This is a genomic window from Pseudomonas sp. BIGb0278, assembly GCF_024809895.1.
Lineage (GTDB): Bacteria > Pseudomonadota > Gammaproteobacteria > Pseudomonadales > Pseudomonadaceae > Aquipseudomonas > Aquipseudomonas shirazensis.
In genome coordinates this window covers 1-227,911 of sequence record NZ_JANUEL010000008.1, presented here as the reverse complement: position 1 = coordinate 227,911, position 227,911 = coordinate 1, and the positions used below count along the sequence as shown (strand labels likewise).

Here is a 227,911-nt window from a genome sequence, read left to right as displayed (position 1 = left end):
TGGGCCGCCTTGGAACAGGACGGCCAGCTCGACTGGCAGAAGCTGTTCGCCAGCCAGCCAGCCAAAGCTACCCCCAAGGAGAAAGCCGAACCTGCCGCGGCCGAGCCGACAGCGCAGGAAAAAGCAGCCGCCGCGCCGAGCAAGCCGTGGCAAGTACTGCTCAAGGACGTTCAAGCGCGCGATTACATGATTCACCTGGCAGACCGCAGCCAGAAAGAACCGGTCACCCTGGATGTCGGCCCGCTCAACCTCGACATGCAGGGCTATGACAGCCTCAACAAGTCGCCGTTTACCCTCAAACTGGATACCGCCGTCGGCAAGCAAGGCAAACTGCAAGCCTCCGGCCAGGTCAACCTGGCGCCGGTCACCGCCAAGCTCGATTTCAGCACCCGCGACATCGACCTGCGCATCGCCCAGGCCTACATCAGCCCGTTCATTCAGCTTGAACTGCGCAGCGGCATGCTCGCCAGCGAGCTCAAGGTCGATCTGCAAAATACGGCGCCGCTGGCCTTTACCGTCACCGGTACCGCCACCGTCAACCAGTTGCATACCCTCGACACGATCAAGGACCGCGACTTCGTCAAATGGCAGCAGCTCGACCTCAATGGGTTGTCATACGTGCACGGCGATGCGCTGACCATCGACCAAGTCAAGCTGCTGCAGCCATATGCGCGTTTCATCATCAACGAAGACCGCACCACCAACGTTGATGACCTGCTGATTCCGCAGCCAGCCGGCGCTACCAAAAGCACCGCAGAAAAGCCGGTGACTCCCAGCAACAGCAAGCCAATGGGCATTCGTATCGGCAAGATCGACATCAACGACGGCTCGGCCAACTTTGCCGACCTGACCCTGACGCCAAACTTCGCCACAGCCGTGCAGCAGCTCAATGGCCAGGTCGGCACCATCGACAACCGCCAGCCAGCGCCGGCCAAGGTCGATATCAAGGGCAAGGTCGACCGCTATGCACCGGTCACCATCAAGGGCGCGCTCAACCCGTTCAACCCGATGGCCAGCCTGGACATCGCCACCAGCTTCAAACGCGTCGAGCTGACCACACTGACGCCCTACTCAGGCAAGTTTGCCGGCTTTCGCATTCGCAAGGGCCGGCTCAACCTGGACGTGCACTACCTGATCACCAATGGCCAGCTCAAGGCAGAAAACAAGCTGGTGATCGAGCAACTGCAACTGGGTGAGAAGGTCGACAGCCCCGACGCCGTCGACCTGCCGATCCGCCTGGCGGTGGCGCTGCTCAAGGACACCGACGGCACCATTTCGATCGAGCTGCCGGTGACCGGCGACCTCAACAACCCGCAGTTCAGCGTCATGCCGATCGTTTGGCAAACCCTGCGCAATCTGGTCCTGCGTGCCGCCCAGGCGCCGTTCAAGTTCATTGGCGGGCTGGTCTCCGGCGGCAGCTCGCAGGACCTGGGTACGGTCGCGTTCAGCGCCGGCTCCAGCGACCTCAGCGGCGATGCCCAAGCGGCCCTGGACAAACTGGCGACCGCGCTCAACGAACGCCCTGAATTGCGCCTGGAGATCGAAGGCACCAGCGCCCAGACCAGCGATGGCCCGTTGATCGCCGAGCAGCGCCTGGAGCGTGAGTATCAGTCGATCTGGTACAAGATCCTGCAGCGCCGCGGCGACAAGGTACCGGCCAATGCGTCGATGCTGGTGGTGGATGCTGACGACAAGCCGGCGATGCTCGAAGGCATCTACCGCACCCGCCTGAAACAACAGCCGCCTGCTGAATGGCAGCAGCTGGGGCGTGAGGAGCGTAGCGCCAAGCTGCGTGAGGCGGTGATCAAGTCCTGGGCCGAGAGCGCTGCGCTGCTGCGCCAGTTGGGCCAGGCGCGGGCCGGTAATATCAAGGATTACCTGGTCGACAAAGGCAAGTTGGCGGATGACCGGGTGTACTTCATCGATACCACGCTGGGCCAGGCCGAATCGGATGGGCGCGTGATCACGCCGATGCACCTGGATGCTGAATAAGCGTCTGCATTGAGCGCAACAACGAAAAAGCCCCGGCATGTGCCGGGGCTTTTCGTTATGCGTTGGCCAGATCCATCTGGCCTGCGCAGCAATCCTTATTCGGCTTTCAGACCAGCAGCCGAGACGTCTTTAACGCCTTTGATAGCCTTGGTGATTGCTACTGCACGCTCTTTTTGCGAATCGGTGACTTTCACATCGGACGACAGCGAAACTACGCCTTGATTGGTTTCGACTTTGATATCGCCGCCTGGGATGCCTTTCTCGGTCAGCAGATCAGCTTTGACCTTGGTGGTGATCCAGGTATCGGAGCCATCTTGCTTGGCGCTGTCGACAGTGTTGGCAGCCAGCATAACTGGAGCCTGAACGGCTTGCTGAGCGAAAGCAGCGTTAGCCATGGTCAGAGTCAGAGCGGTAGCAGTAGCGGCAGCAATAGCGAACTTCTTCATACGGGTCACTCCTGTTGTCGAAAGGTCTGCGCCGAGTCAGTTGGCGTCAGATGAATAGACTATTGCAGGGGCTGTGCCAACTTTTAAAAGGCCATAAAACCAATATAAATCAGTAACTTATCAATTTTCTGAAATCCACTCTCTCGTGCATTTTGCAAGCCGGAGCAAAATCCTGCATGCAAGATGCATGTACCCCAGAGTTTTCGCTATCTCGAAATGGGCGCGGAAAATGTAGGAGCGCCCTTGTGTCGCGAAAGGGGTGCGCAGCGCCCCCGGCAATTCTGCGGCGTTGCCTAAATTGTAGGGCCGCTACGCAGCCCTTTCGCGACACAAGGCCGCTCCTACACGGGGCAGTGTTTGACAAATAAAAAGGGCCGCTGTGTGACCCATCGCGACCCAAGATCGCAATGGGCCGCACAGCGGCCCCTATGCGCTGAACATCAGCGCAACCCCGAAGGGTTTATTTCATACCACTACAGCTGGCTTAAACGCCGGAAGCCTTGGCTGCCGCAACGTCTTTGATCGACAGCTTGATACGGCCGCGGTTGTCCACGTCCAGTACCAGTACTTCAACCTCTTCGCCTTCTTTCAGCACGTCGGTGACCTTCTCTACGCGCTCATTGCTGAGCATCGAGATGTGCACCAGGCCGTCTTTGCCAGGCAGGATGTTGACGAATGCGCCGAAGTCGACGATGCGTTCAACCTTGCCGACGTAGATCTTGCCGATCTCGGCCTCGGCAGTGATACCCAGGACGCGCTGGCGAGCTGCTTCAGCGGCTTCTTTGGTTTCGCCGAAGATCTTGATCGAGCCGTCGTCTTCGATATCGATCGAAGCCTTGGTCTCTTCACAGATACCACGGATGGTCGCGCCGCCTTTACCGATAACGTCACGGATCTTGTCGGTGTCGATCTTCATGGCGATCATGGTCGGCGCGTTGGCCGACAGCTCGGTACGCGAAGTACCAATGATCTGGTTCATCTGGCCGAGGATGTTCAGGCGCGCTTCCAGGGCCTGGCCCAGGGCGATTTCCATGATCTCTTCGGTGATGCCGTTGATCTTGATGTCCATCTGCAGCGCGGTAACACCTTTGGCGGTACCGGCTACCTTGAAGTCCATGTCGCCGAGGTGGTCTTCGTCACCGAGGATGTCGGTGAGGATGGCGAACTTGTCGCCTTCCTTGACCAGGCCCATGGCGATACCGGCAACTGGCGCCTTCATTGGCACACCAGCGTCCATCAGGGCCAGGGAAGCACCGCAAACCGACGCCATCGAGCTCGAACCGTTCGACTCGGTGATTTCCGATACTACACGGATGGTGTACGGGAACACGTCAGCAGCAGGCAGCATGGCCTGAACCGAACGACGGGCCAGACGGCCGTGACCGATTTCGCGACGGCCAGCACCACCCATACGACCACACTCACCTACCGAGAACGGTGGGAAGTTGTAGTGCAGCATGAACGGGTCTTTCTTCTCGCCTTCGAGGGTGTCGAGCAGCTGTGCATCACGCGCAGTACCCAGGGTCGCAACGACCAGGGCCTGGGTTTCGCCACGGGTGAACAGTGCCGAACCGTGGGTCTTCGGCAGAACGCCGACTTCGATGTTCAGCGGGCGTACAGTCTTGGTGTCGCGACCGTCGATACGTGGCTTGCCGTTGACGATGTTTTCGCGCACGGTGCGGTATTCGATTTCGCCAAAGATTTCTTTGACCACGGAAGCCGAAGGCTGGCCTTCTTCACCGGAGAACTTGGCGATCGCCTGATCACGCAGCTCGCCCAGACGCGCATAGCGGTCGGCCTTGACGGTGATGGTGTAGCCCTGCGAGATGCCTTCGCCGAATTCAGCGCGGATGGCGTTGAACAACTCGGTGTTGGCAACGGCTGGTTTCCAGTCCCAGGTCGGCTTGGCAGCTTCGGCAGCCAGCTCTTTGACAGCCTGGATGACCGACTGGAATTCGTCGTGGGCGAACAGTACGGCGCCCAGCATCTGGTCTTCGGTCAGCTCTTTGGCTTCCGATTCAACCATCAGCACAGCGCTGTCGGTACCGGCTACGACCATGTCGAGGCTCGAGGCAGCCAGTTGCTCGTAGGTTGGGTTCAGCAGGTAGCCGGTGCTTTCATGGAAGGCAACACGGGCGGCGCCGATCGGGCCTTCGAACGGGATGCCGGAGATTGCCAGGGCAGCCGAAGTACCGATCATCGCAGCGATGTCCGGATCGGTTTTCTTGCTGGTCGACACGACGGTGCAGACAACCTGCACTTCGTTCATGAAGCCTTCTGGGAACAGCGGACGGATCGGACGGTCGATCAGGCGCGAGGTCAGCGTCTCTTTCTCGGAAGGACGGCCTTCACGCTTGAAGAAACCACCAGGGATCTTGCCAGCGGCGTAGGTTTTTTCCTGGTAGTGCACGGACAGCGGGAAGAAGCCTTTGCTTGGGTCTGCGTGCTTGGCACCGACCACGGTCACCAGCACGGTGACATCGTTATCGACGGTGACCAGGACTGCGCCGGTGGCCTGACGGGCAATGCGGCCCGTTTCGAGGGTAACGGTCGATTGACCGAACTGGAATTTCTTGATTACCGGGTTCACGGTTTCCTACCTTTTCAATGGCTCTGGGGGAACTGGTTTCTTGCGAATTCTTGGGCAGAACGGGGAATCGGCCCCATTGACCGTCCAGATACAACTCGAGGCTGGGAGCCTGGTTGCCGGGCGGATAAACCGCTCGGCAAGACCAGGCTGCCAACCTCGAAGATACGCATGACGAGCCCGTCGGCAACGCTGAAGCAGCGCTGCCAAAGCTTGCGACCCGCCACGCCCACCACTAGCCAGGCCGCTATTAGCGACGCAGGCCCAGACGACCGATCAGGGTGCTGTAACGGGTGGTGTCTTTGCCCTTCAGGTAGTCCAGCAGCTTACGACGCTGGTTAACCATACGGATCAGGCCACGACGCGAGTGGTGGTCTTTACCGTTGATCTTGAAGTGACCTTGCAGTTTGTTGATGTTGGCAGTCAGCAGTGCAACCTGCACTTCTGGGCTACCGGTGTCGCCGACGGCTTGCTGGTAGTCGGTAACGATTTGTGCTTTTTCTTCAACGCTGAGGGCCATTTGGCATCTCCAGTTAAACGGATCCCGCAAGCGGGGTCCAATAGGCCAGGGACGAACCCTGTATTAATAAAAGAGCTGTGACCGTGCCTACTGACAGCCACCCTCGTGTCTTGCGCTGTCGGCTCATGCCGGCAACGCAAGTATCGGTCATTCCGACCGAATCAAGCGACGTGGCGCAACGCGCCCGTCTTCGCTCACTTCACCGATACCGATGAAGCGACCATTGTGATCCTGCACCCGGACCATGCCGAATTGCGGCGCATCCGGTGCACGTACTGCCTGGCCATGCAGCCAGTAGAACGAGCTGTGCTCTGACAACTGCACCACAGGCCAGTCGAGCAGACCGCTGTCGGACGGCATCAGGAAGCGATCGAGCGCTTCGTTGCCACCGTCGGCGTGGGCTTGCTCGAGCTCTTCGAGCGTCACTGTCTGTGCCAGCTCGAAGGGCCCAGCCTGGGTCCGACGCAGCTCGGCAACATAAGCGCCACAGCCCAACACTTCACCGATATCCTCCACCAGGGTGCGGATATAGGTGCCTTTGGTGCAATTTACCGTCAGACGCGCACGGGTGCCTTCGCACTCGAGCAGCTCCAAGCGGTTAATAGTAACAGAACGCGCCTCGCGCTCCACTACCTCTCCCGCACGGGCCAGTTTGTACAATGGCTGGCCATCACGCTTGAGGGCCGAGTACATCGGCGGTATCTGGCTGATCGGGCCGCGAAATTGAGGCAGGGCTGCCTCGATGTCGGCGCGACCAACGGTCACCTCACGGGTCTGCAGGACCTCACCTTCGGCGTCTGCCGTGGTGGTGGTCTGCCCCATCTGCATGACGGTTTCGTAGCCCTTGTCGGAATCGAGCAGGTACTGCGAAAACTTGGTCGCTTCGCCAAAGCACAGCGGCAGCACGCCACTGGCCAGTGGGTCGAGGCTACCGGTATGACCGGCCTTCTCGGCATTGAGCAACCAGCGGACCTTTTGCAACGCTGCGTTGGAGGTAAACCCCAACGGTTTGTCGAGCAGGATGATGCCGCTGACGTCGCGGCGGATTCGTTTGACCTGGGCCACCGATTACTCCTTGGTGTCCGGCTCGACGGGATCCTGGTGCTGGCGGTCTTCTGCCACGGCACGCTCGATCAGTGCCGACAGGTGAACCCCGCGGCTGACGCTCTCATCGTAATGGAAGTGCAGTTGCGGCACGCTGCGCAGCTGCATCGAGCGGCCCAGGTGCAGACGCAGGAAGCTCGCAGCGTTGTTCAACGCCTTGACCGACTGCTTGACCGCATCAGGTTCCTCTTCCTGGCCCATGACGGTGATGAACACCTTGGCATGGCCCACGTCGCGGCTGACGTCGACGGCGGTGATGGTCACCAGGCCGACGCGTGGATCTTTCACTTCACGGCGGATCAGCTCGGCAAGCTCGCGCTGCATCTGATCGCCAATGCGTTGGGTACGGCTGTATTCTTTTGCCATTCGTTGCTACCTGTAACTTAAAGCGGCAAACGCCCGGCCAGGCGTGAAGCCTGACCGGGCGCTACCTGCAGAGGCGTTGCCAACCGCCCTGGGGCGGGGCATCTGCCAGCTCGACCCTTACAGGGTACGAGCCACCTGGACTTTCTCGAAGACTTCGATCTTGTCGCCGACCTTGACGTCGTTGTAGCTCTTGACGCCAATACCGCACTCCATGCCGGCACGAACTTCGGCAGCGTCGTCCTTGAAGCGACGCAGCGATTCCAGCTCGCCTTCGAAGATCACAACGTCTTCGCGCAGAACGCGGATCGGACGGTTGCGGTACACGGTACCTTCGATGACCATACAGCCAGCGACGGCGCCGAACTTCGGCGAACGGAACACATCACGTACTTCTGCAACGCCCAGGATGTTCTCGCGAACATCACTGCCGAGCATGCCGGTCAGGGCTTTCTTGACGTCTTCGATGATGTCGTAGATCACGTTGTAGTAACGCATATCCAGACCTTCCTGCTCGACGATCTTGCGCGCGCCGGCATCGGCCCGCACGTTGAAGCCGAACAGCACCGCGTTGGACGCCAGGGCCAGGTTGGCATCGCTCTCGGTGATACCACCGACACCGCCACCAATCACACGGACCTGCACCTCGTCGTTGCCCAGACCGCCGAGCGAACCCTGCAGTGCTTCCAGGGAGCCACGAACATCGGTCTTGAGGACGATGTTGAGGGTCTTCTTCTCTTCCTGACCCATGGTCTCGAAGATGTTTTCCAGCTTGCCGGCGTGAGCACGGGCCAGCTTGACCTCGCGGTATTTGCCTTGACGGAACAGGGCAACTTCGCGGGCTTTCTTCTCGTCGCCAACTACCGACAGCTCGTCACCGGCTTCCGGAGTGCCATCGAGGCCGAGGATCTCGACCGGGATCGATGGGCCGGCTTCTTTGACTGGCTTGCCGTTCTCGTCAAGCATGGCACGCACGCGGCCATAGTTGGAGCCGACCAGGACCATGTCGCCCTGACGCAGCGTACCGTCCTGAACCAGGATGGTAGCGACCGGGCCGCGGCCCTTGTCCAGACGCGATTCGACAACCACACCACGACCAGGCGCGGTTGGGGTAGCCGACAGCTCGAGGATCTCGGCCTGCAACAGAACGGCTTCAAGCAGTTCATCGACGCCGGTACCCATCTTCGCCGAAACCTTGACGAATGGAGTGTCGCCACCCCAGTCCTCGGAGGTCACGCCTTCTACCGACAGTTCGTTACGAATGCGGTCGAGGTCAGCGCCTGGCTTGTCGATCTTGTTCACTGCAACAACCAGTGGCACGCCAGCGGCTTTCGCATGCTGAACAGCTTCACGGGTCTGCGGCATGACGCCGTCGTCCGCCGCCACCACCAGGATGACGATGTCGGTCGCCTTGGCACCACGGGCACGCATCTGAGTAAACGCGGCGTGACCAGGGGTGTCGAGGAAGGTGACCATGCCACGGTCGGTTTCGACGTGGTAGGCACCGATGTGCTGGGTGATACCACCGGCTTCGCCAGCAGCAACCTTGGCACGACGGATGTAGTCGAGCAGCGAGGTTTTACCGTGGTCGACGTGGCCCATTACGGTCACGACCGGAGCACGCGAGGTGACTTCACCTTCGAACTTCAGCGATTCGGCCAGGGAATCTTCCAGCGCGGTGTCGCTGACCAGCGTGACCTTGTGGCCCAGCTCTTCAGCTACCAGCTGTGCAGTTTCCTGGTCGAGGACCTGGTTGATGGTGACCGGAGTACCCATCTTGAACATGAACTTGACCACTTCAGCGCCTTTGACGGACATCTGGTTGGCCAGCTCGGAGACGGTGATGGTCTCGCCGATGCTCACGGCACGGATAACCGGGCCGGTAGGGCTCTGGAAGCCATGCTGATTGCGCTTCTTCAGTTTGCCCTTGCCACGGCCACCGCGACGGAAGCCATCGCTTTCTTCTTCGGTGGTACGCGGAGCAGCACGCGGAGTCGGGGTCTTTTCTTTCTCTTTGACCTTGACCTTGACCGACACGCGCGGCGCTTCGCCACGGCCGCGACGGTCTTCGTTGCGGGCACGGTCTTCGGTGCGGCGCACTTCTTCTTTCTTGCGCTCGGCGGCGCGAACCGCTGCCTCCTCGGTCAGAGGCTCTTGCGGCGCAGCTGCCGGGGCCGGTGCAGCGGCTGCAGGAGCAGCGGCGGCAACAGGCTCAGGCTTGCTCGCAACAGCACCCTGCGGGGCGTCACGCTCGGCGATACGCTGACGCGAATCGATGTTGGCTTTTTCGCGTGCGGCGTTTTCAGCCACACGACGCTCTTCCAGCTCACGCGCCTGCTCAGCCTGGATTTCTTCCGGGCTGCGCTGAACGAAAACTTTCTTCTTGCGTACTTCTACGCTGATGCTCTTGCTACCGGCTACACGCAGGGTGCTAGTGGTTTTGCGCTGCAAGGTAATCTTGCGCGGCTCTTCCGCTTTAGCCTTGTGGCTGCTCTTCAGATGAGTCAGCAAAGCCTGCTTCTCATTGTCGGTCACTACCTGACCGGCGTCGGTGTGCGGCAAACCCGCCTCACGCATCTGCTGCAGCAGGCGCTCAACCGGTGCAGCGACCTCTTGGGCCAATTCTTTCACCGTGACTTGCGTCATGCACTTCTCTCCTCAGGCCGCGCCTAATTACTCGAACCAGTGGGCTCGGGCGGCCATGATCAACTTGCCGGCACGCTCTTGGTCGATGCCGTCGATGTCGAGCAGGTCGTCAATCGACTGCTCGGCCAGGTCTTCGCGGGTAACCACGCCGCGCACCGCCAGTTCAACCGCCAGGTCATTGTCCATACCCTCAAGAGAGAGCAGGTCTTCGGCCGGATGGGCGTCTGCCAGTTTTTCCTCGGTAGCGATGGCTTTGGTCAACAGGCGGTCCTTGGCACGAGCGCGAAGCTCGTTGACGATATCCTCGTCAAAGCCATCGATGTTGAGCATTTCTTCCAACGGTACGTAGGCAATTTCTTCCAGGCTGGTGAAGCCTTCGTCGACCAGCACCTGGGCCAGTTCTTCATCGACTTCCAGCTCGTCGACAAAGTTGCGCAGGATGTCGCCAGTCTCGGCTTGCTGCTTGGCCTGGATGTCCTTCTCGGTCATCACGTTCAGGGTCCAGCCGGTAAGCTGGCTTGCCAGACGAACGTTCTGACCACCACGACCGATGGCCTGGGCCAGGTTGTCCTCGCCAACAGCGATGTCCATGGCGTGGGCATCTTCATCGACGATGATCGCCGCGACTTCAGCCGGCGACATGGCGTTGATGACGAACTGCGCTGGGTTCTCGTCCCAAAGGACGATATCCACACGCTCACCGCCCAACTCGCCGGACACCGCCTGCACACGCGAACCGCGCATGCCGATACAGGCACCTTGCGGGTCGATGCGCTTGTCCTTGGAGCGAACGGCGATCTTGGCGCGCGAACCCGGGTCACGGGAAGCGGCCATGACCTCGATGAGGCCTTCGGCAATTTCCGGCACTTCGATAGTGAACAGTTCGATCAGCATCTGTGGCGCAGTGCGCGACAGGATCAGCTGCGGACCGCGGTTCTCGGTGCGGATTTCCTTCAACAGTGCGCGCAAGCGCACACCGACACGGAAGGTCTCGCGTGGAATGATGTCTTCACGAGCCAGCAATGCTTCAGCATTGTTGCCCAGGTCGACGATTACGTTGTCGCGGGTGACCTTCTTGACGGTGCCGGAGATGATCTCGCCCACGCGTTCGCGGTAAGCGTCGACCACCTGGGCGCGCTCGGCCTCGCGGACTTTCTGCACGATGACCTGCTTGGCGGTCTGAGCGGCGATACGACCGAACTCGATCGAGTCGATCTTCTCCTCGATCACGTCACCAACCTTGGCTTCAGGGTGGGTCTCGTGGATCTTGTCCAGCCAGGTTTCGATCGCCGGATCATCAAGATCCTGCTCATCGACCACGGTCCAGCGACGGAAGGTCTCGTAGTTACCGGTGTGGCGATTGATTTCCACACGCAGGTCGACTTCGTCTTCAAAACGTTTTTTGGTTGCAGTGGCCAGAGCCACTTCCAGCGCTTCGAAGATCACGCCCGGTGGGACGCCCTTCTCGTTGGATACCGATTCAACAACCAGCAGTACTTCTTTGCTCATCGTACGCCTCGCCTTGCGCAAGCCATTGGGTCCGGTCTAGTCACCGGGCCCGGCACGTCTCAGTCAAAACTGGGAATAATATTGGCCTTTTCGATCGAGTCGATCGGTAGCAGGAACTCTTGATCATCGACCTGGACGATCACATCCTGTTCCTCCACGCCGCGGAGAAGGCCCTGGAAGTTGCGACGACCCTCGAAGGGTGAACGCAGCTTGATCTTCACTTGTTCGCCGGCATGCGAGGCATACTGTTCAAGCGTGAACAGTGGGCGTTCCATGCCAGGAGAGGACACCTCGAGGGTATATTCGGAAGTGATTGGGTCTTCGACATCGAGAACGCCGCTGACCTGACGACTGACAATTGCGCAGTCATCCACCAGCACGCCGCCTTCCTTGTCGATATAGACACGCAAGACCGAATGCTTGCCCTGGGCGATGAATTCCACCCCCCAGCATTGATAGCCCAGACCCTCGACAACCGGGGCCAACAAGGCCTGCAACTGTTCTAGCTTGCTCGACACCTGAACCCCCTCGTGCATGCTGTGCAAATAAAAAATGGGCGAAGCGCCCATCCCTGAAAGCGCCGTTGGACAACGACGCCAAAACTGTTCGGCTAGCAAAAAGCCCCTGAAAAGGGGCTCCGCTCAAAACTGGTTGCGGGGGCTGGATTTGAACCAACGACCTTCGGGTTATGAGCCCGACGAGCTACCAAGCTGCTCCACCCCGCGACAAAGCTGGGGCGAAAGTATAAGACTGAACCCCTGGCGGGGTCAATCAGACTTCCACCGACAAGAAAGCCCGCTAAAGCGGGCTCTCTTGCTTCAATTGGTACCGAGAAGGGGACTCGAACCCCTACACCCTATGGGCACAACCACCTCAAGGTTGCGTGTCTACCAATTCCACCACCTCGGCAATACTACAATTTGAAACCCGTTACTTCTGCTCTTCGGTTGGAGGAACTACATCACCCGCTGGGGCAGTGTTGCTCTTCTGTTCCTGGAGCACCGGTACATCATCATTAACTGCCGGCTTAGGCTGCTGAACTTCCAATACTGCTGGATTTGGCAAACCTGCTTGAGTCAGCTCGTGAGCCTTCTCCTTTGCGAAGTATCCTAACCCAAGTGCAGTTAAAAAGAAAGTGGCAGCGAGTACAGCAGTGAATTTACTTAGGAAGGTTGCCGAGCCCTGGCTTCCGAACACAGTGTTTGAGGCCCCTGCGCCGAAAGATGCTCCTGCTTCTGCACCCTTACCTTGTTGCAACAAGACCAACGCTACCAACGACAGCGCAGCCAACAGATGAAAAACAACTACGACGGTTTCAATCATTTGATCAGTGTCCTGCGGCGCGACAAATTGCACCGAATTCGTCTGCGTTCAGGGAAGCTCCACCAATGAGCCCCCCATCGATGTCCGGCATGCCGAACAGTTCGGCCGCATTGGCCGCTTTCACGCTACCGCCGTAGAGAAGTCGCATATTATCAGCAACTTCCGCGTCCAGCACCTGCAATTGAGCGCGGATGGCAGCGTGCACATCCTGAGCTTGTTGCGGCGTGGCCGTCAAACCTGTGCCAATCGCCCAAACAGGCTCATAAGCAATTACCGCATTGGCCAAAGCCTTAACACCGCACGCGTCGATGATACTGCTTAGTTGACGCCCAACAACTTCAAGCGTCTTGCCCGCTTCACGCTCTTCGAGGGTTTCCCCTACACAGAGCACTGGCGTTAAACCACCAGCCTGTGCCGCTGCAAACTTGCGATTGAGCACTTCATCTGTTTCGCCAATGATCTGACGACGCTCCGAGTGACCAATCAACACCAACTTGCAACCGACTTCAGCCCACTGACTCGGTGCAACTTCGCCGGTCAGCGCGCCTTGCTCAGGCTGTATAGCAGAATTCTGTGCACCTACGGTAATCCCTTTACCCTGCAGGCCGTTAATCACCTCAGTGACAAACAGCGCGGGTGGAAATACCGCAACTTCGACACCGGCTGGCAAGGACAAATTGCCCAAGCCTTCGGTCAGCTCAGCGACGCTAGCGCGGGTACCATGCATCTTCCAGTTACCAGCTACCATGGGGCGACGCATGCTTTACCTCGTCGGTCAAAGTGGGCGCAGATCTTACCCAACCAGATCTGCGCTGGCAAGGGCCTTTCAAGCACAAACTTCAGCAACCACCTTGGCCAGGGCTTCGGCATGGCCGCGGACCTGACTTTCGTCGTCACCTTCGACCATGACCCGCACCAGCGGCTCGGTGCCGGACTTGCGCAGTAACACACGGCCACGACCAGCCATCGCCTCGGTCGCCTTGGCACTGGCTTCGATCACTGCCGGGTGCTCCAGTGGGTCGGCCTGGCCAGCGGCAAAGCGCACGTTGATCAACACCTGTGGGCACTTGCGCAGGGCCTGACGGGTTTGCGCCAGGTTCTCGCCGCGGCGCTTGAGCGCCATCAGTACCTGCAGCGCTGCGATGATCGCGTCGCCAGTGCTGGTGTGGTTGCAGCACACCACGTGACCGGAGTTTTCGCCGCCGATCAGCCAGTCGCGCTCGGTCAGCTCGGCCATCACGTAACGGTCACCGACCTTGGCCCGCACGAACGGGATGTCCAGATCCTTGAGGGCCAGCTCCAGGCCGAGGTTGCTCATCAGGGTACCGACCACCCCGCCCTGCAGCTTGTTACGCTCCTGCAGGTCTCTGGCGATGATGAACAGCAACTCGTCGCCATCGACGATGGCCCCGGTGTGGTCGACCATCAGCACGCGGTCGCCGTCACCATCGAAGGCAATGCCCAGATCGGCATGACCGACCAGCACCGCCGCCTGCAGCGACTCAATGTGCGTCGAGCCGCAGTTGAGGTTGATGTTGAGCCCGTTCGGCTCGGCATGCAGCACGGTGACATCCGCCCCCAGCTCACGGAACACGCTTGGCGCGACCTTGTAGGTGGCACCGTGGGCGCAGTCGATGACCAGCTTGAGGCCTTCGAAACTGGTGCTGCTGGGCACGCTGCTCTTGCAGAATTCGATGTACCGACCGGCAGCGTCGTTGATGCGCGAAACCTTGCCCAGCTTGCTCGACTCGACTACCTGCATCGGCTGATCGAGCAGCTCTTCGATCATCAGCTCAACTTCGTCAGGCAGCTTGGTGCCCTGGCCGGAGAAGAACTTGATGCCGTTGTCGTCGTGCGGATTGTGCGAAGCACTGATGACGATCCCCGCCTCGGCGTGGAAGGTGCGGGTCAGGTAGGCGATGGCCGGAGTCGGCATCGGCCCGAGCAGCATCACATCGGCGCCGGCCGCAGACAACCCGGCCTCCAGCGCAGACTCGAACATGTAACCGGAAATCCGCGTGTCCTTGCCCACCAGCACGCGGCAGGCGCCCTGCTTGCGGAAGGCCATGCCGGCCGCCCAGCCAAGCTTGAGCATGAAGTCAGGAGTAATCGGAGCGACGCCAACGCGACCGCGGATACCATCGGTACCAAAGTATTTTTTGCTCATAGGAACTCCAATGTTCTTATTCGGCGTTTTGCACGGCAGCGATCATGCGCACCACGTCGACGGTCTCAGCCACATCATGCACACGCAGGATGCTTGCACCCTTGGTCATGGCCAGCGCGGCCAGGGCCAGGCTGCCATACAAGCGCTCACCGACCGGGCGATTCAAGGCCAGGCCGATCATGCTCTTGCGCGAGACACCGACCAGTAACGGCCGCCCCAGGCGATAGAGCGCTTCCATGTGCTTGAACAGGCTGAGGTTGTGATCCAGCGTCTTGGCGAAACCGAAACCGGGGTCGAGCACGAGGCGCTCGGCACTGATTCCAGCCGCGGCACAGGCGGCCATACGCTGCTCAAGGTAACGCGTCACGTCGACGGTCACGTCGTCGTAATGCGGGTTGTTCTGCATGTTGTCTGGGTCGCCGCGCATGTGCATCAGACACACCGGCAGGCCGGTCGCGGCGGCAGCGTCGAGTGCCCCATCACGCTCCAGCGCGCGCACATCGTTGATCAGCCCGGCCCCAAGCCTGGCTGACTCACGCATCACTGCGGGCGTTGAGGTATCGACCGAGATCACCACATCGAGGCGGCTGCTGATTGCCTCGACCATGGGCGCAACGCGCTCGAGCTCTTCGGTAACCGATACCGCACGGGCACCCGGACGAGTCGACTCGCCACCGATGTCGATCAGGCTTGCGCCGGCGGCGACCATGGCTTCTGCATGACGCAGGGCCTCGTCGCGCTGGCTGAAGCGACCGCCATCGGAGAACGAATCAGGGGTGACATTGAGGATACCCATGACATGGGTATGCGACAAATCAAGAACCCGGTTGCCGCAAGGCAACCGGGTCGGGTACAGCTGTGAGGTCATGATAAACCTTAGATTTGAGCCGCTGGACCGCCGATCGGCGACTCCGGACGATCATCCTGGGAGGCCGACGTACCCGATGGACCGGTATCGTTGTTATCCCAATCACGAGGTTCACGCGGAGTACGGCCATTCATGATGTCGTCGATCTGATCGGCATCGATGGTTTCGTACTTCATCAAGGCCTCGGCCATGGCGTCGAGCTTGTCGCGATTATCGGTGAGGATCTGCTTGGCCGTGGCGTAGCAGTGGTCGATGATGCTGCGCACTTCAGAGTCGATCAGCTTGGCGGTTTCGCCGGAAACGCTGGTCTGCTGTGCACCGGCACTGCGCCCAAGGAACACTTCGCCATCTTCTTCGGCGTACATCAGCGGGCCGAGCTTTTCCGACAGGCCCCACTTGGTAACCATGTTACGAGCGATCTGGCTGGCACGCATGATGTCGTTGGAGGCACCGGTGGTGACGCCATCGAAGCCCAGGGTCATCTCCTCGGCGATACGGCCGCCGTACAGCGAGCAGATCTGGCTGATCAGGGCACGCTTGGACAGGCTGTAACGGTCTTCCTCAGGGAGGAACATGGTCACACCCAGGGCACGGCCACGCGGAATGATCGAGACCTTGTAGACCGGGTCATGCTCAGGCACGACGCGACCAACGATGGCGTGACCGGCTTCGTGGAAGGCCGTGTTGCGCTTCTCTTTCTCGGACATGACCATGGTTTTGCGCTCGGCGCCCATCATGATCTTGTCTTTGGCCAGCTCGAATTCTTTCATCTCGATGACGCGCTTGCTCGAACGTGCGGCAAACAGCGCGGCTTCGTTGACCAGGTTGGCCAGGTCGGCACCGGAGAAGCCTGGAGTACCACGGGCGATCACACCGGCATTGACGTTGTCGCCAATCGGCGCTTTGCGCATGTGCACCTTGAGGATCTGCTCACGGCCACGGATGTCCGGCAGACCCACCACAACCTGACGGTCGAAACGACCAGGACGCAGCAGCGCCGGGTCAAGCACGTCAGGGCGGTTGGTTGCAGCAATGACGATGATGCCATCGTTGCCTTCAAAGCCGTCCATCTCGACCAGCAACTGGTTGAGGGTCTGCTCACGCTCGTCGTGACCACCACCCATGCCGGCGCCACGGTGGCGACCGACGGCATCGATTTCGTCGATGAAGATGATGCACGGCGCGTGTTTTTTAGCTTGCTCGAACATGTCGCGAACACGGCTCGCACCGACACCCACGAACATTTCGACAAAGTCAGAACCGGAAATGGTGAAGAACGGTACTTTGGCTTCACCGGCAATGGCCTTGGCCAGCAGGGTTTTACCGGTACCTGGTGGGCCTACCATCAGCACGCCACGCGGGATACGGCCGCCCAGGCGCTGGAACTTGCCCGGATCGCGCAGGAACTCGACCAGCTCGCCGACTTCTTCCTTGGCCTCGTCGCAACCGGCGACGTCAGCCAAGGTGGTTTTGACCTGATCTTCCGACAGCAGCCGCGCCTTGCTCTTGCCAAAGCTCATCGGCCCGCCCTTGCCACCGGCACCGCCCTGCATCTGGCGCATGAAGAACATGAACACCGCGATGATCACCAAGATCGGGAAGCTGGCAACCAGCAGTTGAGTCCAGATGCTTTGCTGCTCAGGCTGCTTGCCTTCAACAACCACGTTGTTGTTGACCAGGTCACCGATCAGGCCGTTGTCGGCGATGGCCGGACGCACGGTCTTGAAGGTGTCGCCGTCAGAGCGCTTGCCGGTAATGATGGCGCCGTCGACGGTGACGCGCTCGACCTTACCGTCCTTGACCTGCTGAATGAAGTCAGAATAGTTGAGGGTTTGCGGCTCGTTCGGGCTGGAGAAGTTGTTCATCACCGTCACAAGGACGGCAGCGATGATCAACCACAGGATCAGATTCTTTGCCATGTCGTTCAATTAGCTACCCTCTGAGGCCGGCGCAACGACGCAGCCGTGCCTCGCATGATATTCATCGCCCTAACTTACTACATTACCTGCGCAACCGCAGGCACCGTCTGTAACCCTTTGTGAAACCAGACTACACGAAGTTCGGACGATCCTGACGCAGCGGCTGATTGGATTTACCTATCGGCAGCTGCTCAAGCCGCTATCTCACGCCCCTTTGAAGCCTTTAGCCACCATGTATTGCTCACGGGAGCGATCTCGGGACGAGCTCGGCTTGCGCATCTGTACCTTGTCGAATTTGCGACGCACGTCTTTGAGGAACACATCAAAACCTTCACCCTGGAAGATCTTGATCACGAAATCTCCGCCTGGGCGCAACACCCGGGTGCTCAGATCAAGCGCCAATTCGCAGAGGAACATGGCTTTGGGCATGTCTACCTCAGGCGTACCACTCATGTTGGGGGCCATATCGGAAATCACAAGGTCCACATGCGAATCACCTACCGCGGCAAGAATGCTCTGCAGTACCGAATCCTCGGTAAAGTCGCCGTGAATGAAGGTGACATCCGGGATCGAGTCCATCTCGAGAATGTCGGACGCGATCAGGCGGCCCTTGCCACCAATCAGACGACTGGTCACCTGCGACCAGCCACCTGGCGCTGCGCCGAGGTCGATCACGCTCATGCCAGGACGGATCAAACGGTCCTTTTCCTGGATCTCCAGCAGTTTGTAGCTCGCACGCGAGCGGTAGCCGTCCTTCTGCGCCTGTTTGACGAAAGGATCGTTGAAATGCTCTGTCAGCCAGTTCTGGCTGCTTTTGGAACGCTGTACCAAGGGGCACCTCGATGAATAGCTTCGTGATTGACTGGGCGCAGCCACGGGCGCTCGGGTAAAATGGCTTCCAATTTTACAGAATCAGACGAAAAGGGTCAGATTATGCCGCTCAACAACGAGCAGAAGAAGCAGTACAAGTCTATTGGTCACGACCTCAAGCCGGTCCTGATTGTCGCCGGCAACGGTCTTAATGAAGGCGTGATCGCCGAACTGGATCGTGCTCTGGCTGACCATGAGCTGATCAAAGTCGAAATTCGCTCGGAAGATCGCGAAGAACGCAAAGCCGCTATCGCCGGGCTGTGCAAGGCTGGCCGTGCTGAGCTGGTGCAGACCATCGGCAAAAAAGCGCTGATCTACCGCAAGAATCCACAGCCAAACAAGCAACTCTCGAACATCCACCGCAACAAGTGACGGTGGCTCCGCTCAGCGGCGCGCCTGGCGCGCCCTGACCGGGACGGGCTGGGCTACCAGCACGATGCCGGAAAAGCCCAATACCAAAAAGCAGAACATCTGCCAGCGCTCACCTACGGATATACCGTAGCGTAGCGTGTAATAGCTGACGCAGGCAGCAAAGCCGAGCAACAACATCTGCCCGCGAAACTGCCGCCACCAGGCCGGCAGGCCATCGACCCTCGCCAGCACCGCCAGCTGCACCATCAAACCCAACCAGGCCACGCCGACCAACCAACGGTCGATCTGCGTTGCGACGTCCTGCACCAGCAACGGCGCAAGCCCGGTGACCTTGAGTGCGGGCACCAGCCCTACATGGAATACCCACAGGCCGCCGACCCAGAACACCTGGGACAGCTGCCAGAGAATCCCCTCGAGGGAAGGCGCCCGCAGGCGCCGATCAGATGTGTTTGACTTCGACAATCTCGTACTCGACCGTGCCGCTAGGCGTCTTGATCACGACAGTATCGCCTTCTTCCTTGGCGATGATGGCGCGAGCGATAGGTGCACCGACCGAGAGTTTGCCGAGTTTCACATTGGCTTCATCTTCACCAACGATCTGATACGTCACGCGCTCGTCGGTTTCGGTGTTGGCCAGCTCGACGGTGGTGCCGAAAATGACCTTGCCCGTATGCGGGATGGTCGTCACGTCGATCACCACGGCGTTTTGCAGGCGGCCTTCGATGTCGCGGATACGCGCCTCGACCATGCCCTGCTCCTCACGGGCGGCATGGTACTCGGCGTTTTCCTTGAGGTCGCCCAGCTCGCGCGCTTCACCAATCGCTTGGCTCAGGCGCGGACGCTCGGTCTTGCTCAGAAACAGATGCTCTTCTTCCAGGGCGCGAGCGCCCTGGACGGTCATCGGGTATTTGGTAATGCTCATGCTTTGAGTCCTGCATGCAGATCCTGCAAGCGCCGCACGGTCTTTTCAGGGCCGAACTTCAGCGCTTCACAGATGGCTTCACCGGCCGCAATGGTAGTGGTGCAGTAAATCTTGTGCTGCAGCGCATTGCGACGAATCGAATAGGAGTCGGCGATCGACTGGCGGCCTTCGGTGGTGTTGATGATCAGCGACACTTCGTCGTTCTTGATCATGTCGACCACGTGCGGACGACCTTCGGTCACTTTGTTCACGCGACGTACTTTCAGGCCAGCGGCTTCGATGAGCTTGGCGGTGCCGACGGTGGCAACCAGCTCAAAGCCGAGGTTGATCAGGTCGCGGGCAACGCCAGCCACCTGTGGCTTGTCGTCGTCACGTACGCTGATGAACGCAGTGCCGCCGGTTGGCAGTACTTCGCTGGCACCCATCTGGGCCTTGGCGAAGGCTTCACCGAAGCTGTCGCCGACACCCATGACTTCACCGGTGGATTTCATCTCAGGGCCGAGGATCGGGTCAACCCCTGGGAACTTGGCGAACGGGAACACCGCTTCCTTGACGCTATGGAAGTTAGGAATGATTTCCTTGGTGAAGCCGATTTCCTTGAGGGTCTTGCCGGCCATGACGCGGGCGGCAATCATCGCCAGCGAGGTGCCGATGCACTTGGACACGAACGGTACGGTACGCGAGGCGCGCGGGTTGACTTCGATCACGTAGATCTTGTCGCCCTGCAGGGCCAGCTGCACGTTCATCAGGCCAACCACGCCCAGTTCCAGTGCCATCTTCTTGACCTGCTCGCGCACTTCGTCCTGCACATGAGCCGGCAGCGAGTACGGCGGCAGCGAGCACGCCGAGTCACCGGAGTGAACGCCGGCCTGTTCGATATGCTGCATGATCGCGCCGATGACCACGTCGGTGCCGTCGCAGACCGCATCCACGTCCATCTCGATGGCGCAGTTGAGGAAGTGGTCGAGCAGCACCGGGCTGTCGTTGGACACTTGCACCGCTTCACGCAGGTAGCGCTTGAGCTCGTCCAGTTCGTAGACGATTTCCATGGCGCGGCCGCCAAGCACGTACGAAGGACGCACCACCAGCGGGTAACCGATCACGCCGGCAGCGCGGATCGCTTCTTCTTCGCTGCGCACGGTAGCGTTAGGCGGCTGCAGCAGGTTCAGGCGCTGCACCATCTGCTGGAAGCGCTCACGGTCTTCGGCGCGGTCGATGGCGTCAGGGCTGGTACCGATGATCGGCACGCCGGCTTCTTCCAGAGCGCGAGCCAGTTTCAGCGGAGTCTGGCCACCGTAGTGGACGATCACGCCTTTTGGCTTCTCGACCCGGCACACTTCCAGCACGTCTTCCAGCGTCAGCGGCTCGAAGTACAGGCGGTCGGAGGTGTCGTAGTCGGTGGAGACGGTTTCCGGGTTGCAGTTGACCATGATGGTCTCGTACCCGTCTTCACGCAGCGCCAGGGCTGCGTGTACGCAGCAGTAGTCGAACTCGATGCCTTGGCCGATACGGTTCGGGCCGCCACCGAGGATCATGATCTTGTCACGGGTCGACGGGTTGGCCTCGCACTCTTCCTCGTAGGTCGAGTACAGGTAGGCGGTGTCGGTGGCGAACTCGGCGGCGCAGGTGTCAACGCGCTTGTACACCGGGAACACTTCCAGCTTGTGGCGGTGGCGACGCAGGGTCTTGTCGGTAACACCCAGCAGTACAGCCAGGCGCTGGTCGGAGAAGCCCTTGCGCTTGAGGCGCAGCATCAGGTCTTTGTCGATGGCCGACAGGGCCAGGGTCTTGACCCTCTCTTCGTCCTTGATCAGGTCTTCCATCTGCACCAGGAACCAGTGGTCGATACCGGTCAGGGCGAAGATTTCGTCGCAGGTCATGCCCGAGCGCATGGCGTCGGCGACGTACCAGATACGCTCGGCGCCTGGAACGGTCAGCTCGCGCTTGAGGATGCTGGCGGCTTCAGGGCTGCTCAGGTCGACTTTCGGGTCGAGGCCGCACGCGCCGACTTCCAGGCCGCGCAGGGCTTTCTGCAGGGATTCCTGGAAGGTCCGGCCGATGGCCATGACTTCACCGACCGACTTCATCTGCGTGGTCAGGCGGGCGTCGGCTTTCGGGAATTTCTCGAAGGCGAAGCGCGGCAGCTTGGTCACGACGTAGTCGATCGACGGTTCGAACGACGCTGGGGTACGGCCGCCAGTGATGTCGTTGGTCAGCTCGTCGAGGGTGTAACCGACAGCCAGCTTGGCGGCGATCTTGGCGATCGGGAAGCCGGTGGCTTTCGAGGCCAGCGCCGAGGAACGGGAAACCCGTGGGTTCATCTCGATCACGACCATACGGCCGGTGTCCGGGCAGATACCGAACTGAACGTTGGAACCGCCGGTTTCGACACCAATTTCACGCAGCACCGCCAGCGAGGCGTTGCGCATGATCTGGTATTCCTTGTCGGTCAGGGTCTGTGCTGGCGCCACGGTGATCGAGTCACCGGTGTGCACGCCCATCGGATCGAAGTTTTCGATCGAGCAAACGATGATGCAGTTGTCCTTTTTGTCGCGGACAACTTCCATCTCGTACTCTTTCCAGCCGATCAGCGATTCGTCGATCAGCAGCTCTTTGGTCGGCGACAGGTCGAGGCCGCGCGCGCAGATTTCTTCGAACTCTTCACGGTTGTAGGCGATGCCGCCGCCAGTGCCGCCCATGGTGAACGACGGGCGAATGATGCACGGGAAGCCGAGCTTCTCGAGCACTGCGTTGGCTTCGTCCATGCTGTGGGCGATACCCGAACGCGGGCACTCAAGGCCGATGGCCTTCATGGCCTTGTCGAAGCGCGAGCGGTCTTCAGCCTTGTCGATGGTGTCGGCGTTGGCACCGATCATCTCTACGCCGAACTTCTCCAGAACGCCTTCGCGCTCCAGGTCCAAGGCGCAGTTCAGAGCGGTCTGGCCGCCCATGGTTGGCAGCAGCGCGTCCGGACGCTCGGTCTCGATGATCTTGGCAACGGTCTGCCACTTGATCGGCTCGATGTAGGTGGCGTCGGCCATGGCCGGGTCGGTCATGATGGTGGCTGGGTTGGAGTTCACCAGGATGACGCGATAGCCTTCCTCGCGCAGCGCTTTACACGCCTGGGCGCCGGAGTAGTCGAATTCGCAGGCCTGGCCGATAACGATCGGGCCAGCGCCGAGAATCAGGATGCTTTTAATGTCTGTACGTTTTGGCATTGGGTGCTCACTCAAATCCGCGGGTCAGTCGGCAAGCCGGCTTGAACATGCTCAGGTCAGGCGCTGCCGGACGCAGCCAGGGCTGGTCCGGGGCCTGGATGGCGAATGCTCAGCGGCGCTTGGCCATGGCATCGATGAAACGATCGAACAGCGGCGCGACGTCAGTCGGGCCTGGGCTTGCCTCAGGGTGACCCTGGAAGCTGAAGGCGCTCTTGTCGGTGCGCTCGATGCCCTGCAGGGTACCGTCGAACAGCGACTTGTGGATCGCCCGCACGTTGCCTGGCAGGGTCGCTTCGTCAACAGCAAAACCGTGGTTCTGGCTGGTGATCATGACAACGCCGGTGTCGAGGTCTTGCACTGGGTGGTTGGCACCGTGGTGGCCGTGACCCATTTTCACCGTCTTGGCGCCGGAGGCCAGGGCCAGCAGCTGGTGGCCGAGGCAGATGCCGAACACCGGAATCTCGGTCTCGAGCACTTCCTTGATCGCCTGGATGGCGTAGTCGCATGGCTCAGGATCGCCTGGGCCGTTGGACAGGAACACGCCGTCCGGATTGAGCGCGAGGACTTCGCTGGCCGGCGTTTGCGCAGGCACTACGGTCACCCGGCAGCCACGCGCAACCAGCATGCGCAGGATGTTCAGCTTGACGCCGTAGTCGAAGGCGACCACGTGGTACGGCAGGTCGGCAGCGGCGATTTCGGCATGGTCGTTGGTTTTCAGGTCCCACACGCTGGAGCGCCACTCGTAACGCGCTTTGGTGGAAACTTCTTTGGCCAGGTCCATGCCCTTCAGGCCCGGGAAGCCGCGGGCAGCTGCGATGGCGGCTTCTTCGCTGATGTTGTCACCGGCCAGGATGCAGCCGTTCTGAGCGCCCTTCTCACGCAGGATGCGGGTCAGGCGACGGGTGTCGATGCCAGCGATGGCAACCACGTTGTGCTCTTTCAGGTACTCGGACAGCGACTGGGTCTTGCGCCAGTTGCTGGCAACCAGCGGCAGGTCACGGATGACCAGGCCAGCCGACCAGACGCGGTCGGATTCTGCGTCGCCCGGGTTGGTGCCGGTGTTACCGATGTGCGGGTAAGTCAGGGTAACGATTTGCTGGGCGTAGGAAGGGTCTGTAAGAATTTCCTGGTAGCCGGTCATAGCGGTGTTGAACACCACCTCTCCAACAGTCTGGCCGTCGGCACCGATGGCTTCACCGCGAAAAATGCTGCCATCAGCAAGGGCGAGTATGGCTGGCTTAGTCAAGAAGACCTCCCGTAAATAAAGCCTGAAAGGGCGATCGCAGGTTGCAAAAAAGCGGAGTGACGTATGGACACGTCACCCCGCTTCATGTGCTGAATATCTCTGCGCGCTTTTAGTGAACACACTAAAGCTGTAGCTTACAGAAATTGATGATTTTGGTCTACCGCGCATGTGTCGAAAATGCACACCAATGCGACAGGCACTTTAATTCCGAGTTGGACCCTTCGCGGGTAAACCCGCTGCCACAGGGATCGCTGTGGGAGCGGGTTTACCCGCGAAGCAGACGCCGCCGACCTTGCTGATCAGTGCAGTTCGAGCACATCCTGCATGTCGTACAAACCTGGCGCACGCCCGTCCAGCCACAACGCTGCACGCACCGCGCCCTTGGCGAAGGTCATGCGGCTCGAGGCCTTGTGGGTGATCTCGACGCGCTCGCCATCAGCGGCAAACAGCACCGTGTGATCGCCAACGATGTCACCCGCACGCACGGTAGCAAAACCAATGGTCTTGCGATCACGCGCGCCGGTCTGGCCTTCACGGCCATACACCGCCACTTCCTGCAGATCACGACCCAGCGCCTGAGCAACCACTTCACCCATGCGCAGCGCGGTACCCGACGGTGCATCGACCTTGTGCCGGTGATGCGCTTCGCTGATCTCGATGTCGACCTCGTCACCCATCACCCGGGCAGCGATGTCGAGCAGCTTCAGGCACAGGTTGACGCCAACACTGAAGTTGGCAGCAAACACGATCGGGATGTCTTTACCGGCTTCGGCCAGCAGCAGTTTCTCTTCTGCCGAGAACCCGGTCGTACCAATGACCATGGCCTTGCCCGCCTTGCGGCAGAACGCCAGGTTCTTCAGGGTCACCGACGGGTGCGTAAAGTCGATCAGCACGTCGAACTCATCGGCGACCTTGGCCAGGTCACCCGAGATGGTCACACCGATCCGACCCAGCGCCGCCAATTCGCCTGCGTCAGCGCCGACCAGCGAGCTGTCGGGCTTGTCGATGGCGGCCGTGAGGCCGGCGCTTGGCGCCTGTTGCTGCACAGCCTCGACGAGGATCTTGCCCATCCGCCCTGCTGCACCCATTACCGCAATACGTCGCATAGCCTGTTCCTTGTCAGAGATCGCCGAAGAAGCGCTTCACACCCTCGAACCAACCGTTGGCCTTGGGCGAATGGGAGCTGTCACCTTCGAGCGAGTCACGCAGCTCTTCGAGCAGCTCACGCTGACGACGGCTGAGGTTGACCGGGGTTTCCACCGCGACCCGGCACAGCAGGTCACCAGCACCACCGCCACGCACCGGCGCGACGCCCTTGCCACGCAAGCGGAACTGCTTGCCGGTCTGGGTGCCTTCAGGGATCCTCAGTTTGACCCGACCATCCAGAGTCGGCACCTCCAGCTCGCCACCCAGGGCGGCATCGGTGTAGCTGATCGGTACTTCGCAGTACAGATGCTTGCCGTCACGCTGGAAGATCGCGTGCTCACGCACGTTGATCACCACATACAGGTCGCCAGTCGGGCCGCCATGGGCACCCGCCTCGCCTTCGCCGGACAGGCGAATGCGGTCGCCGGTATCGACCCCAGCCGGAACCTTGACCGACAGCGTCTTGTACTCTTCGACACGGCCTTCGCCGTGGCACGAACCGCACGGGTCGGTGATGATCTTGCCCTGGCCATGGCAGCGCGGGCAGGTCTGCTGCACCGAGAAGAAGCCCTGCTGCATGCGCACCTGGCCGATACCGCCGCAGGTGGGGCAGGTCGACGGGGTCGAGCCCTTCTTCGCGCCACTGCCGTCGCACGGCTCGCAGTTGACCAGCGTCGGTACACGGATGTTGACCGTTGTGCCGCGCACGGCTTCTTCCAGGTTCAGCTCGAGGGTGTAGCGCAGGTCGCTGCCGCGTGCGGCGCCACCACGGCCACCACCCCGGCTGCCGCCGAAGAAGTCGCTGAACACATCACCAAAGATGTCAGAGAAGTTGGCGCCACCGAAGCCTGCACCGCCGCCGCCCATGCTTGGGTCGACACCAGCGTGACCGTATTGGTCGAACGCTGCGCGCTTGCTCGCATCAGACAGCACTTCGTAGGCCTCGTTGGCCTCCTTGAACATGTCTTCGGATTCTTTGTCGCCCGGGTTACGGTCCGGGTGGTACTTCATCGCCAGTCGGCGGTAGGCCTTTTTGAGGTCACCTTCACTGGCGCCGCGCTCGACCCCCAGGACCTCATAATAATCACGCTTGGACATAGGTCATTTGCACTCTTGTGGGCGTTCGGCAAAGCTCTGCGCGTTCCGCGCCGTGCCGCCAGCACCTGCCGCTACACATGACTCATGCGCCCTGACAGATGCTGTAAAAATTCTCGTATTCCAGACACACCAACGCGGGAGCAAGCCCCCGCGCGGCGACATCCTACCAGCTCAACACCAAGCGGCGCTGAGCTGGCCGACAACTAGCAGGGATTACTGCTTGTTGTTGTCTTTCACTTCTTCGAACTCGGCGTCAACCACGTCATCGTGCTTGGCTTCCGGCTCGGCTTGCTGCTGGGCGCCGCCCTGAGGCTGTTCAGCCGACTGCTCGGCGTACATCTTCTGGGCAACTGGTGCGGAGACCTTGGACAGCTCTTCGACCTTGGCGTCGATGGCAGCTTTGTCGTCGCCTTTGACAGCGGCTTCCAGAGCAACCACAGCAGCTTCGATCGCGGTTTTTTCTTCCGCGGTCACTTTGTCACCGGCATCGGCGACCATTTTGCGAGTCGAGTGGACCAGCGCGTCACCCTGGTTACGGGCAGCGGCCAGCTCTTCGAACTTGCGGTCTTCCTCGGCGTTGGCCTCGGCGTCACGCACCATGCGCTCGATCTCTTCGTCGGACAGACCGGAGTTGGCCTTGATCACGATCGACTGAGTCTTGCCGGTAGCCTTGTCTTTCGCGCCGACGTGCAGGATGCCGTTGGCGTCGATGTCGAAGGTCACTTCGATCTGTGGCACGCCACGTGGTGCTGGTGGAATGTCGGCCAGGTCGAATTTACCCAGCGACTTGTTCTGACCAGCCTGCTTACGCTCACCTTGCAGCACGTGAATGGTCACGGCGTTCTGGTTGTCGTCGGCAGTCGAGAACACCTGCGACTTTTTGGTCGGGATGGTGGTGTTCTTCTCGATCAGCGCAGTCATCACGCCGCCCATGGTTTCGATACCCAGGGTCAGCGGGCTGACGTCCAGCAGCAGAACGTCTTTGACGTCGCCGGCCAGTACTGCGCCCTGGATAGCAGCGCCCATGGCAACGGCTTCGTCCGGGTTGACGTCTTTACGTGCTTCTTTACCGAAGAAATCGGTAACCAGCTTCTGTACCAGCGGCATACGGGTCTGGCCGCCGACCAGGATCACGTCGTTGATCGCGCCAACGTCGATACCGGCGTCTTTCAGAGCGATGCGGCAAGGCTCGATGGTGCGCTGCACCAGGTCTTCAACCAGCGATTCCAGCTTGGCGCGGGAAATCTTCACGTTCAAGTGCTTAGGACCGGTCGCATCTGCAGTGATGTACGGCAGGTTGACGTCGGTCTGCTGGCTCGAGGACAGCTCGATCTTGGCTTTTTCAGCGGCTTCTTTCAGGCGCTGCATCGCCAGCGGGTCACCTTTGAGGTTCATGCCGCTTTCTTTCTTGAACTCGTCGACGAGATAGTCGATCAGGCGAATGTCGAAGTCTTCACCACCGAGGAAGGTGTCACCGTTGGTGGCCAGTACTTCGAACTGGTGCTCGCCGTCGACTTCGGCAATTTCGATAACCGAAACGTCGAAGGTACCGCCGCCCAGGTCATAAACGATCACGGTGTGATCGCCCTTGGCCTTGTCCATACCGTAAGCCAGCGCAGCTGCGGTTGGTTCGTTGATGATACGTTTTACGTCCAGACCTGCGATGCGGCCGGCGTCTTTGGTGGCCTGACGCTGGCTGTCGTTGAAGTAGGCCGGAACGGTGATGACCGCTTCGGTAACTGGCTCGCCCAGGTAGTCTTCGGCGGTTTTCTTCATCTTTTTCAAGATTTCAGCCGAGATTTGTGGCGGTGCCATTTTCTGGCCGTTTACTTCAACCCAGGCGTCGTTGTTGTCAGCCTTGACGATCTTGTACGGGACCATCTGAATGTCTTTCTGCACGACTTCTTCGTCGAAGCGGCGACCGATCAGACGTTTTACCGCGTACAGGGTGTTGTGCGGGTTGGTGACTGCCTGGCGCTTGGCCGACTGACCGACGAGGATTTCGCCGTCGTTGGCGTAAGCGATGATCGAAGGGGTAGTACGCGCACCTTCGGCGTTCTCGATAACCTTGACGTTACCGTTTTCCAGGATGGAGACGCACGAGTTGGTGGTCCCCAGGTCGATACCGATGATTTTGCCCATGTTAACTCTCCCGAAACTGAATTAGCTGGCAGCGGCTACATTGGCCAACTGCGGTAATACTTGAATGCTTGACACTAAGATGGGGTCACCCAAACAGATTTCAAGCCTGTTCGTTGATCGAAGGTTGCGCTGCCGCAGGCGCCTTGCTGACCACCACCATGGCGGGGCGCAGCAGACGGCCGTTGAGCATGTAGCCCTTCTGGAACACCTTGAGCACGCTGTTCGGCTCGACCTCTGCGCTCTCTTGCATGGCCATCGCCTGGTGATGTTCGGCGTTGAACGGTTCACCGTGCGGGTCAATGGCTTCGAGGTTGTAGCGCTTGAGGGTGTCGCTGAACATCTTCAGGGTGAGCTCGATACCATCGCGCATTGGCTTGATGGTTTCGTCGTCGGCGCTGGACAGTTCCAGGCCGCGCTCGAGGCTGTCGATGACCGGCAGCAGGTCGCTGGCAAACTTCTCCAGGGCGAACTTGTGCGCTTTCTCGACGTCCTGTTCGGCACGACGACGCACGTTCTGCAGGTCGGCAACGGCGCGCAGGGATTGATCCTTGGCCGCGGCCAGCTGCTCCTCGAGCACCTGAACACGGGTACCGAGATCCTCAGAACCTGCTTCTTCGGTGTTTGGGGTGTTTTCGTCCAGCTGTTCGTCAGCCATTGGGTATCTCCTCCGCAATTTCTGTTGTGCGAGCCTTGCTCGCTCCGTTGACGGCTATATGGGGTCGGAAAAATCAGCTTCAAGGGCTGAGGCGGTTTTCCATGGGCGCGAAAGCAATCTACCAATGGATATTGTCAGGCAGGCAAAAAGCACTGTATAAATATCCAGACCTGACCTTTCGGGAGCCGCCCTCATGCTGGTGCACCTGTCCATCCACAACTACGCCATCGTCGAACACCTGGACCTCGAGCTGTCTCGCGGCATGAGTGTGATTACCGGTGAAACCGGCGCGGGCAAATCGATCATGCTCGACGCCCTCGGCCTGGCCTTGGGCGATCGCGCCGACAGCGGCGTGGTCCGCCCCGGCGCCGACAAGGCCGACATCCTCGCCACCTTCGACCTGGTCGACATTCCCGAGGCCAGCGTCTGGCTCAAGGAGCGCGACCTCGACGGCGAAGGCCTGTGCATCCTGCGCCGGGTGATCACCGCCGAAGGCCGCAGCCGTGGCTATATAAATGGCACGCCCTGCCCGCTCGGCGACCTCAAGGCCCTCGGCGAACTGTTGATCGACATCCACAGCCAGCATGAGCACCAGTCGCTACTGAAAACCGACACTCACCGCCGCCTGGTCGACGAGTACGCCGGTGCCAGCGACCTCTCCCGCCAGGTGCAACTGGCGGCGCAGCGGTGGCGGCAGACCCGCCAGGAGCTGGAGCGGCTGTCCAACTCCGGCGACGAACAACGCGCCCGGCAACAGCTGCTGAGCTATCAGCTGGAAGAACTGGACAACCTCGCCCTCGGCGAAAACGAGCTGGAGCAACTGGAGCAGGAGCACAAGAGCCTGACCAACGCCGAAGCCCTGTTCGGCATCTGCCGCCAGGTCATCGATCAATGCAGCGAGAGCGACTCGGGCAATGTGCTCAATGCCCTGACCGCCAGCCTCAACCGCCTAAGCGCGGTGACCGGCGGGCCGAAGGCGCTGGACGAAGCGGCGACCATGATTGCCAGTGCGCAGATCCAGGTCGAAGAAGCGGTCGGCGAGCTCAATCGCTTCCTCGACAACTTCGACGCCGACCCGATGCGCCTGCAAGCGCTGGAAGAGCGCCTCGATACTATTTATACGTTGGCGCGCAAACACCGCGTGCACCCGACCGAACTGCCGCACCTGCAACAGCGCTTGATGGAAGAGCTTGAAGGCCTCAACGCCAGTGACGAGTCACTTGAGCGCCTGGGTGAAGAGCTGGCCGCCTATGCCCAGCACTATCAAACCAAGGCCCAGGAGCTCAGCGCCCTGCGCAAACAGGCGGCTGCGCAACTGGCCACAGCGGTCGAGCAGGAAGTGCAGCGCCTCGGTATGCCGGGTGGGCGTTTCTGTATCGAGCTGAACCCGTTTGAAAGTGCCGAGCCTTCGCCGCATGGCCTGGAGCAGATCGAACTGCTGGTCAGTGCCAACCCTGGGCAGCCGCTTAAAGGTTTGGCCAAGGTAGCCTCCGGTGGTGAGCTGTCGCGGATCAGCCTGGCGATTCAGGTGATCACTGCGCAGACCTCGCGGATTCCGACTTTGGTGTTCGACGAAGTGGACGTCGGTATCGGCGGGCCCACTGCGGAAATTGTCGGCCAGTTGCTGCGCCGACTTGGCGAACGCGGGCAAGTGCTGACCGTGACCCACCTGCCACAGGTGGCGGCGCAAGGGCATCATCATTTGTTTGTGCACAAGGTGCGCGACAGCGAGACCACGCACACGGCGGTGGCCAGTCTCGGCAAGCGTGAGCGGGTTGAGGAAGTGGCGCGGATGTTGGGCGGGATCGACCTGACCAAAGAATCGCTGGCGCATGCGCGCAAGATGGTCGTTACCAGCAAATAAGTGATTGGGGCCGCAAAGCGGTCCCAAAAACACAACTGGCGGGCACGACCTCGAAAGATCGCCCCGCCAGCCGTCAACGATCTAAATCGTTACCGCTTTTTACGCACATACAGAACCAGATTATGGTCCACGAGCTCAAAGCCATGCTCGGCCACGATCTCTTTCTGGCGCTTTTCGATTTCCGAATCGAAGAACTCGATGACTTCGCTGGTCTCCACGTTGACCATATGGTCGTGGTGGCCGCCATCAGCCAGCTCAAACACCGCGTGGCCGCCGTCGAAGTTATGACGAACCACCAGGCCCGCTGCTTCGAACTGGGTCAAAACCCGGTAAACAGTGGCCAGACCGACGTCCTCGCCAGCCTCCATCAGCGCCTTGTAGACATCCTCGGCACTCATGTGTCGCTGCTCGGTAGAATCGAGCATCTGAAGGATCTTAACTCGAGGCAGTGTCACCTTGAGACCAGCTTTACGTAGTTCGCTATTTTCAACCATGGTCAGCTTTCTCGCCGATGCTGCTTCGCAGCTTCTCTTAATACGGGTATGATCGGGGTTTACGTTGTCCAGCCAAGATAGTGGAAGTCGCCCACCGATGCAAAAGTCCAAGCTCTTGCTAACCAGCCTCACCCTAGTGGGACTGCTCGCACTCGCCGGTTGCTCGTTTCCCGGGGTTTACAAAATCGACATCCAGCAGGGCAATGTCGTCACGCAGGACATGATAGACCAATTACGCCCGGGAATGACCCGTCGGCAAGTAAGGTTTATCATGGGCAACCCGCTGATTCAGGATACTTTCAACACCAACCGTTGGGATTATCTCTACAGCTTGCAGCCTGGTGGCGGTAAACGTCAGCAAGAGCGCATGAGCATCTTCTTCAATGAAGGTGATCAGCTGGTCAGTCTGTCCGGTGACTTCATGCCTGGCGTCAGCCGAGATCAAGAGATCCTCGGTGGCAGCGGTGATACTACCGTCAGCCCGGACGCTCAGCCTGGCCAACCCACCCAGCCAGAAGAAAAACCAGCTCGTCGCGGCTCGACCGAAGAATCGATCCAACGCGAAATCGACACCATCGAAGCCACACCGGTGCCGACACCAGCTCCGCTGGATACCAATCCGCAGTAAGCAGATTGGCTCCAAGAAAAAGCCCGAACCTAGGTTCGGGCTTTTTTGTGCCTGCGCTTTGCCAAATCGTCAGCCGTTGAGCTGCTTGGCTCGCTGGCAGAAGGCATCAACCAGAGTATTCGCAGCCTGGTTGAACAGCGGCCCGAGGGTGGCGCGCACGATCGGCCCGGCATAATCAAACGACAGGTCGAGGCTGATCTTGCAGGCCTTGTCACCCAGCGGCTTGAACACCCACACGCCGTGCAACTGGCTGAACGGGCCTTCTTCAAGGTTCATCTCGATCGACTGCCCCGGCACCAGCACATTGCGCGTAACAAAGTGCTGGCTAAGCCCGCCTTTAGCCACTTCCAGCCTGGCGCGCATGCTCGTTTCGCTGCTCTCGAGCACCGTCGAGGCCGAGCACCACGGCAGAAATTCTGGGTAGCTGGCGACGTCGTTGACAAGGTCATACAGCGCCTGGGCAGGGTACGGCAGCAGGGCAGAGCGTTGAATATGGGTAGTCATCCAGGCATCGATTCCAAGGCTGGGCGGCAGCACTTCGCAGCTCACCGAAAACAGGTTCTGTGGGTTACACAGTGTGTCCATTGTCCGGGATTCACCCGGCAGGCTCAAGCGCACCGAAAACCCCGTAGCCGACAACGCCATGACTGCCTATAATGCGGCCCCTATGGCTAAGCAAAAGAAACATCCGACCGGGACCATCGCGCAGAACAAGAAAGCGCGTCACGATTACTTCATCGAACACAAGTTCGAGGCCGGGCTGGTCCTGTCCGGTTGGGAAGTAAAAAGCCTGCGGGCCGGTAAGGCACACCTGACTGACAGCTACGTGCTGCTCAAGGACGGTGAAGCCTGGTTGTTCGGTTGCCACATTGCGCCGCTGACTGCCGCCAGCACCCACGTCATCGCTGACCCGATCCGCACCCGTAAACTGCTGCTGAACAAGCGCGAGCTTGAGCGCGTGCACGCTGCCGTGGCGCAGAAGGGCTACACCTGCGTGGCCTTGTCGCTGTACTGGAGCAAGCACCTGATCAAGTGCGAAATCGCCCTGGGCAAGGGCAAGAAGGAATTCGACAAGCGCGACACCGAACGCGAACGCGATTCCAACCGCGAGATGCAGCGGGCTGTGCGCAACAAAGGCAAGGAAGACTGATTCCTCGTTGATTTGTGGTGCCTGCTTTGGGGCTGCTTTGCAGCCCTTCGCGGGCAAGCCCGCTCCCACAGGTATCTGAGTGCAGCTTAGTGCCCTGTGGGAGCGGGCTTGCCCGCGAAGGGCCGCAAAGCGGCCCCAGCCATCTCAAGCCAAACCCCATCACCGCCCACTGCGCCGCTCCGCCCGCGCCACCCGATGCGCCTCCTCCTGCGCCTCTTCGAGCACCTCCTGCACATACAGGATATGCCGGCTCGACACCTCCCGCGCCTCCTCCGCCCTACCCTCAACAATCGCCTGATACAGCTCGCGGTGCTGCCCAATCAACATATCCCGCGTCTCGCTACGCTGCTGATACATCCCGCCAATGTTGGTCACCACATTGCGCTTGAGCAAATCAAACAAGCCACGAATGGTGTGCAGCAACACCGCGTTATGGCTCGCCTCGGCAATCGCCAGATGGAACCGCGCATCCGCAGCGCCCTCCTCCGCCCGGCTCACCTCGGCCTTGCGTGAATAACAATCCTGCAGCTCATCAAACGCCGCCTTGAGCCGCTCACGGTCAGGTTCGGTCGCCCGCTGCGCCGCATAAAACGCACACGACGCCTCCAGCGTATGGCGAAACTCGAGCAAGTCCCGCTGCGCCTCCGGGCTGTGTTCAAGCAGCTGCAGCAGCGGGTCACTGAAGGTTGCCCCCAGCGACGCCGCCACATAATTGCCACCACCCTGGCGACTCACCAGCAGCCCCTTGGCCACCAGCTTCTGGATCGCCTCGCGCAGCGATGGCCGCGACACGCCGAACTGCTCGGCCAGGGCGCGCTCGGCCGGCAGGCGCTGACCCGAGGTCAAGGTACCTTCAAGGATCATCCCTTCCAGGCGCTCGACAATGTCGTCGGACAGGCGCCGTTGGCGAACCTGATCAAAAACCATCACTTACTCTCCACAAACCCTCGCACACACAGCGAGGCCTACTATTTTGGCCTATCCAGGCTGCGCTCACACGTATCAGTTGCGTAATAAAAGCTGGGTATTCGTGTGCCGCGCTGGCTTTGATCCTGGCGAGCATTGCCGGGGGCGCTTTGCGCCCCTTTCGCGACAGAAGGCCGCTCCTACAGTTGACCGCGCTGTCTTGGCGTTGCGCGGTCGGCGTAGGAGCGGCCTTGTGTCGCGAAAGGGCTGCAAAGCAGCCCCAGCACCCTCAAGACAAACGCAACGCCCAAAAACACCCCAACCCCAAGCCATTCATCGACATTCCACCAAAGTACAAGCCGAGACAAATTGACACAGGCCCAGTTGCGCTCTTAACCTAGCATCCGCACATTGTAAATTGGTCTTACCAATTACCCAGTGCCAGTGCTGACCAACAACAATTAGGGGCCAACCCATCATGCAAACCTGGCAACAAATCTATAGCCCATTGGGCAGTCTTGGCCTGTCCGCGCTGGCGGCAGTGATCCCGATCGTATTCTTCTTCCTCGCCCTGGCCGTATTCCGCCTCAAAGGCCACGTGGCCGGCAGCATCACCCTCGGCCTGTCGATCCTGGTCGCCATCTTTGCCTTCAACATGCCGGTCGACATGGCCCTGGCAGCTGCCGGTTATGGCTTCCTCTACGGCCTGTGGCCAATCGCCTGGATCATCGTTGCCGCGGTGTTCCTTTACAAACTGACGGTCAAAAGCGGCCAGTTCGAAGTGATCCGCAGCTCGGTGCTGTCGATCACCGACGACCAACGCCTGCAAGTACTGCTGATAGGCTTCTGCTTCGGCGCCTTCCTTGAAGGTGCCGCCGGCTTCGGCGCACCCGTAGCGATCACCGCTGCCCTTTTGGTCGGCCTGGGCTTCAATCCCCTCTACGCCGCCGGCCTGTGCCTGATCGCCAACACCGCGCCGGTCGCCTTCGGCGCGCTCGGCATCCCGATCATCGTCGCCGGCCAGGTGACCGGCATCGACGCCTTCCACATCGGCGCCATGACCGGCCGCCAGCTGCCGCTGCTGTCGCTGTTCGTACCGTTCTGGCTGGTGTTCATGATGGACGGCCTGCGCGGCGTCAAAGAAACCTGGCCTGCCGCCCTGGTCGCCGGCCTGAGCTTCGCCGTGACCCAGTACTTCACCTCCAACTACATTGGCCCAGAACTGCCCGACATCACCTCGGCGCTGGCCAGCCTGATCTCGCTGACCCTGTTCCTCAAAGTCTGGCAGCCAAAACGCTCGATGGCCGTAGCCCAGGGCAGCGTCGGCGCCGCCGTGGTGCAGTCCAGCGGCAGCCAGCCAACCCCGTACAACTTCGGTGAAATCTTCAAAGCCTGGTCGCCGTTCCTGATCCTCACCGTGCTGGTAACGATCTGGACCCTCAAGCCATTCAAGGCCGCGTTCGCCCCCGGCGGCGCGATGTACAACTTCGTCTTCAACTTCGCCATCCCGCACCTCGACCAGCTGGTGATCAAGACCGCGCCGATCGTTGCAGCCCCAACCGCCATGCCAGCGGTGTTCAAACTCGACCCGATCTCCGCCACCGGCACCGCGATCTTCCTCTCGGCACTGATCTCGATGTGGGTCCTGAAGATCAACTTCAAAACTGGTATTACCACTTTCAAAGAAGTGCTGTGGGAGCTGCGCTGGCCAATCCTGTCGATCGGCATGGTGCTGGCGTTCGCCTTCGTCACCAACTACTCCGGCATGTCCTCGACCATGGCCCTGGTCCTGGCCGGCACTGGCGCTGCGTTCCCGTTCTTCTCGCCGTTCCTCGGTTGGCTGGGCGTGTTCCTGACCGGCTCGGACACCTCGTCCAACGCCCTGTTCAGCTCGCTGCAAGCCACCACCGCGCACCAGATCGGCGTCAGCGACACCCTGCTGGTCGCGGCCAACACCAGCGGCGGCGTGACCGGCAAGATGATCTCGCCACAATCGATCGCCGTGGCCTGCGCCGCGACCGGCCTGGTTGGCAAGGAATCGGACCTGTTCCGCTTCACCGTCAAACACAGCCTGTTCTTCGCCACCATCGTCGGCGTGATCACCCTGGTGCAAGCCTACTGGCTCACCGGCATGCTGGTTCACCACTAAAGTGACAGGGGCCGGGCGCACTCGACTGCGCCCGGCAGCCACCCCTCACCACCTTTGCAGCGAGCATCCATGATCATTTCTGCCTCCACCGATTACCGCGTCGCGGCCCAGCGCAAGCTGCCACCGTTCCTGTTCCACTACGCCGACGGTGGCGCCTACGCCGAATACACCCTGCGCCGCAACGTCGACGACCTGGCCAGCATCGCCCTGCGCCAACGCGTGCTCAACAACATGTCCGAACTCAACCTGCAGACGCAGCTGTTCGGCGAAACCCTGAGCATGCCGGTGGCCCTCGCCCCGGTCGGCCTGACCGGCATGTACGCCCGCCGCGGCGAAGTGCAGGCCGCCCGCGCCGCCGCCGCGCACGGCATCCCCTTCACCATGTCGACCGTGTCGGTGTGCCCGATCGAAGAAGTCGCCCCGGCGATCGACCGGCCGATGTGGTTCCAGCTGTATGTATTGAAAGACCGCGGCTTCATGCGCAACGCCCTCGAGCGCGCCAAGGCCGCCGGGGTCAAAACCCTGATCTTCACCGTCGACATGCCCGTGCCCGGCGCGCGCTACCGCGATGCCCACTCCGGCATGAGCGGCGCCAACGGCCCGATGCGCCGCGTGCTGCAAGCCATGACCCACCCACAGTGGGCCTGGGACGTCGGCGTGATGGGCCGCCCGCACGACCTGGGCAACATCTCCACCTACCGCGGCAACCCCACCGGCCTTGCCGACTATATAGGCTGGCTGGGCAACAACTTCGACCCGTCGATCTCGTGGAAAGACCTCGAGTGGATCCGCGAATTCTGGGACGGCCCGATGATCATCAAAGGCATCCTCGACCCGGATGATGCCCGTGATGCGGTCAAGTTCGGCGCCGACGGCATCGTCGTCTCCAACCACGGCGGCCGCCAGCTCGACGGCGTACTCTCCAGCGCGCGCGCCCTGCCGGCGATTGCCGATGCGGTCAAGGGCGACATCAAGATCCTCGCCGACTCCGGCATCCGCAGCGGCCTCGACGTGGTGCGCATGATCGCCCTCGGCGCCGACAGCGTGCTGATCGGCCGCGCCTTCCTCTGGGCGCTGGCCACCCACGGCGAAGCCGGGGTGAAAAACCTGCTGGCCCTGTTCGAAAAAGAAATGCGCGTGGCAATGGTGCTGACCGGCGCCAAGTCGATCAGCGAAATCAGCCGCGACTCGCTGGTCCGCGAACTGGGCGCCTGACGCGCCCTACCCCACACCGCCTGATTGCCCGGGGCACGTTGCGCCACAGATGCGACGGCCCCGCGAGGAGATTGCATGAGCCTGCCTGCCGCGTTCCTCAGAGATGCCGAGCGCCTGATCCCCGCCAACCGCCGCTTCAGCGACCCGACCTCGACCCTGGCCTTTGGCACCGACGCCAGCTTTTACCGGCTGATCCCCCAGCTGGTAGTGCGCGTCGAATCAGAAGACGAAGTGGTCGGCCTGCTGCAACTGGCCCAGCGCGAACGCGTGCCGGTGACCTTCCGCGCCGCCGGCACCAGCCTGTCTGGCCAGGCCCTCAGCGACTCGGTATTGATCGTGCTCGGTGACAGCTGGAACGGCAAAGAAATCCGCCGCCAGGGCGAGCAGATCCGCGTGCAACCCGGCGTCATCGGCGCCCAGGCCAACGCTTGGCTGGCCCCGTTCGGGCGCAAGATCGGCCCCGACCCGGCCTCGATCAACGCCTGCAAGATCGGCGGCATCGTCGCCAACAATGCCAGCGGCATGTGCTGCGGCACCGCGCAAAACACCTACCACACCCTCGCCGGCCTGCGCCTGGTGCTGGCCGACGGCACCCGCCTCGACAGTGAAGACCCCGCCAGCGTGGCAGCCTTCGAGCAAAGCCACGGCGCCCTGCTCGCCGAGCTGGCCCGACTCGGCCAGGAGACCCGCGCCAATACTGAACTGGCTGCGCGAATCCGCCACAAGTACCGCCTGAAAAACACCACCGGCCTGTCGCTCAATGCCCTGATCGACTACGACCAGCCGCTCGACATTCTCCAGCACCTGCTGGTCGGCTCCGAAGGCACCCTCGGCTTTATCAGCGCCGTGACCTACGACACCGTGCTCGACCACCCGCACAAAGCCTCGGCGCTGATCGTCTTCCCCACCGTAGAAAGCTGCTGCAAGGCAGTCACCGTGCTCAAGAGCCAGCCGGTGTCCGCCGTCGAACTGCTCGACCGCCGCAGCCTGCGCTCGGTCCAAGATAAACCCGGCATGCCGGTGTGGGTCCGCGCCCTGTCGGACAACGCCTGCGCCCTGCTGATCGAGTCCCGCGCCGCCAGCCAGACGCTGCTGCACGAGCAACTCGAGCTGATCATGGCGTCGATCGCCGAGTTCCCGCTGGAGCAGAAGGTCGACTTCAGCGAAGACCCGACCGTGTACAACCTGCTGTGGAAAATCCGCAAAGACACCTTCCCCGCCGTCGGCGCCGTGCGTCAGACCGGGACTACAGTGATCATCGAAGACGTCACCTTCCCCGTCGAAGTCCTCGCCGAAGGCGTCAACCGCCTGATCCAGTTGTTCGACAAACACGGCTACGCCGAGGCGATCATTTTCGGCCACGCCCTGGAAGGCAACCTGCACTTCGTCTTCACCCAAGGCTTCAACAACGCCGCCGAAGTCGCCCGCTACCAGGCCTTCATGGACGACGTCGCGCAACTGGTCGCCGTCGAGTTCGGCGGCTCGCTCAAGGCCGAGCACGGCACCGGCCGCAACATGGCGCCCTTCGTCGAGCTGGAATGGGGCAAAGACGCCTACCAACTGATGTGGCAGCTCAAGCGCCTGCTCGACCCCAACGGCATCCTCAACCCTGACGTGGTGCTCAGCGAAGACCCGGACATCCACCTGAAAAACCTCAAACCGCTGCCCGCCGCCGACGAAATCGTCGACAAGTGCATCGAGTGCGGTTTCTGCGAACCGGTGTGCCCGTCCAAAGGCCTGACCCTCAGCCCCCGCCAGCGCATCGTCATGTGGCGCGACATTCAAGCGAAAAAGCGCGCCGGCGAAGACGTGCGCGAGCTGCTGCGCGACTTCCAGTACCAGGGCATCGACACCTGCGCCGCCACCGGCCTGTGCGCCCAGCGCTGCCCGGTCGGCATCAACACCGGCGAGCTGGTGAAAAAGCTGCGTGGCCAGGCCGCCGACCACGGCAAAACCGCCGACTGGCTGGCCGAACACTTCCAGGCCACCCTGCGCGGCGCCCGCTTCACCCTCGCCGCCGCCAACGGCGCCCGCAAACTGCTCGGTGCGCCGCGCCTCGCACGTCTCAGCGCCTCATTAAGCAAAGCCAGCAACGGCCGCCTGCCGCAGTGGACCAGCGCCATGCCGCAACCGCTGCGCGCCATCGACTTCGGCCCGGCCAGTAACGACGCCCGCCCCCGCGTGGTGTACCTCGCCGCCTGCGTGTCGCGGGTGATGGGCCCGGCCTACGCCGATCGCGAACAAAGCTCGCTGCTGGACAAAACCCAACGCCTGCTGGAAAAAGCCGGTTACCAGGTGGTATTCCCCGAAAACGCCGACAGCCTCTGCTGCGGCCAGCCATTTGCGTCAAAAGGTTACGCCGAGCAGGCCGAACACAAGCGCCAGGAGCTGATCAACGCCCTGCTGCTGGCCACCCGCGGCGGCCTCGACCCGGTGTACTGCGACACCAGCCCGTGCACATTGCGCCTGGTGCAGGACCTTGGCGAAACCCGGCTCGACCTGTACGACCCGGTGCGCTTCATCCGCACCTTCCTGGTCGACCGGCTGGAGTTCACCCCGCAGGAGGAGCCGGTGGCCGTGCACGTGACCTGCAGCACCCAGCACCTCGGTGAAAGCCAGGCGCTGATTGACCTGGCACGGCGTTGCAGCAAGCAGGTGGTGATCCCCGAGGGGATTCATTGCTGTGGTTTTGCCGGCGACAAGGGCTTTACCACGCCGGAGCTGAACAGCCATGCGCTGCGCAGTTTGAAGGATGCGGTGCAGTACTGCAGCGAGGGGATTTCGACCAGTCGCACGTGTGAAATCGGGCTGTCGAGCAACAGCGGGATCGACTATCACGGGTTGGTTTATCTGGTGGATCGGGTGACTCGCGCGCGGGTGATCTGAGTTTGGCTTTGGCGGTGTCCGGTTGCGGGTTTTCCGTAGGACATTTCCGAACCTGAAACCAAATGCTTCTAAATCGGCGCTCTTGGGAATTATCCTACGAGCGCTAACGCCGTTTCGCTGTTGTTGATCTTGGCCATCAGGGCTAATTTCCTCGGGTCGTCTTTTTGGGCGATCTGGGTGTGAGAGCCCGCCATGGGTAACAACCGCAGCTCCGCTATGGCAGCTGTGCGTGGGCAGGCTTCGGCCTGGCCGGGTTTCCTATGTTGCCGGTCTCTCACCCCACGTACCGCTGCCACCTTTATCTTGTGAGAGGGATTGTGGGAGGTAGCTCCTGTGTAACGTAGGAGTCACGCCATGAAGAAATTAGTCCCTGATCCACCCCGCTTCAGAATGCTCAATAACCCCTTCTTCTCGCTCCACAATGACCTGCCCACGCCCGACGCGCTCGCCCATTCCAGCGAACTGCTACGCGGTGTAATCGAGACCATCGACGAGCACTGCCGCCATCACGCCGGCGAGCCTGGCCTGAACATGCTCAGCAACGCCGCCCACGCCGCCGAAACCGCCCGCGCCCTGGTCGAACACGTGATGCGCCGAGCGACCGCAGAAGCAGGAGCGCCGCAATGACCCACGACCTCGACAGCTGGACCACCGTCGGCACCGAAACCTGCCACGACCTCTACCGCATCAAGCCCGGCGTTCACGTCGAGCGCGCCTTTCAGGAACTGTCCGCGCTACTGAGCATGGTCCGCCACCTCACCCAGCAAGCCGACAAAAACGACGACCCCGTCGCCCTCGAAGCCGCCCGCTACCTGAGCGCTCTAGCCCGCGCCCTCGGCACCGACATCGAAAGTGGCAAAGCCCTACGCGACGCGATCCAATAACGACAGCCATGTCAGCAGGCCAGCATTTGCATTGAACCCTCGCGGAAACCGCGCAGTCCATCTTTACAGGCCCGCCTTCCAGAGGCCTTCCAGAAGGAGACACCCATGAAAGGTACTGCGCTTTCCGCTCTCTTCGCGGCTGCCACACTGCTGGCCTCGCCAGCGTTTGCTGCCGACGACCTCTGCGCGATCAACCTGCAGAAAATCGACGACAGCATGGCCACCGCCGGCGCCACCTCCGAAGGCCTCGACAAAACCCTGACCGAGCACGTCGATAAAGCCAAGGCCGCCCAGGCCAGCGGCGACACCAAAGAATGCATCACCATCACCAGCAAAGTGCTCCAGCGTCTCGAAAAAACCGACAAAGGCAGCGGCACCGCTGGCGGCAGCGGGACCTAAGCAGCAGGCAGCAAACGGACGACGGCACCCGCAGTCGACGTCGTCCGCATAAAGGCGTATACTCCGCCTTGCGTGCTGAAAAGCACGCTCAGCTCTAGAGCTGAGTTGGGGCCGATTAGGATTCGACGCCGGTCGCGAAACTCTAGGTGCATGCCGAGTTGGTAACAGAACTCGTAAATCCACTGTTGCAACTTTCTATAGTTGCCAATGACGAAAACTACGAGGGTTACGCTCTCGCTGCGTAAGCAGCTGAGCCCGCTCTCCTGGTAGCTTCGGCTCCAGCAATCACTAGGGGATGCCTGTAAACCCGAAGTGATTGTCATACAGAACAGGATCGTCGTGTAGCACGTTGGGGGCAAAGCGACTAAAACTTACCCAACTCGTCCAAAGCACCCTGCCACTCGGGCGGCTGCGGATTAACTTAGTTGAGATGGCTACGCATGTAGTACCGACAGCGGAGTACTGGCGGACGGGGGTTCAAATCCCCCCGGCTCCACCAAATGATCAAACAAAGACGTCCACGGACGTCTTTTTTTGTGCCTGGAAGTCAGTGAAATCAAGGGTTTACCGCTCTTTTGAGGGCCACAACTGTTTTTGAGGCATGCGCCTGCGCGAATCAATCCTGGCTGACCTGCCACGCTTGCACCGCGAAGCCGAACACTTGGGCCTCGTCAACATTCAGGGAGGCACCAAAGGCGGCCGTTCAGGGGCATCAGCGCCGCGATGGGTCATGGCCAATGAGGCGGTGAAAGCGGCACTGCAGTTTGCTCGTCATGCATCGCCGCCCCATAGCCGCAACTTGCTGGCCCGAAACGAAAGCTATGCCGTTTCCTGCATCAGACCGTACTCCCCGCCCGGGAAAGCTGCATGAACACGGGCTGAAGGGTTTCCATGAACTACGAGCAGCCTACGCCTGCGAGCGTTACGAACAGCTTACAGGCCACGCCGCCCCGGTCAATGGCGGCCACTGCTATCGCATTGACCGCGAACAGGATCGTCAGGCGCGGCAACAGATCAGCGTTGAACTCGGGCACAACCGGCTCGATGCGGTGTCGGCCTACATTGGAGGCAGAGCGTGACTAAGCCCTTCGATATGGAGCTGTTCCTGAGCGGTGTATTGACCGGTTCAAAGGTCACGCAGCAACGCCACCTGCGCCAAGCCCGAATCATGCAAGCGGCCATTCAAAAACGCTGGCAGCGAGACAATCCTTGGATCTGGCAGCTCAAGCATGTGCGCTGGTTTCTCACTCAGCACCTGAAAGACCATTCCGACGCCACCCGATATTACTATCGACTTACCGTTCTATTGGTCTGGAAGCGCCTAGGGAGCCCTCGTGATGGGCTCGAAGCTGTCTGTGTTAAACACGGGAAACACGGCCATTTCACTCCTCCACCTTTTCCTGGAGCAGGCGTATGAGTGCTTGCACCTCGGCCAAGAAAGGGCTGCTGTCGAATTCACTCAGGTCACAGGCGAGACAGCTTTCAATATCCTTGCGCGAGAGGTAGTGCTTGTGCAGAAAATTCATTTCCAAGTGATCTGCCCCTTCCGCGATCTCGCGCTCATCCGGGTTAGCACTGTCACGAAGAAACTGCAGCAAGCAACCATGTAGCACGGGTGTCATGTGCATCTGAATACCACGTATCTGCTGCATCACCTCTTCGATACGCAGGTCGGCCGAGGCCTGATCGCTGAAGAAAATGTTACCGTTTGGGTGAGCAATCTCATTGCGCTGATCGACCAGTTTCTGGAATTTGCCAATGTGCTGGTTTTCGCAACCCGCCAGGCGCAGAAACTTGAAGATGCTACGCTCATTGACCTCGCTAAACGTGAAGGGGGAGCTGGCGGTCAACAGCTCCTTTTCCTTCTGTTGGAACAGCACGGCATGCGTGAACGCTTCAGGCTTTGCCTGTTTGATTTGCCATACTGAGAAATACACGTAGCTCATGTAGAGCATGTGAAATGCCAGTATGGAGAATTGGTACTTGCCAGACTGGTAATTACTTTCAAAAGCTTCCCATACAAAGCGAACGTACTCACCTTCATTGGCCGAGGGATAGGCCAGCGGCAGGTAGTCGTGGATTTCCAGAGTGGCATCCATGCTCAACCCTCCCAAACTCGATCTATGGCGACTTTAATGTCTTGCTCGCGCTCGGCGATTTCTCGCTTTAGCTCCTCGATTCGCTGCTGGTAGCGTTCAATTTCGGCAACGACTTCACGCTGCTCTTCAATGGGGGGAAGTGGGATTTGGAATGATTCAACCACGGCACGGGGTACACGCTGCAGTCCGCCTGTACCGGTCATTTTTGAGGTGGCCGTTTCGTGAAAACGATTTGAGGTCACCATGTAATACAAGTATTCGGGTAGAACTCGTGCGGACGCACGGAGGACATAGAACTCGCTTGACCCAAAGCCAATACCGTTTTCTAATCCTTTGGCAAGACCGGCTTTACCGTTCTCAAAACAAGGAGTCACCTTGGCGATCAAAACATCATTATCACGGAAGTAGGTGTAGGCCCCTTCCCGTACATCTCCAAGCATCCTAACCTGCTGAGGCTTGAACGAAATGGTGTGCTCTCCCAAATCCTGCATAGGTAAGAAAGACACAGAAGTTTCGGCAGATAGCGATGAAATTTCAGATTTTTTTGGGTTGACTTGGCAAATATCGCTAAGTGCGACCACTTCGTAATGAGCGTGTTGAAATTCAGTCGTCAGGTAGCGGTCGCCACTAAGGCTCCAATCCGCGCTCCCGGAAATTTGTTCTCGGCTAACACTGTGCGCTAAGTCACAAGCATGAAAATCTGTCGGGTTACTAAAGAATGCCGCCAGTGCCGCCTCGGCTTCAGGTAAATCGTCCTGCTCTAAGGCTCGACGTTGGGCCCCTAGGCCGTACCCGTCATTGTTGACCTTGACGAAAAGCACCTTATCAGTCTGCTTGGCCAAGTGCTTGTCGAGGATCAGGATAGAAGTTTTGACTCCGCTGTATGGTTGGAACACGCCAGCAGGAAGTGAAACTACGGCCACCAGCGACGTCTTGACCAGTGCTTCACGAAGTGCCTTGTAAGCAGTACTACTCTGAAAAATGATGCCTTCGGGCACGATGATTCCCGCGCGACCGTTTGGGCTGAGGTGTTCGTGGATGTAATCGACGAACAGCACTTCCGAGCGAGTGGCCTGGATGGAGAAGCGTTTGTGCGGCTTAATACCGCCCTTCGGCGACATGAAGGGCGGGTTGGCTAGGATCACGTCGAAGTGTTCGTTCCATTTGTCTTCACTGGTTAGCGTGTCGTATTCATCCACGTGCGGGTCAGTGAAACCGTGTAGGTACAGATTGACCAGCGACAGTCGCACCATATCCGGAGAGATGTCGTAGCCGTGGATATTGACCGCAAGTTTGTTGCGTTCGTCCGGAGTGAGCAGGTCGCCAGGCCGAGCCTTCTGGTTCTGCTCCAAGATGTGCTTCCAGGCCGAGATCAGGAAACCGGCGGTGCCACAGGCTGGGTCGAGTATGCGCTCGTGTTTCCTCGGATTGATGACCCGCACGATAAAGTCGATGATGTGTCGCGGTGTGCGGAACTGGCCAGCGTCGCCTTGACTGCCCAGAACGGATAGAAGGTATTCGAAGGCATCACCCAGCCGTTCGGAGTGGTCATAGCTGAAGCTGTCGATTTCCTTCAAGAAGGCTTTCAGTGTTTCCGGATCGCGATAAGGCAGGTAGGCGTTTTTGAAAATATCGCGGAACAGCGCAGGTAAGTGCGTGTTCTCGGTCATCTTGCCAATAGCCTCAGAATAGAGGTTTAGCGTGTCCTGGCCGCCCATGTTCGGCGCAAGCAGTTTGCTCCAGCCATATTGCCCGAAACTATTGACGAAGAAGCTACGCTTTCCGCCAAGCTCTTCGGCTTGGGCATCCATGTCGTCCATAAATTTATAGATTAGCGCGATTGTAATCTGCTCGACCTGACTCTTCGGGTCAGGCACCTTACCGACGAGGATGTCGCGACAGGTGTCAATGCGGCGCTTGGTATCGGTGTCCAGCATGTTGATTAGTCTGCTCAATAATTACATGAATTGGTTCAGGGGTACGTAATCTTTGACGTACTCCGGTATGCCGTCGCGCCATTTTAATGGCACTGCTTTCAGGTCACCAATGCCGAAGGCTGGATTGACGTTCAGTTCGGTGAAGCGCTTGTCATCGATGATGGCGCGTAGGGCGGCATCGGTGGTGTAGGCCTTGAAAAAATACTTCATGGCGAGCACTGCGCTGCCTTGGTCTTCCGAGAGTCGGCTTTGGTTGGCGAGCAGAAACTCCTGGAATTCATCCTCCAGCAGCTCATCCTTGCTCTTGAAATATGGGATCATGCCGAAAATTTTCTGCAGGATTTCCTTGAGACTCAGGCGGCGATCCACTGCGGCTGCACGACGCAGTTTGTCGAGGTTGAAATATTCGTTAGGTTTGTCGAACAGGTAGGTAACCACGTAGTCGATGGCCTGTTCCCACTGCTCGTTTACGACCTGCTGTTGCAGGGTCGCGTCGGCCTTGACCTGATCCTCGAATTTCTCGAAGAACATGCGGTCAATTTTCATTCCCTCGTAGCCAATGATCTGCTCGGCGACTTGATGGATGGCGTCGACACCCGTGTGCTCGTAGAGGCCGCTGGGTGGTAGCGGTGGTTCACCACCATCAGCGCCTTCGCTCGTGCGAGGCGGCAGTTTGAGCACCTCGTCGTAGTCGAATTTATCTTCGAAGTATTCACAGTTTGCAAAGAAATCGAAGAACTTGAAACGCTTCTTTTCTGGCTCGGCAATGAGTGGTTTTAGGTCATCATCAAAGAGCTGTTCGAGGAAGTCGTGTTTGCGAGTGCCACGCCCCTTAATTTGCACGAAGTCGGACGGTGAGTAGACTGGACGCATCAGTGCCAAGTTGAGAATGTCTGGGCAGTCGTAGCCCGTGGTCATCATACCGACTGTGACGCAGATCCGCGCCTTGCTGGTTTTGTAGAGCTCGTTGAAATTGGCCGATCCCAACAATTTGTTGTTGGTGAAATTGAGGGTGTACTGCTGCGCGTCGGACACGCTGGAAGTGACCTGCACGGCGAAGTCCGACTGGTATTTCCCGGGCCACAACTTGTCGGCGGTTTCGTTCAAAAGTTGCGTCAGCTTGGCCGCATGGTTTTGGCTGACCGCAAACACCAGGCCTTTACCGAACTCATTGGTCACCGGATCACGCAGGCCATTCTTGATTAGGGTTTCGCAGAACACACGGTTGGTTGCTTCGGAAAAGAACTTCTTTTCAAAATCCTTGGATACGAAGCTCTGCTCTTGCTCTCCCTCTTCACTGACAGGTGCTATGACAGCGTAACCCTGTTCGGAGAGCAGCTTGGTGGTGACGTCGGTGCGAGCATCGACAACCACAGGGTTGATCAGGAAGCCGTCCTTGACCCCGTCCAGTAGCGAGTATCGGAAAGTTGGCTGGCCGGATTCGCAACCGAAGGTGCGATAGGTATCCAGCAGCAGGCGGCGCTCTTGTTCACGTGGATCTCGTGTGCCGGGCTTGCTGGCATCAAAGCTCCTCAAGTAGTCCCGCGGTGTCGCAGTCAGGCCCAGCTTGTAGCCCACGAAGTATTCGAACACCGCACGAGCATTGCCACCGATGGAACGGTGGGCTTCATCGGAAATCACCAAATCGAAATCGGTAGGCGAGAACAGCCGCTTGTACTTACTATTGAACAAAAGGGACTGCACAGTGGTGACCACGATTTCCGCCTTCCGCCAATCGTTTTTGCGCTCCTTGTAGATGACCGTGCTGTAGTCGTTCCTCAAATAGTCCTTGAAGGCTTTGGCCGCCTGGTATTCAAGCTCCAGGCGATCCACCAGAAAGAGAACCCGGCGAGCGTTACCAGTGCGCAGGAACAGCTTGATGACCGCAGCAGAGGTCAGCGTCTTGCCTGTACCAGTGGCCATCTCGAACAGGAAACGCGTCTGGTCATCGGCTATAGCGTCCTGGATCGCATTGAGTGCCTTCTTCTGGTAATCGCGCAGGAAGCGGAGCTTATTCTTGGCGATGAAAGTGGGCCGCTCACCTGCAGTTAGCCATCCGGCATCTTTGTCGTAGCCGGGCATCTGGGTCTGAACGATGTAGTCCCGTGCCACAGGCTCCGCTATCAGGCGACGCTGGTCTGGCTCAAACTTCTGGTAGCTCTTTAGCGAATCCGGTGTCGGGTAGACCGTTATGATGTGCGGATTGCCTTGCTGCAGATCCCAGAAATAGTGCAGGTTGCCGTTCGAAAGGATCACAAAGCGGCAGTTGAGCGATTTCGCGTACTTGCGGGCCTGCTCCTTACCGACTAGAGGATTCTTGTCCTCAGACTTGGCTTCAAGCACCACCAGTGGGAATCCCTTGTCATCGAGCAGCAGAAAGTCAACGAAGCCGTTCCTGGTAGACTCGAAGTTTTCACCCAGGTCGTCGATTTGGGAATGGTCGAGCTTGACGTTGGGTTCTAGCGCGATATTTGCCTTGGTTTTGCCTTCATCGAGGAAGCGCCAGCCGGCAGCCTCCAGAAGCTTGTTGATTTTGATACGCGCTTGCGCTTCCTTGGCAGCAGCCATTCAGGCGTTCCTCTGCGTGGTCGGGTGGTCGGCTTGGTCTGGCTGCAAGTTGTGCTGCTGGGCGTAGCCCAGGATCAGAACCTCTATCATCGAGGCGATGGAACGGTGCTCCCTCTCTGCCGCTTTGCGTAGCAGCTGTTTGATCTCAGCCGAAGTTCGAATTGACAGAGTTTCGTCCTTCAGATGCTTCATGACATGGCCCGGAAGTTTATGTGATGCAAATGTACTGCGTTTTGCTCTACAGGCCTAGCTAAAGACCTTCCGTTGACCCTCACAGCGCAACGGCCAGGACCGCAGTACCGAATTTTTCAGTTTGGTGGCTCTTGCTGGTCGCGTCTCGAGCAGTTCGATGCCAACCCTCGTTACGAAGCTTGCACGTCAACTCCGATGCAATCGGTGATCCGATCGAATGAAAGCAGAGGTCGCACGGTATTCCGATTGGTATTCCAACGAAGAAAATCAACCCGATATTCATCATATGAATCAATAGCCTACCGAACAGATTCAACGTACCCCGGCACACCAAATTAGCGTTACACAAAGGCACTTAGCGTCTATCGCAGGTGCTATCGTGCCTGAGTAGTCCCAGTCAGGGGCCTCAGATCGGCCTATCATTTTTCGACCTCGCTCGCCCCCCTCCCTTCCCTCTCGTCTCCGCCACCGCCACGGCAACTCCCTGACCAAACCAAGCACGTGTCAGGGGCAGATCAGATCCACAGCACGAAGAAAAATTGTACAAAGAACTTTCCCTGTACAACACACTCATACGGATTGATAGCAAAACGTCACTATGCAACCGTTTCCCGCACGCCCTGTGCGAGGCAGCCTGCGTAGCACTGAGCCAGGCCCTGGAGGGGAACACCCGCAATGTTCGACAATTTCAGCATTTCAAAAAAGCTGTACACCAGTTTCGGTCTGGTCCTGATCATCATTGCAGTCCTGGTGCTTTCTGCCTTACGCGGCTTCGACCAAGTCAGCAGCAGCGTCAAACGCAACATCCACAGCTACGACGTGCTCAACCACTCAAACACCATCTTGAACAGTCTCGTCGACATCGAAACCGCCATGCGCGGCTTTGCTCTGACGGGGCAAGACAGCTTCCTCGAGCCGATGCTGAAAGGTGAAGCGACCTTCGCCAACTCGGTTGCGCAGGTCAAAAAAGCGACTCAGGACAACCCAGAGCAACAAGCACGGCTGGATCGCCTGCAAGCGGTTTACCAGCAGTGGCTGCAGCAGGACATGCAGAGCGCCATCACCCTACGCCGAGAAATCAACGCTGATCGCGCCCCGCTGACCACCCTCATCAGCCAAATCAGCTCAGGGCAAGCCAAAGCCAAGATGGATGCAATGCGCGCAGTCATCACCGAGTTTCAAGATGCAGAAAAAGCGCTGCAAGAAGAACGCAGCATCCTCATGGACGACTCCAAATCCACGGCTTTTACCATTCTGGTAGTGGGAGGGTTGGCCGCAGCGATCCTGGCAATACTGATAGCAACGCTGCTCACCAAGACCATTACCGGACGCTTGAGCCAAGCGGTCACCCTCGCTCGCAACATTGCTGATGGGCGCTTGGACAACAAGATTGAAGTTGCAGGCAACGACGAAGTGAGTACGCTTCAACACGCCTTCCAGGCCATGCAAGACCGCCTACGCGCCATGATTCGCGAGATTGGCATCAGCGCGGAACAACTGGTGGGTGCAGCCGACAATATCTCGACCGCATCGCTGCAGCTGTCGACCTCAGTTCAAGAGCAATCACACTCGGCGTCGTCAATGGCTGCCACCGTTGAGGAACTGACGGTGAGCATAAACCACGTTTCCGACAATGCTGTCGAAGCGCATGCCCAGTCCAGCGAGTCAGGCCGCCAGTCCAGTGAAGGCGGCAGCGTCATTCAAGAGACCCTGGAGCGCATGAACCTCATCGCGCAAACCGTAGAGGCCTCAGCATCGCAAATCAGCGACCTCGACAATCATGCTGAGCAAATCAGCAGCATCGTCAGTGTGATTAAAAGCATTGCGGACCAGACCAACCTGCTTGCACTAAATGCCGCGATTGAAGCCGCTCGAGCGGGCGAGCAGGGTCGCGGGTTTGCTGTCGTCGCCGACGAAGTCCGCTTGTTGGCACAGCGCACCGGCAACTCGACCCAAGAGATCACCGAGATGGTGAAAAGGATTCAACTGGGTACTCGTGATGCTGTGCAACAGATGGAGGTCGGTGTTACCCAGGTGAAAGGCGGCGTCGATATGGCGCAACGAGCGGGTGATGCGATCGTCGGCATTCGTCAGTCTTCGGGTGACGTGGTTCGCATGGTTGATCAGATCTCTCTGGCCCTGCGTGAACAGACTGCAGCCAGCCAGGACGTGGCTCGCAATGTTGAACGGATTGCGCAGATGTCACAGCAGAATAGCCAGGCGGTGGAGCAGACCACCGAAACTGCTGGCACATTGCAGCAGTTGGCGCAGGGCCTGCACAGGCAGGTGAGTGTGTTTAGGCTTTGAGTAATTAAGAGTATGTGCGGCTGAGGAGATAGCTTCAAACCTAGCTGGGCATGGCATGGCTACATTATTCCCGCCCTGCCCTATTGGTGCTGTGCATCGCGATGTAGCTGGGGGGAAATCCCCCAGCTCATGTGACGATTACTACGCAGGCGACCTGCTGCCCAGACGTCAACCTCCATGCTCCGGTACTGCGGCATCTGCAGCCGCGCTATCAAAGCCTGGAAACCGTTGCTTTAACCGCTCAATCGTCCAACGCCACTTCGGCGTAGTCGGCCTGCACACCGTATTCTGATTCCCAAACATCCCAATCTCCCGCACCGCTTGCCCAGTCGGTACAGTCTGCAGCCATTTAACCGGCACGAAGTAGTCACAGCGCTCCGGGTCATCAGCATACTCCGCGTGATACTGAGCACGTGTCGCCGCTTCCAGCACTGGCCGCTCCTCCCCGTTTTGCAGCACCGTGAAATCTTTAGCAGGTGTAGACGTGCCGGTAACAAGGCCGACGCCCACATACCCTTGCGATGGGATGTTCACCCAGACACGGTCGCCTGGAGACAGGAGCTGCAGAGTCTTGCTGTACCACGCTCCTCCACCACCAGAGATAAAGCCGAACTCGACCGCATCAGTCCATGAGCGTGAGGCGGAGTCGCCAAATGAGCAGTAGAACTCCCCATTCCAAGGCTCGCTATGCCCCTCGCTAGTGGTCACCGCATTGACTTGAGTTTGAACAGGATCGAGCAGCCAAGACCGACTCAATAACTGCTGCTCGCCCATCTGGAAAACTTGGAAGCAGAGTACGTTAATTGGGATGTCTCGCTTGCTGAGGTATTCCACAATGCGTTCGCTGCTGGCGTCCAGTTCGGTGGCGACGATGATCAGCTGGTGGCTTTGATTCAAATCGTCATCGTCTAAAGCACGTCCAAAGCGCGTGAGAAAGTCTGCATACAGGCTATGTCCCGGGCGGAAGCGTTGATAGATCGCGGCGATTTCGTTTTCTCGTAGGCCCTCAACCCAGACGGCGTAATCAAGCGCTTGAGCAACAACCTCGCGGGGGGTGCGATCGCGTTTGAGCTCAATCAGCACAAGGCTGCCGTCCGGGGCAATCGCTAGCAGGTCGATGCGTCCGCCCATGCCGGTGCTTTCTTGCCTACCGATCAGCATCCACTCTTCAGAGAGGATGCTTGGCGAGTTGATGATCATCTCCTCCAACAGCAGCTCGCTGGGCAATCGACTTGGGCGCAGCTTGTTGGGCATCAGGTCGACCGTCCAGATGTCTGTTTTGATCGGCACGCGTGGAGTCCTCAGAGGTTTGCTTAGCGCTACACAGTAGCGGGCAGAAAGGTTGCCGACAATTGCGGCAGGCGTCGCTGCGGGAGCGACTACAAGTTCGCCTGAAAATCCTGTAGGAAGATTCCTCTTTTTGATAGGCTTTTTGCCATCAGCCTAGAGGAAATGGAATGCCGGTCGTCATCGTCGAGAACGACACATCGCAGTGGGAAGACCAGACTGGTGCGGTTTACCACTTCCCTAAGCGTTACCAGAACTGGCTGGCCCAGGGCACGGACGTGATCTATTACAAAGGACGCATTCAAGATAAAGCCTTCGCTTCCGCTCGTCTCAGCAACGCTCCGCACTACTTTGCCAAGGCGCGTATCGGCAAGGTGTACCCCGATAAAGGCAGCACAAAAGGCGACCTGTTTGCGTTGATCGAGGGTTTCACTCCATTCGAGCAACCCGTTACAGCAAAGGTGGGCGGTGAATACCTCGAAACCATCCCCTCCAATCGCCTGAAAAATTACTGGCGAGACGGTGTTCGGCCAATCTCCGCTGCTGACTACGATGCCATTCTGCATCACGCCAAATTTGGGGCGGTCTCGACTGATCAGGCCTCAGAAGCCAACACAGAAAGCGACCCCCTGATCTTCGAATCAGCCAACGAGGGGAGCAAGCAGAGCTACTTCGGCACTCGCTATGAACGCCGAAAAGATCTGAGGCTGAAGGCGATCGCCATCCATGGTCTTGAGTGCAAAGCGTGCGGATTTAATTTCGAGGATGCCTACGGGGAACACGCCAAAGGCTTCATTCATATCCACCATGTCGTACCGATTTCGGACTTTGGTGGCGAAAAAGCTGTTAACCCAGAAACTGACCTTGTGCCCCTCTGCGCCAACTGCCACGCAGTGGTCCATCGCAAACGGGAGATGACTTTGAGCATTGATGAGCTCAAGGCAATGCTGCGCGGCCATTGGGTAAATACGATATAGACGCTGCTACTTAGCGCCAACCGCAATCTTCCGGCTCAGGCGCCATTGCGCCGCAACAAAGTATGCGGCGCCACCCCAAACGCCTTCCGAAACGCATGACTAAAATGCGAAAAATCCGAAAACCCAAACTCCAACGCCGCCTGCGACACACTCCTAACCTGCCCACACTCAATCGCCGCCCGGCTAGCATTCAGCCGTTCCTTCCAAATCTCCGCCACCGGCGACTTCTGATGCCGAGCAAACGCCCGTGTCACCGTCCGCGTGGACACATGATGCGCTACGGCAATCGTCTCAATCGACAACTCCGGCTCAGTCAAATGCCGCTGTATGTAGTTCATGATCCGCCCATACAAATCCAGCTCTTGATGGGTGGTCTTCAGGTCCTGCAGCTCCAGGCTGAGCACCAGCAAATCAATGATGGTGTTGGAGTAGCGCCGGGAGATGCCTTCATCCTGCAGCAGCGCGACTGAGCTGGCCGCCTGGCCGATCATCTGCCGCAGCGGGATCACGCCGGGGCGGGCTTCGTCGAGCACCAGTGCGGTGAAGTCGCCGATGCGGGGCACGCGTTGGGCGAGCAGTGGTCGGGGGATGCGGATCAGGTGGTTTTCGGTACCACCAAGGCTGAAGCGGAAGGGTTGGGTTGCGTCGTAAAGAAACAAATTGCCGGCGCTGAGGCTGGCTTTGCGGGTGTGTTGTTCGATTTCGCCGTAGCCGCCGTGGGTGAATCCGAGCCAGATGTCTTCGGCGGGGTCGCTGCGCAAATGCTGCTCGGAGCGCACCCAGTGGTGCAGCGGCGACGACAGCGTGGTGATGTCCAGGGGGCCAATTCCGTTGACCTGCAGCGCACCTTCGAAATCGCTCTGGGACGAGGGTTTGCTGTCTGCCGACAGGCAATGGTGGCAGACCACTTCTCGCCAGTAATCAAAGCGGCGAGCGGGTGAAACGGCAAGGGTGGAATACTGGTTGGTCTCAGCCATGATGGCGCTCACCTTGATGCAACAACGGGAGAAAACGGGGCACTGTTACCGCCGGTGGTACAGGCAATAAACACGCCAGCGGGTTGTGTTGGCGCGAGAGTGTCTAGTGCGTGATTGCGCAAACGTGTGGCTGTTAACAGCCTCAACTTCTCTCCCCATTTCAGGGCAAAAGTCCTGTTTTACGTGGTGCGCTGCACCCTCTTGGTTCGTGCTCAAGCGGGTGTTTTGGTGCTGTCTTTTCCAACCAAACGGTTGTCCTTGCGAACAAAGCGGGGCTGGTGAGTCCTGCCTAACTTTGACCTTACGGCAAATCAGCAAACCGTGCCGATGAGGTGAGCCCATGCGATTCGAACAACAACAGCAGGTGGCAGATGAGTTGAGGTGGCTGCATATGCGTGACCTGGCGCCTGAGGAGTTTTTGTCTTGGGTGCTTGAGTGGGGGGGATGTGCGGTGCGGGCTCGGTTGGGGAGGGGCTTGCTTAATGCCATCGCTTTGAAAGCGAAAAATTGGGTCTGGTTTGCGTGGGTTGGGGGCTGCTTTGCAGCCCTTTCGCGACACAAGGCCGCTCCTACACGGACCGCGTCCAACGGGGCTGCTGTTCGGAGGAGTACGGAGCGTTTGAAAGCAATGACCCTGAATACTGAGCGTGTGCCTGAAATTAAAATAATGAGGAGCCTGTGATGGAGTCTGCAATCGACAAACACCTCAAGTGCCCGCGCACGTTGTCGCGCCGGGTGCCTGATGATTACCAGCCGCCCTTCCCGATGTGGGTGGGCCGCGCTGATGAGCAGTTGACTCAGGTGGTGATGGCTTACCTGGGCGTGCAATACAAAGGTGACGGCCAGCGTGAGCAGGCCTTGCAGGCGATGCGTGACATCGTTGCCAGCTTCAGCCTGGCCGACGGCCCGCTGACCCACGACTTGACTCACCACACCGACAACAGCGGCTACGACAACCTGATGATTGTCGGCTACTGGAAGGACGCCGGCGCTTACTGCCGCTGGATGCGTTCGGCCGAGGTGGAGGGTTGGTGGAGTTCGCCGCAGCGCTTGAACGACGGCCTGGGTTATTACCGTGAGATCTCTGCGCCGCGGGCAGAGCAGTTCGAGACGTTGTATGCGTTTCAGAGCGACTTGCCGGGCGTTGGCGCGGTGATGGACAACACCAGTGGGGAGATCGAAGAGCACGGTTACTGGGGCTCGATGCGCGACCGTTTCCCGGTGTCGCAAACCGACTGGATGAACCCCAACGGCGAGCTGCGGGTGGTGTCTGGCGACCCGGCCAAGGGCGGTCGGGTGGTGGTGGTCGGCCACGACAATATCGCGTTGATTCGCTCGGGCCAGGACTGGGCCGCGGCGGAGGCGGCGGAGCGTTCGTTGTATCTGGATGAGATCTTGCCGACCTTGCAGGACGGCATGGACTTCTTGCGCGATAACGGCCAGCCGTTGGGCTGTTACAGCAATCGCTTCGTGCGCAATATCGATGCGGACGGCAACTTCCTCGACATGAGTTACAACATCGGCCACTGGCGCTCGGTGGAAAAACTCGAGCGCTGGGCGGAATCACACCCGACTCACTTACGCATCTTCGTGACCTTCTTCCGGGTGGCGGCGGGGCTGCAGAAGTTGCGCCTGTACCACGAAGTGTCGGTGTCGGATGCGAGCAGCCAGGTGTTCGAATACATCAACTGCCACCCGCACACGGGCATGTTGCGTGACGCACAAGTAAACACCAACTAACAACGAACTCCACGTTTAGCCCTGCACCTGCCGTTATTACGGCAGCGGGGCTCTTTTTGCCCGAATTTGGGCTCAAAATAAGGACTTGGTCCATGAAACAGCTCCGTTACCTGATGCTCGCGGTGGCCTCACCGTGCCTGTCTGCCCAAGCGGTTGAAGTTGCGCCGGGGGATTATGAAGTGCTGCCGGTGGGTGCAACCATTGGTGTGGTCTATTACCAGCACTCCACCACCGACAGCCTTTACGCCCAGGGTCACAAGGCCAGCTCGGACTTCAACTTGACCTCCAATGTCGGCATCTTGCGTTTGCTGCATGTGTACAAATTGACCGACCGACTGACCATCGAGCCGCAGTTTCTGTTGCCGTTCGGCCATGTCTCCAGCGGCGGTGACGCTTCGGCCCTGGGCAGCGCCAGCGGTATCGGTGACCTGACCCTGACCGCGCCGCTCAAGTACCGCCTCAACGAAGCCAACGACACGGTCGGCGCCACGGTTTATCTGGTCGCGCCGACGGGCAACTACGACCGCAAAGACGGGCTCAACCTGGGCGAAAACCGCTGGAAGGTCGACTTGCAGGCGGCGTACATCAAGCACTTCGGTGAGAAGTGGGCAGTTGACTTGGTGGGTGATGCGATCTGGTACGGCGACAACGACGACTTCGGCGCCAACTCGGTCCGGCGTGAACAGGATACGTCCTACGCAGCGCAGTTGATGGGGCGCTACATCATCGACCCGGGCACGTCCCTGGCCCTTGGTTTTGGCCACACCTGGGGTGGCGAAAACAAAGTCGACGGCAGCAACCAGGACGACCGCGGCGAGACCACCAACTTCCGCGTCACCGCGACCAAGTTCTTTACCGCTCAGGACCAGCTGCAGATGCAACTGGGGCGTGACCTCGCGGTAGAAAACGGCCCGAAAGAAAACTTCCGCCTGAACCTCAGGTACGCCCGGGTCTTTTAACCGTCTGCCGATCCTCAGCTGAAATGGAGCATTCACATGACTGACCAAAACGCCTCTACCGAACAACAACCTTCGCTGTACACCCGCCTGGGCGGCTACGACGTGATCTACCAGTTCGCCGGCGCGGTATTGCGCAAGACCATGGGCCACCCGGCCATTGGCCATATCTGGGCGCATATGTCCGAGTCGACCTTCCAGAAAGAGCACATCAACTTTGTCGACTTCCTCTCCCAGCACTGGGGTGGCAGCGCCAAGTACCGCGGTCGCGACATGGTTACCGCACACCGCGGCATGGGCCTGACCGAGGTGCACTGGCAAGCCACGCTGGATTGCCTGGAGGAGTGCTACAACGACTACGACCTGGCGCCGGAGCTGCGCAAGGAGGTCAACGATTTTCTGGTCAAGTTCAAACCTGCGGTGATCGGCAGCCCGTCCTACCGCGACGTGGTCCTGGCCAACCCTGAGATGGACCCAGCCAAGGGCATGAAGAGCGTCGGCGTGGTCTGGCCCGCACGTGGCGAAGCGGCGGCACAGGCCGCAGTACCCAAGCTCGAGTCGTAACACCGCTCGGCCACATAGATGAGGCTCAGCGCCTGGCGCAGGCAGTCCTTCTCAACCAAGCGACTGTCCTGCTCAACCAAGTGCCGGCCGCGCGCTGGCGCTAGCTTAGTAGCAGGCCCAGCCGCGGCGGGCCTCTCGCACAGCCATTTGCCAGGCCCTGAGGCCTGGCATCGGAAACAGGACACACCATGGCCATCACCCGCCCGACGCTCGAACAACTGCAGGCCCTCGCCGCGCGCCTGCATCTGCAGCTGACACCCGAGCAAGCCAGCGAATACCTGGCGCTCATGCAGCCCAGCCTGGACGCCTACGACCTGGTCGACGAGCTGCCCGACTTCACTCCGCTGGTGCGCTACGAGCGCACCGCCGGCTATCGCCCGTCCAGCCGCGAAAACCCGCTGAACGCCTGGTACTACCGCACCGAGGTGATGGGCGCCAGCGCCGGCAAGCTGCTCGGTAAAACCGTTGCCCTGAAAGACAACATCTCCCTGGCCGGCGTGCCGATGATGAACGGCGCCGCGCCGCTGGCCGGCCATGTACCGTCGTTCGATGCCACCGTGGTCACCCGTTTGCTCGACGCCGGGGTGACCATCCTCGGCAAGGCCACCTGCGAGCACTACTGCCTGTCCGGCGCCAGCCACACTTCGGACCCGGCGCCGGTGCACAACCCTCTGCGCCCGGGCTTCAGTAGCGGTGGCTCGTCTTCGGGCAGTGCGGCGCTGGTGGCGGCCGGCGAAGTCGACCTGGCGGTGGGCGGCGATCAAGGCGGTTCGGCGCGTATTCCTGCGGCGTGGTGCGGCATTTATGGCCTGAAGCCGACTTTCGGCCTGGTGCCGTACACCGGGGTGATGGCGGTCGAGGCGACCTTCGACCATGTCGGCCCGATGACCAGCAATGTGCGTGACAACGCGCTGATGCTGGAAGTGATGGCCGGCGCCGATGGGCTCGATCCCCGCCAGGGCACGCCTGAAGTCGACGCTTACAGCCACTACCTTGATCGTGGCGTGCGCGGCCTGCGCATCGGCATCCTCAAACAAGGCTTCGAGCTGGCCAACCTCGACCCGCGGGTTGCCAAATCGGTGCGCAGCGCCATCACCCAGTTCGAAGTATTGGGGGCGGTTGTCGAGGAAGTCTCGGTGCCCGAGCACACCCTGGCCGGCACATTGTGGGGCCCGATCGGCTGCGAAGGCCTGACCATGCAGATGATGCACGGCAACGGTGCTGGCTTTAACTGGAAGGGGCTGTACGACGTCGGCCTGCTCGACAAACAGGTCGGCTGGCGCACCCAGGCCAACGCCCTCTCGCCGTCGCTCAAGCTGTGCATGCTGGTCGGCCAGTTTGGCCTCGACCACTACCACGGCCGCTACTACGCCAAGGCGCAGAACATCGCCCGCTTCGCCCGTGCCGGTTACGACAAGGCGCTGGAGCAATACGACCTGCTGGTGATGCCGACCGTGCCGATCATCGCCCAGCCGCTGCCAGCGGCGGATTGCTCGATCACCGAGAACGTCTCGCGGGCATTGGAAATGCTAGGTAATACCGCCGCCCAGGACATCACCGGCCACCCGGCCATGTCCATCCCCTGCGGTTTGGTTGACGGCTTGCCCGTTGGGCTGATGCTGGTTGGCAAGCATTACGCCGAGGGCACTATTTACCAGGCGGCGGCGGCATTCGAAGGCGCGGTGGACTGGCGCACGCTGTAGCGCAAGCGACCAGCGCCACAGCCCCGAACAACAATTAGATCAACAACCGTGTTGAACGAGAGGAGTAATCCCATGACGGCAACCTCAACCCCGGGTGAGCGGGCACGGGCACTGTACGCAGTGCTGAAGAACAAAGACCTGATCCCCGAAGGCTACATCGAGCAGCTCACCCAGCTGATGGAACACGGCTGGAGCCCGGACAACGGCGCGCGCATCGTCGCCAAGGCCTGGGTCGATCCGGCCTTCCGCGAGCTGCTGCTCAAGGACGGCACTGCCGCCTGCGCGCAGTTCGGTTTCACCGGGCCGCAGGGCGAATACATCGTCGCCCTGGAAGACACCCCAACGCTGAAAAACGTGATCGTCTGCAGCCTGTGCTCCTGCACCAACTGGCCGGTGCTGGGCCTGCCGCCCGAGTGGTACAAGGGCTTCGAGTTCCGTGCGCGGCTGGTACGCGAGGGGCGCACGGTATTGCGCGAGCTGGGCACCGAGTTGGCGGAAGACGTGGTGATCAAGGTTTGGGACACCAGCGCCGAAAGCCGTTACCTGGTGCTGCCACAGCGGCCAGCGGGCTCCGAGCACATGAGCGAAGAGCAGCTGCGCCAACTGGTGACCAAGGACGTGCTGATTGGCGTCGCCCTGCCGCGTGTCGGCTGAGCAACGCGCCCAACCCCCTACCCTTGCGGAGTGTTCAAAATGGATGGCTTTCACGATCTCGGCGGTTTCCAGGGCTTTGGCAAAGTGCCCCACCGCATCAACAGCCTCAGCTACAAGCAGGTGTTCAAGCAGGACTGGGAGCACCTGGCCTACAGCCTGATGTTCATTGGCGCCGACCACATGGGCAAGTTCAGCGTCGACGAAATCCGCCACGCCGTGGAGCGCATCGATGTGCGCCAGCATGTCGGCACCGAGTACTACGAGCGCTATGTCATCGCCACCGCCACCCTGCTGGTCGAGACCGGCGTCATCACCCAGGCCGAACTGGATGAGGCCCTCGGCTCGCACTTCAAGCTGGCCAACCCGGCCCATGCCCAAGGCCGCGAAGCGATCACCGGGCGCCCGCCGTTCGAAGTCGGCGACCGAGTCATCGTGCGTGATGAATACGTCGCCGGGCATGTGCGCATGCCGGCCTATGTGCGTGGCAAGCAAGGCGTGGTGCTGCACCGCACCACTGCGCAGTGGCCGTTCCCGGATGCGATCGGCCACGGCGACCGCAGCGCGGCGCATCAACCGACCTACCACGTCGAGTTCCGGGTAAAGGACCTGTGGGGCGACGCCGCCGACGATGGCCTGGTGGTGGTCGACCTGTTCGAAAGCTACCTGGACAAAGTCGACAGCCCGCGAGCGGTGCACGCATGACTGCCGGCGCCCAGGCAGGCCGACTGCCGGTGACGGTCCTTTCCGGCTTCCTCGGCGCAGGCAAGACCACCCTGCTCAACCATATCCTGCGCAATCGCCAGGGTTTGAAAGTGGCGGTGATCGTCAACGACATGAGCGAGGTCAACATCGACGCCGCCGAGGTGCAGCGTGATGTAACGCTGCACCGTGGCCAGGACGAGTTGATCGAGATGAGCAACGGCTGCATCTGCTGCACCCTGCGCGCCGACCTGCTCGAGCAGATCAGCGCGCTGGCGCGCCAGCAGCGGTTTGATTATCTGCTGATCGAGTCCACCGGCATTTCCGAGCCGATGCCGGTGGCCGAGACCTTTGCCTTTCTCGACACCGAGGGTTTCAGCCTCAGTGAACTGGCGCGGCTGGATACCTTGGTAACCGTGGTCGATGCCAGCCAGTTTCAGGCCCTGCTCGACTCACCGGCAACCGTCGAGCGGGCCGACGCCACTGCGCCGCGGCGCCCGCTGGCTGACCTGCTGATCGAGCAGGTCGAGTACGCCAACGTGATTCTGGTGAACAAGTGCGACCTGATCGACGACACGCAATACCAGACGCTGCGGGCGGTGCTGGCCGGGCTCAATCCCGGCGCGCAGATCCTGCCAATGGTCGCTGGCAATGTTGAACTGTCCACCATCCTCGGCACCCAGCTGTTCGATCTGCCCAGCCTGGCCGCGGCGCCCGGTTGGATGAAGCAGATGGACGCCGACGACACTCCCGCCGCCGAGTCGGACACCTACGGCGTGACCTCATGGGTCTATCGCGAGCGTGCCCCGTTTCACCCGCAACGCTTGCTCGAATTTCTCTCCCGCCCCTGGAGCAATGGCCGCCTGCTGCGCAGCAAAGGCTATTTCTGGCTGGCCAGCCGCCACCGCGAAATCGGCCTGCTGGTGCACAGCGGCAAGCAGTTCCAGTGGGACTACGTCGGCCACTGGTGGAACTTCATCGACCCCTCGCAGTGGCCGCAGGACAAGTACCGCCTGCAAGGGATCATGGCCAAGTGGGACAGCATCGTCGGCGATTGCCGGCAGGAGCTGGTGTTCATTGGCCAGGACCTGGACACCGCAACGTTGCAACGCGAGCTCGACCACTGCCTGTTGAGCGCAGACGAAATCGCTACCGGCCCGTCGGCCTGGCCAGCACTGCCCTGGGCGAACGCCTTCGACAGCCTTGCCTTGTCGACCAGCCAGACGCCGCCATTACCGGCTGCTGCCGCTATCTAGTTGGAGATGTAGCATGCTGTTTTTCAATCGCACCAGCCGCTGGGTACTGGCCCCACTCGCCGACCGCCTCGACCAGCCCGATCAGCCGAGTACGCCGCTGTCGTCGCGCAACCCGCTGCTGCGGCGCATCCTTACCGGCGTCGAGCAGTTGCTGCAGGAGCGGCGCACGCTCAAGGAGCAGGCTCGCGAACTTGCCGCGCAGGTGAGCCAACTGCAACAGCGCCTGGCTGAGCGCGACGAACAGGCGCAGCAGTTGCAAGCGCGCTGGACGCTGGTCACCGAAGGCGCCGATGAGTTGTTCTGGCAACTGCATTTGCCTGCCTCAGGCACGCCTGCGCCAGACTGCGCGATGGAGTGGACGGGCTCGGCCGCGATCCATGCACCGCATCTGCCGGAGCTGGGCCAGTGGCACGAACAGCTGCATCCGGCTGATCGCCACGCCCATCAGCAAGCCCTCGCCCGGCACCTCGCCGACCGCAGCGGGCGCACACCGTTTGCACTGGACCTGCGCATGAAATTCGCCCCCGGCGGCGACTATCGCTGGTGCCGGCTCAGCGGCAGTTCGCTGCGTGACGCCAACGGCGTTGCCATCGCCACGGCGGGCACCCTGCGGGACATCCACGAGCAACAGTTGCACATCCAAGAGCTTGAGCTGGCCGCCGAGCGTTTCGACATTTCCCGCGAAATGCTCCACGACGGCCTGTGGGATATCGAAGTCGTCGCCGGCGACCCGGCCAACCCGAGCAACACCATCTGGTGGTCGTCGCAGATGCGCAGGCTGCTCGGCTGCAGCACCGTCGAAGAATTCCCCAACACCCTGGAAAGCTGGACCTCCCGCCTGCACCCCGACGACAGCGCCCGCGCCATCGCGGCGTTTGTCGCCCATGTCGATGATCGCAGCGGCAACACCCCGTTCGATGTCGAGTATCGCCTGCGCCACCAAAGCGGCGCCTACCGCTGGTTCCGCGGCCGCGGGCAAACCCGGCGTGCTGCGGATGGCGCGCCGTTGCGGGTAGTTGGGGCTATAACTGATATCCATGCCCGCCATGAAGAAAGCACCATCCGCGAGGCGCAGGCGCAACAACACCAGGTGATGCAAGAGACCCTCGGCAAACTGACCCACATCGTCGCCACCATCCAAGGCATCGCCAGCCAGACCAACCTGCTGGCCTTGAACGCCGCCATCGAAGCGGCCCGCGCAGGCGAAGCCGGGCGTGGCTTTGCGGTGGTGGCCGACGAGGTGCGCAAGCTGGCCACGCGCACCAGTCAGGCAACGCAACAAGCAGCGCAGATGATCGACAGCTAACCCAGCGCCAGCGCGGCGTTAAAGATTCCAAACAATAACAATCAGGTACTTTATGCGCGATTACGACTCAGCAGTGACCTCCTTCAATTACCACCAGCTGGCCGCGCAAGACCTGCACGGCGAGCTGGCCGCGATGAACGCCTGCATCGAATGCTGCGACCGCCACGCCTCCAGTGACGCCGTGGCGTTGTACTGCGAAACCCGCGATGGCCGTGCTACCCAGCACACCTTCAGCGAGCTGCAGATTCAGGCCTCGCAATTCGGTAACTTCCTGCGCAGCCAGGGCGTCAAGCCCGGCGACCGCGTCGCCGGGCTGATGCCACGCACGGCTGAGCTGTTGATTGCCATCCTCGGCACCTGGCGCATCGGCGCGGTCTATCAGCCGTTGTTCACCGCGTTCGGCCCCAAGGCCATCGAACAACGCCTGAGCTGCTCGAAGGCGCGCTGGCTGCTCACCGACCCGCACAACCGCTCCAAGCTCGACGAGATCGCCGACTGCCCGAACATCATCGTCGTTGGCGCCGACCGGCTGGACCTGGACGACTTCGATTTCTGGGACGTGCTTTCCCAGCATTCGGCTGACTGCCCGCCGGCGCTGCTCGACGGCAATGCACCGTTTCTGCTGATGTGCACCTCCGGCACCACCGGCCCGGCCAAACCGCTGGAAGTGCCCCTGCGCGCCATCCTCGCGTTCAAGAGCTATATGCGCGACGCCATCGAGCTGCGCGACGACGACCGCTTCTGGAACCTCGCCGACCCCGGCTGGGCCTATGGCCTGTACTACGCCGTTACCGGCCCGCTCGCCTGCGGCCAGGCCACGCTGTTCTACGACGGCCCGTTCTCGGTCGAAAGCACCAGCCGCCTGATCAACAAATACGCGATCAGCAACCTCGCCGGCTCACCCACCGCGTACCGCTTGCTGATCGCCGCGGGTGCTGAATTCTCCGATGCCATTCGCGGCAAACTGCGCGCCGTCAGCAGTGCCGGCGAGCCGCTCAATCCGCAGGTGATCCGCTGGTTTGCCGAGCAGCTTGGTGTGGTGATTCACGACCACTACGGCCAGACCGAAGTCGGCATGGTGCTGTGCAACCACCACGGCCTCAGCCACCCAATCCGCGAGGGCTCAGCCGGTTACGCCGTGCCGGGTTGTCGCATCGTGGTGCTGGATGAACAGCGCCGCGAGCTGCCACCCGGTCAGCCCGGCGTGCTCGCAGTCGACCGCAAGCGCTCGCCGCTGTGCTGGTTCGACGGCTATTACGGCATGCCGACCAAGGCCTTTGTCGACCACTATTACCTGAGCGGCGATATCGTCGAGTTGAATGACGACGGCAGCATCAGCTTTGTCGGCCGCAACGACGACGTGATCACCACCTCCGGTTATCGCGTCGGCCCGTTCGATGTCGAGAGCGCGCTGATCGAACACCCGGCGGTGGTTGAAGCCGCCGTGATCGGCAAACCCGACCCGCAGCGCACCGAGTTGATCAAGGCGTTTGTGGTGTTGCACAGCGGTCATGTTCCTAGCCCTGAGCTGGCCGAAGTGCTGCGCCTGCACGTACGCAACCGCCTGGCCGCACATGCCTACCCGCGTGAGATCGACTTTGTCGAGCAACTGCCGAAGACCCCGAGCGGCAAGTTGCAGCGGTTCATCTTGCGTAATCAGGAAATCGCCAAGCAGCAAACCGTCGAGAGCTGAACTCCAGGTATAAAGCGGTCGGCGTAGGAGCGGCCTTGTGTCGCGAAAGGCCAGCGCAGCTGGCCCGGCGATGTTGGCGGCGAAGCTGAAAGTTTGGGGCCGCTACGCGCCCCTTTCGCGACACAAGGCCGCTCCTACACACACGCGTGCGGCTTACTTCTGCGCCAGCAGGGCTTTCCTCGCCGCCTTCTCTTCCTTCATCGCAGCAATCTCGCGCTCACACGCTGCCACATCAAACGAGTTGTCCCACTTGGCAATCGCAATCGTGCCAATCCCATTGCCAATCAGGTTGGTCACCGCCCGCGCCTCGTTCAGGAAGCGGTCAATCCCAAGCAGCAACACCAGCCCCACCAACGGTATCGAATGAATCGTGGTCAACGTCGCCGCCAGCGTCACAAAGCCTGCCCCCGCCACCCCGGCCGAGCCTTTCGAGGTCAGCAGAAACACCCCAAGCAAGATCATCTGATCCATGAACGTCAGCGGCGTATTGGTTGCCTGGGCGATGAAGATCGCCGCCATGGTCAGATAGATGCAAGTGCCGTCAGCATTGAAGGTATACCCGGTCGGCAACACCATGCCCACCACCGATTTCTTGCAGCCAAGCTTCTCCAGCTTGACCATCATCCGCGGCAGCACGGCTTCGGTTGAGCAGGTGCCGAGGGTGATAAGGATCTCGTCCTTGAAGTAACGCAAGAACATCATCAGCGGCATGCCCGACCATCTGGCAACGGCCCCGAGCACCACCACGATAAAGATCAGCGTGGTGATGTACAGCGCGACCAGCAACTGCCCAAGCGAGAGCAAGGTGCCAATGCCGTACTTGCCGATGGTGAACGCCATGCCGGCACCGGCGCCGAGCGGGGCCAGGCGCATGACCATGGCAACGATCTTGAACAGGCCCTGCAGGAACAGGTCGATGGTGTTGATCAGCGGCTTGCTGGTTTCGCCCATCTGCACCAGCGCCACACCCATCAATACCGAGAGCAGAATGACCTGCAGCATCACCCCATTGGAGAACGCGCCGACGAAAGTGCTCGGGATGATATTGAGGAAGAAGTCGACGGTGCCGCCCTGCTCGCTGGCAGCCTGGCTGTATTTGCTGATGGCGCTGCCATCGAGGCCGGCGGCATTGATGTTCATGCCTTCGCCGGGTTTGACCAGGTTGACCACGATCAGGCCAACGACCAGGGCGATGGTCGAGAGGATCTCGAAGTAGATCAGCGCTTTTACGCCAATGCGGCCGACTTCCTTGATGCTGCCCATCTTGGCGATGCCGACTACCACCGTGCCGAAGATGATCGGCGCCAGCAGCATCTTGATCAGTTTGATGAAGCCGTCGGCAAACGGCTGCAGCTTGGCGCCGATGTCGGGCACGAAGTAACCGATGGCGGCGCCGATGACGATGCCGATCAGCACTTGCACGTAGAGCTGGCTGTACCAGCGGGACTTGGACGTTTCCACGAATGCACCTCATTTTATTGTTGTGATGGGCGTGTGGCGTGGCGTCGGCGGGCGACGCCGGCGGCTGCGGTCTCTGTCGCGAGACCGCAGCGCGGGGGTGGCTCAGCCCTCGCCCAGTTCGCGCATGACGGCGTACAGCGCGGACTTGGCTTCAAAGCCCACGCCGGGGATATCCGGCAGGCCGACGTAGCCGTTTTCAACCTGGATGCCATCGGCAAAACCGCCGAATGGCTGGAACACGTCCGGGTAGGATTCGTTGCCGCCCAGGTGCAGGCCGGCGGCGATGTTCAGCGACATCTGGTGGCCGCCGTGGGGGACCACGCGGCGCGATGACCAGCCCAGGTCTTCCATCACTTTGAGGGTGCGCATGTACTCGACCAGGCCATACGACAGCGCGCAGTCGAACTGCAGGTAGTCGCGGTCGGGGCGCATGCCGCCGTGGCGCAGCAGGTTGCGTGCGTCCTGGTGCGAGAACAGGTTTTCGCCAGTGGCCATCGGCAGTTCGTAGTGGTTTGCGAGTTCGGCTTGCAGGGCGTAGTCGAGCGGGTCACCGACTTCCTCGTACCAGAACAGGTTGTACTTCTTGATCGCCTCGGCATAGGCGATACCGGTCTGCAGGTCGAAGCGGCCGTTGGCGTCGACCGCCAGGCGCTGGCCATCGCCGACCACTTCGAGCACGGCTTCGATACGGCGGATGTCTTCGTCCAGCGGCACGGCGCCGATCTTCATCTTGACCACGTCGTAGCCGCGGTCGAGGTAGCTTTGCATTTCGGCTTTGAGCTTGGTCTGGTCTTTACCGGGGTAGTAGTAACCGCCGGCGGCGTAGACCCACACCTTGTCGTCGGCGACGCCGTTGCGGTAGCGGTCAGCCAGCAGGCGGTACAGCGGTTTGCCTTCGATCTTGGCGACGGCATCCCACACGGCCATGTCGATGGTGCCTACTGCAACCGAGCGCTCGCCGTGGCCGCCGGGCTTTTCGTTGGTCATCAGGGTTTTCCAGATGGCGAACGGGTCGAGGTTGTTGTTCTCGTGGTCGATCAAGGTCTCCGGGTCGGCTTCGCTGATGCGCGCGAGGAAGCGATCGCGCATCAGCGCGCCCTGGCCGTAGCGGCCGTTGGAGTTGAAGCCGTAGCCGATCACTGGTTTGCCATCGCGGATCACATCGGTGACCACGGCGACCACCGAGCAGGTCATTTTCGAGAAGTCGATGTAGGCGTTGGCGATGGGCGAGGCAATCGAAACGGTTTTTTCACGAATGTCGACGATGCGCATGGCGGGGTTCCTGTTGTTGTTTGTGGCCCCACGTTAGGCGTTGCGAGGGTACCCGCCCAATGCTATTAATGCCGGACCCTATGCACAGGAGGCATGGCCCTTGGAACTGGTTTGGCTGGAGGATCTTTCCGCGTTGGCGGAGTACGGCAGCTTCGTCCGCGCCGCCGAAGCACGCCACGTTACCCAGCCGGCGTTCAGCCGTCGGGTGCGGGCGCTGGAGAACTGGATGGGCGTGCAACTGTTCATCCGCACCCCTCAGGGCGCGACCCTGACCGACGCCGGCCGGCAGATCCTGCCCAGCGCCCAGGACGCCGCCCGGCGCCTGTACCGCATGCGCACCGAGGCCCAGGAAGTGGCCGGCATGGCCGCCAAGTCGCTGCATTTTGCGGCCACCCATTCGCTGTCGTTCACGTTCTTTCCGAGGTGGCTGCGCAGTGCTGAAAACGGCGCGCCGATCGAAGCGGTGCAGCTGCATTCGGACAGCATGGCGGTGTGCGAGCAGATGCTGATCCACGGCCAGGTGCAGTTCATGCTCTGCCACCGCCATCCCGATGTACCGCCGCTGCTGGCACCGGACCAGTTCGTCAGCAAGAAGGTCGGCGAGGATGTGCTGGTGCCGCTGGCGAGTGCCTCGGCCAACTTTGGCACCTCACCTGAGGCGCTGCCTTATCTGGCTTACACCCATGAGTCGGGCCTGGGGCGCATCGTTGCCCACCGCTTGCGCGGCAAGGAGGAATACCTGCACCTGAAGCCGCTGTTCAGCAGCCACCTGGCGGCGGTGCTGATGTCGATGGCGCTGGAGAGCAAAGGCGTGGCCTGGCTGCCGCGCAGTTTGACCGAACAGGAAGTGACCGATGGCCGCCTGGTGCGGGCGCTGGATGAGAGCTGGGATATTCCGCTGGAGATTCACCTGACCCGGCCAACCGGGCCGATCAGTCAGTCGGCGCAGGAGTTCTGGGGGAAGCTGGCAGATCAGGCTGGGGCTTGAATGGCCTGCAGATCCCGCAGTGCATGCGGGTGCTGCCTCAGCCAGCAATTGCTCTGCCACCGCCAACTCAGCAATAGTCCAGTAAACTCAGCATGCTCACCGGGAATGGAATCCAGCCAAGTGCAAACTGTCGCCACACCCCCTGCTGCTACCCCCCGCCGCCACCCCGGCGCGGTGATCTGGCTAACCGGCCTCTCCGGCGCCGGCAAGTCATCCCTGGCCACCGCCCTCGCCGAACAACTGACCGCTCGCGGCTACGGTTGTTACGTCCTCGACGGCGACGCCCTGCGCACTGGCCTTAATGCCGACCTGGGCTTCTCCCCCGCCGATCGCAGCGAAAACGTGCGCCGTGCCGGTGAGGTGGCGGCGTTGTTCGCGGATGCCGGGCTGATCTGCATCGCAGCGTTCATCTCACCCTACCGAGCAGATCGGGCGGCGGCGCGGCGGGCGTGCAAGGCGGGCTTTCATGAGGTGTATCTGAGCGCGGATCTGCAAGCGTGCGAGGGGCGTGACCCGAAGGGTTTGTATCGGCGGGCGCGGGCGGGCGAGCTGCCGGCGTTTACCGGGATCGATGCGCCGTATGAAACGCCCGAGCAGCCGCAGTTGCAGTTGCAGACGGGCGCACAAACGCTTGGCCATTCGGCCGAGCGCTTGCTGGCTTACGTGCTTGAAGCTTTGGTTTGAGGCTGGCTGCAACCCTGCACGAACAGGGTCGCAGGCCGGGCCTTACAGACCTGGGGTGATGTCGCCCTGCTGCCAGCGGCTTTCATTGCTGCTGAGGGCCTGGGCGATGTCGGTCAGCGAGTCCGAGCGCAGTTTGGTTGGCAATGGGTCGAGGCCGGCGCTGGCGAAGACCTGGCCGTAGCTGTTGCGCAGCTCGGCGTAGGCGAGGTCGCGGCGCAGGTCGGCTTGCAGGGCATTCAGCTCGCCCTGGATCAGCTCCAGTTCACCGATGCCTTGGGCCTGATGGCGGTTGCGCAGTTGCTCGACGATCTGCCCATCCAGCGACACCAGTTGTTGGCTGGTGGCGAACTGGCGGCGAGCTTCGTTGTAGTTGGCGTTGGCCACGTATAGCTGGGCGAGCACGGCCATCGACATGGCCTGACGGCGGGCTTCGACCACCTGTTCGCCGGCCTTGGCGACGTTGATCGCGGCGGGCGCGGAGATCACGTTGAACAGGTTCCAGGTGATCTTGACGCCGTAGTCGGCCCAGCTCTGATTGCTCAGGAAGCTGTTGCTGTCGTAATGGCCGCCGGCCGAGAACTCGAGGCCGGGGAGCATGCGCAGCATCGACTTGCGCACTTCGGCGGCGCTGATGCGCGCCTGGTAGTCCTGCTCGCGCAATTCAGGGCGCGAGGCCAGGGCTTGCTGTTCGAGGGTGGCGAGGTCGACCTTGAGCTCGGGCACGCTGTAGTCGTTGCTGGCGGCCAGGGTCAGCTTGGTGCCGGGCGCCAGGTTGATCAGAGCACCGAGCTCGGTCTTGGCCAGCGACAGCGCGCGGCGCTGTTCTTCGAGCTGGCGGGTGGCTTCGATCAAGGCGCGCTGATAGTTGAGCGTGGCGATCTGATCGCCCAGCCGCTGTTCGCCCAATTGCTGGCTGTTGGCCTTGGCCTGGTCGACGCGCGCCATCAGCGCGTCGATCTGGGCCAGCAGGCGTTCGGCGGCAACGGCACGCCAGTACGCCGAGCGCACATCCTGAATGATGGTCTGGACCACCTTGCGCCGGCGCTCCTGCACGATCAGACGCTGGTCGCCCTGCTGCTTGGCGTTGACGTAGCTGACGCCAAAGTCGAGCACGTTCCAGACCATGGTCAGATCCGCCACATCGCGGTCGCGGTCCTGTGAGGTGGACGGTTCCAGGGACTGGGTATTGGTGAGAATACTCTGGCTGCTGGAGGCGCTGACATTGCTGCGCCCGGCGTAGCCTGCCGACATGGCCATGCGTGGCAGCATGTCGAAGGTGGCGAGGTCGACCTGGCGCTGGGCCAGGGCTTCTTCCATGATTTTCAACCGTGCTTCAAGGTTGTACTTGACCGCGCGCGCCATGGCTTCGTGCAAGGTCAGTGGGCCTTGCAGGGCCTCCTGATTCTTGAACATGCTGGCCAGATCGGATTTGGCCCGCTGCTCGCTGACGCCCGGCTCGATCGGCTGGGTCTTGACTGCGCAGCCGGTCACCGCAAACGCTAGAACACTTACCGCAAAAAACCTCGATGCTTTGCTCATCCCTGTCCGCCCCCTGGTACGGCACATATGAATCCTATGACTGCTTGCCCGCTCACACCTGAGGTACGCGTGCGTTGATCTGCCCCAGCGCCTGCGCCAGTTCCCTGGTCGGGCGTTGTTGATTGTCGGTGATGCCTTGTAACTGTTGGCCCAGGCTTGGTGCGGAGGTCATGCCCCTGCCCGCCCCGCCTTCGCCGCCCTGGCGCCACGGCTTGCCGCCGCTGAGTTCGTACTGGCCGCCGTCGTCGGGCATGGTCTTGCTGAAGATGCTGGCCAGGCTGCTGCTGCCGAACGCGTTGCCGTCGCTGCCGGCCAGGCCGAATACACCGCCAGTGGCCGGCGCGCCGCTGCTGCTGCTGGCGAATACCTGCGCCAGGTAGCTGGGCGCCAGCGCGCCGTTGTGGATAAAGATACTGCCCAGCGTGGCTACGCCGTTGCCCAGGGTCGGCACCTCGAACAGCGGTGCTGGCAGCAGCGGCGAGCGTGCGTCCATCGACGTCGCCAGCGGCACCTGCGGCACCAGCAATGGCTGCGCAGGTGCCAGCGGGCTGACCCCGGCGTTGGCGCGGAACTCGGGGTCGCCGTCGTTGGCGACCATGCTCTGGCCCTGGCTGCTGAAGCCGCCGCTGATCGGGTTGCCGGCGTTATCGGTAATCGTGCCGGCCGTGCCGTTGAGCGCCAGCGCCAGGCTGCCGGAGCCGCCCGTGCCGATAACATTGACCTGCCAGGTACGCGCATCGATCTGCACCAGCGACTGCAGGCTGCCGCTGGCGTTGCCGGTGGTGAGCAGGCTGAAGTCGGACAGTTGCACGCCGTTGACGGCTTCGCTGAAGGTCACGGTAAAGCTCATGCTGCCCGGCGCCGAAGGCGCGGCGACGATCGACTCGACCTGCGGCGCATCGGTATCGACGGTCACGCCGCTGCTGTCGGCGACATTGTTCAGGGCCAGTTGCATGGCGTTGCCGGCGGCATCGCGCAGGCTGCCGCCGTTGCTCGACAAGCCGACCACCTGAATGCCGTTGGCGTCGTTGTCGCCGGCTTGCACGGTGTACTGGAACACCAGCGTCGAGCTACCCGAGCCGGCGACATAGTTGGCGAACACGGTGCGCCCGCCGATATCCAGCGCCAGCTGCGGCGTGCCGTTGACCAGCACGGTTTCGCTGGTGTTGACCACGAACGACAGGTTGTCGCCGGCGCTGTAGGTAACCCCGACCGGGACTGTCACGCCAGTGGTGACTGGCGCCACACGGTCGACGTTGTAACCCCCGCCGGTGATGCCGCCGCTGAGGGCGTTGCCGGCCTGATCGGCAATGCCGCTGGCAGCGCCGTTGAGGTTCAAGCTCAGGTTGCCGCTGCCGCTGATGCCACTGACGGTGACCACATAGGTGTTCGCATCCAGGCGTTGCAGACTGCTCAACGTGCCGCTGGCGTTGCCGGTCGCGAGCAGGGCAAAGTCGGCCAGGTCGACGCCGTTGACCGCCTCGCTGAAGGTCACGGTGAAGCGCACGCTGTCGGGGGTGTTCGGTGAGCTGTCGACGCTGCTGACGGCTACGGTCGGCGCGCGACTGTCGACCGCAAAGGCATTCGAGACGCTGCTGCCAACGCCGCTGTTGCCAGCCTGATCGGTCACGCCGGCGTTGTTCAGGCTGACCAGGTTGCTGGCGGCCTCGACGCCTGCGGTGGGGGTCAAGGTTGCGGTCCAGGTAATCCCGCCGTCGCTGCTGGACAAGTTGGTAAGTGCGCCATTGGTGACGCTGAAGTCAGCCAGCGTCAACCCGCTTACGGGCTCGTTGAAGGTGATCGTGACCAGGCTGCTCTCACCACCGGTCAGCGCGCCGTCGGCGACCACTATGGTTGCGTTGGGGCGCACGGTGTCGATGCTGAACGCCGGCGAAGCGCTGCTGCCGGTCCCGCTGTTGCCTGCCAGGTCGGTGTAGCGGCTGTTGTCCAGGCTGATCAGGTTGCCGGCTTGCTCGACATTACTGGCGGGAGTGAACGTCGCCGTCCAGGTCACGCCGCCATCGCTGCTGGAAAGGTTGCTCAGTTGGCCATTGCTGACGCTGAAATCATCCAGCGTCAAACCGGTCACCGCTTCGCTGAAGGTGATGGTCACCTGCGAGGTCTGCCCTGCCGTCAGTACCGAGTCGGAAAGGACGATGGTCGAGGTCGGGCGCTGAGTATCGACGGCGAAGGTATTCGAGTCGGTACTGCCGATGCCGCTGTTACCGGCCTGGTCGGTGACCCCAGCGTTGTTCAGAACAACGACGTTGCTGGTGTTGGCGATGTTGCTGGTCGGGGTCAGGGTGGCAGTCCAGGTAACCCCGCCATCGCTGCTGCTCAAATTGCTCAGCAGGCCAACGGTGACGTTGAGGTCGGCGGTGGTAAAGCCGCTCACCGCTTCGCTAAAGGTGATGGTGACTGTCGACGTTTCGCCGATGCTCAAGGCGTTGTCCGCGACTACGATAGTGGCGGTCGGGCGTTGGGTGTCGATGGCGAAATTGTTCGAGTCGGTGCTGCCGATGCCGGTATTACCGGACGCCCCCATCACACCGGTGTTGTCGAGGGTAATCAGGTTGGTACTGTCATCGACGTTGCTCGATGGCGTGAACGTGGCTGTCCAGGTAATACCTCCATCACTGCTGCTGACAGTGCTGAGCGTACCGTTGGCAATGCTCAAGTCGGCATTGGTGAAGCCGCTCACCGCCTCGCTGAAGGTGATTGTGACCAGGCTGGTTTCGCCGACTGCCAAGGCCGTGTCGGCAACCACGATGGTTGCCGTCGGCAGCACGGTGTTGACGGTGTAGTTAGGCGAGTTGGTCGTGCCAGTACCGCTGTTGCCGGCCAGATCGGTGATACCGCTGTTGTTCAGGGTGATCAGGTTGGTGCCGTCCTGCACCTGCAGCGTCGGCGTGAACAACGCCGTCCAGGTCATGCCGCCGTCGATGCTGGTTACATCGCTGAGGGTGCCGTTGGCCACGCTCAGGTCATCGTTGCTGAAGCCGTTCACGGCCTCGCTGAAGGTGAAGGTCACCAACGTGCTCTCGCCAGCGCTCAGCGCCGTGTCGGCCATGCTGATCACCGCAGTCGGGCGCTGGGTATCGACAGCGAAGGCGTTCGACTCGGTCGTGCCGCTGCCGTTGTTGCCGGCCAGGTCGGCGACGCCAGTGTTGTCCAGAACAATCACATTGCTGGTGTTGGAGATGTTGCTGTCGGGGGTCAGGATGCCAGTCCAGGTCACCCCGCCATCGCTGCTGATGAAATCGCTCAGCTGGCCAACGCTGACACTCAGATCGGCCCGGGTAAAGCCGGTCACCGCCTCGCTGAAGGTGACGGTGACGGTCGACGTTTCGCCGACGCTCAGGGCGCTGTCAGCGACCACGATAGTCGCAGTCGGGCGCTGGGTGTCGATGGCGAAATTGTTCGAGTCGGTGCTGCCGATGCCGGCGTTACCGGACGCCCCCGTCACACCGCTGTTGTCCAGCGTGATCAGGTTGCTGCTGTCCTCGACATTGCTTGTCGGGGTCAGTATCGCGGTCCAGGTGATGCCGCCATCACTGCTGCCGAGCCCGCTCAGGCTGCCGTTGGCAACGCTCAGGTCGGTGAGGGTAAAACCCGCCACCGCCTCGCTGAAGGTGATTGTGACCAGGCTGGTTTCGCCGACTGCCAAGGCCGTGTCGGCAACCACGATGGTTGCCGTCGGCAGCACGGTGTTGACGGTGTAGTTAGGCGAGTTGGTCGTGCCAGTACCGCTGTTACCGGCCAGATCGGTGATGCCGCTGTTGTTCAGGGTGATCAGGTTGGTGCCGTCCTGTACCTGCAGCGTCGGCGTGAACAACGCCGTCCAGGTGATGCCGCCGTCGATGCTGGTTACATCGCTGAGGGTGCCGTTGGCCACGCTCACGTCAGAGTTGTCGAAGCCATTCACGGCCTCGCTGAAGGTGAAGGTCACCAGCGTGCTTTCGCCAGCGCTGAGCGCGGTGTCGGCCATGCTGATCACGGCAGTCGGGCGCTGGGTGTCGACGGCGAAGGCGTTCGACTCGGTAGTGCCGCTGCCGCTGTTGCCGGCCAGGTCGGCGACGCCAGTGTTGTCCAGAACAATCACATTGCTGGTGTTGGAGATGTTGCTGTCGGGGGTCAGGGTGCCAGTCCAGGTCACCCCGCCATCGCTGCTGATGAAATTGCTCAGCTGGCCAACGCTGACACTCAGATCGGCTCGGGTAAAGCCGGTCACCGCCTCGCTGAAGGTGACGGTGACGGTCGACGTTTCGCCGACGCTCAGGGCGCTGTCAGCGACCACGATAGTCGCAGTCGGGCGCTGGGTGTCGATGGCGAAATTGTTCGAGTCGGTGCTGCCGATGCCGGTGTTGCCCGCCTGGTCGCTGACACCGCTGTTGTCCAGGCTGATCAGGTTACCGGTGCTGGTGATATCTGCGTCGGGGGTGAAGGTCGCCGTCCAGGTGATGCCGCCGTCGCTGCTGCTGACGCTGCTGAGCGAACCGTTGGCGACGCTCAGGTCAACGTTGCTGAAACCAGTGACGGCTTCGCTGAAGGTAATGGTGACCAAGCTGGTTTCACCGGCCCGCAGCGCCGTATCAGCAACCACAATGCTGGCGGTGGGCCGTGCCGTGTCGACGCTGTAGGTCGGCGACGGTGCCGAGCCGGTGCCGGTGTTGCCGCTCAGATCAGCAACCCCCGCCAAGTTGACGCTGACCACATTGGCGACGCTGGTCGAGTCTGCGGTCGGGGTCAACAGCGCGGTCCAGGTGATGCCGCCGTCGCTGCTGCTCAGACCACTCAAGTCGCCGTTGGTGGCGCTCAGGTCGGCCAGGTTGAAGCCGCTCACGGCCTCGCTGAAGGTGATGGTCACCACGGCGGTCTGGCCCGCGAGCAAACTGCTGCTGGAGAGGCTCACGACTGCCGTCGGACGCTCGGTATCGATGGCGTAATTATTCGACTCGGTAGTACCGACGCCGGCATTGCCGGCGGCGTCGGTGACCCCTGCGTTATTCAGGGAAATCAGGTTGCTGCTGTCGGTGGTGGCGCTGCTGGGCGTGAGCGTGGCGGTCCAGGTGATGCCACCGTCGCCGCTGCTGAGGTTGCTCAATACGCCGTTGGCCACGGTGAAGTCGCCAACGGTCAGGCCGCTGACCGCCTCACTGAAGGTGATGCTGACCAGGGTGGTTTCACCGGCCAGCAAGGTGCTGTCGCTGACAACGATGGTTGCGGTTGGCGGCACGGTCTCGCGCACGGCAACCACGACGTTGGCGCCGCTTGAGGTCGCGCCGTCACCATCGCTGACGGTCACGCTGAGCATGCGGCTCGCCTGGCCAATCGCGTTGCTGGCATTGCTGTTGTCGTAGGTCAGGTTGCGCACCAGCGCTTCGACCGCAGCGGCGTTGGCATTGGCGTTGAGGCTGACGACCAGATTGCTACCGCCGCTGCCGCCGCTGAGCGTGCCGATCACGGTGCCGCCGTAGCTGACGCTGCTGCCACTGACGCCGATCTGGCCGGCACCGTTGCCTTGGTTGCGAATCGCCAGGCGGTCCTCGCCCGGCGCGGCATTGCCCGAGACCGACACGGTCAACGCACCACCGGCAAAATCGGTCGAGTCGCTGTCGCTCACCGTAGCGTTACCGCCGGCGTCAATCAGCACCGCGCCGCCACCTTGAGTGAAGGCGACACTATCGCCGTTGAGGTTGCCGATCACCGGCGCCGCATTCAGCGGCTGCACCACCACCAGCGCGGTGCGCGCGGTGCTGCCCATGTCATCGTTGACCCGCACTGTCACGCTGCGAGTGCCTGCGGTATAGGCCGGCGTGCTGTTGCTGTACTGCACTGCGGCCAGCACGGCGCGGTACTGGGCCAGCGTGGCGACACCGCTGAGGGCCAGTGTCGAGGTGCCCGAGCCGGTCACGCTGATGCCGTAGCTGGCAGCGGTAGCGAGCTGGCCGGCGCTGAGCAGCAGCACTTCGTTGTTGCCATCGAGGCTGCCGCTCAAGCTAAGGCTGGCCCCGCTGACCTGGGTGTCGCCGTCGCTCTGGGTGATGACGATGTTCGGCAGCAGCGTCACCGCGCTGCCGTTGAAATCGACGCTGCTGTCGTTACCGCCTGTAGTGCTGTCGAGGTCGACCAGCGGTGCGCTGTCGTACAGCACCTCGTAGGCACCGATATCCACCGCGCCGCCGCGCGGGCGCTCGAAGCCACGCAGGTCGGTGGTGGGGGCGCCCGTACTGGTGCCCTGGTTGATCGCATTGCTGGCGCTGGCCGCCAGGCGCAGGTCGCCATTGGCGGCGTCGACGAAGTTGACGGTGGTGCCAATCAGGTTGGTGGTGTTGGTGTAGGCGGTGCCAGCTTGCAGATTGGCATCGACGCTGTTGACCGTATTGCCGCTGATGATGGTGTTCTGCACGGTGATCAGGCCCGTCGCAGTTCCCGTCCAGCCGAGGCCGGCGCTGCTGATGCCGCCCGCGCCGGTATAGGTAAAGACGTTGTTGGCAATGGTGCTGTTGACGATCTGCACCGTGGCCGAGTTCAGGATCAGGATCCCCCCTGAAGCTACTGTGCCGCCGCCGGCATGGGTACCACTGTTGTTGTAGATCGCAACGTTCTCGAGCACATAACTACCATTGCCGGCCAGCCGCACCAACGAGCTCATGGCGGTTGCCCCAACGATCGTGCTGCTGTTGTCGTGCAAAGTGCTGTTGCGCAGCGTGATGGCGGTGCCCACCGCCGTGGTGGAGTTGATCACGGTGCCCGAGTTGTTCTGGAAGTTCGAGTCTTCAACCGTCAGCGCGCCGCCGTTGGCACGCAGGACGCCGCCGTTGATGTTTCCGGAAAACCCGCGAAAATCCAGATTGCGCACCGTCAGTGCGCCGGAATTAATGGCGAGGCCGGAGGACTCCAGCGCGTCACGCGAGCCGTTGTTGTTGACGTCACCACTGAGGATGATGTCGCCGACGCCGTCGCCGTCGACATCACCGTTGATGGTGATCGTGCTGGTCACGGCCAAGGCGGTCGCAGATGACCAGCGAATGGTCTGGCCCTTGAGGTCCTGATGGAAGACGATGATGTCACTGCCGCTGCCCGCCGCTGAGCCATCCACCGAGACATCGCCGTTGGCGGCCTGGATGGCCTCGGCGAGCGAGACCTTGCCGTTGACCACGGTCGACGAAGCATCGGTGTCGGTGACGGTGATGGTTGCCAGCGAGGTAGTAAACGCCGACAGGTCGCCGCGCTGTACGCCAACCCCGCTGGCGACTACGCCAGCGACGGTTTCCAGCTGCCAATCCTCACCGGCACGGTTGCCGGTGGCGTCATTCGAGGCGCCGACATCAGCGCCGGTCAGGCGCGACACTTCGTTGACGAACTGCTGGCCCTCGGCGCCTGCGCCGGTATTGCAGGCGAAGAAGCGCACATCGCCGCCTTCGGCCAGGCTGGCACCGATGCGCGCCAGGTCGGCCGCATGGGCGTCTAGCTGATTGGTCCAGATCGCATCGCCGGCCAGGTAGATATAGCCCGCGTCGCCATGGCTGATGATATCGATCGAGGCAATGTCCTTGCGCCCGTCGAGGTAGTCGGCGATCTGCTTGAGGCCGTCCTTGCTGTTGTCCAGCACTACCACTTCGACGCCTTCGGGCAGGCCGGCGATCAGCTTCTGGTAATCGCTGACCGCCGAGTCGATGAACACCACTTCATGGCCGCCGGCGACATCCGCCGATGCGGTGGCCGGCGCTGCTGTGGCAGGTGCGGGGTCATGCTCGCTGGCGGCATCCTGGCTGCTGGCCGGGTCGTGCCCCGCGGCAGCGGCTGCGGCTTCGACGGCCAGCGCCGCCTGGTCGGCAACCACCGGCACCGAGGCGTCGAACATCATGCGCGGTTCGAGGGCCTGAATCAGGCTCGGCGAACTCACGGAAACGGTAGGTGGGGTGGTGCGCGTGCCGCGTTTCCAGAATGCCATGATGTCCTCGCTCAGCCTTGTGCTGGTGTTTCCAGCCGGCCTCCTGACGGAAACCGGCAATGTCCTTGGGAAGTTAAGGGCGCCTGCCGCAGCACCCTTGCTGCGGCAGGCGCCGTACCAGCCGGGCTTAGTTGCGCGACGGGAAAATACCTTCGGTCGCAATGATCATGCTCACGCCCAGATAAGGGTCGCGCAAGCTGACCGGGATCGAAGCGCCGCCAATCGTGGCCACCCCGGACAGTGGCGCCTGGAACGGTGCGAGCGTGGTCGTGGCGGCGCTTTCGCTGTAGATACTCACATTCACACCACTACCGTCGGCATCCACCGATTTGGCCAGCACACGGTTCGTCGCAGGCAGGTTGCTGTCAGCGTCACCGTTGGATACCGGCACAGCAACTGTGGCCCTCACCGCTGCCAGGTTGACTGCCATCGGCGGGAAGTTGTTCGCGGTGAGGCTCACCGATTCGCTGCCCGCTTTTTCGCCGATGTCGACGCCAGCCAAGCCAGGGCCTTGGCCGGTGCCGATCGGCGATCGACCGCGCAAGTCGGGCAAGCCGAAGGTGTTTACACCGTCGCCACCGTAAGCGGTGCCCAATAGAGAGAACAACGCCGTGTACTGCCGAATTGGCAGCAGTTGCCCTTGGCAGAATGCCCAGCCACGTGGCGCGAAATTGCCGGCAAACATTCTGACTTCACCAAGAAACGGATCCATTTACTGCGCTCCTTTGACTGCATGGGAAACCCGGGCCAGATGGCCCGCAAAAATGATTACTTACGCTGCGCTGAGCAAAGGTTGGCGCTGCATGTGCAGATACAAGCCGTCATCCGCGCTCGCTTGAAAACCGTGACGCAGGTACAGCCGCTGTGCCGGATTGCCGGCCAGCACCTGCAGGCTGACGAGCAAGCCGCTGGCATCGGCGCGGGCCAGCCATTGGCCGAGCAGCCGGGTACCGATGCCCTGCCCTTGCCAGGCCGGCAGCAAACTGATGTCGATGATGTGCAGCTGGGCTGCGCTCCAGTGCAGATAAGCGCGGCCGACAGGTTCACCAGCCGCCTCGATGATCATCTGCTGGGCGTCGCCATAGTGGCTTTGGTAGTGCTGCATCTGAGCCGCGAATTGCTGGGCAACAAAGGCCTCGACCGCAGCCGCTGGCCAGCCCAGCTGGGCCATTTCAGCCGAGCGGGTGTGCGCGTACAGGGCACTCAGGAACGCCAGGTCGGCGTCCACACACGGACGAAGAGAAACCTCGGGCGATGACATGGCGGGATTGCTTCCGTGCAATGTTTCCCCAAGCCGGGGCGCGCTTCCATGATGGACTGTCAGACAATATGGGCGGCAGCGTAGCCGAACTGCCAGCCCGCCTGCTAGCGCAGAAGAAGCCAAATGCCACTATTTTATCAAACGCCTGTTTGAGGCCTTTTTGACACCTTGCTTCAGCTGCGCTGCAAGCGAATGGATTCCAAGGAAATATACGCATCAGCCGCCCAGCGAGTGACCGCCTGACGTACCTCGGGGCTGGCGTCATCCCGCTTGCGCTGGCTGTCCGCAGTGAAGGCCATGTGCGGCTGCTTGGCATCGAATGCGGCAGTCTGCTGCAACTGCGCGTGGTCCTCGGCAGTGACCGCGAACAGCGGCGCGAGTCGCCCCCAACAGGCGTGCGGCAGCTCGTTGTAGTTGACCGCGACCGCACCGTGGCGCTGGCACAGCTCAAGGCCCGCGCACAGCACTTCGGCGATCATCCGGCAGGTGTACTGCAGCGGGTCCAAGCCTGCTGCGTCCGGCAGCAGTTGATCCAGCGCGGTCACGCCGAGCAGGCCTGGCACCCGCTGCATGCCGGCCTGACGCATCTGCGAAACGACGATTTCCAAGGGGTCGCGGTAGAGAAAAATCCGTGGTGTGTCTGGGTACAACGTGCACAGTTGCGCGCCCTCGAACACGTTCCAGGCATCCAGCTTGATCAGCAACTGCTGCTCGTCACCGCGGCGGCGCTGGCCATAGGCAGACAACAACGCCGACAGCGCGCGCGGCTGCCAGGCGCTGGCGTCGGCATCCACAAGATGCGCGCGCAGCAGGTTGTCCAGCGGTGGCGGCTCTGACAGCACGATGTTGCGCTCAAGCCCCGCCAGCAGTTGTGCGATCAGCGTCGAGCCACACCGCGAGGCATGAAACACCAGCGCGCTGGGACTGATGCCCGGGCTGCGCTGCTGCCAGTCGAGCAACGCCTGGAGGCCGGTTTCGCGGCGAAACGCCTGGTTGACCGGCAGGCGCAGCGCGGCATCGACGTCGTCACGCAAAAACGGCCTGGTCAGGCGCTGCTGGCCAAACCAGCACCAGTCGACCCGCCACTCGCCGGCGCGCTGCCAAGTGCGGATCGGCAGCCAGCCGGTAAAATCCAGTTCGGGGTTCACACTCGCCATTGGTCGTTCCATGCTTGTTTGCCTTGGCGCATCGCGCTGCGCACGTCTGCCTCGGCGAAATACAGGCCCGCTGCGGCGCCCATCTGCCGGGTGTGCTCGATGAATGCCTGCGGCTCGGTCAGCGCCTGCAGGCTCGCGGCCAGCTCGGGCCGCGCCGTCAGCAGCAGCCTGAACTGGGCAAAGGCTTGCCCGGCGCGACTCGCCTGCAACTGCGGAGTTTGCTCAAGGCCTTGCTCGATCAGGCTGAGCAAGGCTGGCGTTGGCTCGCAGTCAAGGACCAGATTGATCCGCTCGGCCTCGCTGCAGTTGTCGACCCGATGCGGCCGCGACAGGTCGAGGAACCAGCATTCACCAGGCTGCATCGGCACCTGCTGGTCATCGAGCAAAAACTCCACCCCGGCCGGGCTGAGTAACGGTACATGCAGGCGCAGGCAGCCGTCGGGGCGGCCAAGATCAGGGTCGCGGTGCTCATGAATCCGCGCGCCCGGCCCCAGGCGCAGCAACCGCGCCGCGCGCAAATCACTGCCCAGGCTTTCGCGCAGGCTATGCCAGGCGGGCTCGTGCTGCCAGGTCTGCTGCTGCACCGGCGCACCGGCACCGGGCGCCAGCGGCAGGTGCGCATCGGCGGCGGCGATCAGGTCGATGCCACTCCAGTCACCCTGGTGATAAGCGGTGTTGAAGTGGCCTCGCCAGAGGCCACTGTCGACTTGCGCCAGGGCCTGCAACAGCGCGGCCAGATCTACCGCCAGTGGCAACCGCGAACACAGGGGCAGCGGGACTTCAGGCATGGTCACTCCTTACCGTTGAGCACAACTCTAGAAACCGCTTTCGCGCACACCCAGCGCTGCCAGGCGTCGCCACAGACCACCGAGCAACGACTCGCCAGCACCCTCCAGCACCACCACGCCGCGCCGTGGCTGGTCGACTTCCGCTATGTCACTCAGCGGGCTCAGGCGCACGCCATATTGGGCCTGGACCGGCTCGGCGCGGTGCTGAGTGTCGCGGCGTACGGCAATCGGGCCGTGATGATCGGAGGTGAGCGCTTCAAGCTCGACATAGCTAACGCCGGTGGCGTCGATTGTGTCCAGACGCACCTCGATAGCCGCCCGCGCCGGATCATCGGCAATGAAGCGCCCGGTGCTGCCAGGCGCGACCCGCCACAGCGAGGCTTCGGCCAGATAACCCCGCAATCGCACGCCAGGCTCGACGATTCGGCCGAGGGTCTGGCTCGGGCTGAGCCACAGCCCGGGCGTCAACTCAGGCGGCAGGTCGCGCATTACCCCCGCTTGCGGCGCGCGGATCTGCAGGCGCTCGCGCTGAGCCGCCAGGCCGCGGTACTCGGCGACCGCCTCGGCCAGTTGCTGCTCCAGAATGCCCGCATCACCTGCGGTTTCGCTGCGGCTGGCCTGACGCCGTGACAGCAACTGCAGAATCTCGATTTCCCGGCGTACGATCACCTGCCGTGAATCCAGATCGGGCGACTCCAGTTCCAGCAGCAACTGGCCTTGGCTGACTACCTGGCCATCCTGCACATGCAGCGCGGTCAGGCGGGCGGCGACCGGCGCGTGCAATGCCGAAGTTCGTGAGGCTTCCAGCACTGCCGGCACTTCGACTGCGGTGCGCCACGGCAGCAGCAACACCGCCAGCACGGCCAGCAAACCGGCGCCTAACCAGAACAACTTGTGCGGGGTCGCCTGAGCGCGCCGCTGCCACCAGTGGCGCAGCTCTTTGTACACCGGCAGGCCGATGAACCAGACCAGCTCCACCGCCATCAGAAATATCCCCAGCACCTTGAAGAACAGGTGATAGACCGCCAGGGCGATACCAAAAAACAGCACTGCGCGCCAGACCCACGAGCAGTAGCCCCACACCAGCAAACGTCGGCGCATCAACGTCGGCCACGGCTCCGGCGCAGGGTCGCCGTAGCCGAACAGCGTCTCGCGCAGCTGCCAGCGGCACAACGCAAACGAGCGGTTCTGCAGGTTCTCCACGCCCCACAGGTCGCTGACCAGAAAATATCCATCAAAGCGCATGAATGGGTTCAGGTTGATCAGCAAAGTCGTCACCCAGGTTGCAGTGGCCAGCATGAATGCCGCCGTGCGCGCCGGCCCGTCCGGCAGCAACGACCAGGCCAGCAGGGCCAACACTGCCAGCACCAGTTCGGCAAACACGCCACCGGCATCGATCAGCAAGCGCGAGCGACGGTCACTGACCCGCCAGGCATCGCTGACATCGGTGTAGAACATCGGCAGCAACACCATGAACGCCAGCCCCATGCTCTGCACTCGACAGCCTGCGCGCTTGGCCATGAATGCATGGCCAAATTCATGCAGCAGCTTGGCGAACGTCAACGCCACGCCAAACGCCAACACCCCGCCGAAGCTGAACAGGTGCGGAAAGGTCGCGATAAATCGCGACCAGTCACGCATCACCAGAAACAGGCCGAGGATGAACAGCAGCGGCAGGCAATAGCGCAGGATCCAGCCACCATTACGCTCAAGCACTGGCCAGGCACGATTGAGGAAAGCATCCGGACGCCACAGCGGGATGCGGAAAAACAGGTACTGGTGCAGCACCCGGGTACCCAGGCTCTGCCGGCTACCGGCGGCCTTGAGGCCATAGCTGGCGCGCTGGCGCGGGTCGAGTGCGGCGATCAGGTCGTGCTGGCCAAGAAATGTCAGCAGCTCTTCCAACAAACCTTCCTGCAGGGGGATCCCTGGCTCGGCATTGGCAGCTGCCAACACCCGCTGCGGATCACCCAGCGCCCAGTGCCGCAGCAACCGCACCGCCGGGCTGCCCAACTTGAAATAACGCCCGCGCAGCGGGTCGGCCAGGGTCCATTGCGGCGCGCCATCGAACGCCGGGGCGGCCGCTGACAGCTGCAGGTCTGCACGCAGTGCCGGCAGCATCAAACACCCAGCCCTTGGCGCAGCGCGGCCAGCGGTTTACGCAGCAGGTAATACACCAGCGGCGCCCGCGCGCCATAGAGCTTGGCCGTGCCGCGCAGGCCAATGCGCGGCGGGCTGTCGGCAAAACTGGCATCCAGCCGATAGGCCAGTTGCCCGGCGGCGGTCAACTGCGCTTCATAGGCCGCACGTTCCAGGCTGGCGACGTGACGCTGCAACGGGTCACTGTCGAGAAACAGCGCCACTTCAGCGCCGGGCTGCAAGGCGATGGCATCGCCCACCGGCAGCTCCATACGAAGCTGCGCCTGATTGGGGTCGGCAATCTGCATCAGCCGTTCACCGGTCTGCACCGGCTTGCCAGTCCAGCGCTCGGCATCGGCAAATACCGCGATGCCGGCGCGTTCGGCGCGAATCTCGCTGCGCGCCAGCAGTTGCCGGGCATAGTCGAGCTCGGCGCGTTTCTGCTCTACCCGCGCGGCGAGCAGATCGAGGCGGGCATTGGACTGCGCATCGGAGAACGCACGCTGGGTGCTGGCCTTGAGTTCAGCCTCGGCCACGTCCAGCGAGCGTTCGGCGACATCGGCCTGGGCCTTGAGGGTGGTAGCGTCGAGCCGCGCCAACAGCTCGCCCGCCTCCACCCGCTGGTTGGGTTTGACCAGGATCTCGGCCACCACCCCATCCAGCGGCGCGGCCACCACACGGCCGCCCAACGGCACCACTTCAGCGGGGGCCAGCACGGCCTGGCGCACCGGTACCAGTAGCACCAGCAAAGCTGCGCCAAGCACCATGGCAATGCGCCGCCGTGGCCAGCGCAGCCGCCAAGGCTTGCCCGGGCGCAACGCCAACCAGGCATGCGCGTATGTCTCGGCCAGTTGCCCGAGCAAGGTCAGCTCGGCCTCGCTGAACGGCTGCTCGCGGGCCAGCCACAGGCCACCGAAAGTTTCCCCCTGGCGATCGTTCAGCGGTAACCAGCAGGCGTGGGCGGCTGACAGCGCCTGCCACTCACCGACCGTCTGCTCGTCCAGCTCAGCCGGATCAACCGGCCCGGCCTCGGCGCCACGGCTGCGCAAGCTGGCGGCGGCGCGCTCGACGAACGCCACGAACGGCGCGTTGGCCTCGACCACGCTGATGCCGGTCAGCGCCTGCACCTTGCCCGCGATCAACAGCGCGGCATGGCGAAAACCAAACAAGGCCTGGCCATCGTTGACCATGGTGAAGCCCAACTGCTCGGCCGTGGCCGCCTGCCGGGCCTGGCGCTGCAAGCCGAGAAATACAGCGAACGCGCGCTCGACAGCGCCGCCCGCCGCCGCGGTCATTGCAGCTCCGCGAAGTGCGCCGAACCGCTCATGCCGGCCAGCAACCCGGGGGCCTGTTGCGGCAATGTGCCGATCAGCAGCAAGGTCTGGCTGCCTTCATCGATGCGCGCGCCAACCCGCTTGACCTGAGCCTGCAGCGGCTGGCCGGTTTCATCGGGGACGAACTCAAAGGCTTGCCCAGGCTTGAGCCGGCCGAGCCAGCGCGACGGCACCAGCACCTGAATCTCCAGCGAGCGGTTGTCGACCACTTCCAGTAGCGGCGTGCCGCTGGCGACGCTTTCGTGCGGCTGGGCGCGGCGCTGCACTACCCGGCCATCGAACGGCGCGGTGATCACGCAGCGTTTGACCTGCACCTGGTAGACCTGCGCCTCGGCCTGCGCCTGCGCTTGCTTGGCTTCGGCCAACGACACGGCAAACTGGCCGACCGACTTCAGCGCGGCCAGTTGCTTGTTGTGATTGAGTTCTTCGCGGGCGGCGCGCACGGCGGCCTGAGCGGCATTGAGCTGGGCTTGATAGGCGCTGCAATCGAAGCGCGCCAGCACACTGCCCTTCTGGAACGCTTCACCGTCGCCGTAAGGCATCTCGACGATGCGCCCGGCCAGTTCGCTCGACAGCACCGCCTGGTCGCGCGCCCTGAGCACGCCACGAGCGCTGGCCGGTGCCGCTTGCGCAGTGGCCTGGGGCGCGTCCAGCAGCGGATCTTTTGCAGGTTCGCTGGCCAGCGCCGGCACCAGATACAACATACCCATAACCACGGCCAATCCAGCAGCACGACGCATGTTGCGCACTCCATTGCGAACTCAGTGCGCGGAGTGTACGAAAAAAGTGATGGCACGGATACATCACGGCCATCGACTCTTTACGCCTGTTATCTGCGCGGTGCTCGGGGGTGTACATCATCATTCTCAGGGCGGCTGCGATGAAGATGATCACCAGCCAGGTCAGGTCCGGGGGCAATTGCCGCATGAGTTCTGGGGGCAAGCTGAGGGCACTGACAAAGCCACTCCAGACCGCGCACAGCAATGCCATGCACGGATCCCTGTAGGAGCGGCCTCGTGTCGCGAAAGGGTCGCGTAGCGGCCCCAAATTTTCCGCTTCGCCGCCAACATCGCCGGGCCAGCTGCGCTGGCCTTTCCGACCGGTCCGGCGCTCCGGCAAGGCCGCTCCTACAGGGGCAGCGCCTTGGCTGCGGCGGTGCGGGCGTGGCCGCGGGTAGTGATGATGCCAAGGAACGAGATGGCAATTGCCAGGCCCAGGGTTGCCGACACTTCAGCGCGATGCTCGGGGGTGTACATCATCACGCTCAAGGCTGCGGCGATGAAGATGATCACCAGCCAGGTCAGGTACGGGAACAGCCACATGCGGAACTTGAGCTCGGTGTTCTCCCGCTCCAGGCGGCGGCGCATGCGCAACTGCGAGATGGCGATGACCATGTACACCAGTAGCGCGATGGCCCCGGAGCTGGCCAGCAAGAACTCGAACACACCGGCCGGAGCGAAGTAATTGAGGATCGCAATCGCCGCGCCGATCAAGGTGCTGCCGAACACAGCGGCACGCGGCACGCCGACCTTCGAGGTGTTTTTCAGCAGAGCCGGGGCGTCACCGCGTTTGGCCAGCGAATACATCATCCGTGAGGCGATGTAGATCGACGAGTTCATGCAGCTGGCCACGGCGACCAGCACCACGAAGTCGACCATGAACGCAGCGTTGGGGATGTTCATGATTTCCAGGGCGCGCTGGTACGAGCCTACCACCGCCAGTTGCGGGTCATTCCACGGCACGATCGAGATGATCACGAAGATCGACAGGATATAGAAGGTGCTGATCCGCCAGATCACCGAGCGGGTGGCCTTGGCGATGTTGCGCGACGGGTCGCTGGACTCGGAGGCGGCGATGGTTACGGCCTCGGTGCCGATAAAGCTGAACATCACGGTGATGAACGCGCCGATCACGGCCGACCAGCCTTTTGGTGCGAAGCCGCCGTACTCGTCGACCAGCGTGCTGAGGCCGCTGACTTCGCGATTGGGCAGCCAGCCCAGCAGCGCCGCAAAGCCCAGCCCGATAAAGCCAAGAATGGCCACAACCTTGAGGATGGCAAACCAGAACTCGAACTCGCCGTACTTGGCCACGCTGAACAGGTTGGTGCCGGCCAGCAGAATGATCGAGGCCAGGGCAAAGATCCAACTGTCCACCTGTGGGAACCAGGCGTTGAGCACATGCCCGGCGGCAAGGGCTTCGATGGGGATCACCAGTACCCAGAACCACCAGTACAGCCAGCCGATGGTGTAGCCGGCCCAGCGGCCGATGGCCTGGTCGGCGTAGGTTGAAAACGAACCGGTGTCGGGGTGCGCGACGGCCATTTCGCCGAGCATGCGCATCACCAGCACCACCAGGGTACCGGCAACGAAATAAGAAATAATGGTGGCTGGGCCGGCTGCCGCAATGGCATGCCCGGAGCCGACGAAGAGCCCCGCTCCGATAATGCCGGCGATGGACAGCATCGTGACGTGACGGGGTTTGAACCCTTGCGCGAGGTTACTTCCAGCAGATCCCACGGTGTTCATTGATCTTGTTCTCTTTTTGCTGACACAAGGAAGGACGGGCAGGCGTAGGCGAAAATAATCTCCTTCGAATACAAGGGGGTAGGCACATTTCTTGTGCTCTTGGCGGGACGTTTTACACGCTTTGCAGAGCAGCGCGCCAGCTCGAATGCACAGCCATTTAACCGGGCCAGAGCGGCTGGAAATTATGCGAGACCGCCTTGCAGGTGCGCGATCACGACAGCGGATATCGAATCGCGGCAAATGTCGTGAATGGCATATCTGATTGCGCCATGGCGCGCTGGAGGGGTAGCAACGGACAGGGTTTTCTGTCGGGTACAGCCGTGGATTGCCGATGATGCGCGGTCTGTGTAGGAGCGGCCTTGCCGGGGCGCTCCTACAAAGACCGCGTCGCTGGAATGCTACACGGTCTTCTAGCGCACCAGGCAAGGCCGCTTGTTATCGAATTTCCAGCCCGGAATCAGGTACTGCATCGCCACCCCATCATCCCGCGCACCCAAACCCATGTTGCGATAGCACTCATGCGCCTTGGCCAACTGATCTTCATCCAGCTCCACCCCCAACCCCGGTCGCGCCGGCACGCGCACATGGCCATCGATAATCCGCAGCGGCTCACGGGTCAAACGCTGGCCGTCCTGCCAGATCCAGTGAGTATCAATTGCCGTGATTTCCCCCGGCGCCGCGGCCGCCACCTGAGTGAACATCGCCAGGGAAATATCAAAGTGGTTGTTCGAATGCGAACCCCAGGTCAGGCCCCAGTCATGGCACATCTGCGCGACGCGCACCGAGCCTTGCATGGTCCAGAAGTGCGGATCGGCCAGCGGGATATCCACCGACTGCAGCTGGATCGCATGGCCCATCTGCCGCCAGTCGGTGGCGATCATGTTGGTCGCGGTCGGCAGCCCGGTGGCGCGGCGGAACTCGGCCATCACCTCACGCCCGGAGTAACCGTTTTCGGCTCCGCAAGGGTCTTCGGCGTAGGCCAGCACATGGTGCTGGTCACGGCACAGGGCAATCGCTTGCTTGAGTGACCAGGCGCCGTTGGGGTCGAGGGTGATGCGCGCTTGCGGGAAGTGTTCGGCCAGGGCGGTAACCGCTTCGATCTCATCCTCGCCGCGCAATACCCCACCCTTGAGCTTGAAGTCGCTGAATCCGTAGCGGGCCTTGGCGGCCTCGGCCAGGCGCACGATCGCTTCTGGGGTCATGGCTTTTTCGTGCCGCAGGCGCAGCCAGTCGTCATCGGCATTGTGTTCGTTACGGTAGGCCAGATCGGTCTGCTGGCGGTCGCCGATGTAGAACAGGTAGCCGAGCATTTTCACCGCATCGCGCTGCTGGCCTTCACCGAGCAAGGCGGCGATGGGCACGCCGAGGTGCTGGCCGAGCAGGTCGAGCAGCGCTGACTCGATGGCCGTCACCGCGTGTACGGTAATGCGCAGGTCGAAGGTTTGCAGGCCGCGGCCGCCAACGTCGCGCCCGGCAAAGGTCTGGCGCATGGCGTTGAGCACGCGCTGGTAATGGCCGATGGGCTGGCCGACTACCAGGCTGCGAGCGTCTTCGAGGGTCTGGCGGATGGTCTCGCCACCAGGTACTTCGCCCACGCCGGTGTTGCCGGCGCTGTCGCGCAGCACGACGATATTGCGCGTGAAGTACGGGCCATGGGCGCCGCTGAGGTTGAGCAGCATGCTGTCGTGGCCGGCTACCGGCACCACGCGCAAATCGGTGACCACTGGGGTGCCATTGTGAGCCTGGGTGGCGTTCAAGGTGTCTGCTGGGTTATGCATAGTCATTATTGTTGTCCTGCCGGGTCAGTGGGTCTGGCTCAGGGCCGACTGCGGTTTGAGGTCATTGGGCGTGTTGGCCTTGGGGCCGGTGCGCACGAAGAACACCACGATCGCCGCCAGTACCGAGGTCACCGCCAGGCCATACAGGCCGCCCTGGATCGAGCCGGTGTGCTGCTCGAGCAAGCCGAAGGTGGTTGGCGCGACAAAGCCGCCGAGGTTGCCGACCGAGTTGATCAAGGCGATCACCGCCGCGGCGATGCGCGCATCCAGGTAGCCCTGCGGGATCGGCCAGAACAGCGCCGAAGCCGACTTGAAGCCGATGGCGGCAAAGCACACCGCGACAAAGGCGAACACCGGGCCACCGGTGGTGGACATGAACATGCCGATGGCGGCGATGATCAGCGCCGCGGCGACCCACGCTTGCTGGAACTTCCAGCGGGCAGAACCGGCGGCGAAGGCATACATGGCGATGATCGAGATCAGCCACGGGATCGAGTTGAAGAAGCCGACCTGGATGTCGGACAGATCACCCATGCGCTTGATGATGCTCGGCAGCCAGAAGGTCGCGGCGTAAATGGTCAGCTGGATGCAGAAGTAGATGCCGCAAAACAGCAGAATCTGCCGGTCCTTGAGCAGGCGCCAGGCCGAGGTCTTGACCACCCCGCTCGCCTCGCGCTCACGCTGCTCGCGGTCGATGGTCTCGACCAGCGCGTCCTGCTCGGCACGGCTCAGCCACTTGGCGTCGTGGGGTTTGGAGTCGAGCCAGAACCACACCACAAAGGTCAGGCACACCGAGGCCATGCCTTCGATGAACAGCATCCACTGCCAGCCGTGCATGCCGAAGCCCTGAATCTGCATGAGCATGCCGGCCAACGGCCCGGAGATCAGCGAGGCGACCGCCGAACCACTGAGGAAGATCGCAATCGCCTTGCCACGCTCAGCCGCAGGCAACCAGCGGGTGAAGTAATAGATCACCCCCGGGAAGAACCCCGCCTCGGCCACGCCAAGCAAAAAGCGCAGCACATAGAACTGGGTTTCGGTCTGGACGAAGGCCATGGCGGTTGCCACCAGGCCCCAGGTGAACATGATGCGGGTCAGCCACACACGGGCGCCGACGCGCTGCAGAAGCATGTTCGACGGCACCTCGAACAAGGCGTAGCCGATAAAGAACAGCCCGGCGCCAAAGCCGTAGGCGGCGGCGCTGATGCCGAGGTCGCTCTCCAGGTGCGGGCGGACGAAGCCGATATTGACGCGGTCCAGGTAATTGACGATGAACATGATGACGAACAGCGGCAGGACGTGGCGTTTGACTTTGGCCACGGCGCTGGTCAACACGTCGTCACGCCGTGCGGACGGAGCGAGGGTGTCGTTCACTGCAGAATCTCCCACTAATTGTTTTTGTGCGGGTCGATGGCGGTCACGGCGGCGGGTAGCGCGCTTGGTTGTCTGACATGCCAGTGGAGGCCAGAATAGGCCTCGCGCAGTTGTACGACAAGATGCTTAACGTTCAGCAAAAAGCAAAATACAAGCTTATAAAACGTATAAAATCGTCAAAAACAATCAATACGGTTTAAACAACGACAGCACCGGCCGGATTTATACCGGTAAAAATAAATTGAAATTTCAGCTTGTCAGACAAGCTCTGATGCTAATCTCGCCGCGAGCCCCTGGCACTTGTCTGAACCGTTCCGGAGCCGCCCATGACCGCCCCCGAAGCCATCGATCCCCTGCGTAAACGTGGCCACAGCCGCGCCCATGATCTGGTCTCGAGCCTGACCCAGCAGATTCTGCTCGGCACCTTCAAGCCCGGCGACAAGCTGCCCTCGGAAAACACCCTGGTACGCGAGCACGCCGTCAGCCGCACCGTGGTGCGCGAGGCGTTATCCAAGTTGCAGGCTTCCGGCCTGGTCGAGCCGCGCCATGGCATTGGCACTTTCGTTATCGAACGCCAGGCACAAAGCGGCCTGCGCGTCGGCGCCGAAAGCGCAGCCAGCGTGCGTGATCTGCTGGAGTTACGGATTGGTCTGGAAGGCCAGGCTGCGGCGTTGGCCGCGCTGCGCCGAACTGACAGCCAGTTGCTGCGCATGCGCCAGGCACTGGATGACCATCAGGACCTCGCCGCCGCCGGCGACAGTTGCATCGAACCCGACCGGCGCTTTCACCTGCTGATCGCCGAGGCCACCGGCAACCTGTATTTCAGCGAGACCATGGCGCAACTGGGCAGCGGCTTGATCCCGCGCAACCGCATGGCGGCCGATGAGCGCTCAGGCGCCAAGCTGGCCCGGCATGCCTACCTGGCCAACCTGGAACATGAGGCGATCCTCAATGCCATCCGCCGGCAGGACCCGGATGCGGCGCGGGCAGCGATTTGCCTGCACCTGTCCAACAGCCGCGACCGCTTGCTGCCCGAGTGAAGAGTCGGGGACGCCGGGGGCGCTTCGCGCCCCTTTCGCGACACAAGGCCGCTCCTACAGGTGACCGCGTAAGTCGTTGGTACGCGGTCGTCTGTAGGAGCGGCCTTGTGTCGCGAAAGGGCTGCAAAGCAGCCCCCAACGTCCTCAAAACGTCAGACAGATCTTGCCGAAGTGGCGATTGCTTTCCTGATGCTGGAACGCCTCGACGATCTGTTCCAGCTCGAAGTGCTTATCAACCACCGGCCGCAAGCCATTGGCGTCGATAGCGCGAACCATCGCCTGCTGCTGCGCGCGGCTGCCGACCAGCACGCCTTGCAGACGAATCTGCCGCACCAGCGCATGCACCAATGGCAACTCCCCGGCGACGCCGGTAAGAATCCCGATCAGCGAGATATGCCCGCCAATCCGCGCCGCGATCATCGACTGCTCAAGGGTGGCCGGGCCGCCGACTTCGATCACATGATCGACGCCGCGATTGTCAGTCAGCTTGCGCACCTGCTCGCCCCAGGCCGGGGTGCTACGGTAGTTGATGACATGATCGGCGCCCAGCGCCTTGAGCCGCTCCAGTTTAGCATCGCTGGATGAGGTGGCGATCACCGTAGCGCCGGCCAGCTTGGCGAACTGCAGGGCAAAGATCGACACGCCACCTGTGCCCTGCACCAGCACGCTATCGCCGGGTTTGAGCTGATCATCGGCCATCAGTGCACGCCAGGCAGTCAGCCCTGCCGTGGTCAGGGTAGCGGCCTCGGCATGGCTGTAGCCACTGGGCGCATGGGTGAACGAGGTCGCGCGCGCAGTAACCTGCTGGCGCGCATAGCCATCGATACCATCGCCAGGCACGCTGGCAAAACCCTCGACCAGCGGCTGGCCGTCGAGCCAGTCGGGGAAGAACGTGCTGACCACCGCATCGCCGACCTTGAACTCGGTGACGCCCGCGCCCACCGCCGTCACTTGCCCAGCGCCATCGGCCATCGGAATGCGCCGCTCGCTCGGCCCCCACATGCCGCTGACCACGGCAAAGTCATGGTAGTTGAGCGAGCTGGCGTGCAGGCGCACGCTGATCTCGCCGGCCTGCGGCGCGGCAGCCTCGCAGGTGCCGATCTGGACGTTGGCGTAACCGCCGCCGGGCTGAACGTAGATGGCCTTGCTGGTCATGGCAGCTGTTCCTCTGTGAGTGGTTGGGGGGCTGTGCAGCTTAGCCGAGCATCGCCTGCAGCTGGCGGCAGTCGGCGGCGTGCCAGTCGGTCAGCTCTGGCCAGGGGTTGTCCGGCAGGTTGACCAGTACCGTGCGTGCACCCGCGGTGCGGCCGCATTCCAGGTCGATGCGGTAGTCGCCGACCATCACCAGCTCGCTGGGGTCGACGTCCCAGGCCTGGGCGATTTTCAGCAGGCCGTCGGGGCTTGGCTTGGGCGCGGCTTCGTCGCGGCCGAGCACCAGCTCCTTGTCGAAGCAATCGGCAAGGCCGATGGCCTCGAGGGTGACGTGGGCCAGCTCGCGGGCATTGCGGGTGAGGATCGCCAACTGGCAACCACGCCCGGCCAGCTCGCGCACCAGCTCGACCGCGCCCGTTGCGGCAGTCGACGCCACGGCCAGGTCACGCTCGTGTTCGAGCAACCAGGCGTGTTTGGCTTCGGCTTCGGCAGCAGGCAAGGCGGCCAGATGGGTAAGAATATCGTTCTCGGGCGGAATGCCCAGCGCTACCCGGATGGCGGCAAAATCATGCACCGCCACGGTCAGCGTGCCGTCCATGTCGAACACCCAGTTGCGTACTGTCGAGAGGCTCATGACCAGTCCTTGCGATGGCGAATCAGGCCTTCCTGAGCCGACGAGGCAACCAGTTGCCCGGCGCGGTTGTAGATGCTGCCGCGGCAGAAGCCACGGGCGTTGCCGGCCCACGGGCTGTCGGTGGCATACAGCAGCCAGTCATCGGCGCGCAGGTCACGGTGGAACCACAGCGAGTGATCGAGGCTGGCGATCTGCATGTCCCTCTGCCACACCGACTTGGCATGGGGCAGCAGCGCGGTGGTCAGCAGGCCAAAGTCGGAGGCGTAGGCAAGCAGGTATTTGTGCAGCGCGGGCACGTCCGGCAGGCTGCCGCTGGTGCGGAACCAGGCGTATTTGACCGGGTCGCCGGGCTTGGGGTTGAACGGATCGCGCTCGGTGACCGGGCGCACTTCGATCGGCCGATCACACAGCACCTTGTCGCGGATGCGCTCGGGCAGTTGCTCGGCCATGGCGCTGGCCAGTTCGACTTCGCTGGGGAGGTTTTCCGGGCCGACCACATCGGGCATCTGCGCCTGGTGCTCGAAGCTTTCTTCGTCGTACTGGAACGAGGCGCTGCAGGTAAAGATGGTGTGGCCTTTCTGGATCGCAGTCACCCGACGGGTGCTGAAGCTGCCACCGTCACGCACGCGATCAACCGAATACACCACCGGCAGGCTGGCATCGCCCGGGCGCAAGAAATAGCCATGCAGCGAATGCACATGGCGGGCGTCTTCGACTGTCTGGCTGGCAGCCGACAGCGCCTGGCCGAGCACCTGGCCGCCGTACAACTGGCGAAATCCCAGGTCCTGGCTGCGGCCACGGAACAGGTTTTCCTCGATCGCTTCAAGGCTCAACAGGTCGACCAGGTCGTCCAACACGTGGCTCATGGGGGTGTTCTCCTAGCTAGGCAGCACGGCGCTACAGCATTTTTGAAAGACAAGATGATACAGAATTTGTCATCAGCGCTACGCATGCAGCGCCATTCAGCCGTGCAGGGTGTCCTGCCAGTGGGCGCGATCGATGCGGTACAGCACGTGCCGGCGCAGCGGGTCATCGGCGGCAAGCTTGGGGTGGTCGAAGCTGCCGTCGAGGTCCTGCTGCATGCCGATGGCCTGCATGACCTTCTGCGACGCCAGGTTGCTCTCGCTGGTGAACGACACCACCTGCTCCAGACGCAGCTGGGCGAAGGCGCAGCGCAGGCAGGTCCAGGCCGCTTCGCTGGCAAAACCCAGGCCCCAGTGCCGGCGGGCCAGGCGCCAGCCGATTTCCACCGCCGGGGCGAACGGCGCGTCGAAGTTGACGTTGAGCAGGCCGGTCATGCCGATGAACGCGCCGGTGTCCTTGCGCTCCAGCGCCCACAGGCCGTAGCCGTATTCATTGAAGTGACCGCGCACCCGGCCGATCAGCGCAGCGGCCTCGACCCGGCTCAACGGCGCCGGGAAGTAACGCATCACCTGCGGGTCGGCAGACATCGCGGCGAACTCGGCGAGGTCTTCGTCGTGCCACTGGCGCAAGATCAGGCGGGCGCTCTCAAGTTTGGGGATCAGCGTCATCAGCCAGCTCCGAAAAGGTCGTATCGCATCTTACAGGGTAGGCCCAGCAACGCGGCGGCGCCCGGCAATAGCCCAACGGCCACCGGAGCTGGCACTATCCACACACATCTCTAGTGCGATCCCATCATGCCGTTGCCGCTGATCTACCACGACGACTACAGCCCGGAGTTTCCCGCCGAGCACCGCTTCCCGATGGACAAGTTTCGCCTGCTGCGCGACCACCTGATCGACAGCGGCCTGACCCGCGACGAAGATTTGCTGCGCCCCGATATCTGCCCCAACGACATCCTCGCGCTGGCCCACGACCGCAGCTATATCGAGCGCTACATGAGCGGCGAGCTGTCCCGCGAGGACCAGCGCCGGCTTGGCCTACCCTGGAGCGAAGCGCTCGCCCGACGCACCGTGCGGGCGGTCGGTGGCTCGCTGTTGAGCGCCGAGATGGCCCTGCGCGACGGCGTCGCCTGCCACCTCGCCGGCGGTACTCATCATGCCCACTACGACCACCCGGCAGGCTTTTGCATCTTCAATGACCTGGCGGTAATCAGCCGTTATCTACTGGAGGCCGGGCGCGTGCACCGCGTGCTGATCTTCGACTGCGACGTGCATCAAGGCGACGGCACCGCACGCATGCTGCAAGACACGCCAGAGGCGATCACCGTGTCGCTGCACTGCGAGCAGAACTTCCCCGCGCGCAAGGCGCAGAGCGATTGGGACATCCCGCTGCCGCGGGGCATGGGCGACGCCGAGTACTTACAGGTGGTGGATGACGCGCTCAACTATTTGCTGCCGCTGTACCAGCCCGACCTGGTGCTGTACGACGCCGGAGTGGATGTGCACAAGGACGACGCGCTGGGTTACCTGCAACTGACCGACGAAGGCCTGGCGGCGCGCGATGAAAAGGTCCTGCGGCATTGCCTGGGGCGGGATATCCCGGTGGTCGGGGTGATTGGTGGCGGCTACAGCAAGGACCGCCTGGCCTTGGCCAAGCGCCATGGCATCCTTCATCACACGGCAGCGCGTGTCATCAGTTGTTCACAATGACTGTGGAACCGCCTGTGGATAACCTGCTGGCAACCCGCTGCAGGCCTCTAGCTGTATGGCCTGCAAAGCACTGATCATTTTTTGACCAGTGCTTGCGAAAGCGTGCTTGGGGTAGAATGCCGGCTCTTTTCCACAGCCCGTTGCCACCGACCATGTCTGATCTTGACCCTGCTCGCCCTCCTCTGGTTGCCGTTATTGGTGCCGGCCCTGCCGGGCTGATGGCCGCCGAAGCCCTGGCGGCGTCGGGCGCAGCGGTGCAGGTGTTCGACGCCATGCCGTCGGTGGGGCGCAAGTTTCTCCTGGCGGGCGTTGGCGGCATGAACATCACCCATTCCGAGCCCTACCCCGCGTTTGTCGGCCGCTATGCCGAGCGCAGCCGCGAGATCGACGCGCTGTTACGCGACTTTGATGCCGACGCGCTGCGCCAGTGGATACATGATCTCGGCATCGAGACCTTTGTCGGCACCTCCGGGCGGGTGTTCCCCACCGATATGAAAGCCGCGCCGTTGCTGCGCGCCTGGCTCAAACGCCTGCGCGACAGCGGCGTAGTTATCCACACCCGGCATCATTGGCTGGGATGGAATGCCGAGGGCGCGCTGCGGATAGCTTATCCACAGGGCGAACTGAGCGTACAGGCTGATGCCGTGGTGCTGGCGCTGGGTGGCGGCAGTTGGGCACGGCTTGGTTCGGACGGCGCCTGGCTGCCATTGCTGGCAGAGTGGGCTGTGGATATCTCGCCATTGCAGCCGAGCAACTGTGGTTTTGAAGTGGCAGGCTGGAGCGAACTGCTGGTGGGCAAGTTTGCCGGGGCACCGCTGAAGAACATCGCTCTGGCCATGCCCGGCAGCCCGCCGCGCAAGGGCGAATTCATCCTCACCGCCCAAGGCGTCGAAGGCAGCCTGGTGTATGCCTGGTCGGCGCCGGTACGGGAGGCGATCAACCGCGAGGGCCGCGCTACCCTGCTGCTCGATCTGCTGCCAGACAAGCCTGTGGACAAAATCGCCCAGGCCCTGGCCAAGCCACGTGGCTCGCGCTCGATGGCCAAGCATCTGCACAGTCAGTTGGGCATCGATGGCGTGAAGGCGGGGTTGTTGCGTGAGCTGACCGATCAGGCCACGTTTGCTGACCCGCAGGCACTGGCGGCGGCGATCAAGGCGCTGCCGATCGAGCTGGTACGCACGCGGCCGCTGGACGAGGCCATCAGCAGTGCCGGTGGGGTGCGTTTTACTGGGCTGGATGAGGGCTTGATGCTGCGTCAGCTACCGGGGGTGTTCTGCGCTGGCGAGATGCTCGACTGGGAGGCACCGACCGGCGGCTATCTGCTCACGGCGTGCTTTGCCAGTGGCTTGCGTGCGGGCAAGGCTGCGGCCGAGTGGCTCAACGCCCGCTGATGGCGAGTCGAGCCGAACGCAGGGCCTGCGCTCGGCTCTGATCAGCCTACGGCTTGCGCTTGCGCGGGCCACCGTTGAAGCTCGGCACCTTGCGCACGGCTTTCACCGCTGGCTTGGCGTCGGCCGAATCAGTGCTGTCCATCCATTTGCCCAGACCACGCTTGGCGCTGTTTTCCTTGGGCTTCTTGGGCTTTTTCGGTTTCTTGATCACTTGCCCGCTGGCGTCGGTCAGCGGCACCCGGTGCTCGGGGATAAAGTCCGGTTCTTCGTGGCGCGGCAGGGTCTGGCGGATCAGCGTTTCAATCGCCGAGAGCATCTGCACTTCATCGGCGCATACCAGCGAAATCGCCTCGCCTTTGTTGCCGGCCCGGCCGGTACGGCCAATCCGGTGCACGTAGTCTTCGGCGACGATTGGCATGTCGAGGTTGACCACCAGCGGCAGGTCGTCGATGTCCAGGCCACGGGCGGCCACGTCGGTAGCAACCAGCACCTGAATCTCGCGGGCCTTGAAGGTATCCAGCGCGCGCTGGCGAGTCGCTTGCGGGCGATCGCCGTGGATGCCGTCGGCCACGACGCCTTCGGCGAGCAGGCGCTCGACCAGTTGATCGACACCGTTACGGGTCTTGGCAAACACCAACACCTGCTTCCAGCGCTGCTTGCGCAGCAGGTAGCAGAACAGGTCGGCCTTGCGCTTCTTGTCGACCGGCACCAGCCACTGTTTGACGGTATTGGCAGCGGCGTTGCGCGGGCTCACTTCGATACTCAGTGGGTCGTTCAGGGCAAGGCCTGCGAGCATGCGGATCTGCTCGGAGAAGGTCGCCGAAAACAGCAGGGTCTGGCGCTTGCGCGGCAGTGCGGCGTACACCGACTGCAGTTCTTCGGCAAAGCCCAGATCGAGCATGCGGTCGGCTTCGTCGAGCACCAGCATCTGCACCTGGCCGAACTTGACCGCTTTTTGCCGGAACAGGTCGAGCAGCCGGCCTGGGGTCGCCACCAGCAGATCGACACCACGGCGCAGGCGCATCATCTGCGGGTTGATGCTGACCCCGCCGTACACGGCGTAGGTCGAGACCGGCAGGTTTTCGGCGTATTGCTGGACGTTGGCATGGACCTGCTCGGCCAGCTCGCGGGTCGGCACCAGGATCAGTGCGCGGATCGAATTGCTGGCGACCTTCTCACCTTCCAGCGCCAGCCGCTGCAACACCGGCAGGGCAAAGCCTGCGGTCTTGCCGGTGCCGGTCTGGGCGGCGGCCATCAGGTCGCGGCCAGCCAGCACGGCGGGGATGGCCTGGGCCTGCACGGGCGTCGGGGTGGAGTAGTCGCGCTGCTGCAAGGTGCGCAGCAGCGGTTCGATCAGGCCGAGTTGGGCGAAATTCATTTCAATACCGTCAGGGGGGTTCAGCGAAGGCGGCAGTTTAACCTGAGATACGTCCCTGTAGGAGCGGCCTTGTGTCGCGAAAGGGTCGCGCAGCGGCCCCGCCATTCTGTGGTGCTGCACAGATCCTGGGCCCGCTGCGCGCGCCTTTCGCGACACAAGGCCGCTCCCACAGGGGACCGCGTACGATCAGTGGCGTAACAACAGATGCCCCTCGATCGGCACATAACGGCTGGCCGCGCGTATCAACGACAGTGCCGTCAATCCCGGCGTGCCATACACCACTGCTTCTACCCCATGACGCTGAATCGCCCGCTCCAGCAGCAGATCGAAATCACCATCGCCAGACGCCAGCACCACCTGGTCGACCCGGCTGGCCGCTTCGATCACATCCAGGGTAATGCCGACATCCCAATCGCCCTTGGCCGAGCCATCGCTGCGCTGGATATAAGGCTTGAGGCGCACCTCGAAACCGAGGTTGCGCAGAATCTGCTGAAACTGCTGTTGCTTGCTGTCGCCGCGATCAATTGCATAGGCCACCGCTTCGACAATGGTGCCTTCGCGACTCACTTCGGCCCACAGCGCTGCATAGTTGAAGTGGCAGCCGTGGGCCTGGCGGACGGTGTAGTAGAGGTTCTGCACGTCGGCGAACAGCGCGATTTTTTTCATCCAGGCCTCGGCTGAGCGGGCAGGCGCCCGCAAAGCTGAGCAGTATGCCAGCTGTCAGACGAAGCTGTCGTCGTCGCTGAAGAAGCCGCCATCGTCGCTGCCGTAGTCAGTGTCGGCGTAGCCGCCCTGGTCAGCGCCGTAGCCACCGTTGTCGGCCACCTGCTGCTGCGCACCCTGGTCCTGCCAGCCGCCGCTGTCACTGGCCGGCGCTGGTTCTTCCTTGATCACCTCGACCACTTCGTCTGGCTGCGAGTTGTGGTGGAACATGCTGCTGATGCCCTGCGCCAGCAGCACGCCACCGGCAACTCCGGCTGCCGTCTGCATGGCCCCACCGAGAAAACTCGACGCACCCGAGCGGGCCGGCGCGGCGTTGAACGCCGATTGCTGCTGCGGTTGCTGGGCTGGTGCTGGCGCGTTGTACGCAGCAGGCGCAGGGTCACGCCAGCCGCCGCCAGACGTTGCTGGAGCTGCCGGGCGCTGCGGCTGCGGATCAGGGCTGCGGCTACCGGCACCAAAGATGCTCGACAGGAAGCCACCGCTGTTGGTGTTGCTGCTGCGGGTCGCATCGACCTGGGCGCGGGCCTGCTTCAGCTCGGCCTCCAGCTGCTTGTTCTTTTCATCCAGCTGCTTGAGCGCAGCCTCCTGCACCAGAATCGCCTGGGCCATGTAGTACGGCGCCGCCGGTTGTGCGCGCAGGTGCGCTTCGATGCAGGCCTGGGCCTGGGCATCGCGCGGCTGGTTGGGGTCTTCGGCTTGCTTGATACGGCCAAACAGGCCATCGATCAGCGATTGTTCTTCGGTATTCATGCTTACCTCACGCGCTGGGCGGGACATCGGATGCGTCAAAGATGGGGGGTGGCGGCGCGGGATTCAATCGGCGCACGGGTGAAACTTTTTTCAGCAAGGGCCGGAGTGGGCTAAAGTTACGCCCCTGCTATTACTGCCATGCGATGTTGACTGATGAATCCGCTGAGCGTTCTGCGCGACTCCCTGTACTTTTTCCGCCGCCACCTGGCGAGCATCGTCCAGCTCTGCCTGCCGTTGATCGTGCTCGAGGCACTGGCCACCCAACTGCTCTATCGCCAGCTCGGCGACAGCGCCTCGCCGGTCTACGGCATGCTTGTCAGCCTGCTGCTGTACCCGCTGTACAGTGCGGCGCTGATCCTCTATCTGGACACCCGCAGCCAAGACCAGCACATCGCCAAGCGCGATCTGTTCGCCCGCGCCGTGCAGCTGTGGCCGCCGCTGGCCTTGCTGATCATGATCAGCACCTTGTTGATCATGGCCGGCCTGGCACTGTTCGTGTTCCCCGGCATCTGGATCATGATCAACCTGGTGTTTGCCGAGTACCTGCTGGTGCTGCGCGGCATGCCGTTGATGCAGGCCATGCGCGAAAGCGCGCGGATGACCACTGGCCATTTCATGCGCATTCTGGTCTGCGTGTTCGTTTCGCTGGCACCGGCATGGTTGCTCGACGGCCTGTTGCTGATGGCCTTCCCCGACCCCGCCGGCGGCGTGCAATTGGCCATGGACAGCCTCAGTGGGCTGCTGCAGTTGTTCAGCAGCGTGGTGCTGTTCCGCATCTTCATGCTGCTTGAGGCCAATGCTGGCGCCTGAGCCACGCTGACACGGCGCCACCACCTTGGGTATGCTGGCGCCATTCGCACCGACAAGCCGAGCCGATGATCCGACTACTGCGCAACGTCCTGTTGTTGATTTTCCTGCCGCTGGCCTTGCTTTGGTTGCTGGCCAACCATCTGGGCTGGCAACCTGCCCCGCGTGAAGCGCTACCAGTCGCCTGTCAGAACCCGGCGCCACTCTTGCAAGCCGGCCAGCCGCTGAAAGTGATGAGCTGGAACGTGCAGCACCTGGCCGGCAAGCGCTATGTGTTCTGGAACGACCAGGGCCAGGGCAGCGATACCCGCGCCACCGCGGAAGACCTGGCGTTCACCCTCGATGAGGTTGCGCGGGTGATCCGTGCCGAGCAGCCTGATGTGGTACTGCTGCAGGAGCTGGACAAAGACGCCAAGGCCAGCGATTACCAGGACCAGCTCGGCCTGCTCCACGAGCGTCTGGCCGACCTCTACCCGTGCAGCGTGCAGAGCTATCAGTGGCAGGCTGGCTTTGTCCCTGACCGGCATATCTTCGGCAGCGTGGGCCGCACCCTGGCTACCCTCAGTCGCTACTCGATCGCCAAGGCCGAGCGCCTGCAACTGCCCAATGACGTGAGCGGCCCGCTGAGCCGGCTGCTCGAGCAGCAACCGGCGTTGCAGGTCAGCTATCTGCCGTTGAGCGACGGCAGCCGACTGGCGGTGCTCAACACCCAGCTGTCGCCCTACCGCGCCGGCAGCGACCTGCAAAGGCGGCAGATGAACCACGTCAGCAAGGTCGTCGACCGCCTCGAAAGCCAGGGTACGCCGTGGCTGCTCGGCGGCGACTTCAAGCAGTTGCCGCTAGGCCAGTATCGCCGCCTGCCGCCTGCCCAGCGTGGCAGCTACGCCCCGGACAGCGACCTGCACCTGCTCTGGGACAAGTACCCGATGATCCCCAGCAATGCTGAAGCCAGCGGCGCCGAGCGGGCACTGTGGCTGACCCACTTCCCCAACGACCCGGCCCTCAGCGGGCCCGATCGCAGTGTCGACTTCGTCTTCCATAGCCCGCGCCTGCTGCGCTTGCAGGCCTATGTGCTGGGCAACGGCACCGAGCAGATATCCGATCACCTGCCCGTACGCGCCGACCTCGCCATGCCTGGGCCGCAGCGCCCGCCTCGGGGTGAATGAGCACAGCCAGGAAAGGCTTCAGCCTCCGTTGAGCTGAGCTCGCAACCTAAGGTGTAACGCCGCCCGGAACCGTGCGGCCCATACCCTAGGCACTGCGAGGCACACTCCATGAACCCAAGCATCATCGATACATACGCCAATTCATTTCGCGCCAGGCTGTATCTGCATGAAGAGGGTCGAAATACGCCACTGCGGCTGAGCCAGCCGAACGATAAGTTCTCTTGGGGCGTGAGCCCAGAAAACGACTGGCTGCAAACGGGGGGCAATGAACCTTCATTGATCATCTCCTTCGACTACCACTCCATGGAAGACAACCGCTTGCACTATCACTTGCACATCCCTGGCCGGAGCAAGCAAGGCTCCGGCCCGCAGGTACCGCGCAGACTGGGAGTCAGCACGAACGGCTATCTGGGCTTCTACTGGATCGCAGAGGTGACCGATTACTGGAAAATTGAACCCCTGCAAGAGACCGACGAAGGCCTGCTGTGTCATCTGCGCGACCACCTCGGACACAGAGTCGGTACCTTGGAAGACACTCCCCATCACCAACCTGGCCGGTTCAACTACCTGAATATCAGCGAAAGTGAGATCGCCACCTTCCTCCTGCAAAAAACCAGCTAGCCCTCACTGCTCAGGTCCCTCGCGGTTTGACCCGCGCGGTGGCCTGCGCGATCAGCGGATCATCAGGCCAGTAGTGCTTGGGATAACGGCCTTTAAGGTCTTTCTTCACCTCGGCATAAGTCATGCGCCAAAAGTTGGCCAGATCCTGGGTCACCTGCACTGGCCGGCGTGCCGGCGACAGCAGGTGCAGCTTGACCTGCTGGCGGCCCTGGGCGATGCGTGGGGTGTCGGCCAGACCGAACAGCTCTTGCAGGCGCACCGCCAGAATCGGCGGCGTCTCGCTGTAGTCCAGGCGGATGCTCGAGCCGGAGGGCACATCCAGATGCTGCGGCGCCCACTCTTCCAGCCGCTGCGGCAGCGGCCAGGGCAGCAGATTGCGCAGGATCGACGACAGATCCAGCTGGGCGAAATGGCTTAGCCGCGAGACTTTGCCCAGATACGGCTGTAACCAAGCTTCGAGGCTGTCGAGCAGGGCCTGGTCAGACAGATCGGGCCAGTCGCTGGCGCCGTTCTGCGCCATATCCAGCTGGCGCAGCAGAGCCACCCGCGCTTGCCACTGGCGCAGCTCCGGGGTCCACGGCAACAAGGCCAGGCTCTTGCGTCGGACCAGACCGAGCAGCGCCTGCGCGCGGGCTTCATCGTTGAGCCCCGGCAGGGCTTCACGGCTCAGCACCAGCTCACCGACCTTGCGCTGGCGCTCGGCACGCAGGACCTGCTCACGCTCATCCCAGTCGAGCAGGTCGAGGGTTTGCACCTGCTCGGCGAGCACCCCGTCGAACAACCCAGGGTCGAACTCGGCAGCCAGATAGATCCGCTCTTCGCGCTGGCCCTGACGGCTGCCGAGGTCAGCAATCACCAGCCACGGGCACTTCATCAGCCCATCGACCTCGGCAAACAACGCCGCCCGACCATTGGCCAGACGGCACTCGGCACTGCCTTCACGGCGCTGTTGGGCGACGCGGTCTGGATAGGCCAGCGCCAGCAGTGCCCCGAGCCAGCGTGGATGCTGCGGGTCGGCGACCGGCGTCTGCGCGCTGCCACGCAGCAGACCGCGGTATTGGCGCGCCAACTGGCGGGCACGCTGCACGCCGCCTTGCGCACCGCGCACTGCTTTGCTCTGGCCGCTGAGCAGTGCCAGCCGGCTGTGCAGATCAGCGCCGCCACCGCGCTGGATGTCACGCTCGCCCAGCAGCGCGGCGACGTCACAGGCCATTTCGCTCAGACCCAGTTGCTGCCCGCGCAGCAACAGATGGGCGATCCGTGGATGCGCGGGCAGTTCGGCCATGGCCTGGCCATGACTACTCAGGTTGCTGCGGCTGGCCGGTTTGAAGGCGCCAAGCCGGGCCAGCAGGTCTTGTGACTGGGCGTAGGCAGCGGCAGGCGGCTGGTCGAGCCAGCTCAACTGGTCCGGGCTCACGCCCCAGCGCGCCAGTTGCAGCGCCAGCCCGGCCAGGTCGGCCTGGAGAATTTCTGCGGTGCCGTGGGCGGCCAATTGTTCATGCTGCGCTTCGGACCACAGCCGGTAGCACACGCCCGGCTCCAGCCGCCCTGCCCGCCCGGCGCGCTGGGTGGCGCTGGCGCGGGAGATGCGTTGAGTGTCGAGGCGGGTCATGCCGCTGCCCGGGTCAAACCGCGGCACCCGCGCCAGGCCGGCGTCGATCACCACCCGCACGCCATCGATGGTCAGGCTGGTTTCGGCAATGTTGGTCGCCAGCACCACCTTGCGCTGGCCGCTGGCAGGCGGCTCGATGGCAGCACGCTGGGCGTTCAGGTCAAGCTCGCCGTGCAGCGGGCAGAGGATGATGTCGGAGCGCTCGCCGACGGCTTCCTGCAAGCTTTGATGGACTCGGCGGATCTCGGCCTGGCCGGGCAGAAACACCAGCAGGCTGCCGCTTTGATCGGCCAGCGCCTGCAGCACGCAGTCGACCACCCGCGGCTCGACGAACTCACCCGGCTGCATCGGCCGGCCCCACTGGATCGTTACCGGGTGCATGCGGCCCTGGCTGCTGACCACCGGGGCGTCGTCGAGCAGGCGCGCCAAGCGCTCGCCTTCGAGGGTTGCCGACATCAAGAGGATTTTCAGCGCTGGCTCGTCGCGCAGCAGCGCCCGCCCGTTGAGGGTCAGCGCCAGCGCCAGATCGGCGTCCAGTGAGCGCTCGTGAAACTCGTCGAAAATCAGCAGGCCTACACCTTCCAGCGCCGGGTCCGACTGCAGCCGGCGGGTCAGGATGCCTTCGGTGACCACTTCGATGCGGGTGTTCGGCCCGACCTTGCTGTCCAGCCGAATCCGATAGCCGACCGTTTCCCCGACCTGCTCGCCCAGCTCGCTGGCGAGCCGCTCGGCTGCGGCCCGGGCGGCCAGGCGGCGTGGCTCGAGCATGATGATGCGCTGGCCGGCCAGCCACGGCTCGTCGAGCAGGGCCAGCGGCACGCGGGTGGTCTTGCCGGCGCCAGGCGGCGCTTCCAGCACGGCTTCGTGGCGCGCGCTGAGCGCCTGGCGCAGGGCGGGCAGTACGGCATCGATTGGTAATGAAATCATGGTGGTCCTCGAACGAGGCGCCGAGTATAACGGCGAACCGGGCGAGGCCCGATAGGTCATACTATCGGCAGCAGGCCGCTGGCCTGTTTCGTTGCGATTTTCCATCGGAGATTTACATGCGCATTCATTCCCGCGTCATCGGTGGCGCCCTGGTTGCCACCCTGCTGACTCAGCTGACGGCCTGCGGCACGTTGTTCTATCCAGATCGCCGTGGCCAGATCGAAGGCAAGGTCGACCCGGTGATCGTCGCCCTCGATGCCATCGGCATTCTGTTCTACGTGATCCCGGGCCTGATCGCCTTTGGTGTCGACTTTGCCACTGGCGCGATCTACTACCCCGGCGGCACCACCGCCCAGGTCGACCCGGCCAAGCTCAAGCCGGCGGTGAATGCCGATGGCAGCATCGACAACAGCAAGCTGCAGGCTATTCTCGAAAGCGAACTGGGCCAGCGCCTGCCGCTCAACGACCCGCGCCTGATCCAGCACCGCGGCAGCGTCGAGCAGTTGGCCAGCTACGGCCTGATCCCGGCCGCCTGACACTTCGCAGGATGCTCAACGCATGACGCCCACTGCCGAACAGCAACGCTTGCTCCGCCTGGCCACTCGCGCTTCGCTGGCGGTGGCCTGCATTCTGGTGGTGAGCAAGGCGATTGCCTGGTGGCTGAGCGACTCGGTCAGCCTGCTGGCCGGGCTGACCGACTCGGCGCTGGATGCGGTGGCCTCGCTGCTCAACTTGCTGGCAGTGCACTACGCCCTGCGCCCGGCCGACGACGATCACCGCTTTGGCCATGGCAAGGCGGAAGCGCTGGCCGGCATGGCCCAGGCGTTGTTCATCGGCGCCAGCGCGGTGCTGATCGGGGTGCAGGCGGTGAGTCGTCTGCAGTCACCGCAGCCGCTGGGTGATACGGCGGCCGGTATCGGTGTGATGGTGTTATCGCTGGTGCTGACCGTGGCCCTGCTGGCGCTGCAGCGCAAAGTGATCAAGGCCACCGGCTCGACCGCAGTGCGTGCCGATTCCCTGCATTACCGCTCCGACCTGTTGCTCAACGGCAGCATCCTGCTGGCGTTGCTGCTGGCCGGTTATGGCTGGCCGCAGCTGGACGCGCTGTTCGGCCTGGGCATTGCCTTGTATATCCTCTGGAGTGCAGTGCAGATTGCTCGGGAAAGTACGGCGATCCTGATGGACAAGGAGCTGCCCGGCGATGTGGCCGAGCAGATGCTGGCGCTGGTCACGGCCATCCCCGGGGTGCTCGGCGCGCATGATCTGCGTACGCGCGTGTCCGGCAGCTACTGGTTTGTGCAACTGCACCTTGAGCTGCCCGGCACGCTGTCACTGCATGATGCCCACGAGCTGTGCGTGCAAGCCTCGGCAGTGATCCGCGAGCGCTATCCGCAGGCGGATGTGATGGTGCATGCTGACCCGCTGTGATGGCAGTCAGGAAGCCGGGGGGCGCTCTGCGCCCCTTTCGCGACACAAGGCCGCTCCTACAGGGACCGCGTAACGCCTGGCTTGCGCGGTCAACTGTAGGAGCGGCCTTGTGTCGCGAAAGGGCTGCAAAGCAGCCCCCGACATACTCGAACCAGACAAAAAAATCAGAAACGAGCGCTATCAGTTGATGCTGTACCCACGCCCACTAAGGCACGCCCCAAGCGAGCGCCGATACAGGTCGGCGACATTTGCCGCCGGCGCATAGCTGGCCTGGGCCGGATCGAAGCCGGACTGCTCGACAGCCCAGCGATGGCACTGATAGCGGTCCTGATCCTGCTGCTGTTGGTTTTGCCCGTAGCTTGGGTAAGCAACCACGTCATAACCACTGTTGGCCTGCAACGGTGGCACAGGCTGGCTGACCGGTGGATTCACCACCACGTACTCGCGACTATCGGCCAGGTATTGGTAGTAGGTGTCAGCGACCAGAAAGAAAAGCGCACCGCCGCGCCAGACTTCTCGCGCATACGGCGGCAGGTAACCGACGCGCACGCCGTAAGGTGGGCGCACCACTACGTAGCGCGGTCCCTGCGGCTGATACCAGTAGCCACCGGAGTAGAAATAATCGCGGCCGCGATAGGGCACTTTCCAGTGCTGCTCAGGGAAGCGGTCGATCGCCTGCCCGGGGTGGTACTGCGGGCCTGGCCCCCAACCATTGCCGTGACCATCGGGGCGACCTGACCAGTTGTCACCGGGGCGCTGACCGGGGCCGCCCGCCTGCCAATGGCGATTGTCGGGGCCACGGCGCGGGATGTCCTGGTAATAACCCTGACGGGGTTGCTCGGTCTGGCGTACTTCATCCCGAGAATTCAATGACGAGCCGGAACTACCGCCGCCATTCGGGTCTTGTGGCCCACGGCCATCGCCAGGCCCTTGCGCCTGCACTGCGGCGCTGATAGCCATTGCCAGCACACCTACCCCTGCCAACTGCCAGCCGCGCGACCTCATGGTATTCCTCTCGACAAGTAAAACCGCAACTGCCGCCAGTTTACCGCGCAGCATGCGTGGGCAGATGAAAATCCAGCCATAAAAAAGGGAGGCCAAGTGGCCTCCCTTTGCAATTGTCGTCCGTGCTCGGCACTTGTGGCGCCGGCTCACCTCACCCCGTCTGGTAGACAGAGCGTAGCCCGGGGGCCGGCTGATCGTGTTGATCGCGGGCCGCGAGCGGCCTCCTGGGCCGGTCGCCGTGGACTGATGTCCGGGCAGTGATTCTGTTGATAAAGATACCGGCCAGAGCCCGGCACAGGATTGCGAAGATTGCTCAGATAAATAGCACTTGCGCAATTTTTAACCCTGGATTGATAATTCGCCGCAATCCGAACAGAAAAGGCCCCTTTCATGAGCAAGCTCGACCGCTACGACCTGAGCATCCTTGCCGAATTGCAGCGCGATGCGCGCATCTCCAACCAGGAACTGGCCGAACGCATCGGCCTGTCGCCCTCGCCGTGCTCGCGTCGGGTCAAGCAACTGGAAGACGACGGCTACATCTCGCGCCAGGTTGCACTGCTGGACCGCAAGAAGCTCGGCTTGAGCCTGACCGCCTATGTTTTGATCGGCATGGACCGGCATACCCCTGAGCGTTTCGAGACGTTTGAAGCCGCCGTGCGCAGCCTGCCGCAGGTGCTCGAGTGCAGCCTGGTGACTGGTATGGACGCCGACTATCAACTCAAGGTGGTGGTGCCGGACATGGACCATTACCAGAAACTGCTACTGGGCAGTCTGACCCGCATCGAAGGCGTTACCAGCGTGCGTTCCAGCTTTGTGCTCAACCAGGTACTGGCCAGCACCGAGCTGCCATTGACCCACCTGCGTTAACAGCTGAGGGGCCCGGGCGTATACTCCGCCGCTTGAGCCTGCCTGGAGCGCACAGATGGATCCTGAAAAATTCGAAGAATGGATGATGATCATCCTGGTGACCATTCTCATCGGTTTCATGGGATTCATCGTCTGGGACCTGGCGAAAAAATCCAAGGCAGGCCGCTTCGGCACGCTGATCCTGTTCTTCGTGCTCGGCCTGGGCGTGCTCGCGTTCATCATCAAGAGCGTGGTGGTGGGAATGATTGAGGGCGTCTGACGCACACGCCCTGCTCAGCTACAGCTTGGGCGGTGCGTCGCGCCAGCAGCCCTGATCCAACCCGTCCAACGTCCAGTCGCCGATCTTCACCCGCACCAGACGCAAAGTCGGCAAGCCGACCGCAGCGGTCATGCGCCGCACCTGACGGTTGCGCCCTTCACGAATCACCAGCTCCAGCCAGGCCGTCGGCACGCTCTTGCGAAAGCGCACCGGCGGCTCGCGTGGCCACAACTGCGGCTCGGCCAACAGCCGCGCCTCGGCTGGCAAGGTCATGCCGTCATTGAGCTCGACGCCCTGGCGCAAGCGCTGCAACTGCTCCTCGCTGGGCTCACCTTCAACCTGGACCCAATAGGTCTTGGCCAGCTTGTGCTTGGGGTCGGCAATCCGTGCTTGCAGGCGACCGTCATTGGTCAGCAACAGCAAGCCTTCGCTGTCGCGGTCCAGGCGCCCGGCGGGATAGATCCCGGGGATATCGATGAAATCCTTGAGGGTGGCGCGGCCGTCGCCGTCACTGAACTGGGTCAGTACGTCGAACGGCTTGTTGAACAGCACCAGGCGCGGCTCGGCCGGTGGCGCCTTGGCCGGCCGGCGGGGGCCGGCAGGCCGCGGCGCTGGGGTGCGGCGCGGCTTGGAACGGGGTGGCAGGGGCATGGATCCTCAGCGGAACGGCGGCTCATCGAAGCTGCGCAGTTTACGCGAGTGCAACGAATTGAGCTCGGTACGCAGCAGATCCAGCGCCGCGATGCCGATTTTCAAGTGCTGGCTGACCGCGCGGTTGTAGAACGCATTGGCCGAACCTGGCAGCTTGATCTCGCTGTGTAGGGGTTTGTCCGACACGCAGAGCAAGGTCCCGTAAGGCACCCGCAGGCGATAACCCTGGGCGGCGATGGTGCCGCTTTCCATGTCGACCGCCACCGCTCGCGAAAGGTTGATCAGCGGCCGTTCCTGGGCCCAGCGCAGCTCCCAGTTGCGGTCGTCGTAGGTCAGCACGGTGCCGGTGCGCAGGCGTTTTTTCAGCTCGTCGCCGCGCTCGCCGGTGACTTGCGCCGCCGCTTCCTGCAACGCCATCTGCACCTCGGCCAGGGCCGGGATAGGAATGTTCGGCGGCACCACTCGATCGAGAATGCCGTCGCGGCGCATGTAGGCGTGGGCCAGCACGTAATCGCCGATGGTCTGCGACTGACGCAGGCCGCCACAGTGGCCGATCATCAGCCAGCAATGCGGGCGCAGCACGGCCAGGTGGTCGGTGATGTTCTTGGCGTTTGACGGGCCGACGCCGATGTTGACCAGGGTCACACCGTCGCCATCGGCGGCGATCAGGTGATAGGCCGGCATCTGGAAGCGGTGCCAGACCACGCTGGCCACCAGCGCCTGGGTCTCGCCTTCGTTCAGGCCTTTTTCGATGAACACGTTGCCGGGCAAGACCATGCGCACAAAGCGCGGGTCGTCACGCAGCTGCTCAAGGCCATGGGCAATGAACTGGTCAACGTAGCGGTGGTAGTTGGTCAGCAGGATCCATGGCTGCACATGGCGCCAGTCGCTACCGGTGTAGTGCACCAGGCGGCGCAGCGAGAAGTCCACGCGGGCGGCGTCGAACAGCGCCAGCGGCAGATTGTCGGCATTGCTCCAGTCCCACAGGCCGTCGGCGATATCGTCGGTGGCAGCCGACAGGTCGGTGCTGGGGAACACCCGCGCCAGGGCGGCGGCGGTGATGCCGGTTCCGGCCAGTTCATCGCCCTGCTCGACCACGTACGGGTAGGGGATGTTCTGCTCGCTGACGCCGACTTCCACGATCACCGTGTAGTCGTGCATCAGGGGCCGCAACTGGTCGAGCAGGTAACTGCGGAAGGCTTCAGGCTGGGTCACGGTGACGCTGTAGGTGCCAGCGACCTGGACCTTGCCATAGGCACGGGTGGTGGCCGCGACTTCGCCGTTGCTGTAGTAGGTCAGGCGCAAGGCTGGGTAGCGGTACAGGGCGCGCTCTTCGGCGTCCGGTTCGGTGCGGTCCTTGAGGTAACGCTTGAGGGCCTGACTGAGGGCACCGGTGGCCTGTTCATGCAGGGCCGCCAGACGGTCGACGGCCTGTTCGGGGGTATCAACGACTACAAACGCTTGGCTCACGCTGGGCTTCCTGTTTTCTGTCATGCGTGCAGCCATCTTGCCTTGCTTCGGTAGCAAATACACCCCTGCGGATGCATTAGCCTCAGCACGGCCACGGCGGCGTCGCCCGCGCGACCAGCGCCTGCACGTCGACACCGCGCGGCAAGGCGCCGTAGACCCTGCCCGAGCCGCCCAGGCGGCTGGCGATGAAGCCATCGCTGACCTGCGCATTGCCCGCTTCGAGGAGTAGTTTGGCCTGCACCGCCAGGGCAATGTCTTCGCTCAGCTGGCGGGCGCGGTACTGGATGTCACTGGTGTCGGCCAAGGCGCTCTTGAGCCTGGCAATATGCGCCGCCAGCCGCGGTTCGCCGTGGCCATCGCCCAGCTCGGCGAACAACGCGTCCTGAATACCGGGCTCCTTGCTCAGTGCACGCAGCACATCCAGACACTGCACATTGCCCGAGCCCTCCCAGGTCGAGTTGACCGGCGCCTCGCGGTACAACCGCGGCAGGATACTGTCTTCGACGTAGCCCGCGCCGCCCATGCATTCCGCCGCTTCGTTGATCATCGCCGGGGCGCGCTTGCAGATCCAGTATTTGCCTACCGCAGTCATCAGCCGGGCGAAATGCGCCTGCTGCGGATCTTCGAGCTGGTCCAATGCCTGGCCCATGCGCAGACTCAGCGCCAGCGCGGCCTCGCTTTCCAGGGCGAGGTCAGCGAGCACGTTCTGCATCAAGGGTTGCTCAGCGAGCAGGCGCCCACTGACCTGGCGATGGGCGCAGTGGTGCGCGGCCTGGGTCAGCGCCTGGCGCATCAGCGCGCTGGAGCCGACCATGCAGTCGAAGCGGGTCATCGCCACCATTTCGATGATGGTCGGCACGCCGCGGCCCTCTTCGCCGATCATCCACGCCAGGGCGCCGCGCAATTCGATTTCGCTGGAAGCATTGGAGCAGTTGCCCAGTTTGTTTTTCAGGCGCTGGATATAGAACTGGTTGCGGCTGTCATCGGGGCGATGGCGCGGCAGCAAAAAGCAGCTCAAGCCTTTGTCGGTCTGCGCCAGGGTCAGAAACGCATCGCACATCGGCGCCGAGCAGAACCACTTGTGCCCGACCAGCTCGTACGCCTGGCCGGGGCCACCGGCGCCGACCGGATAGGCCCGCGTGGTGTTGGCGCGCACGTCGGTGCCGCCCTGCTTTTCGGTCATGGCCATGCCGAGGGTGACACCGGCCTTGTGCCGGTCGCCGACATTGCGCGGGTCGTAGTCGCGGGCCAGCAGCTTGGGCAGCCAGTACTCGGCAAGCTCCGGCTGCACGCGCAGCGCAGGCACCGCGGCAAAGGTCATGGTCAGTGGGCAGCCGGTGCCGGCTTCAGCTTGCGAGTGCAGATAGGTCAGCCCGGCGCGGGCAACATGCGCACCAGGCTGCGGCGCAGCCCAGGGCAAGGATGGCAAGCCATGCTCGACAGCAGTGCGCATCAACTGGTGATAGGCCGGATGAAATTCGACCAGGTCGATGCGATGGCCATAGCGGTCGTGGCTGTGGAACTCGGGCTTGTGCGCGTTGGCCAGAAACCCCGCCGCCATCAGCGGCCCACCGGCCAGCGCGCCATAGCTGTCCAGCTGCGCCTGCGCCCAGCCGGCGCCAAAGCGCTGTGACCATTGCTGCAACGGCAGATCGAGCCGGTACAGGTTGGCGCCATCCAATGAAGGCGGCTGGTTGCTGACCTGGTGAGTCTCGGCGTACTGGTGCAGGTTCATGGGCGCGCTCCTGGTGCCGTGCTGGCCTTGGACTGCCAGTGAAGCACCGTTGCGCGGTCAGTCAAAGTGACGAATCGGCCTATCGCGGCGGCGCTTTACGACAACGCCGTGCACTCAGAACCTGGCAACGCGGCCCGGCGGCGCCTGAACCTGGGCCGCGCTCAGGTTCAGGGTCAGTTCGAAACGGCTGCCCAGTCCGCGGGTCGACTCATGCGACAGGCTCGCTTCAAGCAAATCGCCCAACTGCCGGCAGATCGACAGGCCGATGCCCAGCCCGCCATAGCGCCGGGTCATCGAGCCATCGACCTGGAAGAAGCGCTGATAAAGCGTGGCCTGATCAAGGTCATCAAAACCAATGCCGCTGTCACTGACGATAAACGACAGCGCCAGGCTGTGCGGGCCAACCCGGCGGCCACGGACCTTGATCATCACCCCACCCTGCTCGGTGAACTTCAAGCCGTTGTCGACCAGACAACGCAGGCAGCGCATCAGCTTTGGCGCATCGCCGACCAGCTCGTCGGGCAGGTCGGCCGGGATATCCAAACTCAGGTACAGGCCTTTGCTCAAGGCCAGCCCGGCAAAGCTGGCGCGCAGTTCCTGCAACTCGCGGCGCAGGTTGAACGGCAAGGGATGCGCACGCAGCCGGCCCGCCTGCAGTTCGCTCAGGATGAGGATGTCGTCGACCATCACCATCATGTCTTGGGCGGAGCGTGTGGCAGTGTGTTGGTACTGGCTGAGTTCGCTGTCCATCGGCAGGGTCTGCATCAGCTGCAGCGAGCCGATCACGCCATTCATCGGGGTGCGCAGCTCGTGGGTCACGGTCGACAGGAACTCGTCCTTCAAACGGTTGCTGCGGGCCAGTTGCTGGTTGAGCTGCTCCAGGGTCTGGCCGGTGTCGCGCAGGGTCTGCGCCTGCTGCTCGCGCAAGCTGTTGATGCGATCGGCCAGAGCCAGCGACAGCAAGGCGACTTCCAGCGCGGAGCCGAGCTGGCTGGCGTACATGGTGATGAACACGTTGGGCAGATAGCCCAGCACCATCAAGGTATTGACCAGCCCGCCGAGCAAAAACGCCGACCAGGCGATGATGAACCAGCGCGCCACCCGCAGCCCGCGCCACCAGGCATACAGCCCGGCGCTGAAGATACTCACGGTGAACAGCAGCGCCAGCACCGTGGCCATGCGCAGAGCCACGCCGTAGCGCAGGGTCACCGCCAGCACCATGACCAGCGCGCCGCCGAGCATCAGCACTTGCAGCAGCCGGTCGAAGCCGCGGCTGAGCAGGCCCATCTGCAGGAAGTGGCGGGCAAACTGGCAGCCGAACAAGCCGGCGGCACCGATGAACAGCGGTGTCGCCGCGTTTGCCCACCACGGGCTGTCCGGCCAGAAATACGCCACTCCGGCGCCGTTGACCGACACCTGGTACAAGCCGAACGAGGCTATATAGAGGATGTAATAGAGGTAGCTGACGTCGCGCACACTGATGTAGATGAACAGGTTGTACACCAGCATCACCAGCAACACGCCGTAGATCATCCCCAGCACATACAGGCGGGTAGGCTGATCTTCCATGTAGGCATTCACCGACCATAGCGTCAGCGGCGCCTGAACCGAGCCTTCGCTCTGCAGGCGCAGATACACCGTGGTCGGCTGGCCGGGCTGCAGTGGTAGTTCGAACAGGTAGTTGTTCTGCTGGATTTGCCGGCTGGCATACGGCAGGGCATCACCGGTGCGCTGCGCCAGCTTGAAATGGCCGCGGGCGTCGGCCAGGTACAGCTCGAGGTGATCGAGCGGCGGGTAAGCGAGTTCCAGCAGCCATTGCCGGGCGGCCTGGCTGGCCGGCGCAACGTAGCGCAGATCAAGGCGCAGCCAGAATACCGAGTTGGAATAACCGGCGTTGAGCACGTCTTCTTTATGGGTGACAAAACGCTCGGCAAATTCCGCCGAGCTGACCTCGGCAATGGTCGCATTGGCCGTGCGGTCCTCATACACCTGCATGATTTTGCCTAGCGGCAGACGCCGGGTCGCGTCGTCAAAATCCACAGCTGCGGCGAGCACGGGCAAGCAGCCCAGCAAGATGATCAGCAAATAGCGCATTACAGCCCCAGCATGGCCCTTTCGGTTGCGTCGCGTTGGCCCCCTTTCCCTTTGAGGCGACGTAATCCGGTAGAGCCCGTTATCGAATTATTTGTGCACTCTAGCATAGCCATCAGTGATGGCGATCAAGTCCGCATTATTTTGACTGAACAGCTCTAGCACGCCATTTACAGGCGAAATAACCGTCCCATCCCGAGCAACGCCCTGCACTATCGACACGCGGGGCGCTTCGCCGAAATAGGTTTGGTGGTAAGCTCGCCGACCATGAATATCTACAGCTCCCGCCCCGTTGTCCTCTGTCTCTCCGGCCACGACCCCAGTGGCGGCGCCGGCCTGCAGGCAGATATCGAAGCCCTGATCGCCCAAGGCTGTCACGCCGCGCCCGCCGTGACCGCTCTGACCGTGCAGGATACCGTCAACGTCTCCGACTTCCGCGTGCTCGACCGCGAGTGGGTGCTGGCCCAGGCCAACGCCGTACTCAACGACTCGCAGGTGGCGGCGGTGAAGCTGGGCATGCTCGGCTCGATCGAAATGGTCGACACCGTGGCCGAGCTGCTGGCAGCGCACCCGCACCTGCCGCTGGTCTGTGACCCGGTACTGCGCGCTGGCGGCGGTGGTCGGCTGGGCAAGGATGAGGTCGGCTATGCCGTGCGCGAACGGCTGTTGCCGCTGGCGACCATCGCCACGCCCAACCTGCCCGAGGCACGCATTCTCGCCGAGCTGCCCGAAGGCAGTGCCGACGAGTGCGCAGCCAAGCTGCTGCCGTTCTGCAAAAACCTGTTGATTACCGGCGGCCACGGTGACGAAGACGCCATTCATAACCGCCTGTACAGCCGCGATGGCAGCAGCCAGACCTGGCTCTGCCAGCGCTTGCCGGGCAGCTATCACGGTTCCGGTTGCACCTTGGCCAGCGCCCTGGCCGGTCGCCTGGCCCTTGGCGAAGAACTGCAAAGCGCCGTACGCAGCGCCCTCGACTACACCTGGCGGACTCTGCGCGACGCCGAACAACTGGGCCGTGGCCAATTCGTGCCGCGCCGCCTGCCGCTGGATTTCTGCTCCTGAGCTACGCACACGAGGCCTGACATGAAGCTACGCGGTCTGTACGCGATCACCGACAGCCAGCTGCTCGCTGGCCGCTTTGAATCCCATGTAGAAGCGGCGCTGGCCGGCGGTGTGCGCCTGCTGCAGTACCGCGACAAGAGCGACGATGCGGCCAAGCGCCTGCGCGAAGCGGAAGCCTTGAAGGTGCTCTGCGAGCGTTACGGCACCCAACTGATCATCAACGACGACGCCGAGCTGGCCGCGCGCCTGGGCGTCGGCGTGCACCTGGGCCAGACCGACGGCCCGCTGACACCTGCCAGAGCCTTGCTCGGGCGCAATGCAATCATCGGCTCGACCTGTCACGCTCAACTCGAGCTGGCCGAGCAGGCCGCCCGTGAAGGCGCCAACTATGTCGCTTTCGGCCGCTTTTTCAACTCCGTGACCAAACCCGGCGCGCCGGCTGCCAGCCTGGAGTTGCTGGCCCAGGCCCGCGCCACGGTGAAACTGCCGATCGCCGTGATCGGCGGCGTCACCCTCGACAACGCCTCGGCATTGATCGACCACGGCGCCGACCTGCTGGCCGTCATTCATGGCCTGTTTGCGGCTGACGACGCCCACGAAGTCACCCGCCGGGCCCGCGCGTTCAACGCGCTGTTCGCTTCCTGAATTCGAGAGAAAACCATGTCCCGTTCCGAACTCCTTTTTGCCCAGGCCCAGAAGCACATCCCCGGTGGCGTCAACTCGCCGGTGCGTGCCTTCAAGAGCGTCGGTGGCACGCCGCTGTTCTTCAAGCACGCCCAGGGCGCCTACGTCATCGATGAAGACGACAAGCGCTACGTCGACTATGTCGGCTCGTGGGGGCCGATGATTCTCGGCCACAGCCACCCGGACGTGCTCGACTCGGTGCGCAAGCAGCTCGAACACGGCTTGTCGTACGGCGCGCCGACCGCGATGGAAACCGAGATGGCCGACCTGGTCTGCTCGCTGGTGCCGTCGATGGAAATGGTGCGTATGGTCAGCTCCGGCACCGAAGCGACCATGAGCGCCATTCGCCTGGCCCGTGGCTACACCGGCCGCGACGCTATCATCAAGTTCGAAGGCTGCTACCACGGCCACTCCGACAGCCTGCTGGTCAAGGCCGGCTCCGGCCTGCTGACCCAGGGCGTGCCGAGTTCGGCGGGGGTCCCGGCAGACTTTGCCAAGCACACCCTGACCCTGCCGTTCAACGACCTCGCCGAAGTCGAAAAGACCCTCGCCGAAGTCGGCCAGAGTGTCGCCTGTATCATCGTCGAGCCGGTTGCCGGCAACATGAACTGCGTACCGCCGGCGCCGGGCTTTCTTGAAGGCCTGCGCGAGCAGTGCGACAAGCATGGCGTGGTGTTGATCTTCGACGAAGTGATGACTGGCTTCCGGGTATCGCTGGGCGGCGCCCAGGGTCATTACGGCATCACCCCGGACCTGTCCACCTTCGGCAAGATCGTCGGTGGCGGCATGCCGGTCGGCTGCTTCGGCGGCAAGCGCGCGATCATGGAATGCATCGCCCCGCTCGGCCCGGTCTACCAGGCCGGTACCCTGTCGGGTAACCCACTGGCCATGGCCGCCGGCCTGACTACCCTCAAGCTGATCAGCCGTCCGGGCTTCCACGATGAGCTGAGCCGCTTCACCAGCAACCTGCTCGACGGCCTGCAACAGCGCGCCGATGCTGCGGGCGTGCCGTTTGTCACCACTCAAGCGGGTGGTATGTTTGGCCTGTACTTCACCGGCGCGGACGATATCGTCACCTTCGACGACGTCATGGCCAGCGACACCGAGCGCTTCAAGCGCTTCTTCCACCTGATGTTGGAAGGCGGTGTGTACCTGGCGCCAAGCGCTTATGAGGCTGGTTTCACCTCGATCGTGCATGGCGATACCGAGCTGAAAATCACTTTGGATGCGGCCGAGCGGGCGTTTGCCAAACTGAAGTAAATCAGCGCGGCTGAGGGCCTATTCGCGGCGGTCCGCCGCGAATAGGCCCCCGCAGCCCCACCTTCAGCAGAAAATCGAGTAAAACTTTGTAAGGTTGGCGCTGCTTATCCCATAATGTGCCACCAGAGACATCGGACAGCTTGCAGAGGTAAGTCGATCCCCATGAACCGCACCGGCCGCGCCCTGACCCTGGGCTGCCTGTTGCTCCTTCAGCCCCTGCTGGCCTTGGCAGAGGGCGGTAACTCGTTGCTGATTCCAGCGACGGGCCGCTGCACTCTCAACGTTCAGCCAGAGGACCTGCAGAACGCCCTCAAGGCGTGCGAGCACACTGCCGAGTCTGGGGATGCCCAGGCGCAGTACGAGCTGGGCGAGTTCTACTACAGCGGTAACGGCGAGCAAGCCGCACGCGACCTCAACAAAGCCCTCAACTGGTTCCAGCAAGCCTCGTTGCAAGGCCATGCTCAGGCCCAGTATCGGCTTGGCTCGATGTTCTTCCATGGTGAAGGGGTCAAGGCCAACAATGTCCAGGCGTACATTCTGCTGAAGATGGCCGCGGTCAACGGTGCCGAGGATGCCCTCGACCTGGCTGACGAAGTCACCGAGCAGATGCCCCGCGACGAACTCGAGCACGCCACCCAGGTGCTCGGCCAGATCTTCCGCAAATACCTGCTCGAACTGCAGAACGCCGAGGGCCGCAGCCCTTTCGCCCCGCTGCCGTAAGGATTATTTGGTAGGTATTGGCATCGGGAACGGCATCACGTTGCCGGTGATCTTGGCTTCGCTGATCTTCGCCGTACCCAACCGCTCGACTTCATCGATGCGCACGATCGAGTGCATCGGCACGAAGCTGCGGATCACTCCCTCAAACTGGGCCTTGAGCTTTTCTTCGCTCGGATCGACCACCACCTGGGTGCGCTCGCCGAAGACGAACTCTTCGATTTCGAGAAAACCCCAGAGGTCGCTCTGGAAGATCTGCTTGGCATACATTTCAAAGACCTGCCCCTGATTGAGGAAGATCACTTTGTAGATCGCGGGTTCGCTTTTGCTCATGATCGGCGTATAGGCACACTGGTCTGAAAATGGCCCGCATCATAGCAGAGCCCGGCTCACTACGAGGCCTCACATGGCACCGACGGCGGGTCAATTGGTCGGCAAAAGCGCCTGCACCGACCCTTGATCGTTTCAGTGCTTTCGCCACTGTCAGACAAGGGTTATTCTTGAGTTCACCTCTATAGCCGGCGAGCGGCCTAAAACGACCTTGAACGCACCCATAGAACCCCATCGTTTCATCCTCGAACCCTTCGAGGCCCATCGTTTCGCCAACCTGTGTGGCCAGTTCGACGAGCACCTGCGGCTCATCGAGCAGCGTCTGTCCATCCAGATCCGCAACCGCGGCAACCAGTTCGAACTGGTCGGCGAACCCAAGACCACCTCCGCTGCCGAACAGCTGCTGCGCCGTCTCTATCGTGAGACCAAGGCCACCGAGCTGTCGCCGGAAACGGTCCACCTGTATCTGCAGGAGTCGGCGGTCGAACACATCGCCAATCCGGCGGTCAACGAGGTCAGCGTTTCGCTGCGCACGCGCAAGGGCAAGATCACCCCGCGCGGTGCCAACCAGCAACGCTACGTCAAAGAGATCCTCGCCAACGACATCAACTTCGGTGTTGGCCCGGCCGGTACCGGCAAGACCTACCTGGCCGTAGCCTGCGCAGTCGATGCGCTGGAGCGCGAACAGGTGCGGCGCATCCTGCTGGTGCGTCCGGCGGTCGAAGCGGGCGAAAAGCTCGGTTTCCTGCCCGGCGACCTGTCGCAGAAGATCGACCCGTACCTGCGTCCGCTGTACGACGCTCTCTACGAGATGCTCGGTTTCGAGCATGTGGCCAAGCTGATCGAGCGTCAGGTCATTGAGATCGCGCCGCTGGCGTACATGCGCGGTCGCACCTTGAACAACAGCTTCATCATCCTCGACGAAAGCCAGAACACCACGCTCGAGCAGATGAAGATGTTCCTCACCCGGATCGGCTTCGGCTCGACCGCGGTGATCACCGGTGACATCACCCAGGTCGACCTGCCACGCGGCACCAAGTCGGGCCTGACCCATGTCATCGATGTGCTCAAGGACGTGCAGGGCATCAGCTTTACCCACTTCCAGTCCAAGGACGTCGTGCGTCATCCATTGGTGCAGCGCATCGTCGAGGCCTACGACCGTTTCGAGAGCCGCCAGGCCGAGGCACCCGCACGCGATGCTTGAACTCGACCTGCAACGGGCTACCGATGCGGCCAGCCCTGATGACGCCGACTTCCGCCGCTGGTGTGAGCTGGCCTTGCGCCAGCGCACTGCCGATTCGGAAATGACCATTCGCCTGGTCGATGAAAGCGAAGGCCGTGAGCTCAATCACACCTACCGTCATAAAGATTACGCAACCAATGTGTTGTCATTTCCTGCCGACGTCCCCGACGAACTGCTCGATATTCCCCTGCTGGGCGATCTGGTGATCTGCGTGGCCGTGGTCGAGCGCGAAGCGGCCGAACAGGGCAAGGCACTTGAAGCACATTGGGCACACCTGGTTATCCATGGTTGCCTGCATCTGCTTGGCTACGATCACATCGATGATGACGAAGCCGAAGAGATGGAAGCACTGGAACGAACATTGCTGGCAGAACTGGGTCACCCTGACCCGTATGCCGACGACCACCTCCCTACTACCGACATCAGCAAGGAACACGAGTAACCGCCATGAGCGAAGACCGATCGAGCAACGGGCAAAAGTCCTGGCTGGGCAAACTGACCCAGGCTTTTGCCCATGAGCCGAAAAACCGCCAGGAGCTCCTCGAGCTGCTGCGCGAAGCCCATCAGAACAAGCTGCTCGACAGCGAAGCGCTGACCATCGTCGAAGGTGCAATTCAGGTCGCCGACCTGCAGGTACGCGACATCATGGTGCCGCGCTCGCAGATGATCAGCATCAAGGCCAGCCAGACCCCGCGCGAGTTTCTGCCGTCGGTGATCGATGCCGCGCACTCGCGTTATCCGGTGGTCGGCGAAAGCCATGACGATGTGCTCGGGATCCTCCTGGCCAAGGATCTGCTGCCGCTGATCCTTCAGGAGAACGGCGACAGCTTCAACATCAAGGACCTGCTGCGCCCGGCCACCTTCGTGCCGGAGTCCAAGCGCCTGAATGTGCTGCTGCGCGAGTTTCGCGCCAACCACAACCACATGGCCGTGGTGATCGACGAATACGGCGGCGTCGCCGGCCTGGTCACCATCGAAGACGTGCTTGAGCAGATCGTCGGCGACATCGAAGACGAACACGATGTCGAGGAAGACAGCTACATCAAGCCGCTGCCAAGTGGCGACTTCCTGGTCAAGGCGCTGACGCCGATCGAGAACTTCAACGAGTTCTTCGACAGCGAGTTCTCCGATGACGAGTTCGACACCGTCGGCGGCCTGGTGATGAGTGCCTTCGGTCACCTGCCCAAGCGCAACGAAACCACCGAAATCGGCGCGTATCGCTTCCGCGTGCTCAACGCCGACAGCCGCCGCGTGCACTTGCTGCGCCTGACCCCGATTAGCCGTTAAGGAACACCATGCGTTGGATCACCCGCCCCGGCTGGCCCGGTAACCTGCTGGCCATGGCGGCCGGCGCGTCTACCCTGCTGGCCCTGTCGCCGTTCGACCTGTGGCCGCTGGCCCTGCTTGCCGTCGGCCTGTTCTACGCTGGCCTGCGCGAGCTGAGCCCACGCCAGGCCATGGGTCGCGGCTGGTGCTTCGGCTTCGGTCTGTACGGCGCCGGCACCAGCTGGATCTACATCAGCATGACCACCTACGGCGGTGCTTCGCCGCTGTTGGCGGTGCTGCTGCTGGTGGCATTCTTTGCCGCCATTGCCTGGTTCTTTGCCCTGCCCGCCTGGCTCTGGGCGCGCTGGCTGCGCCGTAACGAAGCGCCGCTGGCAGACGCCTTGTGCTTTGCCGCGCTGTGGCTGCTGCAGGAGGCCTTCCGCGGCTGGTTCCTGACCGGCTTCCCGTGGCTGTACTCCGGTTACAGCCAGCTGCATGGCCCGCTGGCCGGCCTCGCGCCGCTCGGCGGGGTGTGGCTGATCTCGTTTGCCCTGGCCCTCAGCGCTGCATTGCTGTGCAACCTGCACCGACTGCGCGCACGCCCGGCATTCATGGCAGTTGGCGCACTGTTGCTGGTGGCGCCATGGGGACTCGGCATGACCCTCAAGGACCACGCCTGGACGCGCCCTGCCGGCGAGCCGCTGAGCGTCGCCGCCGTGCAAGGCAATGTCGAGCAGGACCTGAAGTGGGACCCGGCGCACATCGACGCGCAACTGGCGCTGTACCGCGACATGAGCTTTACCTCCAAGCGAGTGGATCTGCTGGTCTGGCCCGAGACGGCCGTGCCGGTCCTCAAGGATCAGGCCCAGGGCTACATCGACGTGATGGGACGCTTTGCCGCCGAGCGCAACTCGGCCTTGATTACCGGGGTACCGGTGCGCGAAGTGGTGCATCAGCAACGGCGCTACTTCAACGGCATCACCGTGACCGGTGAAGGCGATGGCACCTACCTCAAGCAGAAGCTGGTACCGTTTGGCGAGTACGTGCCGCTGCAGGACATGCTGCGCGGGGTGATCGAGTTCTTCAACCTGCCGATGTCGGACTTCGCCCGCGGCCCGGACGACCAGCCGCTGCTGCAGGCCAAGGGTTATCAGATCGCCCCGTACATCTGCTACGAAGTGGTCTACCCCGAGTTTGCCGCCAGCCTGGCGGCGCGCAGCGATCTGCTCCTGACCATCAGCAACGACACCTGGTTCGGCACCTCGATCGGCCCGCTGCAGCACCTGCAGATGGCGCAGATGCGTGCGCTTGAAGCGGGCCGCTGGATGATCCGTGCGACCAACAATGGCGTTACCGCGCTGATCGACCCGTTTGGCCGCATCACCACGCAGATCCCGCAGTTCCAGCAGGCGATCCTGTATGGCGAAGTGGTGCCGATGCAGCAACTGACGCCCTACCTGCAATGGCGCTCGTGGCCGCTGGCGATTGTTTGCCTGTTGCTGATGGGCTGGGCGTTGGCCGCCAGGCGCATAGCCAAAACCGTGTGAGCAAACCGCGCAACACCTGCCTGCGCGGTCCCCTGTAGGAGCGGCCTTGTGTCGCGAAAGGGCTGCGTAGCGGCCCCAGGTTTCAGCTTCGCCGCCGAGATCCCCGGGCCCGCTTTGCGGGCCTTTCGCGACACAAGGCCGCTCCTACAAGGGGCGGTGTAATGAGCGCAAGGCGCATTGCCTCAGTAGAACAGCCGATAACCGATCATACCCGCCACCTCATTGAGCAATTGCCCGCTCTGCCAGACTGCTCTGCTTTCAGGCAGCAGCCCGGCAAACGGCCGCGCATGATCCTGGCCGAGGAAGCCCACTGGCGCCGGCACTACCTCGAAGCCCGCCTGCTCGAAGCTCCAGCGCGAGCGCTGCATGTGCCAGGCCTGGGTCACTACCACCACCCGGCGAATGCCCAACGGCTGCAACAGTTGCGCGCTCATCTGGGCGTTTTCCCAGGTGGTACGGCTGGCCTGCTCCTGCCACTTCACCGTAACGCCAAAGTCATCGCGCAGCCGATCGGCCATCAACTGCGCCTCGCTGGGCGGGGTACCGTAGTGCAAGCCACCGCTGGTCAATACCGGCAAACCAGAGGCCTTGGCCAATTGCGCGGCATAGCGCATGCGCTCCAGCGCGTGCCCGGTAGGTTGATCCTGGCCACCCCAGGCAGGGTCGCCACGCTCGCGGCCGGCGCCGAGCACCACGATCGCATCTGCCCGCTGGGCCAACCCCGACCACTGCGCCAGGCTCAGCGGCGTTTCGGTTTCCAGCTGGCGCGCGACCTGCTCCACCACCAGCGGCAGACTCATCAGCCATAAACCGCCCAGCCCCAACGTAAAGCAGGCAAATGCCAGCCGCGGCCGGCGCTTGCGCAACCACCACGCGGCCAGCAGCAAGATGAACAGCAAGCCAGGCGGCATCAGCCACTGCTTGATAAAGAATCGAATAGGCATTGCCTGCACCTCCTGTGAAGGCGTGCAGACTAAGAGGATCGACACCGAGCGACAAGTAGCGCCCGGCGCCGATCATGCTATGTAGATGATTGAACCGGCGCGCGGCGTTTTGCGCGCCAGCAGGCCAGCACGGCTACCGATGCGGCAGCGTCCTGGATCTGACCGGGGCGACGGAGCGCTTCCTGTCCTTGAGCCAGATGATCTTGGCTGAGCTCGGCTCCGCTGGTTTGACCGCAGCGGCGCTGGCAATGCGGCTCTCTGGAAAGATCTCCAGATAGGCCTTGATCACTTCGAACTCTGCGGGGCTCAGGCCACGCAACTCAAGTTCCGCTGGCATCTCGTCGCGCAATCGCACCGCCGTGCGGGCAGCTTCCAAGGCCAGCCCAAGGCGGTCGATCAAGCGTTCATACAGCTCCGGTTTGCTTGCGGGTAACTGCGACTCTCCCATCCGTTCACCTCATTGAAGATAACGATATCTCCCCCCACACCTGAGCTTAGCGGCGTTGTGCAAAGCAGCAGAGCGCTGCGACCAACGGCCCCCGGCGCCGCTGCGGGGCAATTGGGTTTCCCACGATACACAGCGCTCATGTATGCTACGGCGTTCACTCTCACCGACACCGGAGTGCCGGATGCAGCGAGGTTCCGCTGCCGGGAACAAGGTCTTCTCTCTCTCAGCCAAAAGTAGCCATGCACGAACAATACACGCCCCGTGACATAGAAGCCGCCGCCCAGAAATCCTGGGACGAGCAACAATCGTTCGCTGTTACCGAACAGCCAGGCAAAGACACTTTCTATTGCCTATCGATGTTCCCGTACCCGAGCGGCAAGCTACACATGGGCCACGTGCGCAACTACACCATTGGTGACGTGATCGCGCGCTACCAGCGCATGCTCGGCAAGAACGTGCTGCAGCCGATGGGCTGGGACGCCTTCGGCATGCCGGCGGAAAACGCCGCGATGAAGAACAACGTCGCCCCGGCCAAGTGGACCTACGAAAACATCGACTACATGAAGACCCAGCTCAAGAGCCTGGGTCTGGCCATCGACTGGTCGCGTGAAGTCACCACCTGCAAGCCGGACTATTACCGCTGGGAACAGTGGCTGTTCACTCGTCTGTTCGAAAAAGGCGTCATCTACCGCAAGAACGGTACGGTCAACTGGGACCCTGTCGATCAGACGGTACTGGCCAACGAACAGGTTATCGACGGCCGTGGCTGGCGTTCGGGCGCGCTGATCGAAAAGCGCGAAATCCCGATGTACTACTTCCGCATCACCGCATACGCAGACGAGCTGCTGGAAAGCCTCGACGAGTTGCCGGGCTGGCCTGAACAGGTCAAGACCATGCAGCGCAACTGGATCGGCAAGTCGCGCGGGATGGAAGTGCAGTTCCCCTATGACCAGGCAAGCATTGGTCATCCCGGCGCACTTAAAGTCTTCACCACCCGCCCCGACACGCTGATGGGCGCGACCTACGTCGCCGTCGCCGCGGAGCACCCGCTGGCTACCCAGGCTGCCCAAGGCAACCCGGCGCTGCAGGCGTTCATCGACGAATGCAAAGGCGGCAGCGTTGCCGAGGCCGACATGGCCACCCAGGAAAAGAAAGGCCTCGCCACGTCGCTGTTTGTCGAGCACCCACTGACCGGTGAGAAACTGCCGGTCTGGGTCGCCAACTATGTGCTGATGCACTACGGCGACGGCGCTGTCATGGCGGTGCCGGCCCACGACGAGCGTGACTTCGAGTTCGCCCAGAAGTACTCGCTGCCGATCAAGGCCGTGGTGCGCACCAGCGCTGGCGACGAAGTCGGCAGCACCTGGGAAGCCGCCTACGGCGAGCACGGCACCCTGATCAACTCCGGCGCCTTTGACGGCCTCGACTTCGCTGGCGCGTTCGACGCCATCGAAGCCGCGCTGATCAGCAAGGAGCTGGGCAAATCGCGCACGCAGTTCCGTCTGCGCGACTGGGGCATCAGCCGCCAGCGCTACTGGGGCTGCCCGATCCCGATCATCCACTGCCCATCGTGCGGCGACGTGCCGGTGCCGGAAGACCAACTGCCAGTCACCCTGCCAGAGAACGTCGTACCCGATGGCGCCGGCTCGCCACTGGCACGCCTGCCTGAGTTCTATGAATGCAGCTGCCCCAAGTGCGGCGCTGCGGCCAAGCGCGAAACCGACACCATGGACACCTTTGTCGAGTCGTCCTGGTACTTCGCCCGTTACGCCTCGCCGAACTACGAAGGTGGCATGGTCGACCCGAAAGCGGCCAACCACTGGCTGCCAGTCGATCAGTACATCGGTGGCATCGAGCACGCCATCCTGCACCTGCTGTATGCGCGCTTCTTCCACAAGCTGATGCGCGATGAAGGCCTGGTCACATCGAACGAGCCGTTCAAGAACCTGCTGACCCAGGGCATGGTTGTTGCCGAAACCTACTACCGCGTAGCCAGCAATGGCGGCAAGGACTGGTTCAACCCGGCTGATGTCGAGCTGGAGCGCGACAGCAAGGCCAAGGTCATCAGTGCTCGCCTCAAGACCGACGGCCTGCCGGTGGAAATCGGCGGCACCGAGAAGATGTCCAAGTCGAAGAACAACGGCGTCGACCCACAGTCGATGATCGACGTCTACGGCGCCGACACCTGCCGCCTGTTCATGATGTTCGCCTCGCCGCCGGACATGAGCTTGGAATGGTCCGATTCCGGCGTTGAAGGCGCAAGCCGCTTCCTGCGTCGCGTCTGGCGCCTGGCCCAGGCCCATGTGAGCCTCGGCTTGCCGGGCAAGCTGGACACTGCGGCACTGGATGACGGGCAAAAGGCGATCCGCCGCGCGATTCACGTGGCGATCAAGCAAGCCAGCAGCGATGTTGGCCTTCACCATAAATTCAACACTGCCATCGCCCAGGTGATGACCGTGATGAACGTACTGGAAAAAGCCCCGACCGCTACCGCCCAGGACCGTGCCCTGCTGCAGGAAGGCCTGGAAGCAGTCACCCTGCTGCTGGCACCGATCACCCCGCACATCAGTCATTCGCTGTGGCAGCACCTGGGCCACAGCGAGGCGGTGATCGACGCCACCTGGCCGAGCGTGGATGAAAGCGCCCTGGTGCAAGACAGCGTGACACTGGTGGTACAGGTCAACGGCAAGCTGCGTGGTCAGGTCGAAATGCCCGCCACTGCCAGCCGCGAAGAAGTCGAAGCTGCGGCGCGCGCCAACGAAAACGTGGTGCGCTTCACCGACGGCCTGACCATTCGCAAGGTCATCGTGGTTCCAGGCAAACTGGTCAACATCGTCGCCAACTGATGGCAACGCTCGCCCGCAGGCACTGCGCGCGAGCGGAATCGGCCCACAAGGGAGCTTCAACATGATCAAACGCAATCTGCTGGTAATGGGCCTGGCCGTCATGCTCAGCGCCTGCGGTTTCCAGCTGCGCGGCACCGGCACTACCGAGCTGACCATCAAGGAACTTGATGTCAGCGCGCGTGACGCCTACGGCCAGACCGTTACCCAACTGCGCCAGGTACTTGAGCGCAGCGGCGTCAGCCTGCGCAGCGGTGCGCCGTATCGCCTGTCGCTCGACAACGAGCAGCAGACCCAGCGCGCAGTCACCTACAGCAGCGGCAGTCGCTCGGCCGAGTACGAACTCACCACCGTGCTCAACTACAGCATCAACGGCCTGAACAACGTGCCGCTGCTAAGCGACAAGCTCGAAGTGCGCAAGATCTACGTGCGTGACGGCGACAACATCACCGGTTCCGACCAGGAAGGCACCCAGACCCGCGACGAGATGCGCCGTGATCTGGTCCAGGCCATGGTCGTACGCCTGCAGATGCTGACCCCAGCTCACCTCGACGAACTGCAGCAGCAGGCGGATCAACGTGCCAAGGCTGAAGCCGAAGCCGCCGCAGCCGCGCAGCGCTATCGTGACGAAACCCCGCAGCAGTCGCCACTGGAAATCCCGGGCACCTAAGCCCGTGCGGGGCACCGCCAGGTGCCCCGACCTCTGCTCATGAAGCTCGCCCCTGCCCAACTCAACAAGCATCTGCAAGGTACTCTTGCGCCTGTCTATATCGTCAGCGGCGATGACCCTCTGCTGTGCCAGGAGGCCGCCGACGCGATTCGCGCCGCCGCCCGCCAGCAGGGTTTTGACGAGCGCCAGGTGTTCAGTGCCGATGCCAACTTCGACTGGGGTACGCTGCTGCAAGCCGGTGCCAGCCTGTCGCTGTTCGCCCAGCGGCGCCTGCTCGAGCTGCGCCTGCCCTCGGGCAAGCCTGGTGACAAGGGCGCGGCGGCGCTGATCGAGTACTGCTCGCGGCCCGCTGAAGACACTTTGCTGTTGATCAGCCTGCCCAAGCTCGACGGCAGTGCGCAGAAAACCAAATGGGGCAAGGCGCTGGTCGAGGGCAGTCAGTGCCAGTTCATCCAGATCTGGCCGATCGATGCGCAGCAGTTGCCACAGTGGATCAATCAGCGCTTGGCCCAGGCCGGGCTGTCCGCCCAGCGAGATGCGGTCGACCTGATTGCGGCGCGGGTCGAGGGCAACCTGCTCGCAGCCGCCCAAGAGATCGAAAAGCTCAAGCTGCTCGCCGAAGGCAACCAGATCACCGTCGAAACCGTGCAGAGCGCGGTGGCAGACAGTGCTCGCTTCGATGTGTTTGGCCTGGTCGATGCCATTCTCAAAGGCGATGCGACCCATGCCCTGCGCATGCTTGAAGGCCTGCGCGGCGAGGGCGTCGAGCCCCCGGTGATTCTCTGGGCGCTGGCCCGCGAGCTGCGCCTGCTGGCGGGAATCGCCTTGCAGTTCAGCCAGGGCATCCCGCTCGACAAAGCCTTCAGCCAGGCGCGTCCGCCGGTATGGGACAAGCGCCGGCCACTGGTCAGCAAGGCCCTGCAACGGCTGTCGGCGCAGCGCTGGGCGCAGTTGCTGCAGGATGCTCAGCGTATCGATGCGCAGATCAAGGGCCAGGCGCCTGGTTCGCCTTGGACGGGGTTGACGCGGTTGGCGCTGTTGATGGCTGGGCAGCGATTGGTATTGCCTTCGGAATAGCTGGGGCCGCTTTGCGCCCCTTCGCGGGTGAACCCGCTCCCACAGGGTTTTGCAGCGCCGCCGTACCTGTGGGAGCGGGTTCACCCGCGAAGGGCCGCAGAGCGGCCCCAACAATCTCGACCATATACACAATCAATTGGCCCCACCCCGCGCCAAGCCCTAAAGTCCGCCCCGCACACCCACCCAAGCCGGGGAACCCCGCCATGAGCAAAAAGCCGCAAAAGCACCGCCCCAACAAAGCCAAGTCGATCATTGCCCAGCCGCTGTTTCGCAGCCGCCAGGAGCAACCAGACAAGGGCAAAGGCAGCTACCGCCGCGAAGCCTTCCAATCGAGAGATTGGGAGGCTTCTTACTTTTTGGCCGCATGAAAGCATCCAGCGCGCAGGCATGATATGGTCGCTACCTGACCTGTAATTCCTGGATCTGTGCATGTCCCTCAGTCTGTTCCCACGTTGGCAACCACGCCAGCTGATCGCGGCCTCCAGCCTTATCCTGCTGGTCGCCTGTGCGGAAAAACCTACCGCCGCCGACGCCGTACCACTGGCCCCTGCCCAGCCCGCACCGGTGGTTACCCTGCCCACCAGCAACGCCGACATCAACGCTGAAATCCAGCCAGTGCAGAGCTTTGCCCAGTGGCAGGCCGGTTTCCGTCAACAAGCGTTGCAGGCCGGTATTGATGCCGGGCTGTTCGACCGCGTGTTTGCCGGTGTCACGCCGGACATGGACGTGATCAAGGCCGATCGCAGCCAGCCCGAGTTCAGCCGCCCGGTGTGGGAATACCTCGACGGCGCGCTGTCGCCGCTGCGGGTGCGCAACGGCAAGAAGCTGCTGGAACAGAACGCCGAGCTGCTCACGCGCCTGGAACAACGCTATGGCGTGGACCGCCAGGTGCTGGTGTCGGTGTGGGGCATGGAGAGCAACTTCGGCCAGTTCCAGGGCAGCAAATCGGTAATCCGCTCGCTGGCGACCTTGGCCTATGAGGGCCGCCGCCCACAGTTTGCCCAGGACCAGCTGATCGCGGCGTTGCAGATCCTGCAGAACGGCGACATTCAGCCTGAGGCCATGCGTGGCTCGTGGGCCGGGGCGATGGGCCAGACCCAGTTCATCCCGACCACCTACAACACCCATGCCGTCGACTTCGACGGCGACGGCCGCCGCGACATCTGGAACAGCACAGCCGATGCCCTCGCATCGACCGCGCATTACCTGCAAAGCTCGGGCTGGAAGCGTGGCCAACCGTGGGGCTTCGAAGTCCAGGTGCCGGCCGATTTCGACTTCTGGATCGCCGATGGCGCCCAGCGCAAGACCGTCAGTGAATGGCTGCAACTGGGCGTCAAGCTGCCCAATGGCACCCAGCTGCCAGCGGGCAGCAATCAACTCTCGGCGGCGCTGCTGCTGCCGGCCGGCGCACGTGGCCCGGCGTTCCTGGTGCTGGACAACTTCCGCGCCATTCTCAAGTACAACAACTCGTCGTCCTACGCGCTGGCGGTAAGCCTGCTGGGCGATCGTTTCTCCGGTTGGGGCTTCATTGCCGGCAGCTGGCCCAAGGATGACTTGCCATTGAGCCGCAGCGAGCGCATCGAGCTGCAGAACCTGCTCAATGCGCGCGGCTATGACGCGGGCAATGCCGACGGCATCATCGGCGCCAATACCCGCAAGGCCATTCGTACAGCTCAGCAGGCGCAGAACATGCCCGCTGACGGCTACCCGACGCACAAGCTGCTCGAGAGTTTGCGTCAGTAGTGAGATTGCCGGGGGCTGCTTCGCAGCCCTTTCGCGACACAAGGCCGCTCCTACAGGGACCGCGTAAAATTGACGTGCGCGGCCAACTGTAGGAGCGGCCTTGTGTCGCGATAGGGGCGCAAAGCGCCCCCGGCAATCTCAAGCCCTGAACAAATCCTGCTGCAGCACCAGTGTCTGCATGTCGCTGTCGAGCCGCACCTGAGCGCCCAGCGGCAGGCACAGGTTCGGATCGCAATGGCCACTGCGCCAACCGGCCAGTACCGGCACCCCCAGCGGCGCAAAAATGTCCTGCAACAGCGGGGTCATGGCGGCTACGGTAATCCCGGCGAAATCCCCCACCAACACCCCACGCACGCCCCGCAGCTTGCCTGCCAGGCGCAATTGCGTGAGCAGTCGGTCAACCCGGTACAACGGCTCGTTGACGTCTTCGATAAACAGAATGGCGCCGTCGGTGTCGATCTCCCCAAGCGTACTCAGCGTCGCGCCGAGCATCGACAGATTGCCGCCCAGCAGGCGCCCGCTGGCAACGCCTGGCAGCACTGTGGTCAAGGGATATGCATGGGGATGGACGAGTGCATCGCCCTGCCCCACTTCACCGCGCAATTGCCGCAGCAGCGAGCTGACTGTCGGTTCAAGCTTGCCGCCCAGCAGGTCGGCGTTGAGCATGCCACCGTGAAAACTGACCAACCCGCAGTAGCGGTTGATCGCGGTGTGTAGCGCGGTGATGTCGCTGTAGCCAATCAAGGCTTTGGGGTTGCGGGCAATCAGCTCGAAATCGATCTGGTCGAGCAGGCGCATGCTGCCGTAGCCGCCGCGCATGCACAGAATGGCGTGCACCTGCGGATCGGCGAATGCAGCATGCAGGTCATCCAGCCTTTGCTGGTCAGTACCGGCCAGATAACCCTGGCTGCCGCTCACGCTGGGATATAGCCGGCACCGATAGCCACGCTCGTTGAACCACTGCTGGGCCTTGTCGGCATCCAGCCGCGCCGGCCCTGCGGGAGCAATCACCGCAAAACAGGCATTCGCTGCCAGCTTTCGCGGCAATAGTGAACCTAGGTGTTCAGCACAGTCCATCCAGCAACTCCTTGAAAGCATTTGCAGATCAATGGGCAGCAACAATGGGCCAGCCCGAGATCGTTGCCCACAGGGTACAGATCCCCCAACAAAAATGCCGATGGCACCTCCCGGCGCGCATCGGCATTGGCCCAGCGGATCAGCTTACAGCTTGATCTTGGCTTCGTGCGCCTGCTGGTCAGCGTGGTACGAGGAACGCACCAGCGGCCCGGAGGCGACGTTCTTGAAGCCCATCTTGTGGCCTTCTTCAGCGAACCAGGCAAAGGTGTCCGGGTGCACGAAGCGCTGCACCGGCAAGTGGCTGCGCGATGGCTGCAGGTACTGGCCGAGGGTCAGCATGTCGATGTCATGCTCGCGCATGCGCTGCATCACTTCGATCACTTCTTCGTCGGTTTCGCCCAGGCCGAGCATCAGGCCAGACTTGGTGGGTACGTGCGGCACCAGTTGCTTGAACTTCTGCAGCAGGTCCAGCGACCAGTCGTAGTCCGAACCCGGACGCGCGGCCTTGTACAGGCGCGGTACCGTTTCCAGGTTGTGGTTGAACACATCTGGCGGCTCTTGAGCGGTGATCGCCAGGGCCACGTCCATGCGCCCGCGGTAGTCCGGCACCAGGGTCTCGAGCTGCACGCCCGGGGACAGCTTGCGGATCTCGCGAATGCAGTCGGCGAAGTGCTGGGCACCGCCGTCACGCAGGTCGTCGCGGTCTACCGAGGTGATCACCACGTACTTCAGACGCAGGTCGGCGATGGCCACGGCAAGGTTCATCGGCTCGTCGGCATCCAGTGCTTTCGGCCGGCCATGGCCAACGTCGCAGAACGGGCAACGACGGGTGCAGATGTCACCCATGATCATGAAGGTGGCGGTACCACCCGAGAAGCACTCACCCAGGTTCGGGCACGAGGCTTCTTCGCAGACGCTGTGCAGCTTGTGCTTGCGCAGCAGTTGCTTGATACGGTCGACTTCCGGCGAAACCGGGATGCGCACGCGGATCCAGTCAGGCTTCTTCGGCAGCTCGTCGGTAGGGATGATCTTTACCGGGATGCGCGCGACCTTGTCGGCGCCACGCAGCTTGACCCCGGCTTCGACCTTCTTCGGCGCCGGGCGCGGGGTCACGTCATGGGTGGTGATCAGGTTCGGCACGGCTTCTTGCACAGTTGTCATATTCAGTCGATTCCGCCCGTAAGGGTCGTCTGCTCAGCATAGTCGAGGTGCTTGACCAGCTGTCCACGCAGCCTTGTCCTGACCTCGGTGAGTTCGATCGGACCTGCCAGATCACGCAGCTGGGTCATCGCCAGCCCCGCATAGCCGCAGGGATTGATTCGGCGGAATGGCGCAAGGTCCATGTCCACGTTCAGAGCAAGGCCGTGAAAGGTACGGCCGTTGCGGATTCGCAAGCCGAGCGAGGCGATCTTGGCCCCGTCAACATAGACTCCGGGCGCATCGGCCTTGGCCGCCGCCACAACGTCATAACTGGCCAGCAGATCGATCAGGCTGTTTTCGATCCGGGTAACCAGTTCACGCACGCCAAAACCAAGCCGGCGCACATCAAGCAACAGGTAAGCCACCAACTGCCCGGGGCCATGGTAGGTCACCTGGCCACCGCGGTCGCTCTGCACCACCGGGATATCACCCGGCACCAGCAGGTGCTCGGCCTTGCCAGCCTGGCCCTGGGTGAACACCGGCGGGTGCTCGACCAGCCAGACTTCGTCCAGGCTGTCGGCACCACGCTGCTCGGTAAAACGCCGCATGGCCTCCAGCACCGGTTCATAGGGCTGCAGGCCAAGCTCGCGGATACCGAGGCTGGCCGGCATCAGAGCACCATTTTCACAATGCCGGTAGCACGCAGGGCGCTGTTGATGTCGTGCAACTGGTCTTCGCTGGTCGCCACGATGTGCAATTGCACGGTGGTGTACTTGCCTTCCTTGCTCTGGCGCTCGGCCAGGGTCGACATGTCGACCTCAGCGTGTTTCTTCAAAATCTCGATGACCGTGTTCTTGAAATTGACCACGGTATCGCCGATCACCTTGATTGGGTAATCAGCGCAGGGGAATTCGATCTTGTGCGACTTGACGTCAGCTTCGCTCATGCGGAAACGGCCTCGTAAGCCGTGGCAACAACAACGCTCCCGCCGGATTGGCGGGAGCGTGGCAGGTCACGTTATCAGTTGAACAACCCGTAGAAGAATAGACGAATGCTATCCCACATACGGCGCAAGATACCACCTTCCTCAACGCCGTCGAGGGCGATCAGGTCGGCGCTGTGAACCACTTTCTCGTCAAGTTTGACTTCGACTTTACCGATCACGTCACCTTTGGCGATGGGCGCGGTCAGCTGTGGGTTCATGGTCATCGAGGCGGCCAGGCGCTTCAATTGGCCTTTAGGCATGGTCATGGTCAGGTCGTTGGCCAGACCGGCCTTGACCTGGTTGGTCGCGCCTTTCCATACCGGCGCCTGAGTCAGTTCGGTGCCCTTCTGGTAGAAGGTCTGGGTTTCGAAGAAGCGGAAGCCATAGGTCAGCAGCTTTTGCGTTTCGGCGGCACGCGATTGCTCGCTGTTGGTACCGAACACCACGGCGATCAGGCGCTGGCCATCACGTACGGCGGAGGCGACCATGCAGTAGCCGGCTTCGTCGGTGTGGCCGGTTTTCAGGCCATCGACCGTCTTGTCACGCCACAGCAGCAGGTTGCGGTTGGGCTGCTTGATGTTGTTCCAGAAGAACTCTTTCTGCGAGTAGATCGCATAGTGAGCCGGGTCTTCGTTGATGATCGCGCGAGCCAGCAGGGCCATGTCGTGGGCCGACGAGTAATGCTCGGGGTGCGGCAGACCGGTCGGGTTCATGAAGTGGCTGTTGCTCATGCCCAGATCGGCAGCAGTCTTGTTCATCATGTCGGCGAAGGCATCTTCGCTGCCGGCGATGTGTTCGGACAGAGCGACCGAGGCATCGTTGCCCGACTGGATGATGATGCCGTGCAGCAGGTCGCTAACGGTAACCTGGCTGCCTACCTTGATGAACATCCGCGAACCGCCGGTACGCCAGGCGTTTTCACTGACGGTAACCGGGTCGTTCTCGCCGATCTGGCCCCGACGAATGTCGAGGGTGGCGATGTAGGCGGTCATCAGCTTGGTCAGGCTGGCTGGCGGCAGGCGCTCGTCACCGTTGTTTTCGACCAGCACGTTGCCGCTGGACGCGTCCATGAGTACGTAGGACTTGGCTGCCAGCTGTGGTGGGGCTGGCATCATCTGCTCTGCTGCAAAGGCAGCAGGGGTGATCATCAGCAGGACAGGCAGGCAAAGTCGTTTGGCAAGGTTGGTGATGTTCATCCGTCTCTCGAAAATCGCTAATGGTCTGATGTTCCGTGGGCTCGAAGCCCAACGCCCAGTCAGTCTAGTTATGTGAGCTGCGTGGCAGCCCAGGAGCCTGGCGCGGGGCCTGGCGGGGCAAAAACGGCCATTGTACATGGCCGCGCCGGGCAATTCATGACAAAACGGACAGCCCGGCGCCCACTTCAGGCCGCAGCAGGCGCCGTGAGTTCCGCGTTCAGTCGGTGACCAGCTTGGCCTGGCCGAGATTGGCCAGGCGCACGCTGTCTTGAGTCTGCTGCACTTCACCCTGGCTGCTCATCGGCCCCAGGCGCACGCGGTGCAGGGTCTGCTGGTTACGCACGATCGAGCTGATGAACACCGGTGCGCTGACCATGGTGCTCAGTTTCGAGCGCAGCAGCTCGGCGGCATCCGGGTTGGCGAAGGCGCCGACCTGGAGGAACATGCCGCCGGTGTTACTCGGCACGCTGTTGCTGGCGATCTGCACCGGCACCACGGCAGCGGCATGCTGCTGCGCTGGCGGTGTCCACTGCTCGACCTTGCCGGTGCTGGCGGGCAGCGGCTGCGTCTGCGCGACCTGCGGCTCTTTCAGCACCAACGGCGCCTGCTGGCCGCGCTGGGCCCACCACTGCTGCGGGTCGATGCCTTCAACGCGCACCCGCGCGGTGCCGGTTTCGGCGTAACCGAGCTTCTTGGCGGCGGCGTACGACAGGTCGATGATCCGGTCAGAATAGAACGGGCCGCGGTCGTTGACCCGCAGGATCACGCTGCGCTGGTTGTCGAGGTTGGTCACCTTGACGTAGGCCGGCAACGGCAGGGTCTTGTGCGCCGCGCTCATGCCGTACAGGTCATAGACCTCGCCGTTGGCGGTGTTCTGACCGTGGAACTTGGTGCCGTACCACGATGCAGTACCCTCGGCGCGGTAGTTGCGCGATTCCTGGATCGGGTAATAAGTCTTGCCCAGCACCGTGTACGGGTTGGCCTTGTAGTTGCCGGTGTGCACGGTCGGGGTGGCGTCGGGGATCTTGTTGACGTCGACATCCCACCATGGCGCGCCGTCTTTATGCGCGCGGTTGATATCCAGGCCCGGCTGCGAGCGGATGACGTTGCCACCCGCACCGCTGCTCTTGGGTGCAGGCCGGCTCGATGAGCAACTGACCAGGACCGCACTGATGGCGATGCAGGTCAGCAGTTTGAAGGAATGAGTAGTAAACAATCCGCGCATTACTTGACGCCCCGTGCAATGACCAGCTGTTGCGAAAGCTGATGCACGGCCATGGCGTACATCACACTGCGGTTGTAACGCGTGATCGCATAAAAGTTCTTCTGGCCCATCCAGTATTCAGGGCCGTTGTCGCCTTCCAGTTTGAAGGCGGTGACCGGCAGATCATCGCGCAGCGCATCATTGCTCGACCAGCCCAATGCGCGCAATTCGGCGACGGTCTTGACCGGCTCGATGCCGCTGGTCAGGCCTTCGTCGGCACGCTCGCCGCGCACCTGGGCGCGGCTGACCACGCCTTCCCCGGCAACCCAGCCGTGGCGCTTGAAGTAGCTGGCGACACTGCCGATGGCGTCATCCGGGTTGTTCCAGATATTGATATGGCCGTCACCGTCGAAGTCCACTGCGTAGGCGCGAAAGCTGCTCGGCATGAATTGCGGCAGGCCCATGGCGCCGGCGTACGAGCCTTTCAGGGTCAGCGGGTCGAGCTGCTCTTCACGGGCCAGCAGCAGGTACTCGCGCAGCTCCTTGCGGAAGAATTCAGCCCGCGGCGGGTAGTCGAAACCCAGCGTCGACAGGGCATCGATCACCCGGTAGTTGCCGGTGTTGCGACCAAAGAAGGTTTCCACGCCAATGATCGCCACGATCACCTGGGCCGGCACACCGTATTCCTGCTCGGCACGCGCCAGGGTTGCCTCGTGCTGGCGCCAGAAGTCGACACCACGGGCGATGCGCGCATCGGTGAGGAACATCGGCCGGTATTCTTTCCACGGCTTGACCCGCTCCGCCGGACGCGAAATAGCGTCAAGAATCGACTGCTTGCGCTGCACCTCGCGGAACACGCCCATCAGCTGTTCGCCGGCAAAGCCGTGGTCGCGGGTCATTTCGCCGACAAACTCGGCCACCTGCGGCGAGCCGTCGTAGTCGCCGGCACTGACCTGCTGGACTGCGCCGAGCAGGCCCATTGCGCCGATCCACGGCGCCCAACGGGCCGCCCAGCTACGCACTGCTTGCATGAAATTGTTCACCTTATTCAAACTTGCGCGATCCATTTGCGGTGGGTGTGGATCGACATCAGAACGCCAAACGCTGACAGCAGCGTCACCAACGAAGTTCCGCCATAGCTAATGAAGGGCAGCGGCACCCCCACCACCGGGAGCAAGCCACTGACCATACCAATATTGACGAACACATAAACAAAGAAGGTCATCGTCAGGCTGCCCGCGAGCAGCTTGCCGAACAGGGTCTGCGCCTGTGCGGTGATGACCAGGCCGCGGCCGATCAGCAGCAGATAAACGATCAGCAGCATGCAGATGCCGACCAGGCCGAATTCCTCGCCGAGCACGGCGATGATGAAGTCGGTGTGGCTCTCCGGCAAAAAGTCCAGGTGCGACTGCGTACCGAGCAACCAGCCCTTGCCGAATACTCCGCCGGAGCCGATCGCGGCCTTGGACTGGATGATGTTCCAGCCAGTGCCGAGCGGGTCGCTCTCAGGATCGAGGAAGGTCAGCACGCGCTGCTTCTGGTAGTCGTGCATGACAAAGAACCACATCGCCACCGCCACCGGCACTGCCGCGGCGATCACACTGATGATCCAGCGCCAGCGCAGGCCACCCATGAACAGCACGAACGCGCCGGAAGCCAGGATCAGCAGCGCAGTACCCAGGTCCGGCTGGCGCACGATAAGAATGAACGGCACGCCGATCAGCACCAGGCTGATCGCCACATGCTTGAGATCAGGCGGCAAGGTGCGCTTGGACAGGTACCAGGCCAGGGTTGCCGGCATGATGATCTTCATGAATTCCGAAGGCTGGAAGCGGATCACTCCGGGGATGTTGATCCAGCGCGTGGCGCCCATGGCGTTGTGACCCATGACGTCGACCACCACCAGCAGCAGCACCCCGGTCAGGTACGCCAGCGGCACCCAGCGGGCCATGAAGCGTGGCTCGAGCTGGGCAATGATGAACATCGAGACCAGGCCGATGCCGAACGAGGTCGCCTGCTTGCTCAGCAGGTCCCAGTTCTTGCCGCTGGCCGAATACAGCACGAACAGGCTGCCGGCGGCGAGGGTCAGCAAAATGATCAGCAGCGGGCCGTCGATGTGGATGCGCTGAAGAAAGCTCGCGCGCCGACGCATGACGTCTTCGCTGGAGAGCATGCGATCAAAGTTGTTAATCACTGGGCCTTTTCCTGAGCGACTGTGGCGGGAGCGAACTCGGTTTTCAACTGGCCGTTGGCGTCGAGCAGCCAGGCGTCCATGATCTGGCGCATCACCGGCGCCGCCACGCGGCCACCAGCCTCGCCGTTCTCGATCATCACCGAGACGACGATCTTCGGATCGTCAGCCGGGGCGAAACCGACGAACAGGGCGTGGTCACGGTGACGCTCCTGGACTTTGTTGCGGTCATACTTCTCGCCCTGCTTGATCGCCACCACCTGAGCAGTACCGCTCTTGCCAGCGATGCGGTACTGCGCGCCGGTGGCAGCCGCGCGGGCGGTGCCGCGGGCGTTGTGCATCACCTGCTCCATGCCGTGGGTGACCTTGGCCCAATCGGACGGGTCACGCAGGACGATGTCCTCGATCGGGTTTTCGTCGACCGGCGGCTGGCCCTCGATGGTCTTGGCCAGGTGCGGGCGGAACCACTTGCCCTTGCTGGCGATCAGCGCGGTAGCCTGGGCCATCTGCAACGGCGTGGTCTGCATGTAGCCCTGGCCGATGCCGAGGATCAGCGTTTCGCCCGGGAACCACGCCTGGCGGCGGGTGGCGCGCTTCCACTCACGGGTCGGCATCAACCCGGAGGATTCCTCGAACATGTCCAGCGACACGCGCTGGCCGAGGCCGAACTTGTTCATGTAGGTCGACAGGCGATCGATGCCCATCTTGTGCGCAAGATCGTAGAAGTAGGTGTCATTGGAACGCATGATCGCCAGGTCAAGATCAACCCAGCCGTCACCGCTGCGGTTCCAGTTACGGTATTTGTGGTCGTAGTTGGGCAACTGGTAATAGCCCGGGTCGAACACCCGGCTGCCGGCTGTCACTACACCGCTGTCGAGGCCGGCGATGGCCACTGCGGGCTTGATCGTCGAACCGGGTGGATACAGCCCGCGCAGGACCCGGTTGAACAGCGGCCGGTCGATCGAATCGCGCAGGTCAGCATAGGCCTGAAAGCCAATGCCGGTGACGAACAGGTTGGGGTCGAAGCTTGGCTGGCTGACCATCGCCAGTACTTCACCCGAGCGTGGATCAAGCGCCACGATAGCGCCACGCCGACCACCCAGAGCCAGCTCGGCGGCTTCCTGCAGTTTGATGTCCAGGCCCAGCACGATGTCCTTGCCGGGGATCGGGTCGGTGCGCTTGAGCACGCGCAGCACGCGGCCGCGGGCGTTGGTCTCGACCTCCTCGTAACCGACCTGACCGTGCAGGGCATCTTCATAGAAGCGCTCGACGCCGGTCTTGCCGATATGGTGGGTGCCGCTGTAGTTGACCGGATCAAGGGTCTTCAGCTCTTTCTCGTTGATCCGCCCGACATAACCGACCGAGTGGGCAAAGTGCGCACCTTGCGGGTAATGCCTGACCAACTGCGCAGCCACTTCCACGCCCGGCAACCGGAACTGGTTGACGGCGATCCGGGCGATCTGGTCTTCGCTGAGCTCGAACAGGATCGGCACGGGCTCGAATGGCCGCCGACCCTGCTTCATGCGCTTCTCGAACAGGGCACGGTCGTCCGCTGTGAGCCCCAGCACCTCGACGATGGCGTCCAGCACCTCTGGCCATTTGCCGGCGCGTTCGCGGGTCATGGTCAGGCTGAAGCTGGGCCGGTTGTCGGCGATGATCACCCCGTTGCGGTCGAAGATCAGCCCGCGGGTTGGCGGGATCGGCTGCACATGCACCCGGTTGTTCTCCGACAGCGTCGAGTGATAGTCGTACTGGATGATCTGCAGGTAGTACAGCCGAGCAATCAGCACGCACACCAACAACATGATCGCCACAGCGCCGACCACGACGCGGTTGCGCACCAGACGGGCGTCTTTCTCGTGGTCTTTGAGGCGGATCGGCTGCGACATCGGGCGGGCTTACAGGCTCATTTGTGGTAGGGATGCCCGGACAACACGGTCCAGGCGCGGTAGATCTGTTCGCCGATCAGTATCCTTACCAACGGGTGCGGCAAGGTCAGCGGCGACAGCGACCAGCGCTGTTCGCTGCGCGCGCACACCTCAGGCGCCAGGCCTTCGGGCCCACCCACCATCAAATTCACCGTCCGCGCATCCAGGCGCCAGCGATCCAGCTCGACCGCCAACTGCTCGGTGCTCCACGGCTTGCCGTGGACTTCGAGGGTGACGATGCGTTCGCCGGGCTGAACCTTGGCCAGCATGGCCTCCCCCTCCTGACGAATCAGGCGAGCCACGTCGGCGTTCTTGCCCCGGGTGTTCAGCGGGATTTCCACCAGCTCGAGCGGCAACTCAGCAGGGAGGCGCTTGGCATATTCATGCCAGCCTTCCTCGACCCACTTGGGCATGCGCGAGCCGACCGCGATCAATCGCAGACGCACGGCGCTTCCTTATTGCTTGTTGAGCTTGTCGAAGTACTCGTTGGCGCCGTTCTCGGAGCTGTGGTGCTTGCCATCGGCAGCACGGCTCTGCTCGGCACCCATCCACAGGCGCTCGAGGTCGTAGAACTGACGCGCAGCGGCGGTCATCATGTGCACGATGACGTCGTTCAGGTCGAGCAGCACCCAATCGCTTTCGCCTTTGCCTTCTTCACCCAGCGGCATGACGCCCTTGGCTTTGACCAGCTCGCGAACCTTGTCCAGCATCGCGTTGATCTGGCGATTGGAGGTACCGGTAGCGATGATCATGTAGTCGGTCAGGCTGTGCTTGTCACGCACGTCGATCACCTGGATATCCAGGGCCTTGACCTCTCCCAGCGCTTCCTTGGCCACTTCGACCAGTTCTTCGGCAGTGATGTCGTTTTGCTTCTTCATAGTTACTCGTTCAACTCGTTTTGAATGAGGCGCCCCAACGGCGCCCTCAGTTGGACCCACGATATAGATCGTGCGCCTCTATGTAGGCCAGTACTGCATCCGGCACCAGAAACCGTACCGACTTGCCGCTGGCCAGCAGCTGTCGGATTTGCGTGGCCGACACCGCAAGCGGGGTCTGCCAGACGAACGAAATGTGACCCGCCGGGCCGGACATGGCAGTGGGATCGCTTTGCGAGCGCGCAGCCAGCAGGTTGCGCAGCTCGTCTGGTGGTTCGACATCCGCATCCGGGCGTTGCAGCACCAGGATGTGGCAATGTTGGAGCAATTCTTCCCAGCGGTGCCAGCCCGGCAGGCCGCAGAACGCGTCCCAGCCCAGGACCAGAAACAACTGGTCATCGCCGCCCAGCTCGGCCCGGATCGATTCCAGGCTGTCGATGGTATACGACGGTTTGTCACGGCCCAGCTCGCGCGCATCAACGCTCAGGCAGTCAACCCCGCTGACCGCGCTCTGCACCATCGCCAGGCGCGCCTGAGCGTCTACCTGTGGCGTGTCGCGGTGCGGCGGGCGGGCGTTGGGCAGCAGGCGCAGCTCGTCCAGGCCCATCAGCTCGGTCACTTCCAGCGCACTGCGCAGGTGGCCGATATGAACCGGGTCGAAGGTACCGCCGAAAATGCCGACGCGCCGCACTGCAGGGGCCTGATTCAACTCAGCTCGGCTCCTGGCCGCGCAGCTGGCCATCGCCAATCACTACGTATTTTTCGCAGGTCAGGCCTTCGAGGCCGACCGGACCACGCGCATGCAGCTTGTCGGTGGAAATACCGATCTCGGCACCCAGGCCATACTCGAAGCCGTCGGCAAAGCAGGTCGGGGTGTTGAGCATGACCGACGCCGAGTCGACCTCGGCGATGAAGCGCCGGGCCTGACCCTGGTGTTCGGTAATGATCGAGTCGGTGTGGTGCGAGCCGTAGTGATTGATGTGCTCGATGGCCTGCTCGAGGCCGTCGACCACGCGAATCGACAGGATCGCGTCGAGGTATTCGGCGTGCCAGTCGTCTTCGCTGGCAGGTGCTGCCTGGATGATCGCCCGGGCGCGCTCGCAGCCGCGCAGCTCGACGCCGTGTTCCTGGAAGCGCCGGGCCATTTCCGGCAGGAAGTCTGCAGCAATGGCCTGGTCGACCAGCAAGGTCTCCATGGCGCCGCAGATACCGTAGCGGTAAGTCTTGGCGTTGAAAGCAACGCGCCAGCCCTTGTCGAGGTCGGCGTGCGCGTCGATGTACACATGGCAGATGCCATCGAGGTGCTTGATCACCGGTACGCGGGCATCGCGGCTGATCCGCTCGATCAGGCCACGGCCGCCACGCGGGACGATTACGTCGACGTACTCGGGCATGCTGATCAGTGCACCGACCGCTTCACGGTCGGTAGTTTCCACAACCTGCACCACTGCCGCTGGCAAACCTGCGGCAGCCAGGCCGCGCTGGATGCAGGTGGCAATCGCGCGATTGGAATGAATCGCCTCGGAGCCGCCACGCAGAATGGTCGCGTTACCCGACTTCAGGCACAGGCTGGCAGCATCGATGGTCACGTTCGGCCGCGACTCGTAGATGATCCCGATCACGCCCAGCGGCACGCGCATCTTGCCGACCTGAATGCCCGACGGGCGGTAGCTCATGTCACGCACGGCGCCGACTGGATCGGGCAGGCTGGCCACCTGGCGCAGGCCGGTGATCATGCCGTCGATACGAGCAGGAGTCAGCGCCAAACGATCGAGCAGCGCCGCTTCCAGACCATTGCTGCGGCCATTGGCGAGGTCCTGCTCATTGGCGGCAGTGAGCTCGGCGCGGGCGGCGTCCAGCGCATCGGCAGCAGCCTGCAAGGCACGGTTCTTCTGTGCGGTGCTGGCGCGGGCGATCACGCGCGAGGCCTGGCGGGCAGCGCGACCCAGGCGGGTCATGTAGTCAAGAACGGACTCAGTCATGGGCTCGGTGTCTTGGCGAAAGGGGAAATCGGCTGATTATAACTGGCGGGCACCAGTACGCCCAGCGGCGGGTGGCGGATGGTAGAAGATGACGAGGTTAATGGACAGGAAAGATGTAACCTGGCTTGACCAAAATGCTACGTGCGAGGTCGGAAGGCCCCGTGGTTACTGGGCGCCAGCGGTTCGCGCCGGCAGGCAGCCATCTGCAGCAGCGTTCAGCCTCGATTAAGCGATTAATTGCTATGATCGCGCCATTCAATCACGAACAGCCAGCATGCCAGACCCAGCCCCCTGCCCGGCCCGCGCCCTGCCAGACAGCTTTTTCGACCGTGATGCCCAGACCTTGGCCAAGGCGCTACTGGGCAAAGTCATTCGCCACCGTCAGGGCGACCTGTGGCTGGCTGCGCGGATCATCGAAACCGAAGCCTATTACCTGACCGACAAGGGCAGCCACGCCTCGCTGGGCTATACCGAAAAGCGCAAGGCGCTGTTTCTCGACGGCGGGCACATCTATATGTATTACGCCCGCGGCGGCGATTCGCTGAACTTCAGCGCCCACGGCCCGGGCAATGCGGTGCTGATCAAGTCAGCCTACCCGTTCATCGACGCGCTCTCGGACGCCAACAGCCTGGCCCGGATGCAACTGAATAACCCCGATGCCAGCGGCCAGTTGCGCCCACCCGAGCGCCTTTGCGCCGGGCAGACCCTGCTCTGCCGCGCGCTGGGCCTGAAGGTGCCGCACTGGGACGGCCAGCGTTTCGATCCGCAGGCGCTGTATGTCGAGGATTGTGCGCTGGCAGTGCCGCAGATCATCCAGTGCGCTCGCCTGGGCATTCCCCATGGCCGCGACGAGCACCTGCCGTACCGCTTCGTCGATGCTCAATTCGCCCGTTTCTGCACACGGAACCCGCTGCGTCGGGGCCAAGTCGAAGGCCGGGACTACTCAACTCTCGTACAAGGAAGCTGACCATGGGCCAATGGCTCGACAGCCTGACCGGCTGGCTCAGCGCCAATCCACAATGGCTTGGCGTGGCAATCTTCGTGGTGGCCTGTGTCGAATGCCTGGCGATTGCCGGGATCATCGTGCCGGGCACGGTATTGCTGTTTGCCGTTGCGGTGCTGGCCGGCAGTGGCGCATTCACCCTGGGCGAAACACTGCTGCTGGGCTTTGCCGGCGGCTTGCTCGGGGATGCGATGTCCTATGCCATCGGCAAGTATTTCCACCAGAACATCCGGCGCTTGCCGCTGATCCGCCATCACCCGGAGTGGATCGGCCGCGCCGAGACCTACTTCCAGCGCTATGGCATCGCCAGCCTGCTGGTGGGGCGCTTTATCGGGCCGTTGCGGCCGATGCTGCCGATGGTCGCCGGCATGTTCGACATGCCGTTGCCGCGCTTCATTGCGGTGAGCCTGGTGGCCGGCGCCGGCTGGTCGGTGGCTTATCTGCTGCCTGGCTGGGCGACCGGCGCGGCGATGCGCCTGCCGCTGCCGGAAGGCTTCTGGCTGGATGCAGGGATCATCGCCGGCACCTTGGCCGTGTTGATCGGCCTGAGCCTGAGCAGCAGCATTCGCGACCAGCGCCACGGGACCCGGCTGATCGCCGGGATGAGTTTTCTGGCGTTGGCCGGGGTGTTTCTCGGCTGGCCGTTCCTGCATGAGTTCGATCAGGGCGTGATGACTCTGGTGCAGGAGCACCGCAGCCAGGCGTTCGACGGCATCGTGGTGATCGTCACCCGCCTGGGCGACTTCCGCACTCAACTGTTCCTCGGCGGCTTGCTGACCGGCCTGCTGTTGCTGGCCCGGCAATGGCGCCATGCGGTCTTCGCCGGCAGCGCCCTGATGGGCACCGCGATTGCCAATGGCACGCTGAAATGGCTGTTTGCCCGAGCCCGACCAGAAGTGCTCAGCGACCCGCTAACCACTTACAGCATGCCCAGCGGGCACAGTTCGGCCTCGTTTGCGTTCTTCCTGGTGATGGCGGTACTGGCCGGCCGCGGGCAACCGCCGCGGATGCGCCTGACCTGGATCATGCTCGGCTGCATCCCGGCGCTGTCCATCGCCCTGTCGCGGGTCTACCTGGGCGCGCACTGGCCGACCGATATCCTTGCCGGGGCCCTGCTGGCCTGCTGTATCTGCGCCCTCAGCCTGACCCTGGTGCAGTGGCGCCAGCCTTTGACGGCGCTACCGCTGCGGGTGTGGTGGCTGATCCTCCCGGCGTGCGTGGCATTGCTGGCGTTTTTTGCCCTGTACGCCCTGCCCCACGCACTACTGCGCTATCAGTACTGAGTGTGAAGGAGCGCCTGGCCAGGCGCTCCTGATCAGGCAAACAGCTCGCCTTGCATGCGCTCGAGCAGCGATTGAATCGCGGCCAGGCGCTGCTGCGGCGAGTCCATCGCCAGCAGCTCGAGCTTGTCTTCTTCGATAAACGGCAGCAGGTAGGCCAACTGGTTGGCCAACGCCTGGCGCCCCTCGGCGCGCGGCATATCCAGCGCCGCGACCATTGGATGCTCACCCAGGGCCAGCAGCAGCGCCACCAGGTCATCATCTTCCTCGCTCAAGGCGCTGTCGGCGCTGTCGGCCAGCCAGTTCACCTCGGCCAGCAGCAGTTGGTCTTTCTGCACGTTGGTCTGGCCGACCTCGAAGCGGCGCACGCCCTCGACGCGAATGCCCAGCAGGCCGTTGTCCTGCTGTTCGAAGTCGCGGATCAGCGCTTCGCAGCCAATCGGCGCAACGCCCATTGGCGCCTTGCCGACCTGCTCGCCCTCGAGGATGCACACCACGCCAAAGCCAGCGCCCTGCTTCATGCAGCGGCCGATCATGTCCAGGTAACGCGCCTCGAAGATCTGCAGATCGAGCATGCACCCGGGAAACAGCACGGTGTTGAGCGGAAACAGCGGTAGCGTCATGTTCAATCCTCAAGCCACCAGGCTAACCGCCAACGGCAGGAATACCGCCGTGGCCACACCCATCAAACTCATCGCCAGCGCCGCAAAGGCGCCGCATTCGTCACTTTCCTGCAGGGCCACCGAGGTGCCTACCGCATGTGCGGTAATCCCCAGCGACATCCCCCGCGCCTCGGCGCTGTGCACACCACAACGGCTGAGCAGCGCCGGGCCGAAAATCGCCCCGATCACCCCGGTGATCAACACGAACACCGCCGCCAGCGCGGCCACGCCGCCGATCTGCTCGGCCACCAGCATGGCAATCGGCGAGGTCACCGACTTGGGCGCCATGGTCATCAGGATCATGTGCTCGGCACCGAACCACCAACCCAGCAGCACACAGGCACCGGTGGCGAACACCCCTCCGATTACCAGCGTAGTAAAGGTCGGCCAGAACAACTGGCGAATCCGCCGCAGGTTCAGATACAGCGGCACCGCCAGCGCGACCGTGGCCGGGCCAAGCAGGATATTCATGATCTCGGTGCTCTTGCGGTACTCGCTGTAATCGATGCCGCACAGCAGCAGGATAGTAATCACCACCACCATCGAGACCAGCACCGGCTGCAAAAAGATCCAACGGGTCTTCTCGAAGGCCGCCAGCACCAACTGGTAAGCACCCAGGGTGATGCCGATGCCAAACAGCGGATGGTGCACTACGGCATCCAGTGCGCCTTGCCAATCGAGGATCATGGGTGCTCCTCCGGCTTGCTCTGGCGCTGGATCAGCTTCTGCATCAAGACCCCGACGAATACCAGGGTCAGCAGGCAAGACAGCACCAACGCGCCGACGATGGCCCAGAAGTCAGCCGCAATGTCTTTGGCATAGACCATCACACCAACTGCAGGCGGCACCAGCAGCAACGGCAGGTAACGCAACAGGCTGGAGGCCGCTTCGTTCAACGGCTTGCCGACTTCGCCGCGGGCGATGAGAAATACCAGCAGCAGCAACAGGCCGATGATCGGCCCAGGCAGAATCGGCACCAGCAGGTGATTGAGTGCCGTACCCAGCAACTGAAACAACACCAGCCAGGTCAATCCACGCAACAGCATAAGCTTCTCCTTGGGGCATGGCGGCCATTATAAACACGCGTGGCCGGGGGCGTGGCCAGCACATGGTTGCTTGACCGCGCGCTGCCAACATGATGATCTTGCACGCGCGTACCACTTGAGCAGACACGACAACCTGGAGAGTCACGATGCCCTATGTACCTGTTGCAGCGCTTTCGCAGTATGTTGGTAAGGAACTGGGACGTTCCGCCTGGCTGACCATCGATCAGCAACGCATCAACCTGTTCGCCGAAGCCACTGGCGATTTCCAGTTCATCCACGTCGACCCGGAACAAGCCAGCAAGACTCCGTTCGGCAGCACCATCGCCCATGGCTTTCTGACCCTGTCGCTGATCCCCAAGCTGATGGAAGACATCCTCGTGCTGCCCGAGGGTATGAAGATGATCGTCAACTATGGTCTGGACAGCGTGCGCTTCATCCAGCCAGTCAAGGTCGACAGCAATGTGCGTCTCAAGGTCGAGCTGAAGGAGGCGACCGAGAAAAAGCCTGGCCAGTGGCTGCTGAAGATCCTCGCTACCCTGGAAATCGAAGGCGAAGACAAGCCGGCCTATATCGCCGAGCCGTTGACCCTGTGTTTCGTCTGAGCCACTGACGGGGCTGCCACGCGGCCCTGCGATTGCTGGCTGGGCACTGTCTCAGCCCACGCATTGTGCGGCATACTCGGCACATCTATCGCCGAGATCCGCCATGCGTGCACTGCTGCCCCTCGCCCTCACCGTTCTGCTTGCTGCCTGTGGCGACGGCGAACCACTGTCGCCGCCAGACGCCCGCCTGCCTGACGGTGGCCGCTACCGTGGCCAGGTGGTCAATGGCCTGCTGCAGGGCGAGGGCCGCATCGACTACCCCAATGGCAGTTGGTACGCCGGCACCTTCGCCAACGGCCAGTGGCATGGCCAGGGCGAATGGCATGGCAGCAACGGCGAGGTCTACCGCGGCCAGTTCGCCAGCGGCCTGTTCGAGGGCCTGGGCGAGCTGACCACGCCCGGCAGCCACTACTCAGGCACCTTCAAGCATGGCCGGCGCGACGGTGAAGGCACCCTCAAACAGAACGATCAGGTCTACCGTGGCCAGTTCAAGGACGACCAGTACCATGGCGCCGGCGAGCTCAAGTTGACCGACGGCAGCCAGTACCAGGGCCTGTTCGCCAAGGGCCAGCCGAACGGCGCCGGGGTGCGCAGCGATGCCAGCGGCAATCAGTTCAGTGGCTACTTCGTCGATGGCCAGCTGCAAGGCAGCGGCACTTACGACAGCGCCGATGGCGAGCAGTACATCGGCGAATTCAAGGACAACCGCCTGCAAGGCCGCGGCCGCTTCGAAAACGCCGACGGCGACGTCTGGATCGGTGAGTTCAGCGATGGCTCGCTGGACGGCCAGGGGGAGCTGCTGGGCAGCGATGGCAGCCGCTACAAGGGCGGCTTTCGCAACTGGCGGTTCTCGGGCGAAGGCCGCCTGCACCTGGCGGACGGCAGCCAGTACATCGGCGGTTTTGCCGACGACGCCTACCAGGGCCATGGCCGCCTGATCCAGGCCGACGGCCGCATCGAGGGCGGCTACTGGGTCAAGGGCGTGCGTGTGCGCGACGAACAGAGCAAGCTGCTGCCCGACCCGCTCGACCTTGCCCTGCTCAATCAGGGCAAGCTGCTCAAGGACGCGCTGGCCCAGGTGCCGCCATCCAAGGCGCCGATCCAGCTGTACAGCCTGGTGCTGGCCGGTGATGGCCAGCAAAGTGTGTTCATGCGTGAAGCCGACTATGTCAGCAACATGCTCAAGGTGCGCTTTGGTGCCAGCGGCCAGATCACCCTGGTCAACCACCGCGATCACCTGGCCGATCGGCCAATGGCCACCCGCCAGAACCTCACCCGCGCCGCCACAACCCTGGCCGAGCGCAGCGGCCCGGAAGACCTGATCTTCATCTACCTGACCAGCCACGGCAGCGCCGATCACCAGCTGGTGCTCGACCAGCCGCGCCTGCAACTGGCCGATCTCTCCGCCGATGAGCTGGCCAGCGCCCTCGCGCCGCTCAAAGACCGCGACAAGGTGGTGGTGATCTCGGCCTGCTACTCCGGCGGTTATATCCCGCCACTGAAAGATGAGCGGACCCTGATCATGACCGCCGCGCGCCCGGACAGGGTGTCATTTGGCTGTTCGGAAGAGGCCGACTTCACCTATTTCGGCGACGCCCTGTTCGCTGAAGCCCTGAATCAGACCGACGACTTGAAACAGGCGTTTGAACTGGCGCGCGCCAGCGTTGCCGAACGGGAACGTAGGGAAGGTTTCGAGGCCTCTGAACCGCAGCTGTGGGCGCCGCCCGCAGTACTGGCACACTGGCAACGGCTGCGCCAGCAGCAGGCCGAAGAAGCCTTGCGCAATGAAGCTCAGACAGCCGTACCGCCGCAGGCAAAACCACCTGCCAGGCGCTAAGCTGTGTGTAACAAGGGAGAGACATCATGTACTTGACGCCTCAGCATGTCCTGATCGCCGGCGCAACTGGCCTGACAGGTGAACACCTGCTTGACCGGCTGCTCAATGAACCCACCATCAGCCGCGTGCTGGCGCCAACGCGCCGGCCGCTGGCAGAGCATCCACACCTGGAAAACCCGGTCGGCGACCCTGCGGTGTTTCTGCCGCAACTGGGCGGCCGAGTCGATATCGCCTTCTGCTGCCTGGGCACTACCATCAAGCAGGCGGGCTCGGAGTCGGCGTTTCGCGCTGTCGATCTGGACATGGTGGTGGCCTTCAGCAAACGTGCGCGGGAAATGGGTGCACGCCATCTGCTGGTGGTCAGCGCCATTGGCGCAGACCCCAAGTCGTCGGTGTTCTACAACCGGGTCAAAGGCGAAATGGAAGAGGCGCTGAAAGCGCAGGACTGGCCACAGCTGACCATCGTGCGGCCATCGCTGTTGCTCGGTGAGCGGATTGAACCGCGCCTCGCCGAGCGCCTGGCCGCGCCGATTGCCCGGCTGCTGCCTGGCAAGTACGGTGGCATCGAGGCGTGTACCCTGGCCCGGGCATTGTGGCGCCTGGCGCTAGAAGAAGAAGACGGTATCCGCGTGATCGAGTCGGACGAACTGCGCAAACTGGGTAAAAACTAAGCAATTGCCGGGGGCTGCCCCGGCAATCTCACAGCCCACCTGATGCGTTGAAGCCCACGCCCAGTGCAGTCAGCAACGACAGCGGCAGCAACAGGGTATCGAGCAGTGCGCTGCCGGGCAGGTCCAGCGCCGGATAAGCCGGGGCTTGCGCTCCAAAGCGATCCGCAGGGCAGCAGCCACCCTTCATCACATACCAATCCAGACGGGTGCCGGCGTATACCACCGGCGCCCCAGGCTTGTTCGCATCCAGCGTACGCACGGTGGCGCAGCCGCCCAGCGAAGTAGCGACCAGCAAGGCCAGCAGAGCCCGCCTCAATCATCCACTCCGTAGTGATGCTCGCCCCAGCGCGGCAGCATGTCCTGAGGGATGTTCAGCAGGTTGAGAATCCGCGCGACGACAAAGTCGACCAGGTCATCGATGGTCTGCGGCTGATGGTAGAACCCAGGCGCTGCAGGCAGAATCACCGCGCCCATCTGCGACAGCTTGAGCATGTTCTCCAGGTGAATGGTCGAGAACGGCGCCTCACGCGGCACCAGAATCAGCTGGCGGCGCTCCTTCAAAGTGACGTCGGCGGCACGCTCGATCAGGTTGTTACAGGCACCTGTGGCAATCGCCGACAAGCTCCCGGTCGAGCACGGCACCACGACCATGGCCGCAGGCGCGCCGGAGCCGGACGCAACCGGCGACATCCAGTCTTCCTTGCCGTACACGCGAATCTGCCCGGAGGCAGCGCCGGTGTATTCGGTGAGGAAGGTCTGCATCGCCTGCGCCTTGGGCGGCAGCTGCACATCGGTCTCGGTGGCCATTACCAGCTGGGCGGCCTTCGAGATCAGAAAATGCACCTCGCGGTCTTCCCGTACCAGGCAATCGAGCAGGCGCAGGCCGTATTGCGCGCCGGAGGCGCCGGTCATGGCCAGGGTAATGCGCTGCGGGCCGTTCACTTCAAGGCCTCGGCCAGCTTGCCGTGCAGGCCGCCAAAGCCGCCGTTGCTCATGATCACCACATGGGTCCCGGGGCGCGCCTGGCCCTTGACCCGCTCGATGATCGCCTCAAGGCTGTCGGCGACAATCGCCGGCACTTTGCACTGCGCAGCAGTCGCGGCGAGATCCCAACCGAGGTTGGCCGGGGCATACCAGATCACCTGGTCGGCATCCTTGACGCTCTCGGGCAGGCCGTCGCGGTGCGCACCGAGCTTCATCGAATTGGAACGGGGTTCGATCACGGCGATCACCGGCGCCTCACCGACCTGCTTGCGCAGGCCATCGAGGGTGGTGGCAATCGCGGTCGGGTGGTGAGCGAAGTCATCATAGATGGTCACGCCCTGTACTTCAGCAACCTTCTCCATGCGCCGCTTGACGCTCTTGAAGGCATTCAGTCCGTCGATGGCCATCGCCGGAACGACGCCGACATGACGCGCCGCAGCCAGCGTCGCGAGGGCATTGGCAACGTTGTGCTGGCCAGTCATCGGCCAATTGACGGTGCCCTGCACCACGCCTTCGAACAGCACTTCAAACTGCGAGCCGTCGGCGCTGAGCAGGCGCGCCTGCCACTGCCCGCCAGCACCGGTGGTCTGCACCGGCGTCCAGCAGCCCATGCCGATCACCCGCTCCAGGGCTTGCTCGGTGGTCGGATGAATGACCAGCCCTTCACTCGGGATGGTCCGCACCAGGTGATGGAACTGACGCTCGATGGCGGCCAGGTCGGGGAAGATATCGGCGTGGTCGAACTCAAGGTTGTTGAGGATCGCGGTACGCGGGTGGTAATGAACGAACTTCGAGCGCTTGTCGAAGAAGGCGCTGTCGTATTCGTCGGCTTCGATCACGAAGAACGGCGTATCGCCGAGACGCGCCGACACCGAGAAGTTCTGCGGCACGCCACCAATGAGGAAGCCCGGGCTCATGCCCGCATGCTCCAGCACCCAGGCGAGCATGCTGCTGGTGGTGGTCTTGCCATGGGTGCCGGCGACAGCCAGGACCCAGCGGCCTTGCAGCACATGGTCGGCCAGCCACTGCGGGCCGGAAACATACGGCAGGCCTTTGTTCAGCACATATTCGACTGCCGGGTTGCCACGCGACATGGCGTTGCCGATCACCACCAGATCAGGGGCTGGCTCCAGCTGCGCCGGGTCATAGCCCTGGATCAGCTCGATGCCCTGGGCTTCGAGCTGGGTGCTCATCGGCGGATAGACATTGGCATCGGAGCCGGTGACCCGATGGCCGAGCTCTTTCGCCAGCACGGCCAGGGAGCCCATGAAAGTACCGCAAATACCGAGAATATGAATGTGCATGATCGACCTCGCAAAACGTCGAGGCAGGGTAGCCCAGGGCGCGCCAATTCGCACCCGCTGATTCAGCTTCAACTGACTCGGGTGATGCCGTGTTTGCGCAGTTTGCGATACAGGGTGTTGCGGCTGATGCCCAGGTGGCTGGCGACATGGGTCAGGTGCCAGCGCAGTTGTTCAAGGGTGGCCAGCAGCGCTTCGCGCTCGGCATCGGCCAACGGCGCGGCCACGCTGGCATTAGCCGTTGCCGGAGCGGTGCGGGTGATGATCGCCGGCAGGTCAGCCAGACCGATGCGCCGATCGTCACACAGCGCCACCAACGTACGCAGCACGTTGCGCAACTGGCGCACGTTACCGGGCCAGGCGAAGGCCAGCAGCGCCTCGCGGGCCGCCGGCGCCAGCTCAAGCGGCTGGCCATCGGCCTCCTGCGCCAGGATGAAGTCGAGCAACTGGCCCTTGTCGCTACGCTCGCGGACTGCTGGCAAGGGCACTTCGAGGCCGTTGAGGCGGTAGTAGAGGTCTTCGCGAAAACTGCCCTGCTCGACCCGCTCGAGCAGATCGCGGTGGGTGGCGCTGATGATGCGCACATCCACGGCCTGCGCCTCGCCGCCGATGGGCACTACCTGGCGTTCTTCCAGCACGCGCAGCAGGCGCGTCTGCAAGGCCAGCGGCATGTCACCGATCTCGTCCAGCAGCAAGGTGCCGCCATCCGCCTGGAGCAGCTTGCCGCGCATGCCTTCCTTGCGCGCTCCGGTAAAGCTGCCGCCGCGATAACCGAACAGCTCGCTCTCGATCAGGCTCTCCGGGATCGACGCGCAGTTGATCGCCACAAACGGCTTGTGCCGGCGCTGGCTGGCCTGGTGCACAGCCTGGGCAAAGGCCTCCTTGCCGCAGCCGGTTTCACCACGCAGGAGCAATGGCACATCGCGCTCGAACACGCGCAGGGCGCGGCCAAAGTCGGTTTGCAGGGCCGGGTCGAGCAGGCAGATCTGCGCTGCTGGCGCCACCACCGGCAAGGGCTGCGCGGCGGGCACGGCCCAGGCCGCTACCGGTGCCTGCCCGCGCAGGCTGGCATAGACCTGACGGCCATCGCGGGTGTGCAGGGGCCAGGCGGTACTGCCCTGCGGCGTCGCGCGGCCGAGCAACTCGTCGAGGTTGCAGGCAAAGAACATATCGATCGGTTTGCCCAGCACGCCACTGCGAATGCTGCCCAGCAGGTTCAGCGCGCTCTGGTTGGCCGCGCTGATCCGGCCATCGCCATCAAAGGCAAGCAAGCCTTCACTGAACAGCCCGACCGACTCTGCCTGCAGGTGAAAACGCAGCAGCCATTGGTGCTGGTAGTGGCGCAGGAAGTAGCAACTCTCGATCATCTTCGCCGACAGGTTGACCAGCGCCATGGTGTGGAACTGGCTCTGACGCGACACGTCGGCCCGCGCCGAGGACACGTCGAGCACCGCCAGCAGTTCGCCGTGCGGGTCGAATACCGGGCTCGCCGAGCAGGTCAGGCCGGTGTGGCGGCCACGAAAGTGTTCATTCTGATGAATGGTCAGCGCCTGGCGCTCGACCAGGCAGGTGCCGATGCCGTTGGTGCCCTCGCTGGCTTCGCTCCAGTCCGCCCCCAGCCACAGCCCGGCGCGCTCGAAGATACGCCGCTCGGTGGGCGCCGTGACGCAGTTGAGGATCACCCCGTGGGCATCGGTGAGCAGCACCGCATGGCCGGCGCCAGAGAGCTGCTGGTGCAGGCTGTTCATCTCGCCGTCGGCAATGTGCAGCACCTGGCGCAGGCGCTCGCGGGTCTCCAGCAGGCGCCCATGCTCAAGCACCACCGGCGCCTGGCTGCGCGCAGGATCAAGGTGGTAGTCCTCCAGGCAACGCAGCCACGAGCGGGCAATGGAAGGGTCGCTGGCGGGGCCGTTGCCTTCACCGCGGGCGGTGGTCAGGACCTGCTGGGCATGCTGGCTGAACGTGGTGTTCTGCATTTGTTGTTGGACTCCGCAGATACAGTCTGTGGCCAGCATCCTCCACCCGGGAAGCCTTTGCAATGGTGCGCTGACGTGGCCGACACAGGCTGTACCGCCGACGGTACAAAGTGTCACCCAGCGCGTGCCAGCCTTGGCACAACGCCTGGCCATGACGCACGCAGCACTGGGCCAAGCCCTTGATCTACAAGGCCTGGCAGGCGCTGGCCCGACCTTTGCTCTACGCTTGATAACTCCCTAACAAACATAACTAACCAGGAGAGACACCATGCGTTACGCACATCCCGGTACCGACGGCGCCAAGGTCAACTTCAAGCGTCAGTACGGCAACTTCATCGGTGGCGAGTTCGTAGCTCCGGTCAAAGGTCAATATTTCGAAAACACCTCGCCGGTCAACGGCAAGCTGATCGCTGAATTCCCGCGCTCGACTGCCGAAGACATCGACAAGGCGCTGGACGCCGCCCACGCTGCTGCCGATGCCTGGGGCCGCACTTCGGTACAGGATCGCTCCAACGTACTGCTGAAGATTGCCGACCGTATCGAGCAGAACCTCGAGCTGCTGGCCATCACCGAAACCTGGGACAACGGCAAGCCGATCCGCGAAACCCTCAACGCCGACATCCCGCTGGCGGTCGACCACTTCCGCTACTTCGCGGGCTGCATCCGTGCCCAGGAAGGCGGCGCTGCCGAAATCAATGAAAACACCGTGGCCTATCACATCCACGAACCGCTGGGCGTGGTCGGCCAGATCATCCCGTGGAACTTCCCGATCCTGATGGCCGCGTGGAAGCTCGCCCCGGCCCTGGCTGCCGGCAACTGCGTGGTGCTCAAGCCCGCCGAGCAAACCCCGCTGGGCATCACCGTGCTGGTCGAACTGATCGGCGACCTGCTGCCACCTGGCGTGCTCAACGTGGTGCAGGGCTATGGCCGTGAGGCTGGCGAAGCGCTGGCGACCAGCAAGCGCATTGCCAAGATCGCCTTCACCGGCTCGACCCCAGTCGGTTCGCACATCATGAAATGCGCTGCCGAGAACATCATCCCGTCCACCGTCGAACTGGGCGGCAAGTCGCCGAACATCTACTTCGAAGACGTCATGCAGGCCGAGCCGAGCTTTATCGACAAGGCCGCCGAGGGCATGGTGCTGGCATTCTTCAACCAGGGCGAAGTGTGCACCTGCCCATCGCGGGCGCTGGTCCAGGAATCGATCTATCCGCAGTTCATGGAAGCGGTGCTGAACAAGGTCAAGCAGATCAAGCGTGGCGACCCGCTGGACACCGAGACCATGATCGGCGCTCAGGCCTCGCAGCAGCAGTTCGAGAAGATTCTCTCCTACCTGGACATCGCCCAGGCCGAAGGCGCCGAGCTGCTCAGCGGCGGCAAGGTGGAAAAACTCGAAGGCGCCCTGGCCACCGGCTATTACATCCAGCCGACTCTGCTCAAGGGCAACAACAAGATGCGCGTGTTCCAGGAAGAAATCTTCGGCCCGGTGGTCAGTGTCACCACCTTCAAGGACGAAGCTGAAGCGCTGGCGATTGCCAACGACACCGAGTTCGGCCTCGGCGCCGGGGTCTGGACCCGCGACATCAACCGCGCCTACCGCATGGGCCGTGGCATCAAAGCCGGCCGGGTGTGGACCAACTGCTATCACCTGTACCCGGCGCACGCCGCGTTTGGTGGCTACAAAAAGTCCGGGGTTGGCCGCGAAACGCACAAGATGATGCTTGATCATTATCAGCAGACCAAGAACCTGCTGGTGAGCTACGACATCAATCCGCTGGGCTTCTTCTAAATACGCCCGGGGGCTGCTTTGCAGCCCTTTCGCGACACAAGGCCGCTCCTACAGGCGACTGTGGGAGCGGGCTTGCCCGCGAAGGGCCGCAAAATGGCGATGACACACCACACCCCCAGAGCAGCAACCGCTCTGGCGCGCTTCATGCAAGACAAATCACCAAGTGGCCGCACTCCCTTCGGCCCCCAAAAAAAATAACTGGTGAATCCAATGCCAAGCGATCATCCCGCCGGTACGCCGGCTACTTCTTCCGTCGATTTCGAAAAGGTCGGCTCCGACTATTTCCAGCAACGCGAACTGAAAAAAGGCGCCGCCGGCTGGGTCCTGCTGGTCGGTCTCGGGGTCGCCTATGTGATCTCCGGTGACTACGCCGGCTGGAACTTCGGCCTGGCCCAAGGCGGCTGGGGCGGCATGTTCCTCGCCACCTTGCTGATGGCGACGATGTACCTGTGCATGTGCTTCTCGCTGGCCGAACTGTCGTCGATGATCCCTACCGCCGGCGGTGGCTACGGCTTTGCCCGCAGTGCGTTCGGCCCGTGGGGCGGTTTTCTCACCGGCACCGCGATCCTTATCGAGTACGCCATTGCCCCCGCGGCGATTGCGGTGTTCATCGGCGCCTACTGCGAGTCGCTGTTCGGCATTGGCGGCTGGATGATCTACCTGGCCTTCTACATCATCTTCATCGGCATCCACATCTTTGGGGTCGGCGAGGCATTGAAGCTGATGTTCATCATCACCGCGGTGGCAGCGATTGCCCTGGTGGTGTTCCTGCTCGGCATGGTGCCCCATTTTGATGCGGCCAACCTGTTTGACATCGCTCCAACCAACGCCGCCGGCGCCAGCAGTTTCCTGCCGTTTGGCTACCTCGGTGTGTGGGCGGCAATCCCCTATGCGATCTGGTTCTTCCTCGCGGTCGAAGGCGTGCCGCTGGCTGCCGAAGAAACCAAGAACCCGAAACGTGACCTGCCGCGTGGCCTGATCGGCGCGATGCTGGTGCTGCTGGCGTTTGCCCTGCTGATTCTGGTGATCGGCCCCGGCGGAGCCGGCTCGGAAGCGCTGAAAGCCTCCGGCAACCCGCTGGTTGAAGCCCTGTCGAAAGCCTACGGCGGTTCGACCTGGATGGGCGGCTTCGTCAACCTGGTCGGCCTGGCCGGTTTGATCGCCAGCTTCTTCTCGATCATCTATGCCTACTCCCGGCAGATCTTCGCCCTGTCGCGCGCCGGCTACCTGCCGCGCAAGTTGTCGCAGACCAACAAGAGCAAGGCGCCGGTGCTGGCGCTGATCATCCCGGGCATCATCGGCTTCGCGCTGTCGCTGACCGGTCAAGGTGATCTGCTGATTCTGGTCGCGGTTTTCGGCGCGACGCTGTCGTATGTATTGATGATGGCGGCGCACATCACCCTGCGTATCCGCCGGCCGAAAATGGACCGCCCGTACCGCACCCCAGGCGGCATCTTCACCTCGGGCGTGGCGCTGGTGCTGGCCTGTGTGGCGGTGATTGCCGGGTTCCTGGTCGATCCGCGAGTGGTAATTGGCGCTGCGGTGATCTATGCAGTATTGATTGCCTACTTTGCGTTCTACAGCCGTCACCACCTGGTAGCGGGCACACCGGAAGAAGAGTTCGCTGCGATCCAGAAGGCCGAAGAGGCCTTGCACTGATTGCCGCTATGCGCCGCAGGCCCTGCCTGCGGCGCTCTGGAGAGTCTGTATGGCAAGTTTCGTACACACGGTAGGCAATCTGGTCTACCGCTTCGACAGTCTCAAGGAAGTCATGGCCAAGGCCAGCCCGGCCCGCTCCGGTGACTTCCTCGCCGGAGTCGCCGCTGAAAATGACGGCGAACGCGTCGCCGCGCAGATGGCCCTGGCCAATATCCCCCTCACGCACTTTTTAAGCGAAGCGCTGATCCCCTACGAAGAGGACGAAGTTACCCGACTGATCATCGACAGCCACGACGCTGAGGCCTTCGCCCCGGTCAGCCACCTGACCGTCGGCGGCCTGCGCGACTGGCTGCTCGGCGAGCAGGCCGATGAAGACAGCCTGCGCGCCCTCGCCCCTGGCCTGACCCCGGAAATGGCCGCGGCGGTGTCGAAGATCATGCGGGTACAGGACTTGATCCTGGTCGCGCAGAAGATCCGCGTAGTCACTCAGTTTCGCGGCACCATGGGTTTGCGCGGACGCCTGTCGACCCGCCTGCAGCCCAACCATCCGACCGATGAGCCAGCCGGGATCGCCGCGAGCATTCTCGACGGCCTGCTGTACGGCAACGGCGATGCGATGATCGGCATCAACCCGGCCACCGACAGCATTTCGTCGATCTGCGCCATGCTGGAAATGCTCGATGCGATCATCCAGCGCTACCAGATCCCGACCCAGGCCTGCGTGCTGACCCACGTCACCACCTCGATCGAGGCGATCAACCGCGGCGTGCCGCTGGACCTGGTGTTCCAGTCGATCGCCGGCAGCGAAGCGGCCAACGCCAGCTTTGGCATCAACCTCAATGTCTTGCAGGAAGGCTATGACGCGGGCCTGTCGCTCAAGCGTGGCACCGTCGGGCAGAACCTGATGTATTTCGAGACCGGCCAGGGCAGCGCGCTGTCGGCCAACGCCCACCATGGCGTCGACCAGCAAACCTGCGAAACCCGCGCCTACGCCGTGGCGCGCCACTTCAAGCCGTTTCTGGTCAATACCGTGGTCGGTTTCATCGGCCCGGAGTACTTGTACAACGGCAAGCAGATCATCCGTGCCGGCCTCGAAGACCACTTCTGCGGCAAGCTGCTCGGTGTGCCGATGGGTTGTGACATCTGCTACACCAACCACGCCGAAGCCGATCAGGACGACATGGACACCCTGTTGACCCTGCTGGGGGTCGCCGGGATCAACTTCATCATGGGCATCCCCGGTTCCGACGACATCATGCTCAACTACCAGACCACCTCGTTCCACGATGCCCTCTACGCGCGCCAGACCCTTGGCCTCAAGCCCGGGCCGGAATTCGAAGCCTGGCTGGAGCGCACCGGCATCTTCACCCAGGCCGATGGCCGCATTCGCTTTGGCGACAACCTGCCGCCCGCTTTCCGCCAGGCCTTGGCGCAGCTCGCATAGGGATGACCATGGATCAGCACACACCAACCACCGACAACCCCTGGCTGGCCCTGCGCAGCCTGACTCCGGCGCGCATCGCCCTGGGCCGCAGCGGCATCAGCCTGCCGACCAGCGCCCAGCTGGATTTCCAGTTCGCCCACGCCCAGGCCCGCGATGCCGTGCACCTGCCGTTCGACCACGCCGGGCTGCGCAGTCAGCTCAGCGACCGCGGCCGCGAAAGCCTGCTGCTGCACAGCGCCGCCAGTGATCGCGACCAGTACCTGCAGCGCCCTGACCTGGGTCGACGGTTGAATGAAGCCTCGGTCGAACAACTGCGCGAGCACGTAAAGGCCAACCCCGGAGGGGTCGATCTGGCTATCGTCGTGGCCGATGGCCTTTCTGCGCTGGCGGTGCATCGGCATACCCTGCCGTTTCTCAGCCGCTTCGAAGAGCAGGCCGCAGCCGATGGCTGGAGCAGCGCACCGGTGGTGCTGGTCGAACAAGGCCGCGTCGCGGTCGCCGACGAGGTCGGCCAGCTGCTCGGTGCACGCATGACGGTCATGCTGATCGGCGAACGACCGGGGCTGAGCTCGCCCGACAGCCTGGGCCTGTACTTCACCTTCGCGCCCAAGGTCGGCCTGACCGATGCTTATCGCAACTGCATCTCCAACGTGCGTTTAGAGGGGTTGAGCTACGGCATGGCCGCGCATCGCCTGTTGTATCTGATGCGCGAAGCGTGTCGGCGCCAGCTGTCGGGCGTGAACCTCAAAGACGAAGCCGAGGTACTGAGCCTCGACTCGTCAGACCCCAGCGCAAAACGCGGTAACTTTTTGCTCGGCGAACAGTAGTCATCACTGCTGGCGGCTGGATTGCGCTTCGCGCCTGCTTTGGGGCAGCATGGGCGCGAACGTTGTCGGCAACCTGTCGTTTGCCTAAATGGACTCTGAGGGCCGTACATGCGCATCATCAAGGCAACCCTGGCACATCTCGACCTGCTCAACCCATTGTTCGTCAAATACCGCGAGTACTACGGGCAACTGCCCTACCCGGACAGCTCACGCAGCTTTCTCGAAAAGCGCCTGCGGCTGGAGGAGTCGGTGATCTATCTGGCCTTCGCCGATGACGATGTCGACGACAGCAAGCTGCTGGGCTTCTGCCAGCTGTATCCAAGCTTCTCGTCGCTGTCGCTCAAGCGTGTGTGGATCCTCAATGACATCTATGTCGCCGAAGATGCCCGGCGAATGCTGGTAGCCGACCACCTGATGCGTGAAGCAAAGAAGATGGCCAAGGAAACCAACGCCGTGCGCATGCGCGTATCGACCAGCACCGACAATCAGGTCGCCATGAAAACCTACGAGTCTATGGGCTTTCGCGAGGACACCGAGTTCAAGAACTACACCCTGCCGATCAACTCGGATTGATCGCGCTGTGGCAGCGGCGTGCAGCCGCTGCTGCAGACACCAGCGCCACGGCCTTTGCCGCCGGCCGGTAATCCGCCGCTACAATCTCCCCGGGCACGATCCCAGCTTGTCCGTATAATCCCTTTTTTACATGTGTGAAAGTTTACCTACGCTCACACATGCGTAGCCGATTTCCGTCTTTGCGCGCCCGTTGTCGCGGGTCAAGAACACAGGTGCTGTACATGGATTTCAACCCGCTTGACCTCATCCTGCATCTCGATGCCTACCTTGATCTGCTGGTGAACAACTACGGCCCGTGGATCTACGCCATTCTCTTCGCGGTGATCTTCTGCGAAACCGGGCTGGTGGTGATGCCATTCCTGCCGGGCGACTCGCTGCTGTTCATTGCCGGTGCAGTGGCCGCCGGTGGTGGCATGGACCCGGTGCTGCTGGCCGGCCTGTTGATGGCCGCAGCGATCCTCGGCGACAGCACCAACTACGTGATAGGCCGCACAGCCGGTGAACGCTTGTTCAACAAGCCCAACTCGAAGATCTTCCGCCGCGACTACCTGCAGCGGACCCATGACTTCTACGACAAGCATGGCGGCAAGACCGTGACCCTGGCGCGCTTCCTGCCGATCCTGCGCACCTTTGCGCCGTTTGTCGCCGGCATCGCCCACATGCACTACCCGCGCTTCCTGACTTTCAGCGTGGCCGGTTCGCTGCTCTGGGTCGGCGGCCTGGTCACCCTGGGCTACTTCTTCGGCAACGTGCCGTTCATCAAGCAGCACCTGTCGCTGATGGTGGTGGTGATCATCGTCCTGTCGCTGGTGCCGATGCTGCTCGGCCTGCTGCGTGGCCGCTTCGGTCGCGCGGCCAAGGCGCACTGATCGGCACATGTGGTCGTTACGCGCCTGGCGGCGCCGGCGCACCCTGGCGCGCTACCCAATCGACGCGCAGTTGTGGCAGGCCGTGCGCCAGCGCCTGCCGGTGCTCGATGGCATGACCGCCGAGGAAGACCACTGGCTGCGTGAGGCCTGCGTGCTGTTTCTGCATGCCAAACACCTGACCTGCCTGCCCGGGGTCGAACTGGATGACGAGCAGCGCCTGCTGCTCGCCGCCCAGGCGCAACTGCCGTTGCTGCACTTGGGGGATCTTGACTGGTATCAGGGTTTTCACGAGATCATCCTCTACCCCGACGACTTCAAAAGCCCCCAGCGCCACCGCGATGCCAGCGGCGTCGAGCACGTCTATGACGGCGAGCACAGCGGCGAAGCCTGGCAACAGGGGCCGGTCATTCTGGCAATGGACGGGGTACTCGCCGGTGGCGGCTGGGAGGCCTACAACCTGGTGATCCACGAGCTGGCACACAAGCTCGACATGCTCAATGGCGATGCCAACGGCCTGCCGCCACTGCACCACGGCATGCACGTCGGCGACTGGTCGGCTGCGATGCAGAGCGCCTACGACGACCTCAACCGCCAGCTTGATGCCAACCCGGATGCCGAGACCGCAATTGACCCGTATGCCGCGGAGAATCCTGCAGAGTTTTTCGCCGTCACCAGCGAATACTTCTTTAGTGGGCCTGACCTGCTACAACAGGCGTATCCGCAGGTCTATCAGCAATTGGTCCAGTTCTACCGGCAGGACCCGCTGGCCCGCCTGAGCCGGCTGCAGGCCGAAGATCCGCAGTATTGCGCCAGTCAGCCCTGAGCTGGCCACACATCAGGCAGGGCGTGGCGTGCACTGGCGGAATATGCCTATAATCGCCGCCAATTTTCTGAACAGACACGGGGGCCCTGCCCAATGAGCTACAGCAAGATTCCGGCTGGCAAAGACCTGCCGAACGACATCTACGTCGCCATCGAAATCCCGGCTAACCACGCCCCGATCAAATACGAGATCGACAAGGACAGCGACACCCTGTTCGTCGACCGTTTCATGGCCACCCCGATGTTCTACCCGGCCAACTACGGCTTCATCCCCAACACCCTGGCCGACGACGGTGATCCGCTCGACGTGCTGGTCGTGACTCCGTACCCGGTAGCGCCAGGCTCGGTCATCCGCGCCCGTCCGGTCGGCGTGCTGAACATGACCGACGATGGCGGCGGCGACGCCAAGGTCATCGCTGTCCCGCACGACAAGCTGTCGCAGCTGTACGTCGACGTCAAAGAGTACACCGACCTGCCAGCGCTGCTGATCCAGCAGATCGAGCACTTCTTCGCGAACTACAAAGATCTCGAGAAGGGCAAATGGGTCAAGATCGAAGGCTGGGCCGGCGCCGATGCCGCCCGTGAAGCGATCACCAAATCGGTTGCTGCCTACAAGGGCTGAGCCGAACAAGTCTGAGCGGTGATGCCGTTCAGACCATGTGTCTAGGGGCGCTCTGCGCCCCTTTTCATGCCTACTCTTCCCTGCTGCAGATTCCCTCGCACAAAATCCGTCCTAGGATCCTTCCTACAAACCCTCTGTTTTCCCACAACAAAATCAAACCCTCAGTTCATTTTCCTGCCGCTCTGCCCCCGTTAAACTTCGCCCATGACGACATCCGGCGACCGCCTCAAGGCACTCCTGCAAGAATGCGACCTGACCCCTTCCGATTTCGCCGCCCAGCGTTGCGTTACCCCCCAGCACGTCAACAATTGGTTCAAACGCGGTGTGCCTCTGGCACGCATGGACGAAATGGCCGATCTGTTCTGCGTGCACCGGCGCTGGCTGATGAACGGCGTAGGGCCCAAATACCACAGCGCCATCCTGCGCCAGAGCGGCGTCTGCGCCGAGGCAGTGCACCAACCCACCTCGCTGCTCGACCTGGACGGCCGGCTGCTGCGGATCTCCCTGTACCGGCTGCACGGCAACCGGCTGTCACCTGACATGCAGGGCCACCTGACCCTGCCGGCACAGTCCCTGGAAACCCTCGGCGTGTTCCCTCAGCGAGCGATCTGCATGCTCATGCCCGCCGGCAACATGGCGCCGATGATCCCGCAGGACGCGATCATTGCCATCGACCGCGGCAGCACCCATGTAGTCGATGGCCAAACCTACGCCCTGCTGCACAACGGCCAGCTGAAGGTGCACAGTCTCAGCCTCGAGCACGACGACACCCTATGCCTGCACAGCCATGACCAGCTTAACTACGCGGTCGAGCGCTACACCTTGGCGCAGCGTCAGGAGCAAGGGCTGGAAATCATCGGCTGGGTATTCCACTGGTCATATTTCAACCAGCGGGCCAGCGCCTGAAATACCCCGTGCAATTTTTTGCTGGGCATCGGCTGCCAGCCCTAGTATGCTTCGGCCCACATTACGCCCCACACCGGCCCAGGCCGCGTTGCAGAGGGCTCGGCGACGCCTGACACAGCCGTCTGCCTTCTTTTCATGGCCCTTGAGGTCATACCGTTTAAGGCGGTTGCGGCTTACCAAAAATGAGCCAAGATCGTCCCCGAGAAGCCGGCCACAAGCCGGCTTTTTAATGCCCGCAATTCACCCGCCCTCCCGCAGGTAGCCCATGATGAAAATCGTCCCGCTGCTGATTACCCTCCTGTTCGGCCCCGTCGTCATTGGCCAGACGCTTGCAGCGCCTCCTGCCCGCGAGCAGACGGTCGATTCGAGCCGGCTGCAAAGCGACAGTCAGGCCTATCGCTTCAGCACCTTCAGGCTGGACTCCGACGATGGCAAGCGCCACTACCAATTGTGGGTCGGTCAACCCAACAGCCCGGCCCCGGCTGCCGGCTACCCGGTGCTTTGGATGCTCGACGGCAATGCAGCGATGGCTGTGCTGCAACCGGGGCTGTTGGAGAAACTCGCCAACGGCCAAGCCCCACTGCTGGTAGCCGTGGGTTATCAGGGTGAGCAACGTATTGACCGAAACGCGCGCAGCTTCGATTACACGCCTACCGTTACTGGCTTGACCGAACAGCTCGACCCGCTAACGGGCCTGCCCAGCGGTGGTGTCGACGCGTTTCTGGACCTGCTCAGCCAGCGCATGCGCCCGCTGGTCGCCAGTGTCGCGCCAATCGACACCAACCGGCAGACGCTGTGGGGCCACTCCTACGGCGGCCTGGCGGTCCTGCATGCGCTGTTCACCCGCCCAGGCGAGTTCAGCCACTACGCAGCCGCCAGCCCCTCGCTGTGGTGGCATGACGGTGCGATTGTGCGCGAAGCACAAGGCCTGCAGCAGCGCCTGGGTCAGGCTCGACCTTCCCTGCTGCTGATGCGTGGCACAGCCGAACCAGCCAGTCCGCGTGGACAGCAGCAGGCGGATGCCGAGCGGCCGATGCGTGAGCTGGCAACCGAGCTTGGCCAGGTAAACGGCCTGCACGTCTCTTACCAACGCTTCGATGACCTGAGCCACGGAGCAATGCTGCCTGCATCGCTGGCGCATCTGCTGGAGACGCTTTCAAAGTAATCAGCAGGCGGTGTGCTGCGTTATGGATGGACGTACTTGAGCACATACATGGACAAGGCGCGGAACACCTCAGCCGGAATCGCGGGCATCAGCGGGTGGGCTTTGGCCAATGTAGCGCAACACTTCTGAACCATTTTCTGGCGTACCTCTTCGCTTATCAGCCCAGCGTGAACGACTTGCGCATACTGCAGATAAGCGCATGGGGAGTTGGCCTGAGCATTGCGCAGGATGCCAAACTTAACGCCCAGCTGTGGCACCTGAGCGAATGGCTGGCCCTTGAAGTCCGCCTGCGGCGTGAGCTCTGCATAGCTGTCGCAGGTACTGTGGCAGAGCACTTGGCGCTCCATGTTGGTCGGCAGGTCGCGCTGGTAGAGCGTGATTTCCGAGCCGGGCACTTGAGTGCAGGCATTCTCGAAGGCATCCAGAATCGCCTTGGCGTTGAACTGCGCCTCCTCGATCTGGGTCAATGACACCACTCGTTCAAGCTCGCTGGTTTCGATGCTTTTGACCACTCGATCAAGCGTTGCCCAATGGCTGAGTTCCTTCTGGCAGGCGATCATATGGACCTCGAAACGGTAGCCCGCTGCCGTTGCCGCCGGTGGAAATCTGGCAAATTCGATGTTATCCAGCGCCGACTCCATGATGATGTTGTACTTGTTGGCAAAGGCGTACGCGAACACTTTTTCGCCCAGTGCCCAGATGAACTTTTCGGTGTGCTCGTACACATGGAGCACACCCTGCGCCTGCATCTGCGCGTAACTGGGGTGCAACTCACGAAACGCCGGCAGGTATAGGCGTACGTAGTTCTCATAGGACCCACTGGGTAGCAGGGTTTTTTCCAGCAGGAAGGTTTTGCCCGAGCCCTGCGCACCGGCGACGATCAGTATTTTCGGGCTCGGCAACTGGTGGTCGTCAGGGTCGAAATCACGTTGTACGTCGAACAGCGTCACGCTGAGTTGATCGAACGCTTTCTGCACATCGTCATCGCTGAATGGGTATTGACTGGTCATGCGCGTGTGCTCCTCGAGGATCAGCCCGATGTCGGGCGGGTCGATAGGCTGCAGCACGCTCGCCATGCTGAGGCGGTAAATAATTGCCACCGCCGACTACGGCGAAAGTCGCAGAGCCGGCGCTTGCCAGCCCGGTGCCTCGGTGCTGTATGCTGAGCCGGTCTTCAGGGCGGGGTGCAAGTCCCCACCGGCGGTAAATCGAAAGATGAGCCCGCGAGCGCCCCGACCCGGTCGGGGGACAGCAGATCTGGTGAGATTCCAGGGCCGACGGTCATAGTCCGGATGAAAGAAGGCGTTTGGCAGGGGCCATCAGGTGCCCCTGTGCGCGCGTTTTGTTCGCCCCGAGACGTTCATCGATTTTTCACGAGGAGCGTTTCATGTCACCCAAGCACCAACAGCAATTCCCCAATGTTGCCGCCGCACTGGCTGCATTCCAGGCAGGCCGTCCGGTCCTGTTGCTCGACGACAATGACCGCGAGGACGAAGCGGACATCATTGCCGCCGCCGAAAACATCTCGCTGCAAACCATGGCCATGATGATCCGCGATTGCAGCGGTATCGTTTGCCTGTGCCTGGACGAAGCCACGGTCGACGCGCTCGAGCTGGCGCCGATGGTGAAGAACAACCAGGCCCGCCATGGCACCGGTTTCACCGTCACCATCGAGGCAGCCGAGGGCATCACCACTGGTGTTTCTGCGCATGATCGGATCACCACCATTCAGGCGGCTTTGAGCTCGAGCGCCGAGCAGCGCCATATCGTCAGCCCGGGCCATGTGTTCCCGCTGCGGGCGCGCAATGGCGGCGTGCTGACCCGCCGTGGTCACACCGAAGGCACGGTCGACCTGGCGCGCCTGGCCGGGCTGCGGCCGGCCGGCGTGCTATGCGAACTGATGAACCCGGATGGCAGCATGGCCCGCGGTGAGCAGGTGGCCCTGTATGCGCGTGAAAACAGCATGCCGATGCTGACCATCGAGGAGTTGGCCCAGTACCGCGTGGCGCTGACCCAGCTGGAAGCCGTCGCCGTCTGATCGCAACCTGACGCGGGGCGAGCCGGTATCTGCGGCCTGCCCCGTGCCAGCCTGAGCGCGCTAGCGCAAGCCTAGCGGACCTTTCAGGAACTGGTACAACCCCGCCGCACTCTTGCGATAGCCATCTGCGGTCAGGTGCACCAGATCACCCCGCGCCAGCCCCTGTGCCTGCCAGATTGCAATCGAGCACGGCCCACCCATGTAACCCTGCCAATCCCAGAACAACGCTTTGTGCTTCTGCGCCAGCTGACGCTGGATGCGCACAACTGCGGCCAATGGCTGCGGCTGCCGTGCTGCACAGCTGCGCGCCTTGCGCTGCTTGATCGAGTCCGGCGGGCCGACCAGCAAGATCGCGCTGCGCGGCATGTCCTGCCGCAAGCGCGTCAGGGTGGTGTCCAGTTGCGTCTGGTACAGCGCCAGATCAAGGGTGTCGTCAAACGCCTCGTTGGTGCCGTAGGCGAGGATCACCAGGTCGGGGCGCAGCGCCTTGAGGCTGTCTTGCCAACCTGGCTGCCACTTGTCGACCACCTCCAGGCGGGCGCCGTTGATACCCAACGCCGACAAGGTCACCCCGCTGTTCTTCTGCCCTTGGATGTACCAGCCACCGAGCAGTACGCCCTGGCTGGGCTGCAAGCTCATCTGCACGGGCAAGCCGAGGTTGGGGAAGGCCGGGCTCAGTTGCCACTTGCCGGCGGTGGCCGGGAGCATGCGCCGCTGCGTGCGATTGGCCACCAGCGTGCTGTTGCTGGCTGCCTGGTACAACGCAGAGATGCGATAGCGCTGGTGGTCCTCATCACGCGCCTTGAGGGTGACCACCGGCTGCGCCGCTTGCGGGATGGACAAGTAACCACCCAACGGAAACTGGCTGCTCTGCTGGTTGCGCGCCGACACCAGCGTCCACTGCCGCGGCTCGCTGTTGATGATCACCCGGTCATGGCGGATGCCGGGCACGGCGGTGGCCGGCACCAGGCCAATGCCACCGTCACCGTAACGCGCCTGCAGCAACCGGCGCAGCTCGCCGCTGAACAAGTCTGCAGCGGTATGCGAGTCGCCCAGCTGGACAATCGCCACCGGCGCTCGGCCGGCGTTGCGCAGCTTGCCCGCGAGCAGGCTGACGTTGCCGTCCCGGGTCGGGCTGGGGGTTTTTGCCTGTTTGACCGGCTGCGGCTGTGGCGGCGCGGTTACGCCAGCGCTGCAGCCTTGCATGCTGCTGATCAACAGGGCCAGGCCCAGCAAGTGACGCCATGGGCGCATATCAGTGTCCTGTAACGGTCAGGCCAGCAAAACTGATCAGCGACAGTACCTGTGCAGCGATCATTTTCTGGCCGGTAATGGTGAAGTGCACACCGTCGTCGTAGCGCACCTTGACCCGCTTGCCTTCCGGCGTTTGCACGGTGAAGGAGAACTGTTCGTCGGGGTAACCCAGAAAGGGGTTGGCGGACACGAAGTGCTGGCCGAACAGCGCCGTCTGTTGTTGGTACAAGCCACTCAGGTAAGCCATTGCAGCAGACAGCCGCGGCTGGTTCATGTTCGGTGGCCCGACCCAGATTACCTGCACATTTCGCGCGCGGGCCTGTTCGAGGATAGCGTCGATCCGGGCACGGTAGGCCAGCTCCCATTCCGCTGACTTGAAGCGCAGGAACGGCTTGCCCTTGCCTTGCGGCATGTCCCAAGGATCGTTGGGGCCGAGGAACACCACCATCAGGCGGATGTTCGGCTCCCGCGCCAGCGTGTCGGCGACGGTTTGCGGCCAGTTGAAAAAGCCCGGATAAGCCAGGCCGGTACTCTGCCGGCTGAGGTTGACGGTGTTGATCTGGTAACGCTTGCGCAGGCTGTTGGCCAGGTGAGGGGCGACCCCTTGCATCAACGAGTCACCGACCAGAAACACCTGGTCACCGGCGGCCAGAACCACGCTGCTAGCAGTTTGCGCCAATGGCACTGGCGCCTGCTGGATAACCGGCAGCGGGGCACTTGCGCCAGGCTCGGCCACCCTGTGCACGGGCTCGGGCCTGGCCGCAGGCAGCGGTTGTTCGAGGTCGACGGTCACCACCGGCATGCTCGGCGCCAGCACGGTTGTGGCTGGCGCCGCGACTCCCTGCTTGTCGCCCTCCAGGCTGGCGATGAAACTGTCGCGTGCCGCGCCCAACGCTGTGGTCAGGCTGGCCCCGAAGCGCCAGGCCGGCGCTTGCCCAACCAGCGGCAGCTCGCAGCTCTGGTGATATTTTTGTTGGCAGTAGAGCTTGATCGAGTCCTGGTTGAGCCAGAACAAGATGCCCATCACCACCACGATCGCGTAAAGCGCCTTGGCCGCGTCCAGCTGCACGCGCAGCAATTGCCCTGAATTAGAAGCTGGCATAGATGAACCCCGGTACGCCCGACTGCGAGGCGAAGATGATCAACGACACGAACAGCGCCAACGGCACCGGGTACAACTGCCACGGCAGGCGTTGGCTGGCCGCCAGGCTGCGCTCGAGCAGCTTGAGCAACTGCGGATAAATGGCCAGATACAGCACGCACGCAAGGATCAGCACGCCGCTGGACGAGTTCAGCCCGGCCAGGCTGACATGGGCGATATCCGCCAGCATCTCCAGGGCGCCGTCGAGGGTCGGGCTGCGGAAGAAGATCCAGGCAAAGGCCACGTAGTGGAAGGTCAGCAAGCGCGCCAGCAAGCCCGCCCCGGCCACCTTGGCGAAGCCCGGCGCCGATTGTGCGAACAGCTTGTAGATCGCCAGGCCAATGCCGTGCAGCGCGCCCCAGATGAGGAAGTTGGCGCTGGCGCCGTGCCACAAGCCGGACACCAGCATGGCCAGCAACATGTTCAGGTTGCCGCGCCAGGCGCCCTGGCGGTTGCCGCCCAGCGGGATATAGACATAGTCACGTATGAACCGCGACAGGCTGATATGCCATCGTCCCCAGAATTCCTTGAGATTGTGCGCAGCGTAGGGTGCTGCGAAGTTGTCCGGCAGGCGGAAGCCCAGCAGCAGGGCAATGCCGGTGACCAGATTGGTGTAGCCGCTGAAGTTGAAGTAGATCAGCAGGCTGTAGCCATACACGCTCAGCAACACCTGCTCGGGGCTGGCACTGCCCGGAGTGTCGAACACCGGATCGACCCACTCGCTGCCAAGCCAGGCGCTGAGGAAGAACAGCTTGACCACCGCCATGGCGATCAGCCCCAGCGCCCGTTGCGGCTCCAGCACCTGACGCATCGCTTCGGGGCGAATCTGCGGCAGCATGTGCAGGGCCCGATTGACCGGGCCGGCCACCAGGCTTGGGAAAAACGCCAGATACAGGGCAAGGTCCAACGGCGCCGCCGTGCTCAGCTCGCGACGGTTGATCGAGACCAGGTAACTGACCGAGTGAAAGGCATAGAACGACAGCCCGATCGGCACCAGCAGTTCGACGATGGGCAACGACACATCAAGGCCCAGCGCAGCCAGGGCGTTTTGTGCGCCGCTGACGAAGAACTCCTGATACTTGAATAGATAGAAGCAGCCCAACACCAACGTCAGCAGCAAACCGCTGATGAACCAGCGCCCGGGATAGCGCGCCGCGAGCAGCCCGAGGGCGTACACCAGCACGCTGTAACCGAGCAGGATATACAGCGACTGCAGGCTGAAGCTGGCCACCAGGCCATAGCTCGCCGCCAACAGCAGTGCGTTCTGCAGACGCAGGCTCCAACACAGGCTCCAGTAGAGCAGGAAGAACAACGCAAAGCAGAGGCCAAATTCGATCGAAAGGAAGCTCACAACGTAGTCCGTTACGTGACGTGGAGAGAGGGGCGGTAAAGCACCGGAATAGAGCGCGCGGGATTATGTCAGAGGGACCAGAGGGCGACAATTGGACAAGTCTGTAAAACGCAAGATGAGCACACCAAGGTAAATGCTACAAAATGCGACAGCATTTATTGCATGCCAGTAGGTCCGCTCACGCCCGTCGAATTTGCTCCGCATGCCTGCCTCTGCTAGTGTCGCGCCGTTAAGATCGCCACCGAGACCGTCGCCATGGCCCGCAAAAAAACCTCCATCGATTTCGAGCAGTCCCTCGCCGACCTGCAAACCCTGGTCGAGCGCCTGGAGAACGGTGAACTGTCGCTGGAAGAGTCGCTGGCCGCCTTCGAGCAAGGCATCGCCCTGACCCGTGACTGCCAGGGCGCGCTCGCCCAGGCCGAACAAAAGGTGCAGATTCTGCTCGAGCGCGACGGCGAACTTGCCGCGCAGCCGTTCGACGCCGAGCCCGAAGCATGATTAAAGCCTATCAGGCCAGCTGCCAGGCCCGCGTCGACGCCGCCCTCGAACCGCTGCTGCAAGCGCCTGCCGAACAATTGCAGCGCCTGTATGCGGCCATGCGCTACAGCGTGATGAACGGTGGCAAGCGCGTGCGGCCATTGCTCGCCTATGCCGCCTGCGAAGCCTTCGGCACGCCGGCCGAGCAAGCCAACGGCGCAGCCTGTGCGGTCGAGCTGATCCACGCTTATTCGCTGGTTCATGATGACCTGCCGGCGATGGACGATGACGACCTGCGCCGCGGTCAGCCGACCACCCACAAGGCGTTTGACGAAGCCTGTGCGATTCTTGCCGGCGACGGTTTGCAGAGCCTGGCCTTCACCGCCCTGCTCGACCCGGGCCTGAGCCCGCAAGCCGACTCGATCCGCCTGGCCATGGTGCAAACTCTGGCCAACGCTGCCGGCCCTGCCGGCATGGTCGGCGGCCAGGCCATCGACCTCGGCTCGGTCGGGGTCAAGCTGGATCAGCAGGCGCTGGAATACATGCACCGGCACAAAACCGGTGCCTTGATCGAAGCCAGCGTGCGCCTTGGCGCCCTGGCCAGCGCCCGCGCCGATCAAGCACAGCTGGATGCATTGCAGGTGTATGCACGCGCGGTTGGCCTGGCCTTCCAGGTGCAGGACGACATTCTCGATGTCGAGAGCGATACCGCGACCCTGGGCAAACGCCAGGGTGCTGACATAGCCCGTGACAAACCAACATACCCGGCCCTGCTGGGGCTGGACGCGGCCAAAGCCTACGCCGGCGAACTGCGTGACCAGGCCCTGGCGGCGCTGAGCGGCTTTGGCGAGCACGCCGAACCCCTGCGTGCGCTGGCCCGCTATATCGTCGAGCGCCGCCACTGACAGTACTGGCAGTACCCGCTCGCGTTGCATTGGCAGCGCGGCGGCTGAACCTGTGTGAATGGGCAGTTTGCCGAACAATGGGGTAAACTGCCGGGTCTTCAAACCTATAACGACTCGCCTGATGCCCACGACGTTTCAAGAGATCCCCCGCGAACGCCCGGCCACTCCGCTGCTGGACCGCGCCGACACGCCCGCCGGCCTGCGCCGGCTGGCCGAAGCCGACCTGGAGAACCTGGCCGACGAGTTGCGCCAGGAGTTGCTCTATACCGTAGGCCAGACCGGCGGGCACTTTGGTGCCGGCCTCGGTGTGATCGAGCTGACCGTAGCCCTGCACTACGTGTTCGATACCCCCGATGATCGTCTGGTCTGGGACGTCGGCCATCAGGCCTATCCGCACAAGATTCTCACCGGCCGTCGCCAGCGCATGCTCAGCCTGCGCCAGAAGGACGGCATCGCCGCCTTCCCGCGTCGCTCCGAGAGCGAGTACGACACCTTTGGCGTGGGCCATTCCAGCACCTCGATCAGCGCTGCGCTGGGCATGGCCATCGCCGCCCGCCTGCAAAACAGCGCGCGCAAGTCGATTGCGGTGATCGGTGACGGCGCACTGACCGCCGGCATGGCCTTCGAGGCGTTGAACCACGCCCAGGAAGTCAACGCCGACATGCTGGTGATCCTCAACGACAACGACATGTCGATCTCGCGCAACGTCGGTGGCTTGTCCAACTACCTGGCCAAGATCCTCTCCAGCCGCACCTATGCGAGCATGCGCGAAGGCAGCAAGAAGGTCCTCTCGCGCCTGCCCGGCGCCTGGGAAATCGCCCGCCGTACCGAAGAGTACGCCAAGGGCATGCTGGTCCCTGGCACCCTGTTCGAAGAGCTCGGCTGGAACTACATCGGCCCGATCGATGGCCACGACCTGCCGACCCTGATCGCCACCTTGCGCAACATGCGTGACCTCAAGGGCCCGCAGTTCCTGCACGTGGTGACCAAGAAGGGCAAGGGTTTCGCTCCGGCCGAGGTCGACCCGATCGTCTATCACGCCATCACCAAGCTCGAACCCGCCGACAAGCCAGTAGTGCCGCAGCAAGCCAGCGGGCCGAAGTACTCGGCAGTGTTCGGCCAGTGGTTGTGCGACATGGCGGCTGCCGACCCGCGCCTGGTGGGTATCACCCCGGCGATGAAAGAAGGCTCCGACCTGGTTGCGTTCAGCGAGCGTTACCCCGAGCGCTATTTCGACGTAGCTATCGCCGAACAGCACGCGGTGACGCTGGCTGCCGGTATGGCCTGTGAAGGCGCCAAGCCGGTGGTGGCGATCTACTCGACGTTCCTCCAGCGTGGCTACGATCAGCTGATTCACGACGTGGCCGTGCAAAACCTCGATGTGCTGTTCGCCATCGACCGCGCCGGCCTGGTCGGCGAAGACGGCCCGACACACGCTGGCGCTTACGATCTGTCGTACCTGCGCTGCATCCCCGGCATGCTGGTGATGACCCCGAGCGACGAGAACGAGCTGCGCAAGATGCTCAGCACCGGCCACCGTTACAACGGCCCGGCTGCCGTGCGTTACCCTCGCGGGACCGGCCCGAACACGCCGATCAGTGCCGACCTCGAGCCCATCGAGATCGGTAAAGGCGTGGTTCGCCGCCAAGGCAAAACCGTGGCCTTGCTGGTGTTCGGCGTGCAACTGAGCGAAGCCCTGCAAGTGGCTGAAAAGCTCGATGCGACCGTGGTCGACATGCGTTTCGTCAAACCACTGGACGAGGCCCTGGTGCTGGAACTGGCGGCCAACCACGAGCTGCTGGTGACCATCGAAGAAAACGCCATCATGGGCGGCGCTGGCGCTGCGGTTGGCGAATTCCTCAGCCGCGAAGCGGTGCTCAAGCAATTGCTGCACCTGGGCCTGCCAGATACCTACGTCGAGCACGCCAAACCTGCGCAGATGCTGGCTGAATGTGGGCTGGACGCGGCTGGCATCGAAGCTTCGGTGCGGGCCCGGATGGTCAAGCTCGGCTTGTGATTGCTGGGGCCGCTTTGCGGCCCCAAAGCGCCGTACGGAACTGTCATGAAACTCGCAACCCTGGCCACCCTCCTCTCCCTCCCCAGCACCCTGCTCGCCGCCGAACCCAACCGCGATGACGCCCTGAAGCTGCCAGACGTACTGATCAGCGCCAGCCGCCAGGTCGAATCGCGCACCAGCACCGCTGCCGCCAATACCGTGTTCACTCGCAGCGACATCGACCGCCTGCAACCCTCCAGCGTGACTGACCTGCTGACCCGCGTGCCCGGGGTGCAGGTTGCCCCCACCGGCGGACGCGGCAGCCTGCCCGGGATATTCATCCGCGGCACCAAGGCCGCCCAGAGCCTGGTACTGGTCGATGGCGTGCGCATTGCCAATGCCACCTCCGGCGACAGCGGCCTACAGTTTCTCGACATCGATCAGATCGAGCGCATCGAAGTGCTGCGCGGCTCGCGTTCGGCGGTGTACGGCAGCGATGCCATCGGCGGAGTCATTCAGATCTTCACCCGGCGCAGCAGCGGCCCCGGCCTGCAGCCACGTCTGCGCGTTGCGGCCGGCAGCAACCAGACCTGGCAGCGCAGTCTGGGCTTGTCTGGGGGCAGCGACGCGACCCGCTTCAACCTTGGTGCCAGCCTCGACGAAACCGCCGGCATCGACTCGACCGGGCCGTCGCTGGCCAGAGATGGCGACCATGATGCCTACCGTAACCGTTCGCTCAACCTGAGCCTCAGCCACACGTTCAACGAGCGCTTCGAGGCGGGCCTGAACCTGCTCGACAGCCGAGGCCGCAGTGAATACGACAACCCGTTCGGCCGTTATGACTTCGCCAGCGGCCAGACCTTCGGCCAGCAGCCCTACACCGACTTCAACGTCAGCAGCCTGGGCAGCTATTTCGATGCACAACTGAGCGATGTTTGGCATTCGCGCCTTGAGCTGGCACACAGCGAGAACCGCGACGACAAACGCGACAAGTTCAGTGACGAGCGCTTTGTGTTCAACACCTACCGCGACCAACTGACCTGGCAGAACGACCTGACCCTGAGCGAGCAGCACGCGCTGCTGCTGGGTGGTGACTGGTATCAGGACCGCGTGCACGCCAACACCGAGCTGGATCAGGACAGCCGCTGGAACCGTGCCGCATTTGTGCAGCATCGCTATCAGGGTGAGCACTTCTCCAGCGAGCTTGGCGTGCGCCGTGATCAGAACCAGCAGTTCGGCGGCCAAACAACCTGGAGCGCCAGCCTGACGTTACCGGTCAATCAGGCCAACGATGTGCTGCTGTCCTACAGCGAAGGCTTCCGCGCGCCGACCTTCAATGACCTGTATTACCCGTCGTACAGCAATCCCGACCTCAAGCCGGAGCATTCCAAGACCGTCGAGCTGCAGTGGCGCAGCCAGCTCGGCAGCGACAGCCAACTGGAGGCGTCGCTGTACCGCACCGAATTGAGCGATGCGATCATCTTTGGCCAGGGCTCGATCCCGCGCAACGTTGCCAGCGCTCGGATCAACGGTGCCGAACTCGCCCTCAAACAGACGTGGGGTGCCTGGCACAGCCAACTCGGCCTGGCCATGATCGACCCGCGTGACCGCGACAGCGGCCACACCCTCGCCCGCCGCGCGCGCCGCACGCTGAGCCTGGATCTGGACCGCCAGTACGAGCGCTTCGCCGTGGGCGCCAGCTGGCAAGCCGTCAGCAGCAGCTTTGATGACGAAGCCAACCGCAACAGATTGGCCGGCTATGGCTTGCTCGGCCTGCGCAGTAGCTGGGCCGCGAGTGATGAACTAAAGCTGGAGCTGAAGCTGGATAACCTGTTCGACAAAGGCTACAGCCGCGCGCTCTACAGCTACGACAACAGCGCGTACGCCTACCGCGAAGAAGGCCGCCGCTGGCTGTTCAGCGTGACCTGGACGCCGGCATTGTAGCGTCGAGCAAGGCACACAGCTTGGCGGTAGCTTCGATCATCTGCCCGCTTGGGCGCTCCAAACCGTTGTCCGGCAGTACCAGCAGGTGCCCCCCAGCCGTGGCCTTGAGCTGCGGCCAGGCCCGCCAGCTCGCCAGTTGGGCCTGGTCGCCCGCGACAATCACATCAGGGTTGCGCGCCAGCACCGCCTCCACACTCACCAGCGGCGCCGGCTGCGGCAGGTCGGCGAACACGTTGCGCGCGCCACATACACTCAACGCATCGCTGACGATCTGCTTGCCGCCCAAGGTATACAGCGGCTTGTCCCAGACCTGATAGAACACCGTCAGCGGCTGCTCGCGATGGTAGCGTTGCCGCAGCTCTTGCAGGCGCTGGCGCAAACCCGCCGCGTAGCGCTGGCCCTGTTCGGCCCGGCCGATACGGCTGGCGATGGCTTCGATGTGGCTGAGCAATTGTTCGAGCGTGGCCGCTTCGCCATCGTAGCTGGCGATGCCCAGCCGGCGCAGTTGCTCGCGCTGGGCGGGGGCCACGGCGCCGGGCCACAACAACAGCAAGTCCGGCCGCAGGCTGAGTAGGCGCTCCATGTCCAGTTGGCCCTGGCGACCCACCGACGGCAGCTGACGCAGCGCCGCTGGCCGCTCGCCGCCGTCGAGCACGCCCACCAGCAGGTCATCGGCGTGCAGTTCGAGCATGATTTCGCTCATCGACGGCGCCAGGCTGACCACCCGCAGTGGCTCGGCGGCAACGGTGCTGCCGAGCATCAGCAGCAGGCAGCAGAGCAGCCGCATCAACCCAGCTGACGCGGGATGCGATAGAGGTACAGGATCACCACGGTGGACAACGCCAGCAGCACCTGGGGCACTGCCTCCAGCCCGACCAGCACCGACAGTGCGGCGACCCAGGCGGGGATGCAGGCGTACAGCATGGCCAGGCGGCGTACCCGCGCCAGCTCGATCCAGGCCGCGGGCTCTTCGACGCTGCCGAGCACCTTGCTGGTGTGGATCAACGCGCGCTTGTACGCGGCAAACCGAGCGAGGCTGAGAAACATGGTCGCGGCACCGGCAATGAACAGCGGCATCGCCAGCACCGGAATCAGGCCGTCACCGCCGCCAAACGCCCAGGCCATGATCGGCAGCGGCAGCAAGCCCAGTGCCAGGTACTGCCACCAGGTCAGGGCCAGCCGTCGCTTGACCTCGCTGCGGGTCACGCCTGCGGCACCTCACCCTGGTGCTCGGTGCCCATCATGTGGCCGAGCTTGCCGGCCTTGGTCGCCAGGTAATGGCTGTTGTGCGGGTTGTGACCGGTGTGCAGCGGCACACGCTCGGCAACGTTGATGGCCATGGCAGTCAGCGCCTTGACCTTGCGCGGGTTGTTGGTCATCAGGCGCAGCGACTTGACGCCTAGGTGCTCGAGCATCGGCAGACAGATGCCATAGTCGCGCTGGTCGGCGGCAAAGCCCAAACGCTCGTTGGCCTCAACCGTGTCGGCGCCGCCATCCTGCAGCTCGTAGGCGCGGATCTTGTTCAACAGGCCGATACCGCGGCCTTCCTGACGCAGATACAACAGCACGCCGCGGCCTTCGCGGGCAATCGCCTGCAGCGCAGCTTCAAGCTGCGAACCGCAGTCGCAACGCTGGCTGAACAGCGCATCCCCAGTCAGGCACTCGGAGTGCAGACGCCCGAGCACCGGCTCGCCATCAGCGATATCACCCAGGCTGAGCACGACGTGCTCGCGGCCCGTGGCTTCGTCAAGAAAGCCATGCATGGTGAAGGTCGCAAAAGGAGTCGGAAGTTTCGAGGCGGCAACAAAGACGACGGGCACGTTGTGCTCCTGATTAGTAACTTGGAATTTCACGTGGGCCGATTGTATCAGCAGGCTGACAAGCGTGCGCACGGTGAATACCGTCGGTTAAGATCGAAAGGTTCGATGCTTAGCGAGGATGTGCTCAGCGAGGCTGGCTGTCGGCAGTGAACGGATAGGGCTGCTTCCACTTCTTGAAGACCGCTTCCAGCTCGCCGCTGCGCACCAGTTGCTGCATGCGTTGGTCAAACAGCGCACTCAGCGCCTTGCCTTGCTCATTGTGAGCAAAGGCAAGATAGAGCGGCAATTCTGCTACATGAGTGCGGCGAAAGCTGTCCGGCTTGGGCGCCTGGGCCTGGACGTACTCGACTTCTGTGAGTGAATCGACATAGAAGTCGACCCGGTTATGCTCGAGCATCGGCAGAATCCCTTCGCGGCGCTGGATTTCCCTGAACTCATGAACATTCGGCAAGTAACTGCCGTAGTCGTAGCCGCGCACCCAGGCCAGGCGATAGTCGCCGATATTGGCGGGGGTCGGCACGGGCTTGCTGGTCAGGCCCAGCGCATAGATATGATCGACATCGAAGTGCCAGCGCGGGTAGAGGTTGTCGTCGCTCTCCTGCTTGTAGGAGCCGACCCAGGCATCCGCCTCGCCACGTTTGACCAGGCCAATGGCACGGCTGTAAGGCGCGCTCTGGATGGACACCTTGACCCCGGCGGGCTCGAACACCTGGCGCAACACATCCCACGCCAGGCCAGTGCCGTCGGCGTTGGTGTAGTCGAGCCAGTCTTCACTGACCAGATGGATCTGGCCCAACTGAGGCTTGTCGCTGGCGTTGGCAACAGCGCCGCCAAGCAGCATCAGCAACAGCAGCACCGTCGTCCTTAACCCCATCTGCCACTCCCGTATCAGGCTACCGCCCAAACTAGAACCTGCATGCCCAGCCAGGCGAACACACCAGCGAGGATATCGTCGAGCATGATGCCGAATCCACCATGCACATGTTTGTCGATCCAGCGAATCGGCCACGGCTTGAGGATGTCGAAGAAGCGGAACATGAGGAACCCGGCCAGCAACCACTGCCAACCCTCCGGCACCAGCCACAGGGTGATCCACATGCCGACCATTTCGTCCCAGACAATGCCTTCATGGTCGTGAACGCGCAAGTCGGTGGCGACCTTGCCGCACAGCCAGAAGCCGAACAGCATGGTCATACCCAGCAGCAGCCAGTAGCCCCAGTCGGGCAACATCTGCCACAGCGGAATGAACGGCAGCGCCACCAGCGAGCCCCAGGTGCCGGGGGCCTTGGGCAAAGTGCCGGAACCGAAGCCAAAGGCGATGAAGTGCCACGGGTTGCGCCAGACCGAAGGCGGAACGAACTCCGCAGGCACCTGATTGGGGTGGTCGGTCACGGTGTCTCCCTAAAATGTTGATAGCCGCGTTGTCGCGGGGTGATGTCCTGGCCGTGTTCGTCGCGCAAAATCACGCCTTCGCCAGCCACTGCCCGGCCGATGACATGCACCGCCAGGCCAGCGTCGCGCAGCGCGGGCAGTTGCTGCGCGGGCAAGGTGAACACCAGGACATAATCGTCGCCACCGGTCAGCGCCGCCTGGCGGGCTGCCGCTGGCCCTGAAAAAGCCACTAGAGCAGGTGACACTGGCACCTCGGCCAGGTTCACCTCGAGCGCCAGCCGGGATGCCTTGGCGATATGGCCGCAGTCGGCCAACAAGCCATCGGAGATATCCAGCGCCGCGGTGGCCTTGCCGCGCAGGGCCTGGCCCAAGGCAAACTGCGGCGAAGGTGACCAGTACTGTGCCAGCAGCGGCGCACTGATCTCGACCGCCGCTTCGCGCTCGCCCAGCACCAACGGCAAGGCGCCGGCGGCATTGCCCAGCTCGCCGCCCACACAGAGCAAGTCACCCACCTGCGCGCCCGAGCGCAGCAGGGCCTGCCCGGCCGGAACCCGGCCAAACACAGTCATGGTGATACTCAGTGGGCCGCGGGTGGTGTCGCCGCCAATCAGGCTCAGGCGGCAATGTCGCGCCATGCGATCGAGGCCTTCGGCATACGCCTTGAGCCACTGTTCGCTGACCTCGGGCAAGGTCAGCGCCAGGGTAAAGCCGACGGGCGTGGCACCCATGGCTGCCAGGTCACTGGCCGCTACGGCCAGCGAGCGCTGGCCCAGTAGCGAGGGGTCGCAGGCGTGCGGAAAATGCACGCCGGCGACCAAGGTATCGGTAGACACTGCCAACTGCGCGGCAGCCGGCAGGTCAAGCAGGGCACAGTCGTCGCCGATCCCCAACGCAACACCTTCGCCGCCCTGCGCACAGGGCGCGGCGGCGAAGTAATGACGGATCAGCTCGAACTCACCCATGGCTGGTCAGCGCCGCAATCAGCGCTTGAACGCCTTGACTTCCGCTTCACGGACCTGCGGCGCCAGCTTGTCGAGTACACCGTTGACGAACTTGTGGCCGTCGGTGGCGCCGAAGATCTTGGCCAGTTCGACGCCTTCGTTGATCACGACCCGGTAAGGTACGTCAACGCGCATCAGGAACTCCCAGGTGGACAGGCGCAGAACCGCCAGTTCAACCGGGTCGAGCTCTTCCAGCGGGGTGTCCAGGCAAGGCTTGAGCGCGGCATCGATGTCGTCTTTCTTCGCCGGAACCCCGTGCAGGATCTCGCGGAAATAAGCGCCGTCGATGTCAGAGAAATCGTTGTCGACGCGGAACTGCGCCTCGATTTCATTCAGCGATTGCTTGGCCATGTGCCACTGATAAAGCGCCTGGGTCGCGAGCTTGCGTGCTTCGCGACGCTTGGCGCTTTTCGATGGTTTGCCAGCATCCGCAGGTTTTGGATCGCGCGGGTTGAAACGATCGCTTTCGTCGCTAATCACTTGGCCTCCAACTGCGCCAGCAGGCTGACCATTTCCAGTGCGGACAGGGCAGCTTCAGCGCCTTTGTTGCCGGCTTTGGTGCCGGAACGTTCGATGGCCTGCTCGATCGAGTCGACGGTCAGTACGCCGAACGCGACTGGCACACCGAACTCCATCGACACCTGGGCCAGGCCCTTGGTGCATTCGCCCGCAACGTATTCGAAGTGCGGAGTACCACCACGGATCACGGCGCCCAGGGCGATGATCGCGTCGTAAGCGCCCTGCTGAGCGACTTTCTGTGCAACCAGCGGGATTTCGAAGGCGCCAGGAGCACGGATGATGGTGATGTCGCTTTCGCTGACGCCATGGCGTACCAGCGCATCAACGGCACCGCTCACCAGGCTTTCGACGACGAAGCTGTTGAAGCGGCCAACCACCAAAGCATAGCGACCTTTGGGGGCGATGAAGGTACCTTCGATGGTCTTCAGGGTCATTGCGGTGTTCTCATTTTAAAGAGCGAGGCCGCCCTAGGCGGCCTGCAGGAGGGTTTGGACACGAGAGTCAGGGCGATTGGCGCGCCTGTGTCACTCAGAGGGCACGTATTCTACAACTTCCAGATCGAATCCGGATATCGCATTGAACTTCATCGGCGAGCTCATCAGGCGCATCTTGCGCACACCGAGGTCACGCAGGATCTGCGAACCGGCGCCAACCGTGCTGTAGGTGCTCGGCGTCTTGACCTGGGTTTCGCCGGCGCTTTCGCGGATATGCGCCAGCACCACGTCGCCATCGAGCGGGTGACCGAGCAGCAGCACTACGCCGCTGCCGGCCTCTGCCACGGCGCTCATGGCGGCGCGCAGGCTCCAGCGGCCGGGCTGCTTGACCATCAAGAGGTCGCGCAGCGGGTCCATGTTGTGCACCCGCACCAGGGTCGGTTCTTCGGCGCAGATCTTGCCCAGGGTCAGTGCCATGTGCACATCGCCTTCGACCGAATCACGGTAGGTGACGAGGTTGAACTGGCCCAGTTCGCTGTCCAGTGGCTGCTCGGTGACCCGCTGAACGGTACGTTCGTGGATCATGCGGTAGTGGATCAGGTCGGCGATGGTGCCGATCTTCAGGCCGTGCTCGGCGGCGAACACTTCCAGCTCGGCGCGACGCGACATGGTGCCGTCGTCGTTCATCACTTCGCAGATCACCCCGCTCGGCTCGAACCCGGCCATGCGCGCCAGGTCACAGGCCGCTTCGGTGTGGCCAGCGCGGGCCAGGGTGCCGCCAGGCTGGGCCATCAGCGGGAAGATGTGGCCAGGGCTGACGATATCGTCTGCCTTGGCATCCTTGGCTGCCGCGGCCTGCACGGTGCGCGCACGGTCGGCTGCGGAAATCCCGGTGGTGACGCCTTCGGCGGCTTCGATCGAGACGGTGAACTTGGTGCCGAAGCCCGAGCCATTGCGTGGCGCCATCAGCGGCAGCTTGAGGGTCTCGCAGCGCTCGCGGCTCATCGGCATGCAGATCAGGCCACGGGCGTGCTTGGCCATGAAGTTGATGTGCTCGGGCTGGCAGCACTCGGCGGCCATGATGATGTCGCCTTCGTTCTCGCGGTCTTCGTCATCCATGAGGATGACCATCTTGCCTTGGCGGATGTCTTCGACCAGCTCTTCAATACTGTTGAGCGCCACGCGGCACCCCCTTCTCGATCAGGATTTCAGGTAGCCGTTGGCGGCCAGGAAGCTTTCGGTGATGCTACTGCCCTTGCTCGGTGCGGCAGCCTTGTCACCCAGCAGCAGACGCTCCAGGTAACGGGCCAGCAGGTCGACCTCAAGGTTCACCCGACGCCCGCTGCGGTAGTCGGCCATGATGGTTTCGGACAGGGTATGCGGCACGATGGTCAGCTCGAATTCGGCGCCATCGACCTCATTGACCGTCAGGCTGGTGCCGTCGACGGTGATCGAGCCCTTGTGGGCAATGTACTTGGCCAGCTCCTTGGGTGCGCGCACGCGGAACTGGATCGCGCGGGCGTTATCGCTGCGCGAGATGATTTCGCCGACGCCGTCGACGTGGCCGCTGACCAGGTGGCCGCCCAGGCGGGTGGTCGGGGTCAGGGCTTTTTCCAGGTTGACCGGGCTGCCGCTTTTCAGGTCGTTGAATGCGGTGCAGTCGAGGGTTTCGCGGCTGACGTCAGCCCAGAAGCCGTCGCCAGGCAGTTCCACCGCAGTCAGGCAGACGCCATTGACGGCAATGCTGTCGCCCAGTTTGACGTCACCCAGGTCGAGCTTGCCGGTCTGGACGTAGACGCGCACGTCGCCGCCCTTGGGGGTCAGGCTGCGGATGGTGCCGATCGATTCGATGATGCCGGTGAACATTGGGTTCTCCTCGGAAACTGGGCGGCGTTGGGCCAGCCGGGCATTATACGCCGGTGGCCGGTTGGGGGATGGCTGTGACTCGCCAGTCATTGCCCACCGCGCGCATTTCGGTGATTTTCAGTCGCGGCGCTTCGCTCATCTTCGCCAGCGGCCAGTCCAGCAATGGCCGGGCCTGGGAGCCAAGGAAGGTGCCGGCAACAAACAATTGGTATTCGTCGATCAAACCGAGCTGGGCAAACGCGCCGACCAAACCGGCGCCCGCCTCCAGCAGAATCTCGTTGGTCCCGCGTGCCGCCAGGGCGCTGAGCAGGGCTGGCAGATCCACCCGGCCATCGGCGCCGGGCAACTGCAGCAGCTCATGGCCGGCCTCGGCATAGCGTGGGTCAGCGGCGGCGCCGGTGACCACCAGTACCGGCCCGGCCTGGAACAAAGGCGCAGTCAGCGGCAGGCGCAGGCGGCTGTCGATCAGCACCCGCAGCGGTGGCCGTGACAAGGCCAGGGCGGTGGTATCAGGGTCCAGGCCCAGCTCGCCGCCGCGCACGGTCATCCGCGCATTGTCGGCCAGCACACTGCTGGCGCTGGTCAGCACCACGCTGGAGCGCGCACGCAGGCGTTGCACCGCTGCGCGGGCGGCAGGGCCGGTAATCCACTGGCTTTCACCACTGGCCATGGCGGTGCGTCCGTCCAGGCTCATCGCCAGCTTGGCGCGGACGAACGGCAGGCCGTGCTCCATGCGTTTCAGGAAGCCGGGATTGAGCGCACGCGCTTCTTGCTCGAGCACGCCACTGACAACCTCGATACCGGCCTCGGCCAGGCGCCGCAGACCTCGCCCGGCAACTTGCGGGTTAGGGTCCTGCATGGCGGCGACCACCCGGGCCACCCCGGCCTTGACCAGCGCTTCGGCACACGGCGGGGTGCGCCCGTGGTGGCTGCACGGTTCAAGGGTGACATAGGCGCAGGCGCCCTGGGCGCGCTCGCCGGCCTGGCGCAGGGCATGCACTTCGGCGTGCGGCTCGCCGGCGCGCACATGCCAGCCCTCGCCGACCACCTCGCCATCACGCACGATGACGCAGCCAACGCGCGGGTTGGGATGGGTGCTGTACTGGCCTTTGCGGGCCAGTTGCACGGCCAGGGCCATGTAGTGGGCGTCGAGAATCGCGGTCGGGCTGGGCATGTTTACTCTTTGCCCGGCTGGCGCGCCAGGCGGTCGATTTCTTCGCGGAATTCGTCAAGGTCCTGGAAACGTCGGTAGACCGAGGCAAACCGAATGTAGGCGACTTCGTCGAGTTGACGCAGCGCCTCCATGACCAGCTCACCGACCACCAGCGACTTGACCTCGCGCTCGCCGGTGGCGCGCAGCTTGTGCTTGATCTGCGCCAGCGCTGCTTCCAGGCGCTCGACGCTGACCGGGCGCTTTTCCAGCGCGCGCTGCATGCCGGCTCGCAGCTTGTCTTCGTCGAATGGCTGGCGGGTGCCGTCTTGCTTGATCAGCCGCGGCAGTACCAGTTCGGCGGTTTCGAAGGTGGTGAAGCGCTCGCCGCAGGCGACGCATTCGCGCCGGCGACGCACTTGTTCGCCCTCGGCGACCAGGCGCGAGTCGATGACCTTGGTGTCGTTGGCACCGCAAAAGGGACAGTGCATGGTGGCAGGCAACAAAAAAAGGGAGGGCCATGGTAGCGCATCCGACTGGCAAGACAAGCCAAAGGGGTTACCATCCACTCAAATCTGCCCCTGAAGGACTTCTCCATGCACTTTCGAGCGCTCGTCGTGCTCTGCCTCGCTGGCCTGATGACGGCCTGCAGCAGCGATAAACCTAAAAACGAACCGGTGCCCGCAACGCCGGCGCCGAAAACGGTGAAAAAGGCCCCGGCGCTCGGCCCGCTGCCGGCTTATCAACGGGAAATCAGCGGCAGCCTGCAAGACGTGCCAGCGGGTGCCGAGGTCGAGCTGGCATTGCTGGTGATCGACGAACGTGATCGCCCGCAGCGGCTGCTGGCCAGCAGCACCCTGACCGGTACCGGTCAGGACCTGCCCTATCAACTGCGCTTCAACCCGGAAGCATTCCCGGCCGGTGCCCGCGTCGAGTTGCGCGGTCGCGCCAGCCGCTCGGGTCAGTTGATCATGCACCTGCCGCCACAGCGCATCGTCCAGGCTACGAGCCAGGCCACCGGCCCGCTGCGCTTCGAGAAAGCCCCGTAAATGGCGCCAGTGCAGTTGCAGCATGCGCTCAGCGGTCTGATCGGCGAAGCGCAGCTGGTTGCCACTGCGCTGCCGGAGTGCGCGCTGAAACTGTGGCTGCTCGACGCCGACAACATGCACCGCGCATTCACCCGCGAAGAGACCCAGCGCATCCTCGAAGAGCCGCCGTACTGGAGCTTCTGCTGGGCCAGCGGCCTGGCCATGGCCCGCTACCTGGCGGCCAATCCACAGTGGGTCGAGGGGATGCGCGTGCTCGACTTTGGCGCCGGTTCGGGCATTGCCGGGATCGCCGCAGCGCGGGCGGGTGCTGTCGAGGTGGTTGCCTGCGACCTTGATCCGCTGGCCTTGGCTGCGTGCCAAGCCAATGCTGCGCTGAACCAGGTCGAGCTCGGTTACAGCAGTGATTTTTTTGCCGAAGCCGACCGCTTCGATCTGATTCTGGTGGCTGATGTGTTGTACGACCCGGCCAACCTGCCGTTGCTCGATGGTTTTCTCAGCCGTGGCCGCCAGGTGCTGGTGGCCGACTCGCGGGTGCGCAATTTCAGCCACCCGCTGTACCGTCAGTTGGACGTGCTCGAAGGCTTGACCCTGCCCGACCTGGCCGAACCGCACGAATTCCGCCGGGTCAGCCTGTACCACGCCAGCCGCGAGCCTTTATAGTGGTGTCATTCAGAGATTTGCGAGAGTTGCGATGAGCCAAGCCCCCGATACCAACGCCCTGCCGTACATTTTCGATGCTACCGACGCCAACTTTCAGCAGTTGGTCATCGAGAACTCCTTCCACAAACCGGTGCTGGTGGATTTCTGGGCCGAGTGGTGTGCGCCATGCAAGGCGCTGATGCCGTTGCTGGCCAAGATAGCCGAGGGTTATCAGGGCGAGCTGTTGCTGGCCAAGATCAACTGCGACGTCGAGCAGCAGGTGGTTGCCCAGTTCGGTATCCGCAGCCTGCCAACCGTGGTGCTGTTCAAGGACGGTCAGCCGGTCGACGGCTTTGCCGGTGCGCAGCCCGAATCGGCGATTCGCGCCCTGCTCGAGCCGCACGTGCAGATGCCTGCCGCGCCGACTGCCTCGCCACTGGAAGAAGCCAAGGCGCTGTTTGCCGAAAGCCGCTTTGCCGAGGCCGAAGCGACCCTCAAGCTGTTGCTGGGCGAAGACAACAGCAATGCCGAGGCGTTGATCCTGTACGGCCGTTGCCTGGCCGAGCGTGGCGACCTGAGTGAAGCTGAGGCCGTGCTGGGTGCGGTCAAGAGCGACGAGCACAAGGCAGCGTTGGCCGGCGCCAAGGCGCAGCTGACCTTCTTGCGCCAGGCCGCCAGCCTGCCGGAAGCCGCCGAGTTGAAGAGCCGTCTGGCGCAGAACCCTGAGGACGACGAAGCCGCTTATCAGCTGTGCATTCAGCAGTTGGCGCGCCAGCAGTACGAAGCGGCGCTGGATGGGTTGCTCAAGCTGTTCCAGCGTAATCGGGGTTATGAAAGCGGATTGCCGCACAAGGCGCTGTTGCAGGTGTTCGAGCTGCTCGGCAATGAGCACCCGCTGGTTACCGCGTATCGGCGCAAGTTGTTTGCCTTGATGTATTGAGGCGCATATCGGCCCGACGGTCTGCGGGGCCGCTGCGCGGCCCTTTCGCGACACAAGGCCGCTCCTACAGGCCGGCGGTGAGCCATGAGCAACTCGGTCGCCTGTAGGAGCGGCCTTGTGTCGCGAAAGGCCAGCGTAGCTGGCCCACTATGCTTCAACCGATCCAGTGATAAACAGGCGCATCCCCCGCGCTTTCCACCCTCACCTCAGCACTGTGACGCAAACGCACCAGCAGCCGCTTGCCCGCCGCCGTGCTGCCGGTCAACTGCTCCAGTTGCTCAAGTAATTCTGGCCCAGTCATCTGTCCGGCCACGCGCAAGGCTTCGCGCGCAGCTTGCCACTGGTCATCGTTCTGCCGCACCGCGGGTGCCGGCGTTGCCTTTTCCACCGGCGCAGCCAACTCCACCTGACGCCCAAGCTGCGCCCATTCCGCCGGCTCCAGCTCGATGGTCAGGTCCACCGGCCACTCGCCGATCGTTCCTCGTATTCTCACCTTGGCTTCCTCGCTCACAATTGCCTAGCGTCCATGCTCCCACGACATGAAACCTTCGCCAAGCGGCTGGCACTCGCTAGAAAAATTGTTATAACATTACCAAATCATTCGCCCTGCTCTCTGGAGTTGTCCATGCGCCGTCTGTTGCTTGCACTGCCCTTCGCCCTGCTGCCCCTGGCCGTGGCGCATGCCCACGATGAGCATGATCACGACCACACCGCGCTGGGCGCCCATGAACACGGCGTGGCCAAACTCGACGTAGTACTGGATGGCAACACCCTCGAGCTTGGCCTGGACAGCCCGGCGATGAACCTGGTGGGCTTTGAACACGCCGCCAGCAGCGATGCCGACAAGGCCAAGGTAGCCAGCGTACGCCAGCAACTGGAGCAGCCACTGCAGCTATTGGGTCTGGCCAAGGACGCTAGCTGCAGCATCGACGCGCAGGAGCTGCAAAGCCCGCTGTTCGACGCACCAGCAGCCGCTGCCGGCAAAACCGAGAAACACGCCCACAGCGATATCGAAGCGCACTATCAGTTCACCTGCAGCAACCCGAGCAAACTCGCCAGCATCGACCTCGCGCCGCTGTTCAAGGCTTACCCGGCGATGCAGAAGATCAACGTGCAGTTGATTGGCCCTAATGGCCAAAAAGGCCTTGAAGCAACGCCGACCACTGCGACGGTCGCGTTCTGAATGAGCCAGGCGTTGATCGAACTGCGTGATCTGCTGTTCGCCTGGCCCGGCCAGGCGCCGCTGCTGGATATCCCGCAGTTTCGCCTGGAAGCGGGCGAAGCGCTGTTTCTCAAGGGCCCCAGCGGCAGCGGCAAGACCACCCTGCTCGGCCTGCTTGGCGGTGTGAACCTGCCGGCGCAGGGCAGCGTGCGCCTGCTCGGTCAGACCTTGGCCGAGCTGGGCCAGGGCGCGCGCGATCGCTTCCGCGTCGATCACACCGGCTACATTTTTCAGCAGTTCAACCTGCTGCCGTTTCTGTCGGTGCGAGAAAACGTCGAACTGCCTTGTCGTTTTTCTGCCAGCCGCGCCGAGCGTGCCCGCCAGCGCCATGGCAGCGTCGATCAGGCCGCCACGCAATTGCTCGCGCACCTGGGCCTGACTGACCCGGCAATGCTCGCGCGGCGCGCCGATAGCCTGTCGATCGGCCAGCAGCAACGAGTAGCCGCGGCCCGCGCGCTGATCGGCCAGCCGGAGTTGGTGATCGCCGACGAGCCAACCTCGGCGCTCGATGCCGACACCCGCGAAGCCTTTATCCGGCTGCTGTTCGACGAATGCCGCGCTGCCGGCTCCAGCCTGTTGTTCGTCAGCCACGACCAGAGCCTGGCGCCGCTGTTCGATCGACACCTGTCACTGGCCGAACTCAATCGCGCCGCCGCGCCCCGGGAGGCCTGATGTACCTGCTCCGCCTTGCTCTGGCCAGCCTCGCCAACCGGCGCTTCACGGCCTTTCTTACCGCCTTCGCGATTGCCCTGTCGGTCTGCCTGCTGTTGGCCGTGGAACGGGTCCGCACCGAAGCCCGCGCCAGCTTTGCCAGCACCATCAGTGGCACCGACCTGATCGTCGGCGCCCGCTCGGGCTCGGTCAACCTGCTGCTGTACTCGGTGTTTCGCATCGGCAACGCCACCAACAACATCCGCTGGGACAGCTATCAACACTACGCCAGCGACCCGCGGGTGAAGTGGGCGATCCCGATTTCGCTGGGCGACTCGCATCGCGGCTATCGGGTGATGGGCACCAGTACCGATTACTTCAGCCACTACCAGTACGGCCGGCGCCAGCACCTGGAACTCAGCCAGGGCCGACCGTTTGCCGATAACCCGTTCGACGTGGTGCTGGGCGCCGAAGTCGCCGAGGCACTGCACTACAAACTCGGCGACAAGCTGGTGCTGGCCCATGGCGTAGCGGCGATCAGCCTGGTCAAACACGATGACAAACCGTTCACTGTGGTCGGCGTGCTCAAACGCACCGGCACCCCGGTTGACCGCACCCTGCACATCAGCCTGGCCGGCATGGAGGCCATTCACGTCGACTGGCACAACGGCGTACCGGCTCGCGGCGCCGGCCGCATCAGTGCCGAGCAAGCGCGCGGCATGGACCTGCAACCGACTGCGATCACCGCCTTCATGCTTGGCCTGAACAACAAGATCGCCACTTTCAGCGTGCAGCGCGAGATCAATCAGTACGCCAACGAGCCGTTGCTGGCGATTCTCCCGGGCGTGGCCATGCAGGAGCTGTGGAGCCTGATGGGGACCGCCGAGCAAGCCCTGTTCGTGGTGTCGTTGTTTGTCGTGCTGACCGGCTTGATCGGCATGCTCACGGCGATTCTGACCAGCCTCAACGAGCGCCGCCGGGAGATGGCCATTCTGCGCTCGGTGGGTGCTCGGCCCTGGCATATCGCCGGCCTGCTGGTCCTCGAGGCGCTGGCGTTGGCGGTAGCCGGTATCGTCGCCGGGCTTGGCCTGCTGTATGCCGGCATCGCTCTGGCTCAGGGCTACGTGCAGGCCAACTATGGTTTGTACCTGCCACTGGCCTGGCCGAGTAGCCATGAATGGACGCTGCTGGCTATCATCCTCGGCGCAGCGTTGCTGATGGGCAGCGTGCCGGCCTGGCGTGCCTATCGGCAGTCATTGGCTGATGGTCTGTCGATTCATTTGTGAGTGATTACCATGCGTCTGCCCCGCCTTAGCGCTCAGTTCCCGCGCTGCCTCATGCTACTGGTGCTGCTCTTCAGCTCGCCGGTGTGGGCGGCTGAGCCGCGCGAGCTGGATTGGCCGGCATTGATCCCCGAAGGCGCGCCAGTGCAAGCCCCGCAGCTGGCGCCGCTGCACGACCTGTCGCAGATCGGCAACGCGCTGGCGGCCGAGTCCGCGCCGCCAGCACCACAGCAATCGGCCAATGCTCCGGTGGTGCAGGCGCTGGACAATCAGCAGGTCAAGCTGCCGGGCTATATCGTGCCGCTGGAAGTCAGTGAAGAAGGCCGTACCACCGAGTTTTTGCTGGTGCCGTATTACGGCGCCTGCATTCACGTGCCGCCACCGCCGTCGAATCAGATCGTGCATATTTTCAGCGAGATGGGCGTACGCGTCGAAGACCTGTACCAACCGTACTGGATCGAAGGGCGTATGCAGGTCAAAGCCAGCAGCAGCGAGCTGGCCGACACCGGTTACCAGATGGAAGCCGAAAAAATCTACGCCTACGAGCTGAAATAAGCCCGCAGGACGGCTATGCCGCGCTTCGTTGAGCTGGGTCAAACATTTGGTTTAAGCGCCTTCGTACCATTAGGCCATTGATTACCAATGTCCTTTCGGAGCTTCCATGAACAAGTCCTTGCTCGGCGCCTCGCTCGTCGCCCTGGCCCTCGTTGCGCCTGCTGCCCACGCTCACCAGCCGGGTGATTTCATTGTCCGCGCCGGCGCCATCACCACCGCGCCCAACGAGAGCAGCGGCGACTTGCGCTTCGACGGCAACAAGGTAGCCGGCACCAAGGCAACCCTGACCAGCGACACGCAGCTGGGCCTGACCTTCGCTTACATGCTCAGCGATCACATCGGCGTCGAGCTGCTGGCGGCCACGCCGTTCCAGCACACCGTTGGCGTCAAGGGCCTGGGCGGCGGCCTGGATGGCAAGCTGGCCGACATCAAGCAACTGCCACCGACCCTGTCGCTGCAGTACTTCCCGATGGACCCAGCCTCCAAGTTCCAGCCGTACGTAGGCGTGGGCATCAACTACACCCTGTTCTTCGATGAAGACCTGAGCAGCGCGCGCAAGCAGCAAGGCTTCAGCAACTTGAAGATGCAGGACTCGATCGGCATCGCCGGCCAGGTCGGCATGGACTACATGATCACCGACAACGTGCTGGTCAACGCCTCGGTCTGGTACGTCGACATCGACACCAAAGCCACCGTCGACGGCCCTGCCGCACTGGGCTACAGCAAGACCAAGGTCGACGTTGAAGTCGATCCATGGGTGTACATGGTCGGTATTGGCTACAAGTTCTGATCGTTGCTGCATGACAAAGCCGTTGCCATCAGGCAGCGGCTTTTTGCTGTCAGCGCTGGCCATTGCCTGTTTGCCAGCGCAGATACAGCCAATAAATCAAGGCCAGTGCGCTGAACCCCGCGCCCACTGCGCACACGGCCATCCAGCCCCAGCGCGCATAGACCCAGCTCGCCGCTACCGCCCCCACCCCGCTGCCCAGCGAATAACAGCACATGTAGGCCCCGATCAGGCGGCTGGCCATCTCACTGCGCCCTTTCAGCAGCAATGTCTGGTTGGTGACGTGCACCGCCTGAACGGCAAAATCGAGCATTACTACGCCCAGCACCAGCGCCAGCAATGAGTATTCAAGAAAGGCCGTGGCTACCCACGACAGCAGCAACAGCAGCAAGGCCACGCCTGTGGTTCGCTGCGCGTGGCCCTGGTCAGCCAGACGCCCGGCACGTGACGCTGCCTTCGCACCGGCGATTCCGGCTAGGCCAAACAGGCCGATCTGGGTATGGCTCAGCGCCAGCGCTGGTGCGCTCAGCGGCAGTACCATTGCACTCCACAGCACGCTGAAAGCGGCGAAGGTCAGCAAGGCCAACAGCCCACGCTGGCGCAACAGCCGATCGTGTCGATACAGACCGACAACCGACGCCAGCAATTGCCAATAGCTGGCGCTGCGGGCGCCTGGCTGCGCGCTCGGCAACTTGCGCCAGAGCAGCAAAGCCATCAACAGCGCCAACCCGGCAGCAACAAAATAGACGCTGCGCCAGCCGGCAACGTCGGCGAACCCACCAGCCACCAGTCGCGCCAGCAAGATGCCCAGCACCACGCCGCTGGTGACCTGGCCGACCACGCGCCCCTGCTCCTGCGCTGTCGCCAAGGTCGCGGCATGCGCCACCACCACCTGCACCACAACCGCCAGCAGCCCGACCAGGCTCATCGCCAGCAGCAATACGGCCCAGTCCTGCGCCAGCCCGACCGCCAGCAGCGCCGCGGCCGAGAGCAGCAGTTGACAGACGATCAAGCGCTTGCGCTCGAACAGATCGCCCAATGGCACGACCAGCAACAGGCCAACCGCATAGCCGGCCTGAGTCGCGCCGACGACCAGCCCGACCTTGCCCGTTGCCACCCCCAGGCTGGTCGCCATCGACTCGAGCAACGGTTGAGCGAAATACACCGAGGCCACAGCCAGTGCACAGGTCACGGCAAGCAACAGAGTGAGTGAGCGGGTAAGTGGCGCAGGGCTGAACGCGGTCATGGCAGGCACTCGACAACTGGTTTCATATTGAAACCACTTACTGGCTTTCTAGCAAATGTGGTTTTAATCTGCAACCAGATAAACAAGCGAGGTTGTCGCCATGCTGGACCCGATCAACAACCAATGCCCCGTGGCACGCGCGCTGCTGGTGCTCGGTGATCGCTGGGCGCTGATGATTCTGCGTGATGCGTTCGATGGCCTGCGCCGCTTCAGTGAGCTGCAGAAGAGCCTCGGCCTGGCGAAGAACATCCTCTCCTCGCGCCTCAAGCTGCTGGTAGAAACCGGCCTGCTGACCCTGCAACCCGCCTCGGATGGCAGCGCGTACAAGGAATATGCACTGACCGACAAGGGCCGCGCGGTGTTTCCCATCGTGATTGGCCTGCGCCAGTGGGGCGAGCAATTTCTATTCGAAGCCGGCGAAACCCGCTCGCAACTGCTCGACAGTGCCCACGGCCAACCTTTGCAGACACTGCAGGTGCAAGCCAGGGATGGCCGCGTGGTGGGGCCGGACGATTGCCTGCGGCGGGTGGTGCGGCATGGGGTGAAGCCAGGTCGCGGCTAATTACGTAGCCAGGGAGCCGGGAATTATCCGCGAGCAGTCGGGTCGTTAGCGCGGTGTCGAGTGCGCTGGGGCCGCTGCGGGCGCCAGCGATCTCAAGCCAGAGATAAACACAGAGACCTTGAAGCGGATGGGTTTCAGTGCGAAACCAGTGCTCTGCTGACACCCAGCTCCATATCATCGATCAGGGCCTTGGCGAGCTCACTCAATATTCGTACAGCGCTCCCTGCTTGCCGATCATTCTCCATCTCCGCCTCTGTAGCGAGATGGCGGATACAGCCCAGGAGTACGGATAGCTCCGAGAACGCCTGATCAAGTGGCACATCACGCTGTACGCAGAAAAGGTTCTGGCAAGGTGTCTGGCCTTGAGTTTTGCGGTGCTTGATATCGGTTTTCATGACACCGCCTCCTTGTCCCTGGCATGCGCAACCAACGCAAGTATCAACTGGTTGAGTACCTCTATGACCTCCAGCAAGTACTTGTGGATGCCAATAGGCTCACCGAAAAGATTGGCTTTGATTGTTCCGTTCAAGCAGTCGAGCAGCTTGTCGACCTGGGCGAGCGCATCTTCCGCGCTGAGTTCGGCGTTAATCAGAAAATAGGGTACTGGCGGATCCGGGACGAGCTTTTTCATGGTCAGGTCTCTTGTGTGTTCACAGAAAACCACCACCGTCGCTCTTCTCACGGATTGAGGGTGGCAGCCGTGCACAGGGTGAGAAACCGAGACACAAGAGAAACCCGGCCAGACCGAAGTCTGCCCGCGCACGGCTGCCATAAACTGGCCGTAATTTGTGTTGTCGGGTTCTCACACCCGGTCACCACTTCTGGCGACCCTGTGACATTAGGACTGAGGTGATTCCCCGACAACTGAGCTGCTTCCGAAAGACGCGTAGGATAATTCCTAGACGGGCTTTTGCAGAAGCATTTGGATTTGATTTCAGAAAGGTCTGACGCGCAGATGGGTTTCCCGCAGGCCTGAGCGACCTGCAGAACGGTGCTTAGCCCCTGCCCAACAGCTTGGCCAAACCTTCGACCATCGGCGTTGGTTGAGGGAAGTCGAAGCGTGCCAGCAAGCGTGCGTTGTCGGCGCGGGAGTGGCGGATGTCGCCCGAGCGGGCCTCGCCGTAGCTGATTTCCGGCAGGCTGCCAATGACGTCGCGCAGCGCGGCCAGTAGCTGATTCAGCGAGGTGGCCTGGTTCAGGCCGATGTTCACTGCGCCCTCTTCCACCTGCGGTTGCTCGAGGGCCTGGACCATGACCTGGACCAGATCACCAACATAGAGGAAGTCGCGGGTCTGCTCGCCGTCGCCAAATACCTTGATCGGCAAGCCTTGGGTAGCGCGCTCGCTGAAGATGCTGATCACCCCGGAATACGGCGAGGACGGATCCTGGCGCGGGCCGAAAATGTTGAAGAAGCGGAAGATCACCGGCTCCAGGCCATGCTGGCGGCGGTAGAAGTCCAGGTACTGCTCGCTGGCAAGTTTGTCCACTGCGTAAGGCGTCAGCGGCGCCTTGGGGGTATCTTCGGCAATCGACTGGCCTTCGCCATTGTTGCCATACACCGCGGCGCTGGAGGCAAACAGCACCCGACGCACGCCATTCAGGCGCATGGCTTCGCAGACATTCAGCGTGCCGATGAAATTGCTCTGGTGGGTTTTCACCGGGTCATCCACCGAGGCCTGCACCGAGGCCACGGCAGCCAGATGCACAACGGCGCGGCAGCCAGCGGCAGCACGGGCGACCAGAGCGGCGTCGGCGACATCGCCTTCGATCAGCTCCAGGCCGGGATGCTGCAACTGCAGGTTGGCGCGCTTGCCGGTGGACAGGTCGTCAAGGATACGCACCGCATAGCCTTTGCCCAGCAAGGCGTCGGACAGGTGCGAGCCGATGAAGCCCGCGCCGCCGGTGATCAGAATAGGGGCGTCAGCCATGTCGGTAGAATCGGTCCAGTAAAGGCGCCAGGCCCGAGCGCCAGGCGCGCGGCTTGATGCCGAAGGTATGAAGGATCTTCTTGCAGGCCAACACCGCATTTTGCGGCTCTTCGCTGGCATCCGGCCGTGCCGCATGGGCCTGGGCGGTGGGTGCCTGCACTGCGAGCTGGCGCCATTGCTGTGCTTCGGCAAGGATCGCCTGGCCCAGCGCCAGCGGCGTGGTCGCCTCGTTGCCGGCGTAGTGATAGGTGCCCCACAGCGGCGCGGCGCAGTCGAGTTGCTTGAGTACCGAGAGGATGACCCGGGCCGCATCGTCCACTGGCGTCGGATTGCCGCGGCGATCGTCCGCCAAGAGCAATTCCTGCGGCTGCTCGGCGCGGGTCAGGAAGCGCCCGAGGGTGCCATCGATGCTCTCGTCCAGCACCCAGCCAAAGCGCAGCAGCACATGCTGCGGGCAAGTTGCGCGCACGCTCTGCTCGACCCGCCACAGCGCCTGGCCGCGGCTGCCCAGGGGCACCGGCTCGTCCTTTTCGCTGTAGGCAGTGGCCCGCGAGCCATCGAACACGCGATAGCTGGAAGGTTGCACGAGGATCATTTCGTGGTGCTGGCACAGCTCGGCCAGGCGCTCGACTGCGCGCTCTTGCTGGGCGAGGCGCTGTTCGCTGACCGCCTCGGCCTGGAACCAGTCGAAGTAATAGGCGAGGTTGATCACCACGTTGGGGCGGTGTTCGTCCAGCAGCAGGGTCAGGCTGGCCGGATCCCAGCCGTTGTCCGGCGGACGCGGCGCCAGGAATCCGATGTCTTCCTCGGCCCCGAGACGAATCAGCGCTTGCCCGAGGGCATTGCCACCACCCAACAGCATCAGGCGCATACGCATAGGGTAAAAAAGTCCGCTCAGATCGTTGGAAGAAAAAGCATTTTGCGGTTTCCGACAGGGGAAGTCCAACGCCTGCTGGATTGCGGCGTTGCTCGGCACTGCAGTGGCGCACTTCGCAAGGCTGTTATCGACCTATACTGAGCGCGCCATCCCCTGCTCAGCGCGAAGGTCAAAATGCCCACCGAATCCATCGCTGCACACCGTTCGACCTGGCAGTACGACGAGGCAGCGCCCGGCGCAGAGCGGTTCATCGAACAGTCATTCGACGGCTATCGGCAGCAGGCACGACTGCTGGTGCCCGATGTTGCACACGCCCCGCCCGCCTTTATCGTCGGTGGCGCACGCTCGGACTTCACCCGCCTCAACCCGTTGCTGTATCGCCTGCAGGCGCAGGGCATCGGCTCGCTCAGCGGTAACCTGTCCGGCCACAGCCTGGCCAGCCAACCGGGCGCCGCCGCGCCGTCGCTGCACACCAATCTGCACGAGGCACTGAGCTTTCATCAGCATATCGCCGAGCAGTGCCATACCCTGATCGGCCATAGCCTTGGTGCAGCCATTGCGCTGAAGATGGCCGCGCAGTTGCCAAGCATCTCCAAACTGGTGCTGATCTGCCCGGCGGTTTACCCGGACGCGGCGCACCAGGCGCCGTTCGGCCCGGCGTTCACCGCAGCGATTCGCCAGCCGTTCGCCTTTCTGCAATGTGATAGCTATGAATTCTTGCGCACCTTTACCGGCCAGGTATTGCTGGTGATCGGTGAGTACGACGGGCTTAATTCGCGTGCTTATGGCCAAGGCGCGGGGACCTCGGCGGGGACGCGCTGGGTGTCTGGCGTGCAGCGCTACAGCCCGATCCCGGAAGAAGTCACCCATACCCTGCTGCGCTCAGTGCCGGCGCCACATGTCGAGTGCCTGCTGCTGACCGACTGCGACCACGGCATCGCCGCTCACCTGCGAGACAATCCGCAAGTCGCCGACCAGGTGGCAGAGGTGACCGCAGCGTTCATTCGCGGTTGAGGCGGCCTACTCGATCTCGAACAGGCCGTTGCTCAGCGGGCCGACGCTGAGGCGCTCGCGCACGTCATCGTCGATGCGCGGATCATCCGGGCGGTACAGCTTGACCTGCCGGTAGGCATTGATGCGGTTGATCTCCTCGCCGAGAAACTCCCAGACCACGCGGGTACAGGCCGGGTTGCGCCGGTCGCCGCTGGAGACTCCGGTCTTGAGCCCGTTCAAGCGGGTAATGCGGCTCTTGAAGCTGGGGATGAGGATGGTCTGGCTCATCTCGTTGAGGGTCAGTGATTCGTAGTCGATCAGGAACATGCGGTCCTGCAGCTGGAACGCCGCACCAAGGTAGCGGCAGCGCACTTCGGCATGCAGGTCGGTGGCGCTGCTGCGCTCCTGGCGTTCCTGGCGCTCGAACAGAAAGCTGCCGCGCTCCTCCCGCAAATGCACCAGCGACACCAGAATGGTACCCGGCACCGACATGCAGTTGGAGTATTCGAAGTAATAGCCGCAATAGCGCGAGAGATTGCCGGCATGCGCATGCAAAGGCTTGAACAGCTCACTGATGGGGTCGTTCAACGGCCCGTTCTGCTCCGAAGGAATGCGCGCACCTATCAGCCGGGCAAACTGCTCGGGCGGCAAATTCAGCTCGTAATCCTCGACCCCGAAGAAATCGCCGATGCGCTTGAGGTTGTAGGCCGTCGGACGGCTCTGCCCGCTCAAATACTTGTTGAACTGGGCGCGGTTGATCGACAGCTGCCGGCAAACCTCGGAGATAGAGCGGTAGTGGCTACAGGCCAATTTCAGGTTGCTAGCGAAATGATCGCTCATGTACGAGGTCCAGCTGATGCGAGTGATGCAAGCATAGCATCAAGTCGCGCCAACTGAGAGCAACCCGCGAAATTGTAACGACTCTTGTCATGGCCAACCATGCGCCCAACGAAAAGCGGCGCGTCGTTGCCGCCGCTGGTCATTCCACGCGAAGAATAAGAATCGAGGTCATTTGCCATGCTCGAAGTACTCAACGATTTCCTTTCGGGGAAGCTGCTCATCGTCCTTATCGTCGGACTTGGTAGCTACTTCACCCTCCGCTCGCGGTTCGTCCAGTTCCGTCACTTCGGCCACATGTTCGGTGTGTTCAAAGAATCCCTGCGTGGCCAGGCTGGCCAGCTGAGCTCGTTCCAGGCACTGATGCTGAGCCTGGCCGGCCGCGTTGGCGCCGGTAACATCGCCGGTGTCGGCATCGCTGTGACCCTCGGCGGCCCAGGCGCTGTGTTCTGGATGTGGGTGACCGCGCTGGTTGGCATGTCCAGCAGCTTCTTCGAATGTACCCTGGCCCAGGTGTACAAGCGCGCCGATGGCGATGGCCTGTACCGTGGCGGCCCGGCGTACTACATCTTGCATGGCTTGAAATTCAAGCGCATGGCGGTGGTGTTCTCGCTGCTGCTGCTGGTGACCTACGGCTTCGCCTTCAACGGCCTGCAGTCGTACACCGTGACCCACTCGCTGCAAAATGCCTTCGGCTTCCCGCCGCAGCAGACCGGTATCGCCCTGGCAGTGCTGCTGGCGATCGTCTTCCTCGGTGGTATCAAGCGTATTGCTTCGGTGTCCGACCTGCTGGTACCGGTCAAGACTCTGGCCTACATCGGCGTCACCCTGTATGTGATCGGCAGCCAGATCGAGCACGTGCCAGCGATGCTGGAAACCATCTTCAAAAGCGCCTTCGGCCTTGACCCTGCGTTCGGCGGCCTGCTCGGCAGCGCGATCGTGATGGGCGTGAAACGTGGCGTGTTCGCCAACGAAGCGGGCCTGGGCAGTGCGCCCAACGTTGCTGCCGTGGCCGCGGTCAAGCACCCTGGCGCACAGGGCGTGGTGCAGGCGTTCAGCGTGTTCCTCGACACCTTCGTGATCTGCACCTGCACCGCACTGCTGATCCTGCTGTCGGGCTTCTACACCCCAGGCTTCGAAGGTGACGGCATCGTCCTGACCCAGAACTCGCTGGCCGCTGTAGTCGGTGACTGGGGTCGTCTGTTCGTCAGCGTCGCGCTGTCGCTGTTCGTCTTCACCTGCATCCTCTACAACTACTACCTGGGCGAAACCAGCCTGCAGTTCCTGACCCGCAAGCGTTCGGTGCTGATGGGCTACCGCGGCCTGGTCCTGGCGCTGATCGTATGGGGTTCGGCGCAAGACCTGTCGACCGTGTTCGCCTTCGCCGACATCACCATGACCTGTCTGGCCTTCGTCAACCTGATCGCCCTGACCCTGCTGTTCAACATCGGCCTGCGGGTCATGCGCGACTACGATGTGCAGCGCAAGGCTGGCATCAAGCAGCCAGTGTTCGATTCGAGCAAGTTCCCTGACCTGGACCTGGACCGCAACGCCTGGCCAGTTCCGGCAGCCGCTGAAACAACCGCTGACAACACCGTCGGTCAGGTTCAGACCCAGCGCTGATATCCTCCCCAGCCAGCCGCCCCGTTCGCGGGCGGCTGCTTCTCTCTCCGCTCATCGTTACGGAATGCGCCATGCGTGCAGTCAAGAATCTTCTCGTCCTCTATACCGGTGGCACCATCGGCATGCTCGAAACACCCCAGGGCCTGGCCCCGGCGGGCGGCTTCGACGTGCGCATGCGCGAGCATCTGGCGCAACTTGACGATGCTCCGCAGATACAGTGGACACTGCGTGAAATGAACCCACTGCTGGACAGCGCCAACATGCAGCAAGCCAACTGGCTGGCCATGCGTGACGCGATTGTCGAAGCGGTGGAACGTGACGGCCACGACGGCGTGCTGGTGCTGCACGGTACCGATACGCTGGCCTACACCGGTGCAGCCCTGTCGTTCGTGCTGCTCGGCTTGCCGGTGCCGGTGCTGCTGACCGGTTCGATGTTGCCCGCCGGCGCGCCAGACAGCGACGCCTGGGACAACCTGATCGGCGCCCTGCGCCTGCTCGAAAGCGGCATCGAGGACGGCGTGCAGCTGTACTTCCACGAGCAGTTGCTGCACGGCTGCCGCGCCTCCAAGCTGCGCAGCGAGGCATTCGACGCCTTCGCCGCCCTGCCCCGTCATCGCGACAGCGAGCGCGCGCCAGCCATCCCGGCTGTGCTTGACTACCGTCAGCTGCGCCAGCCGGTAAAGCTGGCGGTATTGCCGGTGTTCCCCGGCCTGCAGGCAGAACACCTGCGCGGCCTGCTCGACAGCGGCGTGCAAGGGTTGGTGCTGGAGTGCTACGGCAGCGGCACCGGGCCGTCCGACGACCAGGCCCTGCTGGATGTGCTGCATGACGCCCACCAAGGCGGCGTGGTGATCGTTGCGATCAGCCAGTGCCCGGTCGGCTCGGTGGTATTTGACACCTATGCCGCCGGTAGCCGGCTGCGTGACACTGGCCTGATCAGCGGCGGCGGCATGACCCGCGAAGCGGCGCTGGGCAAGTTGTTTGGCTTGCTTGGGGCGGGGCTGGATGCGCAGGCGACGGAGCATTGGTTTGCGCTGGATCTGTGTGGGGAGCGGGCTTGAAGGCCTGATTGCCTAAAGAAAGCATCGGCAGCTTCAGATTCGCCGCCGATGCCCGCTCTAGCGCTGAGCAGAGCGGGCGGTACACCACTGCCGAAGCATCCCGGCAAACATCTGCGCAACGTCAGACAGCGGCCGATCAGTCGCTGAAGTAAGGCCAATCGGTGCGCGCAGCAGGGAACTGCTGAAAGGCAATTGCTGCACCAGCCCCAAGCGCAGATCCAGGTCGATCACCCCGCGTTGCACAAACCACACGGCGTCATAGTCGTGGACGTATACCCGAGAAAATGTCTCGCTCAGCGATTCCTGAATCTGAAAGCGTTGAACGCCACCACTGCTGAGCAGGAAGTTGTCGATGCTGGTTCGCACCAAGGTACCTTGCGGGGATGCCAGCAGTACGTGCGCGCGCAAATCATCCAACTGCAGTTGCTCGCGCTGGGCCAGCGGGTGTCCCGTGCGCACCACCAGCAGCAAATCCTCTTCATATAACGCCTCGAACATCACTCCGAGCATGTCTCGACCAATCAGCCGTCCGACGATCAGATCGAGTTCGCGGGTGCGCAGCTTGCCCACCAGGTAGTCATACATACCGGATTCCACTCGAACCTGTACATGCGGGTAGCGCTCGCGCATCTGCGCCACCACGGGTGCGAGCATGTAGCCCGCAGCTGTCGGCAACGCTCCAACCTTGAGGATCTGCGGTGCCGGCGCAGCCGTCTGGCCTTCGTCCATGGCCAACCGAAAGCTGGCCATGGTCTGCGCTGCGTGCTTGTTGAAGGCCTCACCGGCCTGGGTCAACTGCACACCCTTGCGCCCGCGCAGCAGCAACTGCACATCCAGCTCTTGCTCTAGCTCCTTGAGGCTTTTCGATACGGCTGAAACAGTGATGTGCAGCAGCTTGGCGGCAGTGACCAGGCTGCCAGCGCTGACCACGGCAAGAAACACCCGAAAGTGGCGCAGGTTGATGGCATTAAGGTGCATGACTGGCTCCTTGTTCAACCCACAAGTTAACCAAGCGCTGATTTTATATCAATTTATTCAACAAAAAGTTTGCTCTAGCATCGACCCTATCCACACGGAACCGATAACCAGGGCAATCATATGATCTCAACCTCACCGCCACGGCTCGGCGCGTCCAGCGCATCTTTGCCAAGCCTGGCTCCCGAAGCCTTGGTTGAGCAACTGGCCGAGCACGGCTATCAAGGCGTTGAGTGGCGCGTTGCCGATACCTCTGGCCTGGACTTTGCTCGCGCCTGGGATGCCCGCAGCAACAATCGCTGCACCATCGCCCCGACAGTACACGCGGTCGAGGACATCTACCGGCGCTGCCAGGCCGCCGGCCTGGAAATCTTTTGCCTGAGCCCTTACCTGGCGGTTGGCGACACTGACCAGGCGCAGCACATGATCGACCTCGCCGCTCGGGCAGGTCAGGCTCGGTTACGCTTATGGGCACCTGGCTACGTGGATGAGCGCTATCCAGCGGCCTATGCGCGCATGCGCCGCTTCCTTGACCAGATCCTGCCACTGGCCGAACAGGCCGGCGTGCGTCTGGCGCTGGAGGTGCATCAACGCACCATCTGTTCCAGCCCTTCGCTGGCCATGCGCGTGGCGGAACATTACCCCGCCGAGCGGTTAGGCATCATCTATGACCTCGGCAACCTGGCCATCGAAGGCCGCGAGGATGTGCAGATGTCGCTCGACCTGATGGGTGCGCATCTGGCCCATGTGCAGGTCAAGAACGTCGCGTACCAACCACTCGGCCCCGGCCAAGGCTGGCAGTGGCAATGGTGCCCTCCCGATGAAGGCGTACTGCCGCTGCCGGCAATGCTCGCCACCCTGCGTGCCAACGGCTTTGCCGACTGGATTTCGGTAGAAGATTTCGATGCCCGCCACAGTGACCTGCACAAGCTGCGGCGTAACCGCGACCTGATCGGCCGCTACCTGAACCTGACACCTTTCGTCCCTGCTGCCAGCCAAGAGGTACCTTGCCAATGAACACTTCCACCGACCCGCGTCGGGTTGCCTTGGTCACCGGCGCCGCTGGCGAACTGGGCCGGGCCATCTGCGCTCGCTTGAGCCAGGACGGCCTGGACCTGGTCGCGGCGGACCTCGACCTTGAGGCAGCGCAGAGCCTGGTCGCGCAACTGCCGTTGTCCCCGGGCCAGAGAGCGTTGGCAGTGCACGCCGATCTCGGCGATCCGGCCTCCATCGCTACCTTGGTGGAGCATGTTGGGGCTGCCTTTGGCCGCATCGATGTCGTGGTGAACAACGCAGCGGTCAATCACCGCGGCTCGATCTACGATTTCGACGTCGCCAAGTGGGATCACATGATGGCTGTCAACCTACGCGGTCCGGCCCTGCTGTGTCAGCAGGTTGCACCCTATTGGCAGCGGCAGAACAGCGGCCGAGTGATCAATATGGTCTCGCGCTGCTGGGTGGCCGGCGGCCCACCGGCCTATGTCGCCTGTAAGGCGGGCCTGGTCGGATTGACCCGCTCGATGGCGCGCGAGCTGGCGCCACACAACGTCACCGTCAACGCCATCGCGCCTGGACTATTGCCCTCGGCTTTCACGCTCGATGGCCGTGATGCCGATAGCTTCGAGCAGATGGCCCAGGGTTCGATCAACAGCACACCCTTGAAGCGCCTGACCACGCCCGAGGACATTGCGGGCACCACTTCATTCCTGGCCTCGAGAGATGCCGCTTTTATCACTGCCGAGGTGATTCACGTCTGTGGAGGCAGCCAATTGGCGCCGTTCGGCAGCCGCTGACCTGTTGCAAGCCCCGTCCACCACAATTACAAGAAAGGCTAACCCATGCAAACTCACGCGACCGACAATCGGCGCATGGCCCGCAGAGCTGCATTCGGCAGTTTTCTGGGCAGTGTCGTCGAGTATTACGACTTTTTTATCTACGGCTCTGCTGCCGCGCTGGTCTTCAGCACGCTGTTCTTTCCCTCGTCTGACCCGATGGCGGGGACGTTGGCAGCCCTGGCCACGTTCGGCGTCGGTTACCTGGCCCGGCCCGTAGGCGCGCTGGTCTGCGGCCACCTTGGCGACCGCTTCGGGCGTAAACAGGTACTGATGATGACCCTGATGCTGATGGGCATCGCCACGTTCACCATCGGCCTGCTGCCCACCTACGCCAGCATCGGCGCATGGGCGCCAGCGTTGCTGGTGCTGTGCCGCCTGCTGCAGGGCTTTTCTGCTGGCGGCGAGCAGGTCGGCGCCAGCCTGCTGACCATGGAGCACGCTCCGGGCAAGAGCAAATCGTTCTACACCAGCTGGCTGATCAATGGCGCATCGATGGGCTCGATCCTCGCCACGTCAGTATTCATCCCACTAACGATGCTGAGTGAGGAACAGTTGCTCAGCTGGGGCTGGCGGATCCCGTTCCTGCTCAGTGCAGTAATGGTCATCATCACCTGGATAATCCGCCGCGGCGTCGAAGAAAGCCCGGAATTCAAAGCCAGTAAAGCCAAGCCAGAACACTTGCCTGTCGCTGATCTGTTCCGCCATGAAGGGCGCGCCTTCATCATTGTGTTCTGCTGCGCCCTGATCTGCTCGGTGTCGTCGCTGGTGATGATCTTTGGCTTATCCTGGGCGACCAACAATCAGGGGGTCGAGCGCGCGTCGATGCTCACGGCCATTGCCGCGAGTCAGGCCGTCGCCCTCCTCTGCCAACCGCTGTTCGGCCTGCTGGCTGACCGCATCGGCCGCAAGCGTATCTTCACCCTGGGCGCGTTCGCCTGCAGCGCTGGAGTGTTCTTGTTCCTGTGGTCGATCACCACCGGGAACATCGGCCTGATCATGTTTAGCACCGTGCTGCTCAAATCTGTGCTCTACAGTGCGCCGAATGCACTATGGCCATCCTTCTATGCCGAGATGTTCAGCATCCGTGTGCGCTATACCGGGGTTGGCCTGGCGACCCAACTGAGCTTCATCATCGCCGGCTTCTCACCAAGCATTTGCTATGCGCTGATGGCTGATAACCACGACTGGTTGCCGGTAGCCTGCTTCATTGGTGGCCTTGCACTGATTGCGGCAATTGCTGCGCTGGTATCGCGGCCAGCGGGCGAAGCCGCTCCTGCGACGCATCAGCCGATGCAGCAACACGCGCGGCACTGAGCCGAAAACCCAACCTTCAGGAACTGAACCATGCAATTTGCGCTTATCGCCTACGATTATGACGATGCCCTTGAACGCCGCCTGCAGTGCCGTGAAGAGCATGTGGCGCGCTTGCACGCGCTGGCCGCCAGTGGCAATTTCCTTGGCGGCGGAGCACTGCTCAACACCGAGGGCAAGATGATCGGCTCCAACGTGCATGTCGCTTTTGAGTCCCGCGCCGCACTCGATATCTGGCTGCAGAGTGAACCCTACCTTGAGCAGAAGGTGTGGGAAAAGGTCGAAGTGCTGGAAATCAAGCGACTGCAGATTGGTTGAAGCTGATCGGCAGCGTGTTTGAAGTCTAAATTGCATGATCCCAAAAGGCCCTCGGCGCGTTGCAGCGCTGGGGGCCTTCGCTACTCCAGACAAGCGCGGGATTCCAAGACGCTCAGCAAGCGAATCATTGATTCAATGTAATCTCAAATTTATCTTCACCCAGGTGAGTGATCTTGACGGTATTAGACACATCCTGACCGTCTTCAGACTTTAACTGATAGTTGGCCTGCAAATAGGACTCGTAGGTCATGATTTCCTTCGAACCCAACTTGCTGCCCACAGCCATGCACACACTACCAATCGTTGCGATAGGCCCCGGATAGATCTGTATATACTCGAATAACGTCGGCCCAGCCATGCTGTTATACGTTATGGTTTCCGGGCCGAAGATCATGGTGATGACACCGATGGCTGTCACGAGAAAGCCCACGCCTACCAACAGCCAGTAGGCATACACTGCGCCGCCCTCCTCAGCGTTGACGTATGCCTGATAGGCATCGACAAAGCCGGCAACGCAATACTCGCTTTGCGAGTCTTTGATTGTAATTCGACTTGAAGAAATGATGTCCTGCATGGGCCCGCTCCTTGAAAAAGCGGATTGTACTTAATAAATTCGGGCATTGATTACCAAGCAAGCAACCTCAGAAACTTCCTACACTAAAAGTTATCTTTGAAGCACACCTGCAACTTTCACTAACAAACCATCGAAACATTGACATCGAGTCAATAAAAAAGCCCGCAGCATAAGATGCTGCGGGCTTTTTATTACGACAAGACTATTGATTAAAACGGAATATCGTCATCAAAGCTGTCGAAGTCAGCCGCCGGCTGTGGCGCTGGCTGTTGCGGCGCCGGGCGCTGCTGAGCCTGCTGCGGGCGTGGTGCCTGCTGACGCGGTGCCTGCTGCTGTGGCTGCTGGTTGTACTGCTGTGGCTGACCACCGCCCTGGTTGTAGTTGTTACCACCACCCTGGTTGTACTGATCACCGCCGCCTTGTTGGTTCTGCGGACGGCCGCCGAGCAGCTGCATGGTGCCTTGCATGTCGACGATGATTTCAGTGGTGTAGCGCTTGATGCCGTCTTTTTCCCACTCGCGGGTCTGCAGCTTGCCCTCGATGTAGACCTGGGAACCCTTGCGCAGGTACTCACCGGCGATTTCGGCAACTTTGCCGAACATCGACACACGGTGCCACTCGGTACGCTCGACCTTCTGACCGGACTGCTTGTCGGTCCACTGCTCGCTGGTGGCCAGGCTCAGGTTGGTCACGGCGTTACCGTTGGGCAGGTAGCGGACTTCGGGATCCTGACCACAGGTACCGACCAGAATGACTTTGTTAACCCCACGGGCCATAACGTTCTCCTAGGCTTCGCACGCCGATGAGGCTGGATTTACCAGACGCTCGAGGGTCGCACGGTCCAAAATTTTCGTATCCAGTTTGATATAGATGGCGGCTTCTTCTGCCACCACCACGGCGTCGGTCACACCCGGCACGGCCATCAGGCGTTCGGTCAACCCGGCTTCCCGGACCGCCTCAGGCGTCAGTGGCATGCGCAGGCTGGTCACATAGGGCGGCTCGTTCATGTTCAAGGCGACGACCAACCACACAGCACACAGCAGCGCACAACCGACGAACACCATGCCCAGACCACCATGCTGGAATAACCAGCCACCGATGATTCCTCCCAGCGCGGCACCGAGGAACTGGCTGGTGGAATAAACCCCCATGGCCGTTCCCTTGCCGCCGGCGGGCGACACCTTGCTGACCAGCGAAGGCAAGGATGCCTCCAGCAGGTTGAAGGCAGTAAAGAATATCACGGTGCCGATCACCAGTCCGTGCAAGTTGTCAGCCCACTGCCAGAAGAACACCTCGACCAGCAGCAGAACGCTCACCGCACCGAGCAACACACGCTTCATCTTGCGCTTTTTTTCGCCGTAGATAATGAACGGCACCATTGCAAAAAATGAGACGAACAACGCGGTCAGGTATACCCACCAGTGTTCTTCCTTGGGCAGGCCGCCGCGCTCGACAAAGGCTAAGGGCAGCGCAACGAAGCTGGCCATGAGGATCGCATGCAGGACGAAAATACCCACGTCCAGGCGCAGAAGGTCCGGATGGCGCAGGGTTGGGCCGATGGCCTTGCGCGCCACCCCCGACTCGCGGTGCTGCAGGGTGCTGTGCGCATGCGGCACGAAGAAGGCCACCAGCAGGATGCCGACCAGGGCAAGTCCTGCAGTCGCGAGGAACAATCCCGACAAACCAAACGCGCGCGTCAACAATGGCCCCACAACCATTGCCACGGCAAACGACAAACCGATGCTCATGCCGATCATGGCCATGGCCTTGGTCCGGTGCTGTTCTCGGGTCAGGTCGGAGAGCAGCGCCATGACCGCTGCCGAGATCGCCCCGGCGCCCTGCAGAATGCGCCCGGCGATCACGCCCCAGATCGAGTCGGCCTGGGCTGCCAGCACACTGCCGAGGGCGAAGATGATCAGCCCAAGGTAGATCACCGGGCGCCGGCCGATGCGGTCGGAGATCATCCCGAACGGGATCTGCAGCACCGCCTGGGTCAGGCCGTAGGCACCGATGGCCAGGCCGATCAGCGCAGGCGTGGCGCCGGCCAGGTCCATGCCGTAGGTGGCAAGTACCGGCAGCACCATGAACATGCCCAGCATACGAAAGGCAAAGACCAGGGCCAGGCCACCGGCGGCGCGAGTCTCGCTACCACTCATGCGCTCGTTGTGGGTGTCGTGCATGGATAAACCTCGTGTGAACCGGCGGCGATTCTATCAGTCCCACGCCTTGACGGCATATACGCGACGCTTTGCCGCGTAATGGCAGCGCGCCGTATACTTCTATGTTTATGCCCGCCAAGCGAGGCCGCAGTGGACAAGATTCTGATTCGTGGGGCACGTACCCACAACCTGAAGAACATCGACCTGACCCTGCCCCGGGACAAGTTGATCGTGATCACCGGTTTGTCCGGTTCCGGCAAGTCATCGCTGGCTTTCGACACCCTCTACGCCGAGGGTCAACGCCGTTATGTCGAGTCGTTGTCGGCTTACGCCCGGCAATTCCTGTCGATGATGGAAAAGCCCGACGTCGACACCATCGAGGGCCTTTCCCCGGCAATCTCGATCGAGCAGAAATCAACCTCGCACAACCCGCGCTCGACGGTCGGCACCATTACCGAAATCTACGACTACCTGCGTCTGCTGTATGCACGGGTAGGTACCCCGCGCTGCCCGGACCATGACATCCCGCTGGAAGCGCAAACGGTCAGCCAGATGGTCGACCTGGTGCTCGAGCAACCTGAGGGCAGCAAGTTGATGCTGCTGGCGCCGGTCATCCGCGAGCGCAAGGGCGAGCACCTGGCGGTGTTCGACGAGCTGCGCGCGCAGGGCTTTGTGCGCGTGCGGGTCAACGGCAAGCTGTACGAGATGGACGAGCTGCCGACCCTCGAGAAACAGAAAAAACACAGCATCGATGTCGTGGTCGACCGTTTCAAGGTCCGCAGCGACCTGCAGCAGCGCCTGGCCGAGTCGTTCGAGACAGCGCTGAAGCTGGCTGACGGCATTGCCCTGGTCGCGCCGATGGACGATGAGCCCGGCGAAGAAATCATCTTCTCTGCGCGCTTTGCCTGCCCGGTCTGCGGCCATGCCATCAGCGAGCTGGAACCCAAGTTGTTCTCCTTCAACAACCCGGCTGGCGCGTGCCCGACCTGCGATGGCCTGGGCGTGAAGCAATACTTCGACACCAAGCGCCTGGTCAACACCGAGCTGACCCTGGCCGAGGGCGCGATCCGTGGCTGGGACCGGCGCAACGTGTACTACTTCCAGATGCTTGGCTCGCTTGCCGCGCATTTTGGCTTCAGCCTGGAACAACCGTTCGCTGAACTGGCAGCAGAGGATCAAAAGATCATTCTGCAGGGCAGCGGCAAGCAGAACGTCGACTTCAAATACCTGAATGACCGTGGCGATATCGTCAAGCGCTCGCACCCGTTTGAAGGCATCGTGCCGAATCTGGAGCGACGTTACCGCGAGACCGAGTCGGCCACGGTGCGTGAAGAGCTGGCCAAGTTCCTCGGTACGCAGCCATGCCCGGACTGTCGCGGCACGCGCCTGCGCCGTGAGTCGCGGCATGTATGGGTTGGCGAGAAAACCCTGCCAGCGGTGACCAACCTGCCGATTGGCGATGCCAGCACCTACTTCAGCGAGCTGACCCTGACCGGTCGCCGCGGCGAGATCGCTTCGAAGATCCTCAAGGAGATTTGCGAGCGTCTGCAGTTTCTGGTCAACGTCGGCCTTGATTACCTGACCCTGGATCGCAGTGCCGACACCCTCTCCGGCGGCGAAGCGCAGCGTATTCGCCTGGCCAGCCAGATCGGCGCGGGCCTGGTCGGCGTCATGTATATCCTCGACGAGCCTTCGATTGGCTTGCATCAGCGCGATAACGACCGCTTGCTCGGCACGCTCAATCACTTGCGCGACCTGGGCAACACGGTGATTGTGGTGGAGCACGACGAGGACGCCATTCGCCTGGCTGACTACGTTGTCGACATCGGCCCGGGCGCTGGTGTACATGGTGGCCAGATCGTTGCCGAGGGCACGCCACAGGAGGTCATGGACCACCCTGATTCGCTGACCGGTGCCTACCTGTCCGGGCGCAAGAAGATCGCTGTGCCGGCCAAGCGCACCCCCCGTGACAAGAAGCTGTCGCTCAAGCTCAAAGGCGCGCGTGGCAACAACCTGCAGAACGTCGATCTGGAAATCCCGATAGGCTTGCTGACTTGCGTGACCGGTGTCTCCGGGTCGGGCAAGTCGACGCTGATCAACAACACGCTGTTCCCGCTGGCGGCGACTGCGCTGAACGGCGCTACCAGCCATGAGGCCGCCGCACACAGCAGCATGGACGGCCTGCAGCATCTGGACAAAGTGGTCGACATCGACCAGAGCCCGATTGGCCGCACCCCACGCTCCAACCCGGCGACCTATACCGGCATCTTCACGCCGGTGCGCGAGCTGTTTGCAGGGGTGCCCGAGTCGCGTGCGCGCGGTTATGGTCCGGGACGGTTCTCGTTCAACGTCAAGGGCGGCCGCTGCGAAGCGTGTCAGGGCGATGGCCTGATCAAGGTCGAGATGCACTTCCTGCCGGACATCTACGTGCCCTGCGACGTGTGCAAGAGCAAGCGCTACAACCGCGAGACGCTGGAGATCAAGTACAAAGGAAAGAACATCCACGAGGTGCTGGAAATGACCATCGAGGATGCCCGCGCATTCTTCGATGCAGTGCCGGCGCTGGCGCGCAAGCTGCAGACGCTGGTGGATGTCGGCCTGTCGTACATCAAGCTTGGTCAGTCGGCCACGACCCTCTCCGGGGGCGAGGCGCAGCGGGTCAAGCTATCCCGTGAGCTGTCCAAGCGCGATACCGGCAAGACGCTGTACATCCTCGATGAACCGACTACCGGCCTGCACTTCGCCGATATCCGGCAGTTGCTCGATGTACTGCACCGCTTGCGCGATCACGGCAACACCGTAGTGGTGATCGAGCACAATCTGGACGTGATCAAGACCGCCGACTGGCTGGTCGACCTCGGCCCGGAGGGCGGCTCCAAGGGCGGCCAGATCATCGCGGTGGGTACGCCTGAAGAGGTGACCAATATGAAGCAGTCGTATACCGGCCGCTACCTCAAGCCGTTGCTGGAGCGTGACCGGGCGTAAGCCTACAAAAAAAGCCCCCGGTAGCGAGCTACCGGGGGCTTTTTTACAACCATGCAGCCCGTTACGGCAAGCTGATTACATCTGCGATTGCAGGTAGTTCTGCAGGCCGATGACCTTGATCAGACCCTGCTGCTTTTCCAGCCAATAAGTGTGATCTTCTTCGGTATCTGCCAACTGCTGACGCAGGATGTCGCGGCTGATGTAATCCTTGTGCGTTTCGCACAATTCAATACCTTTGCACAACGCTGCGCGCACCTTGTACTCGAGGCGCAAGTCGGCTGCGAGCATTTCCGGCACAGTGGTGCCCACGTCCAGATCATCCGGACGCATGCGCGGGGTGCCTTCCAGCATGAGAATGCGGCGCATCAGGGCGTCGGCGTGTTGCGCCTCTTCTTCCATTTCATGGTTGATGCGCTCGTAGAGCTTGGACAAGCCCCAGTCTTCGTACATGCGCGAATGAATGAAATACTGATCACGTGCTGCCAGCTCGCCGGTGAGCAACGTGTTGAGGTAATCGATTACGTCCGGGTGACCTTGCATCGCCCTGGTTCTCCATGTGAAAGCGCTATGTGCATAGTGTGAACCAGGACTGCTGCAAGGTCACTGAAAAACGCGCAATAACATGCAAAAAAACGCCTAAACAGTAGTGATATTCATTGAAAAACCGCCCAAATGAGGGCGGTTCTACTTATCATTCCGACTCAGGCGAGATTCAGCCCCAACGCCTTGGCAATTCCTTCGCCGTAGGCTGGATCTGCCTTGGAGAAGTGCTGCAACTGGCGCATCACCACAACTGCGCTGACACCTGCCATGGTGCCGGCAATGTTGTTGATCAGCAGTGTTTGTTGCTCAGGGCTCATCAAGCGGAACAAGGCGCCGGCGTGGCTGTAGTAATCGCCGTCCTCACGGTGGTCGTGACGATCGGCTGCGCCGTTCAGGGCAAGCGCCGGTTCGGCATGCTGCGGCGACTGCTTGGGCGCATCGCTGTAGCTGTTCGGCTCGTAGTTAGGCGCACTGCCATAGCTACCGGAAGCCATAGCGCCATCGCGCTGGTAGCTGTGCACCGGGCTGCGAGCGGCGTTGACCGGCAGATGCTGGTGATTGGTGCCTACGCGGTAGCGGTGCGCATCGGCATAGGCAAACACACGCCCCTGCAGCATCCGGTCTGGCGACAGGCCGACACCTGGAACCATGTTGCTCGGGCCGAAGGTGGCTTGCTCGACTTCGGCAAAGTAGTTGAGCGGGTTGCGGTTGAGTTCAAGCACGCCAACCTCGACCAACGGGAATTCCTTCTGCGACCAGGTCTTGGTCACATCGAAAGGATTCTCCGCTCGATTGGCTGCCTGCTCCTCGCTCATGACCTGAATGCACACAGTCCAGCGCGGATAGTCACCGCGTTCAATCGCCTCGAACAGGTCACGCTGGGCGTAATCAGGGTCAGTACCCGCCAGGCGAGCTGCTTCGGCCGGTGCCAGGTTCTTGATGCCCTGCTGAGTCTTGTAGTGCCATTTGACCCAGGTGCGCTCACCGCTCGCGCTGATCAGGCTGTAGGTATGGCTGCCGAAGCCGTGCATGTGACGGTAGCCGTCCGGGATACCCCGATCAGAGAACAGGATCGTGACCTGGTGCAGCGCCTCAGGCGAATGCGACCAGAAGTCCCACATCATCTGGGCGTTCTTCAGGTTGCTCTGCGGATGGCGCTTCTGCGTGTGGATGAAGTCAGGAAACTTCAGGGGGTCGCGGATGAAGAACACCGGGGTGTTGTTGCCCACGATGTCCCAATTGCCTTCCTCGGTGTAGAACTTGAGCGCGAAGCCACGCGGGTCACGTTCGGTGTCAGCCGAGCCGCGCTCGCCACCTACAGTGGAGAAGCGCAAAAAGGTCTCGGTTTGCTTGCCAACCTTGTCGAACAATTTGGCACAGGTGTAGCGGGTGATATCGCGGGTTACGGTGAAGGTACCGTAGGCGCCCGAGCCCTTGGCGTGTACACGGCGCTCAGGGATGTTCTCGCGGTTGAAGTGGGCGAGTTTTTCCAGCAGGTGGAAGTCGTCAAGCAGTAGCGGGCCGCGAGGGCCGGCCGAACGGGAATTCTGGTTATCAGCTACAGGTGCACCGCTGGCGGTGGTAAGAATCTTGCTCATGGGCTCTCCTTGACGGTCTTGATCTGCCGTTTGTCGGCTTGCGGACAGTATCGGGGAGCGGCATGCCAAGAGCTAATTCATTGATCGAGTTGAGGCGATAGGAATTAACAATAATTACAGAAACAAAAAACCGGGCACTAGGCCCGGTTTTTTGTAGCAGACAGAACGTCTTACTCGGCAGCTTCTACAGCACCACCGACTGGACGATCAACCAGCTCGACGTACGCCATAGGCGCATTGTCGCCAGCGCGGAAACCGCACTTCAGGATACGCAGGTAGCCGCCCTGACGGGTGGCGTAGCGCTTGCCCAGATCGTTGAAGAGCTTGCCAACAGCGGATTTCGAACGGGTACGGTCGAAAGCCAGACGACGGTTGGCTACGCTATCTTCCTTGGCCAGGGTGATCAGCGGCTCGGCAACGCGGCGCAGTTCCTTGGCTTTTGGCAGAGTAGTTTTGATCAGCTCGTGCTCGATCAACGACACTGCCATGTTCTGGAACATAGCCTTGCGGTGAGAGCTGGTACGGCTCAGGTGACGTCCACTTTTACGATGACGCATGATTCATTCCTTACCAAACACTACGTTCGGTGATTACGACGATCAGGCAGTCGCCTTGTCGTCCTTCTTAAGACTTGCAGGCGGCCAGTTGTCGAGGCGCATGCCGAGGGACAGACCACGGGAAGCCAAAACGTCCTTGATTTCAGTCAGGGACTTCTTGCCCAGGTTAGGAGTTTTCAACAGCTCTACTTCGGTGCGCTGAATCAGGTCGCCGATGTAGTAGATGTTCTCCGCCTTGAGGCAGTTGGCAGACCGTACGGTCAGTTCCAGGTCGTCAACCGGACGCAGCAGGATCGGATCGATCTCGTCTTCCTGCTCGACCACTACCGGCTCACTGTCACCTTTGAGATCCACGAACGCGGCCAGCTGCTGTTGCAGGATGGTCGCGGCACGACGGATTGCCTCTTCTGGGTCCAGAGTACCGTTGGTTTCCAGATCAATGACCAGCTTGTCCAGGTTGGTACGCTGCTCAACACGGGCGTTTTCGACCACATAGGCGATACGACGCACCGGGCTGAACGAAGCGTCCAGCTGAAGACGGCCAATGCTGCGGCTTTCATCTTCGTCAGTCTGACGAGAGTCGGCCGGCTCGTAACCGCGACCACGAGCTACAGTGAGCTTCATGTTCAGGGCGCCGTTGGACGCCAGGTTCGCGATTACGTGATCGGGGTTGACGATCTCGACATCGTGATCCAGCTGAATATCGGCAGCGGTAACCACCCCCGAACCCTTTTTCGACAAGGTCAGCGTAACTTCGTCACGACCGTGCAGTTTGATAGCCAGGCCTTTCAGGTTCAACAGGATTTCAATTACGTCTTCCTGTACACCTTCGATCGCGGAGTACTCATGGAGTACGCCATCGATCTCGGCCTCGACTACTGCACAGCCAGGCATGGAGGACAACAGGATGCGGCGCAGCGCGTTGCCCAGGGTATGGCCGAAACCACGCTCGAGAGGCTCGAGCGTAATCTTGGCGCGGGTCGGACTGACTACCTGCACATCAATGTGGCGGGGAGTCAGGAACTCATTTACCGAAATCTGCATGGATGCACCTATTTTCTAGCCCTTACTTGGAGTAGAGCTCGACAATCAGGTTTTCGTTGATGTCGGCAGACAGGTCGCTGCGAGCAGGAACGTTCTTGAAAACGCCCGACTTTTTAGCAGCATCCACGTCTACCCACTCAACGCGGCCGCGCTGAGAGCACAGTTCAAGGGCTTGAACAATGCGCAGCTGGTTCAGCGATTTCTCACGAACCGAGACCACGTCACCCGGACGAACTTGGTAAGATGGAATGTTTACAGTCTTACCGTTGACGCTGATCGCTTTGTGCGAAACCAGCTGACGCGACTCGGAACGAGTCGAGCCGAAGCCCATACGGTAAACGACGTTATCCAGACGGCACTCGAGCAGTTGCAGCAGGTTCTCACCAGTTGCGCCTTTTTTCGAGGCTGCAGCTTGGTAGTAACCGCGGAACTGACGCTCCAGAACACCGTAGATACGACGGACTTTTTGTTTCTCGCGCAGCTGGGTACCGTAGTCGGACTGACGGCCACGGCGCTGGCCGTGGATACCTGGGGCTGCTTCGATGTTGCACTTCGATTCCAGAGCGCGAACGCCGCTCTTCAGGAAAAGGTCAGTGCCTTCACGGCGAGACAGTTTGCATTTTGGACCAATGTAACGTGCCATTTATCTGTCTCCTGATTACACGCGACGCTTCTTCGGCGGACGGCACCCGTTATGCGGGATTGGCGTCACGTCGGTGATGCTGGCGATCTTGTAGCCGCAGCTGTTCAAAGCACGAACGGCGGACTCACGACCTGGACCTGGACCCTTGACGTTTACGTCGAGGTTTTTCAGACCGTATTCCAGCGCAGCTTGACCAGCTCGTTCAGCAGCAATCTGAGCTGCAAACGGGGTGGATTTGCGCGAACCACGGAAACCCGAACCACCGGACGTTGCCCAGGACAAAGCATTGCCCTGACGGTCGGTGATGGTCACGATGGTGTTGTTGAAAGACGCGTGGATGTGGGCGATGCCATCAACCACTGTCTTTTTGATTTTTTTACGAGGACGAGCAGCAGGTTTTGCCATGTCTATTTTCCTGTCGATTCGCTGGTGCGATTACTTGCGGATCGGCTTACGCGGGCCCTTACGGGTGCGTGCATTGGTCTTGGTGCGCTGACCGCGAACCGGCAGACCTTTACGATGGCGCAGACCGCGGTAGCAGCCCAGGTCCATCAAGCGTTTGATCTTCATGTTGATGTCACGGCGCAGATCACCTTCAGTGGTGAACTTGGCGACTTCGCTACGCAGCGTTTCAATCTGCTCGTCGCTCAGATCCTTGATCTTTGCGGCTGGGTTAACCCCAGTGTCTGCACAAATCTTCTGTGCAGTTGTGCGACCGACACCATAGATGTAGGTCAGCGAGATAACAGTGTGCTTGTTATCTGGAATGTTGACGCCTGCAATACGGGCCATTCAGTGGGACTCCAATTGACAGCTACCTACGCCCCGGAAGCCAAGAAATAGGGCGCGAGATAATATCGCTGTAGAAACAATTAATCAACCCAGCAGCGCACTAGCTGCTGGGCTTGTAGCGCGGATCACACTCAGCCTTGGCGCTGCTTGTGACGCGGTTCCGCGCTGCAAATTACTCGCACGATACCTTCGCGGCGAATAATCTTGCAGTTACGGCACAGCTTTTTCACCGATGCACGAACTTTCATGACCAACTCCTCGAACCTTAGGGGCCTGTCAGCGCAGCAAGCTGCTGCCGCCATAGCCTTTCAGGTTGGCTTTCTTCATCAGGGATTCGTACTGGTGCGAAACGAGGTGGGATTGTACTTGGGACATGAAGTCCATCACAACCACTACCACGATCAACAACGACGTCCCGCCGAGATAGAACGGCACGTTTGCAGCCACCACAAGGAACTGGGGCAGAAGGCATACGGCCATCATGTAAAGAGCACCGAACATGGTCAGACGAGTCAGAACGCCATCAATGTAGCGCGCCGACTGCTCACCAGGACGGATACCCGGAATAAAGGCACCGGACTTCTTCAGGTTTTCCGCTACGTCTTTCGGGTTGAACATCAACGCTGTGTAGAAGAAGCAGAAGAAAATGATCCCTGCACTAAACAGCAAAATGTTCAACGGCTGACCAGGAGCGATCGACTGCGAGATGTCTTGCAGCCAGCCCATACCTTCGGACTGACCGAACCAGGCACCCAGCGAAGCCGGGAACAGCAGAATGCTGCTGGCGAAAATAGCCGGGATTACCCCTGCCATGTTCACCTTGAGCGGCAAGTGGCTGGTCTGCGCAGCAAAGACCTTGCGGCCCTGCTGACGCTTGGCGTAGTGAACGGCGATTCGACGCTGACCACGCTCAATGAACACCACAAAACCGATAATCGCTACTGCCAGCAAACCGATAGCGACCAGGGCGAAAATGTTGATATCGCCTGTGCGCGCAGACTCGAAAGACTGCCCGATTGCTCTCGGAAGACCGGCAACGATACCCGCGAAAATCAACATCGAGATACCGTTGCCCACACCGCGCTCGGTAATCTGCTCGCCCAGCCACATCATGAACATTGCGCCTGCCACGAAGGTGGAGACGGCAACCACATGGAAGCCAAGGCTTGCAGAGAACGCCACGCCCTGGTTGGCCAAGCCAATGGACATGCCAATCGCTTGAACCAATGCCAGGATTACAGTGAGGTAGCGGGTGTACTGGCTGATCTTGCGACGGCCAGCTTCACCTTCCTTCTTCAACTGCTCCAGCTGTGGGCTGACAGCGGTCATGAGCTGCATGATGATCGATGCCGAGATGTACGGCATGATCCCCAGTGCAAAGATGCTCATGCGCTCCAGCGCACCACCGGAAAACATGTTGAACAAGCTAAGAATGGTCCCCTCATTCTGTCGAAACAGATCCGCCAGACGGTCCGGGTTGATGCCAGGCACCGGGATATGCGCACCTATCCGATAGACGATGATCGCCATGAACAGAAAGCGCAGACGAGCCCAGAGTTCCGACATCCCGCCCTTACCGAGCGAAGAGAGAGCACCTTGCTTAGCCATTTATTCCTCGAATTTGCCGCCAGCTGCTTCGATAGCCGCACGCGCACCTTTGGTGGCTGCGATGCCCTTGATGGTAACTGCGCGAGTGACTTCGCCAGACAGCATGATTTTCACACGCTGTACGTTCTGGTTGATCACGTTGGCATCCTTCAAGGATTGCACGGTGACAACATCGCCTTCCACTTTGGCCAGCTCGGACAGACGCACTTCTGCGCGGTCCATGGCTTTCAGCGAAACGAAGCCGAATTTCGGCAGACGACGGTGCAGCGGCTGTTGACCGCCTTCGAAGCCCGGAGCGATGGTGCCACCGGAACGGGAGGTCTGACCTTTGTGGCCGCGGCCACCAGTCTTACCCAAACCGCTACCGATACCACGACCCGGACGATGCTTCTCGCGACGGGAACCCGGCGCTGGACTCAGATCATTGAGTTTCATCGATTAACCCTCGACGCGCAGCATGTAGTAAGCCTTGTTGATCATCCCGCGATTCTCGGGAGTATCAAGTACTTCTACGGTGTGACCAATGCGACGCAGACCCAGGCCTTTAACACACAGTTTGTGGTTAGGCAGACGGCCGGCGGTGCTTTTGATCAGCGTGACTTTAACGGTGGCAGCCATTAGAAGATCTCCTCAACGCTCTTGCCGCGCTTGGCAGCAATGGATTCAGGAGATTGCATGGCCTTCAGACCCTTGAAGGTGGCGTAAACCACGTTCACTGGGTTGGTCGAACCGTAGCACTTGGCCAGAACGTTCTGGACACCAGCAACTTCCAGGACAGCACGCATAGCGCCGCCAGCGATGATACCGGTACCTTCGGAGGCAGGCTGCATGTAAACCTTCGAGGCGCCGTGGGCGGCCTTGGTGGCGTACTGCAGAGTGGTGCCTTTCAGGTCAACCTGAATCATGTTGCGACGGGCAGCTTCCATGGCTTTCTGAATCGCGGCTGGTACTTCGCGCGATTTGCCACGGCCGAAGCCTACACGGCCCTTACCATCACCAACCACGGTCAACGCGGTGAAGGTGAAGATACGGCCGCCTTTGACGGTTTTGGCTACGCGGTTAACTTGAACCAGCTTCTCGATGTAGCCTTCGTCGCGCTTTTGATCGTTATTTGCCATAACTTAGAACTCCAGCCCGCCTTCACGAGCAGCATCAGCCAGCGCTTTGACGCGGCCATGGTACTTGAAGCCGGAACGGTCAAAGGCAACTTGAGATACACCGGCGGCTTTCGCGCGCTCAGCTACCAGCTTGCCAACCTTAGTGGCCGCGTCGATGTTGCCGGTGGCGCCATCACGCAGGTCTTTGTCCAAGGTAGAGGCGCTTGCCAGAACCTTGCTGCCGTCGGCCGAGATGACTTGGGCATAAATGTGCTGCGAGGAGCGGAACACGCACAAACGCACGGCTTCGAGCTCGTGCATTTTCAGGCGTGCTTTGCGAGCGCGACGCAGTCGAGTAACTTTTTTGTCGGTCATTTGCTAGGCCCTACTTCTTCTTGGCTTCTTTACGACGGACGACTTCGTCCGCGTAACGCACACCTTTGCCTTTGTACGGCTCTGGTGGACGGAAGTCGCGGATTTCAGCGGCCACCTGACCTACCAGCTGCTTGTCGATGCCCTTGATCAGGATATCGGTCTGGCTAGGCGTTTCAGCGGTGATGCCGGCTGGAAGCTCGTAGTCTACTGGGTGAGAGAAGCCCAGAGCCAGGTTCAGGACGGTGCCCTTGGCCTGAGCCTTGTAACCAACACCGACCAGCTGGAGCTTGCGCTCGAAGCCTTGGCTTACGCCTTGGACCATGTTGTTCACCAGAGCGCGGGTAGTACCGGCCATGGCGCGAGCTTGCTGGTCACCATTGCGAGCGACAAAACGCAGCTCACCAGACTCTTCGGTAACTTCAACAGACGAATGAACGTTCAGTTCGAGAGTGCCCTTGGCACCCTTCACCGAAAGCTGTTGGCCGGCGAATTTGACTTCGACACCGGACGGCAGCTTTACGGGGTTCTTAGCGACGCGAGACATGCTTATCCCCCCTTAGAACACTGTGCACAGAACTTCGCCACCAACACCGGCGGCACGTGCAGCACGATCCGTCATCACACCTTTGTTGGTGGAGACGATAGACACGCCCAGACCGCCACGAACTTTCGGCAGATCTGTAACGGCCTTGTACTGACGCAGGCCTGGTCGGCTGGCGCGCTTCAGCTCTTCGATGACCGGACGGCCTTCGAAGTACTTCAGCTCGATCGACAGGGAGGGCTTGACTTCGCTGCTTACCTGGTAACCAGCGATGTAACCTTCGTCCTTCAGAACTTGGGCAACCGCAACCTTCAGAGTCGAAGAAGGCATGCTTACGACGGACTTTTCAGCCATCTGGGCATTACGGATGCGAGTTAGCATGTCCGCTAACGGGTCCTGCATACTCATGGGCTAGATGCTCCTGATACAAGAATTATTAGCCTCTCGGCTATCACAACCACCCAAGCACCCAGGACAAAAGACCCGGGCTCGGGTGAGCCGATCATTCTAGACACAACCTAGAAACGAAACAAGCCCCATATAGGGGCTTGTTTCGAAGCAAGGTCACCGGCGGTCGGAAGATTGCTCCCCTCCCGCCAGAACCCTGGTGCTTACCAGCTGGCTTTAACCAGACCTGGTACGTCACCACGCATTGCAGCTTGACGCAGCATGTTACGGCCCAGACCGAACTTACGGTATACACCGTGAGGACGGCCGGTCAGGCGGCAACGGTTGCGCAGACGAGCGGCGCTGGCGTCACGCGGCTGCTTTTGCAGTGCGACGACGGCGGCATAACGCTCTTCTGGCGATGCGTTCAGGTTGACGATGGTCGCTTTCAGCTCGGCACGCTTTTTGGCGTACTTGGCTACCGTGAGCTGACGCTTCAGCTCGCGGTTTTTCATGCTCTTCTTGGCCATTTTCCTACTCCAATCAGTTGCGGAACGGGAATTTGAATGCACGCAGCAGAGCGCGGCCTTCGTCATCCGAACGAGCAGTGGTGGTCAGGGTAATGTCCAGACCGCGCAGAGCATCGATCTTGTCGTAGTCGATTTCCGGGAAGATGATCTGCTCTTTCACGCCCATGCTGTAGTTGCCACGACCATCGAAGGACTTGGCATTCAGGCCGCGGAAGTCGCGAACCCGAGGCAGGGAGATCGCCAGCAGGCGGTCCAGGAACTCGTACATACGGTCACGGCGCAGAGTAACTTTAACGCCGATCGGCCAACCTTCACGAACCTTGAAACCCGCAATCGACTTGCGAGCGAAAGTCACGACCGGCTTTTGACCGGTGATCTTTTCCAGGTCGGCTACAGCGTTTTCGATGACTTTTTTGTCACCGACAGCTTCGCCCAGACCCATGTTCAGGGTGATCTTGGTTACGCGTGGAACTTCCATCACGTTCGCGAGCTTAAGTTCTTCCTTAAGCTTGGGAGCGATTTCGTTCCGGTAAATCTCTTTGAGTCGTGCCATTGTCTTCTACCTAGCAGTGTTCAAGCATCAACCGCTTTCTGGGTCGACTTGAAGACACGAATTTTCTTGCCGTCTTCAACCTTGAAGCCAACGCGGTCAGCCTTGTTGGTTTCACCATTGAAAATGGCAACGTTGGAAGCGTGCAGAGGCGCTTCTTTTTCGACGATACCGCCCTGTACGCCCGCCATCGGGTTAGGCTTGGTATGGCGCTTGACCAGGTTTACACCACCGATGACCAGACGGTCGTCAGCGAGAACCTTCAGCACCTTACCGCGCTTACCTTTGTCTTTGCCGGCGATCACGATGATCTCGTCGTCACGACGAATCTTTTGCATGTCGGATCTCCTTAGAGCACTTCAGGGGCGAGCGAGACGATCTTCATGAACTTCTCGTTGCGAAGTTCACGGGTCACTGGCCCGAAGATGCGAGTGCCGATCGGCTCTTGCTTGTTGTTCAGCAGAACAGCAGCGTTACCGTCGAAACGAATGATGGAACCGTCAGCGCGACGTACACCATGACGGGTACGTACGACTACGGCGGTCATCACCTGGCCTTTTTTGACCTTACCGCGCGGAATTGCTTCCTTGACGGTTACTTTGATGATGTCACCGATGCCGGCGTAACGACGGTGGGAACCGCCGAGAACCTTGATGCACATGACGCGACGAGCGCCGCTGTTATCGGCCACATCGAGCATGGATTGAGTCTGAATCATAAAATTTCTCCGACCCCTAGCCCTTAGACTTCAACAGCGCGTTCGAGGACTTCAACCAGTGCCCAAGACTTGGTCTTGGCCAGCGGACGAGTTTCGCTAATGGAAACTTTGTCGCCGATTTTGCACTGATTGGTTTCGTCGTGCGCGTGCAGCTTAGTCGAACGCTTAACGTATTTACCGTAGATCGGGTGCTTTACGCGACGCTCGATCAGAACGGTGATGGTCTTGTCCATTTTGTCGCTGACGACACGGCCAGTCAGCGTACGGACGGTTTTTTCAGCTTCAGCCATGATCACTTACCTGCCTGCTGGTTGAGCACAGTTTTCACGCGAGCGATGTCACGCTTAACTTGCGAGAGCAGGTGCGACTGCCCCAACTGGCCAGTTGCTTTCTGCATACGCAGATTGAACTGGTCGCGCAGCAGGCCGAGCAGTTGCTCGTTCAGCTGCTGTGCCGATTTTTCACGAAGTTCATTCGCTTTCATCACATCACCGTCCGCTTAACAAAGGAGGTGGCGAGTGGCAGCTTTGCAGCAGCCAAGGCGAATGCTTCGCGCGCCAGCTCTTCAGAAACACCCTCGATCTCATACAGGACTTTGCCTGGCTGGATCTGGGCAACCCAGTATTCCACGGAACCCTTACCTTTACCCATCCGCACTTCAAGAGGCTTCTTGGTAACCGGCTTGTCCGGGAACACACGGATCCAGATCTTGCCGCCACGCTTAACGTGACGAGTCAGAGCACGACGTGCAGACTCGATCTGGCGAGCGGTGAGGCGACCGCGGGCGACAGCTTTCAAGGCGAACTCGCCGAAGCTGACTTTGCTACCGCGCAGTGCCAGACCACGGTTGTGGCCGGTCATCTGCTTGCGGAATTTTGTACGCTTAGGTTGCAACATTTGGCGTACCCCTTACTTAGCAGCTTTTTTACGAGGCGCTGGTGCTTGTGGTTTCAGCTCTTCTTGGCGACCACCAATTACTTCGCCTTTGAAGATCCAAACCTTCACACCGATCACACCATAAGTGGTGTGAGCTTCGTAGGTGTTGTAGTCGATATCAGCACGCAGGGTGTGCAACGGCACACGACCTTCGCGATACCACTCGGTACGAGCAATCTCGGCACCGCCGAGACGACCGCTCACCTGGATCTTGATGCCCTTGGCACCAATACGCATGGCGTTCTGCACGGCGCGCTTCATAGCACGACGGAACATTACGCGGCGCTCCAGCTGCTGAGCTACGCTTTGCGCAACCAGCATGGCGTCGAGTTCCGGCTTGCGGATCTCTTCGATGTTGATGTGCACAGGCACACCCATCTGCTTGGTCAGGTCCTGACGCAGCTTCTCAACATCTTCACCTTTCTTCCCGATAACGATACCTGGACGAGCGGTGTGGATGGTGATGCGTGCAGTTTGGGCCGGACGATGGATATCGATACGGCTTACGGACGCGCTTTTTAGTTTGTCTTGGAGGTACTCACGAGTTTTCAGATCCTTCAACAGGTAATCTGCGTAAGTCGCGCCATCTGCATACCAGACGGACGTGTGCTCCTTGACGATTCCCAGGCGAATGCCAGTGGGATGTACTTTCTGACCCATCTGATCGACTCCGTTACTTGTCCGCAACCTTGACAGTGATATGGCAAGACCGCTTGACGATGCGATCAGCGCGGCCTTTGGCACGCGGCATGATGCGCTTCAGCGAACGCCCTTCGTTGACGAAAACGGTGGAGACCTTCAGGTCATCAACGTCTGCGCCTTCGTTGTGTTCGGCGTTGGCAACGGCCGACTCGAGGACTTTCTTCATGATTTCAGCGGCTTTTTTGCTGCTGAAGGCCAACAGGTTGAGCGCTTCGCCCACCTTCTTCCCGCGGATCTGGTCGGCGACCAAGCGGGCTTTCTGGGCGGAGATTCGAGCGCCCGACAACTTAGCGGCTACTTCCATTTCCTAACCCCTTAACGCTTGGCTTTCTTGTCAGCCACGTGCCCGCGATAAGTGCGGGTACCGGCGAACTCGCCCAGTTTGTGGCCGACCATGTCTTCGTTCACGAGAACTGGGACATGTTGACGACCGTTATGTACCGCGATGGTCAGACCGACCATTTGTGGCAGGATCATCGAACGACGCGACCAGGTTTTCACCGGTTTGCGATCATTCTTTTCCGCCGCCACTTCGATCTTCTTCAGTAGGTGAAGATCGATAAAAGGACCTTTTTTCAGAGAACGTGGCACTGTCGTATCCCTCTATTTACTTGCGACGACGGACGATCATTTTGTCGGTACGCTTATTACCACGAGTCTTCGCACCCTTGGTTGGGAAGCCCCATGGCGATACCGGATGACGACCACCGGAGGTACGACCTTCACCACCACCATGTGGGTGGTCAACCGGGTTCATGGCAACACCACGAACGGTTGGGCGAACGCCACGCCAGCGTTTGGCACCAGCTTTACCCAGCGAACGCAGGCTGTGCTCGGAGTTCGAGACTTCGCCCAGGGTCGCACGGCACTCAGCCAGGACTTTACGCATTTCACCAGAGCGCAGACGCAGGGTCACGTAGACACCTTCGCGGGCGATCAGCTGAGCCGAAGCACCAGCGGAACGAGCGATCTGTGCACCTTTACCCGGCTTCAGTTCGATGCCGTGAATGGTGCTACCTACTGGGATGTTGCGCAGCTGCAGGGAGTTACCGGCCTTGATTGGGGCCAGCGAACCTGCGATCAGCTGATCGCCAGCGCTCACGCCTTTAGGGGCGATGATGTAGCGACGCTCACCGTCTGCGTAGCACAGCAGGGCGATGTGAGCAGTACGGTTCGGATCGTATTCGATACGCTCGACAGTGGCTGGAATGCCATCTTTGTCGTTGCGACGGAAGTCGACCAGACGGTAATGCTGCTTATGACCACCACCCACGTGACGTGTAGTGATACGGCCATTGTTGTTACGACCACCAGACTTCGATTTCTTCTCGAGCAGCGGTGCGTGAGGAGCGCCTTTGTGCAGCTCCTTGTTGACCACCTTGACCACGAAACGGCGGCCAGGGGAAGTCGGTTTGCATTTAACGATTGCCATGATGCACCCCTTCCTTACTCAGCACTGCTGCTGAAATCGAGATCTTGGCCTGGCTGAAGGGAGACGATCGCCTTCTTCCAGTCATTACGCTTGCCCAGACCACGTGCGGTACGCTTGGTTTTACCCAATACGTTAACAGTCGACACGTTTTCGACTTTTACGCCGAACAGGCCTTCGACAGCTTTCTTGATTTCCAGCTTGGTTGCATCGGTAGCAACCTTGAATACGAACTGGCCTTTCTTCTCAGCCAGAACGGTAGCCTTCTCGGAAACGTGCGGGCCAAGGAGGACTTTAAATACGCGTTCCTGGTTCATCCCAGCAGCTCCTCGAATTTCTTCACGGCCGACACAGTGATCAACACTTTGTCATAGGCGATCAGACTGACCGGATCGGAACCTTGTACGTCACGAACGTCGACGTGCGGCAGGTTACGAGCAGCCAGGTACAGGTTCTGATCAACAGCGTCCGATACGATCAGGACGTCAGTCAGGCCCATGCCATTCAGCTTGTTCAGCAGATCTTTGGTCTTTGGCGCTTCAACAGCGAAGTCCTGGACAACGACCAGACGGTCGGTGCGCACCAGCTCAGCGAGGATGGAACGCATTGCTGCGCGATACATCTTCTTGTTGAGCTTCTGCGAGTGGTCCTGAGGACGAGCTGCGAAGGTGGTGCCACCGCCGCGCCAGATCGGGCTACGGATGGTACCAGCACGAGCACGACCAGTGCCCTTCTGACGCCATGGGCGCTTACCGCCACCGGATACGTCGGAACGGGTCTTCTGCTGCTTGGTGCCCTGACGGCCGCCGGCCATGTAGGCCACGACTGCTTGGTGAACCAGCGTCTCGTTGAATTCGCCACCGAAGGTCAGTTCGGAAACTTCGATCGCCTGAGCGTCATTTACGTTAAGTTGCATGTCAGTTTCCCCTTAACCGCGAGCCTTGACAGCTGGACGTACAACCACGTCGCCGCCAGTAGCGCCAGGAACGGCACCCTTGATCAGCAGCAGGTTGCGTTCAGCGTCTACGCGAACTACTTCCAGGGACTGCACAGTAACGCGCTCGGCGCCCATGTGACCGGACATTTTCTTGCCCTTGAACACACGACCAGGAGTCTGGCACTGGCCGATGGAACCCGGAACACGGTGCGATACGGAGTTACCGTGGGTGTTATCTTGGCCACGGAAATTCCAGCGCTTGATGGTACCGGCGAAGCCTTTACCTTTCGACTGACCGGTGACGTCTACCAGCTGGCCTGCAGTAAAGAGTTCAGCTTTGATCAGATCGCCAGCCTGGAAATCGCCTTCTTCAAGACGGAACTCCCAAACACCGCGACCAGCGGCAACGTTCGCCTTAGCGAAGTGACCTGCTTGAGCAGCAGTCACACGCGAAGCACGACGCTCGCCTACAGTGATTTGCACTGCACGGTAGCCATCAGTTTCTTCGGTTTTGAACTGGGTGACGCGATTCGGCTCGATCTCAACGACCGTGACCGGAATGGAGACACCTTCTTCGGTGAAAATACGGGTCATACCGCATTTACGACCGACTACACCAATAGTCATGTTGTAAACCTCATGAGTGTACGGGGCTTTCACCCGCTATGGCCGCCCATTTCAGAGCGTTACACGGTTAAGACCGAAGTCTTAGCCGAGGCTGATCTGTACTTCCACACCTGCCGCAAGGTCCAGCTTCATCAGCGCATCAACGGTTTTATCCGTTGGCTGGACGATGTCCAGAACGCGCTTATGAGTGCGGATCTCGTACTGGTCACGCGCGTCTTTGTTGACGTGCGGGGAGACCAGAACGGTGAAACGCTCTTTGCGAGTAGGCAGTGGAATTGGACCACGCACTTGTGCACCAGTACGTTTCGCGGTTTCCACGATTTCCTGGGTGGATTGGTCGATCAGGCGATGGTCGAAAGCCTTCAACCTGATACGGATTTGCTGATTTTGCATTGGATTTCAGACTCCAGGCTGTTCCCAACGGACGCACTACGCCCGCTAAAAGGAGGCGTGATTCTATAGACGGTCCGATTTTGTGTCAACCCAATAAAAAAGGCCCCCGCTGAGCGGAGGCCTTTTTTAACCGATCGAGTGATTACTCGATGATTTTGGCTACGACGCCGGCGCCGACGGTACGACCGCCTTCACGGATAGCGAAGCGCAGACCGTCTTCCATTGCGATGGTCTTGATCAGAGTGACTTCCATCTGGATGTTGTCACCTGGCATTACCATCTCAACGCCTTCCGGCAGCTGGCAGTTACCGGTCACGTCAGTAGTACGGAAGTAGAACTGAGGACGGTAGCCTTTGAAGAACGGAGTGTGACGACCGCCTTCTTCTTTCGACAGAACGTAAACTTCTGCGGTGAACTTGGTGTGCGGCTTGACCGAACCTGGCTTGACCAGAACCTGGCCACGCTCAACGTCGTCACGCTTGGTACCACGCAGCAGAACGCCACAGTTCTCGCCAGCACGACCTTCGTCGAGCAGTTTGCGGAACATTTCAACACCGGTGCAGGTGGTGGTGGTGGTGTCACGCAGACCAACGATTTCCAGGGCGTCTTGAAC

222 protein-coding genes, 2 tRNA genes, 1 other RNA gene, 4 pseudogenes and 1 riboswitch (1 of these 230 cut by a window edge) are annotated in these 227,911 nt (G+C 62.1%); of the genes and pseudogenes, 88 read left to right on the top strand and 141 right to left on the bottom strand.

Going from position 1 to position 227,911, the window contains the following annotated elements:
* Nucleotides 1–1,992, top strand: the 3' portion of a protein-coding gene (locus M2396_RS22820) for a DUF748 domain-containing protein (protein ID WP_259078868.1). It extends 945 nt beyond the left edge of the window; 1,992 of the gene's 2,937 nt are visible here — the last part of the coding sequence; the start codon falls outside the window, past its left edge; it ends in the stop codon at nt 1,990–1,992.
* Nucleotides 1,993–2,087: 95 nt separating this feature from the next.
* Here the strand turns inward: M2396_RS22820 and M2396_RS22815 are convergent, their stop codons facing one another.
* From M2396_RS22815 to rlmE, 16 genes are all read right to left on the bottom strand, one after another.
* The gene (locus tag M2396_RS22815) at nt 2,088–2,438 is read right to left on the bottom strand and encodes a BON domain-containing protein (protein ID WP_101322150.1); all 351 of its coding nucleotides are present in this window, start codon (nt 2,436–2,438) and stop codon (nt 2,088–2,090) included.
* Nucleotides 2,439–2,922: 484 nt separating this feature from the next.
* Nucleotides 2,923–5,028, bottom strand: coding sequence for a polyribonucleotide nucleotidyltransferase (gene pnp / locus M2396_RS22810; protein ID WP_101322151.1), 2,106 nt, complete (start codon nt 5,026–5,028; stop codon nt 2,923–2,925).
* A gap of 247 nt (nt 5,029–5,275) precedes the next feature.
* Nucleotides 5,276–5,545: a 30S ribosomal protein S15 gene (gene rpsO / locus M2396_RS22805; protein WP_101322152.1), complete on the bottom strand. Its 270-nt coding sequence runs from the start codon at nt 5,543–5,545 to the stop codon at nt 5,276–5,278.
* 147 nt (nt 5,546–5,692) lie between these two features.
* A complete protein-coding gene (truB, locus tag M2396_RS22800) occupies nt 5,693–6,610 on the bottom strand; it encodes a tRNA pseudouridine(55) synthase TruB (RefSeq protein WP_101322153.1) in 918 nt (305 codons plus the stop codon).
* Between the two features lie 3 nt (nt 6,611–6,613).
* Nucleotides 6,614–7,015 (bottom strand): 30S ribosome-binding factor RbfA, encoded by a 402-nt coding sequence (gene rbfA / locus M2396_RS22795; protein WP_101322154.1) that lies wholly within the window; start codon nt 7,013–7,015, stop codon nt 6,614–6,616.
* A 117-nt stretch (nt 7,016–7,132) separates the two neighbouring features.
* Complete coding sequence (infB, locus tag M2396_RS22790) at nt 7,133–9,658, bottom strand: translation initiation factor IF-2 (RefSeq protein ID WP_101322155.1); 2,526 nt, start codon at nt 9,656–9,658, stop codon at nt 7,133–7,135.
* Nucleotides 9,659–9,685: 27 nt separating this feature from the next.
* Nucleotides 9,686–11,167, bottom strand: coding sequence for a transcription termination factor NusA (nusA, locus tag M2396_RS22785; protein WP_101322156.1), 1,482 nt, complete (start codon nt 11,165–11,167; stop codon nt 9,686–9,688).
* Nucleotides 11,168–11,226: 59 nt separating this feature from the next.
* On the bottom strand, nt 11,227–11,685 hold the full coding sequence (gene rimP, locus M2396_RS22780; protein ID WP_150571338.1) for a ribosome maturation factor RimP: 459 nt from the start codon (nt 11,683–11,685) through the stop codon (nt 11,227–11,229).
* 130 nt (nt 11,686–11,815) lie between these two features.
* Nucleotides 11,816–11,892, bottom strand: a tRNA-Met gene (locus tag M2396_RS22775).
* A 98-nt stretch (nt 11,893–11,990) separates the two neighbouring features.
* Nucleotides 11,991–12,076: transfer RNA gene (locus tag M2396_RS22770), tRNA-Leu, on the bottom strand.
* A gap of 21 nt (nt 12,077–12,097) precedes the next feature.
* Nucleotides 12,098–12,490 carry a preprotein translocase subunit SecG gene (gene secG, locus M2396_RS22765; RefSeq protein ID WP_101322157.1) on the bottom strand — a complete coding sequence of 131 codons (393 nt, stop codon included), beginning with the start codon at nt 12,488–12,490 and terminating at the stop codon, nt 12,098–12,100.
* Nucleotides 12,491–12,494: 4 nt separating this feature from the next.
* Nucleotides 12,495–13,250 carry a triose-phosphate isomerase gene (gene tpiA / locus M2396_RS22760; RefSeq protein ID WP_101322158.1) on the bottom strand — a complete coding sequence of 252 codons (756 nt, stop codon included), beginning with the start codon at nt 13,248–13,250 and terminating at the stop codon, nt 12,495–12,497.
* A gap of 66 nt (nt 13,251–13,316) precedes the next feature.
* Nucleotides 13,317–14,657: a phosphoglucosamine mutase gene (gene glmM / locus M2396_RS22755; protein WP_101322159.1), complete on the bottom strand. Its 1,341-nt coding sequence runs from the start codon at nt 14,655–14,657 to the stop codon at nt 13,317–13,319.
* A gap of 16 nt (nt 14,658–14,673) precedes the next feature.
* Nucleotides 14,674–15,525 carry a dihydropteroate synthase gene (gene folP / locus M2396_RS22750; RefSeq protein ID WP_259078866.1) on the bottom strand — a complete coding sequence of 284 codons (852 nt, stop codon included), beginning with the start codon at nt 15,523–15,525 and terminating at the stop codon, nt 14,674–14,676.
* An 8-nt stretch (nt 15,526–15,533) separates the two neighbouring features.
* Complete coding sequence (gene ftsH / locus M2396_RS22745; protein WP_150572261.1) at nt 15,534–17,444, bottom strand: ATP-dependent zinc metalloprotease FtsH; 1,911 nt, start codon at nt 17,442–17,444, stop codon at nt 15,534–15,536.
* Nucleotides 17,445–17,648: 204 nt separating this feature from the next.
* Entirely contained in the window at nt 17,649–18,275 is a 627-nt protein-coding gene (gene rlmE / locus M2396_RS22740) for a 23S rRNA (uridine(2552)-2'-O)-methyltransferase RlmE (RefSeq protein WP_101322162.1), read from the bottom strand.
* A gap of 102 nt (nt 18,276–18,377) precedes the next feature.
* Here rlmE and yhbY point away from each other — a divergent pair, with 102 nt between their 5' ends.
* Nucleotides 18,378–18,686, top strand: a complete 309-nt coding sequence (yhbY, locus tag M2396_RS22735) for a ribosome assembly RNA-binding protein YhbY (protein WP_101322163.1) — start codon at nt 18,378–18,380, stop codon at nt 18,684–18,686.
* Between the two features lie 12 nt (nt 18,687–18,698).
* Here yhbY and M2396_RS22730 read toward each other — a convergent pair whose 3' ends face one another.
* The 8 genes from M2396_RS22730 to grpE all read right to left on the bottom strand — a co-directional run bounded on the left by M2396_RS22730 (nt 18,699) and on the right by grpE (nt 29,113).
* Entirely contained in the window at nt 18,699–19,148 is a 450-nt protein-coding gene (locus M2396_RS22730; RefSeq protein ID WP_101322164.1) for an MFS transporter, read from the bottom strand.
* Nucleotides 19,126–19,608 carry a transcription elongation factor GreA gene (greA, locus tag M2396_RS22725; protein ID WP_178080796.1) on the bottom strand — a complete coding sequence of 161 codons (483 nt, stop codon included), beginning with the start codon at nt 19,606–19,608 and terminating at the stop codon, nt 19,126–19,128. The genes M2396_RS22730 and greA overlap by 23 nt, the downstream gene beginning before the upstream one ends.
* Complete coding sequence (gene carB / locus M2396_RS22720) at nt 19,605–22,826, bottom strand: carbamoyl-phosphate synthase large subunit (RefSeq protein WP_259078863.1); 3,222 nt, start codon at nt 22,824–22,826, stop codon at nt 19,605–19,607. Before carB ends, greA begins: the two co-directional genes overlap by 4 nt.
* Nucleotides 22,827–22,935: 109 nt before the next feature.
* Entirely contained in the window at nt 22,936–24,072 is a 1,137-nt protein-coding gene (gene carA / locus M2396_RS22715) for a glutamine-hydrolyzing carbamoyl-phosphate synthase small subunit (RefSeq protein WP_101322166.1), read from the bottom strand.
* A 299-nt stretch (nt 24,073–24,371) separates the two neighbouring features.
* A complete protein-coding gene (gene dapB, locus M2396_RS22710) occupies nt 24,372–25,178 on the bottom strand; it encodes a 4-hydroxy-tetrahydrodipicolinate reductase (RefSeq protein ID WP_103438608.1) in 807 nt (268 codons plus the stop codon).
* 13 nt (nt 25,179–25,191) lie between these two features.
* Nucleotides 25,192–26,316, bottom strand: coding sequence for a molecular chaperone DnaJ (gene dnaJ / locus M2396_RS22705; protein ID WP_101322168.1), 1,125 nt, complete (start codon nt 26,314–26,316; stop codon nt 25,192–25,194).
* A gap of 213 nt (nt 26,317–26,529) precedes the next feature.
* Complete coding sequence (gene dnaK, locus M2396_RS22700) at nt 26,530–28,458, bottom strand: molecular chaperone DnaK (RefSeq protein ID WP_101322169.1); 1,929 nt, start codon at nt 28,456–28,458, stop codon at nt 26,530–26,532.
* Between the two features lie 100 nt (nt 28,459–28,558).
* Entirely contained in the window at nt 28,559–29,113 is a 555-nt protein-coding gene (gene grpE / locus M2396_RS22695) for a nucleotide exchange factor GrpE (protein WP_220632554.1), read from the bottom strand.
* A gap of 193 nt (nt 29,114–29,306) precedes the next feature.
* Between grpE and recN the strand changes: the two genes are divergently transcribed.
* Entirely contained in the window at nt 29,307–30,977 is a 1,671-nt protein-coding gene (gene recN / locus M2396_RS22690; RefSeq protein ID WP_220632555.1) for a DNA repair protein RecN, read from the top strand.
* A gap of 89 nt (nt 30,978–31,066) precedes the next feature.
* On the opposite strand, the gene fur is transcribed toward recN, so the two are convergent.
* Nucleotides 31,067–31,471 (bottom strand): ferric iron uptake transcriptional regulator, encoded by a 405-nt coding sequence (gene fur, locus M2396_RS22685; protein WP_101322172.1) that lies wholly within the window; start codon nt 31,469–31,471, stop codon nt 31,067–31,069.
* Between the two features lie 97 nt (nt 31,472–31,568).
* Between fur and M2396_RS22680 the strand changes: the two genes are divergently transcribed.
* Nucleotides 31,569–32,099, top strand: a complete 531-nt coding sequence (locus M2396_RS22680) for an outer membrane protein assembly factor BamE (RefSeq protein WP_101322173.1) — start codon at nt 31,569–31,571, stop codon at nt 32,097–32,099.
* A 69-nt stretch (nt 32,100–32,168) separates the two neighbouring features.
* Here M2396_RS22680 and M2396_RS22675 read toward each other — a convergent pair whose 3' ends face one another.
* Entirely contained in the window at nt 32,169–32,603 is a 435-nt protein-coding gene (locus M2396_RS22675) for a type II toxin-antitoxin system RatA family toxin (RefSeq protein ID WP_259078890.1), read from the bottom strand.
* Nucleotides 32,604–32,766: 163 nt separating this feature from the next.
* On the opposite strand from M2396_RS22675, the gene smpB reads away from it, so the two are divergent.
* Nucleotides 32,767–33,249 carry an SsrA-binding protein SmpB gene (gene smpB / locus M2396_RS22670; RefSeq protein WP_101322174.1) on the top strand — a complete coding sequence of 161 codons (483 nt, stop codon included), beginning with the start codon at nt 32,767–32,769 and terminating at the stop codon, nt 33,247–33,249.
* Between the two features lie 159 nt (nt 33,250–33,408).
* On the opposite strand, the gene M2396_RS22665 is transcribed toward smpB, so the two are convergent.
* Entirely contained in the window at nt 33,409–34,176 is a 768-nt protein-coding gene (locus M2396_RS22665) for an FCD domain-containing protein (RefSeq protein WP_188036683.1), read from the bottom strand.
* A 457-nt stretch (nt 34,177–34,633) separates the two neighbouring features.
* Here M2396_RS22665 and M2396_RS22660 point away from each other — a divergent pair, with 457 nt between their 5' ends.
* The 9 genes and pseudogenes from M2396_RS22660 (at nt 34,634) to M2396_RS22620 (ending at nt 43,105) form a co-directional block, all read left to right on the top strand.
* The gene (locus M2396_RS22660; RefSeq protein ID WP_259078860.1) at nt 34,634–36,304 is read left to right on the top strand and encodes a lactate permease LctP family transporter; all 1,671 of its coding nucleotides are present in this window, start codon (nt 34,634–34,636) and stop codon (nt 36,302–36,304) included.
* Between the two features lie 69 nt (nt 36,305–36,373).
* Nucleotides 36,374–37,519, top strand: coding sequence for an FMN-dependent L-lactate dehydrogenase LldD (lldD, locus tag M2396_RS22655; RefSeq protein WP_101322177.1), 1,146 nt, complete (start codon nt 36,374–36,376; stop codon nt 37,517–37,519).
* A gap of 75 nt (nt 37,520–37,594) precedes the next feature.
* Nucleotides 37,595–40,405: an FAD-binding and (Fe-S)-binding domain-containing protein gene (locus M2396_RS22650; protein WP_259078858.1), complete on the top strand. Its 2,811-nt coding sequence runs from the start codon at nt 37,595–37,597 to the stop codon at nt 40,403–40,405.
* A 354-nt stretch (nt 40,406–40,759) separates the two neighbouring features.
* The gene (locus M2396_RS22645; protein ID WP_259078857.1) at nt 40,760–41,032 is read left to right on the top strand and encodes a hypothetical protein; all 273 of its coding nucleotides are present in this window, start codon (nt 40,760–40,762) and stop codon (nt 41,030–41,032) included.
* The gene (locus M2396_RS22640; protein WP_150572266.1) at nt 41,029–41,289 is read left to right on the top strand and encodes a DUF3077 domain-containing protein; all 261 of its coding nucleotides are present in this window, start codon (nt 41,029–41,031) and stop codon (nt 41,287–41,289) included. Before M2396_RS22645 ends, M2396_RS22640 begins: the two co-directional genes overlap by 4 nt.
* A gap of 105 nt (nt 41,290–41,394) precedes the next feature.
* Nucleotides 41,395–41,688, top strand: a complete 294-nt coding sequence (locus M2396_RS22635) for a hypothetical protein (RefSeq protein WP_101322181.1) — start codon at nt 41,395–41,397, stop codon at nt 41,686–41,688.
* A 107-nt stretch (nt 41,689–41,795) separates the two neighbouring features.
* Nucleotides 41,796–42,187, top strand: a transfer-messenger RNA (tmRNA) gene (gene ssrA, locus M2396_RS22630).
* Nucleotides 42,188–42,286: 99 nt separating this feature from the next.
* Nucleotides 42,287–42,767 (top strand): annotated as a pseudogene (locus tag M2396_RS22625) (integrase); the annotation flags it as partial.
* Nucleotides 42,764–43,105, top strand: a complete 342-nt coding sequence (locus M2396_RS22620; RefSeq protein ID WP_259078856.1) for a hypothetical protein — start codon at nt 42,764–42,766, stop codon at nt 43,103–43,105. The pseudogene M2396_RS22625 and the gene M2396_RS22620, both read left to right, overlap by 4 nt.
* Here M2396_RS22620 and M2396_RS22615 read toward each other — a convergent pair.
* The 4 genes and pseudogenes from M2396_RS22615 to M2396_RS24435 all read right to left on the bottom strand — a co-directional run.
* A complete protein-coding gene (locus M2396_RS22615; protein WP_259078855.1) occupies nt 43,071–43,787 on the bottom strand; it encodes a hypothetical protein in 717 nt (238 codons plus the stop codon). The genes M2396_RS22620 and M2396_RS22615 overlap by 35 nt on opposite strands.
* A gap of 2 nt (nt 43,788–43,789) precedes the next feature.
* A complete protein-coding gene (locus M2396_RS22610; protein WP_259078854.1) occupies nt 43,790–45,724 on the bottom strand; it encodes an N-6 DNA methylase in 1,935 nt (644 codons plus the stop codon).
* A gap of 21 nt (nt 45,725–45,745) precedes the next feature.
* The gene (locus M2396_RS22605; RefSeq protein ID WP_409035114.1) at nt 45,746–47,848 is read right to left on the bottom strand and encodes a DEAD/DEAH box helicase family protein; all 2,103 of its coding nucleotides are present in this window, start codon (nt 47,846–47,848) and stop codon (nt 45,746–45,748) included.
* A 90-nt stretch (nt 47,849–47,938) separates the two neighbouring features.
* Nucleotides 47,939–48,292: pseudogene (locus tag M2396_RS24435) on the bottom strand (type I restriction endonuclease); the annotation flags it as partial.
* Nucleotides 48,293–49,159: 867 nt separating this feature from the next.
* Here M2396_RS24435 and M2396_RS22600 point away from each other — a divergent pair.
* A complete protein-coding gene (locus tag M2396_RS22600) occupies nt 49,160–50,791 on the top strand; it encodes a methyl-accepting chemotaxis protein (RefSeq protein ID WP_259078852.1) in 1,632 nt (543 codons plus the stop codon).
* Between the two features lie 168 nt (nt 50,792–50,959).
* On the opposite strand, the gene M2396_RS22595 is transcribed toward M2396_RS22600, so the two are convergent.
* Nucleotides 50,960–52,081 (bottom strand): endonuclease NucS domain-containing protein, encoded by a 1,122-nt coding sequence (locus M2396_RS22595; protein ID WP_259078851.1) that lies wholly within the window; start codon nt 52,079–52,081, stop codon nt 50,960–50,962.
* Between the two features lie 167 nt (nt 52,082–52,248).
* Between M2396_RS22595 and M2396_RS22590 the strand changes: the two genes are divergently transcribed.
* Nucleotides 52,249–53,055, top strand: coding sequence for an HNH endonuclease (locus tag M2396_RS22590; protein ID WP_259078849.1), 807 nt, complete (start codon nt 52,249–52,251; stop codon nt 53,053–53,055).
* Nucleotides 53,056–53,090: 35 nt separating this feature from the next.
* Here the strand turns inward: M2396_RS22590 and M2396_RS22585 are convergent, their stop codons facing one another.
* The gene (locus tag M2396_RS22585; RefSeq protein WP_259078848.1) at nt 53,091–54,032 is read right to left on the bottom strand and encodes a helix-turn-helix domain-containing protein; all 942 of its coding nucleotides are present in this window, start codon (nt 54,030–54,032) and stop codon (nt 53,091–53,093) included.
* 681 nt (nt 54,033–54,713) lie between these two features.
* Between M2396_RS22585 and M2396_RS22580 the strand changes: the two genes are divergently transcribed.
* The 10 genes and pseudogenes from M2396_RS22580 (at nt 54,714) to M2396_RS22535 (ending at nt 64,603) form a co-directional block, all read left to right on the top strand.
* Nucleotides 54,714–55,772, top strand: coding sequence for a phenylacetaldoxime dehydratase family protein (locus M2396_RS22580; RefSeq protein ID WP_259078847.1), 1,059 nt, complete (start codon nt 54,714–54,716; stop codon nt 55,770–55,772).
* 92 nt (nt 55,773–55,864) lie between these two features.
* On the top strand, nt 55,865–56,731 hold the full coding sequence (locus tag M2396_RS22575; RefSeq protein ID WP_259078846.1) for a transporter: 867 nt from the start codon (nt 55,865–55,867) through the stop codon (nt 56,729–56,731).
* A gap of 36 nt (nt 56,732–56,767) precedes the next feature.
* On the top strand, nt 56,768–57,292 hold the full coding sequence (locus M2396_RS22570) for a group 1 truncated hemoglobin (protein ID WP_150571254.1): 525 nt from the start codon (nt 56,768–56,770) through the stop codon (nt 57,290–57,292).
* Between the two features lie 188 nt (nt 57,293–57,480).
* The gene (locus M2396_RS22565) at nt 57,481–58,995 is read left to right on the top strand and encodes an amidase (protein WP_259078845.1); all 1,515 of its coding nucleotides are present in this window, start codon (nt 57,481–57,483) and stop codon (nt 58,993–58,995) included.
* 72 nt (nt 58,996–59,067) lie between these two features.
* On the top strand, nt 59,068–59,649 hold the full coding sequence (gene nthA, locus M2396_RS22560) for a nitrile hydratase subunit alpha (RefSeq protein WP_259078844.1): 582 nt from the start codon (nt 59,068–59,070) through the stop codon (nt 59,647–59,649).
* 39 nt (nt 59,650–59,688) lie between these two features.
* On the top strand, nt 59,689–60,351 hold the full coding sequence (gene nthB / locus M2396_RS22555; protein ID WP_101322202.1) for a nitrile hydratase subunit beta: 663 nt from the start codon (nt 59,689–59,691) through the stop codon (nt 60,349–60,351).
* Entirely contained in the window at nt 60,348–61,604 is a 1,257-nt protein-coding gene (locus tag M2396_RS22550) for a GTP-binding protein (protein ID WP_150571257.1), read from the top strand. The genes nthB and M2396_RS22550 overlap by 4 nt, the downstream gene beginning before the upstream one ends.
* 13 nt (nt 61,605–61,617) lie before the next feature.
* Nucleotides 61,618–62,616 (top strand): annotated as a pseudogene (locus M2396_RS24205) (PAS domain-containing protein); the annotation flags it as partial.
* Nucleotides 62,611–62,901: pseudogene (locus tag M2396_RS24430) on the top strand (methyl-accepting chemotaxis protein); the annotation flags it as partial. The pseudogenes M2396_RS24205 and M2396_RS24430, both read left to right, overlap by 6 nt.
* Before the next feature lie 61 nt (nt 62,902–62,962).
* Nucleotides 62,963–64,603 carry an AMP-binding protein gene (locus M2396_RS22535; RefSeq protein ID WP_259078843.1) on the top strand — a complete coding sequence of 547 codons (1,641 nt, stop codon included), beginning with the start codon at nt 62,963–62,965 and terminating at the stop codon, nt 64,601–64,603.
* A 153-nt stretch (nt 64,604–64,756) separates the two neighbouring features.
* Here M2396_RS22535 and dctA read toward each other — a convergent pair whose 3' ends face one another.
* Complete coding sequence (gene dctA / locus M2396_RS22530) at nt 64,757–66,064, bottom strand: C4-dicarboxylate transporter DctA (protein ID WP_150572289.1); 1,308 nt, start codon at nt 66,062–66,064, stop codon at nt 64,757–64,759.
* A gap of 102 nt (nt 66,065–66,166) precedes the next feature.
* The gene (locus M2396_RS22525) at nt 66,167–67,336 is read right to left on the bottom strand and encodes a mandelate racemase/muconate lactonizing enzyme family protein (protein WP_181107836.1); all 1,170 of its coding nucleotides are present in this window, start codon (nt 67,334–67,336) and stop codon (nt 66,167–66,169) included.
* A gap of 100 nt (nt 67,337–67,436) precedes the next feature.
* On the opposite strand from M2396_RS22525, the gene M2396_RS22520 reads away from it, so the two are divergent.
* On the top strand, nt 67,437–68,324 hold the full coding sequence (locus tag M2396_RS22520; RefSeq protein ID WP_259078842.1) for a LysR family transcriptional regulator: 888 nt from the start codon (nt 67,437–67,439) through the stop codon (nt 68,322–68,324).
* 120 nt (nt 68,325–68,444) lie between these two features.
* Nucleotides 68,445–69,008 carry an adenylyl-sulfate kinase gene (cysC, locus tag M2396_RS22515; protein WP_259078840.1) on the top strand — a complete coding sequence of 188 codons (564 nt, stop codon included), beginning with the start codon at nt 68,445–68,447 and terminating at the stop codon, nt 69,006–69,008.
* A 42-nt stretch (nt 69,009–69,050) separates the two neighbouring features.
* Here cysC and M2396_RS22510 read toward each other — a convergent pair whose 3' ends face one another.
* The 12 genes from M2396_RS22510 to M2396_RS22455 all read right to left on the bottom strand — a co-directional run bounded on the left by M2396_RS22510 (nt 69,051) and on the right by M2396_RS22455 (nt 90,860).
* On the bottom strand, nt 69,051–70,547 hold the full coding sequence (locus tag M2396_RS22510) for a TolC family protein (RefSeq protein WP_259078838.1): 1,497 nt from the start codon (nt 70,545–70,547) through the stop codon (nt 69,051–69,053).
* 52 nt (nt 70,548–70,599) lie between these two features.
* Nucleotides 70,600–78,504 (bottom strand): Ig-like domain-containing protein, encoded by a 7,905-nt coding sequence (locus tag M2396_RS22505; RefSeq protein WP_259078836.1) that lies wholly within the window; start codon nt 78,502–78,504, stop codon nt 70,600–70,602.
* 127 nt (nt 78,505–78,631) lie between these two features.
* Complete coding sequence (locus tag M2396_RS22500; protein ID WP_101322212.1) at nt 78,632–79,216, bottom strand: phage tail protein; 585 nt, start codon at nt 79,214–79,216, stop codon at nt 78,632–78,634.
* A 60-nt stretch (nt 79,217–79,276) separates the two neighbouring features.
* A complete protein-coding gene (locus M2396_RS22495) occupies nt 79,277–79,765 on the bottom strand; it encodes a GNAT family N-acetyltransferase (RefSeq protein WP_259078834.1) in 489 nt (162 codons plus the stop codon).
* Nucleotides 79,766–79,938: 173 nt separating this feature from the next.
* A complete protein-coding gene (locus tag M2396_RS22490) occupies nt 79,939–80,922 on the bottom strand; it encodes a sulfotransferase family protein (protein WP_259078833.1) in 984 nt (327 codons plus the stop codon).
* On the bottom strand, nt 80,910–81,710 hold the full coding sequence (locus M2396_RS22485) for an aspartyl/asparaginyl beta-hydroxylase domain-containing protein (protein ID WP_259078832.1): 801 nt from the start codon (nt 81,708–81,710) through the stop codon (nt 80,910–80,912). Before M2396_RS22485 ends, M2396_RS22490 begins: the two co-directional genes overlap by 13 nt.
* 27 nt (nt 81,711–81,737) lie before the next feature.
* Nucleotides 81,738–83,834, bottom strand: a complete 2,097-nt coding sequence (locus M2396_RS22480; RefSeq protein WP_259078831.1) for a biotin/lipoyl-binding protein — start codon at nt 83,832–83,834, stop codon at nt 81,738–81,740.
* Nucleotides 83,831–85,144 carry an efflux RND transporter periplasmic adaptor subunit gene (locus M2396_RS22475; RefSeq protein WP_259078830.1) on the bottom strand — a complete coding sequence of 438 codons (1,314 nt, stop codon included), beginning with the start codon at nt 85,142–85,144 and terminating at the stop codon, nt 83,831–83,833. Before M2396_RS22475 ends, M2396_RS22480 begins: the two co-directional genes overlap by 4 nt.
* Complete coding sequence (locus tag M2396_RS22470) at nt 85,141–85,923, bottom strand: efflux RND transporter periplasmic adaptor subunit (protein WP_259078829.1); 783 nt, start codon at nt 85,921–85,923, stop codon at nt 85,141–85,143. The genes M2396_RS22475 and M2396_RS22470 overlap by 4 nt, the downstream gene beginning before the upstream one ends.
* 387 nt (nt 85,924–86,310) lie before the next feature.
* Entirely contained in the window at nt 86,311–87,708 is a 1,398-nt protein-coding gene (gabP, locus tag M2396_RS22465; RefSeq protein ID WP_101322219.1) for a GABA permease, read from the bottom strand.
* Nucleotides 87,709–88,118: 410 nt separating this feature from the next.
* A complete protein-coding gene (gudD, locus tag M2396_RS22460; protein WP_259078889.1) occupies nt 88,119–89,486 on the bottom strand; it encodes a glucarate dehydratase in 1,368 nt (455 codons plus the stop codon).
* Between the two features lie 24 nt (nt 89,487–89,510).
* The gene (locus M2396_RS22455) at nt 89,511–90,860 is read right to left on the bottom strand and encodes an MFS transporter (RefSeq protein WP_101322220.1); all 1,350 of its coding nucleotides are present in this window, start codon (nt 90,858–90,860) and stop codon (nt 89,511–89,513) included.
* A 326-nt stretch (nt 90,861–91,186) separates the two neighbouring features.
* On the opposite strand from M2396_RS22455, the gene M2396_RS22450 reads away from it, so the two are divergent.
* On the top strand, nt 91,187–91,900 hold the full coding sequence (locus M2396_RS22450; RefSeq protein WP_259078828.1) for a FadR/GntR family transcriptional regulator: 714 nt from the start codon (nt 91,187–91,189) through the stop codon (nt 91,898–91,900).
* A 144-nt stretch (nt 91,901–92,044) separates the two neighbouring features.
* Here M2396_RS22450 and M2396_RS22445 read toward each other — a convergent pair whose 3' ends face one another.
* From M2396_RS22445 to M2396_RS22430, 4 genes are all read right to left on the bottom strand, one after another.
* Nucleotides 92,045–93,055: an NAD(P)-dependent alcohol dehydrogenase gene (locus M2396_RS22445; RefSeq protein WP_259078827.1), complete on the bottom strand. Its 1,011-nt coding sequence runs from the start codon at nt 93,053–93,055 to the stop codon at nt 92,045–92,047.
* Nucleotides 93,056–93,095: 40 nt separating this feature from the next.
* A complete protein-coding gene (locus tag M2396_RS22440; RefSeq protein ID WP_259078825.1) occupies nt 93,096–93,686 on the bottom strand; it encodes an HAD family hydrolase in 591 nt (196 codons plus the stop codon).
* Nucleotides 93,683–94,552, bottom strand: coding sequence for an acyl-CoA thioesterase II (gene tesB, locus M2396_RS22435; RefSeq protein ID WP_259078824.1), 870 nt, complete (start codon nt 94,550–94,552; stop codon nt 93,683–93,685). The genes M2396_RS22440 and tesB overlap by 4 nt, the downstream gene beginning before the upstream one ends.
* 96 nt (nt 94,553–94,648) lie before the next feature.
* Entirely contained in the window at nt 94,649–95,218 is a 570-nt protein-coding gene (locus tag M2396_RS22430) for a GNAT family N-acetyltransferase (RefSeq protein WP_101322225.1), read from the bottom strand.
* 126 nt (nt 95,219–95,344) lie between these two features.
* Between M2396_RS22430 and M2396_RS22425 the strand changes: the two genes are divergently transcribed.
* Both M2396_RS22425 and M2396_RS22420 read left to right on the top strand, forming a co-directional pair.
* A complete protein-coding gene (locus M2396_RS22425) occupies nt 95,345–96,259 on the top strand; it encodes a histone deacetylase (RefSeq protein WP_150571274.1) in 915 nt (304 codons plus the stop codon).
* 152 nt (nt 96,260–96,411) lie between these two features.
* Nucleotides 96,412–97,650, top strand: coding sequence for a TIGR03862 family flavoprotein (locus M2396_RS22420; RefSeq protein WP_259078823.1), 1,239 nt, complete (start codon nt 96,412–96,414; stop codon nt 97,648–97,650).
* 46 nt (nt 97,651–97,696) lie between these two features.
* Here the strand turns inward: M2396_RS22420 and M2396_RS22415 are convergent, their stop codons facing one another.
* The 3 genes from M2396_RS22415 to M2396_RS22405 form a co-directional block, all read right to left on the bottom strand.
* Entirely contained in the window at nt 97,697–99,028 is a 1,332-nt protein-coding gene (locus M2396_RS22415) for a DEAD/DEAH box helicase (protein WP_103435085.1), read from the bottom strand.
* A 186-nt stretch (nt 99,029–99,214) separates the two neighbouring features.
* Nucleotides 99,215–99,694: an NYN domain-containing protein gene (locus M2396_RS22410; RefSeq protein ID WP_101322228.1), complete on the bottom strand. Its 480-nt coding sequence runs from the start codon at nt 99,692–99,694 to the stop codon at nt 99,215–99,217.
* Between the two features lie 54 nt (nt 99,695–99,748).
* Nucleotides 99,749–100,501, bottom strand: coding sequence for a DUF2076 domain-containing protein (locus M2396_RS22405; protein ID WP_259078822.1), 753 nt, complete (start codon nt 100,499–100,501; stop codon nt 99,749–99,751).
* 153 nt (nt 100,502–100,654) lie between these two features.
* Between M2396_RS22405 and M2396_RS22400 the strand changes: the two genes are divergently transcribed.
* The 3 genes from M2396_RS22400 (at nt 100,655) to M2396_RS22390 (ending at nt 103,095) form a co-directional block, all read left to right on the top strand.
* Entirely contained in the window at nt 100,655–101,311 is a 657-nt protein-coding gene (locus M2396_RS22400; RefSeq protein WP_101322230.1) for a YciC family protein, read from the top strand.
* A 65-nt stretch (nt 101,312–101,376) separates the two neighbouring features.
* The gene (locus M2396_RS22395) at nt 101,377–102,474 is read left to right on the top strand and encodes an endonuclease/exonuclease/phosphatase family protein (protein WP_259078821.1); all 1,098 of its coding nucleotides are present in this window, start codon (nt 101,377–101,379) and stop codon (nt 102,472–102,474) included.
* A 108-nt stretch (nt 102,475–102,582) separates the two neighbouring features.
* A complete protein-coding gene (locus M2396_RS22390) occupies nt 102,583–103,095 on the top strand; it encodes a hypothetical protein (protein ID WP_259078819.1) in 513 nt (170 codons plus the stop codon).
* Between the two features lie 10 nt (nt 103,096–103,105).
* On the opposite strand, the gene hrpB is transcribed toward M2396_RS22390, so the two are convergent.
* Nucleotides 103,106–105,634 (bottom strand): ATP-dependent helicase HrpB, encoded by a 2,529-nt coding sequence (hrpB, locus tag M2396_RS22385; RefSeq protein WP_259078817.1) that lies wholly within the window; start codon nt 105,632–105,634, stop codon nt 103,106–103,108.
* 116 nt (nt 105,635–105,750) lie between these two features.
* Here hrpB and M2396_RS22380 point away from each other — a divergent pair, with 116 nt between their 5' ends.
* Together M2396_RS22380 and M2396_RS22375 are read left to right on the top strand one after the other, a co-directional pair.
* Nucleotides 105,751–106,170, top strand: a complete 420-nt coding sequence (locus M2396_RS22380; protein ID WP_101322234.1) for a polyribonucleotide nucleotidyltransferase — start codon at nt 105,751–105,753, stop codon at nt 106,168–106,170.
* Between the two features lie 22 nt (nt 106,171–106,192).
* Nucleotides 106,193–107,062, top strand: a complete 870-nt coding sequence (locus M2396_RS22375) for a cation diffusion facilitator family transporter (RefSeq protein ID WP_101322235.1) — start codon at nt 106,193–106,195, stop codon at nt 107,060–107,062.
* A 180-nt stretch (nt 107,063–107,242) separates the two neighbouring features.
* Here M2396_RS22375 and M2396_RS22370 read toward each other — a convergent pair whose 3' ends face one another.
* On the bottom strand, nt 107,243–108,067 hold the full coding sequence (locus M2396_RS22370) for a DUF6515 family protein (protein ID WP_181107859.1): 825 nt from the start codon (nt 108,065–108,067) through the stop codon (nt 107,243–107,245).
* A gap of 390 nt (nt 108,068–108,457) precedes the next feature.
* On the opposite strand from M2396_RS22370, the gene M2396_RS22365 reads away from it, so the two are divergent.
* Nucleotides 108,458–108,934, top strand: a complete 477-nt coding sequence (locus tag M2396_RS22365; protein WP_101322237.1) for an Lrp/AsnC family transcriptional regulator — start codon at nt 108,458–108,460, stop codon at nt 108,932–108,934.
* 55 nt (nt 108,935–108,989) lie between these two features.
* On the top strand, nt 108,990–109,193 hold the full coding sequence (locus M2396_RS22360; protein ID WP_101322238.1) for a DUF2788 domain-containing protein: 204 nt from the start codon (nt 108,990–108,992) through the stop codon (nt 109,191–109,193).
* A gap of 18 nt (nt 109,194–109,211) precedes the next feature.
* Here the strand turns inward: M2396_RS22360 and M2396_RS22355 are convergent, their stop codons facing one another.
* The 4 genes from M2396_RS22355 to M2396_RS22340 form a co-directional block, all read right to left on the bottom strand.
* Nucleotides 109,212–109,844: a pseudouridine synthase gene (locus M2396_RS22355; RefSeq protein ID WP_101322239.1), complete on the bottom strand. Its 633-nt coding sequence runs from the start codon at nt 109,842–109,844 to the stop codon at nt 109,212–109,214.
* A gap of 6 nt (nt 109,845–109,850) precedes the next feature.
* The gene (gene amn, locus M2396_RS22350) at nt 109,851–111,338 is read right to left on the bottom strand and encodes an AMP nucleosidase (RefSeq protein ID WP_259078814.1); all 1,488 of its coding nucleotides are present in this window, start codon (nt 111,336–111,338) and stop codon (nt 109,851–109,853) included.
* 58 nt (nt 111,339–111,396) lie between these two features.
* A complete protein-coding gene (locus M2396_RS22345; RefSeq protein WP_150570964.1) occupies nt 111,397–113,049 on the bottom strand; it encodes an acyl-CoA dehydrogenase family protein in 1,653 nt (550 codons plus the stop codon).
* A gap of 114 nt (nt 113,050–113,163) precedes the next feature.
* A complete protein-coding gene (locus tag M2396_RS22340; protein WP_259078813.1) occupies nt 113,164–115,143 on the bottom strand; it encodes a hybrid sensor histidine kinase/response regulator in 1,980 nt (659 codons plus the stop codon).
* Nucleotides 115,144–115,407: 264 nt separating this feature from the next.
* Here M2396_RS22340 and M2396_RS22335 point away from each other — a divergent pair, with 264 nt between their 5' ends.
* From M2396_RS22335 to M2396_RS22320, 4 genes are all read left to right on the top strand, one after another.
* The gene (locus M2396_RS22335) at nt 115,408–116,205 is read left to right on the top strand and encodes a hydroxymethylpyrimidine/phosphomethylpyrimidine kinase (RefSeq protein ID WP_150570966.1); all 798 of its coding nucleotides are present in this window, start codon (nt 115,408–115,410) and stop codon (nt 116,203–116,205) included.
* Nucleotides 116,206–116,226: 21 nt separating this feature from the next.
* A complete protein-coding gene (gene thiE, locus M2396_RS22330; RefSeq protein ID WP_188036723.1) occupies nt 116,227–116,850 on the top strand; it encodes a thiamine phosphate synthase in 624 nt (207 codons plus the stop codon).
* 15 nt (nt 116,851–116,865) lie between these two features.
* A complete protein-coding gene (gene hemL, locus M2396_RS22325; RefSeq protein ID WP_101322245.1) occupies nt 116,866–118,149 on the top strand; it encodes a glutamate-1-semialdehyde 2,1-aminomutase in 1,284 nt (427 codons plus the stop codon).
* 162 nt (nt 118,150–118,311) lie between these two features.
* Nucleotides 118,312–118,869, top strand: a complete 558-nt coding sequence (locus M2396_RS22320) for a tetratricopeptide repeat protein (protein WP_101322246.1) — start codon at nt 118,312–118,314, stop codon at nt 118,867–118,869.
* Between the two features lie 3 nt (nt 118,870–118,872).
* Here the strand turns inward: M2396_RS22320 and M2396_RS22315 are convergent, their stop codons facing one another.
* Nucleotides 118,873–119,199 (bottom strand): DUF1820 family protein, encoded by a 327-nt coding sequence (locus M2396_RS22315; protein WP_101322247.1) that lies wholly within the window; start codon nt 119,197–119,199, stop codon nt 118,873–118,875.
* A gap of 208 nt (nt 119,200–119,407) precedes the next feature.
* Here M2396_RS22315 and M2396_RS22310 point away from each other — a divergent pair, with 208 nt between their 5' ends.
* Genes M2396_RS22310 through lnt form a run of 4 tightly spaced genes read left to right on the top strand, consistent with a single transcriptional unit; the run spans nt 119,408 to nt 123,252 of the window.
* Nucleotides 119,408–120,400: a PhoH family protein gene (locus M2396_RS22310; RefSeq protein ID WP_101322248.1), complete on the top strand. Its 993-nt coding sequence runs from the start codon at nt 119,408–119,410 to the stop codon at nt 120,398–120,400.
* The gene (gene ybeY, locus M2396_RS22305) at nt 120,393–120,881 is read left to right on the top strand and encodes an rRNA maturation RNase YbeY (protein WP_101322249.1); all 489 of its coding nucleotides are present in this window, start codon (nt 120,393–120,395) and stop codon (nt 120,879–120,881) included. Before M2396_RS22310 ends, ybeY begins: the two co-directional genes overlap by 8 nt.
* A 5-nt stretch (nt 120,882–120,886) precedes the next feature.
* Nucleotides 120,887–121,726 (top strand): HlyC/CorC family transporter, encoded by an 840-nt coding sequence (locus M2396_RS22300; RefSeq protein WP_101322250.1) that lies wholly within the window; start codon nt 120,887–120,889, stop codon nt 121,724–121,726.
* An 8-nt stretch (nt 121,727–121,734) separates the two neighbouring features.
* A complete protein-coding gene (gene lnt / locus M2396_RS22295; protein WP_259078811.1) occupies nt 121,735–123,252 on the top strand; it encodes an apolipoprotein N-acyltransferase in 1,518 nt (505 codons plus the stop codon).
* Nucleotides 123,253–123,434: 182 nt separating this feature from the next.
* Here the strand turns inward: lnt and M2396_RS22290 are convergent, their stop codons facing one another.
* Complete coding sequence (locus M2396_RS22290) at nt 123,435–124,196, bottom strand: YdcF family protein (protein WP_101322252.1); 762 nt, start codon at nt 124,194–124,196, stop codon at nt 123,435–123,437.
* A gap of 133 nt (nt 124,197–124,329) precedes the next feature.
* Nucleotides 124,330–124,644: a hypothetical protein gene (locus M2396_RS22285; RefSeq protein WP_101322253.1), complete on the bottom strand. Its 315-nt coding sequence runs from the start codon at nt 124,642–124,644 to the stop codon at nt 124,330–124,332.
* A 239-nt stretch (nt 124,645–124,883) separates the two neighbouring features.
* Here M2396_RS22285 and leuS point away from each other — a divergent pair, with 239 nt between their 5' ends.
* The 5 genes from leuS to M2396_RS22260 all read left to right on the top strand — a co-directional run bounded on the left by leuS (nt 124,884) and on the right by M2396_RS22260 (nt 130,977).
* Nucleotides 124,884–127,490, top strand: a complete 2,607-nt coding sequence (gene leuS / locus M2396_RS22280) for a leucine--tRNA ligase (RefSeq protein WP_188036725.1) — start codon at nt 124,884–124,886, stop codon at nt 127,488–127,490.
* Nucleotides 127,491–127,551: 61 nt separating this feature from the next.
* Entirely contained in the window at nt 127,552–128,157 is a 606-nt protein-coding gene (gene lptE / locus M2396_RS22275) for an LPS assembly lipoprotein LptE (protein ID WP_101322255.1), read from the top strand.
* Between the two features lie 39 nt (nt 128,158–128,196).
* A complete protein-coding gene (gene holA / locus M2396_RS22270) occupies nt 128,197–129,234 on the top strand; it encodes a DNA polymerase III subunit delta (protein ID WP_101322256.1) in 1,038 nt (345 codons plus the stop codon).
* A 203-nt stretch (nt 129,235–129,437) separates the two neighbouring features.
* Nucleotides 129,438–129,602: an alternative ribosome rescue factor ArfA gene (arfA, locus tag M2396_RS22265; protein WP_103435107.1), complete on the top strand. Its 165-nt coding sequence runs from the start codon at nt 129,438–129,440 to the stop codon at nt 129,600–129,602.
* A gap of 61 nt (nt 129,603–129,663) precedes the next feature.
* Nucleotides 129,664–130,977: a lytic murein transglycosylase gene (locus tag M2396_RS22260; RefSeq protein WP_101322258.1), complete on the top strand. Its 1,314-nt coding sequence runs from the start codon at nt 129,664–129,666 to the stop codon at nt 130,975–130,977.
* Between the two features lie 138 nt (nt 130,978–131,115).
* Here M2396_RS22260 and M2396_RS22255 read toward each other — a convergent pair whose 3' ends face one another.
* The 13 genes from M2396_RS22255 to M2396_RS22195 all read right to left on the bottom strand — a co-directional run bounded on the left by M2396_RS22255 (nt 131,116) and on the right by M2396_RS22195 (nt 143,555).
* A complete protein-coding gene (locus tag M2396_RS22255) occupies nt 131,116–132,054 on the bottom strand; it encodes an LD-carboxypeptidase (RefSeq protein WP_259078810.1) in 939 nt (312 codons plus the stop codon).
* 144 nt (nt 132,055–132,198) lie between these two features.
* Nucleotides 132,199–133,215, bottom strand: a complete 1,017-nt coding sequence (lipA, locus tag M2396_RS22250) for a lipoyl synthase (protein ID WP_101322260.1) — start codon at nt 133,213–133,215, stop codon at nt 132,199–132,201.
* A 2-nt stretch (nt 133,216–133,217) separates the two neighbouring features.
* Nucleotides 133,218–133,865: a lipoyl(octanoyl) transferase LipB gene (gene lipB / locus M2396_RS22245; RefSeq protein ID WP_103435110.1), complete on the bottom strand. Its 648-nt coding sequence runs from the start codon at nt 133,863–133,865 to the stop codon at nt 133,218–133,220.
* Nucleotides 133,865–134,140: a DUF493 domain-containing protein gene (locus M2396_RS22240; protein WP_101322262.1), complete on the bottom strand. Its 276-nt coding sequence runs from the start codon at nt 134,138–134,140 to the stop codon at nt 133,865–133,867. The genes lipB and M2396_RS22240 overlap by 1 nt, the downstream gene beginning before the upstream one ends.
* Nucleotides 134,141–134,214: 74 nt before the next feature.
* On the bottom strand, nt 134,215–135,375 hold the full coding sequence (locus tag M2396_RS22235; protein WP_101322263.1) for a D-alanyl-D-alanine carboxypeptidase family protein: 1,161 nt from the start codon (nt 135,373–135,375) through the stop codon (nt 134,215–134,217).
* Between the two features lie 217 nt (nt 135,376–135,592).
* On the bottom strand, nt 135,593–136,600 hold the full coding sequence (locus M2396_RS22230; protein WP_150573289.1) for a septal ring lytic transglycosylase RlpA family protein: 1,008 nt from the start codon (nt 136,598–136,600) through the stop codon (nt 135,593–135,595).
* Nucleotides 136,600–137,610, bottom strand: coding sequence for a lytic murein transglycosylase B (mltB, locus tag M2396_RS22225; RefSeq protein ID WP_259078808.1), 1,011 nt, complete (start codon nt 137,608–137,610; stop codon nt 136,600–136,602). Before mltB ends, M2396_RS22230 begins: the two co-directional genes overlap by 1 nt.
* A 17-nt stretch (nt 137,611–137,627) precedes the next feature.
* Nucleotides 137,628–138,731, bottom strand: coding sequence for a rod shape-determining protein RodA (gene rodA / locus M2396_RS22220; protein ID WP_178080848.1), 1,104 nt, complete (start codon nt 138,729–138,731; stop codon nt 137,628–137,630).
* Nucleotides 138,732–138,769: 38 nt separating this feature from the next.
* Nucleotides 138,770–140,659: a penicillin-binding protein 2 gene (gene mrdA, locus M2396_RS22215; protein WP_150570975.1), complete on the bottom strand. Its 1,890-nt coding sequence runs from the start codon at nt 140,657–140,659 to the stop codon at nt 138,770–138,772.
* A gap of 17 nt (nt 140,660–140,676) precedes the next feature.
* Nucleotides 140,677–141,144, bottom strand: coding sequence for a 23S rRNA (pseudouridine(1915)-N(3))-methyltransferase RlmH (gene rlmH / locus M2396_RS22210; RefSeq protein WP_101322267.1), 468 nt, complete (start codon nt 141,142–141,144; stop codon nt 140,677–140,679).
* Nucleotides 141,145–141,153: 9 nt separating this feature from the next.
* Complete coding sequence (gene rsfS, locus M2396_RS22205; RefSeq protein ID WP_101322268.1) at nt 141,154–141,576, bottom strand: ribosome silencing factor; 423 nt, start codon at nt 141,574–141,576, stop codon at nt 141,154–141,156.
* 46 nt (nt 141,577–141,622) lie between these two features.
* A complete protein-coding gene (nadD, locus tag M2396_RS22200) occupies nt 141,623–142,315 on the bottom strand; it encodes a nicotinate-nucleotide adenylyltransferase (RefSeq protein WP_101322269.1) in 693 nt (230 codons plus the stop codon).
* Nucleotides 142,284–143,555 (bottom strand): glutamate-5-semialdehyde dehydrogenase, encoded by a 1,272-nt coding sequence (locus M2396_RS22195; RefSeq protein WP_259078806.1) that lies wholly within the window; start codon nt 143,553–143,555, stop codon nt 142,284–142,286. Before M2396_RS22195 ends, nadD begins: the two co-directional genes overlap by 32 nt.
* A gap of 274 nt (nt 143,556–143,829) precedes the next feature.
* Between M2396_RS22195 and M2396_RS22190 the strand changes: the two genes are divergently transcribed.
* Nucleotides 143,830–144,522, top strand: coding sequence for a DNA-3-methyladenine glycosylase (locus M2396_RS22190; protein WP_259078805.1), 693 nt, complete (start codon nt 143,830–143,832; stop codon nt 144,520–144,522).
* Nucleotides 144,523–144,524: 2 nt separating this feature from the next.
* Nucleotides 144,525–145,841: a bifunctional DedA family/phosphatase PAP2 family protein gene (locus M2396_RS22185; RefSeq protein WP_150570977.1), complete on the top strand. Its 1,317-nt coding sequence runs from the start codon at nt 144,525–144,527 to the stop codon at nt 145,839–145,841.
* A 32-nt stretch (nt 145,842–145,873) separates the two neighbouring features.
* Here M2396_RS22185 and M2396_RS22180 read toward each other — a convergent pair whose 3' ends face one another.
* The 3 genes from M2396_RS22180 to M2396_RS22170 are packed head-to-tail and all read right to left on the bottom strand — an operon-like array spanning nt 145,874 to nt 147,546.
* Nucleotides 145,874–146,461 carry an LON peptidase substrate-binding domain-containing protein gene (locus tag M2396_RS22180; protein ID WP_101322273.1) on the bottom strand — a complete coding sequence of 196 codons (588 nt, stop codon included), beginning with the start codon at nt 146,459–146,461 and terminating at the stop codon, nt 145,874–145,876.
* Between the two features lie 9 nt (nt 146,462–146,470).
* Nucleotides 146,471–147,187: an LrgB family protein gene (locus tag M2396_RS22175; protein ID WP_101322274.1), complete on the bottom strand. Its 717-nt coding sequence runs from the start codon at nt 147,185–147,187 to the stop codon at nt 146,471–146,473.
* Entirely contained in the window at nt 147,184–147,546 is a 363-nt protein-coding gene (locus M2396_RS22170) for a CidA/LrgA family protein (protein WP_101322275.1), read from the bottom strand. Before M2396_RS22170 ends, M2396_RS22175 begins: the two co-directional genes overlap by 4 nt.
* Nucleotides 147,547–147,692: 146 nt before the next feature.
* Between M2396_RS22170 and M2396_RS22165 the strand changes: the two genes are divergently transcribed.
* The 3 genes from M2396_RS22165 (at nt 147,693) to M2396_RS22155 (ending at nt 150,656) form a co-directional block, all read left to right on the top strand.
* Entirely contained in the window at nt 147,693–148,148 is a 456-nt protein-coding gene (locus tag M2396_RS22165) for a MaoC family dehydratase (RefSeq protein WP_101322276.1), read from the top strand.
* A gap of 103 nt (nt 148,149–148,251) precedes the next feature.
* On the top strand, nt 148,252–149,985 hold the full coding sequence (locus M2396_RS22160; RefSeq protein ID WP_259078804.1) for a C13 family peptidase: 1,734 nt from the start codon (nt 148,252–148,254) through the stop codon (nt 149,983–149,985).
* Nucleotides 149,986–150,011: 26 nt separating this feature from the next.
* The gene (locus tag M2396_RS22155) at nt 150,012–150,656 is read left to right on the top strand and encodes an oxidoreductase (protein WP_101322278.1); all 645 of its coding nucleotides are present in this window, start codon (nt 150,012–150,014) and stop codon (nt 150,654–150,656) included.
* Nucleotides 150,657–150,684: 28 nt separating this feature from the next.
* On the opposite strand, the gene M2396_RS22150 is transcribed toward M2396_RS22155, so the two are convergent.
* The 4 genes from M2396_RS22150 to M2396_RS22135 form a co-directional block, all read right to left on the bottom strand.
* On the bottom strand, nt 150,685–150,972 hold the full coding sequence (locus tag M2396_RS22150; protein WP_101322279.1) for a YceK/YidQ family lipoprotein: 288 nt from the start codon (nt 150,970–150,972) through the stop codon (nt 150,685–150,687).
* A complete protein-coding gene (ubiX, locus tag M2396_RS22145; RefSeq protein ID WP_259078803.1) occupies nt 150,969–151,598 on the bottom strand; it encodes a flavin prenyltransferase UbiX in 630 nt (209 codons plus the stop codon). The genes M2396_RS22150 and ubiX overlap by 4 nt, the downstream gene beginning before the upstream one ends.
* A complete protein-coding gene (gene mpl, locus M2396_RS22140; RefSeq protein WP_150570980.1) occupies nt 151,595–152,944 on the bottom strand; it encodes a UDP-N-acetylmuramate:L-alanyl-gamma-D-glutamyl-meso-diaminopimelate ligase in 1,350 nt (449 codons plus the stop codon). Before mpl ends, ubiX begins: the two co-directional genes overlap by 4 nt.
* Nucleotides 152,945–153,012: 68 nt before the next feature.
* Nucleotides 153,013–154,917 (bottom strand): sigma-54-dependent Fis family transcriptional regulator, encoded by a 1,905-nt coding sequence (locus M2396_RS22135; protein WP_259078802.1) that lies wholly within the window; start codon nt 154,915–154,917, stop codon nt 153,013–153,015.
* Between the two features lie 268 nt (nt 154,918–155,185).
* Between M2396_RS22135 and M2396_RS22130 the strand changes: the two genes are divergently transcribed.
* The 10 genes from M2396_RS22130 (at nt 155,186) to M2396_RS22085 (ending at nt 165,593) form a co-directional block, all read left to right on the top strand.
* The gene (locus M2396_RS22130) at nt 155,186–156,706 is read left to right on the top strand and encodes an aldehyde dehydrogenase family protein (protein ID WP_101322283.1); all 1,521 of its coding nucleotides are present in this window, start codon (nt 155,186–155,188) and stop codon (nt 156,704–156,706) included.
* Between the two features lie 210 nt (nt 156,707–156,916).
* Entirely contained in the window at nt 156,917–158,365 is a 1,449-nt protein-coding gene (eat, locus tag M2396_RS22125) for an ethanolamine permease (protein ID WP_101322284.1), read from the top strand.
* Between the two features lie 49 nt (nt 158,366–158,414).
* On the top strand, nt 158,415–159,809 hold the full coding sequence (locus M2396_RS22120) for an ethanolamine ammonia-lyase subunit EutB (RefSeq protein WP_259078800.1): 1,395 nt from the start codon (nt 158,415–158,417) through the stop codon (nt 159,807–159,809).
* A gap of 8 nt (nt 159,810–159,817) precedes the next feature.
* Entirely contained in the window at nt 159,818–160,636 is an 819-nt protein-coding gene (gene eutC, locus M2396_RS22115; RefSeq protein WP_150570983.1) for an ethanolamine ammonia-lyase subunit EutC, read from the top strand.
* A 108-nt stretch (nt 160,637–160,744) separates the two neighbouring features.
* The gene (locus M2396_RS22110) at nt 160,745–161,209 is read left to right on the top strand and encodes an N-acetyltransferase (RefSeq protein WP_101322286.1); all 465 of its coding nucleotides are present in this window, start codon (nt 160,745–160,747) and stop codon (nt 161,207–161,209) included.
* Nucleotides 161,210–161,430: 221 nt separating this feature from the next.
* Nucleotides 161,431–162,078, top strand: a complete 648-nt coding sequence (locus tag M2396_RS22105) for a DedA family protein (RefSeq protein ID WP_101322287.1) — start codon at nt 161,431–161,433, stop codon at nt 162,076–162,078.
* A gap of 7 nt (nt 162,079–162,085) precedes the next feature.
* Nucleotides 162,086–162,901 carry a zinc-dependent peptidase gene (locus tag M2396_RS22100; RefSeq protein WP_150573579.1) on the top strand — a complete coding sequence of 272 codons (816 nt, stop codon included), beginning with the start codon at nt 162,086–162,088 and terminating at the stop codon, nt 162,899–162,901.
* 93 nt (nt 162,902–162,994) lie between these two features.
* Nucleotides 162,995–163,522, top strand: a complete 528-nt coding sequence (ppa, locus tag M2396_RS22095) for an inorganic diphosphatase (RefSeq protein WP_101322289.1) — start codon at nt 162,995–162,997, stop codon at nt 163,520–163,522.
* Between the two features lie 204 nt (nt 163,523–163,726).
* Nucleotides 163,727–164,428 (top strand): XRE family transcriptional regulator, encoded by a 702-nt coding sequence (locus tag M2396_RS22090; protein WP_259078799.1) that lies wholly within the window; start codon nt 163,727–163,729, stop codon nt 164,426–164,428.
* A 268-nt stretch (nt 164,429–164,696) separates the two neighbouring features.
* Nucleotides 164,697–165,593, top strand: a complete 897-nt coding sequence (locus M2396_RS22085; RefSeq protein WP_259078798.1) for an alpha/beta hydrolase — start codon at nt 164,697–164,699, stop codon at nt 165,591–165,593.
* 20 nt (nt 165,594–165,613) lie between these two features.
* Here the strand turns inward: M2396_RS22085 and M2396_RS22080 are convergent, their stop codons facing one another.
* Nucleotides 165,614–166,603 (bottom strand): zeta toxin family protein, encoded by a 990-nt coding sequence (locus tag M2396_RS22080; RefSeq protein WP_150571019.1) that lies wholly within the window; start codon nt 166,601–166,603, stop codon nt 165,614–165,616.
* Between the two features lie 156 nt (nt 166,604–166,759).
* Nucleotides 166,760–166,901, top strand: a riboswitch (FMN riboswitch).
* Between the two features lie 79 nt (nt 166,902–166,980).
* Here M2396_RS22080 and ribB point away from each other — a divergent pair.
* Nucleotides 166,981–167,631 (top strand): 3,4-dihydroxy-2-butanone-4-phosphate synthase, encoded by a 651-nt coding sequence (ribB, locus tag M2396_RS22075; protein ID WP_101322292.1) that lies wholly within the window; start codon nt 166,981–166,983, stop codon nt 167,629–167,631.
* A 60-nt stretch (nt 167,632–167,691) separates the two neighbouring features.
* Here ribB and M2396_RS22070 read toward each other — a convergent pair whose 3' ends face one another.
* From M2396_RS22070 to M2396_RS22060, 3 genes are read right to left on the bottom strand one after another with little or no spacing between them, the layout of a single operon-like run.
* The gene (locus M2396_RS22070) at nt 167,692–168,885 is read right to left on the bottom strand and encodes an SGNH/GDSL hydrolase family protein (protein WP_259078797.1); all 1,194 of its coding nucleotides are present in this window, start codon (nt 168,883–168,885) and stop codon (nt 167,692–167,694) included.
* Between the two features lies 1 nt (nt 168,886).
* Complete coding sequence (locus M2396_RS22065) at nt 168,887–169,987, bottom strand: SGNH family hydrolase (RefSeq protein WP_259078795.1); 1,101 nt, start codon at nt 169,985–169,987, stop codon at nt 168,887–168,889.
* A complete protein-coding gene (locus M2396_RS22060) occupies nt 169,974–171,377 on the bottom strand; it encodes an MBOAT family protein (protein ID WP_150573574.1) in 1,404 nt (467 codons plus the stop codon). Before M2396_RS22060 ends, M2396_RS22065 begins: the two co-directional genes overlap by 14 nt.
* Before the next feature lie 255 nt (nt 171,378–171,632).
* On the opposite strand from M2396_RS22060, the gene M2396_RS22055 reads away from it, so the two are divergent.
* The 4 genes from M2396_RS22055 to M2396_RS22040 all read left to right on the top strand — a co-directional run bounded on the left by M2396_RS22055 (nt 171,633) and on the right by M2396_RS22040 (nt 176,699).
* On the top strand, nt 171,633–171,875 hold the full coding sequence (locus tag M2396_RS22055) for an exodeoxyribonuclease VII small subunit (RefSeq protein WP_101322296.1): 243 nt from the start codon (nt 171,633–171,635) through the stop codon (nt 171,873–171,875).
* Nucleotides 171,872–172,759: a (2E,6E)-farnesyl diphosphate synthase gene (gene ispA, locus M2396_RS22050; protein ID WP_150570990.1), complete on the top strand. Its 888-nt coding sequence runs from the start codon at nt 171,872–171,874 to the stop codon at nt 172,757–172,759. Before M2396_RS22055 ends, ispA begins: the two co-directional genes overlap by 4 nt.
* 121 nt (nt 172,760–172,880) lie before the next feature.
* Nucleotides 172,881–174,776, top strand: a complete 1,896-nt coding sequence (gene dxs, locus M2396_RS22045) for a 1-deoxy-D-xylulose-5-phosphate synthase (RefSeq protein ID WP_150570991.1) — start codon at nt 172,881–172,883, stop codon at nt 174,774–174,776.
* Between the two features lie 45 nt (nt 174,777–174,821).
* Nucleotides 174,822–176,699, top strand: a complete 1,878-nt coding sequence (locus M2396_RS22040) for a TonB-dependent receptor domain-containing protein (RefSeq protein ID WP_150570992.1) — start codon at nt 174,822–174,824, stop codon at nt 176,697–176,699.
* Here M2396_RS22040 and M2396_RS22035 read toward each other — a convergent pair.
* The 12 genes from M2396_RS22035 to nrdR form a co-directional block, all read right to left on the bottom strand.
* On the bottom strand, nt 176,671–177,486 hold the full coding sequence (locus tag M2396_RS22035) for a cobalamin-binding protein (RefSeq protein WP_259078793.1): 816 nt from the start codon (nt 177,484–177,486) through the stop codon (nt 176,671–176,673). The two genes, M2396_RS22040 and M2396_RS22035, sit on opposite strands and share 29 nt — an antisense overlap.
* A complete protein-coding gene (locus M2396_RS22030) occupies nt 177,486–177,905 on the bottom strand; it encodes an MFS transporter (protein ID WP_101322301.1) in 420 nt (139 codons plus the stop codon). The genes M2396_RS22035 and M2396_RS22030 overlap by 1 nt, the downstream gene beginning before the upstream one ends.
* The gene (ribA, locus tag M2396_RS22025; protein WP_101322302.1) at nt 177,902–178,519 is read right to left on the bottom strand and encodes a GTP cyclohydrolase II; all 618 of its coding nucleotides are present in this window, start codon (nt 178,517–178,519) and stop codon (nt 177,902–177,904) included. Before ribA ends, M2396_RS22030 begins: the two co-directional genes overlap by 4 nt.
* A gap of 124 nt (nt 178,520–178,643) precedes the next feature.
* A complete protein-coding gene (locus M2396_RS22020) occupies nt 178,644–179,393 on the bottom strand; it encodes an ABC transporter substrate-binding protein (protein ID WP_150570994.1) in 750 nt (249 codons plus the stop codon).
* Between the two features lie 14 nt (nt 179,394–179,407).
* Nucleotides 179,408–179,911, bottom strand: a complete 504-nt coding sequence (locus M2396_RS22015; protein WP_101322304.1) for a phosphatidylglycerophosphatase A — start codon at nt 179,909–179,911, stop codon at nt 179,408–179,410.
* Complete coding sequence (thiL, locus tag M2396_RS22010) at nt 179,908–180,873, bottom strand: thiamine-phosphate kinase (protein ID WP_259078792.1); 966 nt, start codon at nt 180,871–180,873, stop codon at nt 179,908–179,910. The genes M2396_RS22015 and thiL overlap by 4 nt, the downstream gene beginning before the upstream one ends.
* Before the next feature lie 18 nt (nt 180,874–180,891).
* Nucleotides 180,892–181,392 (bottom strand): transcription antitermination factor NusB, encoded by a 501-nt coding sequence (gene nusB, locus M2396_RS22005; RefSeq protein ID WP_101322306.1) that lies wholly within the window; start codon nt 181,390–181,392, stop codon nt 180,892–180,894.
* Nucleotides 181,389–181,865 (bottom strand): 6,7-dimethyl-8-ribityllumazine synthase, encoded by a 477-nt coding sequence (gene ribE / locus M2396_RS22000; RefSeq protein WP_003255395.1) that lies wholly within the window; start codon nt 181,863–181,865, stop codon nt 181,389–181,391. Before ribE ends, nusB begins: the two co-directional genes overlap by 4 nt.
* 90 nt (nt 181,866–181,955) lie before the next feature.
* Complete coding sequence (gene ribBA / locus M2396_RS21995) at nt 181,956–183,047, bottom strand: bifunctional 3,4-dihydroxy-2-butanone-4-phosphate synthase/GTP cyclohydrolase II (protein ID WP_101322307.1); 1,092 nt, start codon at nt 183,045–183,047, stop codon at nt 181,956–181,958.
* An 18-nt stretch (nt 183,048–183,065) separates the two neighbouring features.
* Nucleotides 183,066–183,731, bottom strand: coding sequence for a riboflavin synthase (locus M2396_RS21990; RefSeq protein WP_101322308.1), 666 nt, complete (start codon nt 183,729–183,731; stop codon nt 183,066–183,068).
* Nucleotides 183,732–183,774: 43 nt separating this feature from the next.
* The gene (gene ribD, locus M2396_RS21985; protein WP_259078787.1) at nt 183,775–184,905 is read right to left on the bottom strand and encodes a bifunctional diaminohydroxyphosphoribosylaminopyrimidine deaminase/5-amino-6-(5-phosphoribosylamino)uracil reductase RibD; all 1,131 of its coding nucleotides are present in this window, start codon (nt 184,903–184,905) and stop codon (nt 183,775–183,777) included.
* Nucleotides 184,906–184,907: 2 nt separating this feature from the next.
* The gene (gene nrdR, locus M2396_RS21980) at nt 184,908–185,372 is read right to left on the bottom strand and encodes a transcriptional regulator NrdR (protein WP_101323120.1); all 465 of its coding nucleotides are present in this window, start codon (nt 185,370–185,372) and stop codon (nt 184,908–184,910) included.
* A 105-nt stretch (nt 185,373–185,477) separates the two neighbouring features.
* On the opposite strand from nrdR, the gene M2396_RS21975 reads away from it, so the two are divergent.
* Genes M2396_RS21975 through trxA form a run of 3 tightly spaced genes read left to right on the top strand, consistent with a single transcriptional unit; the run spans nt 185,478 to nt 187,509 of the window.
* Nucleotides 185,478–185,930: a YbaY family lipoprotein gene (locus M2396_RS21975; RefSeq protein ID WP_103435141.1), complete on the top strand. Its 453-nt coding sequence runs from the start codon at nt 185,478–185,480 to the stop codon at nt 185,928–185,930.
* Nucleotides 185,931–186,590: a methyltransferase gene (locus tag M2396_RS21970; RefSeq protein ID WP_259078786.1), complete on the top strand. Its 660-nt coding sequence runs from the start codon at nt 185,931–185,933 to the stop codon at nt 186,588–186,590. It begins immediately after the preceding gene.
* Nucleotides 186,591–186,621: 31 nt separating this feature from the next.
* The gene (gene trxA / locus M2396_RS21965) at nt 186,622–187,509 is read left to right on the top strand and encodes a thioredoxin (protein ID WP_101322312.1); all 888 of its coding nucleotides are present in this window, start codon (nt 186,622–186,624) and stop codon (nt 187,507–187,509) included.
* Nucleotides 187,510–187,663: 154 nt separating this feature from the next.
* Here trxA and M2396_RS21960 read toward each other — a convergent pair whose 3' ends face one another.
* Nucleotides 187,664–188,002, bottom strand: a complete 339-nt coding sequence (locus M2396_RS21960; protein WP_101323121.1) for a hypothetical protein — start codon at nt 188,000–188,002, stop codon at nt 187,664–187,666.
* Between the two features lie 132 nt (nt 188,003–188,134).
* Between M2396_RS21960 and M2396_RS21955 the strand changes: the two genes are divergently transcribed.
* The 5 genes from M2396_RS21955 (at nt 188,135) to M2396_RS21935 (ending at nt 192,010) form a co-directional block, all read left to right on the top strand.
* Nucleotides 188,135–188,692 (top strand): DUF2796 domain-containing protein, encoded by a 558-nt coding sequence (locus M2396_RS21955; RefSeq protein WP_259078785.1) that lies wholly within the window; start codon nt 188,135–188,137, stop codon nt 188,690–188,692.
* Complete coding sequence (locus M2396_RS21950) at nt 188,693–189,403, top strand: ATP-binding cassette domain-containing protein (RefSeq protein ID WP_101322314.1); 711 nt, start codon at nt 188,693–188,695, stop codon at nt 189,401–189,403.
* Entirely contained in the window at nt 189,403–190,668 is a 1,266-nt protein-coding gene (locus tag M2396_RS21945; RefSeq protein ID WP_259078783.1) for an ABC transporter permease, read from the top strand. The genes M2396_RS21950 and M2396_RS21945 overlap by 1 nt, the downstream gene beginning before the upstream one ends.
* A gap of 9 nt (nt 190,669–190,677) precedes the next feature.
* On the top strand, nt 190,678–191,220 hold the full coding sequence (locus M2396_RS21940; RefSeq protein WP_181089823.1) for a DUF3299 domain-containing protein: 543 nt from the start codon (nt 190,678–190,680) through the stop codon (nt 191,218–191,220).
* A gap of 106 nt (nt 191,221–191,326) precedes the next feature.
* Nucleotides 191,327–192,010: an OmpW family outer membrane protein gene (locus tag M2396_RS21935; RefSeq protein ID WP_101322316.1), complete on the top strand. Its 684-nt coding sequence runs from the start codon at nt 191,327–191,329 to the stop codon at nt 192,008–192,010.
* A 49-nt stretch (nt 192,011–192,059) separates the two neighbouring features.
* Here the strand turns inward: M2396_RS21935 and M2396_RS21930 are convergent, their stop codons facing one another.
* Complete coding sequence (locus M2396_RS21930) at nt 192,060–193,253, bottom strand: MFS transporter (RefSeq protein ID WP_259078782.1); 1,194 nt, start codon at nt 193,251–193,253, stop codon at nt 192,060–192,062.
* A 100-nt stretch (nt 193,254–193,353) separates the two neighbouring features.
* Between M2396_RS21930 and M2396_RS21925 the strand changes: the two genes are divergently transcribed.
* Nucleotides 193,354–193,815 carry a helix-turn-helix domain-containing protein gene (locus M2396_RS21925; protein ID WP_259078781.1) on the top strand — a complete coding sequence of 154 codons (462 nt, stop codon included), beginning with the start codon at nt 193,354–193,356 and terminating at the stop codon, nt 193,813–193,815.
* A gap of 134 nt (nt 193,816–193,949) precedes the next feature.
* Here the strand turns inward: M2396_RS21925 and M2396_RS21920 are convergent, their stop codons facing one another.
* The 4 genes from M2396_RS21920 to M2396_RS21905 form a co-directional block, all read right to left on the bottom strand.
* Nucleotides 193,950–194,210 (bottom strand): DUF3077 domain-containing protein, encoded by a 261-nt coding sequence (locus tag M2396_RS21920; RefSeq protein WP_150571006.1) that lies wholly within the window; start codon nt 194,208–194,210, stop codon nt 193,950–193,952.
* Entirely contained in the window at nt 194,207–194,446 is a 240-nt protein-coding gene (locus M2396_RS21915; protein WP_259078779.1) for a hypothetical protein, read from the bottom strand. Before M2396_RS21915 ends, M2396_RS21920 begins: the two co-directional genes overlap by 4 nt.
* Before the next feature lie 364 nt (nt 194,447–194,810).
* On the bottom strand, nt 194,811–195,743 hold the full coding sequence (locus M2396_RS21910; protein ID WP_150573709.1) for an NAD-dependent epimerase/dehydratase family protein: 933 nt from the start codon (nt 195,741–195,743) through the stop codon (nt 194,811–194,813).
* Complete coding sequence (locus M2396_RS21905; protein WP_101322320.1) at nt 195,736–196,620, bottom strand: sugar nucleotide-binding protein; 885 nt, start codon at nt 196,618–196,620, stop codon at nt 195,736–195,738. The genes M2396_RS21910 and M2396_RS21905 overlap by 8 nt, the downstream gene beginning before the upstream one ends.
* Before the next feature lie 174 nt (nt 196,621–196,794).
* On the opposite strand from M2396_RS21905, the gene M2396_RS21900 reads away from it, so the two are divergent.
* A complete protein-coding gene (locus M2396_RS21900; RefSeq protein WP_101322321.1) occupies nt 196,795–197,634 on the top strand; it encodes an alpha/beta hydrolase in 840 nt (279 codons plus the stop codon).
* Nucleotides 197,635–197,640: 6 nt separating this feature from the next.
* On the opposite strand, the gene M2396_RS21895 is transcribed toward M2396_RS21900, so the two are convergent.
* On the bottom strand, nt 197,641–198,453 hold the full coding sequence (locus tag M2396_RS21895) for a helix-turn-helix transcriptional regulator (protein WP_101322322.1): 813 nt from the start codon (nt 198,451–198,453) through the stop codon (nt 197,641–197,643).
* Nucleotides 198,454–198,630: 177 nt separating this feature from the next.
* On the opposite strand from M2396_RS21895, the gene M2396_RS21890 reads away from it, so the two are divergent.
* Together M2396_RS21890 and M2396_RS21885 are read left to right on the top strand one after the other, a co-directional pair.
* Entirely contained in the window at nt 198,631–200,073 is a 1,443-nt protein-coding gene (locus M2396_RS21890; protein WP_101322323.1) for a sodium:alanine symporter family protein, read from the top strand.
* 71 nt (nt 200,074–200,144) lie between these two features.
* Nucleotides 200,145–201,134: an asparaginase gene (locus M2396_RS21885; protein ID WP_150571011.1), complete on the top strand. Its 990-nt coding sequence runs from the start codon at nt 200,145–200,147 to the stop codon at nt 201,132–201,134.
* A gap of 57 nt (nt 201,135–201,191) precedes the next feature.
* Here M2396_RS21885 and M2396_RS21880 read toward each other — a convergent pair whose 3' ends face one another.
* Nucleotides 201,192–202,112 carry a LysR substrate-binding domain-containing protein gene (locus M2396_RS21880; protein ID WP_101322325.1) on the bottom strand — a complete coding sequence of 307 codons (921 nt, stop codon included), beginning with the start codon at nt 202,110–202,112 and terminating at the stop codon, nt 201,192–201,194.
* 120 nt (nt 202,113–202,232) lie between these two features.
* Here M2396_RS21880 and M2396_RS21875 point away from each other — a divergent pair, with 120 nt between their 5' ends.
* Genes M2396_RS21875 through M2396_RS21860 form a run of 4 tightly spaced genes read left to right on the top strand, consistent with a single transcriptional unit; the run spans nt 202,233 to nt 205,573 of the window.
* Nucleotides 202,233–203,126, top strand: coding sequence for a sugar phosphate isomerase/epimerase (locus M2396_RS21875; protein WP_101322326.1), 894 nt, complete (start codon nt 202,233–202,235; stop codon nt 203,124–203,126).
* The gene (locus M2396_RS21870; protein ID WP_150571012.1) at nt 203,123–203,902 is read left to right on the top strand and encodes an SDR family NAD(P)-dependent oxidoreductase; all 780 of its coding nucleotides are present in this window, start codon (nt 203,123–203,125) and stop codon (nt 203,900–203,902) included. Before M2396_RS21875 ends, M2396_RS21870 begins: the two co-directional genes overlap by 4 nt.
* A 45-nt stretch (nt 203,903–203,947) precedes the next feature.
* Nucleotides 203,948–205,258, top strand: a complete 1,311-nt coding sequence (locus M2396_RS21865) for an MFS transporter (RefSeq protein WP_224785599.1) — start codon at nt 203,948–203,950, stop codon at nt 205,256–205,258.
* A 30-nt stretch (nt 205,259–205,288) separates the two neighbouring features.
* Nucleotides 205,289–205,573, top strand: coding sequence for a YciI family protein (locus tag M2396_RS21860; RefSeq protein WP_101322328.1), 285 nt, complete (start codon nt 205,289–205,291; stop codon nt 205,571–205,573).
* Between the two features lie 124 nt (nt 205,574–205,697).
* Here the strand turns inward: M2396_RS21860 and M2396_RS21855 are convergent, their stop codons facing one another.
* The 3 genes from M2396_RS21855 to M2396_RS21845 all read right to left on the bottom strand — a co-directional run bounded on the left by M2396_RS21855 (nt 205,698) and on the right by M2396_RS21845 (nt 208,327).
* Entirely contained in the window at nt 205,698–206,147 is a 450-nt protein-coding gene (locus M2396_RS21855) for a hypothetical protein (RefSeq protein ID WP_259078777.1), read from the bottom strand.
* 209 nt (nt 206,148–206,356) lie between these two features.
* Nucleotides 206,357–206,923: a single-stranded DNA-binding protein gene (locus M2396_RS21850; RefSeq protein WP_101322330.1), complete on the bottom strand. Its 567-nt coding sequence runs from the start codon at nt 206,921–206,923 to the stop codon at nt 206,357–206,359.
* Between the two features lie 9 nt (nt 206,924–206,932).
* The gene (locus M2396_RS21845; protein ID WP_101322331.1) at nt 206,933–208,327 is read right to left on the bottom strand and encodes an MFS transporter; all 1,395 of its coding nucleotides are present in this window, start codon (nt 208,325–208,327) and stop codon (nt 206,933–206,935) included.
* 129 nt (nt 208,328–208,456) lie between these two features.
* Between M2396_RS21845 and uvrA the strand changes: the two genes are divergently transcribed.
* Nucleotides 208,457–211,291 (top strand): excinuclease ABC subunit UvrA, encoded by a 2,835-nt coding sequence (uvrA, locus tag M2396_RS21840; RefSeq protein WP_259078776.1) that lies wholly within the window; start codon nt 208,457–208,459, stop codon nt 211,289–211,291.
* Nucleotides 211,292–211,366: 75 nt separating this feature from the next.
* Here the strand turns inward: uvrA and bfr are convergent, their stop codons facing one another.
* From bfr to M2396_RS21685, 31 genes are all read right to left on the bottom strand, one after another.
* Nucleotides 211,367–211,831 carry a bacterioferritin gene (bfr, locus tag M2396_RS21835; protein WP_101322333.1) on the bottom strand — a complete coding sequence of 155 codons (465 nt, stop codon included), beginning with the start codon at nt 211,829–211,831 and terminating at the stop codon, nt 211,367–211,369.
* 161 nt (nt 211,832–211,992) lie between these two features.
* Entirely contained in the window at nt 211,993–213,432 is a 1,440-nt protein-coding gene (locus tag M2396_RS21830) for a catalase (protein ID WP_259078774.1), read from the bottom strand.
* Nucleotides 213,433–213,602: 170 nt separating this feature from the next.
* The gene (rplQ, locus tag M2396_RS21825) at nt 213,603–213,989 is read right to left on the bottom strand and encodes a 50S ribosomal protein L17 (protein WP_003255451.1); all 387 of its coding nucleotides are present in this window, start codon (nt 213,987–213,989) and stop codon (nt 213,603–213,605) included.
* A gap of 42 nt (nt 213,990–214,031) precedes the next feature.
* Nucleotides 214,032–215,033, bottom strand: a complete 1,002-nt coding sequence (locus M2396_RS21820) for a DNA-directed RNA polymerase subunit alpha (protein WP_003255452.1) — start codon at nt 215,031–215,033, stop codon at nt 214,032–214,034.
* A gap of 22 nt (nt 215,034–215,055) precedes the next feature.
* Nucleotides 215,056–215,676 (bottom strand): 30S ribosomal protein S4, encoded by a 621-nt coding sequence (rpsD, locus tag M2396_RS21815; protein WP_101322335.1) that lies wholly within the window; start codon nt 215,674–215,676, stop codon nt 215,056–215,058.
* A gap of 15 nt (nt 215,677–215,691) precedes the next feature.
* Nucleotides 215,692–216,081, bottom strand: a complete 390-nt coding sequence (rpsK, locus tag M2396_RS21810; protein ID WP_012270237.1) for a 30S ribosomal protein S11 — start codon at nt 216,079–216,081, stop codon at nt 215,692–215,694.
* A 30-nt stretch (nt 216,082–216,111) separates the two neighbouring features.
* Nucleotides 216,112–216,468 (bottom strand): 30S ribosomal protein S13, encoded by a 357-nt coding sequence (gene rpsM / locus M2396_RS21805; RefSeq protein WP_101322336.1) that lies wholly within the window; start codon nt 216,466–216,468, stop codon nt 216,112–216,114.
* Nucleotides 216,469–216,599: 131 nt separating this feature from the next.
* Nucleotides 216,600–216,716 (bottom strand): 50S ribosomal protein L36, encoded by a 117-nt coding sequence (gene rpmJ, locus M2396_RS21800; protein WP_011531897.1) that lies wholly within the window; start codon nt 216,714–216,716, stop codon nt 216,600–216,602.
* Between the two features lie 28 nt (nt 216,717–216,744).
* Nucleotides 216,745–218,076, bottom strand: coding sequence for a preprotein translocase subunit SecY (secY, locus tag M2396_RS21795; RefSeq protein WP_101322337.1), 1,332 nt, complete (start codon nt 218,074–218,076; stop codon nt 216,745–216,747).
* The gene (gene rplO / locus M2396_RS21790; RefSeq protein WP_010220318.1) at nt 218,077–218,511 is read right to left on the bottom strand and encodes a 50S ribosomal protein L15; all 435 of its coding nucleotides are present in this window, start codon (nt 218,509–218,511) and stop codon (nt 218,077–218,079) included. It abuts the gene before it with no gap.
* Between the two features lie 3 nt (nt 218,512–218,514).
* Nucleotides 218,515–218,694: a 50S ribosomal protein L30 gene (gene rpmD / locus M2396_RS21785; protein WP_101322338.1), complete on the bottom strand. Its 180-nt coding sequence runs from the start codon at nt 218,692–218,694 to the stop codon at nt 218,515–218,517.
* Nucleotides 218,694–219,194 carry a 30S ribosomal protein S5 gene (gene rpsE, locus M2396_RS21780; RefSeq protein WP_003255465.1) on the bottom strand — a complete coding sequence of 167 codons (501 nt, stop codon included), beginning with the start codon at nt 219,192–219,194 and terminating at the stop codon, nt 218,694–218,696. Before rpsE ends, rpmD begins: the two co-directional genes overlap by 1 nt.
* A gap of 3 nt (nt 219,195–219,197) precedes the next feature.
* Complete coding sequence (gene rplR, locus M2396_RS21775; protein ID WP_029614571.1) at nt 219,198–219,548, bottom strand: 50S ribosomal protein L18; 351 nt, start codon at nt 219,546–219,548, stop codon at nt 219,198–219,200.
* Nucleotides 219,549–219,558: 10 nt separating this feature from the next.
* A complete protein-coding gene (rplF, locus tag M2396_RS21770) occupies nt 219,559–220,092 on the bottom strand; it encodes a 50S ribosomal protein L6 (protein WP_003255469.1) in 534 nt (177 codons plus the stop codon).
* A gap of 12 nt (nt 220,093–220,104) precedes the next feature.
* Nucleotides 220,105–220,497: a 30S ribosomal protein S8 gene (gene rpsH, locus M2396_RS21765; RefSeq protein WP_101322339.1), complete on the bottom strand. Its 393-nt coding sequence runs from the start codon at nt 220,495–220,497 to the stop codon at nt 220,105–220,107.
* A 203-nt stretch (nt 220,498–220,700) separates the two neighbouring features.
* Nucleotides 220,701–221,006 carry a 30S ribosomal protein S14 gene (gene rpsN / locus M2396_RS21760; RefSeq protein ID WP_101322340.1) on the bottom strand — a complete coding sequence of 102 codons (306 nt, stop codon included), beginning with the start codon at nt 221,004–221,006 and terminating at the stop codon, nt 220,701–220,703.
* 13 nt (nt 221,007–221,019) lie between these two features.
* Nucleotides 221,020–221,559 carry a 50S ribosomal protein L5 gene (gene rplE / locus M2396_RS21755; protein ID WP_101322341.1) on the bottom strand — a complete coding sequence of 180 codons (540 nt, stop codon included), beginning with the start codon at nt 221,557–221,559 and terminating at the stop codon, nt 221,020–221,022.
* Between the two features lie 20 nt (nt 221,560–221,579).
* On the bottom strand, nt 221,580–221,894 hold the full coding sequence (gene rplX, locus M2396_RS21750; RefSeq protein WP_003255476.1) for a 50S ribosomal protein L24: 315 nt from the start codon (nt 221,892–221,894) through the stop codon (nt 221,580–221,582).
* An 11-nt stretch (nt 221,895–221,905) separates the two neighbouring features.
* The gene (gene rplN / locus M2396_RS21745) at nt 221,906–222,274 is read right to left on the bottom strand and encodes a 50S ribosomal protein L14 (protein ID WP_011063774.1); all 369 of its coding nucleotides are present in this window, start codon (nt 222,272–222,274) and stop codon (nt 221,906–221,908) included.
* 23 nt (nt 222,275–222,297) lie between these two features.
* Nucleotides 222,298–222,564 (bottom strand): 30S ribosomal protein S17, encoded by a 267-nt coding sequence (rpsQ, locus tag M2396_RS21740; RefSeq protein WP_101322342.1) that lies wholly within the window; start codon nt 222,562–222,564, stop codon nt 222,298–222,300.
* A 2-nt stretch (nt 222,565–222,566) separates the two neighbouring features.
* Complete coding sequence (rpmC, locus tag M2396_RS21735; protein WP_002555481.1) at nt 222,567–222,758, bottom strand: 50S ribosomal protein L29; 192 nt, start codon at nt 222,756–222,758, stop codon at nt 222,567–222,569.
* On the bottom strand, nt 222,758–223,171 hold the full coding sequence (gene rplP, locus M2396_RS21730) for a 50S ribosomal protein L16 (RefSeq protein ID WP_009397508.1): 414 nt from the start codon (nt 223,169–223,171) through the stop codon (nt 222,758–222,760). The genes rpmC and rplP overlap by 1 nt, the downstream gene beginning before the upstream one ends.
* Nucleotides 223,172–223,183: 12 nt before the next feature.
* Nucleotides 223,184–223,870: a 30S ribosomal protein S3 gene (gene rpsC / locus M2396_RS21725; RefSeq protein WP_003255481.1), complete on the bottom strand. Its 687-nt coding sequence runs from the start codon at nt 223,868–223,870 to the stop codon at nt 223,184–223,186.
* A gap of 13 nt (nt 223,871–223,883) precedes the next feature.
* Complete coding sequence (gene rplV, locus M2396_RS21720; RefSeq protein WP_003103908.1) at nt 223,884–224,216, bottom strand: 50S ribosomal protein L22; 333 nt, start codon at nt 224,214–224,216, stop codon at nt 223,884–223,886.
* 11 nt (nt 224,217–224,227) lie between these two features.
* Nucleotides 224,228–224,503 carry a 30S ribosomal protein S19 gene (gene rpsS, locus M2396_RS21715; RefSeq protein WP_002555486.1) on the bottom strand — a complete coding sequence of 92 codons (276 nt, stop codon included), beginning with the start codon at nt 224,501–224,503 and terminating at the stop codon, nt 224,228–224,230.
* A gap of 16 nt (nt 224,504–224,519) precedes the next feature.
* The gene (gene rplB / locus M2396_RS21710) at nt 224,520–225,344 is read right to left on the bottom strand and encodes a 50S ribosomal protein L2 (protein ID WP_101322343.1); all 825 of its coding nucleotides are present in this window, start codon (nt 225,342–225,344) and stop codon (nt 224,520–224,522) included.
* Nucleotides 225,345–225,358: 14 nt separating this feature from the next.
* Nucleotides 225,359–225,658 carry a 50S ribosomal protein L23 gene (gene rplW / locus M2396_RS21705; RefSeq protein WP_010220306.1) on the bottom strand — a complete coding sequence of 100 codons (300 nt, stop codon included), beginning with the start codon at nt 225,656–225,658 and terminating at the stop codon, nt 225,359–225,361.
* The gene (gene rplD / locus M2396_RS21700) at nt 225,655–226,257 is read right to left on the bottom strand and encodes a 50S ribosomal protein L4 (protein ID WP_101322344.1); all 603 of its coding nucleotides are present in this window, start codon (nt 226,255–226,257) and stop codon (nt 225,655–225,657) included. The genes rplW and rplD overlap by 4 nt, the downstream gene beginning before the upstream one ends.
* A gap of 12 nt (nt 226,258–226,269) precedes the next feature.
* The gene (gene rplC / locus M2396_RS21695; protein WP_101322345.1) at nt 226,270–226,905 is read right to left on the bottom strand and encodes a 50S ribosomal protein L3; all 636 of its coding nucleotides are present in this window, start codon (nt 226,903–226,905) and stop codon (nt 226,270–226,272) included.
* An 81-nt stretch (nt 226,906–226,986) separates the two neighbouring features.
* A complete protein-coding gene (rpsJ, locus tag M2396_RS21690; protein ID WP_003186070.1) occupies nt 226,987–227,298 on the bottom strand; it encodes a 30S ribosomal protein S10 in 312 nt (103 codons plus the stop codon).
* Between the two features lie 142 nt (nt 227,299–227,440).
* On the bottom strand, nt 227,441–227,911 hold a 471-nt coding region (locus M2396_RS21685; RefSeq protein ID WP_259077910.1), incomplete at its 5' end, for an EF-Tu/IF-2/RF-3 family GTPase.

Coding starts and splice junctions, on each gene's coding strand:
- M2396_RS22815 (WP_101322150.1), bottom strand. CDS start 2,438: ATGAAGAAGTTCGCTATTGCTGCCGCTACTGCTACCGCTCTGACTCTG.
- rpsO (WP_101322152.1), bottom strand. CDS start 5,545: ATGGCCCTCAGCGTTGAAGAAAAAGCACAAATCGTTACCGACTACCAG.
- rbfA (WP_101322154.1), bottom strand. CDS start 7,015: ATGGCAAAAGAATACAGCCGTACCCAACGCATTGGCGATCAGATGCAG.
- infB (WP_101322155.1), bottom strand. CDS start 9,658: ATGACGCAAGTCACGGTGAAAGAATTGGCCCAAGAGGTCGCTGCACCG.
- nusA (WP_101322156.1), bottom strand. CDS start 11,167: ATGAGCAAAGAAGTACTGCTGGTTGTTGAATCGGTATCCAACGAGAAG.
- secG (WP_101322157.1), bottom strand. CDS start 12,490: ATGATTGAAACCGTCGTAGTTGTTTTTCATCTGTTGGCTGCGCTGTCG.
- tpiA (WP_101322158.1), bottom strand. CDS start 13,250: ATGCGTCGCCCCATGGTAGCTGGTAACTGGAAGATGCATGGTACCCGC.
- glmM (WP_101322159.1), bottom strand. CDS start 14,657: ATGAGCAAAAAATACTTTGGTACCGATGGTATCCGCGGTCGCGTTGGC.
- folP (WP_259078866.1), bottom strand. CDS start 15,525: ATGACCTCACAGCTGTACCCGACCCGGTTGCCTTGCGGCAACCGGGTT.
- ftsH (WP_150572261.1), bottom strand. CDS start 17,444: ATGGCAAAGAATCTGATCCTGTGGTTGATCATCGCTGCCGTCCTTGTG.
- yhbY (WP_101322163.1), top strand. CDS start 18,378: ATGCCGCTCAACAACGAGCAGAAGAAGCAGTACAAGTCTATTGGTCAC.
- greA (WP_178080796.1), bottom strand. CDS start 19,608: ATGAGCATTACCAAATACCCGATGACCGTCCAGGGCGCTCGCGCCCTG.
- carB (WP_259078863.1), bottom strand. CDS start 22,826: ATGCCAAAACGTACAGACATTAAAAGCATCCTGATTCTCGGCGCTGGC.
- dapB (WP_103438608.1), bottom strand. CDS start 25,178: ATGCGACGTATTGCGGTAATGGGTGCAGCAGGGCGGATGGGCAAGATC.
- dnaJ (WP_101322168.1), bottom strand. CDS start 26,316: ATGTCCAAGCGTGATTATTATGAGGTCCTGGGGGTCGAGCGCGGCGCC.
- dnaK (WP_101322169.1), bottom strand. CDS start 28,458: ATGGGCAAAATCATCGGTATCGACCTGGGGACCACCAACTCGTGCGTC.
- grpE (WP_220632554.1), bottom strand. CDS start 29,113: ATGGCTGACGAACAGCTGGACGAAAACACCCCAAACACCGAAGAAGCA.
- recN (WP_220632555.1), top strand. CDS start 29,307: ATGCTGGTGCACCTGTCCATCCACAACTACGCCATCGTCGAACACCTG.
- fur (WP_101322172.1), bottom strand. CDS start 31,471: ATGGTTGAAAATAGCGAACTACGTAAAGCTGGTCTCAAGGTGACACTG.
- M2396_RS22680 (WP_101322173.1), top strand. CDS start 31,569: ATGCAAAAGTCCAAGCTCTTGCTAACCAGCCTCACCCTAGTGGGACTG.
- M2396_RS22675 (WP_259078890.1), bottom strand. CDS start 32,603: ATGACTACCCATATTCAACGCTCTGCCCTGCTGCCGTACCCTGCCCAG.
- smpB (WP_101322174.1), top strand. CDS start 32,767: ATGGCTAAGCAAAAGAAACATCCGACCGGGACCATCGCGCAGAACAAG.
- M2396_RS22665 (WP_188036683.1), bottom strand. CDS start 34,176: ATGGTTTTTGATCAGGTTCGCCAACGGCGCCTGTCCGACGACATTGTC.
- M2396_RS22660 (WP_259078860.1), top strand. CDS start 34,634: ATGCAAACCTGGCAACAAATCTATAGCCCATTGGGCAGTCTTGGCCTG.
- lldD (WP_101322177.1), top strand. CDS start 36,374: ATGATCATTTCTGCCTCCACCGATTACCGCGTCGCGGCCCAGCGCAAG.
- M2396_RS22650 (WP_259078858.1), top strand. CDS start 37,595: ATGAGCCTGCCTGCCGCGTTCCTCAGAGATGCCGAGCGCCTGATCCCC.
- M2396_RS22645 (WP_259078857.1), top strand. CDS start 40,760: ATGAAGAAATTAGTCCCTGATCCACCCCGCTTCAGAATGCTCAATAAC.
- M2396_RS22640 (WP_150572266.1), top strand. CDS start 41,029: ATGACCCACGACCTCGACAGCTGGACCACCGTCGGCACCGAAACCTGC.
- M2396_RS22635 (WP_101322181.1), top strand. CDS start 41,395: ATGAAAGGTACTGCGCTTTCCGCTCTCTTCGCGGCTGCCACACTGCTG.
- M2396_RS22615 (WP_259078855.1), bottom strand. CDS start 43,787: ATGGATGCCACTCTGGAAATCCACGACTACCTGCCGCTGGCCTATCCC.
- M2396_RS22610 (WP_259078854.1), bottom strand. CDS start 45,724: ATGCTGGACACCGATACCAAGCGCCGCATTGACACCTGTCGCGACATC.
- M2396_RS22600 (WP_259078852.1), top strand. CDS start 49,160: ATGTTCGACAATTTCAGCATTTCAAAAAAGCTGTACACCAGTTTCGGT.
- M2396_RS22590 (WP_259078849.1), top strand. CDS start 52,249: ATGCCGGTCGTCATCGTCGAGAACGACACATCGCAGTGGGAAGACCAG.
- M2396_RS22585 (WP_259078848.1), bottom strand. CDS start 54,032: ATGGCTGAGACCAACCAGTATTCCACCCTTGCCGTTTCACCCGCTCGC.
- M2396_RS22580 (WP_259078847.1), top strand. CDS start 54,714: ATGGAGTCTGCAATCGACAAACACCTCAAGTGCCCGCGCACGTTGTCG.
- M2396_RS22575 (WP_259078846.1), top strand. CDS start 55,865: ATGAAACAGCTCCGTTACCTGATGCTCGCGGTGGCCTCACCGTGCCTG.
- M2396_RS22570 (WP_150571254.1), top strand. CDS start 56,768: ATGACTGACCAAAACGCCTCTACCGAACAACAACCTTCGCTGTACACC.
- M2396_RS22565 (WP_259078845.1), top strand. CDS start 57,481: ATGGCCATCACCCGCCCGACGCTCGAACAACTGCAGGCCCTCGCCGCG.
- nthA (WP_259078844.1), top strand. CDS start 59,068: ATGACGGCAACCTCAACCCCGGGTGAGCGGGCACGGGCACTGTACGCA.
- nthB (WP_101322202.1), top strand. CDS start 59,689: ATGGATGGCTTTCACGATCTCGGCGGTTTCCAGGGCTTTGGCAAAGTG.
- M2396_RS22550 (WP_150571257.1), top strand. CDS start 60,348: ATGACTGCCGGCGCCCAGGCAGGCCGACTGCCGGTGACGGTCCTTTCC.
- M2396_RS22535 (WP_259078843.1), top strand. CDS start 62,963: ATGCGCGATTACGACTCAGCAGTGACCTCCTTCAATTACCACCAGCTG.
- M2396_RS22525 (WP_181107836.1), bottom strand. CDS start 67,336: ATGCGCATCGTCGACATTCGTGAAAAAACCGTTTCGATTGCCTCGCCC.
- M2396_RS22510 (WP_259078838.1), bottom strand. CDS start 70,547: ATGAGCAAAGCATCGAGGTTTTTTGCGGTAAGTGTTCTAGCGTTTGCG.
- M2396_RS22505 (WP_259078836.1), bottom strand. CDS start 78,504: ATGGCATTCTGGAAACGCGGCACGCGCACCACCCCACCTACCGTTTCC.
- M2396_RS22500 (WP_101322212.1), bottom strand. CDS start 79,216: ATGGATCCGTTTCTTGGTGAAGTCAGAATGTTTGCCGGCAATTTCGCG.
- M2396_RS22495 (WP_259078834.1), bottom strand. CDS start 79,765: ATGTCATCGCCCGAGGTTTCTCTTCGTCCGTGTGTGGACGCCGACCTG.
- M2396_RS22490 (WP_259078833.1), bottom strand. CDS start 80,922: ATGGCGAGTGTGAACCCCGAACTGGATTTTACCGGCTGGCTGCCGATC.
- M2396_RS22485 (WP_259078832.1), bottom strand. CDS start 81,710: ATGCCTGAAGTCCCGCTGCCCCTGTGTTCGCGGTTGCCACTGGCGGTA.
- M2396_RS22475 (WP_259078830.1), bottom strand. CDS start 85,144: ATGACCGCGGCGGCGGGCGGCGCTGTCGAGCGCGCGTTCGCTGTATTT.
- M2396_RS22470 (WP_259078829.1), bottom strand. CDS start 85,923: ATGCGTCGTGCTGCTGGATTGGCCGTGGTTATGGGTATGTTGTATCTG.
- gabP (WP_101322219.1), bottom strand. CDS start 87,708: ATGAACACCGTGGGATCTGCTGGAAGTAACCTCGCGCAAGGGTTCAAA.
- gudD (WP_259078889.1), bottom strand. CDS start 89,486: ATGCATAACCCAGCAGACACCTTGAACGCCACCCAGGCTCACAATGGC.
- M2396_RS22450 (WP_259078828.1), top strand. CDS start 91,187: ATGACCGCCCCCGAAGCCATCGATCCCCTGCGTAAACGTGGCCACAGC.
- M2396_RS22445 (WP_259078827.1), bottom strand. CDS start 93,055: ATGACCAGCAAGGCCATCTACGTTCAGCCCGGCGGCGGTTACGCCAAC.
- M2396_RS22440 (WP_259078825.1), bottom strand. CDS start 93,686: ATGAGCCTCTCGACAGTACGCAACTGGGTGTTCGACATGGACGGCACG.
- tesB (WP_259078824.1), bottom strand. CDS start 94,552: ATGAGCCACGTGTTGGACGACCTGGTCGACCTGTTGAGCCTTGAAGCG.
- M2396_RS22430 (WP_101322225.1), bottom strand. CDS start 95,218: ATGACGCTGATCCCCAAACTTGAGAGCGCCCGCCTGATCTTGCGCCAG.
- M2396_RS22425 (WP_150571274.1), top strand. CDS start 95,345: ATGCCGTTGCCGCTGATCTACCACGACGACTACAGCCCGGAGTTTCCC.
- M2396_RS22420 (WP_259078823.1), top strand. CDS start 96,412: ATGTCTGATCTTGACCCTGCTCGCCCTCCTCTGGTTGCCGTTATTGGT.
- M2396_RS22415 (WP_103435085.1), bottom strand. CDS start 99,028: ATGAATTTCGCCCAACTCGGCCTGATCGAACCGCTGCTGCGCACCTTG.
- M2396_RS22410 (WP_101322228.1), bottom strand. CDS start 99,694: ATGAAAAAAATCGCGCTGTTCGCCGACGTGCAGAACCTCTACTACACC.
- M2396_RS22405 (WP_259078822.1), bottom strand. CDS start 100,501: ATGAATACCGAAGAACAATCGCTGATCGATGGCCTGTTTGGCCGTATC.
- M2396_RS22400 (WP_101322230.1), top strand. CDS start 100,655: ATGAATCCGCTGAGCGTTCTGCGCGACTCCCTGTACTTTTTCCGCCGC.
- M2396_RS22395 (WP_259078821.1), top strand. CDS start 101,377: ATGATCCGACTACTGCGCAACGTCCTGTTGTTGATTTTCCTGCCGCTG.
- M2396_RS22390 (WP_259078819.1), top strand. CDS start 102,583: ATGAACCCAAGCATCATCGATACATACGCCAATTCATTTCGCGCCAGG.
- hrpB (WP_259078817.1), bottom strand. CDS start 105,634: ATGATTTCATTACCAATCGATGCCGTACTGCCCGCCCTGCGCCAGGCG.
- M2396_RS22380 (WP_101322234.1), top strand. CDS start 105,751: ATGCGCATTCATTCCCGCGTCATCGGTGGCGCCCTGGTTGCCACCCTG.
- M2396_RS22375 (WP_101322235.1), top strand. CDS start 106,193: ATGACGCCCACTGCCGAACAGCAACGCTTGCTCCGCCTGGCCACTCGC.
- M2396_RS22370 (WP_181107859.1), bottom strand. CDS start 108,067: ATGAGGTCGCGCGGCTGGCAGTTGGCAGGGGTAGGTGTGCTGGCAATG.
- M2396_RS22365 (WP_101322237.1), top strand. CDS start 108,458: ATGAGCAAGCTCGACCGCTACGACCTGAGCATCCTTGCCGAATTGCAG.
- M2396_RS22360 (WP_101322238.1), top strand. CDS start 108,990: ATGGATCCTGAAAAATTCGAAGAATGGATGATGATCATCCTGGTGACC.
- M2396_RS22355 (WP_101322239.1), bottom strand. CDS start 109,844: ATGCCCCTGCCACCCCGTTCCAAGCCGCGCCGCACCCCAGCGCCGCGG.
- amn (WP_259078814.1), bottom strand. CDS start 111,338: ATGACAGAAAACAGGAAGCCCAGCGTGAGCCAAGCGTTTGTAGTCGTT.
- M2396_RS22345 (WP_150570964.1), bottom strand. CDS start 113,049: ATGAACCTGCACCAGTACGCCGAGACTCACCAGGTCAGCAACCAGCCG.
- M2396_RS22340 (WP_259078813.1), bottom strand. CDS start 115,143: ATGCGCTATTTGCTGATCATCTTGCTGGGCTGCTTGCCCGTGCTCGCC.
- M2396_RS22335 (WP_150570966.1), top strand. CDS start 115,408: ATGAATATCTACAGCTCCCGCCCCGTTGTCCTCTGTCTCTCCGGCCAC.
- thiE (WP_188036723.1), top strand. CDS start 116,227: ATGAAGCTACGCGGTCTGTACGCGATCACCGACAGCCAGCTGCTCGCT.
- hemL (WP_101322245.1), top strand. CDS start 116,866: ATGTCCCGTTCCGAACTCCTTTTTGCCCAGGCCCAGAAGCACATCCCC.
- M2396_RS22320 (WP_101322246.1), top strand. CDS start 118,312: ATGAACCGCACCGGCCGCGCCCTGACCCTGGGCTGCCTGTTGCTCCTT.
- M2396_RS22315 (WP_101322247.1), bottom strand. CDS start 119,199: ATGAGCAAAAGCGAACCCGCGATCTACAAAGTGATCTTCCTCAATCAG.
- ybeY (WP_101322249.1), top strand. CDS start 120,393: ATGCTTGAACTCGACCTGCAACGGGCTACCGATGCGGCCAGCCCTGAT.
- M2396_RS22300 (WP_101322250.1), top strand. CDS start 120,887: ATGAGCGAAGACCGATCGAGCAACGGGCAAAAGTCCTGGCTGGGCAAA.
- lnt (WP_259078811.1), top strand. CDS start 121,735: ATGCGTTGGATCACCCGCCCCGGCTGGCCCGGTAACCTGCTGGCCATG.
- M2396_RS22290 (WP_101322252.1), bottom strand. CDS start 124,196: ATGCCTATTCGATTCTTTATCAAGCAGTGGCTGATGCCGCCTGGCTTG.
- M2396_RS22285 (WP_101322253.1), bottom strand. CDS start 124,644: ATGGGAGAGTCGCAGTTACCCGCAAGCAAACCGGAGCTGTATGAACGC.
- leuS (WP_188036725.1), top strand. CDS start 124,884: ATGCACGAACAATACACGCCCCGTGACATAGAAGCCGCCGCCCAGAAA.
- lptE (WP_101322255.1), top strand. CDS start 127,552: ATGATCAAACGCAATCTGCTGGTAATGGGCCTGGCCGTCATGCTCAGC.
- holA (WP_101322256.1), top strand. CDS start 128,197: ATGAAGCTCGCCCCTGCCCAACTCAACAAGCATCTGCAAGGTACTCTT.
- arfA (WP_103435107.1), top strand. CDS start 129,438: ATGAGCAAAAAGCCGCAAAAGCACCGCCCCAACAAAGCCAAGTCGATC.
- M2396_RS22260 (WP_101322258.1), top strand. CDS start 129,664: ATGTCCCTCAGTCTGTTCCCACGTTGGCAACCACGCCAGCTGATCGCG.
- M2396_RS22255 (WP_259078810.1), bottom strand. CDS start 132,054: ATGGACTGTGCTGAACACCTAGGTTCACTATTGCCGCGAAAGCTGGCA.
- lipA (WP_101322260.1), bottom strand. CDS start 133,215: ATGACAACTGTGCAAGAAGCCGTGCCGAACCTGATCACCACCCATGAC.
- lipB (WP_103435110.1), bottom strand. CDS start 133,865: ATGCCGGCCAGCCTCGGTATCCGCGAGCTTGGCCTGCAGCCCTATGAA.
- M2396_RS22240 (WP_101322262.1), bottom strand. CDS start 134,140: ATGAGCGAAGCTGACGTCAAGTCGCACAAGATCGAATTCCCCTGCGCT.
- M2396_RS22235 (WP_101322263.1), bottom strand. CDS start 135,375: ATGAACATCACCAACCTTGCCAAACGACTTTGCCTGCCTGTCCTGCTG.
- M2396_RS22230 (WP_150573289.1), bottom strand. CDS start 136,600: ATGCGCGGATTGTTTACTACTCATTCCTTCAAACTGCTGACCTGCATC.
- mltB (WP_259078808.1), bottom strand. CDS start 137,610: ATGCAAGCAGTGCGTAGCTGGGCGGCCCGTTGGGCGCCGTGGATCGGC.
- rodA (WP_178080848.1), bottom strand. CDS start 138,731: ATGCGTCGGCGCGCGAGCTTTCTTCAGCGCATCCACATCGACGGCCCG.
- mrdA (WP_150570975.1), bottom strand. CDS start 140,659: ATGTCGCAGCCGATCCGCCTCAAAGACCACGAGAAAGACGCCCGTCTG.
- rsfS (WP_101322268.1), bottom strand. CDS start 141,576: ATGAAGAAGCAAAACGACATCACTGCCGAAGAACTGGTCGAAGTGGCC.
- nadD (WP_101322269.1), bottom strand. CDS start 142,315: ATGGCCAGCTGCGCGGCCAGGAGCCGAGCTGAGTTGAATCAGGCCCCT.
- M2396_RS22195 (WP_259078806.1), bottom strand. CDS start 143,555: ATGACTGAGTCCGTTCTTGACTACATGACCCGCCTGGGTCGCGCTGCC.
- M2396_RS22190 (WP_259078805.1), top strand. CDS start 143,830: ATGCCAGACCCAGCCCCCTGCCCGGCCCGCGCCCTGCCAGACAGCTTT.
- M2396_RS22185 (WP_150570977.1), top strand. CDS start 144,525: ATGGGCCAATGGCTCGACAGCCTGACCGGCTGGCTCAGCGCCAATCCA.
- M2396_RS22180 (WP_101322273.1), bottom strand. CDS start 146,461: ATGACGCTACCGCTGTTTCCGCTCAACACCGTGCTGTTTCCCGGGTGC.
- M2396_RS22175 (WP_101322274.1), bottom strand. CDS start 147,187: ATGATCCTCGATTGGCAAGGCGCACTGGATGCCGTAGTGCACCATCCG.
- M2396_RS22170 (WP_101322275.1), bottom strand. CDS start 147,546: ATGCTGTTGCGTGGATTGACCTGGCTGGTGTTGTTTCAGTTGCTGGGT.
- M2396_RS22165 (WP_101322276.1), top strand. CDS start 147,693: ATGCCCTATGTACCTGTTGCAGCGCTTTCGCAGTATGTTGGTAAGGAA.
- M2396_RS22160 (WP_259078804.1), top strand. CDS start 148,252: ATGCGTGCACTGCTGCCCCTCGCCCTCACCGTTCTGCTTGCTGCCTGT.
- M2396_RS22155 (WP_101322278.1), top strand. CDS start 150,012: ATGTACTTGACGCCTCAGCATGTCCTGATCGCCGGCGCAACTGGCCTG.
- mpl (WP_150570980.1), bottom strand. CDS start 152,944: ATGCACATTCATATTCTCGGTATTTGCGGTACTTTCATGGGCTCCCTG.
- M2396_RS22135 (WP_259078802.1), bottom strand. CDS start 154,917: ATGCAGAACACCACGTTCAGCCAGCATGCCCAGCAGGTCCTGACCACC.
- M2396_RS22130 (WP_101322283.1), top strand. CDS start 155,186: ATGCGTTACGCACATCCCGGTACCGACGGCGCCAAGGTCAACTTCAAG.
- eat (WP_101322284.1), top strand. CDS start 156,917: ATGCCAAGCGATCATCCCGCCGGTACGCCGGCTACTTCTTCCGTCGAT.
- M2396_RS22120 (WP_259078800.1), top strand. CDS start 158,415: ATGGCAAGTTTCGTACACACGGTAGGCAATCTGGTCTACCGCTTCGAC.
- eutC (WP_150570983.1), top strand. CDS start 159,818: ATGGATCAGCACACACCAACCACCGACAACCCCTGGCTGGCCCTGCGC.
- M2396_RS22110 (WP_101322286.1), top strand. CDS start 160,745: ATGCGCATCATCAAGGCAACCCTGGCACATCTCGACCTGCTCAACCCA.
- M2396_RS22105 (WP_101322287.1), top strand. CDS start 161,431: ATGGATTTCAACCCGCTTGACCTCATCCTGCATCTCGATGCCTACCTT.
- M2396_RS22100 (WP_150573579.1), top strand. CDS start 162,086: ATGTGGTCGTTACGCGCCTGGCGGCGCCGGCGCACCCTGGCGCGCTAC.
- ppa (WP_101322289.1), top strand. CDS start 162,995: ATGAGCTACAGCAAGATTCCGGCTGGCAAAGACCTGCCGAACGACATC.
- M2396_RS22090 (WP_259078799.1), top strand. CDS start 163,727: ATGACGACATCCGGCGACCGCCTCAAGGCACTCCTGCAAGAATGCGAC.
- M2396_RS22085 (WP_259078798.1), top strand. CDS start 164,697: ATGAAAATCGTCCCGCTGCTGATTACCCTCCTGTTCGGCCCCGTCGTC.
- M2396_RS22080 (WP_150571019.1), bottom strand. CDS start 166,603: ATGACCAGTCAATACCCATTCAGCGATGACGATGTGCAGAAAGCGTTC.
- ribB (WP_101322292.1), top strand. CDS start 166,981: ATGTCACCCAAGCACCAACAGCAATTCCCCAATGTTGCCGCCGCACTG.
- M2396_RS22070 (WP_259078797.1), bottom strand. CDS start 168,885: ATGCGCCCATGGCGTCACTTGCTGGGCCTGGCCCTGTTGATCAGCAGC.
- M2396_RS22065 (WP_259078795.1), bottom strand. CDS start 169,987: ATGCCAGCTTCTAATTCAGGGCAATTGCTGCGCGTGCAGCTGGACGCG.
- M2396_RS22055 (WP_101322296.1), top strand. CDS start 171,633: ATGGCCCGCAAAAAAACCTCCATCGATTTCGAGCAGTCCCTCGCCGAC.
- ispA (WP_150570990.1), top strand. CDS start 171,872: ATGATTAAAGCCTATCAGGCCAGCTGCCAGGCCCGCGTCGACGCCGCC.
- dxs (WP_150570991.1), top strand. CDS start 172,881: ATGCCCACGACGTTTCAAGAGATCCCCCGCGAACGCCCGGCCACTCCG.
- M2396_RS22040 (WP_150570992.1), top strand. CDS start 174,822: ATGAAACTCGCAACCCTGGCCACCCTCCTCTCCCTCCCCAGCACCCTG.
- M2396_RS22035 (WP_259078793.1), bottom strand. CDS start 177,486: ATGCGGCTGCTCTGCTGCCTGCTGCTGATGCTCGGCAGCACCGTTGCC.
- M2396_RS22020 (WP_150570994.1), bottom strand. CDS start 179,393: ATGGGGTTAAGGACGACGGTGCTGCTGTTGCTGATGCTGCTTGGCGGC.
- thiL (WP_259078792.1), bottom strand. CDS start 180,873: ATGGGTGAGTTCGAGCTGATCCGTCATTACTTCGCCGCCGCGCCCTGT.
- ribE (WP_003255395.1), bottom strand. CDS start 181,865: ATGACCCTGAAGACCATCGAAGGTACCTTCATCGCCCCCAAAGGTCGC.
- M2396_RS21990 (WP_101322308.1), bottom strand. CDS start 183,731: ATGTTCACCGGCATCATCGAATCGATCGGCACCATCCGCAGCCTGACC.
- ribD (WP_259078787.1), bottom strand. CDS start 184,905: ATGCCCAGCCCGACCGCGATTCTCGACGCCCACTACATGGCCCTGGCC.
- nrdR (WP_101323120.1), bottom strand. CDS start 185,372: ATGCACTGTCCCTTTTGCGGTGCCAACGACACCAAGGTCATCGACTCG.
- M2396_RS21975 (WP_103435141.1), top strand. CDS start 185,478: ATGCACTTTCGAGCGCTCGTCGTGCTCTGCCTCGCTGGCCTGATGACG.
- M2396_RS21970 (WP_259078786.1), top strand. CDS start 185,931: ATGGCGCCAGTGCAGTTGCAGCATGCGCTCAGCGGTCTGATCGGCGAA.
- trxA (WP_101322312.1), top strand. CDS start 186,622: ATGAGCCAAGCCCCCGATACCAACGCCCTGCCGTACATTTTCGATGCT.
- M2396_RS21955 (WP_259078785.1), top strand. CDS start 188,135: ATGCGCCGTCTGTTGCTTGCACTGCCCTTCGCCCTGCTGCCCCTGGCC.
- M2396_RS21950 (WP_101322314.1), top strand. CDS start 188,693: ATGAGCCAGGCGTTGATCGAACTGCGTGATCTGCTGTTCGCCTGGCCC.
- M2396_RS21945 (WP_259078783.1), top strand. CDS start 189,403: ATGTACCTGCTCCGCCTTGCTCTGGCCAGCCTCGCCAACCGGCGCTTC.
- M2396_RS21940 (WP_181089823.1), top strand. CDS start 190,678: ATGCGTCTGCCCCGCCTTAGCGCTCAGTTCCCGCGCTGCCTCATGCTA.
- M2396_RS21935 (WP_101322316.1), top strand. CDS start 191,327: ATGAACAAGTCCTTGCTCGGCGCCTCGCTCGTCGCCCTGGCCCTCGTT.
- M2396_RS21930 (WP_259078782.1), bottom strand. CDS start 193,253: ATGACCGCGTTCAGCCCTGCGCCACTTACCCGCTCACTCACTCTGTTG.
- M2396_RS21925 (WP_259078781.1), top strand. CDS start 193,354: ATGCTGGACCCGATCAACAACCAATGCCCCGTGGCACGCGCGCTGCTG.
- M2396_RS21920 (WP_150571006.1), bottom strand. CDS start 194,210: ATGAAAACCGATATCAAGCACCGCAAAACTCAAGGCCAGACACCTTGC.
- M2396_RS21915 (WP_259078779.1), bottom strand. CDS start 194,446: ATGAAAAAGCTCGTCCCGGATCCGCCAGTACCCTATTTTCTGATTAAC.
- M2396_RS21910 (WP_150573709.1), bottom strand. CDS start 195,743: ATGGCTGACGCCCCTATTCTGATCACCGGCGGCGCGGGCTTCATCGGC.
- M2396_RS21905 (WP_101322320.1), bottom strand. CDS start 196,620: ATGCGTATGCGCCTGATGCTGTTGGGTGGTGGCAATGCCCTCGGGCAA.
- M2396_RS21900 (WP_101322321.1), top strand. CDS start 196,795: ATGCCCACCGAATCCATCGCTGCACACCGTTCGACCTGGCAGTACGAC.
- M2396_RS21895 (WP_101322322.1), bottom strand. CDS start 198,453: ATGAGCGATCATTTCGCTAGCAACCTGAAATTGGCCTGTAGCCACTAC.
- M2396_RS21890 (WP_101322323.1), top strand. CDS start 198,631: ATGCTCGAAGTACTCAACGATTTCCTTTCGGGGAAGCTGCTCATCGTC.
- M2396_RS21885 (WP_150571011.1), top strand. CDS start 200,145: ATGCGTGCAGTCAAGAATCTTCTCGTCCTCTATACCGGTGGCACCATC.
- M2396_RS21880 (WP_101322325.1), bottom strand. CDS start 202,112: ATGCACCTTAATGCCATCAACCTGCGCCACTTTCGGGTGTTTCTTGCC.
- M2396_RS21875 (WP_101322326.1), top strand. CDS start 202,233: ATGATCTCAACCTCACCGCCACGGCTCGGCGCGTCCAGCGCATCTTTG.
- M2396_RS21870 (WP_150571012.1), top strand. CDS start 203,123: ATGAACACTTCCACCGACCCGCGTCGGGTTGCCTTGGTCACCGGCGCC.
- M2396_RS21865 (WP_224785599.1), top strand. CDS start 203,948: ATGCAAACTCACGCGACCGACAATCGGCGCATGGCCCGCAGAGCTGCA.
- M2396_RS21860 (WP_101322328.1), top strand. CDS start 205,289: ATGCAATTTGCGCTTATCGCCTACGATTATGACGATGCCCTTGAACGC.
- M2396_RS21855 (WP_259078777.1), bottom strand. CDS start 206,147: ATGCAGGACATCATTTCTTCAAGTCGAATTACAATCAAAGACTCGCAA.
- M2396_RS21850 (WP_101322330.1), bottom strand. CDS start 206,923: ATGGCCCGTGGGGTTAACAAAGTCATTCTGGTCGGTACCTGTGGTCAG.
- M2396_RS21845 (WP_101322331.1), bottom strand. CDS start 208,327: ATGCACGACACCCACAACGAGCGCATGAGTGGTAGCGAGACTCGCGCC.
- bfr (WP_101322333.1), bottom strand. CDS start 211,831: ATGCAAGGTCACCCGGACGTAATCGATTACCTCAACACGTTGCTCACC.
- M2396_RS21830 (WP_259078774.1), bottom strand. CDS start 213,432: ATGAGCAAGATTCTTACCACCGCCAGCGGTGCACCTGTAGCTGATAAC.
- rplQ (WP_003255451.1), bottom strand. CDS start 213,989: ATGCGTCATCGTAAAAGTGGACGTCACCTGAGCCGTACCAGCTCTCAC.
- M2396_RS21820 (WP_003255452.1), bottom strand. CDS start 215,033: ATGCAGATTTCGGTAAATGAGTTCCTGACTCCCCGCCACATTGATGTG.
- rpsD (WP_101322335.1), bottom strand. CDS start 215,676: ATGGCACGTTACATTGGTCCAAAATGCAAACTGTCTCGCCGTGAAGGC.
- rpsK (WP_012270237.1), bottom strand. CDS start 216,081: ATGGCAAAACCTGCTGCTCGTCCTCGTAAAAAAATCAAAAAGACAGTG.
- rpsM (WP_101322336.1), bottom strand. CDS start 216,468: ATGGCCCGTATTGCAGGCGTCAACATTCCAGATAACAAGCACACTGTT.
- rpmJ (WP_011531897.1), bottom strand. CDS start 216,716: ATGAAAGTTCGTGCATCGGTGAAAAAGCTGTGCCGTAACTGCAAGATT.
- secY (WP_101322337.1), bottom strand. CDS start 218,076: ATGGCTAAGCAAGGTGCTCTCTCTTCGCTCGGTAAGGGCGGGATGTCG.
- rplO (WP_010220318.1), bottom strand. CDS start 218,511: ATGAAACTCAATGATCTGAGTCCAGCGCCGGGTTCCCGTCGCGAGAAG.
- rpmD (WP_101322338.1), bottom strand. CDS start 218,694: ATGGCTGCCACCGTTAAAGTCACGCTGATCAAAAGCACCGCCGGCCGT.
- rpsE (WP_003255465.1), bottom strand. CDS start 219,194: ATGGCAAATAACGATCAAAAGCGCGACGAAGGCTACATCGAGAAGCTG.
- rplR (WP_029614571.1), bottom strand. CDS start 219,548: ATGACCGACAAAAAAGTTACTCGACTGCGTCGCGCTCGCAAAGCACGC.
- rplF (WP_003255469.1), bottom strand. CDS start 220,092: ATGTCTCGCGTCGCTAAGAACCCCGTAAAGCTGCCGTCCGGTGTCGAA.
- rpsH (WP_101322339.1), bottom strand. CDS start 220,497: ATGAGTATGCAGGACCCGTTAGCGGACATGCTAACTCGCATCCGTAAT.
- rpsN (WP_101322340.1), bottom strand. CDS start 221,006: ATGGCCAAGAAGAGCATGAAAAACCGCGAGCTGAAGCGTCAGCTCACG.
- rplE (WP_101322341.1), bottom strand. CDS start 221,559: ATGGCACGACTCAAAGAGATTTACCGGAACGAAATCGCTCCCAAGCTT.
- rplX (WP_003255476.1), bottom strand. CDS start 221,894: ATGCAAAAGATTCGTCGTGACGACGAGATCATCGTGATCGCCGGCAAA.
- rplN (WP_011063774.1), bottom strand. CDS start 222,274: ATGATTCAGACTCAATCCATGCTCGATGTGGCCGATAACAGCGGCGCT.
- rpsQ (WP_101322342.1), bottom strand. CDS start 222,564: ATGGCTGAAGCTGAAAAAACCGTCCGTACGCTGACTGGCCGTGTCGTC.
- rpmC (WP_002555481.1), bottom strand. CDS start 222,758: ATGAAAGCGAATGAACTTCGTGAAAAATCGGCACAGCAGCTGAACGAG.
- rplP (WP_009397508.1), bottom strand. CDS start 223,171: ATGTTGCAACCTAAGCGTACAAAATTCCGCAAGCAGATGACCGGCCAC.
- rpsC (WP_003255481.1), bottom strand. CDS start 223,870: ATGGGTCAGAAAGTACATCCCACTGGCATTCGCCTGGGAATCGTCAAG.
- rplV (WP_003103908.1), bottom strand. CDS start 224,216: ATGGAAGTAGCCGCTAAGTTGTCGGGCGCTCGAATCTCCGCCCAGAAA.
- rplB (WP_101322343.1), bottom strand. CDS start 225,344: ATGGCAATCGTTAAATGCAAACCGACTTCCCCTGGCCGCCGTTTCGTG.
- rplW (WP_010220306.1), bottom strand. CDS start 225,658: ATGAACCAGGAACGCGTATTTAAAGTCCTCCTTGGCCCGCACGTTTCC.
- rplD (WP_101322344.1), bottom strand. CDS start 226,257: ATGCAACTTAACGTAAATGACGCTCAGGCGATCGAAGTTTCCGAACTG.
- rplC (WP_101322345.1), bottom strand. CDS start 226,905: ATGACTATTGGTGTAGTCGGTCGTAAATGCGGTATGACCCGTATTTTC.
- rpsJ (WP_003186070.1), bottom strand. CDS start 227,298: ATGCAAAATCAGCAAATCCGTATCAGGTTGAAGGCTTTCGACCATCGC.